At 38.1% G+C, this 203,495-nt stretch carries 184 protein-coding genes, 1 tRNA gene and 1 pseudogene; 83 read left to right on the forward strand and 103 right to left on the reverse strand.

Features of this window, described 5'->3' with window-relative positions:
- Positions 1–444: 444 nt before the first annotated feature.
- From IM793_RS14040 to IM793_RS14105, 14 genes are all read right to left on the reverse strand, one after another.
- Positions 445–1,713: a glucose-1-phosphate adenylyltransferase gene (locus IM793_RS14040; protein ID WP_193422340.1), complete on the reverse strand. Its 1,269-nt coding sequence runs from the start codon at positions 1,711–1,713 to the stop codon at positions 445–447.
- Between the two features lie 8 nt (positions 1,714–1,721).
- Entirely contained in the window at positions 1,722–3,134 is a 1,413-nt protein-coding gene (locus IM793_RS14045) for a glycogen synthase (protein WP_193422342.1), read from the reverse strand.
- A gap of 542 nt (positions 3,135–3,676) precedes the next feature.
- Entirely contained in the window at positions 3,677–4,471 is a 795-nt protein-coding gene (gene cobA / locus IM793_RS14050) for a uroporphyrinogen-III C-methyltransferase (protein WP_193422344.1), read from the reverse strand.
- A 234-nt stretch (positions 4,472–4,705) separates the two neighbouring features.
- Positions 4,706–5,170: a hypothetical protein gene (locus IM793_RS14055; RefSeq protein WP_193422346.1), complete on the reverse strand. Its 465-nt coding sequence runs from the start codon at positions 5,168–5,170 to the stop codon at positions 4,706–4,708.
- A 78-nt stretch (positions 5,171–5,248) separates the two neighbouring features.
- The gene (locus IM793_RS14060) at positions 5,249–5,701 is read right to left on the reverse strand and encodes a MarR family winged helix-turn-helix transcriptional regulator (protein ID WP_193422348.1); all 453 of its coding nucleotides are present in this window, start codon (positions 5,699–5,701) and stop codon (positions 5,249–5,251) included.
- A complete protein-coding gene (locus IM793_RS14065; RefSeq protein ID WP_193422350.1) occupies positions 5,691–6,128 on the reverse strand; it encodes an EVE domain-containing protein in 438 nt (145 codons plus the stop codon). Before IM793_RS14065 ends, IM793_RS14060 begins: the two co-directional genes overlap by 11 nt.
- Before the next feature lies 1 nt (position 6,129).
- Positions 6,130–6,549: an SRPBCC family protein gene (locus IM793_RS14070; protein WP_193422352.1), complete on the reverse strand. Its 420-nt coding sequence runs from the start codon at positions 6,547–6,549 to the stop codon at positions 6,130–6,132.
- Between the two features lie 475 nt (positions 6,550–7,024).
- On the reverse strand, positions 7,025–8,275 hold the full coding sequence (locus tag IM793_RS14075; RefSeq protein ID WP_193422354.1) for a sulfate adenylyltransferase subunit 1: 1,251 nt from the start codon (positions 8,273–8,275) through the stop codon (positions 7,025–7,027).
- A gap of 144 nt (positions 8,276–8,419) precedes the next feature.
- Positions 8,420–9,325: a sulfate adenylyltransferase subunit CysD gene (gene cysD, locus IM793_RS14080; RefSeq protein ID WP_193422356.1), complete on the reverse strand. Its 906-nt coding sequence runs from the start codon at positions 9,323–9,325 to the stop codon at positions 8,420–8,422.
- Positions 9,326–9,404: 79 nt separating this feature from the next.
- On the reverse strand, positions 9,405–10,106 hold the full coding sequence (locus IM793_RS14085; protein ID WP_193422358.1) for a phosphoadenylyl-sulfate reductase: 702 nt from the start codon (positions 10,104–10,106) through the stop codon (positions 9,405–9,407).
- Positions 10,107–10,108: 2 nt separating this feature from the next.
- Positions 10,109–11,620 (reverse strand): TSUP family transporter, encoded by a 1,512-nt coding sequence (locus IM793_RS14090; protein ID WP_193422360.1) that lies wholly within the window; start codon positions 11,618–11,620, stop codon positions 10,109–10,111.
- On the reverse strand, positions 11,604–12,374 hold the full coding sequence (gene cobA / locus IM793_RS14095) for a uroporphyrinogen-III C-methyltransferase (protein WP_193422362.1): 771 nt from the start codon (positions 12,372–12,374) through the stop codon (positions 11,604–11,606). The genes IM793_RS14090 and cobA (IM793_RS14095) overlap by 17 nt, the downstream gene beginning before the upstream one ends.
- Positions 12,375–12,477: 103 nt before the next feature.
- On the reverse strand, positions 12,478–14,568 hold the full coding sequence (locus tag IM793_RS14100; RefSeq protein ID WP_193422364.1) for a HEPN domain-containing protein: 2,091 nt from the start codon (positions 14,566–14,568) through the stop codon (positions 12,478–12,480).
- A gap of 728 nt (positions 14,569–15,296) precedes the next feature.
- Positions 15,297–15,743, reverse strand: coding sequence for an Rrf2 family transcriptional regulator (locus IM793_RS14105; protein ID WP_029275042.1), 447 nt, complete (start codon positions 15,741–15,743; stop codon positions 15,297–15,299).
- 216 nt (positions 15,744–15,959) lie between these two features.
- Between IM793_RS14105 and IM793_RS14110 the strand changes: the two genes are divergently transcribed.
- Positions 15,960–17,180, forward strand: coding sequence for a metallophosphoesterase (locus tag IM793_RS14110; protein ID WP_193422366.1), 1,221 nt, complete (start codon positions 15,960–15,962; stop codon positions 17,178–17,180).
- A gap of 138 nt (positions 17,181–17,318) precedes the next feature.
- Here the strand turns inward: IM793_RS14110 and IM793_RS14115 are convergent, their stop codons facing one another.
- Entirely contained in the window at positions 17,319–19,754 is a 2,436-nt protein-coding gene (locus IM793_RS14115) for a TonB-dependent receptor (RefSeq protein WP_193422367.1), read from the reverse strand.
- Positions 19,755–20,090: 336 nt separating this feature from the next.
- Here IM793_RS14115 and IM793_RS14120 point away from each other — a divergent pair, with 336 nt between their 5' ends.
- The 5 genes from IM793_RS14120 (at position 20,091) to IM793_RS14140 (ending at position 28,214) form a co-directional block, all read left to right on the forward strand.
- Positions 20,091–21,632 (forward strand): aspartate aminotransferase family protein, encoded by a 1,542-nt coding sequence (locus tag IM793_RS14120; RefSeq protein WP_193422369.1) that lies wholly within the window; start codon positions 20,091–20,093, stop codon positions 21,630–21,632.
- Entirely contained in the window at positions 21,577–24,036 is a 2,460-nt protein-coding gene (locus IM793_RS14125; RefSeq protein ID WP_193422371.1) for a GNAT family N-acetyltransferase, read from the forward strand. Before IM793_RS14120 ends, IM793_RS14125 begins: the two co-directional genes overlap by 56 nt.
- On the forward strand, positions 24,036–25,394 hold the full coding sequence (locus IM793_RS14130) for a lysine N(6)-hydroxylase/L-ornithine N(5)-oxygenase family protein (protein WP_193422373.1): 1,359 nt from the start codon (positions 24,036–24,038) through the stop codon (positions 25,392–25,394). The genes IM793_RS14125 and IM793_RS14130 overlap by 1 nt, the downstream gene beginning before the upstream one ends.
- 97 nt (positions 25,395–25,491) lie before the next feature.
- Entirely contained in the window at positions 25,492–27,303 is a 1,812-nt protein-coding gene (locus tag IM793_RS14135; RefSeq protein ID WP_193422376.1) for an IucA/IucC family siderophore biosynthesis protein, read from the forward strand.
- Between the two features lie 284 nt (positions 27,304–27,587).
- Complete coding sequence (locus tag IM793_RS14140) at positions 27,588–28,214, forward strand: M23 family metallopeptidase (protein ID WP_193422378.1); 627 nt, start codon at positions 27,588–27,590, stop codon at positions 28,212–28,214.
- A gap of 10 nt (positions 28,215–28,224) precedes the next feature.
- On the opposite strand, the gene IM793_RS14145 is transcribed toward IM793_RS14140, so the two are convergent.
- Both IM793_RS14145 and IM793_RS14150 read right to left on the reverse strand, forming a co-directional pair.
- Entirely contained in the window at positions 28,225–29,928 is a 1,704-nt protein-coding gene (locus IM793_RS14145; protein WP_193422379.1) for an FAD/NAD(P)-binding protein, read from the reverse strand.
- Positions 29,929–30,213: 285 nt separating this feature from the next.
- Positions 30,214–30,405 (reverse strand): hypothetical protein, encoded by a 192-nt coding sequence (locus IM793_RS14150; RefSeq protein ID WP_193422381.1) that lies wholly within the window; start codon positions 30,403–30,405, stop codon positions 30,214–30,216.
- Between the two features lie 467 nt (positions 30,406–30,872).
- Here IM793_RS14150 and IM793_RS14155 point away from each other — a divergent pair, with 467 nt between their 5' ends.
- Positions 30,873–31,433 (forward strand): DUF1543 domain-containing protein, encoded by a 561-nt coding sequence (locus IM793_RS14155; protein WP_193422383.1) that lies wholly within the window; start codon positions 30,873–30,875, stop codon positions 31,431–31,433.
- Between the two features lie 4 nt (positions 31,434–31,437).
- Here IM793_RS14155 and IM793_RS14160 read toward each other — a convergent pair whose 3' ends face one another.
- The gene (locus IM793_RS14160; RefSeq protein ID WP_227256259.1) at positions 31,438–32,229 is read right to left on the reverse strand and encodes a lacto-N-biose phosphorylase central domain-containing protein; all 792 of its coding nucleotides are present in this window, start codon (positions 32,227–32,229) and stop codon (positions 31,438–31,440) included.
- A gap of 148 nt (positions 32,230–32,377) precedes the next feature.
- On the opposite strand from IM793_RS14160, the gene IM793_RS14165 reads away from it, so the two are divergent.
- Positions 32,378–32,569 (forward strand): hypothetical protein, encoded by a 192-nt coding sequence (locus tag IM793_RS14165; protein WP_193422387.1) that lies wholly within the window; start codon positions 32,378–32,380, stop codon positions 32,567–32,569.
- A 43-nt stretch (positions 32,570–32,612) separates the two neighbouring features.
- On the opposite strand, the gene IM793_RS14170 is transcribed toward IM793_RS14165, so the two are convergent.
- Both IM793_RS14170 and IM793_RS14175 read right to left on the reverse strand, forming a co-directional pair.
- A complete protein-coding gene (locus IM793_RS14170) occupies positions 32,613–33,200 on the reverse strand; it encodes a pentapeptide repeat-containing protein (protein WP_121282715.1) in 588 nt (195 codons plus the stop codon).
- A 43-nt stretch (positions 33,201–33,243) separates the two neighbouring features.
- Positions 33,244–33,789 carry a TetR/AcrR family transcriptional regulator gene (locus tag IM793_RS14175; protein WP_193422389.1) on the reverse strand — a complete coding sequence of 182 codons (546 nt, stop codon included), beginning with the start codon at positions 33,787–33,789 and terminating at the stop codon, positions 33,244–33,246.
- 113 nt (positions 33,790–33,902) lie between these two features.
- Here IM793_RS14175 and IM793_RS14180 point away from each other — a divergent pair, with 113 nt between their 5' ends.
- Positions 33,903–34,148 (forward strand): hypothetical protein, encoded by a 246-nt coding sequence (locus tag IM793_RS14180; protein ID WP_193422391.1) that lies wholly within the window; start codon positions 33,903–33,905, stop codon positions 34,146–34,148.
- Positions 34,149–34,216: 68 nt separating this feature from the next.
- Here IM793_RS14180 and IM793_RS14185 read toward each other — a convergent pair whose 3' ends face one another.
- Positions 34,217–34,846 (reverse strand): DUF4159 domain-containing protein, encoded by a 630-nt coding sequence (locus tag IM793_RS14185; RefSeq protein WP_193422393.1) that lies wholly within the window; start codon positions 34,844–34,846, stop codon positions 34,217–34,219.
- Between the two features lie 101 nt (positions 34,847–34,947).
- On the opposite strand from IM793_RS14185, the gene IM793_RS14190 reads away from it, so the two are divergent.
- From IM793_RS14190 to IM793_RS14225, 8 genes are all read left to right on the forward strand, one after another.
- Entirely contained in the window at positions 34,948–35,994 is a 1,047-nt protein-coding gene (locus tag IM793_RS14190; RefSeq protein WP_193422396.1) for a MoxR family ATPase, read from the forward strand.
- On the forward strand, positions 35,994–36,881 hold the full coding sequence (locus IM793_RS14195) for a DUF58 domain-containing protein (protein WP_227256260.1): 888 nt from the start codon (positions 35,994–35,996) through the stop codon (positions 36,879–36,881). Before IM793_RS14190 ends, IM793_RS14195 begins: the two co-directional genes overlap by 1 nt.
- A 2-nt stretch (positions 36,882–36,883) precedes the next feature.
- Positions 36,884–38,248, forward strand: a complete 1,365-nt coding sequence (locus tag IM793_RS14200) for a BatA domain-containing protein (RefSeq protein ID WP_193422398.1) — start codon at positions 36,884–36,886, stop codon at positions 38,246–38,248.
- Positions 38,235–40,367, forward strand: a complete 2,133-nt coding sequence (locus tag IM793_RS14205; RefSeq protein ID WP_193422401.1) for a DUF4175 family protein — start codon at positions 38,235–38,237, stop codon at positions 40,365–40,367. The genes IM793_RS14200 and IM793_RS14205 overlap by 14 nt, the downstream gene beginning before the upstream one ends.
- Before the next feature lie 2 nt (positions 40,368–40,369).
- Positions 40,370–42,157, forward strand: a complete 1,788-nt coding sequence (locus tag IM793_RS14210) for a hypothetical protein (RefSeq protein ID WP_193422403.1) — start codon at positions 40,370–40,372, stop codon at positions 42,155–42,157.
- 387 nt (positions 42,158–42,544) lie between these two features.
- The gene (locus tag IM793_RS14215; RefSeq protein WP_193422405.1) at positions 42,545–44,179 is read left to right on the forward strand and encodes a TldD/PmbA family protein; all 1,635 of its coding nucleotides are present in this window, start codon (positions 42,545–42,547) and stop codon (positions 44,177–44,179) included.
- Between the two features lie 2 nt (positions 44,180–44,181).
- Positions 44,182–45,498 (forward strand): TldD/PmbA family protein, encoded by a 1,317-nt coding sequence (locus IM793_RS14220; RefSeq protein ID WP_193422407.1) that lies wholly within the window; start codon positions 44,182–44,184, stop codon positions 45,496–45,498.
- A 341-nt stretch (positions 45,499–45,839) separates the two neighbouring features.
- Positions 45,840–47,480 carry a TldD/PmbA family protein gene (locus IM793_RS14225; protein ID WP_193422409.1) on the forward strand — a complete coding sequence of 547 codons (1,641 nt, stop codon included), beginning with the start codon at positions 45,840–45,842 and terminating at the stop codon, positions 47,478–47,480.
- Between the two features lie 361 nt (positions 47,481–47,841).
- Here the strand turns inward: IM793_RS14225 and IM793_RS14230 are convergent, their stop codons facing one another.
- The 3 genes from IM793_RS14230 to IM793_RS14240 all read right to left on the reverse strand — a co-directional run bounded on the left by IM793_RS14230 (position 47,842) and on the right by IM793_RS14240 (position 49,619).
- Positions 47,842–48,117, reverse strand: coding sequence for a hypothetical protein (locus tag IM793_RS14230; protein ID WP_193422411.1), 276 nt, complete (start codon positions 48,115–48,117; stop codon positions 47,842–47,844).
- Positions 48,118–48,207: 90 nt separating this feature from the next.
- The gene (locus IM793_RS14235) at positions 48,208–48,675 is read right to left on the reverse strand and encodes a ribosomal protein L7/L12 (protein ID WP_193422413.1); all 468 of its coding nucleotides are present in this window, start codon (positions 48,673–48,675) and stop codon (positions 48,208–48,210) included.
- A gap of 404 nt (positions 48,676–49,079) precedes the next feature.
- A complete protein-coding gene (locus tag IM793_RS14240) occupies positions 49,080–49,619 on the reverse strand; it encodes a hypothetical protein (protein ID WP_193422415.1) in 540 nt (179 codons plus the stop codon).
- A gap of 180 nt (positions 49,620–49,799) precedes the next feature.
- Here IM793_RS14240 and IM793_RS14245 point away from each other — a divergent pair, with 180 nt between their 5' ends.
- Entirely contained in the window at positions 49,800–50,693 is an 894-nt protein-coding gene (locus IM793_RS14245; RefSeq protein WP_193422417.1) for a winged helix-turn-helix domain-containing protein, read from the forward strand.
- 165 nt (positions 50,694–50,858) lie between these two features.
- Here the strand turns inward: IM793_RS14245 and IM793_RS14250 are convergent, their stop codons facing one another.
- The gene (locus IM793_RS14250; protein ID WP_132394810.1) at positions 50,859–51,194 is read right to left on the reverse strand and encodes an L-rhamnose mutarotase; all 336 of its coding nucleotides are present in this window, start codon (positions 51,192–51,194) and stop codon (positions 50,859–50,861) included.
- 112 nt (positions 51,195–51,306) lie between these two features.
- A complete protein-coding gene (locus IM793_RS14255; protein ID WP_193422419.1) occupies positions 51,307–52,824 on the reverse strand; it encodes an alpha-L-fucosidase in 1,518 nt (505 codons plus the stop codon).
- Positions 52,825–53,034: 210 nt separating this feature from the next.
- Between IM793_RS14255 and IM793_RS14260 the strand changes: the two genes are divergently transcribed.
- Positions 53,035–53,922, forward strand: a complete 888-nt coding sequence (locus tag IM793_RS14260; protein WP_193422420.1) for an AraC family transcriptional regulator — start codon at positions 53,035–53,037, stop codon at positions 53,920–53,922.
- A gap of 354 nt (positions 53,923–54,276) precedes the next feature.
- Here the strand turns inward: IM793_RS14260 and IM793_RS14265 are convergent, their stop codons facing one another.
- Together IM793_RS14265 and IM793_RS14270 are read right to left on the reverse strand one after the other, a co-directional pair.
- Positions 54,277–56,238, reverse strand: a complete 1,962-nt coding sequence (locus tag IM793_RS14265; protein ID WP_193422422.1) for a PAS domain S-box protein — start codon at positions 56,236–56,238, stop codon at positions 54,277–54,279.
- Between the two features lie 186 nt (positions 56,239–56,424).
- The gene (locus IM793_RS14270; protein ID WP_227256261.1) at positions 56,425–59,220 is read right to left on the reverse strand and encodes a substrate-binding domain-containing protein; all 2,796 of its coding nucleotides are present in this window, start codon (positions 59,218–59,220) and stop codon (positions 56,425–56,427) included.
- A gap of 253 nt (positions 59,221–59,473) precedes the next feature.
- Here IM793_RS14270 and IM793_RS14275 point away from each other — a divergent pair, with 253 nt between their 5' ends.
- From IM793_RS14275 to IM793_RS14310, 8 genes are all read left to right on the forward strand, one after another.
- The gene (locus IM793_RS14275; RefSeq protein ID WP_193422424.1) at positions 59,474–60,808 is read left to right on the forward strand and encodes a sugar porter family MFS transporter; all 1,335 of its coding nucleotides are present in this window, start codon (positions 59,474–59,476) and stop codon (positions 60,806–60,808) included.
- 16 nt (positions 60,809–60,824) lie between these two features.
- Complete coding sequence (locus IM793_RS14280; protein ID WP_193422426.1) at positions 60,825–61,775, forward strand: carbohydrate kinase; 951 nt, start codon at positions 60,825–60,827, stop codon at positions 61,773–61,775.
- Positions 61,776–61,853: 78 nt separating this feature from the next.
- Positions 61,854–64,925: a TonB-dependent receptor gene (locus IM793_RS14285; RefSeq protein WP_193422428.1), complete on the forward strand. Its 3,072-nt coding sequence runs from the start codon at positions 61,854–61,856 to the stop codon at positions 64,923–64,925.
- 18 nt (positions 64,926–64,943) lie between these two features.
- Positions 64,944–66,641: a RagB/SusD family nutrient uptake outer membrane protein gene (locus IM793_RS14290; protein ID WP_193422430.1), complete on the forward strand. Its 1,698-nt coding sequence runs from the start codon at positions 64,944–64,946 to the stop codon at positions 66,639–66,641.
- 17 nt (positions 66,642–66,658) lie between these two features.
- Positions 66,659–68,035, forward strand: a complete 1,377-nt coding sequence (locus IM793_RS14295; RefSeq protein ID WP_193422432.1) for a DUF4960 domain-containing protein — start codon at positions 66,659–66,661, stop codon at positions 68,033–68,035.
- Positions 68,036–68,066: 31 nt separating this feature from the next.
- Positions 68,067–69,620 carry a glycoside hydrolase family 32 protein gene (locus tag IM793_RS14300; protein WP_193422434.1) on the forward strand — a complete coding sequence of 518 codons (1,554 nt, stop codon included), beginning with the start codon at positions 68,067–68,069 and terminating at the stop codon, positions 69,618–69,620.
- Positions 69,621–69,631: 11 nt separating this feature from the next.
- Positions 69,632–71,590, forward strand: coding sequence for a glycoside hydrolase family 32 protein (locus IM793_RS14305; RefSeq protein WP_193422436.1), 1,959 nt, complete (start codon positions 69,632–69,634; stop codon positions 71,588–71,590).
- Positions 71,591–71,625: 35 nt separating this feature from the next.
- A complete protein-coding gene (locus tag IM793_RS14310; RefSeq protein WP_193422438.1) occupies positions 71,626–73,143 on the forward strand; it encodes a glycoside hydrolase family 32 protein in 1,518 nt (505 codons plus the stop codon).
- 262 nt (positions 73,144–73,405) lie between these two features.
- Here the strand turns inward: IM793_RS14310 and IM793_RS14315 are convergent, their stop codons facing one another.
- The 6 genes from IM793_RS14315 to IM793_RS14340 all read right to left on the reverse strand — a co-directional run bounded on the left by IM793_RS14315 (position 73,406) and on the right by IM793_RS14340 (position 78,922).
- Positions 73,406–74,332, reverse strand: coding sequence for an AraC family transcriptional regulator (locus IM793_RS14315; RefSeq protein ID WP_193422440.1), 927 nt, complete (start codon positions 74,330–74,332; stop codon positions 73,406–73,408).
- A gap of 12 nt (positions 74,333–74,344) precedes the next feature.
- Positions 74,345–75,262 (reverse strand): SDR family oxidoreductase, encoded by a 918-nt coding sequence (locus IM793_RS14320; RefSeq protein WP_193422442.1) that lies wholly within the window; start codon positions 75,260–75,262, stop codon positions 74,345–74,347.
- Between the two features lie 257 nt (positions 75,263–75,519).
- Positions 75,520–75,861, reverse strand: a complete 342-nt coding sequence (locus tag IM793_RS14325) for an EthD domain-containing protein (protein ID WP_193422444.1) — start codon at positions 75,859–75,861, stop codon at positions 75,520–75,522.
- Positions 75,862–75,929: 68 nt separating this feature from the next.
- Positions 75,930–76,538 (reverse strand): Crp/Fnr family transcriptional regulator, encoded by a 609-nt coding sequence (locus IM793_RS14330; protein WP_193422446.1) that lies wholly within the window; start codon positions 76,536–76,538, stop codon positions 75,930–75,932.
- A 202-nt stretch (positions 76,539–76,740) separates the two neighbouring features.
- Positions 76,741–77,841: a medium chain dehydrogenase/reductase family protein gene (locus IM793_RS14335; protein WP_193422448.1), complete on the reverse strand. Its 1,101-nt coding sequence runs from the start codon at positions 77,839–77,841 to the stop codon at positions 76,741–76,743.
- 178 nt (positions 77,842–78,019) lie between these two features.
- A complete protein-coding gene (locus IM793_RS14340; RefSeq protein ID WP_193422449.1) occupies positions 78,020–78,922 on the reverse strand; it encodes a helix-turn-helix domain-containing protein in 903 nt (300 codons plus the stop codon).
- 116 nt (positions 78,923–79,038) lie between these two features.
- On the opposite strand from IM793_RS14340, the gene IM793_RS14345 reads away from it, so the two are divergent.
- The 3 genes from IM793_RS14345 (at position 79,039) to galB (ending at position 83,230) form a co-directional block, all read left to right on the forward strand.
- Complete coding sequence (locus IM793_RS14345; protein WP_193422451.1) at positions 79,039–79,194, forward strand: hypothetical protein; 156 nt, start codon at positions 79,039–79,041, stop codon at positions 79,192–79,194.
- Between the two features lie 240 nt (positions 79,195–79,434).
- Positions 79,435–80,532 carry an adenylate/guanylate cyclase domain-containing protein gene (locus tag IM793_RS14350; protein ID WP_193422453.1) on the forward strand — a complete coding sequence of 366 codons (1,098 nt, stop codon included), beginning with the start codon at positions 79,435–79,437 and terminating at the stop codon, positions 80,530–80,532.
- A gap of 277 nt (positions 80,533–80,809) precedes the next feature.
- Entirely contained in the window at positions 80,810–83,230 is a 2,421-nt protein-coding gene (gene galB / locus IM793_RS14355) for a beta-galactosidase GalB (protein WP_193422455.1), read from the forward strand.
- A gap of 145 nt (positions 83,231–83,375) precedes the next feature.
- Here the strand turns inward: galB and IM793_RS14360 are convergent, their stop codons facing one another.
- Complete coding sequence (locus IM793_RS14360; RefSeq protein ID WP_193422457.1) at positions 83,376–84,260, reverse strand: LysR family transcriptional regulator; 885 nt, start codon at positions 84,258–84,260, stop codon at positions 83,376–83,378.
- A gap of 87 nt (positions 84,261–84,347) precedes the next feature.
- Between IM793_RS14360 and IM793_RS14365 the strand changes: the two genes are divergently transcribed.
- The 4 genes from IM793_RS14365 (at position 84,348) to IM793_RS14380 (ending at position 89,297) form a co-directional block, all read left to right on the forward strand.
- The gene (locus IM793_RS14365) at positions 84,348–85,316 is read left to right on the forward strand and encodes an alpha/beta fold hydrolase (protein ID WP_193422459.1); all 969 of its coding nucleotides are present in this window, start codon (positions 84,348–84,350) and stop codon (positions 85,314–85,316) included.
- Positions 85,317–85,741: 425 nt separating this feature from the next.
- Positions 85,742–86,152 carry a nuclear transport factor 2 family protein gene (locus IM793_RS14370; RefSeq protein ID WP_193422461.1) on the forward strand — a complete coding sequence of 137 codons (411 nt, stop codon included), beginning with the start codon at positions 85,742–85,744 and terminating at the stop codon, positions 86,150–86,152.
- Positions 86,153–86,543: 391 nt separating this feature from the next.
- On the forward strand, positions 86,544–87,728 hold the full coding sequence (locus tag IM793_RS14375) for an AraC family transcriptional regulator (protein ID WP_193422463.1): 1,185 nt from the start codon (positions 86,544–86,546) through the stop codon (positions 87,726–87,728).
- Positions 87,729–87,824: 96 nt separating this feature from the next.
- Positions 87,825–89,297, forward strand: a complete 1,473-nt coding sequence (locus IM793_RS14380; protein WP_193422465.1) for a S41 family peptidase — start codon at positions 87,825–87,827, stop codon at positions 89,295–89,297.
- A gap of 104 nt (positions 89,298–89,401) precedes the next feature.
- Here IM793_RS14380 and IM793_RS14385 read toward each other — a convergent pair whose 3' ends face one another.
- From IM793_RS14385 to IM793_RS14410, 6 genes are all read right to left on the reverse strand, one after another.
- Entirely contained in the window at positions 89,402–90,121 is a 720-nt protein-coding gene (locus tag IM793_RS14385) for a DKNYY domain-containing protein (RefSeq protein ID WP_193422468.1), read from the reverse strand.
- 773 nt (positions 90,122–90,894) lie between these two features.
- Positions 90,895–92,109, reverse strand: a complete 1,215-nt coding sequence (locus tag IM793_RS14390; protein ID WP_193422470.1) for an alpha/beta hydrolase-fold protein — start codon at positions 92,107–92,109, stop codon at positions 90,895–90,897.
- Between the two features lie 503 nt (positions 92,110–92,612).
- Complete coding sequence (locus IM793_RS14395) at positions 92,613–92,834, reverse strand: hypothetical protein (RefSeq protein ID WP_193422472.1); 222 nt, start codon at positions 92,832–92,834, stop codon at positions 92,613–92,615.
- A gap of 2 nt (positions 92,835–92,836) precedes the next feature.
- Positions 92,837–93,427, reverse strand: a complete 591-nt coding sequence (locus IM793_RS14400; protein ID WP_193422474.1) for a hypothetical protein — start codon at positions 93,425–93,427, stop codon at positions 92,837–92,839.
- Complete coding sequence (locus IM793_RS14405; RefSeq protein WP_193422476.1) at positions 93,411–93,884, reverse strand: RNA polymerase sigma factor; 474 nt, start codon at positions 93,882–93,884, stop codon at positions 93,411–93,413. The genes IM793_RS14400 and IM793_RS14405 overlap by 17 nt, the downstream gene beginning before the upstream one ends.
- Before the next feature lie 7 nt (positions 93,885–93,891).
- The gene (locus tag IM793_RS14410) at positions 93,892–94,341 is read right to left on the reverse strand and encodes a hypothetical protein (RefSeq protein ID WP_193422478.1); all 450 of its coding nucleotides are present in this window, start codon (positions 94,339–94,341) and stop codon (positions 93,892–93,894) included.
- A gap of 226 nt (positions 94,342–94,567) precedes the next feature.
- Here IM793_RS14410 and IM793_RS25150 point away from each other — a divergent pair.
- A pseudogene (locus tag IM793_RS25150) lies at positions 94,568–94,666 on the forward strand (hypothetical protein); the annotation flags it as partial.
- 572 nt (positions 94,667–95,238) lie between these two features.
- Here the strand turns inward: IM793_RS25150 and IM793_RS14415 are convergent.
- From IM793_RS14415 to IM793_RS14550, 28 genes are all read right to left on the reverse strand, one after another.
- Positions 95,239–95,318 (reverse strand) — tRNA-Leu (locus IM793_RS14415).
- A gap of 88 nt (positions 95,319–95,406) precedes the next feature.
- Entirely contained in the window at positions 95,407–95,700 is a 294-nt protein-coding gene (locus tag IM793_RS14420) for a DUF3817 domain-containing protein (RefSeq protein WP_193422480.1), read from the reverse strand.
- A 227-nt stretch (positions 95,701–95,927) separates the two neighbouring features.
- Entirely contained in the window at positions 95,928–96,464 is a 537-nt protein-coding gene (hscB, locus tag IM793_RS14425) for a Fe-S protein assembly co-chaperone HscB (RefSeq protein ID WP_193422482.1), read from the reverse strand.
- Positions 96,465–96,547: 83 nt separating this feature from the next.
- A complete protein-coding gene (gene rseP, locus IM793_RS14430) occupies positions 96,548–97,936 on the reverse strand; it encodes an RIP metalloprotease RseP (RefSeq protein WP_193422484.1) in 1,389 nt (462 codons plus the stop codon).
- A gap of 28 nt (positions 97,937–97,964) precedes the next feature.
- On the reverse strand, positions 97,965–99,152 hold the full coding sequence (locus tag IM793_RS14435) for a 1-deoxy-D-xylulose-5-phosphate reductoisomerase (RefSeq protein WP_227256262.1): 1,188 nt from the start codon (positions 99,150–99,152) through the stop codon (positions 97,965–97,967).
- A 50-nt stretch (positions 99,153–99,202) separates the two neighbouring features.
- Positions 99,203–99,580, reverse strand: coding sequence for a four helix bundle protein (locus IM793_RS14440; protein ID WP_193422486.1), 378 nt, complete (start codon positions 99,578–99,580; stop codon positions 99,203–99,205).
- A 122-nt stretch (positions 99,581–99,702) separates the two neighbouring features.
- Positions 99,703–101,202 carry a GH3 auxin-responsive promoter family protein gene (locus IM793_RS14445; protein WP_193422488.1) on the reverse strand — a complete coding sequence of 500 codons (1,500 nt, stop codon included), beginning with the start codon at positions 101,200–101,202 and terminating at the stop codon, positions 99,703–99,705.
- A 54-nt stretch (positions 101,203–101,256) separates the two neighbouring features.
- Entirely contained in the window at positions 101,257–102,045 is a 789-nt protein-coding gene (locus IM793_RS14450; RefSeq protein ID WP_193422490.1) for a hypothetical protein, read from the reverse strand.
- The gene (locus tag IM793_RS14455; protein WP_193422492.1) at positions 102,042–103,010 is read right to left on the reverse strand and encodes a glycosyltransferase family 2 protein; all 969 of its coding nucleotides are present in this window, start codon (positions 103,008–103,010) and stop codon (positions 102,042–102,044) included. The genes IM793_RS14450 and IM793_RS14455 overlap by 4 nt, the downstream gene beginning before the upstream one ends.
- Positions 103,011–103,072: 62 nt before the next feature.
- Positions 103,073–104,023 carry a glycosyltransferase family 2 protein gene (locus IM793_RS14460; RefSeq protein ID WP_132394837.1) on the reverse strand — a complete coding sequence of 317 codons (951 nt, stop codon included), beginning with the start codon at positions 104,021–104,023 and terminating at the stop codon, positions 103,073–103,075.
- 117 nt (positions 104,024–104,140) lie between these two features.
- Positions 104,141–104,302 (reverse strand): hypothetical protein, encoded by a 162-nt coding sequence (locus tag IM793_RS14465; RefSeq protein WP_193422494.1) that lies wholly within the window; start codon positions 104,300–104,302, stop codon positions 104,141–104,143.
- A 313-nt stretch (positions 104,303–104,615) separates the two neighbouring features.
- Complete coding sequence (locus IM793_RS14470) at positions 104,616–105,221, reverse strand: DUF4199 domain-containing protein (RefSeq protein WP_193422496.1); 606 nt, start codon at positions 105,219–105,221, stop codon at positions 104,616–104,618.
- A gap of 11 nt (positions 105,222–105,232) precedes the next feature.
- Positions 105,233–105,901 (reverse strand): hypothetical protein, encoded by a 669-nt coding sequence (locus IM793_RS14475; protein ID WP_193422499.1) that lies wholly within the window; start codon positions 105,899–105,901, stop codon positions 105,233–105,235.
- A 179-nt stretch (positions 105,902–106,080) separates the two neighbouring features.
- On the reverse strand, positions 106,081–107,337 hold the full coding sequence (locus tag IM793_RS14480; protein WP_193422501.1) for a dihydroorotase: 1,257 nt from the start codon (positions 107,335–107,337) through the stop codon (positions 106,081–106,083).
- Entirely contained in the window at positions 107,334–109,370 is a 2,037-nt protein-coding gene (locus tag IM793_RS14485; RefSeq protein ID WP_193422502.1) for a BatA and WFA domain-containing protein, read from the reverse strand. Before IM793_RS14485 ends, IM793_RS14480 begins: the two co-directional genes overlap by 4 nt.
- Positions 109,371–109,483: 113 nt before the next feature.
- On the reverse strand, positions 109,484–109,756 hold the full coding sequence (locus IM793_RS14490) for a Txe/YoeB family addiction module toxin (RefSeq protein ID WP_227256263.1): 273 nt from the start codon (positions 109,754–109,756) through the stop codon (positions 109,484–109,486).
- Entirely contained in the window at positions 109,756–110,010 is a 255-nt protein-coding gene (locus IM793_RS14495) for a type II toxin-antitoxin system prevent-host-death family antitoxin (protein ID WP_193422505.1), read from the reverse strand. The genes IM793_RS14490 and IM793_RS14495 overlap by 1 nt, the downstream gene beginning before the upstream one ends.
- A gap of 174 nt (positions 110,011–110,184) precedes the next feature.
- Positions 110,185–110,589, reverse strand: a complete 405-nt coding sequence (locus IM793_RS14500; protein WP_193422507.1) for a hypothetical protein — start codon at positions 110,587–110,589, stop codon at positions 110,185–110,187.
- 61 nt (positions 110,590–110,650) lie between these two features.
- Complete coding sequence (locus IM793_RS14505) at positions 110,651–112,108, reverse strand: nicotinate phosphoribosyltransferase (RefSeq protein WP_193422509.1); 1,458 nt, start codon at positions 112,106–112,108, stop codon at positions 110,651–110,653.
- 20 nt (positions 112,109–112,128) lie between these two features.
- Complete coding sequence (locus tag IM793_RS14510; RefSeq protein WP_193422511.1) at positions 112,129–112,860, reverse strand: metallophosphoesterase family protein; 732 nt, start codon at positions 112,858–112,860, stop codon at positions 112,129–112,131.
- A gap of 1 nt (position 112,861) precedes the next feature.
- The gene (locus IM793_RS14515) at positions 112,862–113,404 is read right to left on the reverse strand and encodes an RNA 2'-phosphotransferase (RefSeq protein ID WP_193422513.1); all 543 of its coding nucleotides are present in this window, start codon (positions 113,402–113,404) and stop codon (positions 112,862–112,864) included.
- Between the two features lie 3 nt (positions 113,405–113,407).
- The gene (locus tag IM793_RS14520; protein WP_193422515.1) at positions 113,408–113,926 is read right to left on the reverse strand and encodes an O-acetyl-ADP-ribose deacetylase; all 519 of its coding nucleotides are present in this window, start codon (positions 113,924–113,926) and stop codon (positions 113,408–113,410) included.
- 154 nt (positions 113,927–114,080) lie between these two features.
- Positions 114,081–114,638, reverse strand: coding sequence for an NADAR family protein (locus tag IM793_RS14525; protein WP_193422517.1), 558 nt, complete (start codon positions 114,636–114,638; stop codon positions 114,081–114,083).
- The gene (locus tag IM793_RS14530; RefSeq protein ID WP_193422519.1) at positions 114,619–115,572 is read right to left on the reverse strand and encodes an ADP-ribosylglycohydrolase family protein; all 954 of its coding nucleotides are present in this window, start codon (positions 115,570–115,572) and stop codon (positions 114,619–114,621) included. The genes IM793_RS14525 and IM793_RS14530 overlap by 20 nt, the downstream gene beginning before the upstream one ends.
- 11 nt (positions 115,573–115,583) lie before the next feature.
- Positions 115,584–116,069, reverse strand: a complete 486-nt coding sequence (locus IM793_RS14535; RefSeq protein ID WP_193422521.1) for a nucleoside 2-deoxyribosyltransferase domain-containing protein — start codon at positions 116,067–116,069, stop codon at positions 115,584–115,586.
- Between the two features lie 6 nt (positions 116,070–116,075).
- The gene (gene prs / locus IM793_RS14540; RefSeq protein WP_193422523.1) at positions 116,076–116,909 is read right to left on the reverse strand and encodes a ribose-phosphate diphosphokinase; all 834 of its coding nucleotides are present in this window, start codon (positions 116,907–116,909) and stop codon (positions 116,076–116,078) included.
- 68 nt (positions 116,910–116,977) lie between these two features.
- On the reverse strand, positions 116,978–117,670 hold the full coding sequence (locus tag IM793_RS14545; protein ID WP_193422525.1) for an NUDIX domain-containing protein: 693 nt from the start codon (positions 117,668–117,670) through the stop codon (positions 116,978–116,980).
- 71 nt (positions 117,671–117,741) lie between these two features.
- Complete coding sequence (locus tag IM793_RS14550) at positions 117,742–119,304, reverse strand: L,D-transpeptidase family protein (protein ID WP_132394851.1); 1,563 nt, start codon at positions 119,302–119,304, stop codon at positions 117,742–117,744.
- Positions 119,305–119,579: 275 nt separating this feature from the next.
- Between IM793_RS14550 and hisG the strand changes: the two genes are divergently transcribed.
- The 9 genes from hisG (at position 119,580) to IM793_RS14595 (ending at position 128,273) form a co-directional block, all read left to right on the forward strand.
- The gene (gene hisG / locus IM793_RS14555; protein ID WP_029278663.1) at positions 119,580–120,431 is read left to right on the forward strand and encodes an ATP phosphoribosyltransferase; all 852 of its coding nucleotides are present in this window, start codon (positions 119,580–119,582) and stop codon (positions 120,429–120,431) included.
- A 49-nt stretch (positions 120,432–120,480) separates the two neighbouring features.
- Positions 120,481–121,800, forward strand: a complete 1,320-nt coding sequence (hisD, locus tag IM793_RS14560; RefSeq protein WP_193422527.1) for a histidinol dehydrogenase — start codon at positions 120,481–120,483, stop codon at positions 121,798–121,800.
- A gap of 148 nt (positions 121,801–121,948) precedes the next feature.
- Positions 121,949–122,995, forward strand: coding sequence for a histidinol-phosphate transaminase (gene hisC / locus IM793_RS14565; RefSeq protein WP_193422529.1), 1,047 nt, complete (start codon positions 121,949–121,951; stop codon positions 122,993–122,995).
- A gap of 31 nt (positions 122,996–123,026) precedes the next feature.
- A complete protein-coding gene (gene hisB, locus IM793_RS14570) occupies positions 123,027–124,211 on the forward strand; it encodes a bifunctional histidinol-phosphatase/imidazoleglycerol-phosphate dehydratase HisB (protein WP_193422531.1) in 1,185 nt (394 codons plus the stop codon).
- A gap of 187 nt (positions 124,212–124,398) precedes the next feature.
- Positions 124,399–124,992: an imidazole glycerol phosphate synthase subunit HisH gene (hisH, locus tag IM793_RS14575; RefSeq protein ID WP_193422533.1), complete on the forward strand. Its 594-nt coding sequence runs from the start codon at positions 124,399–124,401 to the stop codon at positions 124,990–124,992.
- A 1-nt stretch (position 124,993) separates the two neighbouring features.
- The gene (gene hisA / locus IM793_RS14580) at positions 124,994–125,743 is read left to right on the forward strand and encodes a 1-(5-phosphoribosyl)-5-[(5-phosphoribosylamino)methylideneamino]imidazole-4-carboxamide isomerase (protein WP_134203919.1); all 750 of its coding nucleotides are present in this window, start codon (positions 124,994–124,996) and stop codon (positions 125,741–125,743) included.
- Between the two features lie 91 nt (positions 125,744–125,834).
- On the forward strand, positions 125,835–126,590 hold the full coding sequence (hisF, locus tag IM793_RS14585) for an imidazole glycerol phosphate synthase subunit HisF (RefSeq protein ID WP_193422535.1): 756 nt from the start codon (positions 125,835–125,837) through the stop codon (positions 126,588–126,590).
- 109 nt (positions 126,591–126,699) lie between these two features.
- Complete coding sequence (gene hisIE / locus IM793_RS14590; protein ID WP_193422537.1) at positions 126,700–127,302, forward strand: bifunctional phosphoribosyl-AMP cyclohydrolase/phosphoribosyl-ATP diphosphatase HisIE; 603 nt, start codon at positions 126,700–126,702, stop codon at positions 127,300–127,302.
- A 74-nt stretch (positions 127,303–127,376) separates the two neighbouring features.
- Entirely contained in the window at positions 127,377–128,273 is an 897-nt protein-coding gene (locus IM793_RS14595; protein ID WP_193422539.1) for a WD40 repeat domain-containing protein, read from the forward strand.
- 6 nt (positions 128,274–128,279) lie between these two features.
- On the opposite strand, the gene IM793_RS14600 is transcribed toward IM793_RS14595, so the two are convergent.
- Positions 128,280–128,945, reverse strand: a complete 666-nt coding sequence (locus IM793_RS14600) for a carboxypeptidase-like regulatory domain-containing protein (protein WP_193422541.1) — start codon at positions 128,943–128,945, stop codon at positions 128,280–128,282.
- A 95-nt stretch (positions 128,946–129,040) separates the two neighbouring features.
- Positions 129,041–129,826 (reverse strand): C40 family peptidase, encoded by a 786-nt coding sequence (locus IM793_RS14605; protein ID WP_193422543.1) that lies wholly within the window; start codon positions 129,824–129,826, stop codon positions 129,041–129,043.
- A 109-nt stretch (positions 129,827–129,935) separates the two neighbouring features.
- Here IM793_RS14605 and IM793_RS14610 point away from each other — a divergent pair, with 109 nt between their 5' ends.
- Positions 129,936–130,388: a universal stress protein gene (locus IM793_RS14610; protein ID WP_132394862.1), complete on the forward strand. Its 453-nt coding sequence runs from the start codon at positions 129,936–129,938 to the stop codon at positions 130,386–130,388.
- Positions 130,389–130,769: 381 nt separating this feature from the next.
- Here the strand turns inward: IM793_RS14610 and IM793_RS14615 are convergent, their stop codons facing one another.
- Complete coding sequence (locus IM793_RS14615; RefSeq protein WP_025143125.1) at positions 130,770–131,120, reverse strand: 4Fe-4S dicluster domain-containing protein; 351 nt, start codon at positions 131,118–131,120, stop codon at positions 130,770–130,772.
- 78 nt (positions 131,121–131,198) lie between these two features.
- Here IM793_RS14615 and IM793_RS14620 point away from each other — a divergent pair, with 78 nt between their 5' ends.
- The 8 genes from IM793_RS14620 to IM793_RS14655 all read left to right on the forward strand — a co-directional run bounded on the left by IM793_RS14620 (position 131,199) and on the right by IM793_RS14655 (position 138,130).
- On the forward strand, positions 131,199–132,215 hold the full coding sequence (locus IM793_RS14620) for an acyl-CoA reductase (RefSeq protein ID WP_193422545.1): 1,017 nt from the start codon (positions 131,199–131,201) through the stop codon (positions 132,213–132,215).
- Between the two features lie 68 nt (positions 132,216–132,283).
- Positions 132,284–132,487, forward strand: a complete 204-nt coding sequence (locus tag IM793_RS14625; RefSeq protein ID WP_025143129.1) for a hypothetical protein — start codon at positions 132,284–132,286, stop codon at positions 132,485–132,487.
- A gap of 1 nt (position 132,488) precedes the next feature.
- Positions 132,489–133,172, forward strand: coding sequence for a cell division ATP-binding protein FtsE (locus IM793_RS14630; protein ID WP_029278680.1), 684 nt, complete (start codon positions 132,489–132,491; stop codon positions 133,170–133,172).
- A 128-nt stretch (positions 133,173–133,300) separates the two neighbouring features.
- A complete protein-coding gene (locus tag IM793_RS14635) occupies positions 133,301–133,882 on the forward strand; it encodes a nucleotide exchange factor GrpE (protein WP_193422548.1) in 582 nt (193 codons plus the stop codon).
- Between the two features lie 97 nt (positions 133,883–133,979).
- On the forward strand, positions 133,980–135,140 hold the full coding sequence (gene dnaJ / locus IM793_RS14640) for a molecular chaperone DnaJ (RefSeq protein ID WP_193422550.1): 1,161 nt from the start codon (positions 133,980–133,982) through the stop codon (positions 135,138–135,140).
- A gap of 590 nt (positions 135,141–135,730) precedes the next feature.
- Entirely contained in the window at positions 135,731–136,027 is a 297-nt protein-coding gene (locus IM793_RS14645) for a hypothetical protein (RefSeq protein ID WP_193422552.1), read from the forward strand.
- Positions 136,028–136,060: 33 nt separating this feature from the next.
- The gene (locus IM793_RS14650) at positions 136,061–136,777 is read left to right on the forward strand and encodes a DUF72 domain-containing protein (RefSeq protein ID WP_193422554.1); all 717 of its coding nucleotides are present in this window, start codon (positions 136,061–136,063) and stop codon (positions 136,775–136,777) included.
- Positions 136,778–137,215: 438 nt separating this feature from the next.
- Positions 137,216–138,130, forward strand: a complete 915-nt coding sequence (locus IM793_RS14655; protein ID WP_193422556.1) for an exopolyphosphatase — start codon at positions 137,216–137,218, stop codon at positions 138,128–138,130.
- Between the two features lie 54 nt (positions 138,131–138,184).
- Here the strand turns inward: IM793_RS14655 and IM793_RS14660 are convergent, their stop codons facing one another.
- The 10 genes from IM793_RS14660 to IM793_RS14705 all read right to left on the reverse strand — a co-directional run bounded on the left by IM793_RS14660 (position 138,185) and on the right by IM793_RS14705 (position 146,306).
- Positions 138,185–138,862 (reverse strand): hypothetical protein, encoded by a 678-nt coding sequence (locus IM793_RS14660; RefSeq protein ID WP_193422558.1) that lies wholly within the window; start codon positions 138,860–138,862, stop codon positions 138,185–138,187.
- A 52-nt stretch (positions 138,863–138,914) separates the two neighbouring features.
- Positions 138,915–139,481 carry a nucleoside triphosphate pyrophosphatase gene (locus IM793_RS14665; protein WP_193422560.1) on the reverse strand — a complete coding sequence of 189 codons (567 nt, stop codon included), beginning with the start codon at positions 139,479–139,481 and terminating at the stop codon, positions 138,915–138,917.
- Between the two features lie 70 nt (positions 139,482–139,551).
- Positions 139,552–139,941 carry a hypothetical protein gene (locus tag IM793_RS14670; protein ID WP_132394872.1) on the reverse strand — a complete coding sequence of 130 codons (390 nt, stop codon included), beginning with the start codon at positions 139,939–139,941 and terminating at the stop codon, positions 139,552–139,554.
- Between the two features lie 104 nt (positions 139,942–140,045).
- Positions 140,046–140,876: a universal stress protein gene (locus IM793_RS14675; RefSeq protein WP_193422562.1), complete on the reverse strand. Its 831-nt coding sequence runs from the start codon at positions 140,874–140,876 to the stop codon at positions 140,046–140,048.
- Positions 140,877–141,315: 439 nt separating this feature from the next.
- Positions 141,316–141,843 carry an HAD family hydrolase gene (locus tag IM793_RS14680; protein WP_193422564.1) on the reverse strand — a complete coding sequence of 176 codons (528 nt, stop codon included), beginning with the start codon at positions 141,841–141,843 and terminating at the stop codon, positions 141,316–141,318.
- A gap of 71 nt (positions 141,844–141,914) precedes the next feature.
- Entirely contained in the window at positions 141,915–142,157 is a 243-nt protein-coding gene (gene iscX, locus IM793_RS14685; RefSeq protein ID WP_088300868.1) for a Fe-S cluster assembly protein IscX, read from the reverse strand.
- Between the two features lie 98 nt (positions 142,158–142,255).
- Positions 142,256–142,588: a 2Fe-2S iron-sulfur cluster-binding protein gene (locus tag IM793_RS14690; protein ID WP_029275355.1), complete on the reverse strand. Its 333-nt coding sequence runs from the start codon at positions 142,586–142,588 to the stop codon at positions 142,256–142,258.
- 40 nt (positions 142,589–142,628) lie between these two features.
- Complete coding sequence (locus IM793_RS14695) at positions 142,629–143,393, reverse strand: Rossmann-like and DUF2520 domain-containing protein (protein ID WP_193422566.1); 765 nt, start codon at positions 143,391–143,393, stop codon at positions 142,629–142,631.
- Positions 143,394–143,397: 4 nt separating this feature from the next.
- Positions 143,398–145,863 carry a heme lyase CcmF/NrfE family subunit gene (locus IM793_RS14700; protein WP_193422570.1) on the reverse strand — a complete coding sequence of 822 codons (2,466 nt, stop codon included), beginning with the start codon at positions 145,861–145,863 and terminating at the stop codon, positions 143,398–143,400.
- An 8-nt stretch (positions 145,864–145,871) separates the two neighbouring features.
- Positions 145,872–146,306: a cytochrome c maturation protein CcmE gene (locus IM793_RS14705; protein WP_132394877.1), complete on the reverse strand. Its 435-nt coding sequence runs from the start codon at positions 146,304–146,306 to the stop codon at positions 145,872–145,874.
- A 256-nt stretch (positions 146,307–146,562) separates the two neighbouring features.
- On the opposite strand from IM793_RS14705, the gene IM793_RS14710 reads away from it, so the two are divergent.
- The 3 genes from IM793_RS14710 to IM793_RS14720 all read left to right on the forward strand — a co-directional run bounded on the left by IM793_RS14710 (position 146,563) and on the right by IM793_RS14720 (position 150,830).
- On the forward strand, positions 146,563–147,243 hold the full coding sequence (locus tag IM793_RS14710; protein WP_193422572.1) for a hypothetical protein: 681 nt from the start codon (positions 146,563–146,565) through the stop codon (positions 147,241–147,243).
- Positions 147,244–147,305: 62 nt separating this feature from the next.
- Complete coding sequence (locus IM793_RS14715) at positions 147,306–149,363, forward strand: hypothetical protein (RefSeq protein WP_193422574.1); 2,058 nt, start codon at positions 147,306–147,308, stop codon at positions 149,361–149,363.
- A gap of 72 nt (positions 149,364–149,435) precedes the next feature.
- Positions 149,436–150,830: a hypothetical protein gene (locus IM793_RS14720; RefSeq protein ID WP_193422576.1), complete on the forward strand. Its 1,395-nt coding sequence runs from the start codon at positions 149,436–149,438 to the stop codon at positions 150,828–150,830.
- Between the two features lie 439 nt (positions 150,831–151,269).
- Here IM793_RS14720 and IM793_RS14725 read toward each other — a convergent pair whose 3' ends face one another.
- The 4 genes from IM793_RS14725 to IM793_RS14740 form a co-directional block, all read right to left on the reverse strand.
- Positions 151,270–152,691: a Glu/Leu/Phe/Val dehydrogenase gene (locus IM793_RS14725; protein ID WP_121282630.1), complete on the reverse strand. Its 1,422-nt coding sequence runs from the start codon at positions 152,689–152,691 to the stop codon at positions 151,270–151,272.
- Between the two features lie 432 nt (positions 152,692–153,123).
- The gene (locus IM793_RS14730; protein WP_193422578.1) at positions 153,124–153,342 is read right to left on the reverse strand and encodes a CcmD family protein; all 219 of its coding nucleotides are present in this window, start codon (positions 153,340–153,342) and stop codon (positions 153,124–153,126) included.
- Positions 153,343–154,005: a cytochrome c biogenesis protein CcsA gene (gene ccsA / locus IM793_RS14735; protein WP_193422580.1), complete on the reverse strand. Its 663-nt coding sequence runs from the start codon at positions 154,003–154,005 to the stop codon at positions 153,343–153,345.
- A gap of 70 nt (positions 154,006–154,075) precedes the next feature.
- Entirely contained in the window at positions 154,076–154,741 is a 666-nt protein-coding gene (locus tag IM793_RS14740) for a heme exporter protein CcmB (RefSeq protein ID WP_121282627.1), read from the reverse strand.
- A gap of 367 nt (positions 154,742–155,108) precedes the next feature.
- Between IM793_RS14740 and IM793_RS14745 the strand changes: the two genes are divergently transcribed.
- From IM793_RS14745 to IM793_RS14755, 3 genes are read left to right on the forward strand one after another with little or no spacing between them, the layout of a single operon-like run.
- Complete coding sequence (locus IM793_RS14745) at positions 155,109–155,588, forward strand: methylated-DNA--[protein]-cysteine S-methyltransferase (RefSeq protein WP_193422582.1); 480 nt, start codon at positions 155,109–155,111, stop codon at positions 155,586–155,588.
- Positions 155,589–155,605: 17 nt separating this feature from the next.
- The gene (locus IM793_RS14750; RefSeq protein WP_193422584.1) at positions 155,606–155,995 is read left to right on the forward strand and encodes a hypothetical protein; all 390 of its coding nucleotides are present in this window, start codon (positions 155,606–155,608) and stop codon (positions 155,993–155,995) included.
- Positions 155,996–156,051: 56 nt separating this feature from the next.
- Complete coding sequence (locus IM793_RS14755; RefSeq protein WP_193422586.1) at positions 156,052–156,564, forward strand: lipocalin family protein; 513 nt, start codon at positions 156,052–156,054, stop codon at positions 156,562–156,564.
- A gap of 318 nt (positions 156,565–156,882) precedes the next feature.
- Here the strand turns inward: IM793_RS14755 and IM793_RS14760 are convergent, their stop codons facing one another.
- Complete coding sequence (locus tag IM793_RS14760; protein ID WP_193422588.1) at positions 156,883–157,623, reverse strand: LytTR family DNA-binding domain-containing protein; 741 nt, start codon at positions 157,621–157,623, stop codon at positions 156,883–156,885.
- A 45-nt stretch (positions 157,624–157,668) separates the two neighbouring features.
- Positions 157,669–159,555, reverse strand: coding sequence for a sensor histidine kinase (locus tag IM793_RS14765; protein ID WP_193422590.1), 1,887 nt, complete (start codon positions 159,553–159,555; stop codon positions 157,669–157,671).
- Positions 159,556–159,955: 400 nt separating this feature from the next.
- On the opposite strand from IM793_RS14765, the gene IM793_RS14770 reads away from it, so the two are divergent.
- From IM793_RS14770 to IM793_RS14780, 3 genes are all read left to right on the forward strand, one after another.
- Entirely contained in the window at positions 159,956–160,522 is a 567-nt protein-coding gene (locus IM793_RS14770; protein ID WP_193422592.1) for a hypothetical protein, read from the forward strand.
- A complete protein-coding gene (locus IM793_RS14775; RefSeq protein ID WP_193422594.1) occupies positions 160,519–161,052 on the forward strand; it encodes a hypothetical protein in 534 nt (177 codons plus the stop codon). The genes IM793_RS14770 and IM793_RS14775 overlap by 4 nt, the downstream gene beginning before the upstream one ends.
- Positions 161,053–161,125: 73 nt before the next feature.
- Positions 161,126–162,085 carry a hypothetical protein gene (locus IM793_RS14780; protein WP_193422596.1) on the forward strand — a complete coding sequence of 320 codons (960 nt, stop codon included), beginning with the start codon at positions 161,126–161,128 and terminating at the stop codon, positions 162,083–162,085.
- 108 nt (positions 162,086–162,193) lie between these two features.
- Here the strand turns inward: IM793_RS14780 and IM793_RS14785 are convergent, their stop codons facing one another.
- From IM793_RS14785 to IM793_RS14800, 4 genes are all read right to left on the reverse strand, one after another.
- On the reverse strand, positions 162,194–162,604 hold the full coding sequence (locus tag IM793_RS14785) for a hypothetical protein (protein WP_193422599.1): 411 nt from the start codon (positions 162,602–162,604) through the stop codon (positions 162,194–162,196).
- 171 nt (positions 162,605–162,775) lie between these two features.
- Positions 162,776–163,111, reverse strand: a complete 336-nt coding sequence (gene gldC, locus IM793_RS14790) for a gliding motility protein GldC (RefSeq protein WP_121282622.1) — start codon at positions 163,109–163,111, stop codon at positions 162,776–162,778.
- A 164-nt stretch (positions 163,112–163,275) separates the two neighbouring features.
- Positions 163,276–163,548, reverse strand: coding sequence for a hypothetical protein (locus IM793_RS14795; RefSeq protein ID WP_193422601.1), 273 nt, complete (start codon positions 163,546–163,548; stop codon positions 163,276–163,278).
- Between the two features lie 98 nt (positions 163,549–163,646).
- Positions 163,647–164,993 carry a DEAD/DEAH box helicase gene (locus tag IM793_RS14800; protein WP_193422603.1) on the reverse strand — a complete coding sequence of 449 codons (1,347 nt, stop codon included), beginning with the start codon at positions 164,991–164,993 and terminating at the stop codon, positions 163,647–163,649.
- Positions 164,994–165,285: 292 nt separating this feature from the next.
- Here IM793_RS14800 and IM793_RS14805 point away from each other — a divergent pair, with 292 nt between their 5' ends.
- The 3 genes from IM793_RS14805 (at position 165,286) to IM793_RS14815 (ending at position 168,185) form a co-directional block, all read left to right on the forward strand.
- Positions 165,286–166,620 (forward strand): dihydroorotase, encoded by a 1,335-nt coding sequence (locus IM793_RS14805; protein ID WP_193422605.1) that lies wholly within the window; start codon positions 165,286–165,288, stop codon positions 166,618–166,620.
- A gap of 82 nt (positions 166,621–166,702) precedes the next feature.
- Positions 166,703–166,912, forward strand: coding sequence for a hypothetical protein (locus IM793_RS14810; RefSeq protein ID WP_193422607.1), 210 nt, complete (start codon positions 166,703–166,705; stop codon positions 166,910–166,912).
- A gap of 178 nt (positions 166,913–167,090) precedes the next feature.
- Entirely contained in the window at positions 167,091–168,185 is a 1,095-nt protein-coding gene (locus tag IM793_RS14815; RefSeq protein ID WP_193422609.1) for a DUF3810 domain-containing protein, read from the forward strand.
- 41 nt (positions 168,186–168,226) lie between these two features.
- Here IM793_RS14815 and IM793_RS14820 read toward each other — a convergent pair whose 3' ends face one another.
- Positions 168,227–168,808 carry a tRNA-(ms[2]io[6]A)-hydroxylase gene (locus IM793_RS14820; protein ID WP_193422611.1) on the reverse strand — a complete coding sequence of 194 codons (582 nt, stop codon included), beginning with the start codon at positions 168,806–168,808 and terminating at the stop codon, positions 168,227–168,229.
- A 150-nt stretch (positions 168,809–168,958) separates the two neighbouring features.
- Here IM793_RS14820 and IM793_RS14825 point away from each other — a divergent pair, with 150 nt between their 5' ends.
- The 3 genes from IM793_RS14825 to IM793_RS14835 all read left to right on the forward strand — a co-directional run bounded on the left by IM793_RS14825 (position 168,959) and on the right by IM793_RS14835 (position 173,982).
- Complete coding sequence (locus IM793_RS14825; RefSeq protein ID WP_193422613.1) at positions 168,959–170,194, forward strand: glycosyltransferase; 1,236 nt, start codon at positions 168,959–168,961, stop codon at positions 170,192–170,194.
- A gap of 151 nt (positions 170,195–170,345) precedes the next feature.
- The gene (locus IM793_RS14830; RefSeq protein ID WP_193422615.1) at positions 170,346–172,826 is read left to right on the forward strand and encodes a TonB-dependent receptor; all 2,481 of its coding nucleotides are present in this window, start codon (positions 170,346–170,348) and stop codon (positions 172,824–172,826) included.
- 4 nt (positions 172,827–172,830) lie between these two features.
- Positions 172,831–173,982, forward strand: a complete 1,152-nt coding sequence (locus tag IM793_RS14835; RefSeq protein ID WP_193422617.1) for a PepSY domain-containing protein — start codon at positions 172,831–172,833, stop codon at positions 173,980–173,982.
- 35 nt (positions 173,983–174,017) lie between these two features.
- On the opposite strand, the gene IM793_RS14840 is transcribed toward IM793_RS14835, so the two are convergent.
- Positions 174,018–176,753: a TonB-dependent receptor gene (locus IM793_RS14840; protein WP_193422619.1), complete on the reverse strand. Its 2,736-nt coding sequence runs from the start codon at positions 176,751–176,753 to the stop codon at positions 174,018–174,020.
- A gap of 309 nt (positions 176,754–177,062) precedes the next feature.
- Between IM793_RS14840 and dnaK the strand changes: the two genes are divergently transcribed.
- From dnaK to IM793_RS14885, 9 genes are all read left to right on the forward strand, one after another.
- Positions 177,063–178,919: a molecular chaperone DnaK gene (gene dnaK, locus IM793_RS14845; protein ID WP_193422621.1), complete on the forward strand. Its 1,857-nt coding sequence runs from the start codon at positions 177,063–177,065 to the stop codon at positions 178,917–178,919.
- A gap of 686 nt (positions 178,920–179,605) precedes the next feature.
- On the forward strand, positions 179,606–180,526 hold the full coding sequence (locus IM793_RS14850) for a M28 family peptidase (protein ID WP_193422623.1): 921 nt from the start codon (positions 179,606–179,608) through the stop codon (positions 180,524–180,526).
- 147 nt (positions 180,527–180,673) lie between these two features.
- Positions 180,674–180,973 carry a hypothetical protein gene (locus IM793_RS14855; RefSeq protein ID WP_193422626.1) on the forward strand — a complete coding sequence of 100 codons (300 nt, stop codon included), beginning with the start codon at positions 180,674–180,676 and terminating at the stop codon, positions 180,971–180,973.
- Between the two features lie 68 nt (positions 180,974–181,041).
- Positions 181,042–182,073: an Atu2307/SP_0267 family LLM class monooxygenase gene (locus IM793_RS14860; RefSeq protein WP_193422628.1), complete on the forward strand. Its 1,032-nt coding sequence runs from the start codon at positions 181,042–181,044 to the stop codon at positions 182,071–182,073.
- Positions 182,074–182,601: 528 nt separating this feature from the next.
- Positions 182,602–182,940, forward strand: coding sequence for a DUF559 domain-containing protein (locus tag IM793_RS14865; RefSeq protein WP_193422675.1), 339 nt, complete (start codon positions 182,602–182,604; stop codon positions 182,938–182,940).
- A gap of 368 nt (positions 182,941–183,308) precedes the next feature.
- The gene (locus IM793_RS14870; protein WP_193422630.1) at positions 183,309–185,687 is read left to right on the forward strand and encodes a DUF2339 domain-containing protein; all 2,379 of its coding nucleotides are present in this window, start codon (positions 183,309–183,311) and stop codon (positions 185,685–185,687) included.
- Positions 185,677–186,897: a DUF3999 family protein gene (locus IM793_RS14875; protein WP_193422632.1), complete on the forward strand. Its 1,221-nt coding sequence runs from the start codon at positions 185,677–185,679 to the stop codon at positions 186,895–186,897. Before IM793_RS14870 ends, IM793_RS14875 begins: the two co-directional genes overlap by 11 nt.
- Before the next feature lie 14 nt (positions 186,898–186,911).
- Complete coding sequence (locus IM793_RS14880) at positions 186,912–188,033, forward strand: suppressor of fused domain protein (protein WP_193422634.1); 1,122 nt, start codon at positions 186,912–186,914, stop codon at positions 188,031–188,033.
- Between the two features lie 39 nt (positions 188,034–188,072).
- A complete protein-coding gene (locus tag IM793_RS14885; protein WP_193422636.1) occupies positions 188,073–189,029 on the forward strand; it encodes a zinc dependent phospholipase C family protein in 957 nt (318 codons plus the stop codon).
- On the opposite strand, the gene IM793_RS14890 is transcribed toward IM793_RS14885, so the two are convergent.
- The 9 genes from IM793_RS14890 to IM793_RS14930 form a co-directional block, all read right to left on the reverse strand.
- Positions 189,030–189,716, reverse strand: a complete 687-nt coding sequence (locus tag IM793_RS14890; RefSeq protein ID WP_121282604.1) for a DedA family protein — start codon at positions 189,714–189,716, stop codon at positions 189,030–189,032.
- A gap of 65 nt (positions 189,717–189,781) precedes the next feature.
- Positions 189,782–190,483 carry a DUF4397 domain-containing protein gene (locus IM793_RS14895; protein ID WP_193422638.1) on the reverse strand — a complete coding sequence of 234 codons (702 nt, stop codon included), beginning with the start codon at positions 190,481–190,483 and terminating at the stop codon, positions 189,782–189,784.
- 59 nt (positions 190,484–190,542) lie between these two features.
- On the reverse strand, positions 190,543–191,220 hold the full coding sequence (locus IM793_RS14900; protein ID WP_193422641.1) for a DUF4397 domain-containing protein: 678 nt from the start codon (positions 191,218–191,220) through the stop codon (positions 190,543–190,545).
- Positions 191,221–191,310: 90 nt separating this feature from the next.
- Positions 191,311–192,435 (reverse strand): DNA polymerase III subunit beta, encoded by a 1,125-nt coding sequence (dnaN, locus tag IM793_RS14905; RefSeq protein ID WP_086545224.1) that lies wholly within the window; start codon positions 192,433–192,435, stop codon positions 191,311–191,313.
- 33 nt (positions 192,436–192,468) lie between these two features.
- Positions 192,469–194,127, reverse strand: coding sequence for a gliding motility-associated ABC transporter substrate-binding protein GldG (gldG, locus tag IM793_RS14910; protein ID WP_370629791.1), 1,659 nt, complete (start codon positions 194,125–194,127; stop codon positions 192,469–192,471).
- 26 nt (positions 194,128–194,153) lie between these two features.
- Positions 194,154–194,879: a gliding motility-associated ABC transporter permease subunit GldF gene (gene gldF / locus IM793_RS14915; RefSeq protein ID WP_193422645.1), complete on the reverse strand. Its 726-nt coding sequence runs from the start codon at positions 194,877–194,879 to the stop codon at positions 194,154–194,156.
- Positions 194,880–194,952: 73 nt separating this feature from the next.
- Positions 194,953–195,495 (reverse strand): outer membrane beta-barrel protein, encoded by a 543-nt coding sequence (locus IM793_RS14920; protein ID WP_193422647.1) that lies wholly within the window; start codon positions 195,493–195,495, stop codon positions 194,953–194,955.
- Between the two features lie 5 nt (positions 195,496–195,500).
- Complete coding sequence (locus IM793_RS14925) at positions 195,501–196,208, reverse strand: ATP-binding cassette domain-containing protein (RefSeq protein WP_193422649.1); 708 nt, start codon at positions 196,206–196,208, stop codon at positions 195,501–195,503.
- An 87-nt stretch (positions 196,209–196,295) separates the two neighbouring features.
- The gene (locus tag IM793_RS14930; protein WP_193422651.1) at positions 196,296–197,216 is read right to left on the reverse strand and encodes a glycerophosphodiester phosphodiesterase family protein; all 921 of its coding nucleotides are present in this window, start codon (positions 197,214–197,216) and stop codon (positions 196,296–196,298) included.
- Positions 197,217–197,590: 374 nt separating this feature from the next.
- Here IM793_RS14930 and IM793_RS14935 point away from each other — a divergent pair, with 374 nt between their 5' ends.
- The 6 genes from IM793_RS14935 to IM793_RS14960 all read left to right on the forward strand — a co-directional run bounded on the left by IM793_RS14935 (position 197,591) and on the right by IM793_RS14960 (position 203,339).
- Positions 197,591–199,234 (forward strand): glycine--tRNA ligase, encoded by a 1,644-nt coding sequence (locus tag IM793_RS14935; RefSeq protein WP_193422653.1) that lies wholly within the window; start codon positions 197,591–197,593, stop codon positions 199,232–199,234.
- A 364-nt stretch (positions 199,235–199,598) separates the two neighbouring features.
- Entirely contained in the window at positions 199,599–200,465 is an 867-nt protein-coding gene (locus tag IM793_RS14940; RefSeq protein WP_193422655.1) for a DUF6252 family protein, read from the forward strand.
- A gap of 141 nt (positions 200,466–200,606) precedes the next feature.
- Complete coding sequence (locus tag IM793_RS14945) at positions 200,607–201,014, forward strand: helix-turn-helix transcriptional regulator (protein WP_193422658.1); 408 nt, start codon at positions 200,607–200,609, stop codon at positions 201,012–201,014.
- Between the two features lie 86 nt (positions 201,015–201,100).
- Entirely contained in the window at positions 201,101–201,865 is a 765-nt protein-coding gene (locus IM793_RS14950; RefSeq protein ID WP_193422660.1) for an SDR family NAD(P)-dependent oxidoreductase, read from the forward strand.
- 191 nt (positions 201,866–202,056) lie between these two features.
- Positions 202,057–202,746, forward strand: a complete 690-nt coding sequence (locus IM793_RS14955; RefSeq protein WP_193422662.1) for a CAP domain-containing protein — start codon at positions 202,057–202,059, stop codon at positions 202,744–202,746.
- 83 nt (positions 202,747–202,829) lie between these two features.
- On the forward strand, positions 202,830–203,339 hold the full coding sequence (locus IM793_RS14960; protein ID WP_193422664.1) for a GtrA family protein: 510 nt from the start codon (positions 202,830–202,832) through the stop codon (positions 203,337–203,339).
- The last annotated feature ends 156 nt before the right edge of the window (positions 203,340–203,495 follow it).

The raw sequence follows: 203,495 nt of genomic DNA on the forward strand, positions 1-203,495 counted from the left end.
CCTCACTCCGGGCTTTCCACTTTATCAGGTTTATTTGGGAAAGACTTCCGAAGTTTAAAAGGAATAATAGCTCTGGCTAAATCGGAAGTCTGGTGCAGATCACGATAACTCCGCGTTAGGGATTGTAAGGTTCAGTGCCGATTAAGCATCTGTTTTTATTTAATTACGGTATGCTTGCTTGTTTCACAGGTCTTCATCGGTACCAGAGCGAAGCGCAGCCCTGAAAAGCCCGCCCATTTCCCCGTATTTCACGGGATTGGGGAACGCCCAAATCAGTTATCAGTTTACAATTTTCAATTCGTAATTTCCTTAGCATTCTTAATTTTTCAACCTCAATCTGCCAGGTTTAGAAGGATTCTTCGTTACGCTCAGAATGACAATCAGCTAACAAAAAAAGCCAGTCGCGACTTTCACGACTGGCCTAGTTAATGAGTAATAATTATCTTAAATCACAGTTCCACTAGGTACTACTGCACCTTTCTTGATCACAACAATACCGTCTTTAACAGCATAAAGTTCAAAGTCGCCGTCTTCTAAATGGTCGCCGCCATTAATTTTAACATCGTTTCCTATGCGGCAGTTTTTATCAATAATAGCGTTATTAATATGACAACGATCTCCGATACCAATTAATGAATTACCCCTATTGGTTTCTTCCTGAATTTCCTCAAGCGTTTGATAGCGATCGCTTCCCATAATATAGGCATTGGTAATTACCGTATCCTTTCCGATTCTGGATCTGATCCCTAAAACGGCATGCTCTACCCTACTGGCCTGAACAATGCAGCCTTCTGCAATAATGGTTTTATCTAAGGTAGTACCCGAAATTTTTGATGGCGGTAACATCCTCGCCCTGGTAAAAATAGCATGGTTACTATCAAACATATTAAACTTAGGAATTTCATCTGTCAGGCCTAAATTGGCTTCAAAGAAAGATGAAATATTTCCAATATCGGTCCAATAACCTTCGTATTGATAGCTTAAAACCCTGCTCTCAGAAATCGCTCTTGGCAAAATTTCTTTACCAAAATCTTTTTCCTCTTCGTTCTCATTTAAAATATTGATCAGGTACTCGCGGTTAAAAACATAAATACCCATCGAAGCTAAGAAATTCCTTCCTTCGCTCTGCATTTCTTGCCCGGTATCCGAAACCCAATCCTCTAAACCCGTTTTAGGCTTTTCAATAAAAGAGGTAATCATGTTTTCCTCGTCGGCCTTTAAAATACCAAAATCTGTCGCATCTTTTGCTGTTACCGGAATAGTGGCAATAGTAATTTCAGCATTGGCTTCGATATGTTTTTCGATCATATCCTTAAAGTCCATCTGGTACAATTGATCACCGGATAAAATTAAGATGTAATCGAATTCGTGCGAAACAATGTGATGCATACACTGACGAACGGCGTCTGCTGTACCCTGGAACCAACCTGAATTTTGTACAGTTTGTTCAGCAGCCAAAATATCAACAAAGGCCGTACTGAAATGGCTAAAGTGATAGGTGTTTTTAATGTGTTTGTTTAGCGATGCTGAATTAAACTGGGTTAACACAAACATTCGGTGAATACCGGAATTTAAGCAATTTGAAATCGGAATATCTACCAATCGGTATTTACCAGCAATTGGAACTGCCGGTTTAGAACGTGTTTGTGTTAGTGGCGATAATCTAGAGCCCTGGCCACCGCCAAGGATAACGCCTAAAACTTTGTCAGTCATGTTTAAGCTTATTTTAATATTTGGTATAATTCTATGTAATTTAATGCTGCGTTATCCCACGAATGGTCTATCTTCATCATCGTTTTTCTAACTGCTTTAAAAGCTTTTTTATCATAATACAATTCAACAGCACGGTTAATGGCGTGGGTAACATCCCAAATACTGGTTTGATCGTGACAAATCCCAAAACCGTTATCACCTATATCGATTACCGTATCTTTCAATCCCCCTATCCTGCGCACAATCGGAACAGTTCCATACCTTAATGCATAAAGCTGATTTAAACCACAAGGCTCTACCCTCGATGGCATGATCAGAAAATCTGCACCAGCATACATCTCATGCGAAACTTGCTCATTGTAACCAATATAAACATTGTATTTACCTGTAAAAATGTCTTTCAATTGATTTAACCGGCCTTCCACCCAATTTTCACCTGATCCCAATACCAGAATATTTATATTGTCGCCATGCTGTTGTAAAGCTGTATAAAAAATATCGGGCAATAAATCAGCACCTTTTTCATCAACTAATCTACCAATAAAAGTAAATAGTGGCTTAGAAGGATCTAATTGAAAAACATCACAGAGTGCTGTTTTGTTTGCCAATTTCCCTGATTCAACTGTTTTTAAATTGTAACCTTTGCTCAGCATCGGATCTGTTGCAGGATTCCAAACCTCGCTGTCTATCCCATTTAATATGCCTACCGATTTCCAACGCTCCTGCCTTAACAAACTTTCTAATCCACGGGCATTATTCATCATCTCATCCAGGTAACTTGGCGATACCGTGGTTACCTTCCAGGCACATTTAATGGCTGATGCTAAAGGGTTAATGGCATCATCCCAACCCAATAAACCACCTTTCCATAAATCGAAAGCTGGTAAATAATAAAGTTTTTCCCATCCAAACTGTCCCTGATATTGTGCATTATGAATGGTTAAAACCGTTGGAACGTCACTAATCGGCTTATATTTTATGGAGTTGGCAACCATAAACGGCACTAAACCGGTATGGTGATCATGACAATGGATTACATCCGGACGGTGCTCCCATTGTACAATCCAATCGAGGGTGGCAATTTGAAAGGCAACAAACCTTTCCGTATCATCGCTGTAACCATATACATTCGGGCGGTCTGTTAAACCCTGAATATGGATCACGTATAAATCAAAGCCTAATTTATTGGTTTTTTCTTTTAAAATGCGGTACTGAAAGTGGTGATTACCGTAATTTGCCCATGCATCATAAGTTACTTCGAACTCGCTTTCGCGGATAAATTTGGTATCGTATGCAGGCACAACCACTTTGGCAATATGGCCCAGTTTATTCTGATATTTTGGTAAAGCCCCTACCACATCGGCCAAACCGCCAACTTTTGCAACAGGGTAACACTCGGCGCTTATATGTATAATTTCCATCAACTATTTGGTGTAGATAACCCAAGTAAGTTACTAATTGTTTTGAGCTTTGCAAATAATGTAAATTATAATTTTAGTTGATTATTTTAAAGGAAAAATCGTTATCTTGATCCGATAGCTGTAGTACAAATGCTGAAATGAACTCAAGGTGATGACTTTATATGCCTAGAGTTTTTCATGAGAAAGTGAATGTTCAGTTCTTCGTAGCGAGCGATAGCCCTGCTTTCCGCTATAAGTCCTCTCCCGATGGAAAAATCGGGATCCGGGCTTCCGCTGCAATCAGGCTTAAAAACAAAGTTGGTTCATGTCATAGGCAAGAATACTATTTAAATTCTATCTGCGGTAATCTTCTTAAATCTGCGGGAGAATACCTTTCGAATAGTTTCCCGCTAATTTCACAGATAAACGCAGAAGATTTTTTTAAAAACTGATGTCTGCGGTAATCATCTTAAATCTGCGGGGGATAAAAAACGAAAAAACCGCTTAAATCCATAAACGGTTTTTCACAACAAAACAAATATATTTTTTTGGTTTAAAAATATCTAGTATTCTTCGGCGATGATTTCGTAAAAATCGCGGATCGGTTGAAATTGAGGATGTAAGGATACCACATCTCCAAACACCAATAGTGCAGGTGCATCAATTTTTTTATCTTCAACAATTTCTGCAATGGTATCTACAATGCCAATAGCAATTTTTTCCTGTGGGGTAGATCCATTCTGGATGACGGCTACAGGCAACTGATTTTTATTTTCTGCCTGGAAAATTGCTGCAATTTCTTTTACTTTTTCAATTCCATTTAAAACAACGATGGTGGCTTTGGTTTTTGCCGCAATGAATAGATCTTCAGAAATTTCTCCTTTGGCATTTGTTCCGGTTACTGCCCAGAAACTTTCACTAAGGTCTTTATAAATCATCGGAATCTTTTGCAAACTCGGTGCGCCGGTTGCGCTCGAAATACCTGGAATAATCTCGGTTGGAATGCTGTACGATTCTGCAGCATCTATTTCCTCATATCCTTTTGCAAAGAAAAACGGATCGCCACTTTTTAAACGTACCACATGACCATAATTTAAAGCATAATCAATAATCAGCTTGTTTACTGCATCCTGAGAGAAAGATTCATCATCAGAACGTTTGCCCACATAAACTTTCGGAATACCATCTGGCGCATGACACAATAAAGCTTCGTTCACATTTGCATCATACAACACAACATCGGCTGTTTTTAATGCTTTAACACCTTTTAAACTAAATAAATCCGGATCGCCAGGACCAGCACCTATTAAAGTAATTTTGGGTTCAATGTTCGCTTTTTCTACTTTATTCAAAATCATAACAGAAAATTTATGCTCGTTATACGTTTGTTTAATTACACAAATATATAAAGTCTATGGGAATTGTAGTAATTTATTTTAAAATAATTTTTACCTGCCATTCTGAACGCAGTGAAGAATCTCTTAACGATGAAATGCAGCAATTTAAAGATCCTTCACTGCGTTCAGGATGACAGCAAAGAAGAAAAAAATCCGTGTTTTCTGTGCTTCCGTGGCAAAAAAATATATGAGTACTTATTTACAGTTCACTTCGGCAAAAGTAAACTTGCCAGCTTCATAATTAATGGGTTTGCCTTTAACAAAATATGACCTGCCCAGCGTAGTTTCAATCTGCGCAACGCCCATAATGAGTTTACCATCTTTCTTTAAAAATGCCAATGGATTGGTAAAAGCTTTGGTGGAATCTTTACCGGTATTAAAGCGATAATCAACCAATAAGGTATCACCATTAAACTTGCCGTCGATTTTACCATTGTTTTCAGGTTTATCAGCATATTTTACCAATAAGGATCCTGTCACTTTACCAGATGCCATGGTTTTTACAATCATGGCCGCGCTGTCTTTTTCGAAGAAAGCCGCATAACAGGTTTGATTGATCACCGAATCCTTTTTTGCGGCATCAGTCTTCTTTTCTGATTGGTTACAGGCAAAAACAAATGGAACAGTAGCAAAAACGAGGTATAAAAGATTTCTTTTCATGTGGTTTGTAATTGGGTTGTATTATATAATATATGAAGAAGATGAAAGGTTTTAATTATTTCCATAATCAAAGTTCTACTATTTATTTTCAGCAATAAGATCAATCACAAGCGCATTAAAATCCAGTTGCTTATTTTTTAATACCGAAAAAAAATCAACATCAAATTTTTCAACCGTTTTCAGTGCAAGCCTTGTTACCGAAATGCCATTATCGGTAAGCTGAACAATCTTTGCCCTTGTATCTGTACTATGCTCTTTACGCGCCAAAAAACCCTTGCTTTGCAAGGTACGGAGAACAGTTGAGGTTGTCATTGGGTCGATTTTACTATGTGCAGATAAATCTATCTGCGTAACATTTTCTTTCTCGCCAGATAACCACAGCAAACTTGCCAATAAAACAAACTGAGAATGGGTTAGGTTATGTACCTCCAGCGCTTTTTTTATTCCCCGCTGCCATAAGGCCGTTACCTGCCATAACAAAAAGCCCGAACTATCATCGGCACTTTTAACACTAAAACTTTTATCCGGCATCTTTTCTTAACATTTCTTTATTGATCAATTCGAAATCCGCTTTCTTTATTTCAAAAAACCCAAAACGGAAAGGATAACCCCACGATTTCTTATTTTCTATAAACTGAAGTTCCGGAATCAGTGGCAATATCGAAACTTCATTACAATTCATAAAATTTATATTTCTTCTAAAAGGCTTGAAATCTTCTGAATACTCAAACTGATAAGGTTCGCCTACCTTAACCTGGCCTATTGCTGTAAAAGCCTGGCACTTTTCTTCTCCATCCATTGATTGTTTTGAAGAATAAAAAATTACCCAATCGTTGGGCTTTAACCTTTTTAGCGGCGGCAGTTTACCATGATTAGCCTGCATAAAACCTCCGCTCACACCTCTTTTTACATGGTCTTTGGAAGCTGCCACAATCCAATATCTTTCGTTGTTTTCCATTTTAATTTTTCGAGGCATTTTTAATCTGCAGATGAATATCACTTTCCAGGTTTGCCACAATATCTTTCATCACTATTTTATTCCATAAAAAAGCTAATGCGCCTGTCATGGTCATTGTGGTAGTAATCTTTAAACCATCAGGGGTTTCTTCATACCAATGCTCACCATTCATTTTTGCCAACGGAAAAATGGTTTCATCTTTAAAATAAACATCAGGTTTAACTTCAACAAGTTTAATGTTAACATTTGGTCCGCCTTTTGGTTTAAATAAAAAGCCCGAACCCGATTCGAAATTACCTTTAAGTTTTGAGTTTTCTACCGAGCTGTCCCAATTTTTCCACTCATCTACATTTGACATGAGTTTCCAAATTTGTTCTTTACTGATTGCTTTAGTGGTTACTGAAAATGTTTTCTGTATCATAATTACCTGTTTAATAAGCGCAAATATAATAAGTAAACTTATTAAATAAAATATAATTAATATTTAAAATTTTATAAAGAAAAACGGGGCTACCATTTGGTGCCCCGTCGAAATTGCTTTCACTTTAGATTTTCCCTAAAGCTTCCATTATTATATTTGGTTGTGGTTCTCTACATCGAGATTTTCAGGATCGTAGGATCAATGAATAAAATAAAGATCTCGTCGTTTTTCATTACCCACATCACATTTTCCATTTTCCATTTTACATTTCCCATCTTACATTCTTCCACCATTAAGGAGTTAAGAAGATTAAGATTTTAGCTGTATTCCATGAAGCTGTCGCTATTGAAAATTGATTATTGATATTTTTCCATCATCGAGATCAAGATTTTCAGGATCGTAGGATTTTATTAGTGGGTTGAAATAAAGATCACATCGATTTTCATTATCCATTTTCCATCCTACCTCTTCCATCTTACTCAACTGCCGCTCTGAACATCAGGGCACCAACAGTTAAGTTAGTACGGGTATCAACCAAAATAGCAGAACCATTTGCACGGTTATCGTCGTATAGATCAAATGCCAAAGCATCAGCGGTTTTAACAATTACGCGACCAATATCATTTAGTTTAAATTCTTCTGCAGGCTGTTTATCTAATGTATTGATATCTACCTTATGCAGAATTTCGCTGATTTTACATTTAGTAATTTTGCTATTATGCTGAATATTGTACATTATCGAGGTATCCAATGCACGTGTATCCATCCAGCAAAGATCAGCCTCAATCAGTTTTGTTTCCTGTGGCAAAGCCGATGCATTTACAATCGTATCGCCACGGCTAATGTCTACGTCATCTTTTAAGTGAATGATAACTGATTGACCAGCATGTGCGACATCAAGTGTTTCGTCGAAAAATTCTATTTTTTCTACAATAGAGCTGGCTCCTGAAGGAAGAACAGTAACCTTATCATTTAAATTAAAGGTTCCGCTCAATACACGTCCGGCATAACCCCGGTAATCATGCAATTCTTCTGTTTGCGGACGAACGACCCATTGCACAGGCATGCGGGCCAATTGCGATTTATCCAGGTTGTCGGTATCAACTTTCTCTAAGAAATGTAATAGACTTTCTCCTTCGTACCAATCCATGTTACCGGAATTTTGTACAATGTTATCACCTTTTAGGGCACTCACCGGAATGTAGGTTACATCGGCAAGCTTTAATTGCTGAGCCAAAACTTTGTACTTTTCTATAATTGCGCTATAAACCGTTTCGTTATAGCCAACCATATCCATTTTGTTAATACAAACTACTACGTTTTTAATACCCAATAGGGAAACGATATAAGAGTGACGGATGGTTTGCTCTACCACACCGTTACGTGCATCAATCAAAATAATGGCTAAATTAGCTGTAGAAGCGCCCGTAACCATATTTCTGGTATATTGAATATGGCCAGGTGTATCGGCAATAATAAATTTACGCTTTTCGGTCTGAAAGTATTTATAAGCTACATCAATGGTGATGCCCTGTTCGCGTTCTGCTCTTAAACCATCAGTAAGAATGGCTAAATCTATTGATCCATCGTCATTTTTGCGGTTCGAGCTCTGTAAAGCTTCTAACTGATCGGCCAAAATAGAATCTGTATCATATAACAAACGGCCGATTAAGGTACTTTTACCATCATCTACACTGCCTGCCGTGAAAAATTTTAATATGTTCATGCTTATAGTATTAAGATATTAGTATCAAGTATCAAGACATATTGCAGTCTATCAATTCCATACTCATACTTAGTTTATTTAAAGGTTAAGTTTTTTAGTTTGCATCCAATCTTGATACTCGCTACTAGCTACTCGATACTCAATTTAAAAATATCCTCCCTTTTTCCTGTCTTCCATAGCGGCTTCAGAAACTTTATCATCCATACGGGCACCACGCTCTGAAATTTTAGATGCGCTGATTTCAGAAATAATGTCATCGATTAAAGTGGCATCCGATTCTACCGCAGCAGTACAAGACATATCGCCCACTGTACGGAAACGCACCTGTTTACGTTCTACAATATCATCATCGTCCATATTTAGAAAAGGAGAAGCAGCCATCAATTGTCCGTTACGGGTAATGCAATCGCGTTCGTGCGAGAAATAAATACTTGGCAGATCGATTTTTTCCCGGCGGATATAGTTCCAAACATCTAATTCCGTCCAGTTACTGATCGGGAATACACGGATATTTTCTCCTTTGTGGATTTTACCATTATAGATATTCCAAAGTTCAGGACGCTGGCGTTTTGGATCCCATTGGCCAAATTCATCGCGAACAGAGAAAATACGTTCTTTAGCTCTCGCTTTTTCTTCATCTCTACGCGCACCGCCAATACAGGCATCAAACTGGTATTTTGCAATCGTATCAAGTAAGGTGACGGTTTGCAAAGCATTTCTACTGGCATTTTTACCGGTCTGCTCTACAACTTTGCCCTGATCTATTGATTCCTGCACAGAACCGATGATTAATCTTTCGCCAATTCGCTCTACCATCTGATCGCGGTAAGTGATGGTTTCTTCAAAATTATGGCCTGTATCAATATGTACTAATGGAAAAGGAAATTTTCCCGGACGAAAAGCTTTTTCTGCCAAACGAACTAAAGTAATTGAATCCTTTCCACCCGAAAATAACAGGGCCGGTTTTTCAAACTGACCTGCTACTTCACGTAAAATGTGAATCGCCTCTGCCTCCAGTTCATCTAAATAATCAAAATTATATGTACTCATTATCAAATGTTGTCTTTGTTGTTGTTAAATTGCTGGGAGGTTTGAACCCCATTTTCCATCTCCCATCTTACTTCTTCCCTCAAGAAGCTGCGTGTAAACCGCATTCTTTTTTACTTTGGTCTTCCCACCACCATCGCCCTGCCCTAAAATCTTCGCCTGGCTGTACTGCTCTTGTACATGGGGCGCAACCTATGCTCGGAAAACCCTTATCATGCAGCGTATTGTATACAATGTTGTTTTCTTTAATGTATGCTTTCACATCATCTAAAGTCCAATCGAAAATAGGGTGAAATTTAATCAACTGGTTCCCTTCATCCCATTCTAAATCGTGCATATCCTCACGGTTGGCACTCTGATCGGCCCTGATGCCCGTGATCCAGATTTCGTTTCCTTTTAGTGCTCTTTTTAAAGGTTCGATTTTACGGATGTAACAGCATTCTTTTCTATTTTCTACCGACTCATAAAAGCTGCTCGGGCCTTTGGTATTGACCATATCCTGTAACAATTCGTTCAGCGGATAATAGGCATGAATAGGTTTGTTGTAAATTTCTAAGGTACGGTTCCAAACGTAGTAGGTTTCTGGAAACAAACGTCCGGTTTCTAAAGTAAAAACCTTAATTGGAATATTATTGGCAAAAATTAAATGGGTAATCGCCTGGTCTTCCCAACCAAAACTAGTCGAAAAAATAATACGGTCTGCATATTGATCTGCCAAAAATTTCAATTTATCTACTGTACTTAAACCTGCCAGTGCTGCCTTTATCTCCTCTAGGTTCTCCATCACTAAATTAATTTTAAAATAAACATAATCACACTACGCAAACTCACAATCATTACAATAATCCCCACAGCAACCATAATGGTTTTTGCCGAAATTTTGTTGGATACTTTTGCAGCAATTGGCGATGCGATTGCACTACCGATAATTAAGCCTAAAACGGCTTCCCAGTGTTTGCCGCCTAACATGGTGAAAAATGTAAGCGAACTTAAAGTGGCAATAAAAAAGCGGCTGATTTTTACCGTTCCTAAAGAAAATAACGGGTGCCTGCCGCCTGCAATTAAACTCGATAAAACAATCGAGCCCCATCCACCGCCAAAGGTAGCATCAATAAAACCACCAATAAAGCCCAATAAACCAATTTTTTTAATTTTTTGATCTGCTTTCTTTCTTTTGATGTTAAAGGCTTTCATTAAAATAACTCCACCTAAAAACAAGGTGTAAACCGCTACAATAGGCTTCACATAAGCGCTGTAATGCTCAAGTGACGATAAGATATAGGCGCCTAAAACGGCTCCAATTATCGCTGGAATAATTAAAATTTTGAATAGTTTCCAGTTGACATTACCCATCCGGTAATGCATCCAGCCGGCAATTCCATTGCTCATTACCTCAGAAATGTGAATCGCCATACTTGCTGATGCAGGAGGTAAACCCATCGCTAATGAGAACGATGCCGTGGTAACTCCGTACGACATACCGATTGCACCATCAATTAATGCAAATAAAAATCCGGCGCCTAAAAACCAATAGAATAAAGGATCAATATTGATCAGGAAAGTCTGAAATTCTGGCTCGGTATTCCATAAAGAAAAACCAATTGCTCCAATCAGTAAAACTGATGCCACCCAGATTAACCATTTAATGTTCCGCTCGGCAAAACTTTTTCTAGGGTTAATTAAACTTTTGGTAACCTTATTCAGTTTTTTAACCTTTGCCGAAAAATCGCCGTTTAAGGTTTGGCGCAAGGCACTCATATTCTGTAAGGTTTCGTCCAGTTCTGCTGGTAAACCCTCATTTAAAATCTGCTTTAAACGTTTTGCTATGGTTGGCGATTTTCCATTTGTAGAAATGGCAATCTTCAAATCGCCTTTTTGAACGATTGATCCCAGATAGAAATCGCAGAGTTCTGGCTTATCTGCCACATTGATCAACAAACCACGCTCGTGCGTAACCTTTCTGATCTCTTCATTTAAAATATTGTTATTAGTTGCCGCAAAAACGATATCAATATCGTTCAGGTCGTCTATGTCAAAACTTTTCTGCTTAATTTTTATGAGCGGATAATTTGCTATCAGCGTATAAATTTCTGGAGATACAAGCTCTGCCACAATAGTAATGGTAGCACTATGGCTGTTATTTACAATCGCGGTTAATTTCTCTAACCCAATATTTCCTGCACCAATTAATAATGTACGCAGCTTGTTCAGCTTTACAAAAACCGGAAAGAGCTGGTTACCTTTTTCTTCTTCCGAAAAAGACGCAGCATTATCAGGTTGGTTAGGCAATACTTGCATATTGTTTAATTAATTTCTTAAATGATGGATGTAATGATACAACTTCTCCAAAAATTAATAAAGCAGGAGCTTTAATATTTTCTTGCTGCACTAAACTTTCAATGGATTCTACCACGCCCACTACTAATTTTTCATCTTTTGCCGATCCGTTCTGCACCACTGCAGTTGGTAAATGATGTTTGCCAGCCGCTTTAAAAATCTCTACAATTTTTGACAGTTTTTTAAGTCCCATCAGTACCAATACCGTAGCTTTTGACTGTGCTGCCTGATAAATATCTGCTGAAACTTCGCCAGAAGTGGTAGTACCGGTGATTACCCAAAAGCTTTCGCTCATGCCTCGGTGCGTAACCGGAATCTGCTGCAAACCAGGTACACCGATAGAACTCGAAATACCCGGAATTACACTTACCGGAATGCTGTACGATGCGGCATAATCCAGTTCCTCATATCCCCTGCCAAAAACAAATGGGTCGCCCCCTTTTAAACGCACTACATGACCATAGTTTAAGGCATAATCGATCATTAATTTATTGATGGTATCCTGAGGATATGAATGCTCACCTGAACGTTTTCCTACATAAACTTTAATGGCTTCTGCCGGAGCATGCTCCAATAAAGCTTCGTTGGTTAAGGCATCATACAATACCACATCTGCAGTTTGCAATGCTTTTACACCTTTCAACGTTAACAAATCAGGATCGCCAGGACCAGCGCCTAAAAGAGTAATTTTTGATTCTTTATTCTGATTAACCATGTTTCTTTTTAATTATTGAATTTGAATGACTGGATGAAGAGTTGTCTTGCGCATGGCTTTCAGCGGCTGCAATTCTCAAATCTCATATCTATTGTCTCAAATCTCATTTCGCTAATACCGCTCGTTTTTCCTTAATCTGATTTAAAAATTGATTGGCTTCTTCAAAATATTTTTGTGCAAACTCAGCTGTTGGTTCGTTTTTATTGATCTGCAAAACCAGGTCAGAGAAATTGGTCGGTAAATTAAATTCGCCCGTTTCTACATAGTGGTTATCAAATTCGCGAATTACGCCAACCTGCGTACTGCTGTTTACGCCTTTATCCAACAATAAAGATTTTGCGGCACTTACAAAAGTGCTGTAGGTATGGTATATGGCATCGGCATAAGCACCTTTATCTAAGTTTTGCTTTGCCCAACCAAATTTTTCGTCAGCCTCTAATAATAAAGTAGCCACTAAATCAATCACTACACCAGCACACTCACCAACCCCAATGGCGGTTACAAATTCTTCAACATGTCCCCAGTCTACAAATTCTTCTGTCTGCAGGTTGGTTAAATCGGCCAATGGTTTTAACAACTGATAAAAATGGTCTTTCCCTTTTCTATCATAATATTGGTGAAAGTTCTCATCCTCCAGGTTATTGGCTTTAAAATCATTTAAAATGAAGTGTAAAACACTTGTTGCTCTTTTAGAAGGCACTTTAATTACACGTTCTGCAACACGGCCAACACCGTTACCAACAGTACCGCCACCAAGCATTACCTGCACAGCCGGAACCACTTTTCCTTCAGCTTTTACTGAACTTCCGTGGAAACCAATTTCAGCTAAACCATGCTGACCGCAAGAGTTCATACAACCACTTATTTTAATCTTGATGTTTTTCTCATAAATAAACTCCGGAAAATCGGTATAAATCACCTCTTCCAAAACTTCAGCTAAGGTCATTGAATTGGAAATACCCAAATTACAGGTATCGGTACCAGGGCAAGTGGTAATATCAGCTAAACTGTCAAAGCCAGCAGTGGTAAAACCAATTTTATTTAAAGCAGAGTATAGTGATGGTAATGCTTCTTTGCTTACAAACTTTAACAGCAATCCCTGGTTTTGGGTAATCCTGATTTCATCAGCCACATATAACCTGATGGCATCAACAAAAGCCCTTGCTTTATCGGTTTTGATATCCCCCACCTGAACTTTAACATATACGCCATAAAATCCGGCCTGTTTTTGCTCAATTACGTTAGTGGCTAACCAATGTTTGTAATGGGCTTCATTTAATATTTCTACCGCAGGATATTCTTGTTCTAAAGGTAACGTTGGCTGAGGTATTGTATTAATATCTATTTTAAAGGTTTTTACTTTGTTGGCAATGCGCTCTTCAGCCACCAAACGCAACACCTCTTCTAAACCTAGTTTTTGAACCAGGTATTTTAAACGTGCTTTGTTACGGTTGGTACGTTCGCCATAACGATCAAATACACGAAGCACAGATTCAGTAAAAGGAATTAACTGATCTTCAGGTAAAAATTCTTGAACGGCATTAGCCAAAAAAGGTTGTGCACCTAAACCACCAGCAAATAAAACCTTAAATCCACGTTCCCCATTTTCGTTAATTTTTGGAATAAAACCTAAATCGTGAATGTAGCTAAATGCAGTATCTCTATCGCTCGAAGAAAAAGAGATTTTAATCTTCCTGCCCATTTCCTGACAGATCGGGTTACGCAAAAAGTAAGCAAATACTGCTTGTGCATAGGGCGAAACATCAAAGGGTTCCTCCGCATCTATCCCAGCATTTGGAGAAGCGGTTACATTACGTACCGTATTTCCACAGGCCTCGCGAAGCGTAATATCATCCTGCTCTAGTTTGGCCCAAAGTTCTGGTGTACGGTCTAAACTTACATAGTGAATCTGGATATCCTGACGGGTTGTCAAGTGCAGGTTACCGCTTCCGTATTCATCAGCAATATTGGCAATACGTAATAACTGTTTAAAAGTCACCTTACCAAAAGGCAATTTAATACGCACCATTTGCACACCTGGCTGCCTTTGTCCGTAAACACCACGGGCCAAACGGAGGCTTCTAAACTTTTCGTCGTGGATGGTTCCATCTCTGAAAGCTTTAATCTTATTCTCTAAATCGATAATGTCCTGCTCGACAATCGGATTTTCGAGTTCTGTTCTGAAACTTTGCATATGTGTTGTTAGCTTTATTCAAAAAATGCTTCCCTGTAACCGAGAAGCATTCCATATTTTATACTTAAAATTATCTGTAGGCTCCTGTTATTGGGTTTTACAACAATACATCATTTGCATAGCGATTAATTTATCCGGTATAAAATTGAAGTTCATACATCAAATATATAAAGTATATAGGAATAGTAGTAATTTATTGTAAAAAAAATTTATCTAAAAGAAATGTCATTTCGACTGGAGCGTGGCGAAATAGAGAAATCTATGAGTTAAATTCTTAAACAAGAGTAACTGAAAACTGCGAATTGAAAATTGTTAACTGATGTGGGCGTTCCCCAAGCTGGCGCAAGGGTCGGGCTTTGCAGGGCTGCGCTTCGCTACGGTACCGATGAAAATCGGTACTGAACCCTTACAATCCCTAACGCGGAATTATAGCAAAAGTGACCAGCCTTCCGAAGTTACCTACACTCTACTCCTTTGAGACTTCGGAAGTCTTTGCCAATTAAACCTGATATAGCGGAAAGCCCACAGCGAGGCACGAGCGAGGACATTCAGCGATAGCAGGACTATCGTAACCGATGCGCACAGAACCCTGCTTTACAAAAAGTATTATTGGTTTAAGACCTCCCAAGTTTGATTTAACAACAAAGACCCTGAAATAAATTTACTTCGTAGCTTTCCGCTACGCTACAGGTCAGGATGACGGATCGTTAGCAGAAAGTTTAAAAAAATTATAAATTAACGATACCGATCTTCAGGTTATCCTCACGACCGATTACATCTGCAATGCTCGTTTCGGTTAAAACCTTAAGTGTAGCATCCCTTACATCAATAAAGGCACTTCTAATTCCGCAGGTTTTCTCATCTACACATTCATCACATTTGTGGTAAAAGTTTAAACTTGCACATGGAACCATAGCGATAGGACCATCGGTTACACGCATTACATGTACCAATAAAATCTCTTCGGGTTTTTTATTTAGGCTATAACCGCCGCCTGCACCTTTTTTGCTGTATAAAAAGCCAGCATTACGCAGATCGAGCAGAATTTGTTCTAAGAATTTTTTCGGAATATGCTCCTCCTCTGCAATCTTCGAAATCTGCATTGGTGGTTTATCTAAATTTTTACCAAGCGCAACAAGCGCTTTAATGGCATATTTTGTTTTTTTGGACAGCATATTCGCACAAAGCTAATAAAAGAAAGTAAATTATAAAATATGCAACAGGAAGTTGATTTTGATTCAACATGCTATGATATTTATAAATATAACGCATAATAACAGAAATTGCTTTAATCAAACGAACGTAAAAATAACCGCCAACCGTAACAGTAGGTAATTATAGGTGTTTAAATTCTATTTTTACCCTCTATTCTGATTTACAGATTTTTAATAATGAAAAGAAAACTCAATCTATTGCCACTCCTAATAGTTGCAATTATATTTTTTGCCTTAAATGCGTACGTATTATCTGGCCTGGGCACCATCAATCAATCAAGTTTACTGAGTCCAATTTTTTGGGTATTTATTATAGGTTTAACTTTCGCCTTATTTTTTGCCATTCAGCAGATGCGGATTCAGGGCATCAATAAGTTTTTCCAGATTGTCAGTCACGCATTTTTGATCATTTATGCTGCAGAAATTGTCTTTGCTTTTTTTCTGCTGCTAGGCGATGTTTACCGCTTATTAATCGCGCTGGCTACTAATTTTCAGCCTGGAGGTTTCCACCTGTTAGGCCGTAGCAATTACTGGGTAGATTTTGCCTTTGTGATGTTCTGTTTAACCATTGCCTTATTTGCTTATGGTATTACCCAGGGAAAATATGCTTACCGCGTAATTAAACATACTTTGTATTTCGATGATCTGCCTGCCAGTTTTGACGGTTTTACCTTAACACAAATTTCTGATGTACATGCCGGAAGTTTTACCAACCCTAAAGCGGTACAAAAAGGTATCGACATGATTAATGCCCAAAAAAGCGACCTGTTTGTTTTCACCGGAGATTTGGTAAATAATGCTTCTTCAGAAATTGTGTCTTATATCGGGCATTTCTCGCAGATCAAAGCCCCTTTCGGACAGTTTTCTGTTCTAGGTAACCACGATTATGGTGATTACATTAAATGGCCAAGCGAAGCGGATAAAATCAAAAATTTGAACCAATTGAAAGCTTATCACAAAGAACTGGGTTTTAAACTTTTGCTGGATGAGCATATTGAATTACATAAAAACGGCGAGAAAATTATATTGGCCGGGATAGAAAACTGGGGGGTCGGTTTTGGAGAGCGTGGAGACCTAAACAAAGCTTTGCAAAACACAAATGTCGACGATTTTAAAATCCTGTTATCACATGATCCTTCACACTGGGATGCACAGGTAAAAAATTATCCTTCAAAAATCCAACTGTCGCTTGCCGGACATACACATGGCATGCAGTTCGGTATCGAAGCTTTTGGCATTAAATGGAGCCCCGTGAAATACCGTTATAAACATTGGGCGGGCATCAAAACCGAAAATGGAAGATATCTGAATGTAAATAGAGGCTTCGGTTTCCTGGGCTTTTCAGGGCGGATTGGTATCTGGCCGGAAATTACGGTAATTGAACTAAAAAGAAAATAAGATAATCCTGATCGCTGACGATTTCCTTAAAAAAGGTCGTCATTTCGAGCGAAGTGCAACGAAGCCGAGAAATCTGCCTAGATAGATCTCTCCATTCCGCTGCGCTCCAGTCGAGATGACGACCGATAAAAATCGAATCTAGTAATTAAGCGTATATGTTAAATTATACGTACGACCGCGGCCTGCATAATTAAATGTCTCCGGTTTAGCCAAAGCCTGGTACAAATACACCGAACGTTGACTCCAAATGGTCTGATAATTTTTGTTCAACAGGTTTTGCACACCGAATGATAAACTTCCGGTAAATAACTTTACAGATCCCAACAAATCAACAGTAGTAAAGCCTTTTAACTCATTTTGCATTACAACATTTCCAACTGTAGCATAACCTTTCGAATCAAATGAGTGGAAAGCCTGGGCTTTTATACCAAAAACTTTTCCGTTATAACCCAAATAACCTGCAATTTTTGATGGACTTGCAACAGTGACATCCTGTAATGACCAGGTACCATCAGCATTTTGTTTTTGTGTTTTGATGTACAAACCGTTTACGCCAGCTTCAAAACCATTTTTCAGGTTTAATGATAATGAACCTTCAACACCTAAATTTCTTACATTTTCATCGAAAACTTCGATATTGAATGTACTATTCGTTTTTACATTTTTATCAGATAAGGCATAAAAACCAGCTACCTGTGCATTAAATATACCTGTGCGGTAACGGTAACCTGCTTCGTACTGTTCTGTTTTGATACCGGTTAAAGGAGAACTTCCAACATTAATTGAGTTGCCTAAATTATAGTTGGTACCTACTAAGGTATAACTACCCTGTCCGTAATATTTAGCCGGATCTGCCAGGTTAAAACCTTGCGAGAAATTAACCCACGCCTGTTGAGTAGTGTTAATTTTAAATACTAAACCTCCATTTAATAAGTTTACATCGTAATGGTTTTCACCACCAGCAATGGCAGTAGCAGTTCTGCCAACACCATAAGCCAAGGGTACAGAAGCAGTAGTACCTACAAAATCGCCAACTTTAACAAACATACGTTGCTGACGCACACCTCCCGACAGGCTTAAGAAGTCGGTTACTTTAACCTGCGCCTGTAAAAAACCAGATAAACCATTTACCCTGAAGTTTGGGTAACGTGTAATAGTAGCCACGGTAGTATTGTTTAAACCACCAGAAGCGAAAGCTTTTGCTCTATCAAACAAAGCTTGCTGCGCGTTAAAATTCTCGTTATCTGCATCAATACCGTAAGTAAGATTCAGTCTGTTCCAGTCTTTGTTCAATACCAGTTTTAAAGCACTGTAATTGGTATTTTGAATAGATGAACCACTGTAAAGTCTTTGCGGTATTGCCGCTTGCCCCGGGAAAGGGTGAAAGCTAAATTGTTCGTTTCTTGCCGCTGCTTGTACATACAATGTTTGTCCACCCAAAATGTCGCTTGCCTGGTAATTGGCATTGATATTCGCTCTGCTGGTTTTTGGATCAACATCTGATGAATAACCGTTTCTCATTTCTAAAAGCGCTGGATTTGATAATAATCCACCATAATTTGTGCCCAGGAAAAGATCTTTATCACCACGGTAACCTGAATTGTAATATTGGGCATTCACCGATAACTTTTGGTAATCAGTTAGTTTAAATTCGGTACTTCCGAAAAAATCGAACGATTGGTTATACTGTAAGTCGGTTTGCGTAATGTCGGTAAAAATCTGTTTTCCATCGGCGCCATAGGCTGCATTGTTTTTTTGGAAAGCCATACCAATGCGCCCATTCCAATCTTTGCTCCCGCCAGAAATAGCTTGTGCCACACGGACATCATGATCGCTTTTTTCTTTCAAACCACTGCGTACACCAACCTGTGTGGTAAAACTTGGCTGACTATCCTGTCCCTTCTTGGTAATGATATTGATGATACCCCCTGTTGCACCACCGCCATAAACCGCACTCGCTCCGGATAAAACTTCAATTCTTTCGATATTGAAAGGATCTATCGATTCAAACTGGCGACTTACGCCACGGGTACTGTTTAACGATACACCATCAATCATCACCAATGCATCTCTGCCACGTTGGTTCTGTCCGTAGTTAGTACGACCCTCCGGACCAGCATCCAAACTCGGAATCAATTGCGCCAAAGTTTGTTTAAGTGGGATTCCGGCTCTGGCCTGTTCCTGGATTTTAGCGCCGTCTACTACCCAAACAGTACCCGGTATTTCACTGATTTTGGTCGGTTTACGTGACGATACCACGACTACTTCCTGCATGTTTGATGTAGGACTTAAGTTAAGTGTTAAGTTAACTGTTTGATTTTTAGCCAAACTCACTTTTTGTAATATGGTGGTATAACCTACATAACTTACCTGTAATTTGTAAGATCCTTCGGTTAATTTCAGTTCGAAACTACCGTCGGCACCTGTTGTAGCCGAGGCATCTTTGCCTTCAACTTTAATATTTGCTCCCGCAAGCGGTGCCGTTTCTCCAATTACCTTTCCGGTAACCGTTTGTGCTTTACCGCTAAAGATAAATCCACAGATTAAGATTGCAATTAAGTATAGATTTTTCATTTTTATTTATTTGGTTTCATTAAGGGTTATTATTTTTTTGCGCAAAGCAATCATTTATTTAGATCAAATCCAAATAAACTTAATTAAAAATTTATCTGTATAGATTTTAAAATATTTCAAAAACTATCTATTACCTACTTACCAACAGCATGTTGAAAATATTTAGAATATTATTTTTAATCAATCTAAATAAAAATATACCTTAGCAATCGGAATTTTTAATAAAACAGCTCATGGTTAATCTCACCTAACCAGAGTTATTCATGAAAATATCGGCTTAAAAGGTCAGATGTTTATTGCTACTTAAACCTTTAATCCTTGAAAAATTGAAAAAAAATGTTTACATCAGACCTAGAAAAACATGAACTAATTGATTTCCTTACGGAAAGTCCGACAAAGGAAATTTTTCACCACGAAAATGAAGCAGAATACCTGCATGCAGTAGGAAAAGTTACCCAGGCGGTAAAAAAATTTCTCAACAATAATCAACAACCTTTTAGTGGCATATCGCCATCGGAATTAAGGCCGCTGTTTGATTCGATTGAATTTGAAAAAACGCATGATAATTACGATGCTTTACTTAAAGAAGTTGAACAGCTTTATACCAGCCACGCGGTTGCCTTTCACCACCCAGCTTATATTGCCCATTTAAACTGCCCAATTGTGATCCCGGCGGTAGCTGCCGAGGTGATGATTTCGGCAATCAATTCGTCTATTGACACCTGGGATCAAAGTGCCGGCGGTACCTTAATTGAGCAAAAACTAATCGAATGGACCTGCGATCAGATTGGTTACTGCAAAAAAGCCGACGGTATTTTTACCAGCGGTGGTACGCAGAGCAATTTAATGGGGCTTTTATTGGCAAGGGATCATTATTCCATTACCGCCCTGAACCACAATATCAAATTAAATGGTTTGCCACCGGAAGCCTCACGCTTTAAGATTTTTGTTTCAGAAAAGGCACATTTCAGCATCCAGAAAAATGCTTCACTGTTAGGTTTGGGCGAAAAATCGGTGATAAAGATTAAAACCGACCGCAGTTTCAGGATCAATACCATTTTACTGGAAGATGCCATTAAACGGGAAATTGCTCTGGGCAATATTCCTATTGCCATTGTAGGCACAGCAGGCACCACCGACTTCGGCAATATTGATCCGCTTAAAGAACTTGCGTCGATAAGTCAAAAATACAATACCTGGTTCCATATCGATGCGGCTTATGGTTGTGGCTTGCTGCTAACTGATAAATACCGAAGCCTGTTGAACGGGATCGAACTGGCCCATTCGGTTACGGTTGATTATCATAAATCTTTCTTCCAGCCGGTAAGCAGCAGCGGTTTTTTGGTACGCGATAAAAACTTTTTCAACCTGATTACGCATCACGCTGATTACTTAAACCCAAAAGACCATGATGAAGATGGTTTGCCGAACCAGGTGAACAAATCGATCCAAACTACCCGGAGATTTGATGCCTTAAAACTTTGGTTTACACTGAGAATGATGGGCAGAAATAAACTGGGTGGCTATTTTGATACGATTATAGAAACCGCAGCCGAAATTGCCGGTCTGTTACATTCAGATAGCGATTTCGAGTTGATGAACGAATCAGACATCAGTGCCCTGGTGTTCCGTTACCGCCCAAAAAACCTGCGTTTAGATGTGTGTGCTATGAATCAATATATCAAAAAAGCAATGTTTAATCAGGGAAAAGCTTTGGTTGCCGGCACCAAGATTAACCAACAGTTCTACCTCAAATTTACCCTACTTAACCCGCTAACTACCATCAGCGATATTGAAAACATTATTAAAATCATTAAAAAACATGGAAACGAATACGTTAGACTCAATCAAGTTTCAGCAGATTTCAGAAGAAACTAATTTTAATGCGCTTCTAAACAGTTACTGTCGAGAATTTACCAACTGGAGCCGTTATGTAGGTATCCCGAAATACGACGAATCTTTAGCCAGTTACCTGGTTACAACAAACGATCGTTTGCATATCAGGTTTGACTTTACAGGCATTGGTTTCGAAGTATATGCACCGTTAAAATTTTATGCCGATAGTGGCCGCCATGTGTTTAATTTTCCGGTAATTGAGCGGAATATTACTACCGATGTGATCAGCACAATCAGTATTTACAGGTTTATGGAACTGGCCATTCAATTCAGTGCAGAGGAGTTTCCGCATGCAGATGCTGATATCGTAAATCAACGTTTAGCCAACAGTGTAGAAAACCTTGAAGCATTTCTCTCTTATTTTAAGCAAAACGGTAAACCTGTAAATTTTGCAAAAATGAGCTTTATTGAGGCCGAGCAATCTTTAATTTTAGGTCATAACGCCCATCCCCTACCCAAAGGAAGATCCGGTTTTAACACTAAAGATGAACTGTTTAAATATTCACCAGAAACACAAGGAAAGTTTCAACTGGCGTATTTCCTGATCTCTTCCGAAAATATTGTTGAGAAAAATGCAGAAGGTTTCGATATGACCGATCTTTTCAGAATCGAATTGCTAGATAGCAATCATGCAGAAACCATTAGTTTGCTCGATCAACATCCAGATTATAAGGTGGTACCCATGCACCCTTGGGAAGCCGAATATTTGCTTACTCTCCCTAAGGTAACAGCGATGCAGGAAGAAAAGCTCCTTTTCTATCTCGGACATTTTGGAGAACTCTATACATCAACATCATCAGTGAGAACAGTTTACAACGCAGCAAGTGATTGGATGCTAAAATTTTCATTGCACGTAAAAATAACCAACTCAGAAAGGGTTAACCTGGTCCGGGAACTTCATCGTGGTTACGATGTAAGTAAACTTTTAAAAACCGAATACGGTAAAGCAGCCAAAGCCGAATTCCCTGAAATTGAATTTATTACCGACCCTGCTTTTATCACCGTAAATTATAAAGGTGAAACCATTGATGGTTTCAACATCAGCATCAGGCATAATCCATTCAAAGGAGAAGATGCTGGCAAAAATGTAAGTTTATTGGCGGCGCTTTGTCAGGATGGTTTATTGGGCCAAAAACCGAGGATTGTCCATGTAATCGAGGAAGCATCCATCAGCAAAAATAAAGCGCTTGCCCATACGGCCGTAAACTGGTTTAAGCAGTACCTGCACCTTTGTGTAACTCCGATTGTTGGCCTTTATAACAATTTCGGGATGGCTTTTGAGTTCCACCAGCAAAATGTAATGGTAGAACTGGATAAAGATTATTATCCTGCGAAACTTTATTTCAGGGATAACCAGGGTTATTTCTTTAGTGAAGCCAAAGCGGAGGAACTAAAAGCGGTTTATCCAGGTATAGCCGCAGAAAGTGGTTCGATTGTGCCAAACGAATATATTATACCAAAACTCACCTATTATCTACTCATCAACAACATATTAGGTGTAGTAAATGCCCTTGCAAGCAACAACCTCGCCGATGAAAAAACCTTAATTGATCTCGTTTATCTGGAGTTTAAACAATTCGAAAACAGCGATACTACAGGTTTAGTTGATTATATCATCAACCGCCGCAGCTGGGAAGTAAAAGGTAACCTGCTGACCAATCTTTGCAATATTGATGAAGCCAGTGCGCCAATCGATAATCCGGCTATTTACCGTGAGTTTCCAAATCCACTGTCTAAATATTTCTTCTCTGAAAATCTGATCAAACCAAAAACCAATGAGGTATTGTACAGCAGGTTTTTTCCAAAGGAAAATGTGACGATCAACATCCGTCCCTTTAATATCGACCGCGATCTGGAAATGGTTCACGATTGGTTTAACCAGGAACATGCGAAACCAATCTGGAAAATGGATGGGCCAATTGGCGGTTTGGAACTATTCTATAGAACTTTGTTGCCAAACGATTCATCGCACAGTTTTATTGGCGAAATAAATGGCGAACCCACCTTTACCATAGAACCCTATTGGCCTATGCGGGATGGTGTAGGCGCCTGCTACGAAGCTTTAACTACCGATTACGGTGCACATTTATTGATTGCCCCAACCGATAAGGATAAAAAATTCAGCTTCGAGACAGGCCAGGCCTTAATGGATTTCATTTTTGAACAACCCGAAGTAGGTAAATGCATCGGTGAAGCAGCAGTGGAAAGTCGTGCGATGCACATTTTTGTAACCAGACTAGGTTTTAAATTAGAAAAAGTGATCCAAATGCCTTATAAAATGGCTAACCTAACTTTCTGTTACCGCGATTGGTACTGGGATAAATTTCCTGAAGCCAAAGCTTATGCCATGATGAAAACAGCACAATTTGAAACGGAGGAAATATAATGCAGGAACAGAAAATATACGATATTGTTGGGATCGGAATCGGTCCTTTCAATTTAGGTTTGGCGGCTTTATGTGCCCCGATCAATAGCTTATCTACCTTGTTTTTGGATCAGGCAAAGGAATTTAACTGGCATCCGGGCATGATGTTGAGCGATGCCACTTTGCAAGTTCCTTTTATGGCCGATCTGGTTACAATGGCCGATCCAACCAGTCCATACAGCTTTTTAAACTATTTAAAGCAAACCGATCGCCTGTATAAATTCTATATCAGGGAAGATTTTTTTGTACTGCGTAAAGAGTACAATGCCTATTGTAAATGGGCAATAAATCACCTGCCGAATTGCCAATTTGGGCAAAAGGTAACCAGTATAAATTATATTGATGGCATTTATCAGATCGAAAAGATAGATCAGGTAAATGGTACTACTGAAACCATTTTGGCTAAAAAAATCGTACTTGGAACGGGTACAGCACCTAAAGTACCCACTTTTGTTAATCCTACCATTCACAAACATGCAATCCACTCTTCGGAGTATTTAAAGTTTAAACAGACTTTATTGAAGCAAAAAACGGTAGCGATTATAGGCTCGGGACAAAGTGCAGCAGAAATTTTTTATGATCTTTTGCCTGAAACAGAAAATGGCTTGAACCTGAAATGGTTTACACGCCCAGATCGCTTTTTCCCAATGGAATATTCAAAATTAACCTTAGAGCTAACCTCGCCTGAATATGTAGATCATTTTTACAATTTAAGCGAATCCAAGCGGAAACAGCTGTTAAGCAAACAAAATTCTTTATTTAAGGGAATAAATTTCGAACTGATTAACCAGATTTTCGATAAACTGTACGAATTGAGTGTTGATGGAGAAGAAATCAATGCCGAACTGATGCCGAACTGCCAATTGAATAACCTAACGGTAAATAATGACAGCAGCTATCAGCTTGATTTTTACCATACCGAAAGCGAAAAGGATTTTACGGTTGATACAGACGCTTTGATATTGGCTACAGGTTATAAATATAATGAACCAGGCTTTTTATCAGCAATTAATGACCGTATTGCGCGCAATGCAGACGGACTTTTTCAGGTACACCGCAACTACGCCATCGATGTAAACGGGAACGAAATTTTTGTTCAAAATGCCGAATTGCATACACATGGTTTTGTAACTCCTGATTTGGGTATGGGTGCCTATCGCAACGCATCCATTATTAATGCCATTTTAGGTTTCGAAATTTATCCGGTAGAAAAAAGGATTGCTTTTCAACAGTTTAGCGTAAATGGCGAGCAAGAGGTTCTTGAACAGGCTCAGGATTTCATCCGTGACTGTCACGTTGAGCCTGTCGAAACGCCTTAAACTTTACGTTGGCCCGCATGCTGGTCGGGATTTGTAATCCCGATCATAGAGAGCCGGATTTAAGATCCGGAATAACACAAATAAAAAATTAAACACCATGAATTACAACAATTTCAATCATATAAAACCTTTAAAAAAAGAAGTTTGGGACAAGGTAAACCTAAACTATATTGCAAAATCAATCGTGGAGTTGATGCACGAAAAATTAGCTGAACCAACGCTGATCAATACAGATGAACAAGGAAATTCTGATTTCCGTCTTAGAACAGATTCTGAGGAGATCTATTATACTTTTTCAGGTCAGCAACGTGCTTTAGATTATTTGCACATCGACAAACAAAGCATCAAAAAATTTGTAAATGGAGAAAGTGTAATCGTTAACAACGCCCCGGCATTTTATACAGAACTACAGCAAACTTTTGGAATTAAACCTTTTACCTTGGCCCATTTTGTGGAAGATACCTTAAATACGTTATATGCGGATGCATATATTCACGAAAAAGGTCGTTTAACTGCTGATGAATTGGCTAACGCCGATTACCAGACCATCGAACACCAGATGGATGGTCATCCCTGGGCCACCATTAACAAAGGACGGATCGGTTTTAACCATAGCGATCAAGGTAAATATGCGCCAGAAGCAGGACAGAAAACACAATTGGCCTGGTTGGCTGTTCATAAATCAAGGGCAGCCTTTAAAAGTATCGAAAGTATTTCTCCATTTTCCTTTTACAATGAAGAACTGAGTTTAAAACAGGTCCACGACTTTAATCAGGTATTAATCCAACAGCAGCTGCAGCCTGAAGATTATTTTTTCATCCCAGTGCACGAATGGCAATGGAATAATAAAATCGTATTGCAGCTTGCACATGACATTGCCCATCAATTGATTATTCCAGTTGGTGTCGGGAAGGATGAATACATGTGTCAAAACAGTATCCGTACCTTTTTTAATGTAAGTGAACCTAAAAAACATTATGTAAAAACGGCCATTTCTATTTTAAACACCTCCATTTTCAGAGGACTTTCGCCTAAAAAACTGGCTATTGCACCAAAGGTAACACAGTGGGCAAAAGACATGTTACAGGGTGATGAATACTTAAAACAAACCCGCGTTGTACTCTTAGGCGAGGTGGCTACAGTTGCTTACACGCATCCCCAATATAGCGAAATACCCGGTTCACCATATCAATACCAGGAATTTTTAGGTGCAATATGGCGAGAGAGTGCTGAAAACTACTTATTAGAAGGCGAAAACATCATGACTATGGCGAGCCTGCTTTATGTAGATGATAATGGAAAAAGCATGGTTGAGGCCCTGATCGAAAAATCGGGTTTAACTGCCGAAACCTGGTTAAACGCTTATTTATCGGCTTATCTTAAACCAGTGTTAAGGATTTTTTACAAACATGCTTTTTTCTTCAGTCCACATGGCGAAAACACCATTTTGGTAATGAAAAACGGTGTACCGGAGCGGATTATCATTAAAGATTTTGTAGAAGAAATTGTGTTAACAGAAGAATCGAAAGCAAAATTACCGAATGATCTGGTAGATGTTTTAAGGGAAATTAACGATGAGTTGGCGCCTTTATTTATCCTATCGGGGATATTTGATGCGCTTTTCAGGTACCTAAGCAATATTTTCCACAGTTATGTTGGCCTGGATGAAAAGCAGTTCTGGCGCCAGGTGGCAGATGTAATTTTAGCATTTCAACAAGAAAACCCAGAGCTTGCTCCTAAATTTCAAAAATTCGATTTGTTTGTACCCGAATTTATCAGGGTGTGCATTAATCGCGTAAGGTTGCTCACCCACGGTTATAGCGAAAGCACCGATGTTCCGGTTCCTGAATTGATTGGTACATTAGTTAACCCGGCGGCAGAAGCTTTGAAAGAGAATGTTTTGGCGTAATGTGAAGTCAGATGTTACCATCTGACTTTGAATAAATCCAGACGATTTTATAAAAATCAAATAAATTCCTCTCCGTGGTAAATGGTAACATCTGCCACCATTACAAAAGATCGTCATTGCGAGAAGGCTTTTTCAGCCGACGAAGCAATCTTACAACTATCGCTACTAGCGACCGCATTAAGATTGCTTCGTCGTTCCTCCTCGCAATGACGGCCTAACTTTTTTAAACTATAAAAATAGTTTATATTAATAAAATCATTATCTTGCCTTAAATTATTCCTGGTATGAAAACATTATTATTTCTATTTTTATCAACCTTTTTATTCGAAACACCGACCATTGAAAAAGATCGCGATCGCTGGAAACCTTATTATACCGATACTGCTCCTGCAAAAACAGCCGATCAATGGTTTTTACCTTTTGATGTGACTAACCGAAAAAAAGTAAATAACATTAAAATTATCAGCATTTTTGGCGATCATCGGGATAGTTATGTTAAAGGTCATATCCACACGGCTATTGATATTAATCCTGCCCAGCCAAAAGCGAAACTGGTTAATGTTTATGCAATGGCAAACGGAATAGTTTGCTCTGTACATTTAGGCGAAAATCAACGTACCGTCGTCGTTAAGCATAAACTCCCAAATGGCCAAACGATGTTTACCTCCTACAAACACCTTAAAGAGGTTTATGTTAGCAACGGGCAAAATGTTGATCAAAACACTAAACTCGCCAGGTTATTTACACCGCAGGAAAGTAAAAAGTATGGCGGCGATTATCACCACCTCCATTTAGAAATCAGGAAAAAATTTGATGATTATGGCTGTGCAAGCTGGCTAACTTTTAATAATAAACAACTTAACGAAAGGTTTTATAATCCTCAGGTATTTATAAAAGAACACATCAAATAAATAAGGGCTTTTAACTCAAAATACGATCCAACACAGCTCCAGATGCTGCTTCAGAGAAGTCGATACCGGAATAATCGGGATTATAACCACCGATGTACGGAACGGCCATGATATAGATTCTTTTATTCGCCTGCCCAGCCTCATCAACCACCTGAAAATGATCGTTGATGGTGATACCGGGAACAGTTAAAAGGTAATCATCGCCTTTTTTGGTCACTAAATCATTATGCTTCATTTCTTCCTTTCCAATAGCAGCCGACTGGAATTTTAATCTTGCCGGGCTTATGGTTCCATTTTTAATTAAGCTTTTAAAAGGAAAATCATCAAAAGAAAGATGGGGTTGACCAATACAATCAATAAAGGTATCGAAATGGACAGTAACCTTTTTATCATCTACCTTGTAATGGTAATCTGCACCCCCGGTTTTTAAGGGTTCTACTTCGGCATCATCGCCAACAGCTACAATACTTAATACTCCAGCATCATGCAGGGCTAACAGTTCCCTGCATGAACTCTGGGGTACAAATGCAATTACAATGGAAATGAGTGGCATTAACACTTTTTGCAAGCGTTCCATATCCTCTGCTGAAAGGTATTTTGCCGGATAGTTCATCGCAAAACTTAAAATGGCAAGTGCCTCTTTCCAATAGATTGATTTTCTTTTCTCAATTGATTTTTCTGCTTCTTCATATTCCTTTTTGAAGAGATCAAATGGTTCCATTTTTTCGCGGTAGTCCATCATCGTGCTGACGAATTCCTCAAGATTCATGTTTTTGATTTTTTCATAAAAAACAGGATCTTTTTCAATGAACATCTCTTTAAAATTCTTATCAAATACAAAATCTAAAGGCAAAAAGCCATCATTTACCTTAATGCTTTTTTGGATTTCGGTTTTACTTAGCGTTTCGTCCTTCCCTAAATGCGAATCTTCCAGGTGAAACCTGATCGCTGGTAATAGCCCACTCCTGGAGTGCATAACGATTTTAAAACCTTTATTCTTTAAGTGGTACGAATAAGTACCATCTTCATTATCGGAAAAATCTCCGTTTTGTCGCGCCAGGGTTCTTAAGGCATCAATGGCAGTTAACGAAGAGCCCATAATGCCAACGGCGTGGTTCAGTTCTAAAGCAATTTTTTTGGGCGGATATGGTGAATCGAAATAATGAGGAATTTTACCTTCATATCTTTTTGGCCAATTATGACCGGTACAGATGATTACCTGGTCGAAATGAGCTTGATCACGTCCTTTAACACTTACCGCTACCTGGTTATCTGCAGGTAAATCAATAATATCCTCCACAATACAATTTAAATGCACATTGGTCTTAATACCGTTATTTTCTGCAACCTCTTTTAATAACTTAAACTGAGCGGAAAGATATTCACCAAAAAACAATCTGGGCAATACCTTATACTCGTTAAATTTATCCGCATTAATATCAAATTTTTCTAAAATTTCTTTCGGTGCAATTTTCACCCACTCTTCAATGGAGTTATATATGATTGGAATTTCATTGTCAGACACATTAGTAATGTGTTCTACATTTGCTCCTTCAGCACTATAAGGCATACCCGCTCCTAAATAATCTTTACGTTCGAATATCTCTATTTCGAAGTTGGGAGCTTTAGATTCAATTAATCTTTTATACATGAACAGACCACTCGGGCCGCCACCGATGATGGCAATTTTCTTTTTTACTGTTTTCGTATCCATTTATAATTTATACAATCCTAAAAAAAGGAAATTGTTTTAAATCGATGGAAAATGTAAGAGGGATGATGGAACGCGTTGATTATTCTGATAGATTGCTTTTTTAAAGGGGTGATTAATTGCCAGAGATCGTCATCCAATAGCTATCGAGTTGATTGGGAACCACGGAGTGCTCATGAATGCCTTTGAAACAAGGGAAACTTATGAATAATTCGTAATGCAAGCGCTTTAAGATTCCCGCCTGTACCTATCGTATGGACACAATTATTATAACATTCTTCTATCGCTCTATGCCGCGGGGCATGGTACTTTGGAGCGCCAAAGTACCCAAAGTGCTTTGTCAATCCAGCCATGAGCCTTTTGCACAATCTCACGCTCATCAAAAAAACAGCGGCACTTCGTTTTGTGTTCAATATTTTTTAAAATTAAATCATCGGTTATGAACACCAAACCACTGCCTTTCAGGTTTGTTACTGCCATTTTTACTGTTACGCACTTGTTTTTTTGATTTCCCCCGACTCTTGGGATTGACAGCGTCCTTGGTTAAAATCCGTGCTTTATTAAAGTTGGTTAGCAAAACGCCTAAAACACTTAAGAAAGACGTGTCCACATGATACATTAGAGGGTTGATGACAGATACACAAGGAGCGTCATTTCGACCGCAGTGGAGAAATCTTTTAACATAGTCCAAAGATTTCTCCATTTCGCTGCGCTTCATCCTATAGCTATCGGATGACGACCATTCAATTGGAGTATGTCTTCAACTCTTTGCCCTCTGTGCCTTTCTTTGTGTTCTCGGTGGTGAAAAAATAAAGGAAATCACAAAATTCTAAGAACCTATTTTGATTAATGCTGTTAAAAGGTGAGTGAATTACGAGTTTGGAGTCAATCAATCAATGTTAACTGAATGACCAATGAACGAATGTAGCAGTGAACAATTAAACCTTATGAACGATTTAAAACTATATATGATTTTATTGGGCTCAAAAGCCCCAAAAAGAAATGTTGAACAGCACGATTATTTCTTCGGCATTGCCCATTCACTAAAAGATCTTGTGCCTGAAATTAAAGCATTTTGGCCAGGAACAGGTACAAGCCTGCATATTGATGGCTGGCGGGAAGTAACCAAAGTTGAGGATTACGGAATCAATATTAAATTAAGGGATGAGCATACGCTGCCATCGCTACATAAATTGTTCTTTATCAACCTGGGGGGCTATTTATCCAACAAATTATACGAACAGCACCATATTGTACTATCAGTGCATGATGAAAGGGCCAAAGCCATACAGGATGCCAAGAAAACGGTATTTTTTAAAACCAATTCAATCAAAGGAGCCAATTCGCACATCGATGAAAAATATGGAATCGACGTAGATGATATTTACAAAATTGAGGACATTTTAAGTGAAGAGGCCAAACAGAAATACCACATCGAAATAAAACCATCTTCAGGATTACCTGAAGATGAGATTCATTTAGGCTATTTTAAACTGGATAAACTTTAAGCAATTATTTTTTAACGAGGCTTTTTAACCAAACCACCAGATCGTAGGCCGCTTTATCGTTTTCGAAGCCCATTTCTTTTGGTAAACGGCCATTTACATATTCATTGTATAACCATGGGTCAGCAATGGCAATTACATTACCTTTGCCATATTTTGCAAGTGCAATAACCGTTGCGCCAGCTGCATTTTTCAATACCGGTTTTGCACCGTTTTTGGTGTCTATTGAACATACATCTTTCATGAATATTTTTTTTGCCGTTTTAAACACCGGATTATTTTTGATCACGATGCCGCCATCTTCAAAATGTGCATCATCAATTACATGATTTTGCATTTCATTGGTAAAGTGCATGCCGAATACATTAGCCAATTTATTAAAGTGTGGTAACTCTACGTTTGCACTATCGTTAGCAAACATTACCAATGCCCCACCCTGCTTTACCCAGGCAGAAATTGCAGCAATGTGGTCAGCTTCTATGTAGTTCGGTTTAGGATTTTCTTTCGGACGATCGGGATCTACAATTAAGTAAACATCACTTCCTTTTAAATTAGCTATTGTTGGTGCTGTTTCAAGCGAATCCAATTTAAATCCTTCTTTTTTAAATACATTACCAAAAATGGAAAAACCACTCATTGCCTGCTCATTCCACAAGTAATGAAAACGCTCTACCTCTCCCGCTTTATTTTTTCGGGTTTCCCGATTAAAAAAATAATCTAAAGTAACAGTTTGCGCACTTGCCAGAATAGATGAACAGATTAAAACAGAAAGTGTGCAAGCTTTAAAAAGCAATTTCATAAACATATCGGGGGTAATTGGTTAATAACCCAAAAGTATGAAATTTAACGATAATGAAATTGTTATAATCACCCCACAAAGACATTTTCAAGGATTAAACTTACTCTACATACAGCTAAATTGATGACCAGAACAAAGAAATACCGCCATGGTTAAAATCAATATAACAGCTTTACAGCCAATGCATATAATCCTGCTCGACGCCATGCCCGATATGGTTTGTTATAACAATTTCTTCAGAGACAATATAGGAGCACTGGCTTATGTAGTAAATATCCAGAGCTTTTTGGTACTGAATCAATCAAAGGCCGAAACAGCTTATGCCTTGGAGTTTGGTTAACCGTAAATTATTGAAATTGGTTAATCAATTCAAAATTAGCGGACTAATCTTCAATATCCAGTTTGAAGTGATCCAATAAACCAGAAAGGTTAGCAGACAAAAATCTGGCTTTTTTCATTTTGTTCAGCGCCGGGTCGAAAGAAAAATTACTTGCCGTGCGGAAATCAGTTTTCTCCAGAATTGTCCGATTAAAAGATGTTGCGGTAAGGTCGCAGTTATTAAAAACAGCTGAAGTTAAATCGGCTGATTCGAAATCTACTTCTTTTAGTGAGCAGTTAATAAAATTTGTTTTCCAGAGCTTGGCACCATAAAAAACAGAATAATCTAAAATACAACCACTAAAAGAAAAAGAGAACATAAATTTATTGCAGGTAGAAAAATCAATACCCAATATTTTACAGTCTTTGAAGGTAATGTTACTAAAACCTGTGCCTTTTACCTGAGTGAGAGAGAAATCACAATGGCTAAATTCACAATCCACAAAGTCGTTATGGCTCAGATCACTTTTAGAAAAATCGCATCTTATAAATTCACATTTAATAAATTCTCGCTTTAGCAGCTGTTTACCAGCATAATTGATATCGGTAAAAGTTTTATTTTGGTGAACGGTAGTTTCGATGGGTTCTTCCATAAAATTATAGTTTGATAACTGGGGGAGCAAAAGATATTTCAGTTTAAAGATTAATGAGGGTTTCCAGTATTTGTTGCTTCTTTTTATCGCTGATGTTATAAATACCAAGATTATCCGAATACCACAACCCATCGGCAACAAGCATCATAATCAGATGTTTTATGCCCTGTCCGGTATCGTCGCCATTTCCAATATACAGATTAGACCATTCATCCCATGTTTTGCGATACTCCTCGTTAATGAGTACAACCTGCATCACAATTTTCATGGTTCTCCGATAATGTAAATCGTTACTTTTACCAATAATAAAGCGTAGGTAAGCCAAACTTCCTACCTCATTGCCCGATGACTTTTTTTCTTCTATAATCCACTCGGTAAGCTCTGCCAAACTTTGGTTCATCAATTCTTTTAGCAGATCTTCTTTGTTTCGGAAATGATGGATAATACCCCCTTTGCTCAAACCCGTTTTATCGGCAATGGCCTGAAACGTAACGCGATGCCAATCTGACACGCCGATTTCTGCAGCTGCTGCTAAAATAAGCTGTTTGCTTACCTCAGGCTCTTTTTTTCTTTTATAGGGATTTTCCATTTCACAAAGATACCGAACGTTTGGTTTGTTTACAAATTATTCTTACGTTTGCATTTACAAAAGATCAGTTTCAGCTATGAATTGATCTTGAAATCCTTTATCATTCCTAAAATATGTCCAGATACATTACCATCATTTCTACTATTATAGAATCGGGCAGCGATACCAGTTTAATTGCTTTGGCCGTTGCAGGGTTGCAGAATATTTCAGAATGGTCTATCGATCTGGAAGATTGCGACAAAGTAATCCGCATTGTTTCTGCGAAAGATATCAGCAATGAGTTTTGTGAAAAACTGGCATTCTTTGGTATAAAAGCATCGGTGATGGAGGTTTTTGATGATCATTATCACCTGATGTAGTATTCTAAACCTGTCAGATTATAACATCTGACAGCACGAACAAACAGCGAACTGGAAATTGTCAATTGCTAACTGTTTATACCCATAGCATACAAAATAATATTTACCCCAAACTTGGTGTTATCCTCTGCTAAAAAACGTTTGTTTCTGAAATCGTAATCCCACTCGCAGCCATAATCTTTATTGCTGTAGAGCACCCCTATCCTATTATTAATGGTAATGGCTTTCAGGTAATCGTGCACCAGATCATCGCCCCAGCCGTTTAGTTCAAAAGAAGTAGTTGGCGGGCCTTTGTCAAACTTGAAGAAAGCATTATAGATACCATGGTTGTTTGGGATTTTCTTTAAAGCCTGAGGGCCAAAAAGGCTACCCATCTGTGTTTCAAACGACCGGGCAAATAAACCATCAATATCATGGTTGCAATCATCCACAAAAACGAAGCCTCCATTATGCACATAGGTTTTAAAATTTACAGCTTCCTGCTGGCTAAATTGAACCAGTTTATGCCCGCTTAAATAACAAAAGGGATATTTAAATAAATCCCGACTGCTCAATTCTACAATTTTCTCTTCTTCGTCTAAAGGAATGGTGGTATACTCCAGCAGGGAATTTAACAGATTAGAAGGCATGCGCTGATCGGTATCCCAATCGCCCGAATTATATTTTAACCTCGCAAATGTAAATTTAGCTCTTCGCACAGCCTAAAATTACCTTCATTTTTTATTAATTGCATTTTTAATCCAAATTATCTTGTAAATTTTTTGATATTCTTTTCTCACGACTAAAACTATCTGCCAATATGCGCTATATTGAAGCACAATATCGTCATACTAAAAAATCAACCGTTTTGGAGCGTTCAGAAAGCAACCTAAAAATATTGATCAATAAGATCTCCCTGTTAAAAAGCGAAATACAGAAAGTAATTGTGGGTCAGGATGTGATCATTGAAGAAATGCTGATCGCTTTGATGGCGGGCGGACATTGTTTACTGGAAGGTGTACCAGGTTTAGCGAAAACTTTAATGGTAAGAACCATGTCGCAGGCTTTAGACCTTTCGTTCAGAAGAATCCAATTTACGCCCGATTTAATGCCTACCGATATTGTGGGCACCGAAATACTGGAAGAGGACCATATAACAGGAAAACGTTTTTTTAAGTTTAATAAAGGTCCATTATTTGCCAATATCATTCTGGCCGATGAGGTGAACCGGACGCCTCCAAAAACCCAGTCGGCGCTATTGGAGGCCATGCAGGAATTTGAAGTAACCTATGGCGGACAAACCTATCCTTTGGATCGTCCATTTTTTATCCTCGCTACCCAAAACCCGATTGAACAGGCCGGAACCTACCCCCTGCCCGAAGCACAATTAGACCGTTTTCTCTTATATATCAAAATCGGTTACCCTACAGCGGCAGAGGAAACTCAGATTTTAAGCAGTACCACAGGTAGCAAAAAAGCGGTAATCAACCCTATTATCGGTGCAGAAGAAATTAAGGAATTGCAGGCCATTACCCGCGAAGTAAGTATTAGTGATGATCTGATTACTTATGTAAGCGAAATGATCCGCGCCACCAGACCTGATACCACCACGGTAAATTTTGTAAAGGAATGGGTGCGCTGGGGCGCTGGTCCACGCGCCGGCCAAGCATTGATTTTAACAGCAAAAGCAAGGGCATTATTTAAAGGCAGATATGCGGTAATCATGGAAGATTTACAAGTCATGGCTTACCCGGTATTGCGCCACAGGGTATTAATGAATTTTAAAGCCGAGGCCGAAAATGTGTCATCAGACAAAGTAACTGACGAACTGATCAAAGCCATTTCTAAACCGAAAGCTAATATTTAATGAGTAAACTGCTCGACCCGAAAATATTGATGGCCATTAAAGACCTCTCCTTATCGGCGAAAATAACGATTGAAGGGTTTATGAACGGCATTAATAAAAGTACCGTAAAGGGGCCGGGATTGGAGTTTAGCCAATACAGGAGTTACCAACCCGGCGACGATCTGCGCTCGCTCGACTGGAAAATGTTTGCCCGTTCCGACCGTTATTATATCCGCGAATCGGAGGTAGAAACCAATATTGCTGTGCGCATATTAATTGATGCCAGTGCTTCGATGAACCATAGCGATGGCGATTTTACCAAAATAGATTATGCAAGATACCTCGGTGCTTCTTTAGCTTACCTTGCCAATTTACAGGGCGATGCGATTGGTTTATATGTACTGAAAAACTTGGGAATTTTCTCCATGACACCCAAGCAGGATTACCAGCATTTGGCCAGGTTATTTTACCAACTGGAGCAGATTCATCCCGACGGAACATTTACCAAACTTATCCATTATAAAGAGTTGCTTGCCGGTGCCCAAAAACGCGAATTGCTGATCTTTGTCACCGATCTTTACCAGAAAGACGATGAAATCATCAAATTATTAGATACGTTGAATACTTTAAGGCACGAAATCGTGGTTTTTCATATTTTATCAAGAAATGAATTGGACCTGGATTTTAAAGGTTATACGACTTTCGAAGACCTGGAAACAGGCGAAACCATTCAGATTGATCAAGCGAAAGAAAGGACCAACTATCAAAACAAACTTAATGCTTACCTGGAAGAAAGCAGGATAAAGCTTCTGGATAGAAGGATTTTTTACCGAACAATTACAACTGACGAACCGCTGGATCAGGCATTAAGGGATTTTTTAAAACAAAGAAGTAAACTCAAAATTTAACATTGCATTTTTTATATTCCATAGGTTTATTTGCGTTTGCTGGCATCATTGTTCCGCTCATTATACACCTGTGGAATGTTAAACAGGGTAAAACCATTAAAATCGGTAGTATTGCTTTACTGGGCGAAAGTTCGAGCGCCAGTTCTAAAAGTTTCAAAATTAACGATTGGCTTTTGTTTGTACTGCGCTGTTTGCTTTTGGTGCTGCTGGCATTCCTTTTGGCACAGCCTTATCTTAAAAAAATAGTATCTGGCCGTACTAAAAACGGATGGATTTTAGTAGAGAAAAAAAATTTTCCCCGGGTTTTTAAAACGCATCGAAAAACAATCGATTCATTATTAAAAAAAGGTTATGAAATCCACGATTTTAATGTGGGTTTTAAACCATTAAGCTTAAAAGATACCACTCTTAACGGACCAAAGCAGGTTAGTACCTTAAGTTATACAGCATTGTTTAGCGCAGCCAATCAATTTATTCCACCGGCAGCTAAAGTTTATTTTTTTGCCGACCACCGCTTAAACCGCTTTGGTAACGAACTGCCAGCTGTAAATTATAAGCTGAGTTGGGTTCCTTTAAAGCAAAGCGATACTTTAAGCAATTGGATTGCCACTTACGCAGGAAAAAAGTACGAAGCGAAATCCAATCCTTCCAATACCAGCTACCAAGTCTTGAATTCTTCGGATGAGGGGCCGATACGAGTAGCGATACATGAAAATCCCGGCACTACAGACAGTAAATACTTAATTGCAGCCTTAAAAGCCATTAAAAGTTTCACCAAGCGGAAAATCATCATCAATGCAGCTGCAGAAAAAGCATCAATTGGTTTTTGGATATCAGATAATCCGGTTTCAGCAGATTTCAGATCATCAATTGCACCGGATGGAACATTATTTCAATACGAAAAAGGGAAATTGGTGGCTGCACCATCATTTATTAACCTGGATGGCCGTCAGATTAAATTGAGCAAAAGAATTGAGTCAGATCAACAGGCAGACAAAATATGGACGGATGGCTTCGGAAACGCAATTTTAACAAAAAACAAGACCAATAAATTAAACATTTTTCATTTTTATAGCCGATTCAATCCGCAATGGAACGAGCTGGTTTGGAATGGATTGTTTGTAAAAGCATTAATGCCGATTGTTATCCAGGACAAAAATTCGAATGATTTTGGCATTGAAGACCATCCTGCTGATCAGCGTGTGGTATCACAAAATGGATCGATTGAGCAAAATAAAACGGAAATTGCTGCTAAAACGATCAAAAACAAACCTTTGGGAAATCTATTTTGGGTAGCGGCATTTTTGATTTTTACCACCGAACGTATTTTATCTTTCAGAAAAAAACCGAACTATGTTAAAAGCTGAAGGTAGAAATTGGATCCGTAACTTAAGGATCAGGTGGATTAGCTTTTACCTGATCGGCACTCTTGCCATTGCTTTAGGCATTGCTTTACTTTTATCGGTTACAGGTTTTTATCTGCTACATTTACCTGTCTGGATTTTTGCGTTTATTTTCACAATTATTACCGCCATTTTATTGCTCAGCAAACCGGTTTGGAGAACTACTGATTCTGATGTTTCGAGGTTTCTTAACAACCGTTACCCCGAGCTGGAAGAAAGCGCCGATTTACTGCTCCAGAATGAAACAGAATTATCTATGCTGCAACAACTCCAGCGCATCAAAATAGAAAACATCGTTCTGAATTTGTCGCAGCCGAAAGAACCTGTTAAAAGATTATATTTTGGCTTAACGATACTCTTTTTGGCATTAATCATCAGCTTTGGAATTACAAAAATCCCCCAAATCAACAAAACAGATTTCGTTACCTGGGAAACCAAGAATAAGGTTCCTGCGATAAAAGAAAATATACCTGCAGAGATTTCTACTTTTAGTGCCACCATCATTCCGCCTGCCTATACCGGAAAAGGGGAGCGGAAACAAAAGCAGTTTGGCATTGCTGCCGAAACAGGTGCTACAGTGAACTGGAAAATAGAGACTAACATTGGCATTAAAAAGTTAACACTTATTTTTAACGATAATGAAATTTCACTTTTAAAAGCGCTAAATTCAGCGCATACGCAATGGATTTTCAGCAAAACAATCAAAAAATCTGGCTTTTACCAACTGGATCTTGACGGTAAAAAATCAGATCTCTACCAGATTGAAGTGATTCCCGATCTGCCGGTAACCATTAAAATTACGCAACCAAAACAGCACACTACCATTGATATCGGTCAGCCGCAAAAATTTAATCTCCATGTATCACTCACCGATGATTATGGGATCAACGATGCTTTTATATCCGCAACCATGGCCAGTGGAAAAGGCGAAGGCGTAAGTTTTACAGAGAAAAAACTCTCATTCAATACCAGTTTCAACAACAAAAAAAGCATTGCACTTAGCAAACTGATCGACTTAAAAAGCCTTGGCATGAAACCGGGTGATGAACTTTACTTTTTCGTCAAAGCCATGGATAACCACGGTCAATCGAGCCGTTCAGATGTGTATTTTGTTTCAATTGTTGATACCACCGAATTAATGAGTTTAGCCGGGATGACCAATGGCGTTAACCTGGTTCCGGAATATTTCAGGAGCGAAAGACAGATCATTATCGATACCGAGAAATTATTGAAAGAACAATCAACATTGCATGCTGCAACTTTTAAAACCATAAGTAACGACTTAGGGATTGATCAAAAGTTATTAAGGCTGCGTTACGGGCAGTTTTTAGGCGAAGAGAATGAAACTGAAATTGGCGGTGATCATGATGACCACGATGAGCATGCGGAACATAAAATTGAGGGTGAAAAGTTTGGTGATGTAAGTGCCATTATGGACAAATACGCCCATAAACATGATATTGCTGAAGATGCCACTTTTTTCGAACCCGAAATGAAAGCGCAATTAAAAGCCGTTTTAACCGAAATGTGGAATGCTGAACTGCGTTTACGGACTTACAAACCACAGGAAGCATTACCTTACGAATATAAAGCATTGAGATTGCTCAAAGATCTGCAGCAGAAATCGCGGGCCTATGTGGCCAAAACCACGGTTAAAGTTTCGGCTTTAAAACCCGAGAAACGTTTAAGCGGTGAGCTGGACAAAATCACACAGCCCGTGCAGAAAATGTCGTTTGAGCAAAAAGAAAAACGAACAGCTTCTTTAAAAGCAGCACTCGCCTTGTTGGAAAGCAGAAAAACAGGCAAGAAGTTTAGTGGGCAAGATCAATTCTTACTTAGCGAAACAGAAAAATACATGATTGGTGCAGCTGCAGATCATCCCTCAACTTATTTAAATGCCCTAACAAGTTTAAGAAGGTTAGGTGCAGCAAATAAACCAATGCTTAAAGAGATTGATCTGGTACAGCAGGCCATACAGAAAATGATCAATGTCGAATTGGCCAAACCACAAATACAAAGTGCCGGACCAGCTTCGGCATTGTACCAGAATTATTTTAATAACTTAAGTAAAGCGGGCAGATAGATATGGAATTTAAATACATCGCTATGCTGGCTGGTTTATTATTAATGGCCTTTTTACTCTACAAAGAGGTGAGCCGGACAAATCGGGCCAGATTAATATGGCGAATTTTAGCGAATATCGTTGCCATAGGCTGTTTTGTCCTGTTAATTGTACCGATCAGATACGACACACATGTAAAACAAAACCCTGATGAAATTATTTTGCTCACAGACGGTGCAAATCCCGATTCTGTTTCAAAACTAAAGGGGAAAAAATATGCACTTCCATCGGTAGATTTAAAAAATGAGAAGTTCGCAATTCTTTCCGATCTCTCCTATTTCTTAAAATCGAATCCAAATCTCCGAAAACTGACCATTTACGGTTATGGATTAAATGCACCAGAATTGGAGCAACTCAAAGGGTACCAGATCACTTTCCATCCTGCTGTGAATCCCACAGGCATAATCGCTGCCAATTGGCCAGCCAAATTAAAAACTACCGAATTATTACAGGTTCAGGGTACTTATCAAAATTCTGGCGATGAATCGGTCAAACTTTTCCTTAAAGGTTTAGGTAAAACAGTAGACTCCACCGTTATTGAAGCAAAATCGAATAAAGCCTTCTCTTTTAAAACTGCCCCAAAACAAACAGGAAAAGCTGTTTATGAATTGATCAGTTTGCAAAAAAAAGATACCCTGGCTAAAGACCCGGTTCCTGTACAAGTTGGTGACCAGGCACCTATGAAAGTGCTAATACTGGCTTCTTTTCCAGATTTCGAATATAAATTTTTAAAAAATTGGCTTTATGAAAACCAATATCCATTGGCTTTTAGAAGTCAGATCAGTAAAAACAAATATGCTTTCGATTTCCTCAATCTGGATAGCGTAAACCTTACTCAGATCAGTAGTTCATCCCTGAAAAAATTCGACCTCCTGATCATTGACGAAGAAGAATTGGTCGCCATAAGCACCGGCGAAAGGTCCTCAATAAATATTGCCGTTAATAATGATATGGGCTTATTGATCAGGGTAACAGGTTCTAAAGCTTTAACATCGCTAAGTGGTAAATCCAGCCGGTTTGAAGTTCCTCCTTTAAAAGGAAAAACACTTAATTTAACCCTAAAAGAGGATCATTTAAAGTTTAATCCATTGCCGCTCGAACAAGCATTATTTTTAAAGACAAACCAAAACGAGCAGTCGGTTATTATCGATGCAAGCGGAAAAACGGTAGTCAATAGCACCATCAATGGTTATGGCAAAATACTGGTCTCTACACTTTCTTCCACATACAACTGGTTACTTTCAGGGCAAAAAAATGATTATGCAACCTATTGGTCTAAACTTTTGGCCAATACGGCAAGAAAAAGAAATGATATCCAATCGGTGAACATCATTCCTCAATTCCCTGTTATAAACCAAAAAACAAGAATTATTGCAGATCTGGCTGAATCAAACAGGGTACCAACATTAAAAATTGATAGCTTTTTACTCAGTCCAAGGCAAAACATGGAACTTCCCTTTCAATGGGATGCTTTTTATTGGCCTAAAAAATCAGGCTGGACTAATTTAGAAATAAACCAAGCTATCGAGCCGATATATATCTATAAAAAAAAGGATTGGGAAGCACTCAAAAACCAGAAAAAGCTGGATGGAACACATCATTTTCTCAAAAACCTGAATACTACTGAGGCAAAAAACAAATTAACACATACTATTCTTGAGGAAGAAGTATCAATTTGGTGGTTTTTTGCCGGATTTTTACTGGCTGCTGCCTTTTTATGGTACGAGGCCAGGATTTTGGCGATTAAATAAGTTAAGTTTTGTCATCCTGAACGCAGTGAAGGATCCCTCACCGATGAAACACGGACTGCCAACAACTCCGCTCACGCTCGTTTTTAACGGGCGTTTAATAATACATCGTTTGCAACGATGAAATCGTGTAACTATTTCTGCACTAGTCTGGAAATGAGCGCAAGCAAGAATAACATATAATTAAAAGATTCTTCACTACGTTCAGAATGACAACGAAGAAAAAAACAAAAAATCTGTGGTTATCCGTGCTCATCTGTAGTTAAAAAAAACCTTAATAGAAAAAACCGCTCCTTTTTCTGCCTTTGAAACTAAAATGTTATAATCCATTTCCAGTTTTCACCTCATAATTGGCTATATTGAAATCGTAAACTAACTAAACTCAACCAATTGAAAAGAAAAGACTTCCTCTACTTATCCGGAATGGGTGTGGGTGCCCTACTCCTTCCCGACCTTTCTGCATTCGGAACTCCCATAGATCCCTTACAGGCGCTAGATGGTGTAGATGTAAAAATCAAAAAAGAACTGGCTGATGTTGCACTAAATGCAGCAAAATCTAAAGGTGCAACTTATGCCGATATCCGCATCGGGCGTTATTTAAACCAATTTGTAGCCACCCGCGAAAAACGTGTTCAAGGCGTAGCCAATACCGAATCGTATGGTGTAGGCATTCGCGTTTTAGCCAATGGCTGCTGGGGCTTCGCTGCCACAAACAATGTAACAAAAGATGCCATTGCCAAAGCAGCCGAACAAGCCGTTGCCGTTGCAAAAGCCAATGCTAAAATACAGGGTGAACCGGTTCAACTGGCTCCGCAAAAGGGTTATGGCGAGGTAAGCTGGAAAACGCCTATCGAAATAAATGCCTTCGAAGTTCCGGTAAAGGAGAAAGTAGACCTGCTTTTGAATGTGAACGACGTGGCCATGCAAAATGGAGCCAATTTTGTAAATTCCGTTATTTTCGCAGTTAATGAGCAGAAATACTTTGCTTCTACTGATGGTTCTTACATCGATCAGGATGTTCATCGCATTTACCCAACTTTTAACGTAACTAAAGTTGACCGCGAATCGGGTAAATTTAAAACGCGGAATGCATTAAGTGCGCCTTCTGGTAAAGGTTATGAATATATGCATGCCCGCCCGGAAGATAAGGTTACTGGAATTGTAACGCGTTATAAAGGTCGTTATGATATGCTGGAAGATGTAAAAGAAGCAGCCCGTGTAGCAACCGAAAAAGTAAAGGCAAAATCGGTTGAGCCAGGTAAATACGATCTGGTTTTAGATCCTTCACACCTTTGGCTAACCATACACGAATCTGTTGGTCACCCTACAGAATTAGACCGTGTTTTAGGCTACGAAGCCAATTACGCAGGCACCAGTTTCCTTACTTTAGATAAATGGGAATCAAAAAATTTCAAATTTGGCAGCGATAAAGTAAATATTATAGCCGATAAAACCCAGGTAGGTTCCTTAGGTGCAGTTGGCTACGATGATGAAGGCGTAAAATGTAAAAAATGGGATCTGATCAAGAATGGCATACTAACAAGCTACCAGGCCATCCGTGATCAGGCACACATTATCGGCTTAACAGAATCGAATGGTTGCTGTTATTCACAGGGCTGGGATGATGTTCAGTTCCAGCGTATGCCAAATGTTTCACTTCAACCGGGCAAAGAAAAACTAAGTGTAGACGACATGATCAAAAATGTAGAAAAAGGCATTTACATCATCGGTGATGGCAGTTTTTCTATCGATCAGCAACGCTATAACTTCCAGTTTGGCGGACAAATCTTCTACGAAATTAAGGATGGTAAAATTGCAGGCATGCTCAACGATGTAGCCTATCAGGCGAATACGCAGGAGTTCTGGAATTCGTGTAATGCCATTTGCGACGAAAGTGACTACCGTTTAGGTGGTTCGTTTAATGATGGAAAAGGGCAACCTTCTCAAAGCAGTGCCGTTTCGCATGGTAGTGCCACCACCAGGTTTAATGGAGTTAATGTTATCAATACAGCAAGAAAAATATAATTATGGCCATATTAAGTAAAGAAGAAGCCCAAGCGATATTAAAAAAAGTAATCGGTTTTTCTAAAGCCGATTTCTGCGAAGTAGGTTTAAACGGTTCTGATGGCGGGAATATCCGTTATGCCCGTAACGCCGTTTCTACCGCAGGACAGATCAGTACCATGAGTTTAGGTGTAAACTCCACTTTTGGTAAAAAAACCGGTTCGGCAACTATAAATGAATTTGATGATGCTTCCCTGCAAAAGGTGGTAAAAAGAGCAGAAGAACTGGCCATGCTGGCACCAGAAAATCCTGAATTTATGCCTCCATTAGGTCCACAGACTTTTGCCGAATCAAATACCTTTAATGCTAAAACTGCTGCCATGACGCCTGATACCAGAGCCGAAATGGTAGGAAAAAGTTTAAGTGTATCAAAAGCAGCTGGTTTAGATGCGGCCGGTTTCTTAGAAAACTCAACCCGTTTTAACGCGATCATGAACTCTAAAGGTTTGTTCGCCTACAATAAAGGTACCGATGTTTCTTTTTCGGTAACCGTTAGGAACAAACAAGGAACAGGATCAGGCTACGTTGAGCAAGGCTTTAATGACCTTGATAAAATGGATACGCTGGCACTTAGCAAAATTGCAGCAAGCAAAGCCAATGGTTCTGCAGGTGCTAAAGCCATTGAACCCGGAAAATATACTGTTATTTTAGAACCACTTGCAGCCAGCGATATTATTGGCAATATGTTCAGGGGTTTTGATGCCAGAAGTGCCGACGAAGGCCGGAGTTTTATGAGCAAAAAAGGAGGAGGTACCCGTTTAGGTGAACAGTTATTCTCTGAAAATGTAAATATTTATTCTGACCCCATGAATACTGAAATTCCATCTTCTACATTTACAGGAGAAGGTTTGCAGGTAACAAGAACCCAATGGGTGGAAAAAGGAGTCGTGAAAAACCTGTCTTATTCGAGATATTGGGCTGCACAGAAAAATGTTCAACCACTTCCCTTTAGCCGCAGCATGATTATTGAAGGTGGCACACAATCATTGGAAGACCTGATCAAAAGCACCGAAAAAGGTATATTGGTTACCCGTTTCTGGTACATCCGTTCTGTAGACCCGCAAACGTTATTACTTACCGGATTAACGCGTGACGGTACTTTTTACATCGAGAACGGGGAAATTAAATTCCCAATCAAAAATTTCAGGTTCAACGAAAGCCCGGTAATTATGCTCAACAATGTGGAAGCTCTGGGTAAACCGGTAAGAACAGGAAGCGGATTAATCCCACCAATGAAAATCAGGGATTTTACGTTTACTTCATTATCAGACGCGGTTTAACTAGTGTCGTCATCTCGACTGAAGTGCAACGGAATGGAGAGATCTAAATCTCTTTAAATAGATTCTCCATTTCGCTACCGATGAAAAATCGGCAGCTACAGTCGAAATAACGATCTTATTTAAGAATAATACTCTTATTTAATAACTACTATTCCCTCCGAAGGCCACCCTAAGCGGATTAGAAGGGTATAAGTTAAATCGTCATATTTACTGCAGCGCAACAGAACAAAGAGATTTAATAGTTGACTCAACTTAATAGATTTCTCCATTCCAAAACCGATGAAAAATCGGCAGTTGCAGTCGAGATGACACCCTTTTTTTATTAATAAACAATTAAAAAATTGAGAAGAAGAGATTTCCTATACATGACGGGTGTTGGCCTTGGTGCCAGTATGATGCCTAATATTCCTGCTTTCGGCAAGATGATTTCTATTGAAGAATCTTTAACCCCAGTTGATGTGGCCTTAAAGAAAAAAATGGCTGATGTTGCGCTCAACGCTGCAAAAAGCAAAGGTGCTACTTATGCTGATGTCCGTATTGGAAGGTATTTGAACCAGGTTGTGGCCACCAGGGAAACACGCGTAGAAAACATCTCCAATTCCGAATCCTATGGTTTGGGTGTACGCGTAATTGCCAACGGAAGCTGGGGCTTTGCTGCCACCAACAATATGGATGATACGAGCATTGCCAAAGCTGCAGAAATTGCCGTAGCCATTGCTAAAGGAAATGCCAAACTGATGGAAGAGCCTGTCCAACTGGCGGCACAAAAAGGATATGGAGAAGTAAGCTGGAAAACACCGATCGAAATCAATGCTTTTGAAGTACCCATTGCCGACAAAGTTGACCTGCTTTTAAAAGTAAACAGCGAGGCGATGAAAGGTGGTGCAAAGTACATCAGCTCCAATCTCTTCATGATCAATGAGCAAAAATACTTTGCCTCTACTGACGGATCTTATATCGATCAGGATATCCACAGAATATGGCCAACATTTACGCTCACCAAAACCGATGCGGCAAGCGGCAAATTCGAAACCAGAAATGCCTTAAGCGCACCAATGGGTATGGGTTTCGAATACCTTAAACCTAAAGAAGAAGAAAAAATAAAAGGCGGCCCGGTTACGATGTACAAAAAACGCTACGATATCCTGGAAGATGTGCGTGAAGCGGCGGTACATGTTGACGAAAAACTAAAAGCCAAACCCATAACACCAGGCAAATACGACCTCGTTTTGGATCCTTCACACCTGTTTTTAACCATCCACGAATCGGTAGGTCATCCTACAGAACTCGATCGCGTTTTAGGTTACGAAGCCAATTACGCAGGAACAAGTTTCCTAACACTGGACAAATGGGAATCGAAAAAATTCAACTTCGGGAGCAAAGAAGTAAACATTATAGCCGATAAACTGGAAACAGGTTCTTTAGGTGCCGTAGGTTACGATGATGAAGGTGTAAAATGTGGCAAATGGGATATCATTAAAGATGGGATCCTGGTGAATTACCAAACCATCCGCGATCAGGCGCATATTTTAGGTTTAAAAGAATCGCAGGGTTGCTGTTATGCAGACAGTTGGGACAGCATCCAGTTTCAGCGAATGCCCAATGTTTCCCTGGCTCCAGGAAATGCACCTTTAAGCGCGGCCGATATGGTTAAAAATGTAGAAAAAGGCATATATATGTTTGGCCGCAATTCCTATTCTATTGATCAACAGCGTTATAATTTCCAATTTAGCGCACAACTGGCCTACGAAATTAAGGAAGGTAAAATTGTGAGCATGTTTAAAGATGCTGCCTATCAGGCCAATACCCAGGAATTCTGGAACTCCTGTGTGCAGCGCTGTGATAAAAACGATTACCGCCTCGGCGGAACATTTTCTGATGGTAAAGGTCAACCAGGGCAAGCAAGTGCGGTTTCGCACGGCAGCGCCACCACCCGTTTTAATGGCGTCAATGTAATTAATACAGGCAGGAAGTTGGGGTAGATTTTAGGGCAAAAGAAAACAATTGTACGCCACTCATATTGATTTTTATAAAATAAATTAAACCTCGGGATGACCAAATATGAGAGCGCTATTACTGTAACCATATAAGACATTTAAGAAAATATAAGCTTAAATGAACTTATACTTCTTAAATGGTGAAATAAAAAATTGGTTCGCGAACCACAGCGCATGGATGAGATCCCAATAAAAAAATCGTCATCTCGACCGATGCACCGCGGAGCGGAGAGATCTAAACTATTGTGAAATAGATTTCTCCGCTACGGTCGAAAGGACGACTTTAAGATGAAGAATTGCTGAATGTTCGCTCGCAATGACGATCTATTGCGACAATAAAACTTTACTATTTCGGCTCTTTTTTATTGTCTACCGCCGTACTAAATGTTTTATTAAACTCGCCTTTTATCCAAGTCGTTTTTCCAGTTTGCTGTACCGGAGGGGCAATAATGTAATTTCCGGTTTCGCTATCCAGGATCACGACCATATTATTGGCATTTACTTCGGTGTGGTATCTTCCACCGGTTTGATCTTGTCCGTTTTTAAAACTGATGGCCGTAAACATTAAGCCAGCGCCCAAGAATCCCAGCAAAAGGGATTTTGTGTCTAATGTGATTTTCATATTCTTAAGGTTTATTTATGTGTGTGAAATCAAGATAAGATTTCTGAGCACCACATTTTAATTCTATCAGAAATATTGCAATATGCACTGTTAAATTTTAAACATGAGATAGGTTAAAGCCGCTGCAATCAAAATAATGAGTACCAGTTTTATCAAAAAATTTCTGAGTGGATTTTGATTATTTCCGGAATTCTCAGAGATGATATTTTTAATATCGGTGTCCCTGCTTTGTTGTACCATATTGCTGCCAGGCTTAAACTGCATTAGCTTTTCAACATAATCTTTGCTTTCGGCCAAGCCAGCGCCCGTTGCATCCTTATAATGTTTAATGGCATTTAATTTATTGCCCTGACTTAAAATAACCAATAGCTCTGCATCCAGATCTGCCGGATTGTTTATAGGTTGCTGTACTCCTTCTTCAAGAGCATCTACATAATCTTTTGCTTCTTTTAAACCACAGCCGCTGTGATCTTTAACTACCTTAACAGCAGCAATTTTCTGATTCCTTGAGAGAAATAACTGCGCTTGTTGCTTTACTTCGGGGCTAATATTAATCATAACTTTAAGCTATCAAAATATGAACCAATTACTTAGCCTGAAAAGAGGTTTCTATTTAGCAGGACAGATGCTGACCACATAGTAGCTACAAGACGATTGAAAATGCTATTTCTACTTGTAAATAAATCCGATGCTATCGGATCAGCATGACGATCTAGACAAGGACGCTAAAAACGAATGTAAATTAACAGAGATGTGTTCATTCGATAGGTTAACCAGGAAAAATGTTTCGAAAAACTTTCTTCCTGGTATGTACCCGACGTTAACTTTAATCTAAAACAATTCCGTTCAAAATCTTATGAACTTTACTTGTTAAAGATTCTGATGCTTTTGCTAAGATGTCTCTTGGAAGAAATGTTAAAGCAAGCATTAACAACAATGTATATATTTTATAATTTATTTACTCAGCAACCGCCTTTTCGGGGAACACGTTTAAAAATCACTTTACCATCACGTTCTACATATTCGCAAGATATTATTGGATATGAATACTTAGGCGCATGCGATACGCTGTGGCTTCTTAACACTATTTTGTCGTTAACTTTCAGGCTATGCAATTGCTCGAGTTGAGACTTTTCCGGCTCAAATTTTACAATGTAATCTTCACCATTAATCCTGGCCATAACACCAAAACCTAATCTTGATCCTGGCGGAAGAGAAAGAGAAGTTACAACTGCCTCCATATTAGTGAAAGCATGTATATGCTTCCTTATTTTAGCGGCACCGGCAAGCACTTTTTTACCTTCAGGAGAAGCCTCCCATTTTTTGTAATTTATGCCGTCGGGTGTAGCCTCCCATCTTTTCCTTTCGGCTTTCCTTTCCGCAACAGAAAGCGACTTTGAGGACGGCTTTTTAGCAGTTTCAGTCTTGATTTCACGATTAGCAAATACTAGTCCGCTCACCACAACCAGTGGTAACATCAGTACATAAATTAATTTTTTCATGATTTTTGGGGTTTACTAAATAACATATAGATTCTCTTGATAAGTCAAATCAGATAGACCTTCTTTTATTTTTTTATGTGCTATCAAAGTTGATTCAGCAAAATTACTTTGACATTTTCCAGCTTGAGACATTTGAATTGTAAATAAAAATGTAAACTTTGTAAATAAAAAGCTGACACTATGCTTAATAGCCAAAATCACTTCTACGCGAAAGGTAAATACCTATTTGGATTCATACTGGTTTTGTTTATCGCTGTCACCTGTGCGGCTTTCAGTATGACCGGCAACGAGGACTTTGATTTCGCCAGAAGAGAAGTTTTGTTCCGCCGGATCGGACATGAACTACTTTTACAGTCGGGCGACAGCACATCGAGAGTGCTTCCGATAAAAAAGGTTGCTGAGAATGAGTACCTGATCAGATTTGAGAAGGAGTTTGCTTTCGACCCCATCTCCCTGGTGAATACCACTAAACGGTTGTTGGCCAATGACCCGCTGGCTGATGATTATGTTGTTAAAGTTTTAAACTTTAGCGACTCCAGCGTAGCCTATGCGTACGCAATATCCAAAAATAAAAAAGATGAAATTATAGCTTGCATAGGAAGAAAACAGCCGAAAGCACGTTACATGATCGACATTAAACTGAAACCGACAGGCATAAATACCTCAAAGAATGGATATCTTTTGGGCAGCCTGCCATTTTTAGCGTTTGTTGGTTTTATTTTTTTCAGATCTGTTAAACCGCGAAGAGCTTTACCCAGTGATGATCAGCATCCAGACTTGATTAGGTTGGGTTCAGTTTTATTTGATGCGAAAAATCGTAAACTCACCATAAACGAAAAGATGATAGAATTAACCGGGACTGAAACCAGGTTACTGCTCATCTTCGCAAGGTCTCCTAATGAACTTATAGAGAGAAGCCGGTTGCAGAAAGAAATATGGGAAGACGAAGGTGTTATTGTAGGGCGTAGCCTGGATATGTTTATATCAAAACTCAGAAAAAAACTGGAGCACGACCCTGCTATCAACATTGTTGTGATACGGTCTAAAGGATATAGGCTTGAAATTAATGCTTAAAACCCTCCCTCCTAATCCAAATCAAATTTATTGGATTCGATTTGGCATTTGTAGGAATGCATAAGGGTTAACACCCTAATCATACCGCCTGATAGAGATCTTAAACTACTGGTTCCGAAAATAAAGAGGGGCAAACTTAGGCCCCTCGGTTCGTTTTGATTGTCGTTAGCCTTTTAACTGAAATATATTTTTCATCAACACCCACTTTTCACCTGGCTTTGCAAAAGGCAGTGCCTGCTGATATTTCCACATCAACATTTCCCACTCCTCAACCCGTGGGTTGGAAGCGTCCATAAGTGCCTTTTTTTCGAAACTGAAATCGTCTTGCGTTTCCATCACCATAAATAAGCGGTTAGAAATGCGGTAAATTTCCATATCCAGTATTCCAGAATCAGTTATGCTGCGTTTAATTTCAGGCCATCCATTAACATGGTACGCTTCATATTCTGCGATAAGTTTTTCATCATCAACCAGATCAAGGGCCAAACAGTATCTTTTCATTTGTAATTATAAAATTTCCATTAGTTTAATTATTGACATGATAATTAAACTACTTCCAAGCTCACGGTATGCAGCGTTCAGTTTCCACCAAAGCGGATTTAATAGGATAGTGTTATTTCTTAAATTCTATTTTATATCCTGTTACCGCCCAGGCCGGATAATTTTTCGGCTTTTTGATCACCAGTGAACCACCAGTTTGTGTCCAGTCCAATTTTTCTTTACTGCCCAAAAGGGTAACAGAACTGATCGGTTTATCCAGATATTTAGAATTTTTCCCCAACAATTCCATTTTTATATCTGTTTTGGGAACAGCTAAACAGAACGCAAAAAGGTCGCGTCCCTTTGTTGTATAACGGATATCTGTAGCCTCGTATTCACGGGTGTCTGTCAATCCGCCGAAAACGCCTTTTTTCTGGTTCGATTTAATTGTAGATGGTCCTTCACCGTAGACTTTCCAAGGCCTTGTAGCATAAATTCCTTCGCCATAAGTCTTGGTCCATTCGCCTATTTCCGTTACTATTTTGATTACATCAGGCTCTAAATCTCCTTCCGGTGTCTGTACAACATTAATCAGTAAATTTCCATTTTTACTCACCACATCAATTAAAAGCTGGGCAATTCCATTCGCACTCTTGTAACGTTGTCCTGTTCTGTAATACCAATCGCCAATTGATGTATCGGTCTGCCACGGAAAAGGGCTGATCGAATCCAGCACACCACGTTCTACATCCTGCGCCCATTTACCTCCGGAAGCTTCTTTAGGCGTGTAAACGGCTTCCAGTTTACCTTTATTTTTGACCATATCCTGATTATAATAATGTGCCACCATTTTACGCCCATATTCTTCAAAAGGAACTTTGCTATCAGAATAAAGCAGATCAGGTTGATAGAGATCAATAAGTTCGGTTACGTCTTCTAACCATTTTTTATGCCATGCAGGATTATTGGTCAACCATTCTTTGATATTGCTCGAGTCGGCAGGTAAATGATACAGGTCTGAATATTGAGGATCGCGGCCATCATACGGAACACCGACAAACTGGCCGGTTGTATCCGACCCATGGCTGGGCTGGAACCAGTTGAAACTTGCAGCAAGATGCTCAGAAACCCCAAAACGGAGACCTTCTTTTTTTGCTGCTTTCTGCCAAAGTCCAACTACATCTTTATGCGGCCCCATATTTACCGAATTCCATTTATGTATCTTCGAATTCCACAAAAAGAACATATCATGGTGCGAACCCATGCTTACAAAATATTTGGCACCCGCTTTTTTATAAAGCGCCATTAATTGTTCAGGATTCCATTTTTCTGCCTTCCAAAGCGGGATAATGTCTTTATAACCAAATTTGGATGGTGTTCCATAATGCTCTACATGATATTTATTTTGATTATTACCCTGTAAATACATGTTTTTGGCATACCAATCGCCCTGACGAGGAACTGCCTGAGGACCCCAATGCGACCAGATACCAAATTTGGCATCACGGAACCAGTCGGGATATTTATACTGTTGTAAGGATTCATCGGTAGGGCTGAATTTACCTTGCTCAGTAGTAGTGGTCTTTTGCTGAGCTTGTGCATTTAACAACATGGAAATTGTAATTATGCTTAAGAATATTCTTTTTTTCATTGTGTGATCATTTAAAAGCTACTATTCCGGTTTCAATATTGTGAAGATCGGGGCCGCTAATATCTGGCAGCAATAATCAGATGATGATAATTGCAAGACTCCTGCCTCCCTAACGGTTTATACTTGGTATTATAATCAAAAATAAACATCTTATCCGACCTATTTTTGAATAAATTAGACTTTTTATTGTAAAAATCCGACATTTAGAAAATGATCAAAAGAGTCCTGCAAAATACCTTTTCGTTGCTCAATGTAGATTATGTGAAATTAACAGAAAAATGGAACTACCTGAACGTGATCAGTCCGTATTTCCGGATTTATTATATAGACGATGGGAACGGTGAGGTATCTGACCCCTCGGGATCTTTAAAACTTGAACCGGGATATCTGTATATAATACCCAGTTTCACACTTTGTAATCTGCATTGCAACGGATATTTGAGCCAATATTTTGTACAGTTTTTTGAAGAATCTGCAAACGGCACTTCTCTATTTGCAAGAAGCCGCAATGTTTCAAAAATCAAGGCAACACAGATGGACATTGATCTTTTTAAGCGGCTGCTCGAAATAAATCCAGGTCGTGGCATTAACCGGTCTGATGACCCAAAAATTTATGAAAAAAATATTTTCTATAAAGAATACCAGGAACTGAACAATATGCAGGGCTTAGCAAGTTACCTTGAAACACAGGGCATACTACTTCAATTGATGGGGCGTTTACTCCAACCGCAGTTACATCGGAAACATGAGGAACGACATGCGCCAGCCAAAATAGCTGAAACAGTAGGTTATATCCTTGTAAATTTGCAGCAGGAACTATCCGTAACCAGTCTGGCTTCACGTATAAATCAGCATCCTGATTATTTCTCCCGTTTATTCAAAACTTTTACCGGCCAGCGGCCAGTTACCTATATTCTTGAAAAACGGATTGAACGGGCGCAATATTTATTAGCCACCAGCAGGCTTGCCTATTCGGATATTGCAACACAAACCGGATTTGATAATCTCTCCTACTTTTCAAAATCCTTTAAAAAACTTACAGGCATGTCTCCCAGTGTCTATAAAAAACAGGTTTATACTGTAGGTTTCACTTTATAATTACATCTTAAGTGATTAAGGCTTTGTTAGCTTTGATCCATAATCCTAATAAAACCTGATTTATAATGAATTATCAACTGAAAATACGGATGAGGAAAGGGCTGATGATAGATTTGCAATTTTTAAAAGCCATATATACTCATTATCAGCAGAATACAATATATATTATTGATAGGAGTTATTTTTTTCAATACATCGGAGGCTTGATGTCAGATACACAAGAGGCGTCATTTCGACCGCAGTGGAGAAATCTTTTTACATAGTTCAAAGATTTCTCCATTTCGCTGCGCTTCAGTCGAAATGACGGCGATTTTTTAAATCTGTCATGCCCTCCATTATCTAAGCCCTGATAGTTTATGCCAATGGTAAAGAAAAATTAAACGTTGCACCTTTACCGGGTTCGCTTTCAACCCAAATCAGGCCACCATGGCGTTCAACAATATCTTTCGATATAAAAAGCCCCAGGCCTAATCCTGATGAACCGTCTTTATTTTCCTTGGCCTGGTAAAACTGGCTGAATATATGACGCTGGTTTTCTTCGCTAATACCTGGTCCAAAATCTTTAACCGAAGTAAGTACCACATTATCCAAATGTTGAACCTTCAATTCAATTGTTTTTTGCTGAGTTGCGTATTTAACTGCATTGTTCAATAAATTCGTGAGTACCTGTTCAAGGCGCATGCGATCAGCATTAACAAAGCTTTCTTCCGGCATTTCAATAGTTAAAATATGCGCCGGATGGGCTTGTAAAAAAGATTCCTTCATTTCCTGAATAAGGATGGCCAGGTTAAGGTTTTCTATATTCAGTTGTAGTTTTCCGGACTGGATTTTGGAGACATCAAAAAGATCACTAACCAGAACAATCATTTTTTCCAATTGTCTGATCGCCCTTTCAAGGAGATTTTTCGCGATCCCTTCACCCGTGTTGCGATTGGCCAACTGCAAAAAACCAAAAAGAGAAGTCATTGGTGTTTTTAGTTCATGAGAAGCCATTGCAATGAATCCGTCTTTTTTCGCACTCAGTTCCTGTACCTCTTTAAAAAGCATCGAATTTTCTATAGCGATGGCCGCCTGGGAAGCCACCGTAAGGACAAGTTCCTCATGTTCTTGCTTAAAAATTGCCTTTTCCTGATGACCAAAAAACAGCCCGCCTATCACTTCACCTGATTTGTTTTTAACCGGAACCGTAAGATAACTGATCACAGGTAGAGGTTCGGAAAGTTTTCCAAAAAATGGCGAATTTTTACCGTATCGGGCATCCTGGGTGATGTCGTCTGAGCGAACTACTCCTTCTCTGAAAATAGAATGAAATAAGGCAGTATCATCTGGCGTCGGTAAATTAACGAAGGCCTCTCTTGGAACACCCGACATGGTGTATAACCAGTGAGATTTCCCTTCCTGGTTAACTTGATGATAAAAAAACGCACCAAATGCTGCACCGGTTAGCTTTGTGCTAGAATCAGTTACCTGCTGTAATATTTGCTGAAGGTCTAGCGATTCATTAATGCTCCTGCCCACTACATTCAACAATTCCAGGCGTTCCATGTGCTTAGCAATTAATTTTTCAGACTCCTTTTGGGAAGTAATATTACGGGCGATCTTCGATGCCCCAATAACAACTCCATCGCGATTTTTAATAGGAGATACGGTGAGTGAAATATTTAGTAGGCGCCCATCTTTTGTTTTTCTGATGGTCTGTATATGGTCTACCTTTTCGCCACGTCGCAGGCTTGCAATTATAGTTTCTTCTTCGGTCAAACGATCAGCAGGGAGAAGTATTGTGATCGGCTGGCCAACGGCCTCGTCTTCGGTATAGCCAAAAATATGCTCTGCTCCTTTATTCCATGTCGTTATGATTCCATCAAGCGTTTTACTGATAATGGCGTCTTCAGAACTTTCTATAATAGCGGCAAGCATGGATTGTTTTTCCTCTGCCTGGTGTTCGAAGGAAACATCATGGGCAATTTGAGACATGCCAATAATTTGCCCCTGATCATCTTTAATCGGCGAAAGAGATAAGGTGACAGGTATTTGTTTCCCCGAGCGGCTAACACGAACTGTTCTGTACTGGCTGATACGCTTATCGTTTAAAACTTCCTGCATCAGCCTTTCCTTCTCTGAATACTTGTCATCTGGAATCAGCATAAAAACAGATTGGCCCAATATCTCTTGTTCGGTATAACCAAACATACGTTCTGCAGCCGGACTCCAATTGGTGATCCTGAAGTCAAGGTCATGACAGTATATGGCATCCTGAATGCCTTCAAAAATGGATTGTAATGTGAAGAGGTCAGGCAGATGCGCTGATTTTATCATAATTATTGTGGATTAAGATCCATCGAAAAAACCTATCAAATTTATTGAAGATATTTCAAAAAATCATTCTTCCTAAATGTTTTTTCCACGTTTGAGTATCCTGACCAAATAGAAAAGTATATCATTATAATTCTTTGCCAATGATTCAAAAAGGTCCGGAATCTATAACACTCGAACTATTCATCTTCAATTATTCTGTTTTTTCTTAAACTCACTGGGGCTCATTCCATATTTCCCTTTAAACAAGGTTGAAAAGTAGGTTGGTGAGGAAATACCTATTTTGAAGGCGATTTCGGAAATGGAATAATCTTCATTCGTCAGCAGGTAAGTAGCCTTTTTCAATCTACGGTTTAAAATGTAGTCCGTAATGCTGCAGTCAAGTAATGCTTTCACCTTTCTGTAAAGCTGAATACGGGAAATACCGATCATCTTTGCCAGGTCTTCCACATTCAGTGTTTCATTCCCCAGGTGATGTTCTACAATGCCTGCAAAATCATTCAGGAACTTCTTATCAAGAACGCTTAATGTTGATTTTTTCTCTACACCAGAGCTGATATCGCTGATGTAATGCTCCTTTAGTAACATACGGTTGGCAAGCAGGTTTCGTACATTTGCCTGAAGGAAATCAAAATGAAAAGGTTTGGTCATATAAAGATCGGCCATACTGTTTATGCCCTCGATCTGCTGTTCAGGGCTAGCTTGTGCTGTGAGCAGGATAAGTGGAATATGGGAGGTTCGCAGATCTGTTTTAAGTTTTTTTGCAATTTCTTTGCCCGACATCCCGGGGATAATCACATCAGAAACAATGATGTCAGGAATTTTTTCAAAAGCTTCATGAAGTCCCTGGTTACCGGTTGTGGCGGTAAACACCTCATAATTGACTGAAAATTTTTCTTGAAGATAATTTAACAAGTCGAGATTATCCTCAATAATCAGGACGGAATATTCTTTGATATACTCACCAATCGAATCAATCTGCCTATTCTCCGCCGGTAATTCTTCTGTGATATAAACTTTTACTTGTTCAGTTAGTGAAACACTTCTGTCATCTGCGCTTATAGGAGAAAGCTTTGAATCTGTGGACTCTCCGTATGGCATTGTGACCGTGAATGTACTTCCCTGCCATTTTCTACTCTGTACCTCAATAGTGCCACCGTGCAAATGCACCAGTTCACGGGTAAGGGAAAGGCCAAGGCCAGATCCTCTTGATTCGCTGGTATTGGATTGATAAAATTGATCCCAAACCTGCTGCAATTCCTCTGGATTCATCCCGCTGCCATTGTCAGAAACAGAAATAATAAAATTATTCGCTTCAGTGGTTAAATCCACATGTATTCTTCCATGCGCCGGGGTAAATTTCAATGCATTACTCAACAGATTGAGGATGATTTTTTCAAGAATATTTACGTCAAAATTAGCTATGATATCATGTTGAGGAAAGGAAAATTTCAAGGCAATATCTTTTTTAAGTGCGCCGTATCTAAAGCTTTCTATGATTTCATTCAGGAAAGACTGAACGTTATTGCTTGTTGGTTGCACATGAAATTTCTGGTGCTCTATCTTTCTGTAATCAATAAGTTCATTGATCAGCTTCAGTAACCGATAGGCATTCTTTTGAATCATCGTCAGTTCACGCTTTTCCCCGCTCTGGATTTTATCGCTTTCAAGGAGATCTTCCAATGGAGATAAAATCAAAGTTAGCGGGGTTCTGAACTCATGAGATATATTGGTAAAAAAATTAAGCTTGGCCTCAGTCGCTGCCTCTATTTTAGCCGAGGCATCGATTAGCTTATTTCGCTGATCCAGAATCTGGACGTTTTTCTGCTCAAGGCTTTTGTTAATTTTCCGGTTCTCCAATAAGGAGAAAAATGCCAGCCCCCCAAATATCACGGCCAATACCAGTGTGATCACAATAAAATTAAGCACCAGCTTTTGATTATCGTAGATCCGCAGCTGATCAGATAACATTGTTTGCTGGCGTTCAATATCTCTTTGCTGGCTGGATACCTTTGCCCATTGAAGTTTCATTAGCTGAACTAAAGAACTGTCGATCACTAAGCTCTGCAGGATATTTTCTTTTGAGAAAGGTTCTTTATTTAAAACTTTGAAAGCAATACTAATGGCTTCTTTGCCTCCTGTGGGATATAACACGCTGGCGGATATTTTCCCTTCACTGATCAGCTGTAGCCCACCACCCGGACCAGGAAGCGCATCTACTCCTATTACCTTAATATGTTCTGAGGCTTTATGATGACGAAGAAAATCTTTTACACTAGCCGCCATAACATCATTGTGTGCAAAAATAGCATCAGATTGCAGGATCGTTTCTTTATTCTTTTCCAGTTCCAAAAGTGTACTTCGGGCAACCCAATTACCATAAACCTGAGCTGCTAATTTTATTCCCGGTGATTTACTTAACTCATCAGAAAATCCTTTATCACGCTCCATGGCCGGAGAAGATCCCGGTAACCCCAATATCTCAACCACTTTGCCATTTCCCTTCAGTAGCTTAGTGATGTATTGGCCAGCCATTTTGCCTACCTGATGGTTTTCGGCACCCACATAAGCGGTATATTGGGAGGAGGAAGTTTTCCGGTCAAGAACAATTACAGGAATTCCTTTATTATATACTTTTTCAACGATATCTGTTAATGGAGATGCTTCGTTTGGAGATATGATTAACAGATCAATATGATTATCGACCAATTCTTCCACCTGTTCAATCTGTTTCTTGCTGCTATTGTTAGCATCCATATAAATGAAGTTGGTTCCTGACCGAAGGGAAAGTTCCATTTTCATTTCTTCAAGCATCGTTTTCCTCCATAAATCAGAACCCACACATTGCGAAAAACCGATGGTAAACTTTTTTTCTTCTTTCTTTTCCGAACAGGAGCTAAAGAAAAACAGCGTAGTGATCAGACCCAAAAGCCAAACTTTGACACCCTGGATATTAGCCATTTTCCGGAATATTTGATTATTCATTTAATAAAGCTATAGATTACTTTTCAATATTGGAAATGAGTGATAAATCCTCGCCTGGTATCATGTAACCAAATTTAACATCTGATGTTACAATATTTAAGGTTAAACCTAACAGCCGAAGCAGACAAAACTCAAATCACTCATAAACAATAACTTACGTTGATTTAATTTTTTAACGTTTTTGAAAGATTTTTAATAGTGCCACGAAGCCATTTGGCCTAATTTGCGATCGTTAACCAATAATAAACTTTTTATGAAAAAACATTCTGTCCTGGCGTGGTCCATGGTTGTGGCCCTAGGCGGCTTTTTGTTTGGCTTTGACACGGCAGTAATTTCAGGTGCTGAAAAATCGATACAGCAGTTTTGGAATCTCTCTGCTTTCTCGCATGGCCTTACCATCTCCATTGCACTTATCGGTACGGTAATCGGCTCTCTTGTAGGATCCCGTCCATCTGATTATTTCGGAAGAAAAAATACACTTTATTTCGTAGCTGCTGCATACTTACTCTCTTCGCTGGGTACCGCCCTGGCAGATAACTGGTATATCTTTTTAGCATTCCGCTTCTTAGGTGGCCTGGGCGTAGGCATATCATCTGTAACCGCACCGATTTATATTTCCGAGGTATCCCCGGCACACAGACGGGGACGGCTTGTAGGGCTTTTCCAGTTCAATGTTGTACTGGGTATATTGATATCCTACCTTTCAAACTATTTGCTCAGTCAGGGAGGCGAGGCATCCTGGAGATGGATGCTTGGTGTTCAGGCATTTCCTTCAATAATATTCCTGGTGCTAATCTATTTTATTCCTGAAAGTCCAAGATGGCTTATACTCAAACGTGGTGCATACGATAAAGCACTGGAAATCCTGCGCATCATCAACCCACTAAACTGCAATGAAGAGCTTGCCGCTATCAAAAAGTCAGGTGAGGATATGCAACGGGATAAATCTACAGACGGACTTTTTTCAGGCAAGTACAAGACACCTGTTATCCTGGCCGTGCTGTTTGCCTTCTTCAACCAGGTATCCGGAATAAACGCCATCATTTATTATGCGCCAAGAATTTTTGAGATGGCAGGGCTTGGAGCGCATTCTTCTCTTTTATCTACTGTAGGTATCGGAATGGTCAATTTCATCTTTACACTACTGGCCATCAATATCATCGATAAAGTTGGTCGAAAAACCTTGATGCTTATTGGTTCTGTAGGCCTTATTGTATCCCTTGGACTTGTTGCATTTGCTTTTCTGGGTGGTTCATCCAGCGGTTTTGAAATCCCGATTTATGTAATGCTCTTTATTGCTTTCTTTGCGTTTTCTCAGGGAGCGGTGATCTGGGTATTCATTTCAGAGATCTTCCCAAATCAGGTTAGGGCAAAAGGACAAACACTTGGCAGCTCTACCCACTGGGTAATGGCAGCACTGATTGCATTCTGCTTTCCTTATCTGGCAGAATCATTTGGAGGTGCCAATATATTTTTCTTTTTCTCAGGGATGATGGTCTTACAACTGATTTTTGTATGGAAGATGATGCCGGAAACTAAAGGAAGATCACTTGAGCAGATCGGAGAAAATGTTGTTTTGATGCATTAAATGATACGTGAATAATATGATAAATAACCCAAACTATAGTTCTACTCCAGCCACATGTTATGGAGAAATTCTGTGGGACGTACTGCCAGACGGGCCACAGCCTGGAGGAGCACCATTAAATGTTGCTTATCACCTCAATAAGCTGGGCATGGGCTCAAGCCTGATCAGCCGGATTGGGAACGATGAAAATGGCCGTAAACTCCTTGGATTGATGGAAAACTGGGGAATAAATACAGGACTTCTACAAGTTGATGAGCAATATGAAACCAGCCAGGTTCTTGCCAAAATGAACAATGGCAATGAAGTAAGTTATGAAATCGTGTTTCCGGTGGCCTGGGATTTTATTGATCAGGGCCAACAACTCCTAAAGCACATAAAACCAGCAACTTACTTTATTTTCGGAAGTTTAGCGTCCAGAAATGAAACCTCAAGGAATACCCTTTATAATCTTTTGGATAATGACGCGATTAAAGTGTTCGATATCAATCTTCGTGCGCCCTTTATCAATCAGGCTCAATTAGGTCATTTATTATCAAAGGCAGACATTGTCAAGTTTAATGAAGCGGAGCTGGGTATTGTACAAATCATGTTCGGTGGTTCTTTAAAAGGGGAAGCTGATCAGGTACGATTCATACAAGACCGGTTTAAAATCCCCGAGGTTATTGTAACCAAAGGTGAGTTCGGTGCCTCATACTATAGTTTAGATAAAACCTATAATGTTTGGGGAAATGAGGTTAAAGTAAAGGACACGATTGGCAGCGGCGATTCCTTTTTGGCTGCCTTTATTGCTGCCCACAACCGCCGGGATCAACCATTGCAAATCCTTAAGAAAGCGATTGCGATGGGTGCATTTATCGCAACGAAGAAAGGCGGATGCCCCGAATACAAATTTGACGAATACCAGGCTTTCTATAACGAATTATTTACGACAAAAACTGACAGTAACAGTGCACACACTGCTGCTTAGAGGATAAAAACAAATAAACTACATAACCGGCCAATGCTGATTATATAGAGAGAAACTAACCATTATAAACCATATTTTATGAGAAAAGTAATACTTTGCTGTGTTCTTGTGTTTTGCTTTATGGCAAGTACATATGCACAAATCCGAAACATTACCGGGACGGTTACCGATAAATCCTCAAAACCTGTTCCGGGAGCTTCCGTCTATAATGTAGAAACAGGTAAATCCACACAAACAGACGAAAAGGGGAAGTTTTTAATTCAGGCCGCCGCAGGGCAAACCCTCCGATTTATTTACATGGGTGCTCAGACAGTTAGTTCCAAGGTTGGCCCTACTTCGGTAGTAGACGCACAACTGGAAGTTTCCGCTACTAACCTGAACGATGTGGTGGTAACGGGCTACCAGACGGAAAGAAAAAAAGATCTGACAGGTGATGTGGCCATTGTGGATGTAGATGAACTTAAAAAGCAATCTGTAGCCAACCCGATGAAAGCATTGCAGGGCCAGGTAGCGGGCGTATACATCACAGGAAACGGAGCGCCCAGCGCTCCGGCAACCATTCGAATCAGGGGTATCGGAACTTTAAATAACAACGACCCTTTATACATTATCGACGGTGTACCTACCAAGTCAGGCATGCATGAACTCAATCAGGCTGATATTGAATCGATGCAGATTCTTAAAGATGCTTCATCTGCCAGTATCTATGGCGCCAGGGCAGGAAACGGCGTAATTGTAATTACCACTAAAAAGGGTAAAACCGGTAAGACACAGTTAAGTGGTAACGCTTACTCATCGCTTTCTACCTATGTCAATAAGTTGGATATGCTGGATGCGGAAGGTTATGGTAAAATTTTGTGGCAGGCTTATGTTAACAAAAACCTCGATCCTAATTCGAATGGATTGCGTTATCAATTCGACTGGAAGGTTGACCCAAACACCAATCAGCCTGTATTGAACAAGGTGCTTTTACCTGAATTCCTAAACTCTACACAAACCCTTCGCACCTCAAATACAGATTGGTTTAAAGAAATATCCCAGCTTGGTATCATTCAGAATTATGATGCCCAGGTTTCAAGCGGAACTGAAAACGGACACTATTTACTTTCCCTCGGCTACTTTGACAACAAAGGCATTGTAAGAACGACCGGATTCAACCGTATCTCAGCGAGAATAAATTCAGACTATAAGTTATTCAATGGTGGCTTGACGATAGGTCAGAACCTGAGCGTAACCAAAACAAAAGAAGTTGCTGCCGACATTATCAATTCCGCACTGCAGGCATTGCCTATTATACCGGTGCATACCGTAGACGGCATAGGCTGGGGCGGTCCTGTTGACGGGATGAACGATCGCCAGAACCCTGTTCGGGTGCTGGAAGACAATCAACAGAATGGCTATGATTACATGAGGTTATTTGGTAATTTCTTTGCCGATGTTAAAATCGCTAAGGGTTTGGTATTCAAATCCAATTTCGGGATTGATTACGGTGACTATACAAGCCGGAACTGGCAAAAAAAATACCAGAGCGGTTACCTGGTTAATGATGTGAACAAAGTAATTAATACCCAGACACACAATGTAAAAACTACCTGGACCAATACCCTGAATTACAGCCTGGAGTCAGGCAATCACCGCCTTAACGCCTTTGCAGGAACAGAACACTTTGTTGAAAATAACAATACTTTTATGGCATCACGGGAAGGATTTGTTTTAGAAGATCCTGACTACCTTTATTTAGATGCCGGTACGGGAATAAAAGACAACAGCGGCAGTGGCGCAAAAAACGTGCTCATGTCTTACATAGGTAGAGCAAACTATTCTTATATGGATCGTTACCTCCTATCTGCAACCATCAGAAGAGACGGTTCTTCCAGGTTTGGAGCAAATAATAAATATGGTTGGTTTCCTGCATTCTCAGGTGCCTGGAGAATTAGCGAAGAATCTTTCGTAAAGAATAATACCTCAATTGTTGACGATTTGAAACTTCATGCAGGATGGGGAAAAACCGGTAATCAGGAAATTAATAATAACGCGATTTATAATATTTACCTGTCCAATTACAATATCACTTCTTATGATATCAATGGAAACAAAAGCGGTGTGCTTCCTTCCGGGTTTTATCTGTCCCAGAATGCCAATCCAAACCTGCGTTGGGAAGCAACAGAAATGAGCAATGTCGCACTCGACTTTTCGCTCTGGAAACAAAAACTTTATGGTAGTGTTGGCTATTACATTAAGAAAACCACTGGAATCTTATTGCTTCCTCCATACATTGGCGTACTTGGCGAAGGCGGTAATACCTATGTAAACGGGGCATCAATGGAAAACCGTGGATTTGAACTATCCATAGGGCACAAAAGCCGCTTAACTGATGATTTAAGTATCGATGTGAACGGGAATTTCGATATGGTTAGAAATAAGGTTACCTACTTGCCTCCGGCAGTAGTAAACGCCTACGGAGGTGATGGTAAGGGACAGAATATTCTGGGGAGAACCATTGGATCTTTCTTCGGTTATGTTGCCGATGGTCTTTTCAGAACTCAGGCTGAAGTAGATAATCATGCTGCGCAGCCCAACAAAGGACTTGGAAGAATCCGTTACGTGGATTTAAACCATGACGGTGTTATCGATGTAAATGACCGTACCTGGATTGGAAATCCCCTACCTAAATATACATATGGGTTTAATGCGAACATCAACTACAAAAATTTTGATTTCTCTTTTCTTCTGCAGGGTATAGGTGATGTAGCCATACAAAATGAGGCCAAATCTTATACTGATTTCTGGAGTGCCGTTGAATCTTCCTCAAATAAAGGAGCGAGGTTATTAAACGCATGGTCACCTTCCAATCCGAACTCCGATATTCCGGCAGTAGCGCTTACAGATGATAATTTCGAGTCTCGTCTTTCGACCTATTTTATAGAAAATGGATCTTATCTTAAACTGAGAAACGCTCAAATCGGCTATACATTTAACAAACAGCTGATCAGCAAGTTAAAAATGCAGAATCTTCGTGTTTACATCGGAGGAGACAATTTAGCCATTTTAATGAAGTCAAAATCCTTCACCGGTCTGGATCCGGAGACCCCAGGGTTTGGCTATCCTAATCCACTGGTTGTTACAGCCGGAATTAACGTAAGATTTTAAATAATTGAAGATTTTATTATGAAAAAATATATAATCACCCTTGCCGTCTCGCTAATATTAGCCACAGGCTGCAAAAAAGCACTTGAAGTTGGACCTAAAGGTTCGCTTAACGAAAGCCAGGTTGCAACTCCGGCACAGGCCGAGGGTTTTGTAACCGCCGCTTATTCACAATTAGGAAACGATGAGATCAACAGGGCATTTAGCATGTACCAGTATGGAAATATCCGCGCTGATGATGCCTATAAAGGCGGTGGCGGTATCAATGATGGAGATGTTTTCCATAATATGGAGACTTTTATTGCCTCCAGACCTGACCAATGGAACTATGATGGCATCTGGTTTAATATCTATGTAGGCATCAGGCGGGCAAATGAAGGCATCAGGGTATTGAGCAAGTTTAGCGAAGCGGAATATCCCTTGGTTAAAACCCGTTTAGCAGAGCTTCGTTTCTTACGCGGATACTGGTACCTGATGGTAGAAAACCTTTTTAAGAATATCCCGTATATTGATGATACAGTGCCTTCAGATGACTACAAATTAGTGAAGAACAATGCACTAAGCAGAGATCAGATTCTGGAGAAGATTGCCGGTGACTTTCAGGCTGCTGCCGAGGCATTACCAGCAACCCAACCACAAATAGGAAGAGCCAATAAATTTGCTGCTTATGCTTTTTTAGCTAAAACACGTTTGTTTCAGGCTTACACGCAAAATGCAACACATGCCGTAACAGGAATCGACCAAAACCGGTTACAACAGGTTATTGATGCATCCGATCAGGTTCTGGCCTCATCCTATAAGTTACAAGCAGATTTTGCAAATAATTTCACTTCCGGAACATTTGAGAATGGCACTGAAGCGATTATGTCTGTTCAGTTTTCCAGTAATGATGGCGCAGGACGAGGCCGGGTAAACTTTGGTGATATGCTTACGGTACCACAAGGTATCGGATGTTGCGATTTCCAAAAACCATCACAAACCCTGATGAACGCTTTCAGAACAACAACTACAGGGGTACCATTATTCGATACTTTCAACCAACAGAATGTCGATTTTGCTACAAACACAGTCGATCCAAGGGTAGATCACACCATATCCAGACCTGGAGCTCCATGGAAATATGATCCAACAAGAGTGGTTACAGCAAGCTGGAGCAGGAATATTCCGCTATACGGAACTTATAATTCCATGAAAGAAAATGTATCACCAGATTGTGACTGTTTTATAAATCTTGCTCCCTTTTTCGGCAATACAAAAGCCAGAATTATGATCAGGTTGGCTGATGTGATGTTATTTAAAGCAGAGGCGCTGATTGAACTGGGCAGGCAGAGTGAGGCTTTAACGATTATAAATGCAATAAGAGACCGGGCATCTAAAAGTACAGCAAAACTGGTGATGGCTAACGGACAGCCTACCTCTAAATACAACGTACAGCAATATGTTCCGGGAACAAACATCGTTTGGGATCAGGCAAATGCCAGAAAAGCGCTGCGATTTGAACGTCGTTTAGAAATGGCACTGGAAGGAGAAAGGTTTTTTGATCTCATCCGATGGGGCGTAGCCGATCAGGTAATCAACTCCTTTTTTGATTCGGAAAAAAGCACCAGAAGTATTTTTATCAGTGCGAGATTCACAAAAGGAAGGGATGAATACCTGCCAATTCCTCAAAATCAAATCTTCTTTAGTGAAAATAACTATGTTCAAAATCCAGGTTACTAACCTTTAACTTACAGATAATGAAATTAAAGCAAATATTGAAAGCACTTTTATTTTTTGTAGTGGTACTACCATTTATTGGCTGCAAAAAGGATAAGAACAATGATTTTAAACTTGACAGCCAGGTACAGCTCATGTCTTATTCGATTAATGGTATTGCTGCTACTATCGACCAAAAAACGGGTGCGATAAGCGTTAATGTTCCTTTTGGTACAGATATTTCAAATTTGACACCTAAGGTGGAAATGCCAGATGGCGCAACAAGTTCCATGAATTTTAATAAACCCATTAATTTTACCGGTGCCGTAGATTTCAGGGTAATGAATGGAAATGTTTTCAAAGATTATTCAACAACGGTGAAAATTATTCCTCCACTCAAAAGCGTCTCTGTGGGTAGCTTAAAGGCATCAATAAATCACGATAACCGTACCTCAACGTTAATCCTTCCCGATGGAACAGATTTAGCTGGAATTAAACCTATCATAGAAGCAGAGCCAGACGTTGTGGTTAGCCCGCTAAGTGGCACAGCACAGGATTTCAGTCAACCGGTAACCTACACTTTCACCAAGGGCAATTTTACAACAAGTTACCAGGTCACCTTTATCAGTAATTCTGTAAGCGAGTATGCGTTTTTAGGTACAGCAAGTTCAAGATCGGCAATAACTAACCCGGATGAAAAAGCAGCAAGTGACTGGTTTTTTGCCACCTACCCTACTGCAGACTATATTTCATTTGGCGCATTGGAAACCGGAAAACGTCTGTCTAACTATAAAGTGATTTGGTGGCACTTCGACTCTGCACAAGATCTCCCTGCTCAGGCAACCAGTTCTGCCAGTTTGAATGCGCTGAAAGCCTACCGTAACGCAGGTGGAAGTTTACTACTAACATCTTTTGCCGGCAGGTATGTTGAAGCATTGGGCATAGTACCAGCAGGTAAGGGTCCAAATAATGTTTTTGGCGATTTTCTCCCGAATGGCTTTATCGAAAATGGTAGCGACTGGGGGATCTCTTTCAAAGGCAAGGAATCTCATCCCCTCTTTCAGGGTTTGGAGACCTATGAAACCGGGAAGGCCAATCTTTTGCAAAAAGGAACATTCCGACTTAACCACACGGCCTGGTGGTTTCTTCCTGATTGGGGAGGTTACATGAATGGTGCAGGATGGCGTCAGCAGACAGGTGGCGTAAACCTGGCATCTGAAGCATGGGACGATAACCTCGACGGTCGCGTTGGCATCGCTGAATGGCCTCAAACCAATGGTCCGGGAAATGTAGTCGTAATCACCTTTGGTGCATACGATTGGTATTCAGAACCTCAAAATGGTGCGCCTACCAGTAATAGATTCATCACGAACATTCGCAGACTTACCAAAAATGCGATCGACTATCTAAAAAAATAATTTCACAATCAAATAGTGATTTAATATGGCATTGAAAAGAATATTATTAGCAGGAATGGCGATTTCGCTTTTCCTGTCTTGCACCAAAGAAAAAACCTACGCCCCGGCCGAGCCTTTTAGCGAAGAGAAATTTAACATCTTCCCGAAACCACAAATAAGCCCGAATTCTACTACAGGACAGGCCACGGGTTGGGTTGGCGATGTGATGCCAAGCTATGTGAACGGGCAGTTTGAATTGTTTTTTCTACACGATGATCCCGATCAGGTAAAACAAAGTAGCACTGGTCAGCATGCTATCCACAAGCTGAGTTCTAAAAACCTGCTTGATTTCAGCTATGATGGCGAGATGATTCCATATGGCAATAAATCGACACAAGATAACCTCATTGGCACAGGATCTATGGTAAAAGCCGGAAACACAAATTACTTTTATTATACGGGTTTTAACTCAAACAACAGCTGGTTGCAGAATACGAACAGCGCATTGGTTTCAGGCAACACCCGCGAAGCGATTATGTATGCCACCAGCAGCACCACTACAGGTTGGACAAAAAAGCCTGGTTTTGCGCTTAAGGCGCCAGACGGTTATGCGACAACAGACTTTAGAGATCCGTATGTATTCTATAATACAGAGTTTTCTACCTACTGGATGATGGTGAGTGCTCAAAAAGACAATAAAGGTGTAATACTCGTTTACACCAGTAGCGATCCGGCAAGTGATAACTGGCAATTAAGAGGACCTCTTTCTGTTGAAGGCGATTATCTGATGCTTGAGTGTGCAGATGTTTTCAAAATTGATGACAAGTATTTTATGCTTTTTGCAGAAGATTGGAGCACAAGCCCGGGAACGCATTACAGGGTCGCATCGTCTTCAGCAGGCCCATGGTTAAAGCCAGCAGATGGAATGGATATGTTTGACGGGCATCAGTTTTATGCCGGTAAAACAGCAAGTAATGGCACTGAACGTTATGCTTTCGGCTGGGCACACCGCCGCAATCCGGAAAACGACAATGGTGTTCGCACCTGGGGAGGAAACCTCATCAGCCAGCAAATTACTAAACTGGGCAATGATAAGCTTGCGGTGAAAGCCCCAAGTAGCGTAAAAAGTTATTTCAGTAAAGATGCAGATGCTATAGTAAGCGCTCAGACCGGCACCGTTAGCGGATCGGCTGGAACCTATACCCTAACCGGAACCTCTTCAGCTTCAGGATACAGGTTTGCAGCGCTTAACGGAACAACTATGGTTAAAGGAAAACTATCTTTAAGCAATCTTAATGGAACAGCCTCCTTAAACTTTAATGCTAAAACTGATCTTAGCGGATCCTACCAGATCAGGTTCGAACCGGCATCAAATCGTATTGCCGCCTATAATAACGGCCAGGAAGTTACCCGCGTTCCATTTGTTTTCGAACAGGGAAAAACATACGACTTTAGTGTTATTGTGGATGGATCGATCATCGTACTCTATCTTAACGATCAGGTTGCACTAACAAACAGAAGTTATAGTGCCAAAGGTACACCATGGTCGCTGACTGCTAATGGTTTAGAGGTAAAAGTTACTAATTTGAAAGTATCAACCCATTAATCGTCAGGATGATGAGCATTAAATTTGATTATAGGTTTGATTTGAGGTATATCCTCGGACTGTTTTTATTGGTGGGCGGATGCGTACATGCCCAGGAAATCAATAGAAAAGCACAGGAATATCGACCTATGTATCATTTCAGTCCGGCAAAAGGATGGATGGGCGACCCGGATGGACTGGTTCATTATAACAATATTTACCATCTTTTTTGGTGGGGTCATGCCGTTTCAAAGGATCTGGTTTACTGGCAGGAAATGCCAAGACCTATGAAAGAGGGAATGGGATTTTCTTACTTCAGCGGGTCGGTGGTCGTAGACAAAATGAACACCGGAGGATTTGGAAAGAATAGTATGATCGCTTTCTATACCAAACACCTTCCCGGTGATTCGATTCCTGAAACACAAGCCATTTCCATCAGTAACAATGAGGGACAAAGTTTTGATTATTACCAGGGGAATCCGATTCTGGATATCAATAAAGTGTTTTTCAGGGATCCACAGGTTTTCTGGTATGAGCAGGATAAAAGCTGGAAGATGGTCGTGTCCAGACCTGATGTCCAGCAGATTCATATTTATCAGTCATCAGATCTCAAAAACTGGGATTTTTGCAGTAGCTTCAAAGGCTTGGGGGCAAAAAACTCATTTTGGGAATGCCCTGATCTTTTCGAACTTCCAATTGAGGGAACGAATAAGAAAAAATGGGTACTGATTATCGGACGAGGTCCGAATAGAGTGCAGTATTTTGTGGGTGATTTTAATGGAAAAACTTTTGTCACCGATGAAAAGCTCGCTGATTACCTTACTGCTGGAAAAGGCATCAACGGGTCTGTTTTTGAGGATTTTGAGGGCAAAAATTCAAAATGGCCAAAGTTTCCGGAAGAACATAAAAACAAGGCATCTGAAACCAGCGACTATTTAGGTAATCACTACCTCAGTACAGCAAATGTTACCGGGGCAATTGTCCGGTCAAAATCCCTGCCTTTCATCATAAACACTAAAGCCATTAATTTTTTGCTGATGGGTGGAAATCACCAGGATAGCACTTGTATAAATCTTTTGGTGGATGGTAAGATAGTGAGGACAATTGTTGGTGATAATACCAAGGTGTTTAAGTGGAATGGATGGGACGTGCGCCCCTGGACAGGTAAAAAAGCACAACTGGAGCTTGTAGATTTGAGCAAAGATACAACTACCGGATTCATAGCTATTGATCATATCACGTTTTCTGATCAATTAAGCAATCAACACCTTGAACACGCCTTGTGGCTGGATTACGGACCTGATTATTATGCGACCAGAACCTGGAGGGATTATGACAACAAAAACGGTCTGGCCGATACCGTTCATGCCATAGGCTGGCTGGGAAACTGGGACTATGCACGCAAGGCACCATCCAAATGGGGAAAGGGGTTTCAATCCATTCCCAGGGTGATGACTTTGAGAGAAACGCCATCAGGATTGAGGGTTTTTCAGCAGCCGATACCGCAGCTCGCCCAACTTCGTGAGAGTGGTATTCGTCAACAGTTACAGCTAAAAGGTGTTCAATCTATCAAAAACTTTAAGCCTGAGGTGAATTCTTATGAACTCGATGCCACATTCACCCGCGGAACCGCTAAGGCATTTGGATTGAACCTGCTCGTTGGAGAAGGCAGAAAACTGGAACTAAGATATGATCCGCAGCTTGGCGAACTTACCTTAGACCGGCGCAACTGTACCAACTTCATTACGGATACCGCTTTTACAAAATCGTTTGCAAAAAAGTATGCTGTACCCTTAGCTTTGAATAATGGCAGCCTTAGTTTACATATCTTTATCGATCGTTCTTCGATTGAAATATTTGCGAATGATGGAGAAAAAGTGGTGAGTGCCACAACATTTGCCGCTGACACTCAACTTGGTCTGGAAACTTTTTCCGAGGGTGGAAATACAAAATTAAATATCCGGGCATGGAAACTCAAAAGCATATGGTAAGCACTAATAATTAATTATATTTTAAACTTACAGAAATGGAAATAAAAAGAATTTTATACTTTGGTTTACTCATTGCATCTTTTTTTTATGGATGCACGTCGACGAGAATGGTACAACAAAAAAGTTCAGATAGGGAACCCTATCGCCCAAAATACCACTTTACACCTAAAGCCCATTGGATGAACGATCCAAATGGAATGGTCTATTTGAATGGAAAATACCATTTGTTTTTCCAGTACAATCCCGATTCTACTGTTTGGGGGCCTATGCATTGGGCCCATGCAACCAGTAAAGATATGATTCACTGGGAGGAGCAGTCCATCGCACTCTATCCGGATAGCCTTGGAACGATATTCTCTGGCAGCGCGGTCATAGATAAAGATAATACGGCGGGATTTGGTAAAAATGCGATGGTCGCAATATTTACTCATCACAACAAGAAAATTGAAGATCAGAAGACAGGACTTCACCAATATCAAAGTCTCGCTTATAGTCTTGATGAGGGTAAAACCTGGACGAAGTACAAAGGCAATCCGGTTCTTCCCAATCCCGGCATCTGGGATTTCAGGGATCCAAAAGTAATGTGGCATCCCGCTACCGGCAAATGGATCATGACCTTGGCCACGAAAGACCGGATTACATTTTATTCCTCTCCTGATTTAAAGAAATGGACCAAGGAAAGCGAGTTTGGCGAAAAGCTGGGTGCTCATGGTGGCGTTTGGGAATGTCCTGACTTATTTCCACTCGAACTTGATGGTAAAACACATTGGGTACTCCTGGTCAGCATCAATCCGGGTGGGCCTAATGGTGGTTCAGCCACGCAGTATTTTACCGGTGATTTTGATGGAAAAACTTTTAAACCAGATTCTGAAAAGCAAAAATGGATGGATTATGGCACCGATAACTATGCTGGTGTTACTTTTTCCAATACTGGCGCAAGAAAAGTCCTGATGGGATGGATGAACAATTGGAACTACGCCAACGTGGTACCGACTGGTTCCTGGCGAGGTGCTACTACCCTCCCCCGCGATTTGACCCTTAAAAAAGTTGATGAAGAAATTTATCTTGCTTCAACTCCTGTTAATGAAGTATCTAAGTTGGAGAAAGTGGTGTTTGAACGCAAAGGATTGACAGGAATTAATTCATTTGATCTTTCTGCGGGTTTAACAGAAGGAAAAGGCACTAAGATAGAGATGCAGGTTAATGGCCCGGGTGACTTCAGCATTGAACTTGGAGATGGAAAAAACCAGAAGCTTATTATTGGTTTCGAACAGAACAAAGGCTATTTCATCGATCGCAGTAATGCAGGCAAGGCTGAATTTGAGAAAAATTTCGCTAAAAAGTATTTTTCACCGCGGATTTCAAATGCAGATTATAAAAAAATAGTCATCTTTATTGATGCCGCATCTGTAGAACTGTTTGCAGATAATGGACTTACCGCGATGACTGAGGTATTTTTTCCAATTCAGAAAAACACCTTACTGGAAATAAAAAGTCCGCAGAAAATTGATGTTCCAATGGTAAAAGTTTCTACGGTTGCAAGTATTAACTAAATTAGCCACAAATGAAACAGTACAATGTCACTAATCTTCTAAGAGAGTGATCCGGCTTTGCGATCAGCAAGGCTAATACCTTAACACAGGGTCTGCCTGGCAATTTAGCTAAGCAGACCCTTTGCATTTAATAGCATAAGCTACTTTTGAACTTAGTAGCTGTTACAGTCTGATTTGCGGGTGCTGCGCCAGGCAACATAGCAGGCCTGCCGGCAGCAAAAAAGTAAGCAAATTATTTGCGTATCGTTCACTGAAATTACAATCAATTAAACGATGTCCTGAACGCTAACGGGGAAAGGCTATTTTTAGCTTTAAATAGCTTACTGAAAGACTGCGAATGTTCAAACCCCAACTGGTATGCAATTTCGCTTACTGATAAATTGGTAGTAGACAGTAGCAGCTTTGCTCTTTCGATGAGCTTTTCGTGAATATGCTGCTGTGTAGACATCCCGGTGAGGGTTTTAAGCAGACCACTCAGATAATCAGGCGATACATTCAGTTCTTCAGCGAGCAGGCCCACAGTAGGCAGACCACCTCCTTTTTTATGTCCTTCTTCGAAATAAGCGATAAGTTGTTCATTAAGGCGGTCCAATAGCTGATGGTTGGTTTTTCTTCGCGTCAGGAATTGCCGCTGGTAAAAACGTTCAGAGTAATTCAGCAATGAGTCGATCTGCGTGATCATGATATCATGGCTGAATTTATCGAGGTTATTTTGGTATTCCCGGCTAATATTATCCAGGATCTGGTTTAAAATGACCTCTTCCTTATCAGAAAGGAAAAGTGCTTCATTAACCGCATAGTCAAAAAAATCGTAGGTCTTGATCTTTCTTGCCAGCGCAGTGTTCCACAACAGGTCCGGATGGAAAAGCAGTAGCCAACCCGTTTGCTCGGGACTGGCAAATTTCTGAGGATCAAAACCACCGATCTGGCCCGGCGACATGAAACTGAGTACCCCTTCATCAAAATCGTAAGTCTGCTGTCCGTATTTGAACTTCACCGGCGACTTGAATCCCTTTTTCAGGGAGATGCTATAAAAACCATTAATCACACTCCCGGCTATGCCTTCGGGTATGTGTTCAAAGGGTTCAATTTTGATGATGCTAATCAGCGGATGCTCCGGTGCGGGGGCCCCCAACAATCTGTGAAAATCACTGATCGTTTTGATCTGGAATGGCTGGCTTTTTTCCATCGTGCAAATTGATTATTTATTTTGATAAGTCAAGGCCTGCCTAACAGCCTCTGCATAGGAAAGTGGTTTTCGGGGTAATAGTTGTCGTATTGCCGAAGGATCGCCCACCATGTCCGCTCCCAGCCCATCCAATACACCTTTAATGGCACCCTTTGGCGATTTAGCTATCAGTTCCACCAATGGAGCGGCAAAACGCAGTAAACCCAAAGGGATATGAATTTTGGAAGGATTTGGATGGCCGGTCACCGCAGCAGCTCTGTCGATCAGTTCGTCGGCGGTCAAGACATCATCACTGCCCACTTCATAACATTGGCCGTAGGCAGTTGATTTGTCCAATACACCAATCAGGTTATAAACCAGATCCTCAATGGCTATACAGCGGAACTTATTTTTTCCATTTCCGAGCACAAAAGCAATGCGCTTTTGTGCATTGGCCAAAACCATATTGAAACCCTGTCCACCGATACCAACAATCATTCCGGGCTGTATAATAGTAACATCCAAACTGCTCTCCAACAAATAGGCCTGCGTTTTCCATCGTCCGCTCGTCCAGGCGTCATTACTATTTGCGGAAATACCCAGAGAGGTAACATAGATCAGTCGATGGACACCATGCAGCCTGCAGGCCGCTACAATATTTTTTAAAGCGTTCATTTCAACGTCCATGAAATCAAGCCTGATGGTGTCTTTGTGCTGAGGAGCCAGGGTATGGACAGAGACATATACCGCATCCATCGATTCAAGAGCAGCCTCTACCAGCGAGGGATCAGAAAAATCACCTTTTACAATTTCACAGCCCAAATCTGCCAGTTCATGCACCTTCCCTGGATTGCGCACCATACAGCGTACGGCGTAACCTTCTGTCAATAATTGTTTTGTGAGATAACCACCTATAAATCCAGAGGCCCCGATTACTAAAATCCTTTTCATAATTATACTATTTATGATACAAATCTCCTTGTAATATATCAGTAGAATGTGACCAAAACAGGTTTAATTGTAGCCGAATTAGGACTGGTCAGTTTTTTATTTCAAAAAAAACAAAGGAGTTGAAATGACAGTTGAAGATAAATCGTCCTTTCGACCGCAATGAGGCTATTGGAGGCTCAACGTGACAAATTCAATTGAAGTACTATTTAGGTCGATTTATTCGAGTGACAAGCTTATATGACCTTCAAATGTAATTTCTAGATTACCGGATATTCTTTTGTGATCAAAAACCCACATTCATTCATAGCGATGAATTTTTCTTCATCGGGTCTTACCAACATCAGGTATTCATCTGCTCCAAAAACCTTGGCAATTGATTCTTCATCACGGAACCATAGCTCTGTTATTCCATCATAATACATTTCCGGGAAACCCGGGATAGAAACAGGTAGCGCATGGCACTGAACATATTTAATGACATGTTCCTGAACTACTTTTAAAGATGTAAATAATTTGGCATGAATAGTTTTGTGATAATGCACAAATTCTTCCTGATTCATTGTTGAGTGTTTACGTAAGAAAATTGAAAATTTTACCATTTTTTATTTTATTTGTTTGGCAAAATTATACGTTACGTTCTTCTCGTTTATTGACTTCAATCAAGAAATCAACGCTTAACTATTCTTTTTCGGATTCGACTGAGCGTTTCGGGCTTAATCCCTAAGTAAGAAGCAATATGCAATTGGGGAAGTTGGTTGATAATGTTTGGATACTTTAATAGCATTTGAAGGTAACGCTCTTCTGGCTGCATAAAAAGCAACATTTCTACCCTTTCATTGAGTTGCAGGTATACCTGTTCTGCCATCACCCTGCCAAAAATATTCCAGGTATTTGATGCCAGGTAAATTTCCTGTACAGCTTGATACGCTATGGTGATGACTTCTATTTTTTGCATAGCCTCCCAAGAGAACCGGGAAGGTTTTTTCGTGAGAAAACTTTGGAAATCCACAAAGAAGTTCCCATCCTCCGTAAACCGATAGTTGATCTGATTTCCATTATCGTCCAGGTAGTACATTCGGACAAAGCCGATATTGAGGAAAAAGATATGGTCGCACACCTGGTTAGCGCTTAGCACCAAATCCCCCTTGTCATACAATTTCATGCGCAGGTGCGGTGTAATAAGGTCGAAGTCTTTCTGTTGGAGACCGGGCAATACCTGAATACAAGCTTTTTTAAAAGCGTCCAATTTAGAATCTAATCTTTGGTCTACCTCCATTTAATTTATTATTGATTACGATGTTACCGAAAGCTAACCGTAAATAGAAGTTTTTCCGACAATTTAATGAAAATGTATATTGAATGCCAACCGTTACCTCAAGTCTTCTTAACGCAGCATAATTAAAAAAATGCTTCAGCCATTGATACTGCAAATAAGCTATTCAATACCACATTAAATATTAACAATACAGCTTCTTAATTCAGGGTATAAGCACAACCTTTCCATAAGCCGTCCGTGATTCCGCCAATTTCATGGCCGCTGTAATTTGAGCCAGTGGAAACCGGGCAGCAATTTGCGGTTTAAGCGCTCCACTGGCGAGCAAAGTGGTGAGCTCCGTAAAAGTTTCCCTTAGTTGTATCTGGAAAGCTTCGCTGCCTTTTCCATCCCAGATATTGTAGAAATAGGCTTTGCGACCATTAGGCATGATGTTCCACCAACCTAACTGTATCAATACTTTTAAAAACGGGATCAAAACATTACCCTTGTCATTTAATGCCGAGGCAATGGCATAACAAACAAGTACACCACCTTTAGCAAGCAGGCCAAAAGACCTCGCAAAACTCGCTCCGCCCAAATGGTCAAAAACCGAATCTACTCCACCGGGTGAAAGTTTAAGCACACTCCCCGCTAAATCAATATCGTTATAATCTACCGGCATCACGCCTTGTGCCCGCAATGTTTCATGGTGACGGGGTGAAGCAGTTCCAATTACCTTGACGCCTGCATAAAGGGCCAGTTGTGTCAGAATTGTTCCAACTCCACCATTGGCACCGTGAACCAGGATCGTTTGTCCACGCTTGATCTGGGCTTTTAGGTGCAGCATTTGCCAGGCGGTGATGCCATTAACAATTAATGTTTCAGCTTCGAGCGGATCAATAGTTTCAGGAACAGGTAACAGGTCGCTGGCCGAAAGCAGCACATAGCTTGCCCAGCCGCCAATCTTTGTCATGGCAGCTACGCGTTTACCTATTAAAGCCGGATCAACGTCTGGCCCTGTTGCAACCACGCTACCAACAAGATCATAGCCCGGAACGAAAGGAAACTTGGGCTGCTCATAATACCTGCCACGGCGCATGGACTGCTCGGCAAAAGCTATGCCGCTGGCTTCCATTTTTACCGTTACCTGCCCGGCAGCAGGGCTATCTAGTACACGGCTTCTAACTAATAATCCCTCCGGCTCAATGATGCCTGGCATAATTACTTCTGTCGTATTGAAGCTGGTTTGTTCTAAATGTGTATTGTTTTGATGATTTTCAGTATTATCCTGAATACTGTTTCCATTTTTTGTAAGTGATTCCATATTTGCTTCTGTTTAATTTGAATGAACAGTACAAATGTATAGGCACAGACCGCGGGGAAATTGTAAGAAAACGAAATGGCTGCTCAATTTTCTTATATTAAATATCCTCAGGTAGCTATTTCAGATCAGGCTGATCATCCTCAATCTAATTGAGTAATACGCTGCTGGAATAATTATATTATAGCTGGGAAGGATAGGTATCACTCACTACGCAGAAACTTCCATTGTTTAAGTTTTTAATAAACTGTTGAGGTGCCAGACCTAAGAAATACTGAAAGTCTTTGATCAGGTGGCTCTGGTCATGGTAATCGTGCCTGGTGATCAGGTCAAAAATCGCTATCTTCTGATTGCTTCGGGCAAGGATATATGCAATAACTTCTTTAAAACGCAAAAAGCGCAGCAGCTCTTTAACAGAATAGCCGGTATGCTTTTGAAATTTCAGCTGAATACTTCTTTCTGAAAGACGGGTATCAGCCGCTATGGCCTTTACCGGATCAACACAGGGATCGAAAAACTGGGCTAGGTTACTGATTATCGTTTGCAGTACCTGATCGTTTTCCTTCAACAAGCCTATGGCTGACTGCCGAAGTAACCCCACTCTTTGTTCAGTTGTAGGTAGGGCTGCTAGTTCTTGCCAAAGGCGATCAAAAAGACCATCATCCTTTAAAATCTCTGCACCTTTCAATCCCTCGCCAGTCAGTCCCGTTAAAGGCATGCCAAACAAGCGCTGAAAACCATTGAACTTAAAATTAACAACCAGAGCATCTGCACCGGGCAGCAGTTCATAGTTCAGCATCTGTCGGAGCGGCCCGATTACAGCGCTACGACAGATGACTTCAGTATCCAGCGGATTATTGTGAAAGGAAATGCGTACAGGTACACCAAAGTTAAATACCAGCATCATTTCCAAATTTGGACAAACATGCCTGGTGATAGGTGCTCCACCTGGGGCAACCAACATGTGATAGAAGCTATTAATTACATCTTCTAAAGGTGGCTCTACAAAAAATAATGCTTCGTTTATGTCCGTTTCTTCCATTACTTCTTTTCGTTTTCTTACAATGCCGGGATTCGCAAGCATGTTATGTTTGCCTTATCAAATTTAACAATTACAAGTCAATTAATACATGCCCAAATGCAACCTGCCTTGATGCAATGCTAACACTGATATTAAACACTAAAAACTAATTCGAAACGATGAAAACGATCTGCCTGATTAACTTCTTATCCTCGGCTTTTGTAGTAGCCTGTAACTTTGAACTTTCTGACATCCCTTATTTTAATGGTGTATTCCAAAATGCCTATTTTACTTCATTGGCAGGTCTGAAACTTCTTTTAAAAAGATTGTCTTAACCTTTTATCCTCACTAATGGATTTCTAATTTGCCCGCAGACTATCTAAAATACGAAAATAGCTATAGATTCCCGATGCATCTTTTGTCAAAAATCAAGAAATAAACAATATCTTAAGGGATATCGGCCAACTGAAAATATTTAATATATTTCAGTACCTTGAACTGGCCACCAGTACATTAAACGTATAATAAAAGCCGGGAAGGTCTTTTTAGATGGAGCTTAAATAAAATTCTAGTCTATGCTGTCACCAAAAACGAAAAGAAATATAGAACGCGTTATTCCTTTCGGCGTATTGTGGTTTATCTTTAGCCTCATTTATTGCGTACTGGAAAAAGGTATTATGGGCTATTTAGACGCTTATCCGGCTACCGGTGTCCCCTATGATTTTAGAAGAAGTATAATCGCAATCCCTGCTGCAGGAATGCTCATGGGAATACTTACCGGGATCCTGGAGATTGTTTATTTTAGCAAGTGGTTCATCAAAAAAAGTTTCACCAGAAAAATTGTATCTAAATCGGTCATTTATCTGTTCATTGTAATCACATTCCTTACTGTCATTACGCTAATTAATTTGCTTTACACACAGAAAGGATATCCTTTCAAAATCCTTTCATCGCCAGCTTTGGCCTTTTTAACTGACTACGCAATGATCGGTATTATGATCTATATGGGTGCAATAATTGTGATTACCCAATTCTATGCTGAATTTAGCGTTAGTTTGGGCCAGGGCACATTGCGTAATTTTTTTTTGGGAACATACCATCACCCTGTACAGGAAGAAAGGATATTTATGTTTCTGGATATGAAGTCATCAACTACAATTGCCGAAAAGCTAGGCCATGTCCAATACTTCGAAATGTTAAGAGAATATTTCTTCGATCTATCGAGTGCAGTTATTGACTATGCCGGCACGATTTATCAGTATGCTGGTGATGAAATGATCATATGCTGGAAGCTGAAAGACGGGTTAAAAAACAATAATTGCATCGAGTGCTTTTTTGCTATGAAACTTGTTTTAGAAAAGGAAACTAACAAGTACAACAACAGGTATGGTTGTTTACCAGGCTTCAAAGCGGGATTGCATTACGGTATGGTAACTACCGGGGAAATCGGATCGCTTAAAAAAGAAATTATTTTTACGGGAGATGTACTCAATACTTCAGCAAGGGTCCAGGGACTTTGTAACCATTTCAATACTGATCTACTTATATCTGAAAATCTGGCAAAAATAATTCAGTTTCCCAACAACTACATCATAACATCAGTTGGGGATAACGTTTTAAAAGGCAGAAGCAAATCAACGGAGCTATTTTCCATTTCGAGAAGAATTAAATAGACAAATAAAGTGATGACTGAAAACATGTTTCGCCATTACTTCAGAAGTCATTTTTCACCTTTAAAATATCCAACTTCTTTGTTTATCAATAGAACATGAATTAGGACAATGCGATAATTAATTGTTATGCGAAAAGTTAAATCCATTTTTATAAATATCATATATGCGAACCACATCTGCTGAAGAGCCGAAATATCTAATATAACATATAATTTACGTTAAATCACTTGCTATAAATAAACGTTATAGATACATTTAATAATTATTTCTAACCAAAATGAAAAAATTATATTACTTGTTTATCCTGATCAGTTTATCAGCTGCTGTGCATGCCCAAAGTGGCCGGTCAGTTTTGGATTTTGACCAAAACTGGACGTTTAACCTGGGCGACATACCCAACGGCCAAAACGTTGATTTTAATGATGCCAGCTGGCGAAAATTAAATTTACCTCATGACTGGAGCATAGAAGGCGAATTTAAAAAAGAAAACCCGGCCACTGTGGAAGGTGGCGCTTTGCCAGGCGGTATAGGCTGGTACCGTAAAACCTTTACCATCCCGCAAACAGATAAAGGCAAATTGATCTATATTGCTTTTGACGGTGTTTATCAAAAAAGCGATGTATGGATAAACGGTCATCATTTAGGTTACAGACCAAACGGTTATATCAGTTTCAGATATGAACTTACGCCCTATTTAAATTATGGCGGTAAAAATGTGATAGCTGTAAAGGCTGATAATTCTTTACAACCAAATTCCCGCTGGTATTCAGGTTCGGGCATTTACCGCAATGTCTGGCTGATCAGCACCAACAAAATTGCCGTTAACCATTGGGGTACTTTTGTAACCACACCAAAGGTAAGCGCCAGCCATGCCGATATTAACCTGAGCGTTAGCATAAAAAACGCGGCAGGCAATACTCAACTTGCCACTGTTGTCAGCAGCATATATGCCAACGGCAAAGTAGTAGCAAGCAAAACCCTTACAGGCCTTAGTTTAAAGGATACGGTTACTACCATAAGCCAGAATTTTGGTGTTAATAACCCGGTATTATGGTCGGTTAACAAACCGTTCCTGTATAAAGTACAAACTAAAATATTGGTGAATAACGTAGTGGTTGATCAGTATGAAACACCGCTGGGTATCCGTTATTTCAATTTTGATGCGGATAAAGGCTTCAGTCTGAACGGGGTTTACATGAAAATAAACGGCGTTTGCCAACACCATGACCTGGGCGCGCTGGGCACCGCATTTAATGTGCACGCGCTGGAAAGGCAGTTTAAAATATTAAAGGAAATGGGCGTAAATGCGATACGCACCTCACACAACCCACCCGCACCACAGTTTTTAGACCTTGCAGACCGCATGGGCCTTATTATTATGGACGAAGCATTTGACGTATGGCAGGTTCATAAGAGGCCTCAGTTTGACTCTCATCTTTTCTTTAAGGAATGGCACAAGCGCGACCTGACAGATCAGATACTGCGAGACAGGAACCACCCTTCGGTGATCATATGGAGTATTGGAAATGAAATACCCGAGCAAAGAGATACCAGCGCGACACGTATAGCCCGCGAGCTCGCCGGTATCATTCATCAACTGGATACCACAAGACCAATCACTACAGGCAATAACGAACCCGGCCCGGGCAATAAAATTGTCGAATCGGGCGCTGTTGACCTCTTAGGCTACAATTACCATAACGATAAACTGGCCAATTTCCAGAAGGATTACCCTGGTAAAAAATTCATTGGTACCGAAACAGCTTCGGCGCTGGAAAGCCGCGGTGTTTACAATACTTCGCCCGATACCATTAAACGGTGGCCGGGAGGCGGGGTAGTGAATGGCAAAAAGGTAAGTTGGAAAATGAATGCTGATCATACCGTTAATGCTTATGATAATATTTCGGCACCCTGGGGTCATACCCACGAGGAAACCTTGAAAATATATAAAAAACATGCTTTTCTGTCCGGCCAGTTCGTATGGACCGGGTTTGATTATATAGGCGAACCATGGCCTTATCAATGGCCGTCCCGCAGTTCATACTTCGGGATAGTAGATCTGGCTGGCTTCCCTAAGGACGTTTATTATTTATATCAGAGCGAATGGACCAATAAAACAGTGCTCCACTTATTACCGCACTGGAACTGGGAAGCTGGTAAAGTTGTTGATGTTTGGGCCTATTACAGTAATGCCGATGAGGTTGAACTGTTTTTAAACGACAAATCATTAGGTACAAAATCAAAACAGGGAGACAGCCTGCACATTGCCTGGAAAGTAAACTATGAGCCGGGAACCTTAAAGGCCGTATCGCGCAAAAATGGCAAAGTGGTGAAAACTACAGAAGTTAGAACCGCAGGGGCGCCAGCCAGGATAGAATTAAGTGCCGACAGGAGCAGCATACGTTCAAATGATCATGATCTTTCTTTTATCACGGTTAAAATTGTAGATAAGAATGGCATAATGGTGCCGAATGCAGATAATGATGTTAAATTCAAACTGTCAGGAGCCGACAGCTTCCTTGCGGGTGTTGATAATGGAAGCCAAACCAGCCATGAATCGTTCAAAGCCGATCATCGAAAAACCTTTAATGGTTTGGCCCTGGCAATTATTGGCGCTAAAAATAAACCGGGTACCGTTACAATAACAGCAACAGCCGATGGCTTACCTGCTGCATCGTTGCCCATTACTATTAAATAAACCAATTGGCTATGAAAATGCTTTCTGCTTACCATAGCGGATGGTAATTGTTGTATTTGCTAAAAAATGTTGCTTAAGTTTTTCCTTGGCTTCCATAAAATCAAGTATTTTATTTGAAACAGGTTGAGACTTGAATGTGAAATCTTTATTTATCGATATTGTTACTTTTTGTTCCGCTACTGATGCTGATAAAGGCTTTTAAAGCAGGGGAAAGTGGCACATCTTTTCTGTAGACCAAAATCGTTGTCATAAGGCCCAACTCCTTTGGCAGAGGGAATGTTTTTATATTTCTATTACCATAAAACGTACTTATGATTTCTTCTGGCAGAACACTAAATCCAATACCAGATTCAATGAAATTTACAACGCCCTCAATGGAATTCATTACGGTTTTATGATATTCGGCAATACCTTTACTTACAAGCCAGGAGTCAAGTTTAGCTCTAAAGACGCAGCCCTGATCGAAAACTATTGTTTTAATCGGATTTTTTTTAAGTAAAACATCCAGGTTTTCACAATCTGCCGGAGCAACAATTACGACCTGTTCGTCATTTATTTTAATTTGTTCAAGCTCAGGAATGTCAAGTGGAGCAGGGATAAATGCAGCGTCTAGTTTATAATTCAACACATCACTAATTAAGCTGGCTCTCATCGCGGATCTAAAATCCAGGTCAACAAAAGGGAATTTAGAGGCAAGTTCATTAACAAGTTCGGGTCCTTTCAGGGTCATCATCGTTTCCAAAAATCCAATTTTAATCTGGCCCTTTACGATGTCACTTTTACCAATCGACCTTTTTGCCTCATCCAAAATATGGTTGATTTGCTTGGTATACCTAATAAGTTTTTCGCCTTCCGGAGTTAATTCGACCTTGCGGTTGTTTCTGGTAAAAAGCAGTGCGCCAAACTCCTCTTCCAGATTTTTTATACGGGTAGTTACATTTGATTGAACTGTAAACATGGCTTCAGCAGCCTTTGTAAAACTGCCATAATGCGCAACGGCTTCAAATAAATTAAGGTCATTCGTATTCATAAATCTTAAATTGAGATACATAGTATCTTTATAAATCATTTTGAAAGATTAAATATCAGGTTTACTTTTGAATAAAAAAAAGGAAAAATGAAAAAACTAAAAATAGCCTTCACGATCATCTTGACTGGCTTATTAGGGAGAACAGAAATTATGGCACAATCAAACACAGTTAAAACAAGTCCTGCTTTAGAAGTTGGGCTTGTTCATCACCGCAAAGTAAATGTAAACGGACTTGGCGTATTTTATAGAGAGTCAGGCCCGGCAGGAGCCCCTACAATATTACTATTGCATGGTTACCCAACATCGTCACATATGTTTCGCAATCTGATACCGATGTTAAACAAAAAATATCACGTTATAGCCCCTGATCTTCCTGGATTTGGAAATACTGATTTGCCAGATCGTACAACTTATAACTATACTTTTGAAAATCTGGCCAAAACAATGCAGGGTTTTATTGATGAATTAGGTTTAAAAAGGTTTGCAATTTATGTATTCGATTATGGTGCACCAACCGGATTTCGTCTGGCACTTGCAAATCCAGAGAAAATTACGGGGATTATTTCGCAGAATGGCAATGCCTATGTAGAAGGATTGAGTACGGGGTGGAATCCAATTCAGAAATATTGGGAAAATGACACCCAGGAAAATAGAGATGCACTAAGGTCTTTTTATAGCAATGAGGGAACGAAATTCCAATATTTTACTGGTGTTACCGATTCATCGCTAGTAGCCCCCGAAGCTTACATTTTGGACCAGTATTTTCTAGATAGACCAGAATCTGCAGAAATTCAGCTTGACCTGTTGAAAGACTATAAAACAAATGTTGATCTGTATCCATCGTTTCAAAAGTATTTTAGAACCAATAAACCAAAATTGCTTGCTGTGTGGGGAAATAAAGATCCATTTTTTCTTCCAGCCGGAGCTGAGGCCTATAAAAAAGATATTCCTAACGCAATAGTTAAATTTTATGATACTGGTCACTTTGCGTTAGAAACCCATGCACAGGAGATAGGAAATGAAATACTGAAGTTTCTCTCCACCCTTCCAAAATAAGTTTTTCGGATATAATACGGCCTAAATGTGAAGGATTTGTACCTGGAGTTGGCAGGTTGAAGAGCATGGTTATGTATAATCCATAAAGCAAGAGGCTGTCCTATAAATCAATTTATCCTAGATGTTGCCACGTTGAGCTTAGCCTGTGCTAAGCTTGCCGAAGCATCGAAACGCTCCCTTAAGGTAGTTTCAACAAGTCCTTGGACACGGTACCATAGACAGAATCCATTAGCACGGCCGTCATTCCCGCGCATGCGGGAATCTTAAAGCGCTTGCATTACGATTCCCAATCGAGTTGGGAATGACGATCTCGCGCAGCCTAATCTGTCTTTTATATTGATTTTATGAAATAATTACTCCTCAGGATGACATTCATATTTATGAGACAGCCTCTTTTTTCAAATAACAAATAAATCAAATGATTGATGGAAATTAAAAACCCAGTACCACCGTTTAACTACGATTCCGCGGTGAAGAAAGTTATGCTTGCAGAGCACGCATGGAATAGCCGCAATCCTGAAGTAGTATGCATGGCCTATACCCTTAATACAGAATGGCGCAATCGGTCGGAATTTATCTCGGGCCGCGAAGAAGTCAAAGTATTTTTAGCAAACAAATGGGAGAATGAACTTGACTACAAGCTTAAAAAAGAACTTTGGGCATTTACTGATAACCGTATAGCAGTTCGCTTTGAATATGAATGGCATAACCATCAAGGGCAATGGTTCCGCAGCTTTGGTAATGAGCTTTGGGAATTTGATAAATACGGGCTAATGGAGAAACGGTTCGCAAGCATCAATGATCTGGCCATTGATGAAAAAGATCGAATTCTATAAAATAGATAAACACTAATGTTAAAAGGCGCTGGTATATTGTTAGCGCCTTGCCAGTTTCATATCAAACTAATGATCTGAGATAACCATTTTTGAGCTATTTCAAATGATATAACTAAGATTTCTGATTAGAGTTTTGGATTACATTCAATCCTTCGTTTTTGATATAGCGCAAATTATCAAAGATTCATTATCAAAAAGTAAAATTCAGATTTCAATAATGGAATGGGTTTATGATAATCAGTTATAAAAAATATGCTTTAAGAAGTCATATAAGGGATATACCCCTGAGATCTTCAGACCTAATTGATTATCAAATAATGAGGAAAAGAATAAATACGTTTACACTTTTTAAAGATCAGTTTCATATATATATCTTTACAAGAGAAAGTTTATGATGGCATTTGAATTCAACATCTACAGCGCATTTTTGTTATTGCCCTTTTCGCAAGCTGTTTTGTTCGGAATACTGTTGATTTGTAAAACGGGAGATAAATTCAAGATATCCAATCTACTTTTGGGCATTATCCTTTTGATGATAGGCATAAAGATAGCTTTTTGGATGCTTGGTTTTGCTGGTTGGTACGATTCGCATGATACCTATACCAGTTTCATGTTCTATTTCCCTTTTAATACAATCTGTCTAATAGGCCCATTGATTTACTTTTATTTTTTATCTGCTACCAACCAAAATTTTAAGTTTAAAAAGAAACATGCCAATCATATCTGGCTCCCTATAATCTGGGCGGCAGTTATTCTTGGTAAATTATCAATAGATTATATCCTGTATTTCCCATTTCCAAAAAACCTCTATACTCAATTCGGTACCAAGGGACCATTGGCTGAGATTGACAAAACGATGCTTTTTAATCTAATAAGCTACGGCTCGTTTGTATATTATCTATTACTAACCTTCAAATCTTTCTACGCGTATAAGCAATACGCAGTTCAAAACCTTTCTTCATTGGAAAACCTGGATTTTGTTTGGCTTAGGAATATACTTTTGGCATTAGGTACAGGGCTGGTTTTGATGTTTATATATCAATTGATAAATTGGGTTACTCCTCTATCTTACAAGGCAGATTGGTACAGTTATATGTTCTTAGGGGTATTGGTCTACTATCTGGGAATAAAAGGTTACATGTTTCAGGTAGCAACTAAACCAGCTTTGTATTTTACCCAAAGAGCAAAGATTGACGATGATCAGTCATATGAGCCCAAGGTGTTTTTAGATTTACCTGTACGTATGAGCGAACTCACCAAGTTGCTGGATCAGCAGAAGCCCTACCTGATATCAGAACTCACTTTAAATCAGCTTGCATCCATGATGACGTTGAATTCCGGTATTCTTTCCAGGGTGATCAATACGGGCTATAACCTTAACTTCAATGATTTTATAAACGGGTATCGGATAAAAGAAGTTCTCTCTAAGATTGACGACCAGGAGCACAAAAAAATCACACTACTGGGGATTGCATTGGATAGTGGATTTAATTCCAAGGCGACATTTAACCGTGCCTTCAAAAAACAAATGGGAAAAACACCCCTGGAATATATTAAAAGCCTGGAAAAACCTTAGTTAATTAGTATCAATATATGATTTGAAGCGATGAGTCAAGCTTTTTAAACAACTTTTGCTTCTATGATTAAAACGTATACACTTATCCTATGTCTGATGTGGACAACTATATCATACAGCCAGGAAAAGCAGATGCTGCTTACCATAAGTCAAATGCATTCGGACTTAGCAATATTAAACTCTGCGCTCACATCACTTCATCCTGGAACTTACCGCTACCTTAAGAAATTACAACTGGATCGATATTTTAAAGAAATTAAAATACAAACTAACAAGCCACTCAGTGTCAACGAATACTATATAAAACTTTCTCAACTGACTGCCAAACTGAAGTGTGGTCATACTTATTTGAATCCATATAACCAAAAAAAGGCTCTATCCTCCCAGTTAAACTCTGAACTTGTAATACCCCTACTCTTTAAAGTCATCAATAAAAAAATAATCGTGACTCACAATCTATCAGAACATGGCAAGATAAAGGCCGGGGATGAGGTAATTAGCATAAATGGCCGACCAACCGCAGAAATTATTGATTCATTGTTAACCGTTAGCCGTTCAGATGGAAAGCACGGATTGAACAAAAAACTGGATAATATTGGCATATCTCCCTATTTTGCTAATAAAGATAGATACGCATTATTCGATATTTATTTCCCACTGTTCTTTGCTAAGCATTCATCGTCTGACTATGATGAAGTGGCGGTGAAACCTTTTAACAAGGATGAAGTGATTAAGTATTCTTTACACATGATTAGTAAACAAGTGAGGCAAGAAAGATACCAGGCTCGTTTTGAAACAGAATCCATGCAACCAACGGCTAGCTTTTCGGTGCTCTCACCGCAATGTGGCTATTTGAAAATTCGCGACTTCACAACTAAGGGATGGGGTAAAAATTATGAATACTGTCTGGATAGCATTTTTATTAAATTGAAAAATATAAGAGCATCCAAATTAATTGTAGACATTAGAGATAATGAAGGCGGGGACGATGATGTGCGCAATAAGGTGATTAGCTATCTAATAACCCATCCCGCTCATCATACAATAAGGCGTTATTTTAGGTTCCTGAAAGTTTCAGATAGCTTAATGCCATACCTGCAAACTTGGGATCCGTCTTTTAAAAGGCCTAAACTAGCTTCTGATTATAATAGAACCAAAGCAAGCTTGTACTACAAAAAAAACACTGGTTCAACCGAATCCATTATACCAAATCAAAACCATTTTGCTGGTCAGGTATATCTATTAATAAATGCAACTAACAGTTCGAGCTCTTTTTTTATGGCAGATATTTTACAGGAAAACAAATATGCGAAGTTGGTTGGCGAGGCTACCGGAGGAACTAAACAAGGAATCAATGGAGGGCAATTTTTTTTCTTGTATCTACCATCTTCTGGTATTGAAGTAGATATTCCAATAATCTATCAATCGCCCACTAAACAAAGAAAAGATGAAGGCATAAAACCCGAGATAACAGTCAAAACCAAGGTAAGTGATATTGCAAATGGAGTAGATCCACAATTAAATTATATTATACGTCGCCTTTCATTGTCAAAGGGTAAAAGATTATGACTCTTCTAGCCTAACCACCCCATTATAAGTCAAAATGTTTTGTTTGTAGTTCACTCTTAATTTCCTGACATGCTTTGTTATGCTTACCCCTCATAAAAACATCATTATCCTAGCACTAAGCCTTTCTTTTTAATGCCAAAAAAGCAAATATCCTTACCTCTTATCCCGTAAAGCCTGTTATCGACAATCTTTACCGAAAAGTCCGAAGGCTCTACACCGGACAGCCTCTTCAGGGCTTTGCCTACGGTATTCACAAAATAAACATTATTCCGGTCGGCTGCATAATAAGTGTGGCTTTGGTCAAGATGATCAGCATCAAAACAGCCAGGCACTTTCTTAAAAGTGTCAACATCCACATCAGGTACATTCCTGCCCCTAAAAAACAGGCTTTCCCTATCCCGGGCAATATTTTGCCAGATAATGCTGAAGGTCTTTGTATCAGCTCCTTCCACAACATCTTTAAGAAAATAAACTTTATTACCTGCCCGCAGATAATACTCATTATATTTTTCTGCCTTGCTGTAATCATATGGCAGGCACCGGTCGTACCAATAATAATTGTTCCCGTCATAACCAATGCCATCTTCGGCATTTATAACTTTAAATATTTCAGGCTTTGCTCCCTCAATAACAGAAGCGTTGCACATATAGCTGGTAACATACACCCTATTTTTATCCCTGAAGTAAAAAGTCTTGTCCTCAAAAGCTTCTACCATCTCAAACGAATCGTAATCGATTGTCTTTTTGAGGCTGGTAAATTTTTCCGAATCATACAGATAAATGCTTCTGTCTACAAGCGTGAAGCCGTGTCCGAGATCTTTCATATGTCAGGCATTAAGTTAAGCGCATACAAGTTACAAGGTTAAAATTTAAATACAACTTCCTTAAAAAAATTAACGCATCAGCACGATACAAACACTTACAAAATCTGACGTTTGACGGTTCCAAATGAGCTGTCCAAAATAATAATGTCGTAAAAAATTAAATAAACTTCTCAACACCCCCACTTTTTTGCTTGATCCCCGTTTCCAAGCCAAATAAGCATATTACAAGATATTTAAAAACCAAAAATCCCTCTCTAAAAGTTTTAGAGAGGGATTTGTACCCCCAGACGTACTAAGGTCGAACCAATTTATGATAGATCTAGCGAAAATCGCCCATATTCCTATATTTAATATATAAAAAACTAACATCGAAATTAATAAGATTATTCAGAAAACCTTAGCTATTTCAAATGTATAGCTAAGATTTCTGATTAGGATTTTCGGATTAAATTTAATCCCTCGTTTTTGTGTAACGCAAATTATCAGAAACTCATTATCAAAAATTAAAATTCTGATTTGAATAATGGAATGAGTTCATGATAATCAGTCATAAAAAATATGTTTCAAGATGTCATATAAAGAATATAACCCTAATATTTTAAAGCCAACTTGATTATCAAATAATGAGGGTTAATGATAGATACTTGTTTCTTCTTGCCAAATCAATTTCGATGACGATTACAAGCATGTTTTTATCTATCCTATTACTTTAAGAGCTTCAGAAGAGTACCGAAATAACAGGGTCAACTTTTTAATTGACCCTGTTATTTTATTTAATTCTCGTTATTCAATAATTTTTCAAGTTTTGCTTTGCTTTCGGGAATATCTTTTAGCGTTAAAGCCTTTTTGAAAGATTCGATCGCTTTTGCTTTATTTCCGGTTCCAAGATAGAAATCACCAATAGAATCGTAACAATTACCACTGTTAGGATTGTTGATAATATTGAGTTTAAATAAAGACTCCGCTTTCTTAAATTGTTTACCAGCCATCATCTGGTATCCAAAATTATTGACCTGGCTTTCAGCGGGTTTCACAACATAACCCATTTGCTTGGAAACTTTGCTATAATGCGTAACTAATAAAGAATCTAATCTAAAATTTGGATTTTCTAATTCACTGTCGTAAATCTTGAGCTTGTAAAAGTCAAAGATAAATCGAAGCGCATCATATTCTCCAATCAATCTAACCGAAGGATGGTTGTCATCTTCATAAAATTTGTACCTGTATCGCAACTGGTTCCTTTGAGCTTTTTGAAGTTCTTTAATGAATTTTAAATTGGCACGAATAAGATCTGTATTCTCGCTTGTGTCTTTTTGTACACTTAGCGTATCAATCCCTCTTTCCAAACGATTGGCCATAGCCATAAACAACGTTTTTCCTTGGTAATTATTAGTGGTTAAATTTGTTGTCGCTTCTTTTACAATTTTAGCATTATTCCACCACAACGCTCCATCAAGGCAAACATATGAATTAAATAGATCAGGGTTATGAAGTAACGTATTGATTACCGTTAAGCCTCCCACTGAATGGCCAATAAATGTTTTATATGTTGTAGTTGGATAATTTGAATTGATATGAGGAATAAGTTCTTTCTCGACAAAAGACATGAACTTTTCACCATTACCAAGAAATTGCTTAGGCATATCTTTATCGGTACCAGTTGTTAAATCGCTCATTCTATTTGAATTCACGATTCCAATTACAATCATCGGAGGACAGAGGCTTGATTCTTCCATGTGCTCGGTAATACTTACAACACTGTTGAAATTTTCAGCTCCATCCAACAAATATATCACGGGGTAATTACCTCTGTCTTTTATTTTATTTCCTCCGTTACTTTTAGGAATGTGTATTAAGATTTCACGATTTTCCCCTAATATTTTAGAAGATATTGTTTCCGAAAATCCGGTAGTAAAGCGATTGTCTTCTTGGCCTTGAACATAAAAAGAAAATAAGAGAAAAATAAAAGAACAGTAGAATGATTTCATATTGTAGAATATGTGGTATTTAAATTTATGCGTTAAGACCTTTAAAATGCAAATATATCCAATACCATCTATTTTGTCGTAATGTTAACTTCAGATTTAAATTAAGTGATTATTAAAACGGTGGAATAATGAAAATAGTTTACACGAATACCTTCGTTTATATGTAACGCAAATTATCAAAAACTAAAAATCTGATTTGAACAATGGAATGAGTTTATCATAATCATTCATAAAAAAACATATTTTAAGAAGTTGTATAATGAACATCCCCCTTATGCAACAGCCACGGTGGTTTTAAATAATAGGCTATTTGGGATAGCAATTATATAATCTTGTCTCAAAAAACAAAGGAATCAATCCAGATCGTTATTTTTCTTTTAGCTATAAATTCTAAAGGCATTCTTATTCAGCAAAAGCTAATAATATCGTTGACTAACTTTAAGGTCTTAAATAAGAGGCGATATTGATATAGTCTACCTCACTATTTATTTAAAGAAATCTTATTAAGAATCTTTAGTATTAGATGCTAAGCAAATACGATCTTTCTTATAGCGCTGAAGTTTAATTATTCCAATAACCTCAATCATGAGTCCTAAGCCCGTGATAAATCCTTTATATAGATCAGGTATTGGATAATATCGGCTGATGATTGGAATAAGGCTTGTGAACATTAAACCTATGATAAGATAAACCATTGCAGATTTGGGAATAGTGTTACGTTTCATATTTATTTATTTTTAAGTTGTTGTAATATAGTTTCCATTTTTTCACGAGTGGCCACTAACTTAGCAGCATCTTTATTAAACGACCGTGGGCGTATTATAAACCATAAAAAAGCCAGATAGATAATCGCTATACTATATATAGCAAAAAGCCAAATAGGATACTTTGAAATAAACTCGTATAAGTACATCAGCCAGCCAACCGAGCACAGCAAAACTACTCTAACCATTGTTTTCTTATAATAATAAATCTGGTTCTGACGGGTTTGCTCAATGAACTCAATAAATTCCAGATTACTACAGTTATCAAGGTGTTTAAACCGTTTGATGGATCTTATATTCGTGGCAGCTACCAAAAGTCCTGAAATAACCATTAATCCACCACCAATATAAGTCGTAATCTCCTTAAAACTGACAAAAAATAGTTCAGCAATTATTAAGCTTGAGAATAGTAAACATGAAATAATCATTAACCACTTATTCCTCAACTTCTGATTCCGAAAAGTGCCAATTAATTTTAGCATTTCCTTTGAAGTAGGTAATTTATCCGTTTTTGCGGTGTGCCACACAGTTTTCAAATCATCTAAATTGTCCATATTCATGAAATTTTTGAGTTAACTTTTCTTTTATCCTATGAATTTTTACTCTTACATTTCCGTGGCTCAGGCCTACAACGGCAGCAATTCCTGTCTGTGGCAAACCCTCCAATTCCAGAGAGATGATAATACGGTCTGTTTCTTCCAGTTCCGAAATACACCTGTATAACAGTTTAAGTTTTTCCTCTGGTGACTCCTCCAATGTTTCTGCTAAATTATAAGGCAGTTCAGCAGTAGGCATCCGCTTCGAAACTTCCAAGGCACGAAGGCAATTATTGGTAGCGATTCTGAATATCCAGGTACTGATCTCTGAATCGTAACGGAAGCTAGGTAGATTTTTCCACACGGAAATAAAAGTCTCCTGTACCAAATCTTTAGCCTGATCAGCATCATTTGTATACCCGAGACACACCCGGAATATTTGCGAAGCGTAGCGACTATATATTTCCTCAAACATTGTTATACTAACTGACTGATACAATTGCCTTATTTTTATGCCGGGTTAGATACGACACAATATGGAATGTTACAATCAATCTTCGGAATTTCTTTACCAAGGCCATGTTGCGCTTTAATTCAGTTGATGACTGGCACAATTTGGATATTAGCTTCTTTTGTGCATTGCTAAGTTTAGTTTCAGGAGCCAAAAATGCCATTACAGCCGCTGATGGTTTAAAGAAGGAACCTGCATGCTGTGGAAGTTTTGTTTGGCGTGCCTTTTTTCCTACCTGTATATTATAATAGGTCAGTGCTTCAGACAATGTGCTATAAGGCTTTTGCAATCCTGTTGTTTGACAACCCTTTAGCCTGTAGTTTCTTCCTGCCACGTCTATTTGACGTAACTTTAGTTCCAATCTTTTCTTTCTTATATGATCACCTATAGATACGGGGTCCTCAGCATAGGAAATAGGCATTGGTTTTCCTGTTTGGCTTTCAAAACGCAAACAAGGCAACGCAGGAATGTCTATAAACTAAATCAGTCAGCATAAAGAACGAAGGCAAATTATATCTAGATTGAAAAGGTCGCCGATTTTTGAAGAATTAAGGCGATGCATATTTTCTAAACTAGCTATTTTAATTAGATGGAACCAGATTTCATTTTATCGTTAATTGCCGTGCTAACCAGCGGAGGATTTTCCATTGAGGGGTATCCTTAAATGTTGGTGTGGAAAGGGAATGACAGCTGGATATACTAAGGGCCGTAAAAGCTATTACTTATATTATCGCTGTACGGAGCACACGAATTATAACCTAGCCGGAAACAAGTTGCATGATGCTATTGAAGCTGTGCTAAAAGGCCTAAGCTTCTCTACCCATCAAGTCCAGTTTGTGGAGGAAACAACGAAGGCATTATTGATAGAGTCTCAGAAACTAAAGAAAGAACAACATCAAAATAAAGTCAGAAAGCTTCACGAGCTAAACGAAAAGATTTTCAAGCTCGAAGAACGATTGATGAATAATGAGATAGAGAGCTCGACCTATCAAACCTGGTTTCAAAAATACAAAGAGGAAAAGGCAACTCTTGAGTATTCATTAAGCGGAAACCAACCATCCAAGATCCGAAACGAGGATGAGCTTATTGACCGAATTTCACCAAACTTAACTAACCTGTATGAGATTTATCAAAAAGGTAACATTACACAGAAGCATACCCTGATGAGGGGGGGCAAAGATAATCTGGTATGGGGTGACGATATGTTTAGAACCGCTTTTATTGACCCAACTTTCAATGATAACATACTGAAAGTCAAGCAAAAAGGGCTGCTTTTTAACGAGCAACCCTTTAAGGTTTCGGGCTTGAGCCCGGTTAGTACCCAGCGCCGGAGTCGAACCGGCACGGTTTCCCACAGGTGTTTGAGACCAGCGCGTCTACCAATTCCGCCAGCTGGGCATTCGTCTTAGACGGGGTTGCAAATGTAGATAATGAAACCTTAATTCACAAAATTATTTTCAATTAATTTTAACTTGCTGAAAAGCAATTATTTTGGTCTTTCATCTTTCAATTTGCGATCTACCACAAAGGGCATAAATGGTAAAAGTGATGCCAAAAAGATGAGAACTGCTTTACCAAACTTCCATTTTTGCTCTTGCCAGGCCAAAACTAAGGTAGCTGCGTATAGTACAAATAATAATCCGTGGGCCCAGCCGGTATATTTTACATACAGAGGAAGGTCTGCAAAATACTTTAAGGGCATGGCTACAAATAACAAAAGCAGGTAGGATATGCCTTCTGCTACGGCTACTTTACGAAAAATAGAAAGGGAGCTATTCATAAATCTGATTGTTTGTTCCGAAAGTAAAACAAAGCTTTTGCCTGGCAAAAACTAAAAAATGATTTTACAATTAGGTGTTTTAAAAAGGTTAAAGACGAAATGTTTAAGGCTTCCCATCTTTTAACCGCAAAGGACACAAGGAAAAGGCGCAATTGCGCAGAGTTGGGCGCTAGCTCTTTTATACCACTATCCTCAGACATCGCACTCCCACCTTCGGAATCTTCCATCTATTTCGGCAAGCGTTCCCTGATCCGATCAACGTATTTCTGTCGGTAAAAATTATCCTTAATCGAAGGCAGTAGTGCATCGGATGCTGTTGGGTTGCTATCAAAACGAGCTATCAAATCATTCAATTCGTTAGCCAAGCCTTTTTCTATGGCATCAACATCTCCTTTTACCTGCGCTAGCTTTTCGGCATCAGGCTCAAACTCCAGATCCATTAAAGCCTCATTTACATCCATCATTTCCATTAGAAAAGATTGTGGCAGTTGATAACCCTCTTCTGTTTCTACTATCCCTTTCAACTCGAGCACGTATTTTAAGCGTTTTTTAGCATTGCTCAGTGTCTGGTAAGCCTTATTGTTCAATGTTGACAGGTCTAGCACTTCCTGCTGCTTCTCTTCGCTTTCATTGGCATAAAAATCGGGGTGAAACTGTTTGCTTAAAGCATAAAACTTTGTTTTTACCGCATTTTGGTCCGGATTAAACTGGATCGGTAACTCGTAAAAATCGAAATAATTAGTATCTGGTTTTGCTTCGCTCATACTATGTATTAAATTAAAAAGCCGCAGATGTACAGATCGACTGGTCAAATCTGCGCATCTGCGGCAATGATATAGATTTGGTTTTACTTACCGAAGGATTTTAGAATATCATTACCAAAAGCAAACACCATTAAACAGATCAGAATTACAAAACCAACAATCTGCGCTTTTTCCAGTACTTTTTCGCTTACCGGCTTGCGTTGCACCATTTCAATCAAAAGAAATACGACGTGGCCTCCATCTAAGCCTGGGATAGGCAATAAATTCATAAATGCCAATGCCATCGAAATTAACCCGGTTAAAGTCCAGAATTTAACCCAGTCGAAAGTACTTCCATACACCTTCGCAATTCCAATCGGACTGCTGATGTTACGTGCACTTAACTTTCCCGTGATCATTTTACCAATGCCTTTCGCATTATCTACAAAAGTGCTCCATGCCATGTTCGCACCAACTGGTAACGACTCTATAAAGCCAAAATCTACATGTGCAGTCTCAGGCATTTTCAGGTTAGGACCAATTCCAATTGTTCCGTCTTTACTTACTTTAAGATTGAATGTTACTTCTTTTCCCTTGCGCAATGCTTTAATGGTAATGGGTTTTAGCTTATTTGTAGACACCTCTTCTTTAAACTGATCGAAAAAGGTGATCTGTTTTCCATTAACCGATAAAATACTATCGCCCGGTTTAATACCGGCAGCATAAGCAGGATATAATGGTTTCTCAAACTTTCTGCCAAATAGCTTATCAAAAAATGATGGCTTATCTGCTTTTTCATCGGGTGCGCTCACCTTATCTACACGCTCCATGACATACCGTGGCGAAATAAAATTCTCTTTATCGTTTTTTGATATTTTGTTTAAAATAGTATCCGGAACAGAAATATAAAGGGCTTTATTCTCTCTTAAAATAGTTAATTGTGCACCATCAAACAACACTTTGCTTGATATCGCATCTTCAAAACGAATTAATTTGTTGCCATTGATGGCCAAAATTTTATCTCCATTTTTCAAACCGATTTCTTTACCGATCGCACCTACAGAAATGCCATCGTTTAGTTTACTGTTAACGGTATAATTCTGCCCGATATTGAAGGTTAACATCCAGAAGATAAAAACACCTACAATTACGTTTACGATAATACCGCCAAGCATTACGATTAAACGTTGCCAGGCTGGTTTAGAACGGAATTCCCAGGGTTGAGCTGGCTGGGCCATTTGCTCAGTATCCATACTCTCATCAATCATTCCGGCAATTTTTACATAACCCCCAAGTGGCAACCATCCCACTCCATATTCAACATCACCCTTTTTGAAACTAAAAAGTTTGAACCCCCAGGCATCAAAAAATAAATAAAACTTTTCTACTTTAATACCAAATGCTCTGGCTGCCAGGAAATGCCCTAATTCGTGTAATATTACCAATAAAGACAATCCGAGCAGCAGCTGCCCCGCCATAATCAATCCATTCATATTCTCTTATAAAATTTTATGTTAGATGTTAAACTATACTTTTTGTTACTAATTCGCCGGCTAAGATACGGCTATGTTTGTCAGTTTCTAAATAATCACTCAATTGCGGTTTTTCAACAAAACTGATTTCTTCCATACATCTTTCAATAACCTCGCTCATTTGCAGAAAACCAATTTTATCCGTCAAAAATGCTTCTACAACAATTTCATTTGCGGCATTCAAAATACATGGCATATTCCCTCCTTTTCGTAAAGCAGTAAATGCCAGGTCTAAATTCCTGAATGTTTCCGTATCGGCTTTCTGAAAGCTAAAACTTGGATAATCTAAGAAGTTAAAACGCTTAAAATTGTTTTTTAGCCTATCGGGATAATTTAAAGCATACTGAATAGGCAGTTTCATATCGGGAACGCCCATCTGTGCCTTCATAGAGCCATCAGTAAACTGAACGATGGAATGGATGATAGATTGTGGATGTACGATAACATCAATCTGGTCTACATCGAGGTTAAACAACCATTTTGCCTCAATTACCTCTAAACCCTTATTCATTAGAGATGCAGAATCGATCGTGATTTTTGCCCCCATCACCCAATTGGGATGTTTTAAAGCCTGCTCCTTTTTTACGGTCGCTAAGAAGTCTTTTGTTTTGCCTAAGAATGGTCCGCCTGATGCCGTTAAATAAATTTTCTCAATCTCATTTTGCTCCTCACCCACTAAACACTGGAATATGGCCGAATGCTCAGAATCAACAGGTAAAACTTTAACCCGGTGTTCAGTTGCCAATTGTGTAATCAGTTCGCCGGCAACCACTAAAGTTTCTTTGTTAGCCAAAGCAATGTTTTTACCAGCTTTTATGGCAGCAATGGTTGGTTTTAACCCTACGGAGCCCATTAATGCAGTAAGCACTACATCGCTATCAGCGTAAGCCGCAACTTCTGATAAAGCTGCTTCGCCAGCCAAAACTTTAATATTAAGGCCAAACAAAGCATCCTTAACTTCGCTGTATTTGCTTTCATCACAGATTACAACAATAGCTGGCTTAAATTCCTTTGCTTGTTGAATAAGTAATGCTGCATTCTTCAGTGCGGATAATACGGCAACTTTAAAAACTGTAGGATGATCCCTAACCACTTCAAGTGCTTGTGTACCTATGCTCCCTGTAGAACCTAATATGGTTATTCTTTTTACAGATTGCTGTATTGTTATATTGTTCAATTGTTTTCTTTCTCTCGTATTAAAAATTTAATTGTTTTAATTGCATTCGATTAAATTTTCAATTTTTCGTTTGTAAATTTTATCAGTTGATGAATTTCTTTCGGCAAAGTTTCCAAAGTTGCAAAAATCTTTGAATACGTCTCCTCATTTACCAACTTTCGAACTCTTGCTTTTTCGTTCCAGTCTAAACATTCCTTAACCGAACCAAAGCTATAATAATAAAACTTGATCTTATCTTTCTTATGATAACGACCAAAGCCTTCAGCAATATTAGCTGAAATAGAATCAACAGCATCAACAAACTGTTGCCCGATGGTATACTTTGCAAAGCTATCCCAACCAGATACCAAATCCCATACAAAATTGCTAAGATGAAACGATTTTGTATAAGCAGTTATCTGATTTAACTGTAAATAATTCTTTTCCATATCGTTGAACGTTAATCATTAACAACAATTTAGCAATTTTCATCTGCACAATGCTAAACAATCCAACAATATTCTACCGCCATGGTTAAGGCGCCAGTATTAACAATTCAACAATGTAGCAATCAAACAATATATACCACTAAAGCATCCGCCAGTTTCCGATCATTACTCAACCGCGGTACTTTATTCTGCCCACCTAACTTTCCTTCACTTTTCATATAGTTTACAAAGGCATCTTTTTGCAAAGTACGTATAATCAATGGCTGAAGGATGTTTCCTTCAATTAGGTCAAAGTAATAAATATTTTTCTTTTGTAAAGCATCATCAACCTTTTTGCTAAAAGCAGCCAGATCTTTTGGTGCAGATGAAAATTCTACAAACCACTCATGATAAGGCAATTGACCAGTTTCCGGATTAACCTGAGGTGCAACCGTAAATTCTGTAATTTCTACCTGTTCTGCATTGGCCACACTTAAAATGGCCTGTTCTACCTCTTCTCCAATTACATGTTCGCCAAATGCCGAAATGAAATGTTTAATCCGCCCGGTAACTACAATTTTATATGGATTTTTCGAAACAAACTTCACCGTATCTCCAATACTATATCCCCATAAACCTGCATTGGTATTTAAAATCAGCGCATAATTCGTATCCAGCTCAACCTCGCCAAGTGATAACCTCGTTGGCTTATCGTTGTAATATTCATCAGCCGGAACAAATTCGTAGAAAATTCCTGCATCGGCCAGTAACAATAATCCTTTATCTTTTTGCGAATCCTGATAGGCAATAAATCCTTCTGAAGCTGGATAGGTTTCAATGGCATCAATTTTTTTTCCGATGCTCTGTTCAATCTTTGCGCGATAAGGCTCGAAATTTACCCCACCATAAATAAACAGGCTAAAATTCCTGAAGATTTCAGCAATTTTCTTCCCTCCAGATTTCTCAGACAATTTATCAAAATACATCTGTACCCAGGGTGGAATCCCAGAAATTAAAGTCATGTTCTCATTAATGGTTTCCTCCACAATGGCATCCACTTTCTGTTCCCAATCTTCTATAATATTGGTTTCGTAAGAAGGCAAACGGTTCTTTTGCAGATAGGCTGGTACATGATGGGCCACAATGCCTGATAAACGTCCAACATTGATCCCATTTTTCACATTTAAAACCGGACTCCCCTGAAGAAAGATCATTTTTCCATTTACAAAATCAGCCTTGCCCGTTTCATTAATGTAAGTTAAAATGGCATTACGGGCAGCTTTGATGTGCTCTGGCATCGATTCTTTCGAAAGTGGAATATATTTTACACCTGAAGTGGTGCCTGAGGTTTTGGCAAAATAAAGCGGTTTACCTTTCCAAATTACATCGGCTTCTCCTGCTACAACACGATCTATATAAGGCTTTAAGCCTTCGTAATCCTGAACAGGAACATATTTTTTAAAATCAGCATAGGTTTTAATCTCAGCGAAATGATGATCCTTTCCAAATGCAGTATATTTAGCTTCATCAATAAGTTTTTTCAGGGTCTTATTTTGTGCATCAACGGCATTATTTTTCCATTTGTTGATCTGCCAAACTGCAAATGCCGCAAAGGGTTTACTTAATGCTGCTTTTAATCCCATGTTTAATAATTGAATTTTGCAATGATAGAATGACTTAATGGCGAATATCCGGGGTTAAACGATATTATGTAAAATATCCGGATGTTCATCGCCTTTATACTCGCTCGAAATTTTACGGTATGCAACGGTTAAAGCTACACTCGAAAGCGGAACAATGATAAATGAACTTAAAATATTTACAATGAAAGCAATTAACGGCCATTGCAGGTAATTTAATAACAGATAAATAAGATATCCTCCTCCTAAAACAACCAATAACAATAAAATCTTAGTAAAATTTCCTTTAGTAGTAGCCAAACTTAATTTAATCGAATCGAAAGGCGTTGCTCCTTTATCAATAATAAAAAACGGAAAGAATGAAATTCTTAACCAGGTAATAAAGATGGCAATAATGCCTACTGAAATGGCTACATTTTTAACAACTGACACATTAATTCCAGTATAAATAAAAGGAAAGGCAACTAAGATCACCACCAGGTAAACACCCAAAATGCAGCCTACGAAATATAGCGTAGCAACCAAAAACCTGATGATTTGCTGCCTGGTTGGGAGGGTATCCACAATTTTCACATCATTTTCTTCATCATCCATTAAATGAAAAATATACTTAAATAGTGAAAGATTAATGGTAAAATAGAGCAAAACGAAAATAATCACCATGATAATGCTTAAAGCTTTGCTTACATCCTTAATAAAAAAGGCCATCAAACTTGATGCACTAGCGGTAATAAACATTAAAAAACATAATGTAGCAATCGATAGATAATGTTTCTTAGTAATGCCCCATGCTTTTTGCATTACATCGTTAACGGCAAACGTACTTTCTTTTAAATAATTGATCATTGTTGTTTGAATACCACACGTTTAAATAAATCCTGTATAAATCCTAAACCATAAGCGGTTAATTGGATGAATGAAGATATAATGCTCAAAAATGCAACTTTTAAAGATTTATTTACTGACCAGGAGTGAAAAAATATTAACAAAAAGTACAATAGTACGAGAAAATCGAAAATATACGCCAAAGGCGGATAAAAGATGTTCAATAGCAATGTTGTTATCATACCAACGGTTGCTACTGCCGGGAAAAAATGAATCAATTTCAACTCTTTTGGAAAGTGTTTATAAATATTAATTCTGGCCCTGCCGAAAAAGTGTAATTGCTTGTAAAACTGACTGAAGCTTGTCCGGCGTTTATGGTAAACCTTTGCATCTGCAATCAACCCAATTTTAAAACCGCTTTCGTGAATACGGATGCTGTATTCAATATCTTCGCCCAATCGGGTAAGAATAAAGCCCCCAACTTTCTCCCAGGCCTGACGTGAAACACCCATATTAAAGCTGCGTGGATGAAATTGCCCTACATGCTGCTTGTTTCCACGGATACCACCTGTGGTGAAAGGCGAAGTCATGGCATAGCTGATTGCTTTTTGCACAGGTGTGAAACTATCGTGCGCCGCATCCGGACCTCCATAGGCATCTAAATGATGCTCATACAAATAGTTCTTAACCGTTTCAAGGTAGTTTGAGGGAATTAAACAGTCGGAATCGAAAATTACAAAGTAATCGCCTGTAGCCCTTTCGAAGCCGAAATTACGGGCAAAACCCTGTCCGGCATTTTCTTTAAAGTAATATTTAATATCCAGTTTATCTGCATAAGAAGCCACAATTGCCTTTGCATCGTTTTTCGAACCATCTTCAATAACCAAAACTTCAAACTGTAAATAAGTCTGTTTGGTTAAGGTGTTTAACAATTCGTCAATTTCCTGTGGACGATTGTAAAGTGGAATGATGATGGAGAAAAACATGTTTAAAAGGGAAAAGGGAAGATGTAATATGTATGATGGCAATTCCATCTTACATTTTACATTTACTTAAGTTCTTTTTCTATTAGGTATTGATTTCTTTCTGGTGCGTTACGCGATAATAACTCTGCAATAAAACCTGCAAGGAACATCTGCGATCCAACCACAATGGCAACCAGCGATAAATAAAACAATGGCTGGTCGGTTACATCACGATAAGCTAAGCCCTGCCAAATCAAATATTTCTTCTCGAACAAAATGTACAGCGCCATGATGATACCGATAAAGAAACTTAAAACACCTAATGAACCAAAAAAGTGCATGGGGCGCTTGCCGAATTTACCCACAAAGAAAATAGAAAGTAAATCTAAAAAGCCGTTGATAAACCTGCTGAAACCAAATTTAGTTGTGCCATATTTACGCGCACGGTGTTCTACCACCTGCTCAGCTATTTTACTAAATCCGGCCCATTTAGCAATTACCGGGATATACCGGTGCATCTCGCCGTAAACCTCGATGGTTTTGATTACATCGCTACGGTAAGCTTTTAAGCCACAGTTAAAATCATTCAGTTCTATACCGCTCATTTTGCGGGTAGCTGCGTTGAAGAGTTTGGTCGGGATTGTTTTGGTAATCGGATCGTAACGTTTTTTCTTCCAGCCTGAAATGATATCAAGCTTTTCTTCTTTAATACGACGGTACAATTCAGGAATTTCATCCGGACTATCCTGTAAATCGGCATCCATCGTAATTACTACATTGCCTTGCGTGGCTTCGAAACCAACGTTCAATGCCGCAGATTTACCGTAATTCCTTCTAAACTTAATGCCTTTTATGGCAGGATTTTGAGATCTTAATTCTTCAATTACCTCCCAGGACCTATCGGTACTACCATCATCAACCAAAATAACCTCGTAGCTGAAATTATTGTCGATCATCACTTTATCAATCCAGGCCGTTAATTCCGGCAAAGATTCATCTTCATTAAATAAGGGTACTACAACTGATATATCCATTTTTTAAGCATAAACCTCGCAGGTTTTAGAAACCTGCGAGGTTTGTTTAAATTAAAACGTGCAAATTTCATCAAATTAAATGATAAAACCTGCACGTTCAAAATTTTTGATCTTATATTATAATTTTATGTCTTTGGCTCTTACTTTCACAATTTTCCCCTGATTGGAAAAAACTAAAACACCATCGTTCTTCGCTTTGTAAGCAACCAGTTTTTTGAAAGCTAAGCTAAGACCTAAACGTATCTTTTCTCTTAATTCGACATTATTCTTATTTTCCATTTGGCAATAAGTTAAATTTTGACCAAGTATTTTGTTCAAAGATAGTTATTTCATTTTTTAAATTGCCTTCGGCAATAAATTGTAAATCTCTATACTCCCAATGTCGTCATTTCGAGCGGAGTGCAACGTAGTCGAGAAATCTAATTCTATAGATCTCTCCATTCCGCTGCGCTTCAGTCGAGATGACGACTTTTTTTTGGATCAGTCAAAGTTAGTGGGATGTGATGTATTCGAGGTAGCGAAAAACAAAAAAACGCGCAAGCTTACCAAATTAAATGATAAAACCTGCACGTTCAAAATTTTATAAAAGAAATTAAGCCTGAGTTGGAAAATCTTCTAATCTCAATGGTCTTTCCCGTTTAAATATCGCAGCAAATATTAATGCAATTACAAATATAATTGAAACCGCTATGGTTATGTTACGGAAAGCTGTTTTTGCAGAGAACTCATTTTGTTTAGCAAACTGTTCGTCGAGCTTCGCTACTTCTTTATCAATTTTCTCATCTTCCATACTTTGTTTCTTCATAAAAGCAACAAAGCTTTCTTTCATATGATCTTGAGTTTTTTCCATGATTGAAGTATCAATCAATTTAGTATAAGCTAGATTTAAGCCAAACGAAAACAACCAACCGATAAAAAAAACAAGAAAGATACTTTTCAAAGCCTGTTTAAATGTCCAATAACCACCAATCTGTTTACGAAGACTTATACAAAGAAAAATAACAAACACCAATGGTATGATAAGTTGAAAAATAACGGGATAAGCAATTGTCATTATTAAAAATGAGTCAGAGCTTTGCATTAAATAAAGGGATATTAATCCAAAAACAAAAAATACTATGCCCAGTATCAATCCGTATTTAAAAATCTCTTCATAAACCTTTGGTTTCTTTTCTTCTTGAAGCGTTTGTTGTTCCATGATAAAATAGTCTAGTTATTAATTGTTGTAATTAATATATAAGTAGCAGAATCAAACGATTTGTTACTGCTAAATTGAATTATTTCTTTCGTGGTTTCTGCACTTCCTTCAACATCAAGGAAAAAAGCCATAAACGGCACAAATAATTCCTGCATTTCCTCGCTGATATTTAAATTAGTGGCTGTTTTACAGATCTCCTCTACACTACTTTCTGCCAGTTGCTGGTTGCTGATCAGTTCTTCGTAAATCTCAAATTCATCCTGAAACTCATCATCTTCGACCAATAAAAATTCTTTTAAGAAATCGCCCAATTCAGGATCCAGGTCTTCATCTTTACATTCTTTAATATAAAGCAACAGGTTTAACAGTTCAGTTCCTCTATCAATGGTTTCCTCTTCAATGTTTGCCCATTCTTCACTTTCTAAGTAATCGTCTTCCAGTTTCTGTACGTCACTGCTAAAGAAATTCACCATCAATAAATCAAAAAATACTTCGCGTAATTCTTCAAATTTCTGGTGAGAATCGAAAACCGCATCGAAAGCCGTAGCTTTATCTAAAAAGTTAACATCCAGCTCAAAAGCAGCCAGTAATTCCGTTTCAAAACCTTCTACATTAGTAGCTGAAACCTCAGCATACTTGTTAATGGCTGCACTTAGTGCTTTTTTTACTCTGTTATCCATGATTAAGATTTTTAGGATTTTAGGATGATAAGATTGTATGACCTGAACAACAAAATTGTAATTTATTTCTTTAGTCTTTAAATTCTTATAACCTGTTAATTTATCAATATTTTTTTTGAACTAATATCTTTTGAGACATGGTTAAGAACCTTATGACCTCAACCTTCTAACCTTCAACCTTAATTCTCCCAGTGCTGATTATTGTTATAAACCAAAGTTACCTTTCCGGTTAGCTCGGTACCCAATAACGGACTATTTGCCGATTTTGAGTGGTTGCTGGCGGAATTATACAACCATTTTTCGGTTGTATTAAAAACTGTAAAGTTGGCTTCTGATCCTTCTTCTACTACCGGAACAGCTAAATTTAATAATTTACGCGGATTAATGGCCAATTTCTCGGCAATTAAAGCGGCATCCAGTCCGGCTTTTAATAACAGTGGCAATACGGTTTGTAAAGCAATGATGCCGTAGTGGGCTATTTCGAACTCTACATTTTTAAATTCGATTTCTTCAGGACGGTGCTGAGAAGTAATGGCATCAATGGTTCCATCTTTTAAACCGGCAATTAATGCTTTTACATCAGTTTTTCCGCGCAATGGTGGCTTAACCTTATAATTACTATCAAAATCGCTTAAAAGTTCTTCTGTAAATACCAGGTGATGTGCCGTTACATCGCATGAAACCTGAACACCATCTTTCTTTGCCCTACGGATCAAAGCCACAGCCCCTGCAGTTGAAATATTGCTGATGTGGATTTTGGTTTCGTTGTAAGAAGCCAGGAAGATATCGCGTGCGATATGCATTTCTTCGGCCAGTGCAGGTAAACCTTTCATCCCCAACAGCACAGAATTTTTGCTCTCATTAATCTGCGATTTACCTGCGATAGATTTATTTTCGGGATAAACCATTAACAGCGCATCGAAACCTTTTGCATACTGCAAGGCGCGGCTCATAAAACCATCATCCTGCAAAGCTTTATCTCCATCAGAGAAAGCTACAGCGCCTGCTTGTTGCATATCGAATAATTCAGCAAGTTCTTTTGCTTCGCGGTTCTGACTAATGGCACCAACAGGCAAAACATCAACCAAATTATTTTTGGCCTTGTTAATAATATATTCTACCTGAGACTTTGATTGTACAACCGGGCTGGTTTGTGGCAATAAGGCCAATCCGGTAAAACCGCCTGCTTTTGCGGTAGCAGTTAGCGTTTGAATATCTTCCTTCGTTTCGAAACCAGGATCGCCTGCTACACAGTTTAAATCGAAAAATCCTGGTGTTAAAAAAGCACCCTGGGCATCGAAAACGGTTTCATTTTTATCGGCAGTTAATTTACCTATGTTTTTAATTTTACCATTTTCTACCCGAACATCGCATTGTTGATTGTTAAATTTACTTTGTGGATCGGCAACGGTTACATTTTTAACCAGGAGATTCATATTGTTTTTTTTGTGTTGTTAAAAAATCGGATGAGTAAAATTTCTGCTGCAATAAAAATCAGCGACAAAATTAGACAAAGTTTCCATAAAGTCTGCCCGATTTTATTGTCGCCGGCAATTAATTTAACGGGATCTTTATCGGCATCAAATATTTTCAGATTACTACCAGCTAATTGCTCAAGTTCTGTTTTGCTTAAATAGTGCATATCAGATTCTGTTCGGCTATTGTTAAAACTATAAACAGCAAGCAATGAATCTGCGCGTTTTAGGTTGTAAAAACCAGCATTTTTTATCTGATCGGCAATGTAAATCAATGTTTTTCCATCGGCCTGACGGATTTCAGGAATCGCTTCGAAATGGTCAGTAGTGATTTTTAAAGTCTGGTTTTTACCCAAAGTAATCTTTCTACTGGCTAATGCATTATCATTGCCCAGATTGTAATACAATGGAGTTTCATTACCTCCGCTCAGTGCCAAACGGTAAATTAACGGAACAAAAACCGGGTGACGGGCCAAATTACCATCATTTGCATTTAAACCAGAAGCAGATAAATATACCTGGCCGTTGCCTACACCGTATTTAGAGAAAAAAGATTTCTTGCCAGGTAAAGACATGATATCCTCTTTATTGGAGCTATTTTTTTCTATAAAGGAATAATAACGTGAAACTGAGGGAAGATCTAAATTTTTAGGGATTTCCTCAAACACAGTCTTAAAAATTGGATTTTGAAGGTCAATCTGGTCAACTTTTGTAGCTGTGGTATTGAGCGACTGGATTGTTGGAAGCGATAATGCACTTAAAAATGAGTTGTATCCCTGGATATCGGCATCTAGATCAGGAAAAAGCATTACTGTGCCACCCGCATTGAGATAATTTTTAAGTTGTTGTGCCAAACCGGTTGAAGGGTTTTTCAATCCATTCAATACAATCAAACCATAATTGGCAAAATTGCTATATCTTATATTACTCTCGGTGTTTTCGGTAAGTTTATAATAAGCATCGGCTGCGAATAATGCTTTAATATAATTACCAGCGTTAGTACCATTAATGCTTAAAACCGGGAAATTTTGATCTACTTTAAAACTGAAAGATAGTGTATCATCAAAAGTTACCGGAAAATCTTTGATGGTAACCATGCCTTTTTGCCAGCCTGCTATCAGTCCGGAAAAATTTAATGTATCCTTAACTGTTTTTCCTCCTGGAATGGTTACAGCACCCAAACCTTTTTGCTGGTTGTTGATGCTGAGTTTTAAAGGAACATTTTTTGCTTCTTCTTCAGAATAATTTTTTAACTGCACCACTAAACGCTCATTTGCACCGGGCTGGTGATTGGGCGAAAGTGTCCAAACGCTATCTACCGCAACGTTGGGTAAGGTATTGGCATTCAATTTCAAAAATGAATACTGGATATCAGCTTTGGTTTCGAGTTTTTTTATGGATGAAATATTTTTCTGAAAATCGGAAATTAGAAAGCTGTATTTATTTTTGCCTCCGGTTAAAACATTGTTCTGCCTGTTTAAAATCTGTTGGAGATTGCGACTAGCAGCCGAGATTTTTACATCATCAAGGGCTTTCAAAAATGCATCTTCGTTCAATAAGCGTTGGTGCTTCCCTTCAAAATCGTTCGTTAAAAGTTGAAAACGATCGTTCATACCAAAACCTTTAATCAGTTCTTTTGCCCTGCGCTTGGCTTCGTCGAGCAGATTGCCATCTTTATTAACGGCTTCCATGCTGTAAGAATTATCAATATAAATACTTACTATATTCTTTAAAGAAGTCTTTTTTTGATTGTGCGCCGGAATGTAGGGTTGAGCAAATGCCAGCACCAAAAAGATGATCGCCAAAATCCGCGATATAAGAACAAGCAGGTTTTTAAGTTTTTCTTTAGAAGAATTTTGTTGCTCTACTTCTTTTAAAAGCTGAACGTTAGAGAAATAGACTTTTTTAAATTTCCTGAAATTGAATAAATGAATGATAACCGGGATGGCAACCGATAATAGTGCAAAAAGAAAGCCCGGATAAAGGAAATTCATTAAAAACCAAAGATAGAAAAATTATGGAATTGGGGATAATATTCCTTAGTAATTATTATCAATGTTACTATGTTTTGGTAAGAAGTGATGCTAAACAATAGGAATATTCAGGCTCATTTGTCACCATAATGGCCAGCAGCCGACAAAACCAATACACTTATCGTTTCGCCATTTATTTGATAAACCAATCTATGCTTTTGCGATATCCTTCTAGAATATAAGCCAGATAAATTATATTTCTTCAATTCTGGCTTCCCGGTTCCAGTGGTTGGATGCTCGATAAGCTCCAATAATAATTTTTGAACCTTATTATAAGCAATTGAATCTGTTTTCTTTAACCACTTAAGATCTTCTATTGCCTGGGAAGTGAACTCCAGACTATACATTATAAGTCTTTAAGAAACTCTACTAAAGCATCTTTTCCTGTGACCTTAGTAACTTCTCCATTTTTTGCCTGCAAAAGTGATTTTTCAATCTTTTCGACCATCTCTTTTGAAAAATAAATGTCATCGTTGGTAATTGGTGTTATTGAATACGCTTTATTTTTGCCTCTTTGAACAATAATCTGTTCCCCACTATCGGCCATATCCATATATTCAGCCTGTTTTTCCCTAAATTCTCTGCTGCTTACTACTAACATAAATTTATTTTAGTGTACCATATTGGTACAAATATACAATTTTATATTATTACATCTTATCCCAACTGGTAGGAAAATGCACGACTGAAATTTCATGTCAAAGATTCTTCACTGCGTTCAGAATGACAATTAACGATGAAAAGCGAAATTTAACTGGTCCTAAATAAGATTAAATCAATAACTAAACCCCGGAAACTCGATATTTACAATTTTCCAGCCACCGTTGTACAGCGCGAAATACAGCTTAAAAGGTCCGCTTACAATTTTCGATTGTTTTTGAATAACATCTCTGTAACCTGCAACCCCTTCAACAAAGCCCATGCCTTTACCCTCATTCATTAATTCAAAATTAACATCGATGATATCGTATCTGCCGCCAACATATTCATCGGACCGACCGAAAACACCTTTCAAACGCCCGATAATAACATCCTTACCAATAATTTTATTACCTGGAAGAATGAAAAAATCATTCAGCTCGTCTGTAATGGCCTTCGATTGTTTAAACCAGGCGTTTATAAATCTGATGGCACTATTTACAATATCGGCTTGATGGTTAAATGTGGAATTGTTCTGCATGGTATCTTTCAAAAAATTAATCGACCAGCCAAAGACCGATCGATTAAAAAACTTGGCGAAGTTAACTATTCTTTAGCCTTTCTCTAATCTCGGCAAGAGAATAATCAATTAACAATTTGCCATCTCTGAAAACTTCCTTCAATTCGCCCTTTGCTTCTTCCTCCCAGGTGCATTGGTCTTTCAATTCGTAATCTCCAGTGGCATTTTTAAAAATCTGCAGTAAACCTTTAGCCGATTTTTTGGTACCATCGTCGGTAATTGGATCTTTAAATATCTCACGACCAACACCATCAACCTCGCCATAAGTGGCTTTCATTGCAAAACCAAAGGTATCGCGGGTATTGTACTGATAGGTGAAAGACCCGATACCAAAAACTACATTGGTTGAGGCAAAGCCTTTTGCTTTTAAACGTTCGCAGATTTGTGTAGCCCTTTCGGTAGTGATGCTATCACCATAAATGGCACCAATCTGTGGAACCAGTTCTTTAAATCCTTTTTCGTTGGTTTTTCCACCAAAAACATCCCAAAGCAGTTCAATTACGCCCTTTTTCTCATTTTCGCTTTTGCCACTGAGGTTTCCGCAGATGATATCAACCGGATCTCCTGAATCTGGCCTGATTACTACCTTACCTGGACGCGCGATAATATCATCTTTTAAAACAGGTAGATACTCCGTCAGCACCTTCCATAAATCCCAGGTGTCGGAAACAATGGAAACAATTCCTTTCGGGTACACTTCTAAAATCAGTCTTTTAAAAGTTTCAAGTTCTCCGGTATTGGTCCCCATACACATTACCGAATGCTCTGTAGCAGCTACCGAGCCACCGATTAATTCTTTATCTGAATCTGCCTTGTAATATTCTTCTAAAAAATCAATAGCCGGGATGGTATCTGTTCCTGTAAAACTCAATAAATGCCCTGCTGCCGAAGTTACCGCAGCTTCTATTCCACCCATGCCGCGCATAGAGAAATCGTGCCCCTGCCAATCTACAAATTCGGGAACGGATGAAGTTTCTGCTGCATATTGATCCAAAATAGTACGGTACTGTTTTGCGATGGTAGCAGAATTGCATGGCAACCAAACCACTGCTGATAGTAATGTCTCGAAATAATTGGTCAGCCAGAAAAATTCAGGTTTGGTATTATACATCGTAAACATCGGCACACGCAAAGGCACTTCTGCGCCTTCTGGCAGCGATTTAAATACCATTGGGATATAACCCAGATCGTGTAGGTCGGCAATATGTTGCGTACCTACCAGGTTTTCGCCCAGGTAATTATTGATCCTGCGAGCATATTTCTTTAAAATTTCTTCCTTTGGCTGTTTAAAGAAATTTTGATTAAAATCTTCAATGATGTATTTTTTGATAAAATACTGCAAACCAAAAAGCACCACATGGTTTACATTTTCTAGCCTGCTTTTTCTTGGCGTCCAGTTAGAATAAACCAATGTGGTATTTTCTGGGTACTGTCTGCGGTGGTCAACTTTATAACCGTCTGTTAATAATAATGGATTCATGGTTTTGATGTATTTAAATATTATTTATTTCTTCCTTTTTCGTTCGGATATAAGCTTTGTAATATATCGCTCTGCCAAAATACTTTGGTTTCGATATCTAAACAAGTCAATTTTCCGGTAAATGCAGCACCGGTATCGATATTCCAAACATTACAGCCCTGCATTGGTACATTAACATTGTAATAAAGCGTTGGCGTATGGCCGATGTAGATTTCATGATAGAGCAATAAACGTTTCGGATAAATTGCGGAGTCCTTTTTAATTCGGGTATCCATGGTCAGGGCCATTTCCCAAAGAGTGCGATCCCAAGAATAATTGGAAGAATAGCGCTCCTTTTCTGGTCCGTGCATGGAAGAAAAACCGGCATGGATAAAGAGGTTGTTCTGCCCATCTACATAATAATCGTGCATCCGTTCAAAGAAATCAAGGTGTTCCTTTCTGGTCACATAAGATAAGTCTTGATAACTCTCCATGGTTAATTTACCACCGTGAACAAACCAAACCTCATCTACAATATCTTTTTCCAACCAGTCGATACACCAGGCATCGTGATTGCCTTTGATAAAGATGCATTGATGACTTTTGTCTAACTGCATCAGGTAATCGATTACCTGCGCCGATTCGCTCCAACCATCTACATAATCGCCAAGGAAAATCAGTTTGTCGTCTTTTGTTACTTCTGCACGCTCAAATAACTGAACGAGACCTTTTAATCCCCCGTGGATATCACCTATTACTAATGTTCTGCCCATTTTAAAACGTGATATATTCAGCAGGCACAACATCTGTAAGCCACACATTGTTGGCCGATAAATAAAATTTATAGCCCGCCTTGTGCATCTCTCCACTATTAATAGTAAGGATAACCGGTTTTCCCCTTCTTCCACCTACTTTATTCGCCGTTTCCTTGTCGGCACTTAAATGCACATGCTGTCTGCTCATTTTTTGCAGCCCTTGCAATTTAATATCCGTTAGGAACTTTTCAACTGTACCATGATACAAGTATTCCAAGGGTTCAGTTTCATTTAAATTTAATTCTACTGAGATAGAATGCCCTTGATTTGCCCTTATTTTGGTTTTATCCGCGTTAAAGGCAAATCTTTTTTTGTCGTTATTTTCAACAACGTATTGAAGCAGTTCAAAATCTAATGTTAGATCATAAAGATCGAATTTGGCAATCAGTTCATTCACATCTGCCCAGCCATTTTCATCGAGCTTTAGCTTTATGGTTTCTGGCGAATGTCTCAAAATATAGCTCAGCAACTTGCTGATTCCTTTAGTTATTTTAGTGTCCATGACTCAAGTGTTATTAATTAACTTCTCTTTGTAGAGCTGGTAATTTTCATCGTCGAAACAAACGAAGATTACCTTTTCTATTTTTTCTTTTTGTGTAAAATTATTTACTGCATTAATGGCAATATCTGCTGCTTTATCTTTAGGGAAATGATAAATTCCCGTACTGATATTAGGGAAAGCAATAATTTTAACATCATTTTCAACAGCTAAGGTTAAACTGTTTCGGTAGCAATCTGCAAGCAAAGCATTATTTTGTTCCCTTTCTCCGTTCCAAACTGGCCCAACCGTATGGATGACATATTTTGCAGGTAAATTGCCTGCCGTAGTGATTACTGCATTTCCGGTCTTGCATTTCCCTTGTTTATTTCTGATAGCTACACAAGCCTGTAAAATTGCTTTACCACCCTTTCTGTGAATGGCACCATCAACTCCACCTCCACCTAGCAACGAACTATTTGCCGCGTTAACAATAGCATCGGCTTTAATTGTTGTTATATCGGCTTTGATTAGGGCTAAAATCATTTTTTGAATTTTTATTTATAAACTATTCCACCACAAGCTTTCTTAAAAACATCGTCATTTCGAGCGTAGCGCAACGCAGTCGAGAAAATCTATCTAAATAGATCTCTCCATTCCGCTGCGCTTCAGTCGAGATGACGGTCGATTGAAAAATATTTCATTGATCATTAATTTTATTAATTGATATCTCATCCCTAACATCCATCAGCGCAAAGCCTAACAGGTTTAAACCTTTCCAATTTCCGGGAAATAAAGCATTTGAATTATCTTCTGCCAAACCGATCCCCCAAATTGGATCAACCGGACTGGCTTCGGCCAGCACTTTACCTTTAGTTTGCAAAAGAAAAGATTTCAAATCTTCGTTTTGAGAAAACTTAAGCAAGTTACCCTGTTTTACTATTTCGTATTTATGAGCATCCCATTTTACAGCATCGAAGTTTCTGATCTGTCGACCAAGATCTTTTACATCCTTAGGAGATTCTTTTGTTAGTATTTTCCTAAAAATCTCCTGATCATGAAACAATAAAGCCTTTTTCGCCATCATGTAATGTTCGGCTGTTTGATAGATGATGTCATTTTCAATAAATGGAGATGGCCACCATTGACTTAAACAAGCTTTAGAAATCGTTCCATTTTTCGGAGACTGATGCCCCCAAAAAAACAGGAATTCAGAATTCGCTTTTATATCTGCAATATTATATTTCTGCTTTTTCATAGACATCATTCATTTTTTCACAGAGTTCTTCAATTTCATTTTTTTTAACAATTGTACTAAGCCATTTTTCAGGAATAGATTCAAAACCATAAATTAAACCTGCCAAACCACCTGTAATTGCCCCAGTTGTATCAGTATCGTCACCAAGATTAACTGCTTTTAGAACGGCATCCTGATAAGTTCCGGTAGTGAGGATACACCATAAGCTAGCCTCGAGACTGTGCAACACATAACCAGAAGAATAAATCTCGTTTTCTGGAACCGTAGAGATATCATTCATCAAAACCCGTTTAAACAGATCAATTTCCTTTTGTTCAAAATCATTCTCTGCAATAAACTTTTTAAGCTTAATCTGAATATTAAAGTATGCCTCTCTTTTATCAATTCCTTTTAATAGTTCTAAGCCATAAACAACATAGATAAAACAGGCAAAAGCAGAACGGAAATGGGCATGGGTAATGGATGAAACCTCTTTTACGCGGTTAAAAATAACCTTAAGATCCTTTTCATCCTGCAAATAAAACAACAAAGGCAAAATCCTCATTAAAGATCCATTTCCATTATCCATTTCAGATGCTCCACCACATAAAATCGGATCAGCGCCATGCTTTATCATTTTAATGGCTTCATCTGTTGCTATACCGATGTCGAAAACTTTTCCATGAGGGGTCCAAATCTCGGCATTAAACCACTGAAGGAATTTCTGTGCGATATTATCTAAATTATAACCACTACACAGGCTTTCGGCTAAGCAAAACGTAAGCGAGCTATCATCACTCCAGGTACCTAACGGCTGATCATGAACACCATACGCCTGCATATCCTTTACCGGAAATCTTTTTAAAAATTCCCTTTTCTTAAATTCTACTGGCACTCCCAATGCATCGCCAACTACCAGGCCGAATATTGAACTATGGATAACTGTGGTTTTCATTTTTTTTGAGTTTATTTAATATTTACAAACTTTTTAAGCTTTGCAATTACAGCAGCGCTAAGCTCATCGAAGGTAACGTACTGGTCAATTCCTTTCCTTTTACAAACGATATCAATATTCCCTTTTCTCCAAAACCCTTCTTCACAACAAACCATTAATTTGCCAGAATCAGCGAATAAACCTAACTCCATCATCGAAATTGGCGATTTGGAATTCGCTTCAAGGAACAACAAAATCACATCAGCATTTTCCATGGCATCTAATTCCCAATTCACCTGCTCACTAAACTGTTTATTTTCGATACTCTGTGTCCAGGTGTGATCCCAGGATTTTCTTCTTGGATTGAAAACGATTACATCATCCAAAGTTTTTTCTTTATTGGCCTGATCAATAAATTTCTGTTGCCAATCAATCGAATGCCCCATGTCGATTGTTCCTGCTAGGAATACCGATACATTTGATGGTGCAAGAATCGCTGGTGGAAGTATCGTTCTCATATTATTTTATAAAATTTCCAATAGTTTTATTTGTGTTACCCCTTCATGATCAACTTCTTTGATCGAATCTGTTGTAAAAATTTGCTCGAAATACTTACCTAATTCATCAAAGCCTTTGCTAAATATGCCGTGACTAATCGCTAAATAAAGTTTGCCGGCATTTTTAGCTTTTAATGCTTCTGCCAAGCCGATAAATGTACCGCCACCATCACAGATATCATCCACAATCAAACAATCGGCACCAGCTAAATCTTCAGCATATACTTTAAATCCCGAAAGTTTTCCCGTTTTCACATCGCGGCTTTTTGAACACTCTACCACTTCTGCACCACCTAAAAATTCAGATACTTTATAAATTTTCTTTAAAGCACCACCATCAGGAGAAATGAGTTTTACTTCAGTTCCAATTTTTGCAGTTACCTGTTTTATAAATTCGTGATTGGAAACTGTCACACAGTTATTGAGCAAGGCTGGCGTTACTTCGCTATGCGGATCAAAAACGGTAACACTTGCCAAAGCCATGGCATTAATGATATCAGCATAAACTTTCACCGATAAAGGCTCACCAGGAATCATTACCCGATCTTGCCTTGCTGCCGGAAAATATGGAATAAAAAGTTCGATTTCTTTTACGCCCATTCTTCTCAAGGCATCAACCGTAATGCAGATCATACCTAAATCATTAAAAGAATTTATTCGGTGTGTAATGGTAACCGGAAGGCTGGCATCAAAATTATTTGAAATTTTAATGTGTGGTTCGCCACCTGCAAATAAGAAAGATTTGTATTCGATTAAGTTATTTTCGCCTAGCGGAGTAAAACTTGGATTAAGATTCAACATATATTTGCGTATTATTTACACAAATATAAAAATCATTTTTAGAATACAAAAAATTATTTGTGTTTATTTTACGCAAACCTAATATCGAACTGGAAATTTCCCTTTAAAAGCTGGTTATATTTTGTCTTATCGAAGGTGAAAAGTTTGCCTGGTCTGCCACTGGCACCCATTTTAACCACTTTATCGGTTTCTGTAACAATTCCAAAACTTAGAATTTTTTTTCTGAAATTTCGTCGGTCTATATCTCTTTCTAAAATGGAGCAATACAGATTTTCAAGATCGGAAAAGAGAAATTCCTGATCCAACAGATCAAAACCGATCGGTTGGTATGTGAGTTTGCTTTTTAAACGTTGATGAGCGAGATTAACCATTTCATTGTGATCGTAGCCCAACTTTGGAATTTGAGCAACAGGAAACCACCTGGCATCTTTAGCATCAGTATCGGCTTTTAACACAAAATTTTTAGGATTAACCAGTGCAAAGTAAGCGACAGAAATTACCCTAAATCGTTCGTCACGGTGAATATCATCACCAAAAGTACCCAATTGCTCCAGGTAATTTACGGTTATGCCGGCCTCTTCTTTAAGTTCTCGCTCAACTGCCATAAGCAATGGCTCGTTGTTTAAAATAAATCCACCTGGTAAAACCCATCTATCGGTCAGTTTACCAAATCGCTGCTGAACAGCCAACACATAAAGTGTTCCTTTTTCGTAGCCAAAAACAATGGCATCAACAGCAATTTTAATATTTTGATCGATCATCCCTTAATTTATGTTAAAACAACACAAAGTTAATCGTTTTAACCAAGAAGATCGAAACTGTTGATTAAATTCTACCTGAACTTTTTCATTGCAGTCCAAAGTTTTTCATCCATACCATACACATCAGGTCTGTATTCGATCCTGTCATTTTGCGACCAGGCAGTGATATAGGTAATGATTAATGGAACATTTTTCTTTGGGGCAAACCAAGCTGGTTTTAATTGAAATGCTTTAGTGGTATCTGCCTTTTGGGCCATGCGCTTTTTATACCATTTCATATGCGTACTATCTATCGGTGGTAAATCTACCTCTGCCCTAAGCTTATCATACGCATAAGAATCTTTCACCAAAAGTGCGGCAAATTCTAACGGCTTTTCGATGCGTACACAGCCGTGACTAATCGCTCTATTGGTTAGGTTAAATCCGTTCTTATTATTGGTATCGTGCAGGTAAATACTCGAGCTGTTATCGAAGATAAATTTGAACTTCCCTAAGGCATTTCCACCACCTGATCCCTGCTTAAATTTGAAGGGCAATTTATCACGAGAATACCTGTTCCAATTGATGGTATCAGGCTCACCAATTAGCTTGTCTTTATAGTAAACTTTAATGTTGCTGTTCGATAAATAATAAGGATCTTTTCTTGCCATCCAATAGATCTCACTTTGTGCAATACTTACCGGAATATTCCAGATTGGATTGGCCTGAATGGAATTGATTTTACTGAACAATAATGGTGTCTCATGATTCTTCGGTTTGTCATCTAAATTACCCGATTTTGCAAAGGCTTTTAGCTTATCTTCATAACCATTCTCACGCTTGCCACCAACACAAACTTTCATCGTAATTACGGTATCTGTTTTATCGAGCCAGGTTAATCTAAAATCAGGAATATTTACCTGCACATAGTTACCTCCCGTCTCTGGCATTTTCCAACGGAAACGTTCCATATTCAATAATAAAATACGCTTCTCACTTTCCACATCTGTATTTAAATAGGCAGACTGTAAAGCTTTATATTGAACAGATTTTGGTTGAACAGATCTTAAGGTATCCAAAAGACTTTTACCACTTAAAAGATTAATCATCCCCAAGCTGTCAGGGCGTTTTACTTTAATGTAATAACGCGAAAAGATAGTTCGGGGATTTACGACCCCATATTTAAGGTAATTATTATAGTTTAAATAAGCATTTGCCGAAAGCAGCTCTAATTTGGCAATTACAGGATAACTTTCCTCAACTTTTTTAAACTTATTGGCGGCTAATACTGCTAACAAGCTTTTAATTTCATCTCCTTTAAAGATCTTTGGGTTAAAGCCATGCACCTTGCTTTGATCTAAATAACTCACTAATGAATCTAATTCTCCATTAATATAGAATTGCGTAACCAACTTAGGTTGAGCATTATTATTGGCATAAAATGCTTTTATAGTTTTAGGATTAACGAACTTGCCCGAAAGACTGTCCATTGTTTTCACAAAAATACTATCATAAGCTACAGTATCGAAATCTTTGTAGATTTTATTCTTAAAATGCTCAGAAAGCACTTTCCCAATCTCTGGTGGGCTTTTAAACCACCCACAGGCAGAAATGAACAAAACAAAGGGCAGAATTAGAAAGCGAAACTTTTTCAAAAGAGTAAGATTTTAATACAAAATATGGGTTATTAGCAATAAAAACAGCATAATGGCAAATTAAGTGCCATTATTTTTTGTTTTATCATTTCAAACACTATATTTGCCAGTGCTTATCAGCTAACGTATTGATACTGGCAGAAATAATTTATGAATTTAACTTTGAACCATCACTTACATTTACACCATCGCCGATAGGCGATATGATATGTTTGTTTTGTACTTCAAAACTTTTTTCCGTAAAATAATTTCTTGTTCACTCTATATTCAATACTTTGAAAACACTTAAAATCGCTATCCAGAAGTCGGGTAGGTTAAACGAAAAATCTGTAGAAATACTTAAAAACTGTGGTTTATCTTTCGAAAACTACAAAAGCTCACTCATCTCAACCGTTACTAATTTTCCTTTAGAAATCCTTTTCCTTCGCGATGATGATATTCCTGAATATGTACAAGACGGCATTGCTGATCTGGGTATAGTTGGTGAAAATGTAATTGTAGAAACCAAAGCCGAAGTAGATTATCTTCAAAAATTAGGCTTCGGAAAATGTACTTTAAAAATAGCTGTTCAGGCCACCAGCAATATTCAAAAACTGGAAGAATTGAACGGCAAAGCGATTGCTACTTCTTATCCCGTAATCCTCGAAAAATTCTTACAGGAAAAGGGTATTAAATCCGATATCAGAACCATTTCCGGATCGGTAGAAATTGGTCCTGGTTTAGGTTTAAGTGATGCCATTTTTGATATCGTATCAACAGGCGGAACATTGAAGAGCAATGGGCTAAAACCATTCGCTGATGTGATGCAATCTGAAGCGGTTTTAATCGGAAACAAATCGATAGCCGACAATCCGGAAGTTGCAGAATTGCTTCAACGTATCCGATCTGTACTCAGTGCAAAATCTAACAAATACGTGGTACTAAATGTATCAAAAGATAACCTTCAAAAAGTAGTCGATTTACTTCCAGGGGTAAAAAGTCCAACGGTAGTTCCGCTCTTCGAACCAAACTGGGTTGCTGTTCATTCTGTAATTGCCGAAGAAGATTTCTGGGATAAAATAAACAGCTTAAAAGCAGCAGGTGCCGAAGGTATTTTGGTTATGCCAATTGAGAAAATAATCAAGTAAAATCGTTTAAATTCACATTAACTATTAGTTAATTTAAAATTATAAAACATTGAAAATCTACAATTATACAGATTTATCTAAATCAAAAATTGAAGAACTTTGTTCTAGGCAGATTGAAGACGATAAACTGGTTGAAGAACGGGTAACCGACATCATCAACACGGTAAAAAAAGATGGCGACCAGGCACTTTTCAACTTCGCCAAAGCATTTGATAAAGTTGATTTGGAGAAGCTGTTTTTAAATGCAGAAGAATTAAACGCAATTGCATCTACCATACCAGCTGAAGCAAAAAATGCAATTGATACGGCTTATCAAAACATCAAAACTTTTCACCAATCGCAGTTAAAAACTGAGGACAAAATCGAAACGATGCCAGGCGTTGTGTGCTGGCGAGAATCGAGGGCAATTGAAAAAGTGGGGCTTTATATCCCGGGAGGAACAGCTGTTCTACCGAGCACATTTTTAATGCTTGCCACACCTGCAATCATTGCAGGTTGTAAAGAAATCGTGGTGTGTTCTCCTCCACAAAGTGATGGCAAAACCAATTGTTATCTGGCTTACTGTGCCGTGCTGCTGGGGATTGAAAAATTATTCTTAATTGGCGGCGCCCAGGCCGTTGCGGCAATGGCCTTCGGAACGGAAAGCGTACCACAGGTATATAAGATCTTTGGTCCTGGCAACCGCTATGTAACCACAGCAAAAACGATGGTTCAAAGTAAAGTGGCCATCGATATGCCTGCCGGACCATCAGAAGTATTGGTCATTACCGATGAGACTGCCAATCCGTCATTTGTTGCTGCTGATCTACTTGCACAGGCAGAACATGGAGCTGATAGTCAGTCTATTTTAGTATCTACTTCTAATCAGATCATCGCTGAAACCTTAAAAGCAATTGAAAATCAGCTTGCTATTCTTCCTAGGAAGGAGATCGCTGCTAAAGCAATAGCCAATTCTTATGCCGTTTTAGTTGAAAACCTGGATGAGGCAATGCAATTTTCGAATGAATATGCACCAGAGCACTTAATATTAGCTACGGAGCATTTCAAAAGCATAACTCCATTGATTATCAACGCAGGATCGGTATTTTTAGGCAACTTTACACCAGAGAGCGTTGGCGATTATGCCTCTGGAACCAACCATACTTTACCAACCAGTGGCTTTGCAAAAGCTTATTCTGGAGTATCTACCGATGCTTTTCTGAAAAAGATCACCTTTCAGCATCTATCGGCTGATGGATTAAATAACATTGGCGCTACAGTTGAAATACTAGCTGCCGCTGAAGGCCTGGAAGCACATAAAAATGCTGTTAGTATTAGATTGAACTTTGAGTCCGGAGTTGGAAGTCAGAAGTCAGAAGTCAGAAGATAATAAACCATAAAATGAAAATCGGTGTAATCCCACAATCTGTGCAATCATACCGAAGGAAAAGAACAAAACAATCGGTGTAATCACATAATCTACGTAATCAAACCGAAGGAAAAAGAATTAAGTAATCTGTGCAATCATTTTAATTAACATGGACATTAACGATTTAGTAAGAGAAAATATAAAAAACCTTCGCCCCTACTCTACCGCTAGAGACGAATTTAAAGGTCAGGCATCTGTTTTTTTGGATGCAAACGAGAACAGTTATGGTTCGCCATTACCCGCTAATTATAACCGTTATCCTGACCCATTGCAACTTGATTTGAAAGATGCAATCAGCAAAATAAAAGGTGTACCAATTGAGAATACTTTTTTAGGAAATGGTAGTGATGAAGCGATAGATTTATTGTTTCGCGCATTTTGTAATCCTGGAAAAGATAACGTAATTGTGCTGCCGCCAACCTATGGGATGTACGAAGTTTCGGCGAATATAAATGATGTAGAAATACGCAAAGTTAACTTGCTTCCAAACTTCCAATTGGACATGGAAAAGATCGCAGAAACAATTGATAAAAACACGAAATTAATCTTCATTTGTTCACCAAATAATCCGACTGGAAATTCGATAAACCGCGAAGATATTGAAACCATTTTAGCCAACTTTAATGGCATCGTTGTAGTGGATGAAGCGTATATAAATTACGCCCGTCAGAAGACCTTTATTCAGGAGTTAACCGAGTACGGAAACCTGGTAGTTTTGCAAACTTTTTCGAAAGCCTGGGGACTTGCCGCTTTGCGTTTAGGCATGGCATTTTCGTCAACAAAAGTGATCGATGTTTTGAACAAAATTAAGCCTCCTTATAACATCAATCAGGCCACGCAGGATCTGGCTTTCGAAGCCTTAAAAAACATCGCTCAGGTGAACGAATGGATTAAAGAATCTGTTGCAGAAAGAGACCGTTTAAGCAAGGCTTTAACCGCACTAAATATCGTCAAAAAAGTATATCCTTCTGACGCCAATTTTATCCTGACAGAAGTTACCGATGCCTTAAAAATTTATGATACTTTAGTGGAGCAAGGCATCATTGTACGCGACCGATCTAAAGTAACTTTATGCGAAGGATGTTTAAGGATTACAGTGGGTACAAAAGAAGAAAATGACCAATTATTACAAATACTAAGCACCATAATTCTTTAAAGGAATTAACACTTAAAAGCTACATTAATTTATGGAACAAAATATAAATACACAACTCCCTGTTCCCCCTCAAGAGGGCAAGGGGGTAAAAGTATTGTTTATAGACCGCGATGGAACCTTAAATATCGAGCCTGATGATGAACAGGTAGATAGTTTTGCAAAGCTTAAATTTTATCCGCGCTCGTTATATTATTTATCTAAAATTGCGGCCGAGCTGGATTATGAACTGGTAATGGTAACCAATCAGGATGGACTGGGTACACTTTCAAATCCCGAAGAAAATTTCTGGCCGATCCATAATTTCATGTTAGATACTTTTGAAGGGGAAGGTGTTCATTTTAGTGAGATTGTGATTGATAGAACTTTCGCAAAAGACAATGCTCCTACCCGTAAACCTGGCACTGCTTTATTAACAAAATATTTCAGTGAAGATTACGACCTGAAAAATTCTTTCGTGATCGGCGATCGCTTAAATGATGTCGTTTTGGCCAAAAATTTAGGTGCCAAGGCGATTTTTCTCCGCCAGAATGATGCATTAGGTTCTACTGAAGCGCTAGATAAGCATGAAACTTTATTGGATGTGATTATTCTGGAAACCAGGAAATGGGAAGATATCTACAACTTACTTAAAGCAGGAAGCCGAAAAATTCACCACGAGCGTAAAACCAACGAAACCGACATTACCATTAATCTGGATCTGGATGGAACAGGAAAAGCAAAGATTGAAACGGGTTTAAACTTTTTCGATCATATGCTCGATCAGATTGCCAGACATGGAAGTGTAGATTTAGAGGTAATTGCTAAAGGCGACTTACATATTGATGAACACCACACCATTGAAGATACCGGAATTGCATTAGGTGAGGCTTTTGCCAAAGGCTTAGGCAATAAACTGGGCATTGAAAGGTATGGTTTTTGCTTACCAATGGACGATTGTCTGGCACAGGTTGCCATCGATTTTGGAGGAAGAAACTGGATTGTTTGGGATGCTGAATTTAAACGCGAAAAGGTTGGCGATATGCCTACGGAGATGTTTTATCATTTCTTTAAATCATTCAGTGATGCTGCAAAATGCAATTTAAACATAAAAGCAGAAGGCGATAACGAACATCATAAAATTGAGGCCATTTTTAAAGCATTCGCCAAAGCAATCAAAATGGCAATCAAACGCGATGCAGAGAAAATGGTGTTACCGAGCACAAAGGGAATGTTATAAGAAGGTGGAAGGCTGAAAGGTTTATGGCGGAGGGTTTTAAAGCCCATTCGCTGTTAAATAAACCCGATAAAGCGGAATAGCCCGCAGCGTAGCGAGGACTATAAGCGATAGCGGGACTACAGGCCCTATGAAAAGCTGACTTTCATTTTCAAACCTCATAAATAAAAGGAATCTGAAATACAAAACTATGGTTGGAATTATAAACTACGGAGCAGGTAACATCTTCTCCCTTACCGCAGCTTTAGATCGCTTAAACGTAACCTACGGCATGGTAAATACAGAAAATGACCTCGAAAAATATAGCCACATCATCATTCCTGGTGTGGGCCATGCTGGTGCCGCCATGGAAAAGTTAAAGGGAACGGGCCTGGTTGAAGCCATTAAAAAATTGACGAAACCCGTTCTTGGTATCTGCGTAGGCATGCAGCTCATTACGGAACACTCAGAAGAAGGTGATGCCTCCCTGTTGAATGTCGTTCCGGTTAAAACCAAAAAATTCGATAAGTCACTGAATATCAAAATACCACACATGGGTTGGAATGCGGTTAGCCCGAAAAACAATTCATTATTTGAAGGTGTTGAAGATAATACACAATTTTACTTTGTGCATTCGTACTTTATTGAATATAACCCTACTTTTGACATTGCATCTGCTGATTATGGTTTGAAGTTTTCGGCAGCTGTACAAAAAGATAATTTCTATGGCGTTCAATTTCACCCCGAAAAATCGGGAAAAGCCGGCGAACTAGTATTAAAAAATTTTTCAAACTTAAGCTTATAAAATGTACATAATACCCGCTATTGATATTTTGGATGGAAAAGTTGTCCGTCTCCGTGAAGGCGACTACAACCAAAAAACAGAATATGATGTTTCTATTCCCGAAATGATAGAAAAATATCGTTCAAATGGTACAGATTTCATCCATATTATTGATTTAAATGGAGCTAAAGGTGATTTTAGCAATCAAAAAGCACTTTTCGAAATTATCAAAAAAACAGATATGAAAGTGCAATATGGCGGAGGGATCAGAACCATTGAGCAGGTTACCAATTTGCTTGATGCTGGAATACATCGTGTAATTGTGGGTACACAGGCCATTACCAATCCTGATTTCTTACCTCAATTAAGCGAAGCTTTTGCTAAAAAGGACGATTACGCCAACCGCATTGTCATTGCAATAGACGTTTTGGATGAAGTAATTAAATATTCGGGCTGGATGGAAAGCTCACCAATTAAGCTGATGGATTACGTTGACAAATGTCTTTCGTTAGGGTTTTTCCGTTTCTTATGTACCGATATCAGCAAAGATGGAAAACTCGGTGGCGCAGCGATTGAATTGTACCAAAAACTACTGGAACACTCACCTATGATCAAACTAATTGCTTCGGGTGGTGTAAGTTCGATGGACGATATCTACGAACTGGCTAAATACCCGATTAGAAGTGTGGTGGTAGGAAAAGCGATTTACGAAGACCGTATTACCATCGAAGAAATTAAAGAGTGGAATTTGAAGGCCTTGAGTTCGATTTAATTCCATAAATATTTATGTCATCCTGAAGAATGAAGGATCTGCACCCGATGAAAAGGATGCTTCGTTCCTCAGCATGACAACCAAACAAAATATGCTTTCAAAAAGAATAATTCCTTGTTTAGACGTTAAAGATGGCCGTACTGTAAAAGGCGTAAACTTTGTTGATTTACGCGATGCGGGTGACCCGGTTGAACTGGCTGCACAATACGCACAACAAGGTGCCGACGAATTGGTTTTCCTGGATATTACCGCTACACACGAGCGTCGGAAGACGATGATTGAAATGGTAAAATCAGTTGCCCGCCAATTAAATATTCCTTTTACAATTGGTGGAGGGATAACCGAAATTGCCGATGCCGAAGCGTTATTAAATGCAGGAGCCGACAAGATTAGCATCAATTCGGCCGCGGTTAGGAATCCTAAATTAATTGAAGACCTTGCTAAAACCTTCGGCGTACAGTTTGTGGTTTTAGCAGTCGATACTAAACATGTAAACGGCAAAAACATGGTCCACTTAAATGGCGGCAGGTTAATTACCGAACTGGAAACCGAAAACTGGATTAAACAGGCTGAGGATTTAGGCGCAGGAGAGATTTTGTTAACTTCTATGGACCACGATGGCACGAAAGCAGGTTTTGATTGTGGATTGCTCAGTAAAGTAAATCAAATGATCAATATCCCGATTATAGCATCAGGCGGGGCGGGTAGTAAGGCGCATTTTACTGAGGTTTTTCAAAAAGCCAATGTTGATGCCGCACTTGCAGCATCGGTATTTCATTATGGTGAAATCCTGATACCTGATTTAAAGCAAGAATTAAAAAGGAATCATATTCCTGTTAGAATATAATAATACACTCGTCATTGCGAGGCACGAAGCAATCCTAGTGCTATAGGTTCGAAACCTGCAAAAGATTTAAGATTGCGTCGTACATAGCAATGACGAAAACATCATAAAAATGACAATTGACACCAATTCCCTTGATTGGGAGAAAACAGAAGGTTTAATTCCGGTAGTTATTCAAGATTATAGAACGCTAGAGGTTTTAATGCTGGGCTATATGAATGAAGAAGCTTTATCTAAAACGCAAGCTGAAGGCAAAGTAACATTCTTTTCGCGCTCTAAAAACCGCCTTTGGACCAAAGGAGAAACCAGCAATAACTTTCTGTTTGTTAAAGAACTTTTTGTAGACTGTGACAACGACACCATTCTGATCAAAGCGGATGCTGTTGGTCCAACCTGCCATACCGGTAGCCGCAGCTGTTTTAAAACAGATTTTAACCAAAACTTTATTTTCGAGCTCGAAAACATCATTAATGATCGATATGAAAATCCGGTTGAGGGTTCTTACATCAACAAAATGCGCAACAAAGGTTTAAATAAAATTGCGCAAAAAGTTGGAGAAGAAGGTGTAGAAACGGTAATTGCTGCACTTGCTGAAACAGAAGAAGAACTCATTGGAGAAGCATCAGATCTTGTTTTCCACTTATTGTTTTTATTGAAAGAAAAAGGTTTATCTATTCAAGATATAGCGAAAAATTTAGAAAAAAGACACAAATAAGGTAGAGGACTGGAAGGTTGAGGGTTTAAATATCCTTCAACCCTCCAACCTTCCCTCCTTCCAACCTTCCCCACATGCTCAAACACCTACACACCCTACCCGGACATCAAAACCCTGTTTACGCTTTAGCCAATGCTGGTGAAGACGACATATTTTTCAGTGCTGGAAATGATAAGGGCGTGGTAGAATGGTCGCTACTTAACATGGCTTTTGTGAAGGTGAAAATGCCGGTACAAAGCTCTGTTTATTGCCTTCATTACTACAATGAGCAATTGTTTGTTGGAGAACGCAGTGGCGCTTTTAGTGTTTACGACCTGAAAGAACAAAAGGTAATTTTAAGGATTAATGCGCATACCAAACCTATTTTCAATATACAAACAGTAAAAAGTAAAAATGAGCTTTTAACCACTGGCGAAGATGGTACGCTTGCGGTTTGGTCTTTAAATGATTTTAAGGAAATTTACCGCTTCCAGGTAGCTTACGATACCGTGAGGGCCATTGCAATTGCACCAAATGAAAATGAAGTGGCTTTCGGCTGTAAAGACCACCTGATCAGGATTTATAACCTTGCCGATTATAGCTTAAAACAAACTCTGGAAGGGCATTCATTGCCTGTTACCTCTTTGGCTTATCATCCCACAGGCAAATATTTAATTTCAGGGAGCAGGGATGCACAATTAAAAATATGGGATCTCCCGAATTATGAACTTAGGGAAACCGTTCCGGCACACATGTTTACCGTGTATGATATTGCCTTTCATCCTAACCATCCGTATTTTGCTACAAGCAGTCAGGATAAAAGCATTAAACTCTGGGATGCAGAAAATTTTAAATTATATAAAATTTTAAGCTTAGAAAAGGCAGGTATTGGCCATAGCCATTCCATCAATAAAATTATCTGGAGCCATGATGGCAAATATTTGATTTCTACAGGAGATGACCGGCAGGTAATGGTTTGGGAGATGGAGTAGGTTTAATTAGCCATTTAGCAACTGACTTATTCGCTCTAAAAATGTAGGTTGCTTAATAATGGCCAATCCTCCTAAAACATAACTATCCATCTTCATTTTTATAAAAATAACTTCATCTCTCACCAGCTTTACTTTTACATGTTTAGTTTCATAGCCAATATATCTTAAATCCAGGAAAATCTTATTCTTAAATTCCTTTCTATCCAGCTTAAACTCAAATTTTCCATTTCGATCTGTAACTGTTGTAATTTTCGAGCCTGTAATCATTACAGTTGCACCTATAATTGGGAGTTTATCATCCCCATCAGTAACCTTGCCTTGCACCGTGACAAATCCGTCTTCAGAATTTCCTTCTAAAACATCATCTTTTAAAGATTTTTTATTATCGGTCTGGAAGGTTGGATACGAGGAAGAAATATTTGCATTAACCAATTTTGGAAAGCTTAGCAATGCTAATAATGATGCGGCAACCAGGCTAGGTTTAAATCGGCTAGTTGTAAAATCCGATTTCATATGAATTAAACGATCAAGCTGCTCAGGTTTAAATCTCCCACAGCTACTTCTATGATTTTCATTAAACCAGTGTTTCAGCGCTGCATCTGTGAAGCGAGTAAAGTCAATTACAGGTTTTTGGCAGGAACCACAAAATTTACCATTTACATTGGTTTGCATGCCCTCCCATTCTTCATGGCAAGGTTTGGAGATCTGGATTTTAAATTTAGATGGCATAAAAAATGTATCTTTTATATAGGATACATTTTTGGATGCTATTCCACAAAACGTTTAATAATTCTCAATTTATGCGAATATTTCCCCAGTTCTTTATTAAAAATTCCCTGATCATCAATTGGATCGATTTTTACTTTTGCTGAGGAATGGATGATTTCATTTGGGCTCAGCATAATGCCTACGTGAGTGATCCGGCCTTCATCGTTATCAAAAAAGGCAACATCACCAGCTTTGCACTCAGCCAGAAAACCGACTAGCTCTCCTTGTTCTGCTTGTTGTGAAGCATCGCGGTTTAGTTTAATGTCCAACATTTTAAATACGGTTTGTACAAAACCAGAGCAATCTAAACCAAATAAATGCCTTCCTCCCCATAGGTATGGGATATTTTGAAAAAATTTGGCCGTTTCGCTAACCCGATCAGAAAAATTTACGACACTATTATCGTATGCTTCGAAATTCAGTTTAAATTTTTCTTCACCTGCATAACAAAAACCGTCTTTTAAAAAAGGAAGGTTACTGGCCGGACTTAAATGATAAGAACTGCCATCAGCTGCAGTTAAAACATTATTGAAACTTAAAGGGGCCAATAATTTACAATCGTGCATTTCTACAAATTGATCCTGACTGATTGGTGCTAACTGCCTGAAATCTATCCAGCCTTCATAACCATCATAACCATTTTGAATCAGCCACCACCGGTCTTCCTTCTGAATAATTTCGACATGATCGCCGAATAAAAGCTGCGAAACAATTTCTGCTTTATCTGATGCATCTGCTCTTAAAGGCGCCACAGCAATCCTACAAATACTGTATTGATTTTCCATTTAAACTTGCTCGTTAAACTATTGTAAAACTAATAAAATACATTCATTGCCTAACATTTTGAATACAAAATTGTTATTTTTATGATGTTCAATTTCAAATATACGCGCCATGAATTTTAAAAAAATATTAATTGCCGTTGATAATAGCACCTGCTCAGAAAAAGCTGCAAAAGCCGGTTACGACATGGCTGAAAAATTTGGAGCAGAAGTAGCACTGGTCAACATTATCGAGCCCGTTCCAGCTAATGTAAACCCCGATTTAACACTTGCGCCAGTGTTTTTAGAAACATACGATAACAGCGAAGAAAACAGCCATATCCTATTGAAAGAAATGGAAACTAAATATGGAAAAGGCATAGAAACCACCTATTTAAGCATTATTGATACAGCTGCACATGGCATTATCCAGCAATCAGACGAGTGGGGTTCTGATTTAATTGTAATAGGCACTTATGGCCGGACAGGATTATACCATTTTTTAATGGGAAGCGTTGCCGAACACGTAGCAAGAAAATCGGCTTGTCCGGTGCTGATTATCCCAAATAAATTCGATGTTGATTAGTTCATTTGTTAAATAGTCATTAGTTAGCATGATGCAAAATACATCAGTGATAATCTGTGGCAAAAAATTATTGGCAATGAAAATATAATCCTGATGGTTAATCAATTAACTGTTTAAATTGGTTAATCGTTACAAAAACGCCAATATCAACACTTTTGTCTCGAAATATTATCATTTCGACCGCAGTGGAAAAATGTACCTGGATAGATTTCTCCATTCCGCTGAGCTACAGTCGAAATGACGAAACTTAGGATGAGGAGATATAGATTTATTTGTGTTTGAAAACTGGTTAATTGGTAATTGAAAACTGTCAACTGAAATCTTTTTTAAACAAAAAAGTCTCACTTTAAGCGAGACTTTAATTCTAATATCTGATCAAGACTATCCTTCCTGGTGTAACCAGGCTTTCTTAGCCAATAATTCTTCTTCAGTTTCGCGGATATCTTCGTCATCAACGCAACAATCAACCGGGCAAACTGCCGCACACTGAGGCTCGTCATGAAAGCCTTTACACTCTGTACATTTATCGGATACAATATAATACACTTCATCCGAAACTGCTTCCTGGGCAGCGTCTGCTTCAATTTGTTGATTACCAAAATCAATGATACCATTTAAATTAGTACCATCAGAAAAACGCCATGCAGTACCGGCATCGTAAATTGCGTTATTTGGACATTCCGGTTCGCAAGCCCCACAATTTATACACTCATCTGTTATTTTAATCGCCATGTTTTCGTCTAATTCTTTTGCTTAGTTTACCTTTGCGATGCAAATATAAGATATAATCACTTAATAATAATTCTAAATATGTCAGCATTAACTCAAGAAAAAGTAATAATCGCGTTTAACAAACTGGGCTTATTGCTTACAAAGCCTACTGACATACTAGGAAATGCATTTTATACTGCCGAAAGTACCAATACATGGTTTACTGCAGAAAATATAAAAAAATCTATTTTATCTTTCGCCAAGATGTTAAATGAGGCAGATTTGACCATTTGGTTCGAATCGGTTAAGTTTAGTACATCGCCAAAAAAGGTGGGTTTAATCCTGGCGGGCAACATCCCATTGGTGGGTTTACATGACATTTTAAGTGTATTGGCTACCGGAAACATTGCACTGATTAAACTTTCTTCAGCTGATGATCAATTGATTAAAGCTGTAATTGCTGAACTGATTAAAATAGAGCCCGCTTTTGAAGGTCAAATAGAATATGTAGAGCGCTTAAAAGATTTTGACGCCGTTATTGCTACTGGCAGCAACAATTCATCACGCTATTTTGATTACTATTTCAGTAAAGTACCCAACATTATCAGGAAAAACAGAAATAGTGTAGCGGTTTTAGATGGCACCGAAAGTTTTGAAGACATTCAACACCTTGGCAATGATATTTTTGATTATTTTGGTTTGGGTTGCAGAAACGTTTCTAAACTTTATTTTCCTAAAGGGTACGATATCGCCAATTTTTACGAAGGTATAGAGAGTTTTCAACCCATTATTAATCACTTTAAATACAATAACAATTACGATTATAACAAATCTATTTACCTTGTTAATGCGGCTAAACACTTCGATAATGGCTTTTTGTTATTAAAACAAGATGAAAGCTTAACTTCTCCCTTAGCGGTGATTTTTTACGAAGAATATGATAATCTGCAAGAGGTAGAAGATAAGTTAAAAGATAAATCAGAAAATATTCAATGCATTATTACTAAAGCACCGTTAAGCTTTAACACTTTTGGTTTTGGCCAAAGTCAGCACCCAAAACTTTGGGATTACGCAGATAATGTGAATACGATTGAGTTCTTAAACAACCTTAATTGAATTTCTCAACTTTAGTCTTTCAGCTTTCTCCTTTGGGCTTTCAGCTTAAATAGCTATTTTTGGACACAATGTATATCGTTAAAGTTAAAGGCATAGCCAAAATTCCAGATTACGTACAGTTGAGAGATGACAAGTTTACACTTTTAGCTTATTTTAGGGTAGACAGACCTGATAAATCGCTGGAAAAACTCGGACTTGGCGACAAGCAAGATTACATTATGGAAATGGTTAAAGGTTTGCCTTTTGGGCAGATTGCAAAATTGGAAATATAATATGGCAGGCAACTCAGTAATTCATTTAAGTAATGTTGATGTTTTTCAGCAGAAACATTTAGTGCTCTCAAACGTAAATTTACATATCGAAAAAGATGAATTTGTATTCCTTATTGGTCAAACAGGTTCAGGTAAGAGCAGTTTGCTTAAAATATTATATGGCGACTTACATATTGGCAATGGCGAAGGCAATATTGCCGGTTTCGACCTTAAAAACCTAAAAGAAAGTCAGGTTCCGTTTTTACGCCGTAAATTGGGTGTAGTTTTTCAGGATTTTCAATTACTTACTGATAGAACGATTGAAAAAAACCTTGAATTTGTGCTTAAGGCAACAGGCTGGAAAGATGAAAAACTAATTAACGAGCGCATTAAAGATGTTTTAGACAAAGTTGGTTTACGTTCTAAAATCAAAAAAATGCCACATGAAATTTCTGGCGGCGAGCAGCAACGTATTGTTATTGCAAGGGCTTTGTTAAACGATCCGGAAATAATCCTGGCTGATGAGCCTACCGGGAATTTAGACCCAGAAACATCAGAAGAAATAGTAACCCTTCTAAAACAAATCAGCCAGGCCGGAACTGCGGTATTAATGGCTACGCACGATTACCACATCATCCGAACTTTCCCTTCACGCATTATTAAATGTGAGAATGGAGTTGTGCACGAAGATGCTCAAATTGTATAAAAAATTCTGACATCCGTCAGCTAATCAGCCAATCTGTTCAGATAAATACAAATAAATCTGACAGCTTGGCTGATTTCCGTTTATGGCAAAATAGTTGAGATTAACACAAAAAAATTCAGCCCGGTATTATGTTTAATAAGAAGAAAAATAACGATAAAGAAGAAAATATAATGAATCCTGAAAATACATCAGAAAATACTGCTGAGAATGTAGAGAATACTGATGCTCCTGCGGTTGAAACTGAGCAGGCACCTGAATTATCTGCAGAAGAAAAATTGCAAGCGGAAGTTCAACAACTTAACGACAAATATTTACGTTTATACGCTGAGTTCGATAATTATAAACGTCGCACACAAAAAGAACGTGTAGAATTATTGCAAACTGCCGGTAAGGATGTAATTGTTTCACTTTTACCTGTTTTAGATGATTTTAACCGTGCATTAAAAGCAATGGAAACGGCTACTGAGGTAGCTCCGGTTAAAGAAGGTATATTATTGGTAAGCACAAAACTGAAAAATACCTTGGCGCAAAAAGGTTTGAAAGATGTAGAAAGCATTAACCAACCTTTTAATACCGATTTCCACGAAGCAATTACCAATATCCCTGCACCTAGCGAAGACCTTAAAGGGAAAGTGATCGATGAGGTGGAAAAAGGTTATACCTTAAATGATAATGTAATCCGCTTTGCTAAAGTTGTAGTTGGGGCGTAAGAAATAATTATTGAATGATTGAATTTTGAATGATTGAATTAACATCTCTCATTCCATCAATCAATCATTTAATCATTCAATCATTTTATAAATAAAGATGAGTAAAAGAGATTATTACGACGTATTAGGCGTAACCAGGGGCGCAGCCGCCGATGAGATAAAAAAAGCTTATCGCAAGATGGCGATTAAATATCACCCGGATAAAAACCCTGGCGATAAAGCTGCTGAAGATAAATTTAAAGAAGCTGCTGAAGCTTACGAAATTTTAAGCAGCCCTGAGAAAAAACAACGTTATGACCAATATGGTCATGCTGGTGTTGGAGGCGCGAGTGGTGGCGGTTATGGCGGTGGCGGAATGAACATGGACGATATTTTTAGCAATTTCGGCGATGTATTTGGTGGTCACAATCCTTTCGAAAGTTTTTTTGGCGGTGGTGGCGGTCAGCAACGCGGCGGTCGTCGTGTTGCAAAAGGCACTAACCTACGTATAAAAGTTAAATTAACACTTGAAGAAATTGCACATGGTGCCGAAAAGAAAATCAAGGTTAATAAACTAATCGTTTGTAAAACCTGCGACGGCTCTGGCGCAAAAGATAAATCATCGGTAAGTACCTGTGGTACCTGCGGTGGCAGCGGCCAGGTGCGTAGAGTAACCAATACGATTTTGGGCCAGATGCAGACGGCATCTACCTGCCCTACTTGTAACGGTAGTGGTCAACAAATTACCGCTAAATGTAATGTTTGTCATGGAGATGGTGTCGTACGTGGTGAAGAAACCATTACCATCAATATTCCGGCAGGCGTAAGTGAAGGTATGCAATTAAGCATGAGTGGCAAAGGAAATGCTGCACCTAATGGCGGTATCCCCGGCGATTTAATTATCTTAATTGAAGAAACACCTCACGAAACCTTAAAACGTGAAGGAAATAATATTGTTTACGATTTACATTTAAGCTTTGTTGATGCTGCTTTAGGGATGAGCATCGAAGTACCAACCATTGATGGTAAAGCTAAAATTAAAATCGAACCAGGTACCCAAAGTGGAAAGTTATTACGCTTAAAAGGTAAAGGTTTGCCAGAAGTAAATTCTTACCATAGAGGTGATGAAATTATTCACATCAACATTTGGACACCAAAAGCTTTAAGTAGCGACGAACGTAATGCTTTAGAGAAATTACGTGAATCGCCGAACTTTAAGCCTCAACCAGGTAAAAATGATAAGAGTTTCTTCGAAAGAATGAAAGAATACTTCGAGTAATTAATAAATATAGATTAAAAAACCGGTGCCGCAAGCATCGGTTTTTTGCTTTACAGCAGATCGTCATGCTGATCCGATTTTGTTAAGTTAGATGTTACCATCTGACTATTAAAACCATACCAGTAAATTTTGATAATTGATTTTTCGCCGTATCAGATGGTAACATCTGACACCACGCGTATTCATTTGTAACCTCAAATTCTTGCATTTGCATAAATATTGACCACCTAAGTAACCTGAGGTCAGCTAAGCATAAATTATTTTGTGAGAGGCTTTCTCAAAAAGATTTACCGTGGCTCATTAAGCAAATTATTTTGACACGTCGTCATTCCCAATTTAATTGGGAATCCTAATGCTATCGCAGCGCGCTTTAAGATTCCAGCCTGCGCGAGAATGACGGGAAACAAAATAAAATTCTGGCCTTAACTGCTAGATTTTACTTTTGATACGGTCTAATAAAAACCATATAAGTAAAATGGATAATTGATTTTTCACTGTATCAGATGATAACATCTGACACAATGGTATCTGAGACAAATTACTAATTTTTCGGGTTGCCATATCCGTAAAACAAGCATTAATGATAAAATATGGACAAACTCAGTGCCGCTTTTAGAAAAAATCCAATTGCATCGGTAATATTTGCATTATATTTAGTTGGATGGATTTCACCAATCTTAATGGAGATTTTATTTGCGCCAGCAAAAAATGAAACGCAATTAAAGAATCATCATTCTCCATTTACCGGATTTTTAATATGCTCAATGCTTTATTTATTAACTATGGTGGTATTAGGCTTTCTAAATAAAAAAGGAAACATTTACTTAAAACTATCGGGTTACATTGGTATCTCGTTGATTATTTTCATTGCAATCTATAACAGATGATAAACCTTTCCCTCTATAACCTGTTTTCTATGCATGAAATGGAAAATTGGTTGTTCAGGCTTCTATTACCGCGAATGGAAAGAAGTTTTCTATCCTAAAGGTTTAGCACAAAAAGATTGGTTTAAGTATTATTGCGAGCATTTTAATACAATAGAGATTAATTCTACTTTTTATAAAATGCCAACGCAAAAATCGTTCGATAAATGGTACAACGAAAGTCCTGACGATTTTTTGTTTACGATTAAGGCACCGCGTTTAATTACACACTACAAGCAGTTGAATGAATGCGAGCAACTTATCAACGATTTTTACGAGGCTATTCAAATCGGACTAAAGGAAAAATTGGGCTGTGTACTTTTTCAGTTTCCACCGAAGTTCGATTATAGTGCCGAAAGGTTAAATCTATTGATCGAAAATTTAAGACCAGCGTTTAAAAATGTAGTAGAATTTCGGCACATCAGTTGGTTTGATGAAGAAGTTTATAGAAAACTGAATAAAAATAAGATCATCTTCAGCGGACAAAGCTATCCATCTGCCCTACCCGATAATGTAATTCAAAATACAGCAACTGTTTATTACCGTTTTCATGGTAAGCCTGTATTATATAAATCTGAATATGAAATAAATACAATTACGGACTTCAAAAATCAGATTAAAGACGGTGTTACTGAAGTTTTTGTTTATTTTAATAATACCTGGGGAGTTGGAGCATTACATAACGCGAAACAATTGCAGGATTTAGTGAAATAGGATTGGAAAAGCAATGACAGTGGTATATTTTAATGTTAGCCGGGCTATACGCTGTAGCTCAGATTGAAAAAAATCTGAGGCTGCCACTACTATCCCGTTTATTAACAACGGCTTGTTCTACTATTTTGGATAGCAGAACCATATTAGTGCAGTAAGGTTTTACCATCTGACTGCCTGGAGCATCTTAACAAAATGTAAGATGGTTACATTTGATTTTTCTCCCTGTCAGATGGTAACATCAGACATCACGGGAATTTTCTAGGCCGTTCGCTATTTTGCCAAAAGTTGCTAACGTTTAAAAATAAACCTGATAGCAATGATATTTCGGTGAACTAGCTTTAATTTAGCACCAACATTAACGAAATTTAATAGATAGCAGGACTGCAGCTCCCGATAAAGTACCGCTTCTGCTTTCCAAAAAAATATAAAACAAAAAATATGCGTGTTGCCGTTATCGATCTTGGAACCAATACTTTTCATTTGCTTATTGCTGAAAAAGCAGGTAAAGAATTGGAAATTCTCTACAAAACCAATGTTCCCGTTAAATTGGGCGAAGGAAGAATTAACGATAACATTATCATTCCAGCAGCCTTTGAAAGAGGGATAAATTGTCTTAAAGATTTTAGTGAAATTATTGCTGATTACCAAGCTGATAAGGTCAGGGCTACGGCAACATCTGCCATTAGGAGCGCAGAAAATGGCAAAGATTTCGTTGATGCGGTACATGAAAGAACTGGAATAAACATTGAAACGATTAGCGGTGATGAAGAAGCTGAATTAATTTACCAGGGTGTAAAACTGAGTGGGGCCATTACCGATCTTTCGCTGATTATGGATATTGGTGGCGGCAGTGTAGAATTTATTCTTTGCGATACTGAAAACCTGATCTGGAAGAAAAGTTACAATATTGGTGCAGCCCGTTTAATGCAGCAGTTTTTTAAATCAGACCCCATAAATGACGGGGATAAAAACGCTATTTTATTTCACATTCAAAACCAACTCACCGATCTTTTCGACATCTGTGAAAAACATCAGCCCAAAGTGCTGATCGGATCTGCCGGAGCATTCGAAACCTTTGCGGAGCTCATCATCAGAAAAAACAAACTGAAAACAGATATAAATACCACCAAAACTTTCGAATTTAACTTTGACGACTACATCGAAATTGCAGGTAAATTATTGAATTCTAACCATCAAGAGAGATCAGCAATGCCTGGAATAATTCCATTAAGGGTTGATATGATTGTAATTGCTTCTTTAATTACCAATTACGTTTTGGGCAGATCGAAGATAAACAGGTTAACGCTTTCCACTTACGATTTGAAAATGGGTGTACTGGCAAGCCTGATATAAAAAATGATCCATCAGCAGATGGATCACCGAGAGTTTGCATATATTAATTTAGGATTATTTCTTTTTTGGTGCAATCAGTACTCTACCCATAATCATGGGTTCAGCTTTTTTGAGTTTGAGGTTATTTTGTTTCCCTTTAGAAAAATCGAGTGTTAAAAAGGCTGAATAACGGATACTTTCAACCATCAGTTGATTTTTACTGAAATCAAACTTATTATCCAAAAGAATTTCATACCGACCGTTTTTATCAGTCAAAGTGGCATATTTAGTATCGAGAATGGATAACCTTATTCCAGCAAGCGGCTTATTATCAGCACCGATAACATAACCGTATACTTTTTTGGGCATAACCGGTTTTTTATTGTCGGTTTTGTTATTTATGCTTCTAGTTATTTCAATGGGCTCCTTAAAATTTTCGGCTCTGGCATCCATCACAAAAATGCTCATGCCTATAGCCAGCACACCAAGGTACTTCATCCAGTTTCTATTGTTTGTTGGAACAATAGCCAAATGATAGTTGAGCTGGTTTAATTGGCTTTGGCTCATGCGGCCGCACACAGAAGAACCTGCATTTGCCAATACATTGATGATTTCTGCATTGGTATAGCCAGAGAAATCGATTACATTTTTGCTGCAGGCTTTACAGAAATTGAAACCTTCTCCTTTATCCATTTCATCCCAGTTCTGTAAACATGGCTCGGCTATGGTAACTTCGTTAATTCTCGTTTTCATCTTGGATGTTTTTAGAGATGATGAAACTTTTAAGAGAATTCCACAAGGAGTTTTAAATAAACTTCAATAGTTCATTATACAGCTTTTCTGTTGGCAAGCCCATTACGTTAGTATACGAGCCTTCAATCCGTTGTACCACTACGATACCCCACCAATCTTGCACGCCGTAACTTCCAGCCTTATCAAAGGGTTTATAATTATCGATATAGAAATCAATTTCATCAGCTGTAACAGACTTACAGTAAACTTCTGTCCTATCGTAAAACGAATGAATTTTATCGCCTCTAACAAGTGTTACACCTGTAAAAACTTCATGCCTGCCGCCCGATAGCTTTTTTAACATTTCCTGTGCATGTGCCCTATCTTCAGGTTTACCTAAAATTTCTCCGTTTAAGGCAACGATGGTATCTGCTGTAATCACTATTTCACCATCAGCAGTAAAAGCCCTGGCCTTCTGTTCTGAAATGTAAACGGCAATTTCTGCCGGACTTAAATCTAAAGGGTAACTTTCATCAACATCCTTTAACTCGACTTTAAAATCTAAACCCATAAGCGTTAAAAGTTCTTGTCTTCGAGGTGATTTAGAGGCTAGAACGATAGGAGGAAAATTTGCAGGCATATTTTATTTTTTTGCTAAAATAAGAAAAGCGACATAAAGCCGCTTTTCTTATTTGATATTTTAACAAGATTTAGTTGTTTCCACCACCCTGTCTACGTTTTTCCATTTCAGCACGTTGCTCTTTTTGCCAGGCTTCGTAAGCTTTTTTCTGATCGTCAGTTAATACCGCAGTAACTTTTGCGTCGTTATCAGCACGCATTTTTTGCATTTTCTCTCTCATCGCATCTCTATCCCCACCACCTTGCATTTCTTCGCGCATTTTTTTCATGGTTTCAGCCTGCTCAGTAAAAACCGTGGTTAGCTTTGTTTTCTGATCATCAGATAACTTTAATTTTTCGTCAAGCAATTTTACTCTTTCTTCAGGTTTCATCATCATTCTACCTTGTCCGCCACCTTGCTGCGCGTTAGCGAAACCAGCTATACCTAGCATTAATCCGCAAATCATCATTAATTTTTTCATGTTGTTCTTTTGTTGTTTTTGGTCCAAATTGAGTTTGTTGGAGTGTAAAAGAAAATGAAAGTTTAAAGTCGCTATGTAACTAAGCTGTTGCGAAATAAAATATATCAATCTTTCAACAATAACACCGGCACATGCGATTTAATCGTTAACCTTTGAGATACACTTTCGTGCAGCAAACTTTCAAAAAAACTATACTTCTTTGGAAGTGCGATAATTAACTGGGCTTCTTCGCTTTTGGCAAATTTTACGATTCCTTTAATCGTATCGGGATGATCAGCGTAGTGATATGCCGGCGAAAAATCTTTAAGCATCTCATGTAAAAAATGTTCTTCCTGTGAATCGATCTTATGACCAGAATTAATATTGAGCACCAAAAGTTCGAGGACGTGTTTGCTCAGGATATTTTTGAGTGCGTGCATCGGGATCACCTCTTTAACTTTTTTAAAATCGCAGGCTAAAATGGCTTTACGGATCGATTGATAGTCGGCCTTAGGCGGAACAACCAAAACCGGCACCGGACTCGATTTAGAAATTTTAATCGCATTAGAACCGATATCACTTTCGTCTTTCGCTTTTTTACCGTTACTTCCGATAATAATGACATCGATTTCTTCCCTATTTACCCGATCAATGATTGACCTTAATAAGGTTTCCCTTGTTAGAGAAACCTCTATTTCGGCCTTGGGATTAATCTCCAGCATTTTTGACTTCAGTTTTTCGAGTGCTTCGAGCCTTTTGGTAATTTCGTCGGCGATATTTTCATCAGTAGTAATGAGCATATCAGGGGTAGGAAGAATGCTCTCGTATTCGGAAACGTAATAAGCATTAAGCAGTATAATTTTTGAGTTCGTCATCGCGAAACTCAACCTGGCAGCATATTTCGCAGCATGATCAGCTGTTTTAGAAAAATCGACAGGTACAAGGTATGTACTCATATGATTAAAAATTATGTTTTTACATCAATAAATTAATCAATCGATTGATTAATTGATGTAAATCTCGCATATTATCTGATGTATTGCAAATTTTTGAACTGAAGATTTATAACGAGAACGTCATTCTGTTTCTTAGTATCGTCATTTCGACTGAAGTGAAACGGAACGGCGAAATCTATAATACATTAGAAATAGATCCTTCGACTACGCTCAGGATGACAATCATGGAAAGCACAATGACCAATGTTAAATTTACAATAATCAATAGTCATAACTTATATCATCATCTTGACTTTAAAGAAGTGAAACGGCGAAATCTATTACTAAGTTATTTCTTGAAAATGCGTGTAGAGAGATCCTTCGACTACGCTCAGGATGACAATTGCGGTTAGGGTAATGATCAATGCTCAACTAGCAATGACCAGTGAACTAATGAAACCTACCTACCTGAGTCGGCAGCATTTGGATTTTCATCGTGCCACCTGCCCTGTACTTTCATTACTTTTTCGATAATATCACGCACAGCTGTTTTGCCTCCATTGTAAGGGGAAACGAATGTAGAGATTGCTTTTATCTCTTCTACCGCATCAGCCGGGCAGGTTGGAAGCCCTACGAGTTTCATTACTTTTAAATCAGGGATATCGTCACCCATATAAAGCACTTCTCCTGAAGTAATGCCCTTATATTGAAGATATTGATTGAAAATGGCAACCTTATCTCCTGTTCCGAGGAACACATCGGTTACGCCCAGATTAAAAAATCGCTTCCCCATGGCAATGCCATCACCACCAGATATAATACAGATGTTATATCCTTTTTTAACGGCTAATTGCATGGCATAGCCATCTTTAATGTTAAAAGTGCGCAATGACTGACCATTATCAGTAACCTGAACTGATCCATCGGTAAGCACACCATCTACATCAAAAATGAAAGTGGTAATTTCTTTTAATTTGTGGAGAAACATTGGCGCGTTTGGCGTTTAGAGTTAGGCGCTCGGTGCCGACTCAAGACTGAGGACTCCGAACTCAAGACTAGTTACTGATTATCTCTCCACTCGTATACCCAGGCAGATTGAATTTGCTCTAAATGGCCTTCACTGCTTTCTTCGCGAGTACCTTTAAAGTTGGGCAATTCTAAAACCCATTCTAAAAGTTCAGTAAAGCGGATACGGTAGATTTTGGCTTCTGTAAAATCATCACCAAATTTCTCATATAAAGACATTGCTATATCTTCGTAGTCGTTCCAATAAAAAGGTAAAGCAAATTTATCGTTATTCATGTTGTTTTGTTAGTTAATTGTTGAAATTGATTAATCGGTTAACTGTTTAAATTGGCTAATCGACTCCCGACTAAGGACTTTGGACTTAAGACTAAAACCTAGTGCCCCATAAAGTCAGACTGGTCTGGAATGGTCACTTCGATATCGCCGTTAATCACCACACACTGGCAACCTAAACGTGAAGTAATTTTCGGACGGACTGCCCTATCGATAAAGTCTTCTTCTTTGTCAGAAATCTCTTCGATATTATCCATGCCCTTTGTTACATATACATGGCAGGTACTGCAACCACAAACACCACCACAGTTGTGCTGTAATTCGATTCCATTATCCAGACAAACATCTAAAACAGATTCGCCGGCAGCTATTGGCAATTCAATAGATTCGTGATCTGCTTCTTCAAAATTTATTTTTAGTTTAAAAATGCTCATAATTATTTTGCAAAAGTAATAAGCAGAAGCCGTAATTATGCTATTTCAGCGTTAATTTTATGCTATCGCTCAATGTTTGATAAATGTTCTGCAATTCAGGCATATCGGTTAACATGCTCAAATGCTTATTTAAAGTGCTTTCATCAGCCCTAACTACTGGCCCAGTCTGCACATTTTCAGGCAGGTTGCTCATTACCTTCTCGGCTGTTTCGGCAATTAATGGCCTGATGATTTCAAAATTCAAATCGTTCTGACTTAAAATTTTATTTGCCAAAGCATATAGGTGATTCGGAAAATTACAGGCAAATACCGCTGCCAGGTGTAATACTTTTCTTTTCTCGCCATTTAACTTATATACTTCCCTGCTAATTTTAGCAGCGAGATTGCTTAAAATCGTTAATTGACTTTCATCGTTCGCTTCAATACAAAGTGGAATATTTTCAAATGAAACCGCTTTTTCTTTTGAAAAAGTTTGCAAAGGATAAAATACCCCCGCTTTAGCAACTTGTGATGATAAAACATTAATATCTGTAGTTCCAGAGGTATGTACCACCAGACCAGTTACATTTTTCAATGATTTAGCAACGCTTTCAATCGCATCATCTTTTACCGAGATGATATATAAATCAGCATTTTGCTTAATTTCATTTAAATCGTTGATGGCTTCAGTTGCAATCGATTGTGCCAATAAGGTTGCATTATCCAGGTTTTGACTGTACACCTGCACGATCTCTTCGCCCTTGCTTTTTAAAGCTTTTGCTAAATGTGTGGCAACATTTCCAGAACCTAATAAAACAATTTTCATGATTTTATGCGACTTTGGCCTCTTTTCTCCTTCTAAAAATTGAAAGTAAGAAACCCACAACCATTACGATGGTACCAGCCCAGTATAAATTGATGAAAGGAAATTCAATTGCTTTAAAAACAACCCAATCTTTAGCTTGTTGAGGTTTTTCAAAAATCTGAAGCTCTACTTTTTTCTCATCTGGCAAAACCCTCGAAAAACGGAATTTCAAATCTAATTCATCCACTTTACGGGCGAAATCGAAAGTATTATTACCTTTTATTAAGAAAATAGGCTCCGTGTTGTAAACTTTACCGGCCGCATTAATTTCTAATGGTAAACCAACCGCATAATCGCCTTGCGCAAGTGCTAAATCTTTGGCAGTAGGTTTTCGATCTAAATCTTTCACCGTAATCACACCGCTCGAAGTATGGATGGTATCGCCTACTGAAACTTTAACAATACGTGGTGCTTTATAGTTTTCATCATCCGAATGCCCTTCATGGTCATCATGCGATTCCTGTTTAATAGCTGCACTGGTAATGTGTGTATAAACATCGTAAGTTAAATAGTGCTTGGTATCAGGAGAAGCTATTAAGCCCATTTTCTGATTATCCTGCGTGTGCGGATGCAAATTAAAATCTTCTTTAACCTTACCTTCTTTATCTAAAACTTTAAAATTAAGCGTATAAATGGTATTGGGCGCTACAGTAGTATCGGCTACATAGGTTACAGTATACTTACCCATCTTTTTGGGCTCGTTTTTATATAACATGATGTTCTCACCAGGTTTTTCCGTCTTCTCGAAATCTTTTACCGGGATAAAATTATTCGCATTGATGGATAGTGGTTTGTTGGTCGCCGCAGAAATTAATGCACCTAAGATCAGGAAAGCAAAGCCAATATGCGCAATTGCTGATCCGGCCAATTTTGCCTTGCCACCGAAAGCCTGGTATAATACCGCAGCGTTAGAAAGTACTGCAAATAAACAACTAAAGGTAATCAGAATGTACATGGTATTGGTATATATACCAGTGACATATACCAAACCTGCTGTTAACACGATCGAGAAGATGATTGCTGATACCAGACTGCTGTAAAATTTGCGCGGATCTGTTCTTTTGTATTTTAAATATTGAGAGAAACCTGAAATTAAGGTAATTAATACCGCGAAAGGCGCTTGCCATTGATTGTAATATTTTACAGCATCAATTGGCGGCGTAAAGTTTGTTCCAAAGGCTTTGTTAAATACAGGAACAGAAGTGGAGAATATGACCTGGATACAAGCAATGGTTACCACTAAAGCGCCAATAAACATCCAGAATTCGCGCGAATAAGTTTCTTCATCTTTGGTGGTAATCGGCAATTCTTTCCACCGTACTACAATCAAGGCTATGGCCAAAACTGCAAAAACTACGTTGTACAATATTAGGTGACCAAACATTCCCATATCAGTGAACGAGTGTACAGAAGTGTCGCCTAAAATCCCGCTTCGGGTTAAAAAAGATGCATAAAGCACCAATAAGAAACTTAAGAATACTAAAGCGATTGCGGTAAAATAAGCATGACCTGTATTTTTATACGCGATCATTACGTGTACGGCCCCGATTAGGGTTAACCATGGAATTAAAGAAGCGTTTTCTACCGGATCCCAGGCCCAAAAACCGCCAAAGTTTAACGCTTCGTAAGCCCAGAAAGACCCCATAATAATACCCGTACCTAAAACCATCACCGCAAAAAGCGCCCAGGGCATAGCTGGTTTAATCCATTCTTTATATCTTTTTTGCCATAAAGCCGCAATGCCATAAGCAAAAGGCACAACCATACTGGCGAAACCTAAAAACAAAGTTGGCGGGTGAATCACCATCCAATAGTTTTGTAATAATGGATTTAATCCTTTTCCATCAGTGATGAATTTAAGGTAATTTTTATAATTTTCTGGATTCGCAAAAACCACAGGTGCCTGTGCTTTTAAATCCATGGCATCTCTTAAAAGTATAAACGGGGAACTTCCAATCCGCTCACCGAAAATTTCTACACCTAAAAGCATTGAGGTTAAAAAGACCTGAGAAAAGGCTACAACTGTCATTACAGGGCTTTCCCATGATTTGGCTTTCCAAATCAACAACGTACCAAGAAATGATTGCCAGAAAGCCCAAAGCCAAAAACTACCTTCTTGTCCTTCCCAAAACGCTGATATGATGTAATATACAGGAAGTTGCTTTGATGAGTGAGATTGAACGTAATAATACTCAAAATAATGGCCGAGTACCAGATAGAACAAAATGGCACCAATACCGATAATACTGGCAAAATTAACCAGGTATCCAATACGGCCTAAGTTTCTCCAGGATTTTTCTTCTAAATTTTTATCGCGGCTGGCAAAAAAATACGATATAGTTGATAGTAATGATGCACTAAATGCCAGAACAATAAAAAACTGTCCGATTTTACCTGGTAACAGGTGTTCGCCTACAAATTGAATATCCATTAAATAAATTAGTTATATTTTTTCCCGCCGTCTTTGCTTACTTGTTCGACTTTGCCATCCTTATTAACCTCTACCAGGTTATCATTATATTTAGATGGGCATTTCATTAAAATTTTCGATGCGTAAAATTTGTCCTTATCCATTTTACCGATAAGCACTAATTTTTCTGATTTTTCGAAATCCTGCGGTTTGGTACCAGCGTAAATTACCTCTCTCACTTCTCCCTTTTCATCTTTCATGTGGAATGAAAAATGGTTCGCGTCTTTTACGGCATCGTAGTAAGTACCCATTGATTTTACCCAATAGCCCATAACATGTTCTTCTTTCTCAGAAAGAGTTGCTTGTTTGAAATTAGAGTAGGTGTCGGTATTTGCGTTTAAGCTAAATAAAATCCCTACGGAAATCGCGATGGTAATCAACCCAATGATTGCACTTTTCTTCATGGTTATACTTGTTGTAAAAGCTGGCAACAAAGATAGAAAAATAGGCTTAGCCAGCATTCTTTTACATTTTTCTTGTCTTTATATTGACAATCAACTGATTTTTGAAGGGGAAATATTTGTTCTGAATCCCTATTTATAACCGATCTTAAGTAATATCTTAAATCGCTTAAAAGTTCGGCTTGAAATTATTAAGTTTGGCCTGTCAGATAATTATTCCCTTTTCACATTCCACACAGTAAACATAAACCGGATTAATATGAACTTGAAACAGTTTTATAAGTTATTGTTATTTATCTTTTTGACACCCATTTTAAGCTCCTGCTTTGAGGTAATTGAAGAAATTTCGATGAAAAACAATGGTACTGGTGATGTTATCCTGACCATAAACTTAAGTCAGAGTAAAACAAAGGTGGCTTCTGTAATGCTGTTAGATAGTGTACAGGGCTATAAAGTTCCCAGTAAACAGAAAATTCAACAAGAATTAAATGAAGCAGTGTCCTATCTGAGAAAATCAGAAGGAATTTCGAATGTAAAAAGCACGAGTGATTTTAATAATTACATCGCAACCATCAGCTTTTCTTTTAAAGACGTTTCGAATATCAACAACATCACCAAAAATATTCTTGCGCAGCAAAAAATTAAAGCAACCAATACTTCATCCTATACCTATAACAAGGCTACCAAAACCTTTAGCCGAAAATACCAGGCAATCGGTACCGCTAAAACAGAATTCAGTAAATTAAAAGCAAAAGACAAGGCGGTTTTTAACGGTGCTACCTACACCAGCATCTATCGTTTCGAATCTCCTGTAACAAGTAGCGCCAATCCGGCATCAAACATGTCGAAATCCAAAAAAGCCGTGATGTTAAAAAACAGCATTATGGATTTAATTAACGGAAAAATTAACGTATCAAACACTATACAACTATCTAAATAAATCATGTATATAGCCTCAATGGTAAAATAAACATGATCCTTATCTCTAAAAAATCTATCTAAATGAAAAAAATTCTAATTGCCATCTCCCTGTTTTTATCACTAAACTTTGCGCAGGCACAGGATTTAGTCAAAAAAATCCCATCAAATGCTTTCACAGTCGCTACTATAAAAGGCGATAATGTTTTTAAGCTCATGTTTGTTAAAGATTTCAACGAATCTTTTGTAGGCAAGAAATTATTGACGGAAACCTCTAAATCTCTGGATAAAAACTTTACCAGTATAGAAGATTTCGGGATTAACCTGGAGAAAAACATGTATTACTTCAACCAGTTGAGCGATAGTATTACCTACAACTGTTTTTTGATCCCGATAAAAGATGCCAAAAAATTTGAAAGTTTGATTGAAAACAAAGAGAAAAAATTTACGCAGCAGGGCGATATCCGTACAATGGTTTTACCTGATAGTACGAGTATTATCAAATGGAACAATAACATGTTTTATTTTGTAACTGGAAGCATTAAAAGTTCGTTTTTTGCCGATTCTGTTAAATCTGCCCGTTATGGGATTAAATACACAAAATATGGGTGGGATACAGTAGGATTAGATAGTGCTGCTGTGGCTGTAGATTCTGTGGCGACGGTTGCTTATCCTGAAGAGATTAATACTCCCGCTAAAGTAAAATCTTATAAAAAGACAAAAACCACTAATAAAAAGAAAAAATCATCAAAAAAAGCCACTAAAGGTAAAACACTAAAGAAATCTACTGCTGGTAAAAAGAAAAAGCCAGTTAGTGATGGTTTTATTTATGATGGAATATCACCAGACATGCCCGATGATGCGGTAAGGGATAGTGCTGTAGCTTATGTTTCAAGCGATGTAGCAGACGCTGAAAATTATAATCAGGCTGGTGATGAAAAGCACTATCAAGAGTACCAGAAGGAACTGGCAGAACAGGATGCCAAGAAAAAAAGACTGGCTTTTACCTGGATGACTGCTCAGGCCGATAATATTTTCAACGGCACTTACCAATCTATTGAGACAAATAAATCTTATACCTCAAGTTTGGATAACAAAGCCATTGCAGAACTTTGGGTATCTAGCCTGCAGGATGTTTACAATTCAATTGCGCCAGAATTTGGCACTTATGGCAAAGCAGGTCTCATGAAAGGTTATGGCAGTTTAAACGCCAAACTTTTTATGGATAACAAAAGTTTCCGTATTTCTACGGGCTTAGAGCTGGCTCAGGAACAAGCAGATGCTTATAAAAAAATTATGAACAGGAAGTTGAACAAAAACTTTCTGAAATATGTAGACAGTGAAAAAGCCCTTGGTTTTATGAGCTATTCTATTGATACTAAATCCTATTTAGAAGAATTCCCGAAGTTAATGAAACAAACTTACGGTTCATTTTTGGGCGGTAAAATGGAAGAGGAAATTGATCTTGGCACTGAGTTATTCAGTCTTTTGCTTGATGAAGAAGCAGTAAGCAAAGTAATTAAAGGTGATGCACTATTCGTAATCAATGGATTAAAAACCAAAGAAGTTACTTATACCACTTATGAATATGATGATGATTACAATCAGAAAGAGGTAACAAAAACCAAAAATGAAACTTTACCTGATTTCCTTTTCATGTTCTCTTCTGAAGATACCAGATTGATCAACAAATTGATTAAATATGGTATTCATAAAAATATGATAACGGTTGAAAACAACATTTATAAAATTCAGGAGAAGAAAAGCCCGATTGATATTTACTTTATGATTAAAGACGGAATTGTTTTTTTTGGTAATTCTTTAAGCGAGATGCAAAGCATCAGTAATAATCAATACAACAACAAAATCAGCAAACTGCACAAAGACCTGTTAAGCAAAAACAATTTCAGCTTCCTGTTTAATGCTAAAAATCTTGTAGGTAAAGTGCCAGATTCGGAAATTGGTGGTGAAGAAACCGCTAAGAAATTTAACAGTACTTTAGAAAAAATGGGCAATGTGTACATGAAATCGAACCCGATTAAGGGCAGATTGGTTTCAGCAGATATTAGCGCCGAAATTCCGAACGGACATGAAAATGCATTGAAATATTTATTCTCGTTAATTGAAAATGCAGCGAAGTAGATTGGTTGGCAACCTTCAGTATGCAATGCAACAGTTAACCGATTAACCGTTTTAAACAGTTAACCATATTCCATGAAGAAATTTTTAAAAATAACAGCAGCGATAGTAATATTGCTGCTGCTTTGTTATTTCGGCTTTTTCAAATACAGACAAATCCAGGCCAATAAGATATCCATCCCTGTTTCTACCAATGCTTTGCTTAAAATTAATGTTGATGAGCTATACAAAACCATTGCAGTTAGTTATCTGAAACATCCTGGTCAATATTCAGGAGCAGACAAAAAAGGGATCAAAGAAAGGTTAACCGATTTAAACACAGGCTTAAAAATACCCGCAAACATTTATATATACACGTTAAAAGGAAGGGCTAAAAATACTTTTTTCTCATGTTTCGAAATAGCCGACAGTTTGGCATTTAACCGCTTTATTCTGAAAAAGCTTGCATTAATCAAAAAGGATACTCATTTTTTCCAGTCTGCAGACTCAACATTTTGCCTTCTGTTCAACAATAAAACGGTAAGCCTGGCATTTACCCTGCAAAAGGAGCCGGTAAAAAATATACTGGAAGAAATACAGGCTCAGAAAAACATGGTTAAAATTAGCGATAGCAAGTTTGAGCAAATGGCCAGCTTTTCCGATCACCTGTCTTTTCAAAATGAAGAAACTTTAAGCAAAGTTAATTTTACAGATGGAAAAATTGATTTTAACAGTGAATTGGTGAATAGATGGATAGAACCTGCTGCTGAACCTAAGCATCGGATTTTAAATCCCCAAAGTACAGTGAGTATGTGGTTAAACGGGAAGTTTAAACCTGCTTTGTCTAAAAAAAATGCAGATGTAAGTCTTTCTCTACTTTCAAAAGATAGTTTTTTCAGATTTTACAAAGATTACATGGATTTTGAATGGACAAACACCATTACGCAGGTAGATACCATTGTCGGTTACGAGTACAATGATGACTTTGAGCAGGTGGAGAAAAAAATACTTCAAGACCGGAAGATTCCATCGATTACTATAAATCTAAATGCCGACGATAAAGCAGTGAATACTTATCTTAAATCGCTAGGCGCATTAGATCAATCTACCGGAAAGATTAGCAGTGCAATGATTCCTTTATACCAATTTTATTTTAAAGGCAGTAATGGTAATGTTCAATTAAGTACGGTTCAAAGTGCTAAACCTGATTTAAAAAGGATATCATCTGACGATTTCTTTTATTTAAAAGTTGATTTTAAAAAGTTGATCAAACAAACATCAATACCCTTAATTGCGGATAAACTGGGTACTTTTAGTCGACTGGAGATCAAAGCAAAAAGTATAGAAAAAGACAAAATCAAACTAGAATCGGAACTTTTATTTTTAAATGAGGATAGTAACGCCTTGATCCAACTTTTAAAAACGTTTAAAAATGGATTCAACAGTTCGTTAAATTTTAATTTCAATGTTGATATTCCGACAAACAAGTAAGTATTTCCCGCAGATTCAAGGTGATTTACGCAGATTAACTGTCCATTGTACCTAAACCTGATGGAACGGATGCCGATCCTTCATCGGCTGGAGGTACAGCTGGGCCAACCCACCACTATGCAATACAGGCCATTCATTCCAAAAAAGACAACTGAAATATGCGCTGTTATATTTTTTCCCACTGATTTTAGATGATTTACGCAGATTAAAATTTCTGCGCGAGCAAATAAAAAGGCTTTGCAGTTACTAAAGAGGGAATCTATCAAGATAGATTTCTCGACTTCGTTGCACTCCGCTCGAAATGACGATTACTCCATAAAAAAGCCCTGCAGTTATTAAATCTGCAAGGCTTTATTCCCCTTTTGTTTGATAAGCCACCAAACATGGGTTTTGATTACTTCCCGATGAAAAACCGGGATTCGCAATGACGATTAGTTGATTATGGCCAAACGCCTAAATTCATATAAGAAACGGCAATTTTATCAATTGAATTTACAAAAGCAGCAGTTCTCAAGGTTTGCGTGCCTGGTTTGTTCATCAATGTTTCGCGGATTTCATGATAAGAATGGATCATAGTATCTTCTAAACCAGAGTTTACCAATTCCATTTCTGATGCGCCTTTAACAATCATTAAACGGTGCTCCGGAAGGATGGTTTTACCGGTTAAGTTCTCTAAAGTATTGATCAGATTGGCATTTGAGTTAGCTGCATAACGGTTCTCCATACGGCCAAATGCCACATGTGAAAGGTTTTTCAGCCATTCGAAATAAGAAACCGTAACACCACCTGCATTACAATACATATCAGGAATGATGATGCCGCCCATCTCTGTAAAAATGGCTTCAGCTTCTGGTGTAGTTGGTCCGTTTGCACCTTCAGCAATAATTTTTGCTTTGATATTGCGGATATTAAGCTCCGTAAACTGGTTTTCTAATGCTGCCGGAACAATGATATCGCAATCTTGCTCTAAACCTTCCATTGAATTTTTAAAGCTGGTAGCACCAGGGAAATCTAAAATTGAACCTGTGTTTTTGCGATGTGCAAAAACCTCATCAACGTTTAATCCATTAGGATTATAAATAGCACCTTCAAACTCACAAAGCCCGACAATTGTAGCACCAAATTCGGCTAAAAATTTAGCTGAGTGATAACCTACGTTACCTAATCCCTGTACAATTACCCTTTTATCGCCTAAACCAGCTTTAAAACCGATTTTAGCCATATCCTCTGCTACTTCAACACATTCGCGTACGGCGTAAGCTACCCCACGGCCTGTAGCTTCTTTACGTCCACGAATACCATGTAAAGCAATTGGCTTACCAGTTACACAGCCTAAAGCATCTAACTGACCAGGATTCATGGTCATATAAGTATCGGCTATCCAGCTCATTTCGCGTTCGCCAGATCCGTAATCCGGAGCAGGAACATCAATACCAGGGCCTATAAAGTTTTTCTTAATTAATTCTGTGGTATAACGACGTGTGATGGTTTCCAGTTCGGCAACACTGTATTGTTTCGTATTGATTTTGATACCACCTTTTGCACCGCCAAACGGAACGTTAACAATAGCACATTTGTAAGTCATTAAGGCAGCAAGCGCCATCACTTCATCTTCGTTAACCATTTCACTGTAACGGATACCACCCTTTGTAGGGCTCATGTGATGAGAGTGCTCAACACGCCAGGCATCAATTACTTCAAAACCGTTTCCGCGGCGGATTGGAAATTGGAAACGATATACACTATTACATGTTTTAATCTGGTTCAATAAACCTTCCGGATGATTGGTGAATTGAGCCGCACTGTCAAAGTTTTTACAAACATCTGCAAAGAACTTGTTCTCGTCTGCTAGATTAGCCATTATTTATTTTTTATATTGAATAAGTTTTCGGTGCAAAATTGCCTAAAAAAACTGCACATATCCAAATGCAAAAATACTTAGTGTATAGCTAACACCACCCTATCCAGGCTTTAAAACAGGTTTTATACCGTTTATACAAAACTGTTCAAAAACAATATTTAAATAGGTTTAAACAAGGATATATTGATACCTCAAGCCGATTAAAACGACTATTTTCATAGGTTTTTTTATTGATTATTTAGACGAAAAAAAATTACAAAAAAAATATCCACAAGGCTATTTTATTGCTAAACTAATTAATCAACAAACCGAAACACCCTTAAAATTACGAATATCATAAATTTTGCATCAGAAATAAGACATAAAAAAGGAGATCAATATAATTTTGATCTCCGTTAAAAATTAATCTGGACGGTTGTAATTATGACCGTCTTATTTATTGATGTGGTTTTCTTTTTCGATTTTCTTCAATCTTTTATCGATCGAGAAAAGATAGGCCAAGAGGCCAACCAGTATAATTACGATACAAATTACCACAACATATATCTTTCCATTGCTGCGAAGGCTATCAGCCATTTCCACGCCATTATCTTGTGCAAATAACTGCATAGTGACCATCATTAATATCAGGGAGAAAAATATCTTCTTCATTTAGTTATGTTGTTGTTTGTTTTCAATATTGCGAATTCTGAAACGGATAGTGTACACCCAGTAACCGATCAATATCCAGCCTAAACATGCAGGATAGAACACCATGCGCATACGGCTATCCAAATCGTAACTGTTAAAACCAGGATTGCCACCGTTGCCCGGGTGTAATGAATCTTTTAAACGTGGCAAAACAAAAAGTAATACCACCATCATTGGGAAGGCAAAAATATTGTAAATGGCCGAAATCTTAGCCCTTTTCTGTTCTTCATCAATTGCATTCCGGAGAATTAAGTAAGCAAAATAGAGTAAAACAGAAATAGCGGCAAAATTTTGTTTAGGATCGAAACTCCAAAACTGTCCCCAGGTATATTTAGCCCATATGGCACCGGTAACCAAACCCAAAAGGCCAAAAACAATCCCGGCATTTACACTCTCCACAGCCTTAATATCGTCGATTTCACTCTTGCTACTCAGTGACTTTACACTATAGAAAACTGAGATCGAAAAAAGTACAATCATGGCAAACCACATCGGAACATGGAAATACAGGTTGCGGATCGTTTCGTTTAAAATAGCCAAATGAGGTACACCCAGTAACAATCCTGCAATCGCAGTATAAATTACCAGAACTGAACCTAAAATTTTCCACCAAATTTTATGCATATTTATATTTAATTATTGAATGATTGAGTATTGAATGTAGATTCCATCATCCGTTTTCCATCTTCCATATTTAATCCCTCCAAAGGTAAGGAAATAACAATAAAGAGGTTGCCACCATCAGCACATTCACCACCAGCAACATCGCAATTTCATCGTAACTATTCTCCCATGGCAAGCCGTCGACCGCATTTTTAGCCAGTTTTATCAAAAGGATCAATACCGGAATAATGATCGGAAAACTTAATATCGCCATTAACATACCACCATTACCAGCCTTACTTGCAATGGCCGAAACCATGGTAAACACGGTAGAGAAACTCATACTACCCAATACCACGGCCACGTAATACAATAGCATATCGGGCGGCGTAAAGGAATCGAAAACCAAAGTATAAAAGCCCAATGCTATAGTGGTAAGCACCAACATCAAAAGGGTATTATAAACTGTTTTAGAAATCAAAACCGCAGCCGGACTTGCCAAAATATAACTGTAGAGTTGTTGCCCCTTGGTTTCCTGTAAAAAGCTCTTTGAAACGCCATTTATAGAGGCAAAAAGCATGATAATCCAGAAAAGCGCGTTCCAGGTTAATTTATCGCCAAGGCTTACAAACGACAGGTAACAGGTAAAAATAGTAGAAACCACATAGAGCAGTACGCCGTTAATGGTATATTTGGAGCGCCACTCTAACAATACTTCCTTGTGAATTAAATATTTAACCTCTTTGGCCAATTGCATAACCGCAAAGATACTTTTATTGATAAATATTGCATGCTTAAATTGTTGTATTGTTGTAATTTTGTTTGGAAACTCATTTAGCCACGGGAACGCAGAGAAAGATTTAACCACAGATAAAAGGATAAACACAGATGGTATTTTCAAAGCAGTATACTCGGGATTACAGGCATTTAAAATTAATTGGCCACGGAGGCAGAGAAAACACGGAGAAAGACCATTAAACACAGATGCTATTCTTTCGAAGTAGCATAAACGAGGGTAAAGGTATTTAAAATTTAATTAGACAAGTAGACACAGAAAACACTAAGAAAAACAATATGCACAAAAATCTGTGTTCATCTGTGTAAATCTGTGGTTAAATAGAAATATGAACTACGCATCAGTTATAGAAACGCCTATTGGCAGATTAAGCATCTTGGCTGATGAGGATTTTGTGCATGCCGTTACTTTTGAAGAAAAGGATATTGCTGATTTGATAGAAAACGAACTCACCATAAAAGTTGCCAACCAATTAAAAGCATATTTTAATGGAAAGCTTCGGGATTTCGATTTCCCGATGAAACAGAAAGGAACCGGTTTTCAACAGGAGGTTTGGCAAAATTTATTAACCATTCCTTTTGGCGAAACCACCTCATACGCTAAATTTTCTGCACACAATCCATTAGCGATCAGGGCTATTGCTGCAGCAAATGGAAAAAACAATATTGCCATTGTAGTACCATGCCATAGGGTAATTGGCAGTAACGGCAAACTGGTTGGTTATGCCGGTGGATTGTGGCGTAAACAGTGGCTGCTACAACATGAACGTGAGGTTGCCAAAAAAGGACAAACAGAATTAAAATTTTAAAACCATAATTTTAGCAGATGAATAACGATCAAGCCGGAACTCCAAACAACTACTTAAAAGCAATGCGATTAATCAATATTGAGGGCGACAAATGCGCTTTTGAAAAGGGTAAAATACCGATCCGCCAACATATTAATGCGAACTATTTTTTCGCCCAAACTGATGTATCAACTTTAGAGAAAATCCCCCACCCTGCACCGAGGAGGCAATATGTAATTACACTTAAGGGTAAACTCCAGTTTACAGTAAGCAATGGCGAAACTTTTATGATTGAACCCGGGATTATCCTTATTGCCAATGATACTGCCGGAGAAGGACATACCTGGGAAGTTACAGATGGCAATGAATGGGAAAGGATCTATATTCCATTGGAAGAAGATACCGATGATTATTTTATTGCAGATTAAGATCCTCAAAACCAAGATTAAGCCAATTTCGTAAGTCATATCAAACCTATGATTTTATGAAAACACTCTGTTCCCTCCTGCTTGTTCTCTTCACTTACCCGCCGATGGAAAAAAATATTCCAGTGGCCAAATTGGATTTAAAAAAATATGCCGGAACATGGTACTCATTATATTCTATTCCGACCATTTTTGATAAAGGGAGTCGTGAAACAACCACCAGATATAGTTTGAATAAGGATGGTTATTTCAATGTGCTCACCACTTATAAAAAACCCGGAGATGATAAGGTCTACTCCAGAACTTCAAAAATGTTTCCATCAGAAGATGGCGATAAAGGGGAGTTACAAGCACAATTTATCTGGCCGATAAAAGTCGATTACTGGATTATCGAACTTGCAGACGATTATTCTTATGTAGTGGTGGGGCATCCCGAACATAAGTTTTTGTTCATCATGAGCCGCAATCAGACGATGCCGAAGAAAACCCATGATGAAATTGTGGCCAGATGCAAAGCTAAAGGGTATGATGTAGCTAAATTAACCTCGCAGCAGCATTCAAGTGGCAGTTAACAGTTTGCAATTGCAAGTTTGCAGTTAACTGATTTAAACGATTATTAGCAATAGTTAATGAAGCAATCCTTCAACTCCGCTACCATAGACAGAATCTATCAGTACGGCCGTCATTCTCGCGCAGGCGGGAATCTTAAAGCGCTTGCATTACGATTCCCAATCAAGTTGGGAATGACGATTCCTCGCAGCCTATAATCCACTAAAAATCTGTCATTCATATTGATTTTATACAATAAATTACCCCTCAGGATGACAACCGCAAAGGAAAACGAACTGGTTTAGCGTTATGCAACAGTTAACTGATTTAACAGTTAACCCTTATACAGCTCCAAATTTCTCTATCAGTTTATCTTTCTGTATCCTTGCTACCTGTAACTGTTTGTTATTTTCCAATGTAAGCAAACAATCATTCTTGTTAAAAAACTTCACTTTGTTTAAATTGATAATATACTGGCGGTGTATCCTGAAGAAATTTCTGTCCTCCAATATTTCCTGCACATCTTTTAGCGTTTTTGAAATAATCACCTTCTCTCCATTCAGTAAAACTAAAATAGAGTAATTGCTACTAGCTTCAACATACAGAATATCGTCTACATTGATAAAAACAATCCCCGAAAGTGAACTTACAGCAATTTTGTTTACACGTTCCATATTCATCTGCCGATGAAAATGATTGAGTTGTTTATCAGAAAAATTATTTCTAATTACGGCCTTGTTAACGGCTTCAACAAGATCCTTTATATCAACAGGCTTAACCAGATAATCTAAGGCACTGAACCTAAAGGCCTTGATGGCAAACTCATTATAAGCTGTGGTAAAAACCACTTTGAAACTGATTGGCATTAATTTCTCCAAAAGCTGAAAGCCATTTAGTTCTGGCATCTCAATATCCAAAAAAACCAAATCCGGATTTAAGCTTTCGATCTCCTGTAATGCTTTAATCGGGCTGTTAAACGAATAAATAGCTCCAACTTGTCCGCAATGCTTTTTCAACTGTATACGCAGTAAACTTATACTATCTTCTTCATCATCTATAATTACAATATTGAGCGCTTTCATATTTTAGATTTTATTTATTTTTATTGATGATACATTAGGTTGTTTTTAAATTAAATGGATACTGATTAAAACCCTGGTTCCTTTGGCCTCATTATCTGCACCGTAAAGATCTTCTATATGGATCTGTGTATTGGTATTAAATTCCTTATTAAAATTAGCAATACGCTCTCCTGTAATCAATGTTCCATAAGATTTTTCTTTTTCGGCCGCCTTACTATTCAGCTCCGATGCTTTTAACCTCCCTATTCCATCGTCCTCAATGATTACGAGTAAAGTCTGCTGTGTAAAATCCTGAGAAATTTTAATCAGGATTTCACCACCAACATTTTTATGCATCAGGCCATGCCAAATGGCATTTTCGATATAGGGTTGCACCAGCATCGGTGGTATTTCTATAAAATCTGCGTCAACATTATTATCAATATCGAAAATATATTTCAGTTTACCTTTAAAACGCATGGTTTCCATTTCCAGGTACAACTTTATGGTTTTGATTTCTTCTGATAATACGATTTTATCTTTCCTCGAGTGCGACAGGGATAAGCGCATTAACTGAGAGAATTTGCTCAGATAATCAGACGCTAATACACTGTTATTCTGTTCGATATATAAATTTATTGAATTTAAACAGTTAAAAATAAAATGCGGATTCATTTGCAACCTTAAAATCTTATGTTCGTTCTCCGCATTTTTAATTTTTAAATCAATGCGTTCCAGCTCGTCAAGGCGGTCTCTGTATGCCAACGCTGTTAAAAACAAAACGGCATCTATTGCAAAAGCCAGTGTTACTAAATCTACGTAATTGTTAATGGCGTAGTACCAACTTGGCAAATGGTTATAGATATCCAGCCATTTAGGCGCCAAAACAAATAATAACGCAAATGATATGGCGGCCAAGCCTGTAAATGCAAACCGCAAATAGCCTTTGTTTGGTTTTGGCCGGGCATAATAACTGAGCAAAACAGTAAGGATAAAAAATGGCAAAGAATTATAAATCCAAAATATTTTTGTAATCGGGCTAAGTTCGGGCCGTAAATAATGTACAATCATAACTACGATCATTAAAACCCATTGCCATAAACAAAATTTTAAAAATAAGTTAAGGTATCTGTTGTTTTTAACCTGTAAAAATTCGCCCAAAAAAAGAATATAAAAAAAAGTTTGGGGAATAAAAGAGAGTAGAAATATAAAATCATTATTTATCGGTAGCCAATTTACTTCTAAAAGAATGGCATCTACCTGTAACGAATACCTAAAAAACATACATAATGATGCTAACGCATAATACAGATACGCTCTATCTCTCCGCTGAAGAAAATATTTTAAACAACAATAAATAAAAACGGCGAAATAAAACCCTGCAACCCACAATTTAACATGTCTAAAACTTAACGGAAACAAAACCAGTTCTCTGTTCTTTTCCCTGTAGGCGGTATCATAGGTTTCTATTTGCGGATATTGCGGAACAATGTTGTATAGGTATTTTTGAATGAGCACATAAAAATATTGTGTTTCTTTTTGCTTTACGGGCAAATGTATCCGCCAATAATCAGTAGCTATCGAGAGATTTGAAATTTTAATACCAAAACCCGTTTGCCCAACCAGTACCAATCGATTTCCTACACGCTCATACAATTGAGTTTGTTGCATTTTACTGTCTAATTTAAACAGTAAGCTGGTATCCCTATCAAAAGTACTGCGAATACTAAAATTGATCCAATATTGTAAAACCGTATCTGGAAACTCTTTTTGTGCTGCTATGTTACTGTCCAAAAAGTGCCAATCTAGTTCCTGGAGTTGGGCATAAGTTTTATTGTTTTTTTTCGATAGCGTATAATATGCCTGGTTTAAAAGACTAACATTTTTGCTTTGCTGAGTGATATTTATTGGCTTAATATTCTCTTGCGCAATCGCATTAAGACTGTTGCCCATTAAGACAAAGTCTAAAAGCATTAAACACTTAAAAAATTTGCTTTTTATAACCATTCTAGTGAAACCAAAAAAGGTGTTACTAAAGATAATTAGAAAAGGAGCAAAAAAGCTTAAAAATGTGTGAGATACAGGTTTACCAATGCGAAGTATGTTGTTTTTTGTTTAGCGTAGCTTAAAATACTCAAAATTTCGTTCAGGTTTCCGCTTTATTTTTTCACTACACACCTTATTACCTACAGCTCACAGCAAAAAGAAGATACTTCACTCAATTGCCAGCCCCAAAGAAAAATGGAAACTTAAATTTGATATGTAAATTAAAACTTACGAAAAATTCATGGTTTAGAATGACTGAAGAGAGATTATGGATAACTACAAAAGCATAAATCAATCGAAAAACGATATGAAGAAAATATTAACATTATTAATATCCATGTTGTGTTACTCTGCTGGGTATTGCCAAGATAGAACATTCAGTTATATCGGTTTAGCAAACAACGATGCCGAAATAAAAACAATTGCAGATACCACGCACAAAACCTTGTTTATTGCAGGAAATAAAGTGTATAGCATAGGTGGCGACTGCATTTGCCGATTATTAGACGGCGATGGAAACGACAGGGACGATGATGGAGACAATAACAGCCGTTTGAATGATGGCGCTGCTGGGAGCAGAAAAAGTGGTGGAGAAATTGCCGACCGCAGAACGAAAGGAAAAGGAAACAAAATAAATAAAAACGGGGATAAAAACAATAGAGATAAAGATGGCAATGAAAATGATAGAGATACCAATGGCGACATTAATAACCGTAATGCAGATGGTAATATAATGGAGGGTACCAGGTGCAGCTGTTCTAAAAGAGGAAAAATATTATTGTATACCAGGGAAAAAGTAAAAATTACCAATGCGAAGATATATTATCAAGGCAAATATTTTTCAAACAAACATTTTAAAATTATACAATTATGAAAAAACTAATATTTCCTATGTGTACTGCGGTGATGGGCCTCACAATTATCAGTTCTTGTGGCACATCCTTAAAAGTACCAATTAACCGGGGTAAAATAGATGGAGATTTTAATATACAATTTACCAAAAAAAATGCAGTTGTAAAGCCTAATCAATTTTTCACGCTGGCCGAATTAAATATTGAGCCAAACAAAGGTCAGATTTCAAAAACTACAATCAATTCCACCAATATAAAAACAGCATTAAAAATATTTAAAAAGCAAAAAATTAAAAACTATGCCATTACCATCACCAAACCGGGCTATGCAAAACCCTATTATGGTAAAATAGCTTTTTTTAATACCAATAAAATAAATGAAGCCGATGCCGTTGCTAGGTATTACGAAATCGATATTGCGAATAGTTATTTTGCCAGTGCAACCCGTGGCCGGATGGCAATTATTTATGAGTATTCAGATTTGCGCATCGGCATAGCTACAACATCTAAAATACCAACATGGATCGTATTAATAAGCGACGAGCCATTTTAAAAAATATAATCCAATAATAAACGGACGCGCCGAACACCGCATTACAAAGTAGGCGAAAAAACAAATCGACCAAATGAACATACAAGAATTAACATTTGATAATCTCAATGAAGCATTGCCAACAGAGGTAATGACTTTAATTAACGATACTGCTATTATAAACAGCATCTTTCCAGTAAATATTGGAGAAATCTTTAATGGACAGATTTTAAAAGCGAACGAAATTATTTTTCAGCCTAACGCTACTTTGACTTTCACAAACATTAATGTGCCCTTTTGGATAATATATTGTGACAAACTTAAATTAAAAGACAATAATTTTCCGATTAGGATCGAACTTGATCAAACCATTGAAGGGAGAAAGGGGAAAGATGGAATTGGAGGAATCAATGGTGTAAATGGTGTGGGTGAAATCGATAGACAAGGCCAACCAGGTTCTGTAGGCCAAAGCGGTCTTATAGGTGAACAGGGTGATAGCCTAAATAATCCAAATCTATATATTATAACAAAGGAAATGGTTTGTATTGATACCCAACAAAATATTGAAGATTCTAGAATAGTTTTAGATTTTGACGGAATAAGCGGAGGCGACGGCGGAAATGGAGGAAGTGGAGGGAATGGCGGAAATGGTTCAAATGGTAAAGAAGGTGCAGATAGCTTATTTGATTGTAAAGAAGGTGCTGGCAATGGTGGTGGTGGTGCAAATTCTGGACAAGGTGGCAAAGGTGGTCAAGGTGGCAATGGCAGCAATGGTTCTTCTATTTACTTCATATCTGTTGATACCTATACAGAGGTTTTAGTTAACACTACAAAATTTTATATAAGGGGAGGAAATGGTGGAATAGGCGGAAATGGTGGCAAAGCAGGAAAACCCGGATATGGAGGCAGAGGGGGAGGCAAAAATGGGTGGTGTGGCCGAGGAGTTGATGCTGACGATGGTAATTACCCAGAGCCGAGAACATTAGGCAATGGATTAGATGGTCAAGATGGAGAAAAGGGGCAAGTTTTTAAAGTAATCGTTAAAAATTTCTAAACTTGCCGTTACTATAAAGATTTTATTACTTATTCACCTCCAGATGCTCCTTCTTAAAGCTGGTGGCCAATAAAATCACGGCTACCAGCTATTCCCTAAACTATTCTATTAAATGAGCGAAGGTTTTACCTCTAATTGCGACCTCTTAACACTGAAAAGCATAAATACAACACCTACCAAAAGTACAATCCAGCCCCATTGGAAATGAACAACTTTACCGATAAGTTTATTTGCGAAGCCATATTTAGTGTAATTGTTTGCTGTAAAATAAACAGCAACTACAGCTAAAACATACCAGATAGCCATTACAAAACTCATAAACCTAAAGGCCCCTACTTTTCTGATAAATAGAACCAATACCGAAATGGCGATAATGGCATAAGTAATCAAAAACAAACGCGCATCTGATTGATACAAGTTCCAATTGCCTTTAATGGGCACTTTTAGCATGGGGCAGAAACCTGCAATAACGCATAACAAAATGCCTAACCAGGCCCTGAATTTATTTAATACTAACATAGTTAAAAATGATTACACTGATTTTAACGATTCCACTGATTGGTAATTGTTTGTAATGGAAGTTAATGGTTTAATCGCTAACTTACCTGGTATTTTTTAATGACTAATGACTAATGACTAATGACTAATGACTAATGACTAATGACTAATGACTAATGACTAATGACTAAACTACTGCCCTTCAATAATCCCCATCTTATCTGCAAAGTGGGCACAGTAATCGCGTAAATCTTCAACAATTAAAGTTTCATTTGTGGCTTTTAAAAAGCTGTCGGCCATGGTTTGCAAAGTTTCGTAGAAGAAACGTTTCATCTCATCAACAGGCATATCCTTTGTCCAAAGATCTATCTTTAGGGTATTCTTATAATTGTGGTCCCAAACTGATAAAAACATCGCCTTTGCAGGTACTTTATCAGCATTACCAGAATCTGTGCTTTCCCAAAGTATGTTATCCGGGTTATTGCCTTCATCTAACTCAACGGTTATTTTTATTTCTGCTTTTTTCATTTTTTAATTTGATTTCACCGATTAGTGGATTACACCGATAAATTGATTCACTGATTAAAGGTTATCGGTTTATTTTTAACGGATGCAAAGATGATTAATTAATTTGATTCCACAGATGAGTAGATTACAATGATTAACATTGACGGGATATTTTTACGGTTTAATTACGCTACCTTTTGCAAGATTAACATTAACACGGCCGCAATAACGATAAAAATCAATTCAACAATCCAAATTCTTTTAATATCCTTTAGAGTAAAGCGGAAAATCATATCTGTAATAAAGGTTACCACAATTAAACAGCCCAATATAAGGAGATAAAAACCATCCATATTTACATGACGTGGTGCTGTACTTTTTTCCGAAAAGAGATTTACAACCACCAAGCCCAAACCAATGGCACTTACAATATTTAAAGGCGTAATCCTAAAGTTCATCTGTGTTTATTTATTTGTTTTCAATTGTCAGATGGAGCCTTTGACAATTGAAATAATTATTTAGAAAATTAATAATTATTTTAATTGTGTCGGGTTCATTACTTTTTCTTATCGAATTTTTTGCCTTTTTTAAAACTCTTTACCTGTTTACCAGCCTTTGCTTTGGCTTTCTCCCTCACCTTTTTTTCTATTGCCGCAGCATGTTTTTTCTCGTGGAAAGCCCCTTGAAAATCAGGATCTTCCTTACGTTTCTGCATATCGATTTCTTTTGCAATATGCTGGCGCTCTTCGTAAGGGGTTTCATCAATGAATACACCTTCCGGAATTTCGGCCACAGGAATATATTGGCGAATCAATTTTTCGATCTTGCGGATATAATACTTTTCGGCATCAGTAGCAAGGGTAATTGCATCACCTTTGGCAAAAGCCCTGCCGGTACGGCCAATACGGTGTACATAATCTTCAATAATAATCGGCACATCGAAATTGATCACATGACTCACATCACTCACATCAATACCCCTACTCGCTACATCTGTAGCCACCAGTACCCTGATATTACCTTCTTTAAAACTATTTATAGAGTTAATCCTGGTGTTCTGTCCTTTGTTGGCATGGATTACACGAACATTTTCAGCACCATACCTACGTTCAATAAAACTGAAAATATTATCGGCAACCGTTTTGGTTTTACAGAAAATAATCAGGCGATTAAAAGTCTCATCATTTTTCAGTAAATGCTGCAATAGGTTAATTTTCGTTTTGAAATTCGGAACGTAATATAAAGTCTGCGTTACATTTGCAGCAGGGGTTGCCTGTGCAGATGCCTCAATTACAAGCGGATTATTCAGGAAATCGCCGGCAATTTTCTGGACCAAGTCGCTCATTGTTGCCGAGAACAACAAATTCTGACGTTTACGTGGAACAATCTCCAAAATCCGGTGGATAGAGCCAATAAAACCCATATCCATCATTTTATCAGCTTCATCCAACACCAAAAATTTCAAACTCTGTGTGTTAATATCGCCGGCTAAATACAAATCCAAAAATCTTCCCGGCGTAGCAATCAAAATATCAACGCCCTTTGCAATTTGCTCTTTCTGCGTTTTCGGACCAATTCCGCCGAAAATCACTAAAGAACGTAAATCGGTATAAGTAGAAAATAATTTCACCTGTTCTGCAATCTGCATGGCCAGTTCGCGTGTTGGCGACAAAATCAGTGCTCTTGGATGATCGCCCTGAGCATATTTCAACTGCATTAAAATTGGCAAAACAAAAGCAGCGGTTTTTCCTGTACCAGTTTCAGCAATACCGAAAATATCCTGTCCAGATAACACTGGAGCGATTGCTTTTTCCTGTATCGGCGTGGCAACGGTGTAACCTGCATCGGCAACTGCATTTAAAATTTGCCTGTTTAACTTAAATTCTTCGAACGATTTTGCCATAGCGCACAAAGATAGTGATTAAGGTTGAGGGTTTGAAGGTATAAGGCAGAAGCTTTCAGTCCGATGTGGAATCCAAACTCCTTTTTTTCAACATCAGGAGTAAAGCAATTTCAGTAATTTTTCGGTCGCAGCAGCCCTGCTATCCGTTTTACTCCGTTACACTACGTGCCCACTGCTATCAGGTTTATTTAACCTAAAACAGTAGCATTAAACATAATTTCCCATTACCACAGCATCAAAATCTTGATACCTGATACTCGCTACTTAACACTAAATTACTACCTTTGAAACCATGAATACTTACCTGATAAAAGCTGCGACAATTGTAAACGAAGGACAAAAAATTGTTGCTGATGTATTGATAAAAGATGGATTAATTGCCAAAATCGGTCAAAATTTATCTGCACCTGATGCCCAGGAAATTAATGCAGAAGGACAATACCTTTTACCAGGGATGATTGACGATCAGGTCCATTTCCGCGAGCCGGGATTAACCCATAAAGCCGATATTTTTACTGAAAGTATGGCTGCAGTAGCCGGAGGGATTACCTCTTTTATGGAAATGCCCAATACGGTGCCCAATACCCTAACTCAGGATTTATTGGCTGATAAATACGAAATTGCTTCCCAAACCTCATTGGCCAATTACTCATTTTACATGGGTGCCAGTAACGACAATATTGAAGAAGTTTTAAAAACCGATCCTAAAAATGTTTGCGGAATTAAGGTTTTTATGGGTTCATCAACCGGGAATATGTTGGTTGACAATGAAAAAACCTTAGAAAATATCTTTAGTAAAGCGCCAATATTGGTAGCTACGCATTGCGAAGATGAAGCAACCATCCGCCATAACATGACCGAATTTAAAGCCAAATATGGCGATGACCTCACGATTGATATGCATCCTTTAATCCGCAGTGCAGAGGCTTGTTATAAATCATCATCATTAGCGGTCGAACTGGCAAAAACTTACCAAACGCGTTTGCATATCCTGCACATTTCTACAGCAAAAGAAATAGCCTTATTTGATAATATCACCCCGTTAAAGGATAAAAAAATTACGGCAGAAGCTTGTGTACATCACCTTTGGTTTAACGATAAAGATTATGCTTCAAAAGGAAATTTCATTAAATGGAATCCTGCTGTAAAAACCGAAGATGATCAAAAAGGTGTGCTTAAAGGCGTTCTTGAAAATTATATTGATGTGATTGCCACAGATCACGCCCCACATACATTGGAAGAAAAGCAGCAGCCTTACGCTCAAGCTCCATCTGGCGGCCCGTTGGTACAGCATGCCTTGCCAGCATTATTAGAAATGCATTTACAGGGTAAAATTTCTTTAGAAAAAATTGTCGAAAAAACGGCTCATAACCTGGCTATCTGTTTCGATATTGAAAAACGTGGGTTCATCCGCGAAGGCTACTGGGCAGATTTAGTGCTGGTAGACCTCAAAGATTCATGGAAAGTAACCAAATTGAATAATTTCTATAAATGTGGCTGGAGTCCGTTTGACGGAGATACTTTTCAGGCAAGTATTACACATACCTTTGTATCAGGCAACTTGGCTTACCAAAATGGCAAATTCACGACCGATCAGATCGGAAAACGTTTGACATTTGTGAGATAGATTTGTTATATTTGTTTAGCTTAAGAAATTAGCAATGACAGATTTACAGTTATTTTCGGACATTTCATCCCTCCCTTCAAACATGAAGAAGGAGGTCTCTGATTTTGTTGCTCAGTTGAAAGAAAAAGCGAAGAATAGAAATGTAATTTCTGACAACAAAGTTGAAGAGCCTGCTGTAAAATATGGCACAAAATTTTCAGATCTTTTATTAAATAGCCCAGTATTTTCTGAAACACAAATTCAAAAAATCGATGAAGCAAGAAAATCAATAAATGAATGGCGAACCAAATAATAATGGTCGATACCTCTATTTTATATTTAGTTCCTTAACAACGTTTTTTGAGGTTATGGTTTCCTGGGAACTTAGAAAAGATGGTTTCGAAAGAAAAGCAAACCAGCAATAATTGTTAAGACCGATATTTATATTTGTTATCCTGATGATAGTCGTTATTTTTAGCAGGTAATATAAAATGCGAAAAAATAAATCTATCTATTCAAAATTCATTGCAGTTTTAATAATTGCTTTGCTGATCTACCTTTTTGGCTTCATCCCTACCCTTGTCCAAAAATATTATTCAACAGGTTTTTATCCTTCCATTTCTTCAGCCTTGAGGTTTGTATCTTCTCTGTTTCCATTTGCTATTGGAGATATGATATATGTTTTACTTATTGGCTTTGTACTTTATAAAATCGTTAGATTTTACAAAAGGCGAAAATCACTAAAAAAGCAGGATAGAATTATTGTTCCCTTACAGATTTTAAACTTTTTCTTAATTCTCTATATTATTTTCAAAATCGTATGGGGTTTAAATTATAGCCGACCAAGTATTAGCGAAGAGTTAGGAATTGGCAACGAAAAATATAATGTTAAAGAATTAGTTGTTCTCGGCAATTATTTCGTTGATAAAACCAATGCCTTAAAATTGAGGCAAAATGAAGTACCCGCTTACACGGTTAATGAGCTCGAATCTAAATCTGCAGCTGCTTACTCATTTATGGAGAAAAAAAACTCAGTATTCAGATATTCCAATCCTTGCTTAAAATCGGTTTTAAATTCATGGATCATCAGTAAAATCGGCATCGAGGGTTATTATGCACCGCTTTCTGGCGAAGCTAATATGAATATGAATCTGCCTGACTTTGTAAAACCTTATGTAAGCTGCCACGAAATCGGGCATCAACTCGGTATTGCTTACGAAGATGAAGCTAATCTTCTAGGTTACCTGACCGCAAGTAACAGTCCTGACGTGAATTACCAATATTCTGCCAATTATGAAATGTTGCGGTATATCTTATTCGAAATCCGGATGAAATCACCAGAGGACTATAAATTACTTTATTTAAAACTTTCACCTCGGGTTTTAGCTGATTTTAAAATTGAAAAAGAATTCTGGAGAAAATACAATGGTGATATGTTCGGTTATATGGATGCCGCTTTCGATCGTTTCTTAAAACTGAACAACCAGAAAAAAGGTATCGATAGCTATCAGGATATAGTTATTTGGCTGTGGAATATTTATAAGTCGGAAAGTCAGGGGCCCGAAAGTCAGAAGATCAAGCGATAAATACCTCCATCATCCATTTCCCATAAAACATCTTACATCATTTACCCGTGTATCGCTTCTTTAGTTCCGAAACTTTGAATCAATTCTCCTTCAAAATCCAGCCATTCTTTCCAGCGTTTATCTACATCCACATCGGTACTGTATTTACGTGCAAAATTTAAAAATGTGGTATAATGCCCGGCTTCCGAAACCATTAACTCGTGGTAAAATTTAGCCAGTTCCAGATCTTTAATATTTAACGAAAGTACCCTGAAACGTTCGCAACTTCTGGCTTCAATCATTGCAGCAAACAATAACCTGTCAATAAAAGCCATATTCCGGCTTCCGTCTTTTTTACTGAATTTCACCAAACGACCAACATAGTCATCTTTCCGCTCGCGACTTAAAGTATAACCCCGTTTTTTTATAATTTCAATGACCATCTGGAAATGCTGCATCTCTTCAATAGCAATCGCTGTTAACTCATCTACCAGATCCTGATGTTCTGAATTTTGAGTTATTAAGGTAATGGCATTGGTTGCCGCTTTTTGTTCGCACCAGGCATGGTCAGATAAAATTTCTTCTAAATTCGATTCTGCAATATTTGCCCAACGTGGGTCTGTCAATAATTTTAATCCTAACATGTGGTGGTGTAATTGAGCTGCAAAATTAGGAATATTTAAGATACGTTTATATATCCAGCAGATTTAGTGGATAATCGCAGATCCAGATTTTAATCTACGAAAATCACATTTATCTGCGGGAGCAAAAAAAAAGAGCTTATTTTGTAGAAAATGAGTAGAAGCGTAAAAAAATTATTGATTATTGGATTAGTCTGGCCCGAACCCACTTCATCGGCAGCGGGAACACGGATGATTCAACTGGTCGATTTATTTTTGAACAAAGATTACGAAATCACTTTTACCTCTGCAGCATCAAAAAGCGATTTCAGTTATGATTTCACACAAACTCCTGTTATTGAGCAGCAAATAAAGCTGAATGATGAAAGCTTTAATTCATTTTTAAAAACACTAAACCCTGAAATTGTCATGTTCGACCGTTTTATGGTTGAGGAACAATATGGCTGGCGGGTTCAACAGGAATGCCCCAATGCATTAAGGATTTTAGACACTGAAGATTTACATTGCCTGAGAAATGCCCGCCAGCAAAGCGATAAAAAAAAACAAGTTTTAGATTTACTTTCAGATACGGCTAAAAGAGAAATTGCTTCAATTTTAAGATGCGATTTATCTTTAATCATTTCGGAAGTGGAGATGGATATCCTGAAAAATCAATTCAAAATTGATGCTTCACTGATTTATTATTTACCATTTCTGGAAAAAGAAATCAATCAGCAAGTGATCGAAAAATGGATTCCCTTTGAAGATCGGGCAGATTTTGTTTTCATTGGCAATTTCCTTCATGAACCCAACTGGAATACCGTTCAGGTCTTAAAAACCAAAGTCTGGCCTAAACTCAGAAAAAAGCTTCCAGGTGCAAATTTGAATATATTCGGATCTTATGCCTCACAAAAAGTGCTGCAACTAGATAATAAAGGCGAAAAATTCTTAATTAAAGGAAGAGCTTTAGATGCTAGGGAAACTATTGCCAAACACAGAATATTACTTGCCCCTATTCAATTCGGTGCGGGTGTAAAAGGTAAGTTTATCGATGCCATGCAGGTTGGCACGCCGTCGGTAACTACATCTGTTGGCGCAGAAGCCATGAAAGGTGATTTAGATTGGAATGGTAGCACTGAAGATGATCTGGAACTTTTTATCGAGGAATCTGTAAAACTTTATCAGGATAAAAATGCCTGGCAAGTTGCACAGCAGAACGGTATACAAATCATTAACCAAAGATATTCAGCAAAATATTTTGCTGATCAGTTCATTAAAGAAATCGAAAGATTAGCTTCAGATCTAACTACACACCGACAAAATAACTTTTTCGGACAGATATTAAATCATCACACGGTACTGAGTACAAAATACATGAGCTTGTGGATTGAAGAAAAAAACAAGAAATAGTCTATTTGGATATCTTATATCTTACCGACCACTCATCTTCCCAACTCACAAAAGCCTCCAATTATTTTATTTTCCTTTTGTAACATTTCAGAAATATATTAGATTTGCGCATTATTTAAAATAAGTCTAAATAAAAACCAAACAAATTTCAATGTCTAATCTTTATAAGAAACTGTTATTTCTGATTGTTTTTACGGGTATTTATGCCCTTGCCTCGGCCCAGGAAGTGGTAACCATTAATGGTAAAGTAACCGATGAATCCGGTGAAGTGATCCCTGGAGTTAATGTATATGCTGATCATGGAAATGAAAAAACAATCACCGATCAAAAGGGAAATTTTAATTTATCTGTGAGCAAAACCACATCGACAATTAAATTCAGCTATGTTGGTTACATCACTACCAGCAGAAATATTAATCTGAATCGTGATAAAATCACTTTGAATGTGAGCTTATCTCCCACAAAATCAGATTTACAACAGGTTGAAATAACCGGCAGGAAAGAAAAAACCTATAAAAATACCGCCACATTTATTGGAAGTAAATCAGAAATTTTATTAAAAGATTTACCACAATCGGTTTCTTATGCAAGTAAGGAATTGATTGCAGATCAGGGTGCTGTACGGGTTGGTGAAGTGGTCAAAAACTTTAGTGGTGTAAATCAGTTCACATTCTACGATGACATCACTATCCGTGGTTTCAGAATTAATGGCGGTAGCAATACCCAGTTAATTAATGGCATGCGTACCAGCACTGGTTTCTGGAAACAGCCTCTGGCCAATTACCTGGAGCGTGTTGAAGTATTGAAAGGCCCCTCATCAGCACTTTATGGCAATGCGAGTCCGGGTGGTGTGATTAACCGCGTAACCAAAAAACCTTTGGCAGAAACCCGTAAATCACTAAGCCTTTCTATGGGAAGTTACAACACTTTCCGTGCACTTGCCGATGTAACAGGACCTGCAAACAAAGATAGTACATTGCTTTATCGCTTAAACTTTGGTTATGAGGATGCCAATTCATTCCGCGATTTACAATTTGACAAAAATATAGTTATTGCGCCATCACTCACGTTTTTACCTTCAAAAAACACCAGTTTAAATTTCGACCTGGTTTACAATGATTCAAAAAGTCGTTTAGATCGTGGACAATCCGTTTTTGGAAATGGAAACTTGTATTCTACGCCACAATCAACTTCACTAAATACAGGGAACGATCGGCTGAATGAGAAAACTTATAATGTTGCACTCTCGTTAAATCACCGTTTCAGTGATAACTTCAATTTTACAGCTTCTTACATGAAGACAGGATACAGCGAAGATTTGTATGAGCACAGAAGTGCCAATGCCTATGCTTTAGATGCGACCGGAAAACCAGTAGATAATCTAATCGCCATGCAAATTTTTAATCGTATCCGAAAAAGGTATATTGATAACTTCTCAGGCTTTATTAATTATAAAATAAAAACTGGAAAAATTGAGCAAACCATTGTAGCCGGATATGATTTTGCCAGTGAAAAACTTCCGGTTGGCGCTTCCCAACTAACGGCCAACAACTATCGTAATGCAGCAAATACTGGCGCGATCAGCTTTGTGAAGTCAGACTACGATAAGGATCCAACCAATTATATCAAGCGCTTCCTTGTGGTAAATAATTTGCTGGTACCGAATGTACCATCTTTCAACCTGAATGACGTAATGGGATCACAACGCATGCAGGATGATAGTAAAAACTTTTTTACCCAGGCTGCTTATGACCCAACCTACTATTTTCTACATGCTGGTTACGTACAAGACAATATCAAATTTGGCAAATTACAGGCCCTGCTGGGTTTACGATATGAATATTATACAGATTTTGACAACTACCTTAAACCGACTGAAGCAAAAGCACACTCTAAAGCATTACTACCAAGATTTGGTTTAGTTTACTCAGCCACAACAAACATTAACCTTTACGGAACTTACGTAATGGGTTATACGCCACAAACTGCTTCAGCAATTTCCAACCCAAATGCTGGCGGACCATTTGATCCTTTAAAAAGCAATATGATTGAATTTGGTGCAAAAACGAGTTGGCTGGATGATCACTTAACAGCCTCTGCAGCTATTTACCAGATTAAACAAACCAATGTGCTTTATCCTGCAAATATTGCCGGCCAACCAGATCTTTTACGTTCCGTAGGCGAAGAACGTTCAAGAGGGATTGAATTCGATGTTATTGGCCGCATTATTCCTCAATTGAGCATATTGGCTTCTTATTCTTATAATCAGGCAATGATTACAGATAGTCCTGTTGCATCAGAAGTTGGTATACAGAAACCAAATGCACCTCATCATACCGCCAATATTTGGGCGAAATATAACTTTACTGATGGTATTTTGAAAGGATTAGGCATTGGTGCTGGTTCAAATTATGTAGATTCCAGAATTTTATCTTTGAATTTTAATCAAACGATTCCAAGCTATACTTTATTCAATGCTGCACTTTATTATAATGTTGGTAAGGTACAAGTACAGTTTAACATGAATAATATTACGAATAAAGTGCACTGGGTTGGCGGGTACGATTACTTAAGACTTTTCCCGGGTACACCATCAAATTATTTATTTACGTTAGGTTATACTTTCAATTAAAATCTTGAAAAAATTTAAAAAAATAGCCGCTTTTATACACCTGTGGCTTGGCCTGATTAGTGGTGTTATCATTACTATTGTAGCCTTTACAGGCTGTATATATGTTTTTGAAGAGGAGTTGTTTAATTTTTTCCATCAGGATATTGTTTATACAAAGGCAGCGGGTAAACCATTGCCTTTGTATATTTTAGAAGAAAAGGCACAGAAGGCACTTCCTGCTGATGAAAAATTTAATCGTGTAGAAGTAAAATCAGATCAGTACGCTTATATATTTTCAGCTTCTAAAGCCAATAAAAAGGCTAAATCAATTTTTTATCTTGGTCAGGTAGTGTATAGTAAAGATGTGTATATTGATCAGTTTAGCGGTAAGGTTCTCGGGGTTATTGATCTTAAACATGAATTTTTCAGTATAGTAAGACTGATTCATCAATATTTGCTATTTAAGAAGCCTATTGGGAGTTTTATCGTAGGCTCTTCTGTCCTCATGTTCTTAATGATTATTATTACAGGCTTTATCATCTGGCTTCCTAAAAAGCTAAAAAACATCAGACAACGCTTAACAGTAAAGTGGAATGCAAGGTTTAAACGACTTAACTGGGATTTGCACAGTACGTTTGGTTTTTATGTGATTCCATTTGCCTTGGTAATCGTTATCACTGGCCTGGTATGGTCATTTAAATGGTGGGAACTGGGCATTTACAAGTCATTAGGCACAGCTAAAAAGCCGGTTCTGTTAAGAGAATATGTACAATCTCCGGCTGAACATAAAAATAGCTTAGCCAGTAACCTGGCCTTAAATACGCTGATCAGATTAAATAAAGGGAATTACAAAGCGATCCTGCTAAATTATCCTGAAGACGAAAAAGCAAGTATGATGGCTACCGTTCAGATCATTAATTCGGGAGATGCCTGGCGGGGATTAAGTTATTTCTACTTCAATCCAAATACGGGTTCGCTTACGGATCAAATGTTACATCAGAATAAGCCATTAGGTTTAAAATGGCGCAATTCAAACCTTGATATTCATGATGGTGGCTTATTTGGCTGGCCTACTAAGATACTCGCATTTATCGCTGCATTAATTATTGCAACCTTGCCCACTACCGGATTTTTGATCTGGTGGGGGAAAAAGAAAAAAAAGAGGCTTTTGAACTGATCAAAAGCCTCTTTATCACTTATGTTCAGTTCCTTTTAAAAGTTAAAAGCCAATTTGGTAAAGAGTTTCCGACCATTAAAACCCATCTGAACCGCATCCCATGCACCACCTGTTTCACCATCGTAGGCAGAAAGTTTTGCGCCTTGTACGTAACCATAATCAGGATGAATATTAAATACGTTATCTGCACCAAAAAACACCGTCACTTTTTTCGAGATTTTGTAAGAAGCATAAACATCAGTAACCATTTTGCCTGAATAATTAAACTGTTCTAAAACCGTTTTGCTTGGATCATTATCCAGTTCAACCAATGGTGGATAAGTGTTTGCATAACCATAACCTAAAATCGAAATTTTGCCATAGTATAGAAAATGCGTTCCAACCATCCAATTACCAAACCCATAATCTAAGTTTAAGCCCAGTTTTACAGGAGGAGCAGATGCTTTAATATACGCTTGCTCCCTGTCACTAAAAAATGCCTGCTGATTTTCATAAGAACCATTTAAAGCATTCGGAATGTTAATTTTATCAATATTTAAATGATTTAAGTTTCCGGTAAATAAGACCTTAATACTTTTATTGTCAAAGCGCTTAGTATAATCTACAACTAAATCCAATCCATAATTTGTGGTGTTAACTGCATTTGCAAAAAATTGTGCCTGTGATACATTCAATTGATTTAATATCGGCTTCAACGCTGGAATACTTTCATCAAACTGACCAGATAATACCACCCTGTCTTTAATATTAATGCGATAACCATCGAGGGTTACCGTAATTTCAGAAACTGGTTTCCACGAAAAGCCTAAACTTGCATTAACAGATTTTTCTTGTTTCAGATCAGGAATTCCGGCTGCTTTTGTAATTGGACTGTAGTTCGGCGCGATTTTGACCTCGAAAACCTTGCCTCCCTGCACGTTTGTAAAAGTATTGCTGAAATTAATTTGTTGTAGTGATGGTGCACGAAAACCTGTACTTATTGATCCGCGAACATTAAAATTGTTTGTTAATTTATAACGGGTCGCAAATTTGTAATTACTGGTGAAGCCAAAATCATTGTAATTTTCTGCCCTAACAGCAACACCTATAAGCCACTTATCGGTAGCATCCAATTCTGCATCAACATAAGCAGCAACATTAGATCGGCCTGCGTTAACTTCATCGCCTGGCTGATAACCCGGAAAACCTTGAGAACCTGTAGCTTTATCTGGGTTATAGTTAGAATACGAATCTTTTTCTCCTGCATAAATTTTATAGTTTTCATATCTATGCTCTAAGCCAAAAGCCAAATTCAAACCGGAGGCAACAGTTGGAATTGCCTTACTTAAATTAAAGTTGACTGTATTTTGCAAAAATGAAAAACCCCCATCATCAAAATGAGTTTTACCGGCACCAAGAGAAGCATTAAATGTTTGATCGCCATAAAAATGGAAATTATTACGTCCCAGTGTATTGCTTAAATCCCAGTTCCAATCTTTACCCCAGATCCCTTTTACACCTGCTGCAAAGGATAAATCCTGGATCTTAGTCTGGATGATCGGATCAAAATAAGTTTCTCCGTCTATTGTGGTTTGTAAAATAGGATTTCCGGCAACTCCGTCAGGAAAACGTTCAGGCCGCTCTGATAAATTTCTGGTATACGCATAAGCATCAGAGGCTTTTACATTACCTCCGCCAAATGAATAAATGACTGTTTTTGTATTTGCAATTGGCAATTCCATATTATACATTAAACCACCGGAGGTTACCGATCCATCACCAGTAGATCTCCTCACCGTATTAATAGGTAAACCATCTTTGGTACTTAAATCTGTATTCAGATTTTGCCTGAACGTTTTTCCATTAGCAAAAAAGTTTCCGGAGAAATTAATAAAACCATCATGCTTACCCAGTGCAACACCATAATTGGCACCTAAAGAAAATGCGTTCCCATCAATTGCACCACCCTGGCGATACTGCCCCAGTTCTTTAGCATAATGGGTGTTGTTTCTTGGATCATAATAACCTGAATACCCTGTATTAACACTTAAAACGCCAACATCCTTTTTCAATATTAAGTTAATTACCCCTGCAATTGCATCCGATCCATATTGTGCCGATGCACCATCGCGTAAAATCTCAACACGATCTATCGAAGATTCCGGAATCGCATTTAAATCTGTTCCTGAATTTCCCCTACCCCGGGTTCCGAATACTGCTACAAAGGCTGTTTGGTGACGGCGTTTGCCATTTACCAAAACCAATGTCTGATCTGGCCCCAAACCTCTAAGCGTAGCCAAATCTATTTGATCTGCACCATCTGATCCGCTTTGTTTGTTAAAATTAAAAGACGGTGAAGCAGCATTTAAAATTGAAGTTAAATCCATTTTTGCAGTAGGCATGTTCACCTGATTAATCTTGATCACATCAACAGGAACAGACGTAAGAATAGAAGAGCGGCCTTTACCACGGCTTCCAACCACCACAAAATCGCCAAGATTTTGTGCACTTTCCGATAAAATAATTGTTAAAGGTCCGGTTGTTGTTACTACTTCTCTGGTTTCATATCCAATAGCACTGACAACTAAGGTTCCTTTATCAGAAACTGAAATCTGAAAATCTCCATTCTGATCGGTAACAGTACCCTTTCCTGTACCTTTCTCCTTAACAGAAGCTACTATAATTCCTTCTCCTTTCAATGTTGCAACCTTACCCTTTATTATATTTTGCGCAAAAGAGCTTATTGGGAGTAAATAAAGCCCAAACAATACATAAAATAGCTGTTTTTTCATATTAATTTAGATAAATGTACAGGCAATATAAATATTGTAGCGATAATTTTCATATAAAAACACCTTAAAACACAAAATACATATTAAAAATTAAAGAAAAACAACACAAAACAAACAAACAAGCAGATCCGATAGAAAAAAATTAAACATTTTATCACAAATAATAAATCTCAAAAATATCACATCGTTATTATTTTGCTTTTAGAAATAAACTATACGCTATTTTCAGTCATAATTTCTTTAGGTTTATATTTTCTTGCTAACAAATGAATGACATAACCTTTATTTAAAAAGCATATTTTTGCTCCTATGGCAAAAATATCAATTAACCTTGCTACAGGTTCGTTTCAGAAGGAAGAAATTATAGTTGGAATAGATTTAGGCACAACCAATAGTTTGGTGGCGTTTATCAATCCAGATAAAAATCCGCAGGTAATTAACGATGCTGGCAAAGGAATATTGGTACCATCAGTAGTCTATTTTAATGGCCAGAATGAAGCGGTTGTAGGTAACGAGGCGAAAGAATACTTAACTACTGATCCCTCTAACACGATTTTCTCCGTTAAAAGGCTTCTTGGCCGATCCTATAAAGACGTAGCCGAACACGCCGCTATTTTTTCTTACAAAATTATTGACGACGATACCGATGCTTTGGTGAAAATCCAGGCTGGTAACCGTTTTTATACGCCTATAGAATTATCTGCAGAAATTTTAAAAGAACTTAAAGCAAGAGCAGAACATGCCTTAAAAACACCAGTTAACAGGGCTGTAATCACTGTTCCGGCTTACTTTAACGATAGTCAGCGCCAGGCCACCCGTGATGCAGGGAAACTGGCCGGTTTAGATGTGATGCGAATTGTGAACGAACCTACCGCAGCAAGTTTAGCTTATGGCATTGGTTTAGATCCTTCGCAACAAAAAACAATTGCAGTTTACGACTTAGGGGGAGGAACATTCGATGTATCTATTCTACAGATTCAAAATGGAATTTTTGAGGTTTTGGCCACAAACGGAAATACATATTTAGGTGGTGATGATTTCGATAGGGCCATTTTAAACTATTGGCTGGAGAAAAACAATCTTGATGTAACGGTAGTTGCTCAGGATAACATTTTAATGCAAACCTTACGTTTACAAGCTGAAGCTGCTAAAAAAGCTTTATCGACCCAAAATTTATATAATGAACAGGTTGGCGAAATCTGGTGCACTCTGGATAAACAAACTTTTGAGCAATTGATTGCCGCAAAAGTGGAAGAAACCATCACAGCCTGTAAAAATGCATTGAAAGATGCTGATTTAACCTCTGCCGATATCGACGAAGTAATCTTAGTGGGCGGTTCTACCCGTACACCATATGTAAAACAGGCCGTAGAGAATTTCTTCGGTAAAAAACCTCAAGATAATATCAACCCTGATGAAGTTGTCGCACTTGGTGCAGCCATCCAGGCTGATGTTTTGGCCGGAAACCGTTCTGATATCTTATTGTTAGATGTAACACCACTTTCTTTGGGAATCGAAACTATGGGTGGTTTAATGGATGTTATTATTGCCCGCAACAGCAAAGTACCTACTAAAGCAGGTCGCCAATACACCACTTCTATTGATGGACAGGTGAATATGAAAATTTCTGTTTACCAGGGTGAGCGCGATCTGGTTAAAGAAAACAGGAAACTTGCCGAATTCGATTTAAAAGGAATCCCTGCAATGCCTGCTGGTTTGCCAAAAGTAGATATCAACTTTTTATTGAATGCCGATGGCATTTTAACCGTGCAGGCGATAGAATTGCGTTCTGGTGTTAAACAAGAGATCGAAATCACGCCAAGTTATGGTTTGAGCGACGATACGGTAGAAAAAATGTTGATCGATAGTATTACACACGCCAAAAGCGATGTGGAGCAACGGATGCTGATTGAAGCAAGAAGCGAAGGTGAACAATTGGTTTACACGGCTGAAGGTTTTATCAAAAAACATGCAGAACATTTAAGCGAGACCGAAATTGCAGAAACCGTGGCACATATCGAATCGTTAAAAACAGCTTTAGCCTCACAGGAAAAAGATACCATTTTAAAGAAAGCAGATGAACTGAATGAATTTACCCGCCCATTTGCTGAGCGTGTAATGGATGCTGCGATTTCTACTGCAATGAAAGGTAAGAAAATAGAGTAATTTCCGCTGGAAATCGGCAGTTTTCAGTTAACAGCTGCCGATTTTAACCTAGTTGATTCATCCTGAACTTGCTTCTATAGATACGTCATTTTGAACTCGTTTCAGAATTTTTCCAGGTTATAAGCTGATATGACTTATGTTCCTTATACGTTTCAAATCTGCTTAAGATCTTCATTCCGATTTTTTTTTGGAAAGCAATACCAATGCTAATCGGCTCCGAAAGCCCCGCTTAACGCTTTACTTCGTTGCACTTCGTGTTCGCTATAATCGGGTTTAACTCACTAGGGCCAGCGTAAAAAACTCAGGTTGCAGGGTGCTTAAACAATTTCAATCGCCAGTTTCAGGTAGCAATAATACAATCGCATCATCTTGAACTTGTTTGATAGATATGTCATTCTGAACTTGTTTCAGAATCTTTCCAGGCATAAGCTGATATGATCTTATGTTCCTTATATGGTTCAAATCTGCTTAAAATCTTCATTACGTTTTTTTTGAAAGCAATACCAATGCTAATCGGCTCCGAAAGCCCCGCTTAACGCTTTACTTCGTTGCACTTCGTGTTCGCTATAATCGGGTTTAATAGCGAGGGCTAACCAAAAAAACACTGGTTGATCTGCCCATAAAACAAACCCAAATCATTATCTTCGGTTAAGGATCATTGATCAAACATTCTGATACTTTAACCCATGCTTAAAATCTTAATTCGCTTTCTCTTCATTTTCATTGTATATCAAGGTAGTGCCTCTGCGCAATCAGATACAAGCCTAATCAAAACTTATTTAAAAACCTTAACCAAAACGCCTCAATTCCGTAACCATACCAATATCGATCAACTCAATTTAACGGCAGATTATATCAAAACAATTTTTGAAAAGTCATCAGATAGTGTTTCCGCACAGGAATATCATGTTGATCAAAAAATCTATAAAAATATCATCTGCTCTTTTGGTACAGAAAATAAAAAACGGATTATCGTTGGCGCACACTACGATGTTTGCGGAGATCAGGAAGGTGCTGATGATAATGCCAGCGGTATAGTTGGTTTAATGGAACTTTCCAGGTTGCTTAAAGGTAAAAAACTCAATTACCGCATTGATCTTGTAGCTTATACTTTAGAAGAACCACCCTATTTCAGAACCGAATTTATGGGCAGTTACATTCACGCCAAATCATTAAAAGAATCAAAAGCTGAAGTATTTGGTATGATTTCACTCGAAATGATTGCTTATTTTAAGGACGAAGCCAAATCGCAATCCTACCCTTTAGGTATTTTATCAGTAAAGTATGGAAACAAGGGGAATTACATTACACTGGTTAAAAAATTCGGTTCTGGTGAATTTGTAAATCAGTTTTCTAAAAACTTTAAAGCAAGCAAAAGTATCTTAACTAAAACATTTGCCAGCCCACCTTCACTCCCAGGTATCGATTTTTCTGATCATTTAAATTACTGGAAATTTGACTACGATGCCATGATGATTACCGATACCTCCTTTTACCGGAATAAAAATTACCACCAAAAAACCGATACCATGGAAACCCTCGATATACCAAAAATGAGCAAAGTAATTGATGGCGTTTATAATGGACTCATTTCTTTTAACCCATAATAAATCCAGAATATGGTTAAATCGATCAAAGTTAAAGACAATGGCAACATATTCATTATGATTTATATCTTCTCAATGTTCCCATTATTCTTTGTCGCACCAATATTTATGTTTGATCTAAGTTATGTGCAATCAGCTATAATCTCAATGTCTATATTAACTGTGTTCTTTATTTTCTACTTTAAAAACCTAATCGCGAAGCAGGATGAATACGCAATTATTGCCGATGAAAATGAAATCACCTTATTAAATTTGGGAACCTTTAAATGGAATGAGGTTAAACTTGTAAAAGCTATTGATGAGTCGTTTGGCCGCAGAAGAACTTATTTCATTAACATCATCTTACAAAACGGCATAAAATTTAAAATCGAATCCACAAATTTTGATTACCCCAACCGCGAATTGGAAACAATTCTAAAAACGCTGGGTAAACTCACCGATTCATAAATTTCTTACCATACATCAAAAACTGATAACCCCTTATCCATTAACTTTGTTAAAATTATTTTAACACTATGGAATTAGGTATCGGAATGTTTGGCGATCTGCAGATCAATGCAAAAGGAGAAATTCAACCCGCCCAGCAAAGACTTCAGGAAATTATAGCAGAGATAAAACTAATGGACGAAGTTGGTTTAGATTTTTATGGCATTGGCGAACACCATCGCCCTGATTACGCCGTATCCAGTCCTGAAATTATACTGGCCGCTGCAGCCACGGTAACTAAAAACATTAAATTAAGCAGTGCAGTTTCGGTTTTAAGTTCATCTGATCCCGTTAAACTGTATCAAAATTTTGCGACGATAGATTTAATTTCGAATGGTAGAGCCGAATTAATGGCTGGCCGTGGAAGTTTTATCGAATCGTTTCCGCTGTTTGGTTATAACCTACAAGATTACGACGAACTTTATGAAGAAAAGCTTGAATTACTCCTTAAAATAAACAAGGAAACCAAAATTAGCTGGAAAGGTAAATTCAGAGCAGAACTGAATAATCAGGAAGTGTTGCCAAGAGCTGTAAATAATAACTTAAAAATATGGGTTGCCGTTGGTGGAACACCAGAATCAGTAGAGCGTGCGGGGAGATTAGGCCTACCGGTGATGTTTGCCATTATCGGAGGTCAGCCTATACAGTTTAAACCACTTTTTGATTATTACAAAAAAGTGTACCAAGCCTATGGCCATGATATGAACAAGTTCGAAGTAGGTGTTCATATGCATTCCTTATTTGGCGAAAACAGTAATGAAGTTGCAGATTACTATTACCCGCTTTATTCTGCACAGATGAACAGAATTGGTAAATCGCGCGGTTGGGCTCCTTATCAACGTAACCAGTTCGATGCTGGCCGAAGCAATAGCGGAGCCTTAATTATTGGTGATGTAAACGAATCGGTAGATAAAATTTTAGCTATGGAAGAAACTTTTGGCTTAACCCGTTTCTCTGCCCACATGGATGTTGGCGGACCATCTCACGCCGCAATGATGAAATCGATAGAGTTATTCGGAAGCAAAATTGCGCCAAAAGTACGCGAAGCTTTGAATAAGTAATTAAGCGTTGTTGTTTTTACAAAAATCTGTAAAAAAGGATAGATTTAATGTAGATACAATCCAACAAAAAACCACCCCAATATCATTACGTTTAATGATATAAATCTCAAAAAGATGTCACACTGAGCGTAGTCGAAGATATTTATTTGCATTTTATCAATCTCAAGAAGTCTTCGACTACGCTCAGACTGACGACCGCGGTGCCTAAATAATGACATTGCCCCACCCCCTCCTTGAAAATAAGGAGGGGAGTTGATTCACCTAATAAGATTACGCAGCAAAAGATTCGAACTATAAATCTTATTACCCGAAACTAATCTTTCTTCAGCACATCCTTGGAATAAAGAGTAGCTATTTCATCTTTTAAAATGTTAGCCAAAGGGTTCAAACTCTAAACCTCAATCATGTAAACTGATTTTGCCTCAGCAGTTCTTACTCCCCTCCTATTTTAGGGGGCAAGGGGTGGTAAACTGAGCAAAAATTAATTTGAAAACAGTTATATTGAATCATGGCAATTCATAATCTTAAATACCTAAAAACAAAAGAAAGGAGCTAAGAAACAACCTTACTCCTGCTGAGGCTACCATGTGGATGTATCTGCAAAATTCAAGACTTGATGGTAGAAAATTCAGACGCCAGCATAGTGTTGGAAATTATATTTTAGATTTTTACTGTCCATCAGAAAAATTAGCTATTGAAGCTGATGGCAGTAGTCATGATGATTATTCAGCAGAAATATACGACAAAGAACCAACTGATTTTTTAAACAGTAAAGGAATTAGTGTCATCAGATTTGAGAATGCTGAAGTTTTTGAATCAGAAGAAATGGTTTGTGAAGCTATTAAAAATCATTTTAAAAACAGATGACTAATAAACCACCCCCAGCCCCTCCTTGAAAATAAGGAGGGGAGCTGATTCGCCTAATAAGATTATACGCAGCAAAAGATTCAAACTATAAATCTTATTACCCAAAACTAACCTTGCCTCAGCACATCCTCGTAATAAGGAGAATAACTATTTCATCTTATAAATATATAACAGAAGCTTCAAACTATAAACCTTATTACCATTGGCCAACCTCAACTCAGCAGTACGTACTCCTCTCCTATTTTAGGAAAGTTTATACCGACCTATTGCCAGGCAAAGGCGGTAAAACACCTCATTTATTATATTCCTCCTTATAAAAATAACATTCCTATATTAGTAAAGTAAAAATACGTAGTACAAAATATAGAATGGATAATTCCGAAAAATTAAATCTGCTATTAATTAAGCTGGAAAACTTATTGCTCAGGCAACAAGGCTTTGAAGCCGAAATTCAAGCCTTAAGAAATGAGGTAAGGGCGCTGCAAACGCCAGGATCAGTACCTACGCCTTCAACAATAACTCATGAGCCTATAATTACACCACCAGCAAGAAATACACCTCCCAACTTTGCCACACAACTTTCGGCTGCACAACAATCTACCCCTGCGCCTATCCCGCCTGTGGCAAACCAAAAGCAACCTAATTTCGCTGATAGATTTAAGCGCGAAAACATGGTTAAATCTGATTTCGAGAAGTTTATAGGAGAAAACCTGATCAGCAAAATTGGTATCCTGATTTTAATTATCGGTGTAGCAATCGGAGCCAAATATGCCATTGATCACGATATGATTAGTCCACTTACAAGAATTGTTTTGGGTTACGCTGTCAGTGTAGGTTTAATGGCTTTTGCCATTAAGCTTAAAGCTAAATATGAAAATTTTTCAGCCGTGTTGGTTAGCGGTGCGATTGCGATTATGTATTTTATTACCTATGCAGCTTACGATTTCTATTCCTTAATTCCGCAGGCACTGGCCTTTGCTTTAATGGTTCTATTCACCTCATTTACCGTTGTTGCAGCAATCAAATATAACAAACAGGTTATCGCCCATATTGGTTTGGTTGGTGCTTATGCTGTTCCATTTTTATTGAGCGATGGCTCTGGTAAAGTTGGTATTTTGTTTACCTACATGGCCATTATCAATATCGGGATTCTGGTACTCAGTTTCAAAAAATACTGGAAACCCCTGTTCTATGCATCTTTTGGCTTAACATGGATCATCTTTTCTGCCTGGCGCTTAGATTTAAGCAGTACAAATAATTATTTTAGTCTCGCAATATTATTTTCAACGCTATTTTTCCTCACTTTTTACATTACCAACTTAGCGTATAAAGTAAGCAAAAAAGAAGTTTTTGGCTTTAGCGATGTAATCATCTTACTTTTAAATTCATTCGTATATTACGGAATAGGCTATTTAATATTATCAGATAACAAAAACAGCGCTGAATTGCTGGGCTTGTTTACATTGGCAAATGCTGTGATCCATTTTTTGGTATGCCTGATTATTTACAAGAAAAACCTTGCTGATAAAAACCTGTTTTATCTTATCCTGGCAATGATGATTACCTTTATTACCATGGCTGTTCCTGTTCAGTTAGATGGCGGTTGGGTAACCATTTTCTGGGTGGTAGAGGCCGCAGTGCTGTTCTACTTAGCTCGGGTAAAAAAGATTGTTATTTACGAAAAACTATCATTTCCATTAATATTTCTTGCCTTTTTTAGTCTGCTGGAAGATTGGACAACTTATTATGATATCTACAATGGGAATTCAATCACAATCACACCAATCATTAATGTAGGTTTTTTAACCGCATGCATATTTATTGCCTGTTTTTTCTGGATGTTCAGTATCAGCAAAAAAGAAAGTGACGAGCCTGTACAATGGATCTGGATGAGACGGATACTTAGTTATTCCATTCCCGCTATTCTGGTTTTTGTGATCTATATGACCTTTAGGATTGAGATCTCTAAACACTTTAACAACCTCTTACAATTGAGTAAGATTAACCTTAATCCAAAATCGAATTTTTATGACTCAAGCACTGAATACAACTATAATTATCTGACTTTAAAAACAGCATGGATTTATATTTACACCCTGTTTTTTACCTCAGCATTAAGTTATCTGAACATTAAAAAATTCAAAAACAGCGAACTTGCTGTTGCTAACCTTCTGATTAATCTTCTGGTTATCATAGCGTTTCTAACATTCGGACTTTATAACTTAAGCGAGCTTAGAGATGCCTATTTACTTCCTGAAAGTAAATATTTCAGTATTGGCTCACTTAATACCTGTACCAGGTATGTGGCAATTGCTTTTTTTGCTTTACTGATTATACAGTGCAACCAACTGCAACGTTCAGGGCTGTTGAAAAAGGATTTGAAAATGATGTTCGATTTTTTACTTTATGTTTCCCTGTTATGGATCATCAGCAGCGAATTGATCAACATTTTAGAATTATCGCATTCAGAAGGAAGTTATAAACTCGGATTGAGCATCCTTTGGGGTGTCTTTTCATTATTCTTAATTAGCATGGGCCTGGCCAAAAACAAAAAACACTTACGCATTGGGGCGATGGTTTTATTTGGAATAACATTGATAAAGCTTTTCTTGTACGATATCTATTCTTTAAGCACAATCTCTAAAACCATAGTTTTTGTGTCGTTAGGGGTATTATTGCTTATCATTTCTTTCCTTTACAATAAATACAAACATTTAATTATAGATGATGCTAAAATTGAAAATTAAACTATTTAGCTTGCTTTTGCTTTGTACCAGTATCGCAAATGCGCAAACCAATACATACAAATTTAAACGGAGTATAACCGGTGTTAATACGGTCTGGCATAAAATGACGCTGCCAGATGATTTATATAAAAAAGCAACTGTAAGTCTCGAAGATTTAAGGATCTTTGGCATTAATGGAAAAGATACCACAGAGGTTCCTTACCTGTTAAAACAGCGTGCCGATAAGGTAACTTTAAATGATATTACATTTAAACAGATTAACCAAAGTGCCAATCCAAATGGTTACTATTATACATTTCAATCACCAGAAATAAACATAATTAATCAGATTAAGCTGGCTTTTAAACAAGAAAACTTCGATTGGAAAGTGACCCTTGAAGGGAGTAATGATAACAAACAATGGTTTGCCATCTTATCAGACTACCGAATTTTATCCATTAAAAATAACGATACAGATTACCAGTTTACCAAATTGAATTTTCCTGATTCGAAATATCATTATTTTAGGATTGCGGTAAAAAGCACTACACAGCCTGAATTATTGGAAGCAAAAATCTCAAAAACAGATACTATAAAGGGAACCTATAAAGAGGTTCGATACAAATCTTTCGATGTTAAAAACGATGTATCCAAAAAGGAAACCGTTGTTGATGTAACCCTAAACACTCCGGTTCCCTTATCCTATCTAAAGTTGAATGCACAAAGCGATTTCGATTTTTACCGTCCGATCAAAATTGAATATGCAACAGATAGTTTTAAAACCGACAAAGGTATCCAGTATAATTATGCGAATCTTTACGAAGGCACAATAAATTCTTTGGAAGAACCGGCATTCAATTTTGAAAATACCGTTACATCCAGGTTAAAAATTACTATCCAAAACAACGACAATAAACCATTACGGTTAAGTAGTTTACAGTTAAAAGGAAACATTTACGAAATTATTGCCCGCTTTGATGAGCCAAAAAATGAATATGCCCTATATTATGGTAATGAAAAGGCAACTAATCCGGTTTATGAAATTGAAGAATTCGAAAATAAAATCCCGGTTAATTTAACCAGCGTAAACATTGGAGCGGAACAGCAAAACCCGGCTTACTCCATAAAAATAGAAAAACCATTATTCGAAAATAAAGCCTGGCTTTGGGCACTAATGGTAGTTATTATTGGGCTATTGGGCTGGTTTTCATTTAAAATGTTGAAGAATTAAGATGTAGATTAAAGATGAGTTTATTAAAAAAGTTATTTGGTTCAGACGCTCCTAAAAGGGAAAAACCAGAAGTACTCATGGAATTGAGAAGTCCAGCTTGTCCGATTACTGCTATTGTGGAGCAGGATAATCAAGTTGCTTATTTTTATTTGTGGGGTGATGAAGATTCCGATTTCGGAGTTAAAGCCTGCTGGATCAGAAATCTGGATGAAGCCCCGATAACTGCAGATTTAAAACAAATGGAAGAAGGGATCCCACCAATGTTAATCAAAGCATACTGCAGGTTCCCTGGAGGACAAATACCTCTGCAAGCAGATGATTTAGAAATTGTCTGGTTTGAGGAAGGTGATGGTGCTGCTTTAATGGAAAAGGGAGAAGTTATTGCTATCATCCCCTCCTGGGCTGGCATGAATGGTTTCTCAGGTTATGCCAGAGACTGCGTCGACGAAGGAGAATATTGCTGGGAACTTAAATCTTCTAATATCTTGTTAGAAAGGGTTAGAAAAGCAAAAGAATACTGGCAATTGTGGGATCTGGAAATTAATCCATTTCAGATGATTCAACCCCAGTTGCTCAAGCAATATGAAGATAATTTAGGTAAAAGTGATCAATATTTTGCAATAGATGGAAACGAATGGCCGCCCAGAGGCTTATTTTTGAAGAAACGAGAGATTAAGGATGTATTTGTAACTGTCGGACTATCGTTACTACCCATGCCAGTGGCTGAAATGTATAGCGAAGACCCTAATGAGGTAAACAGAATAGAATTGGGCTTGCTCTTAAATGCAGGTTTGTCTCAGGCAGAACTTAACCTTATTGGCAGTTGGATCAGTGGACAGGCAGGCATTCCATGGAAGAGAATTTCCTGGCTTGGGAACGGCCACACCGTTACTTTTAATATTCTTGAACGCACAAAAATGACATCGGTAGTACTGGTGAAACATTTGAATCACTTACCGGATATACAGCTTGAAAATTATCGTGATAGTCAGGTGAATATATTATGGATGGTGCCCATTACTGAAAACGAAAGAAATTTTATTATAGATCATGGATTTGAGCCCTTCAGTGAAAAGTTAAATAACATCGGATCAGAAATTTTCAATATTGACCGTGATGAAATTAACTTAAGTTAAAATCAGGACAAATAATAAATATTTTTTTTATCTTAGGATATGAAAAGATTAACGATTTTAACCGCGTTAATCATCCCTATATTCCTTTGTACCTCCTGGGGCTTCTTTGCACATCAAAGGATAAACAACCTTGCTGTTTTCACTTTGCCTTCTGAAATGATCGGTTTCTATAAAAAGAATATCAAATACATTACCGAACACGCTGTTGACCCAGATAAACGGAGGTATGCTGACACCCTTGAAGCGCCACGGCATTACCTGGATGTGGAAAATTATGAGAAACATATTGATAGCATTCCTAAAAAATGGGATGATGCCCTGGCTAAGTATGGATTGAAAAAACTGAACACCGATGGCATTATCCCCTGGCAAATACAGCGTAGCTATTTTGGTTTAGTTAAAGCCTTTAAAATGCATGATTCAGTAAAAATCTTAAAATATTCTGCAGATCTGGGCCATTACATTGGCGATGCACACGTTCCTTTACACACTACTGCCAACCATAACGGGCAACTTAGCAATCAGGTTGGCATCCACGCTTTTTGGGAAAGCCGTTTGCCAGAACTGTTTTCTACAAATTACAATTTTGTTGTAGGACAAGCAGATTATATCGAAAACCCATTGCAAGAAATCTGGAAAGTACTCAAACATACCCACAGTTTGGTTGATACCGTTCTGAGTTTTGAAGCAGAATTAAATGCAGCATTTCCTTCCGGACAAAAGTATAGTTTTTCAGAACGGAACAATACGGTGCTCAAACAATACTCCAGAGAATATTCAAAGGCTTATCACGATAAGATGAACAATATGGTCGAAAAGCAGATGCGTGCTGCCATATTAACCACAGGTTCGTTCTGGTATTCTGCCTGGGTAGATGCCGGACAGCCAGTGCTTAAAAAACTGGTTAAAACCGAAATATTGGCAGATGAACAAAAAGAAGAAAAAGAAACCGAAAAGAAATACCAAAGTGGCAAACTTATCGGCAGGGAACTTTAGTTATGATTTGGGATCCTCTCCCTCAATAATTTTTTCAACCTTTTTAGGCTCTAAGCGGCTTCTAACGGCAGCCCAAATAGCAGGAACAAAAGTAACTACAGCAATAAAAATGATGACTAGCTCGAAGTTATTTTTGATTACCGGAATCTGCCCTAACAGGTAACCACCAATTAATAAAGCGAAAATCCAGGTAACACCACCAATAATATTATAATAGGTAAAACGACCAAAAGGCATTTTAGCTATACCAGCAACGAAAGGAGCAATTGTCCGGAAAATCGGCAAGAACCGGCTCAACATGATGGCTTTACCACCATGTTTTTCAAAAAATTCATGTGATTGGTGATAATATTTAAGTTTTAAGATTTTGTTTTTCTCTTTAAATACCCCAGCGCCCAAAACACTTCCTAATTTATAGTTAACTGTATTTCCTAAAATCGCTGCTACAATTAATATTAGGAGCATAATCCAGATATTCAAACCGGTTTCATGTTCACCTGCAATTAATGCACCCATAGCGAAAAGTAACGAATCGCCAGGAAGGAATGGTGTAACCACAAAACCTGTTTCAGCAAAAATGATCAGGAATAAAATAAGATAGGTCCAGGTACGATATTCATTAACAATTTCGGCTAAATGAACGTCAATGTGTAGAATAAAATCTAAAAGCTGATGTAGTAATTCCAATTTATCTGATTTTGGGCAAAAGTATGAATAGTAAAGTGATTAATGCTTAAAATAGCAAATAATAATTAGTTAGATGAGATGATCCGATTTTTAAGCTCACCTTTTTTGTCACCATCAAACAAGATCAGGTAAACTCTTCCATTATTAATCGTAAGAGAATCTAAACGTGTTACCACAGGTGGTGGATTTGTTGCTGTAGGGCTAGATAATTTAAATGCATATTTCATGATATTATTGACTTTTACTTTAAAAGTCTTAATCTCACCATGATCAATTGAAGATTCAATTGGATTAGCTGTGTTTGTACTGTCTGTAATCACAACTTTAGATCCAAGTGTGTAACCCAGGTTCAAAAAAGTTAACTTAGCAGAGTCCAGATCTGGTTTTACATCATCCGTATAAACTTTCAATTTTGCAGGACCGCCTGTTTTGTCTTTATAATAAAAAACAGAATAATTCTGCCCAATTTTAAATTGCTGATTAGCCAAAGAAGTAGCATCTACACCTGTACCTATGTTTTTGCTTGTGATACTAAAGACAGAATCGCCGGGTATAACAACATAACTTGTATTTGTATTATAAGCTACCGAGGTTCCAATCTGTATCCCATTTAAATAAAAATTTTGAGTGGTATCGGTGGAAGCCGCTTGAAAAAAACGGATTTTCGCATCTCCTTTAATGAAATTATCGTTTTTGATACAAGAGCTGATTAAAAAAACGCATGCAAAAAGAAGGAATATTTTGGAAAACAATATAGTATTTTTCATATAAAATTGCCAATGCTAATAAAACGTAAAGATAGCAGAAAGCATATCAAACTTTGAAATTAATTATCGGTAATGATATGTGCGGTTAATGTTGCAGCAGTAGTACCACTAAACCAGATTGTATAAATTTTACCACCTACCAAATTTGTATTTTCAATCGTTTTAATACTACCGGAACCTACCACTGAATATCTTAAATTTAGACCTGTATCTACCGTAAAATAATTCGATGCTTCTTTAAAAGCCAATCCGTTAACGAATTGTGTACCTCCCTGCACCATAACGTTTATTCCTGTAGCAAAACTAGGTGTAAGGTTGATCAGTTTAATTTTCACCTTGGCTGATTCTGTATTACTCAGATTATCTTCATAATTCACAATTTCCAGCTCGCCCTTTTTATTGGTAACCAAAAAAGTAGTATAGGTAATAGATGGCGTAAAGTTTAATGAAGTATCTATACTCGTATCATTTGCTCCGGTGTAAGAAACACTTCTATTGCCTGAAGGTATTTTTACATATTCGCTCGTTTCGCCAAATGCTAAAGCTGAAGTGGTTAGTTTCTCATTATCTAAATAAAAATCCTGATGATCCCCGGCCAGCGAAGCATTAACCATTTTTAACTTGGCCTGGCCATTAACTACTTCTCCTGGATTATTCTTTTTACAGGATGACAGACCTGTACTGCATAAGGCCACGAGCAAAAGCAGTAATTTCGGGAGATTGTTATAGATTTTCATTAGTTTGTGTTAATTGATTGATTGGTTAAAACAAAAATGGCTCGGTCAAAAACCAAGCCACTTTCTTATCAAAACTAATGAATTAGTTTTTTAATAACTATTGTTTAGCATCACAGGCATAACCAACATTAAAACATCTTCATTTTCGTCATTGGTTTGCGGAATTAAAAGTCCGGCTCTATTTGGCGTAGAAAGTTCTAAAGTAACTTCATCACCACTTAAATTACTTAACATTTCGATTAAAAAGCGTGCATTGAAACCAATTTCGAGGTCTTCACCATCATATTGGCAACTTAAACGCTCATGTGCCTCATTAGCAAAATCCAAATCTTCAGAAGAGATATTTAATTCACTTCCGCTAATTTTCAATCTTACCTGATGCGTCGTTTTATTTGCAAAAATTACCACCCTGCGAAGAGTGTTTAAAAACAAACTCCTATCGATAATTAGCTTGTTTGGATTATTGGTTGGAATTACCGCCTCATAATCAGGATAGCGCTCGTCTATTAAACGACACACTAAGTTGATATTTTCGAACTTAAAGAAAGCGCTTGTTGCATTATAATCTACTGATACATTAATATCTGTTGAAGGTAAGGCAGCTTTTAAAAGTGTTAAGGCTTTTTTCGGAAGAATGAATGAGGTTGCTTTATCTGCTTTGCTATCCATGCGGCGATATCTCACCAATTTATGAGCATCAGTAGCTACAAAGGTGATGTGCTGAGGAGATAACTGACAGAATACACCTGTCATAGCCGGGCGCAACTCATCATTACTTACCGCGAAAATAGTTTTTGTTATGGCTTCGGTTAAAACTGATGCCGGTAAATTTACAGAAGAAGCGTTTTCTACTACAGGAATCTTCGGAAAATCATCCCCATTTTCACCACTCAATTTATATTTACCATCTCCGGCGCTGATCTCGATCGCAAAAGTACTATCATCGATATTGAAAGCGATCGGTTGATCTGGTAATGTTTTAAGTGTATCTAATAAAATTTTAGATGGAACAGCTACTTTACCTTCTTCCTTTGATTCTACAGCCAAAGCAGTTGTCATGCTGGTTTGCAGATCGGTAGCAGAGATAGTTAAGTTTCCATCTTTAATTTCGAAGAGAAAATTTTCTAATATAGGCAAAACCGTACTGCTGCTTGATGCACCATTTACGGTTTGTAAGTGTTTTAATAGAGTTGATGTGGATACAATAAATCTCATGATGTTATTTAGTCTTCTTCAAAAATATAAAAATTATTTAGCGTACTTGTATTTGCGGTAATAATGTTGAAAAATCGCAAAGAATATTAACAATAGCAAGGGCGCCACAACATTTATAAATTGCCATTTTGTTTTTTCGAGCTTAATTTTGGCTTTATCCAACAATCTGATCTTTACTTCTTTATTCCGTAGGGCAATTAAGTTATCATTATCTGTAAAATAATCGACAATGTTGAGCAATAAGGCCTTGTTGCCAAAAGTACGTTGCGAATAACGATCGAAACCTAATGGAAAAGGCGTTCCGTTTTGCGCTGATACCTGGTTTTTAAAAATATCTCCATCTCCTATCACGATCATTTTAGCCGATTTGCTGGCACTTTGTAAGGTATAAGGCTGTGTAATGGAAGCTGGTAAGGGGCGCCCTGCAAAAACCGACGGAAATTGACCTTCCAGCATTAAACCAACATGTTGTGGTTTACTTTGGAAAGAACGCGGATCTAACTGTTCGCTTACCATTTGCAAGCTAAACAATTTCGGCACATTATATACTTTGTTATAAGGAGAGGTATTTAAGATGTACGATTTCTTCACACCTTTAAGCCCGATAGTATCTACCGTGCTGGGAAATTCAGATTTTACCCCATCCAGCTTTTTCACCACACTTTCAGCCGTATCAGGCAACAAAACAGGGTAATAAATCCAGGGTAATAGTTGCATTTGGTTCTGTCCGCCTACAACTCCTGTTGAAACCGGAATTTCGGCACTGTTAGCCGGATCAGCAATAATATTATAATTAATCCTTGCGCCATACATAAAAAGCATATCATCCAGGTTCAGATTATTATTAACAGCCATCTGTCCACCTTTTCCACGCAAACTATCCAATTCGGCAGTTACCTGGTCGATACTCCAAACTACCCTCCCGCCATTCATTACAAAATAGTTGATTTTGTATTTCTCAGTTTCTGTAAAGGATTTCCTGGGCTTGGCAATAATGAGCATTTTCAGTTTATCAAGCCCAGCCTTATCAATACTATTTAAATCAATACGGCCAACCAGATAACTGTTGGATAGGGTGTGAATGGCATCAGCCAGTTGCAAATCAGAAAGTTCGCCATTTGATTCCGAGAAGCCAATCCTTGGATTATCACCAGAAAGTACCTTCTTTAAACTTGAAGTAAAGATATACTCCAGATTTTCAATAGCACGGTTGATATTGTCTTCGTAATTCCCACGGGTATCCAAATTCTGAAAAAGTTTAATGGGGAATTCCTTACCCTCACTCTCCATCATCGCCATCGGAAATACGAGTTTCTGCGTTAACCCACTTTCTGTTTTAACACTTAAATTGGTTGCTTCTATTCCTCTTTCGTACAAATTATTGATTACAGTATCCTGATCGGCCTGATTAAGCCCTGCTATAGGATCCACAAAAACCACTTTAACTTCCTTTTTAGCGTAAGCTTTATAATCAGATAAAATATCCGACACGGCAGCTTGCAGGCGTTTAAATGCAGGTGGCAACTCTCCAGCTAAAAATACAGTAATCATTACTGGTTTTTCATTTTTCTGCAGTAAAGTTTTTGTTTTCTCACTCAGTGTAAAACGTTTATCGGCTGTAAAATCAAAACGATGAAAAGCATACTGCCCAACAACATTTAAAATAATCAGTGCCGTTATTACTATGATCAAATTAATCCATTTATTCTTCAGCTTCATTATCGTTTACCTCCTATTATTAATTTGGTGAACAATAAAAAAAGTACTGAAAAGGAAATAAAGTAAATCAGATCTCTGGTGTCTAAAACCCCACGGCTTATCGAAGTATAATGTTGATTAATGCCTAAGTTGCGAATGATATTCTCCATACTTTGAAATGCGGCAATCTGACTACTATAATCGAAGCCTAAAAAAGCAAATGCACACAAGGCCGCACTAATAACAAATGCAATAACCTGATTTTTAGTTAATGCAGAAGAGAAAATACCAATTGCTGTAAATGCCGCACCCAATAAAAACAAGCCAATATAGGAACCAATAACCGATCCAGAATCTATATTTCCTTCAGGAAAACCTAATTTTGAGATACTATAATAATAGACTAAGGTTGGGATTAAGGCAAATAATACCAAAACCAGGCTCGCTAAATATTTTGCCACAATAATCTGCCAGATTTGGATGGGCCGGGTAATTAAAAGTTCGAAAGTCCCCTCTCTCCTTTCTTCGGCAAAAGAGCGCATCGTAATGGCGGGAATGAGAAACATGAAAAGATAAGGCACTAAACTAAAAAAGCCATCAAGTTCGGCATAACCATAATCAAGCACTGAGGTATCAGGAAAAAACCAAAGCAACAGGCCAGAAACCAACAGAAAAATGCCAATGGTAATGTATGCTACCATCGAACTTAAGAAACTGAATAACTCGCGTTTAAAAACTGCGTACATAGTTAAATTTAAGTGCCGAAGTTAAGAAATATTTTTTCGTTAGGTTACCGGGCTTAGAATCGCTGAGCATAACTTACAAGCCAAACATATAGGCAAACCTGATTCCCACAAATCCTTTACTATCTGATTTGTTTAAGCCGGCAATATTGTTTTTACCCGTCCATGCTTCGTATCGGATCCCTAAATCGAGTTTATTTCCTCCTGAAAGTTTGAATTGATTGCCAATACCGGGCGACCAGGCAAATAAGGTTTTTTGCTCCTTATTTAAGGGCAAAGCGGCTCCCAATTGACCTTCAGCATAAAAGCTTTCACTCAATTGGTATTTCAGTCCGGCTTTTGCAGGAATATAAGTTAAATCCTGCACATTGAAAAGTTGGTTCCTTCGGCCAAAAAAGTTCATAAAACCTGCATTTAAAGTTATGGCAAAATTTTCTGCAACCGGAAGATCAGCTTTTACTGATGCACCTAATCCAATTCCTGAAAGGTTAGAAAAATTACCTGACGGTAGACCAATTTCTGCCGCAACACCAATATTAGGGCTATTTTGAGCTTTTAAAAGTGTCGGACTTAAAAATAAAAAAGCTATAAGTATAATTTTGATTTTTATGATACGCATGAAATTTAAGCGGTTAATTTTCTGAAAATATCTTCTAATGATTGTTGTTGATGCGCTTTTTTAAGCCCCTCGAGTGAATCGCTTGCTACAATTTTACCTTTGTTAATAATGATGATGTCATCACAAATGGCTTCAACTTCTTGCATAATGTGGGTAGAGATAACCACCGTTTTAGCTTTGCCCAGTGTTTTGATCAGTTGCCGAATGTCGACCAGTTGGTTTGGGTCTAAACCAGAAGTGGGCTCATCTAAAATTAAAACCGCCGGATTATGAATAATCGCCTGGGCCAGACCTACTCTTTGGCGATACCCTTTAGATAACATACCAATTTTTTTATGTTGTTCTGGTGTTAAGCCTACCATTTTGATGACTTCGTCAATCCTTGCAGGTAAATTAATAAGTTTATACGTTTGACCAACAAAGTTTAAAAATTCCTTTACATACATATCAGTATAAAGTGGCGTATTTTCAGGAAGGTAGCCAATATGCTTTTTAGCTTCAATGGCATCAGAAAGAATGCTTTTACCAGAAATTTCAGCCTCACCAGATGTAGGTGATAAATAACCGGTAAGCATACGCATAGTGGTAGATTTACCAGCTCCATTTGGACCGAGGAAACCCAAAATACGGCCTGGTTTAGCCTCAAAACTGATGGAATCAACCGCTTTTTGCTTATCGTAATGTTTAGAAAGATTTTTAACTGAAATACTCATTTTGTATTTTTTACCACAGATTTGCACAGATCAACACAGATTTCATAATTGGTTAAACCGATCTGTGTGCATCCTTTCCATCTGTGGTTAATTAATATGCGGTGAACTTATTTTTTTATTATACCTAAATTTGTCCAACTCTTCTGATACCTGTTGTAAATTATCACCAGACAAAATATCTGCACCGTTGTTAACCAAATGATAATAAACATTTTTTACCGGACTGGCAATGGCACTTTTATCGATATTCCCCATAGTACCTAAAATAGTGGTAATACCTTTAGCATGTAAATATTGGTATAATTCTTTATCTGGAGCAGAAACACCAACAAATGCTACAATCCGGTTATTGGGAATACCAATATTATTTAAGCGTTTCAATTCTGCTTTCTTTTGAACAGATGCAGAAATCATTAAATCAGGCGCCAAATGATGCACTTCTTTTGCCTGATCTGCAGTATAGGTGATGATAATTGAATTACTTTCTACTTTATATTGCCTTACTTTTTCAATCACTTTTGCATAAGAAACGCCTTTTTTCAAATCGATGGTTAACAAAACTTTTCCCTTGCTCCAGCTCAGCACGCTATCCAAAGTGGGTATTTTAAATTTTGTTTCCTTGCCTTCCTCATCTTTCAGGTTAAAAGCTTTCAACTCTTCGTAGGTATAATTGCCAATTGGCCCTTTCCCTGTAGAAGTCCGATCGAGCTCATCATCGTGCATAATTACCATGACGGAATCTTTACTGTAAGCAATATCAAATTCGATTATTACCGGATTATAAGTAGTGGCATTATCGAATGTTTCGATACAGTTTTCAGGAAAACCAGGCATTGGGCCTCCCCGATGGGCACTGATTAATGGAAAACGGTTTTCTGGCGACCATTTTAAGAATTGATATAACTCCGCAGGTGTATTAAATTTAATATATTGGTGTTTTTTTTCTTCTGGTTTGCATGAGGTAAAAACTGCCACAATAACCAAAAATAGTAAATGATGGAATTTCATGTTTCAAAAGTAGGAAAAAATGGAAGACGGAAGCGGTAAAATGGAATGTTAAATCTGAAACCGATACGCTCTGCTATTGCTTTCCTCAATCTTTTGAACCACATAAGAGATTTAAGAACATATAAGCTGACTGGTCATATATCTGATTCCTTTTATAAAGGATGCTGAAATAAATTCAGCATGACGATAGCATCGGTTATTGTGTTTATAAAAAACCTTAAGCCTTATACCTTTACCTCACCTGACCACCTGAGCCGCATAAGCGCATCTAAGTTTTATGCAACATCATAATTTCACTGTTCCTTTAACGCTGATCAAAAACCTTTTACCTTTTACCTCTTACCTTTTACCTTATTTATTATCTTTGCTGCATTATGGCTCAAAAGAATAACGACGAACAATTTAAAAATGTAATATCACACGCTAAAGAATACGGTTTTGTATTCCAGAGCAGCGAAATATATGATGGCTTAAGTGCTGTTTACGATTATGGCCAATTGGGTGCCGAGTTAAAAAACAATATTAAAACCTACTGGTGGAAAGCCATGGTGCAGATGCACGAAAACATTGTGGGGATCGACTCTGCAATTTTTATGCATCCTAAGGTTTGGAAGGCCAGCGGGCACGTTGATGGTTTTAACGACCCGATGATCGACAATAAAGATTCGAAAAAACGTTACCGCGCCGACCAGTTATTAGAGAATAAAATTGACGAATTATATTCGGAATTAGCCAATTTCAGCGCAGAAAACAAAGCCAGATTTGAGGAGTTTCAACAAGAGATATTGGGTTTAAGTGATGAAGGGCAAGCGGCCTGGATTCCAAGTTTTAAAGATGAGGAGACCATTTTAGACAATGCAAAATATCCATTTGTTGATGAGGCAAGCTGGAGATTTGTAAAAAAAGGTTTAGCGCTTGAAGTAGAAATGAACCTTGCGCTTAAATCTGAAAATTTAGCGCAGCTAAAAGATTTAATTGTTGATTATAAAGTAATCTGCCCAATTTCTAAAACTTCTAACTGGACAGATGTACGTCAGTTTAACCTGATGTTTAGCACACAGTTTGGAGCCATGGCTGAAGGCAGTGATGAAGTTTATCTTCGGCCGGAAACTGCACAGGGTATTTTTGTTAACTTTTTAAATGTTCAAAAGTCAGGAAGGATGAAAATTCCTTTCGGTATTGCACAGATTGGTAAAGCTTTTAGAAATGAGGTAATTGCCCGTCAGTTTATTATGCGTATGCGCGAGTTTGAGCAAATGGAAATGCAGTTTTTTGTTCGCCCGGGTGAAGACACAAAATGGTTCGAATACTGGAAAGAAGCACGTTTAAAATGGCATAAAGCTTTAGGAACCAATCCTGAGAAATACCGTTACCACGACCACGTGAAACTGGCGCATTATGCCAATGCAGCAACTGATATCGAATTCGAATTCCCTTTCGGATTTAAAGAAGTTGAAGGAATCCACAGCCGTACCGATTTCGATTTAAAGCAACACCAGGAGTTTTCTGGCAAGAAAATGCAGTATTTTGATAACGATTTAAATGAAGAAGGTAAACCTTATGGCAATTACATTCCTTATGTAATCGAAACCTCGATCGGCTTAGACCGCATGTTCCTGTTAACCATGATTAATGCTTTTGAAGAGCAGGATTTAAGCACCGAAGACAAACAGGATAGCCGTACTTTATTACGCTTACACCCTGCTTTGGCTCCATATAAAGTAGCTATTTTCCCATTGACCAAAAAAGATGGTTTACCGGAAAAAGCACGCGAAATTATGGATGATTTGAAATTCGACTTCAACTGTATTTACGAAGAAAAAGATGCGATTGGTAAACGTTACCGCCGTCAGGATGCAGTAGGTACACCATTCTGTATCACGGTTGACCACCAAAGCTTAGAGGACAATACGGTTACGATTCGCCACCGCGATAGCATGGAGCAAGAACGTGTAGCCATTGCCGATTTAGCTGGCCTTATAGGTAAAGCTACGAACTGGAAGGCATTGTTGGCATAAAAGTATAAATCCGTCATCTCGAGCGGAGAGCAACGAAGCCGAGAGATCTGCATCGAGATAGATCTCTCCACTCCGCGATGCTTCGGTCGAGATGACGACCGTTTTATCAAGTCGCAGGTTTAAACCCTACGACTTTTTTGTATATAAAAGATGGATTTAGGCGAACACTACAGTAAACTTTTACCGATCAACCGCTAAGATAGCTGCCGGAAATTATGAGATAGATCATTTAATAGATTCTGAAGCCGATAATCGTTTGGGCATTACTTTAATGATCAGAAATATGTTAAAAGCTGCATACCTTTTCATTAGAGCTAACTAAATTCTTTATCTTAGCATATTATTTACCAAAAAAATAACGCTCGTGAAATTACCGCTGTTGGCACTGGTATGCCTCTTAATTACATCTTCTTGCAAAAAAGAAATTGATTATCATCAGGAATGGGATTTATCTACTATGAGTGCTAAAGTTGATGGTACTTTGGTGCAATGTACATTAGCTACTGCCCAGGTTTATGATGTAGATGGACAAATAAGTGTCCAAATCTCGGGTAACAAAGGAATTAATACTGGCTTTAGTTTAATGATCAGCGATTTTAAAGGTGTTGGCACCTATAATTTATCGGATAATAACACGGCGACTTACCTTTTGGATATATCAGGATTACAAGATGCTTACATCGGCGATCCATCAGGAACAATAAAGATAACCAGTTATTTAGCAAACAAATACATTAAGGGTAGTTTTGAGTTTAAAGGACAAAGTCAATCTACTTCAACAAGCAAAACCATTAGCGAGGGGCAATTTATGATCAGTTTGGTTCCGGTTAAACTGCCAGAAACCAATAACAGCACTAATAATTTAAGTGCAAAGGTAGATGGCACCACAATAGGTTTTACCGGTGAAGCAATATCAATCAACACTTCTATTATTGGGAATATACTTACGATTGCAACTACAAATGGTGATAAACAAATGATTCTTTCAGTAACAGATTATAAAGGCATTGGCACATACGATCTCGCAACCGAGGGAATTGGATCTTATATGAAGGACCAAACACCTACAGGCTCATTTACGTCTACAAGTGGTACTTTGGTGATTACAAGTGAAGCTGGGGATAAATTAAAAGGAACATTTTCATTTAATGCCCTAAATGAAAATACAACGATTAATACATCAGTAACGGTTACAGATGGTACTTTTGATCTACCATTTAGCAAAAAATAAGTATTAACTTTTAAAATCTAAAGCCGTTGAACTAAAAATCAATGGTTTTTACATTTAATAATTCTTCGGTCACAAATAACTTTTAGATTTCATATTCATTTATCCGGATATTACATTTGTTGAACCAGCAATCGCTTTAATATGAAAATTCCACAGAAGTTTTTTGCCCGTCGACATGAAATTGCGGCAGATTATTTAAAAGAATTAGATAAACACCTTGACGACATCGTATCTGGCCGTGCTATAGAAATGTTTGAAGTAAGAGATTTTGCCGATTTAATCCATGTACACCCTACTCATTTAAGTAACACGATTAAGGCTGCTACCGGACATTCGCCATGTTTCTTTTTCGAAGAGCGTTTAATGGAAATTTCGAAATCAATGTTACAGAATGTAAGTATGCCTATTGCCGAAATTGCAAGGACACTAACTTACGATCCATCTAACTTTACCAAGTTTTTTAAACACTTCGCTGGCCAAACACCAAAACAATATCGGGAGACTTATTTCGAGTCTTTAGCTACCAATAAGGAAATTGTCACCATATAAAACTTAAACAGTCACCATTTTTACTTAAGCTGTCACCATTTTTACAGCCAATTTCCATCTAATTTTGTTTAACAAATTAAAAGAAAATGGAAACACAAAATAAAATTGCCCTGGTAACCGGTGGTAGCCGCGGACTGGGAAAAAACGCAGCATTAAAAATTGCCGCAAAAGGAATTGGTGTAATTGTTACTTATCAATCCAAAAAAGAGGAAGCAGAAGATACCGTAAATGAAATAAAAGCGCTGGGTGTACCAGCAGCAGCAATACAGTTAAATGTTGGCGATTCTAAAACTTTTGATGCCTTTTTTACGGAAGTTAAAAACGTACTAAAATCTGTTTTTAATGCAGAAAAATTCGACTTCCTGATCAATAACGCCGGGATTGGGATCCACGCTTCATTTGCTGATACAACTGAGGAACAATTTGATTCCTTAGTAAACATTCATTATAAAGGCGCTTTCTTTTTAACCCAAAAGGCTTTGCCATTATTAAATGATGGTAGCGGAATCATTAATGTATCATCGGGACTGGCACGTTTTGCAACCCCAGGTTATGCGGCCTACGCTTCAATGAAAGGTGCCATGGAAACTTTAACAAAATACCAGGCTAAAGAATTGGGTGCAAGAGGAATCAGATCGAACATTATTGCTCCAGGTGCTATAGAAACCGATTTTGGCGGTGGCATGGTACGAGATAACGATCAGCTTAACGCCGGGATAGCTGCTAATACTGCTTTAGGCCGAGTGGGCTTACCAGACGATATTGGCGGTGTAGTAGCATTTTTATGTACCGAAGATGCAAAATGGATTAATGCACAGCGCATTGAAGCATCTGGCGGTATGTTCTTATAAACCATTCGTGCTTTTTAACCACCAGGACACGAAGGCAGAAAGATTAATTTCTTGTGTTCTTAGTGCCTTGGTGGTTATCTTTTTTGGTAGCTCGTCAACGCTAACCGCTAAACGCCATGCGCTAAACACCATCCAAATCTACAACCAGAAAATAATCTGCATCAAAAGACGTTATCCATGAAAACCGTCAGATGCTTAAACTACTGCTACCTACCCTTTTATTTTTAATTTTTGTTACTGGTGCAAGCGCTCAAAAATGGACAGATGCGGAATTCCGCAGGGCCAATACCGCAGCAAATGTTTCTTATTTAACCAACGAAGAGAAAAATGTGGTGATGTATATGAACCTGATCCGTATTGATGGCGAAAAGTTTTATTACACTTTTTTAGAAGATTACATTAACAACTATAACGCTAAAGTAAAGCAATATAGAAACTATAACGAACTGCGGATTACCCGTAACAATAGCTATTATACCTCTTTATTAAAGCATTTAAGGGGAATAAAAAATCTGCCGGCATTTTACCCTAACGATAAACTGACCTCTTTAAGCCGTAGCCATGCACAAGATTTAAACAGGAATAATTTAGATACACACGAAAGCAGCAACGGCGATAAGTTTTCGAAACGTTTATCCAGCTATTTCCCAAATAAGGCCATGAGCGAAAATATCGATTTTGGTTACTCGAACAGTTTAGATATTGTTTGCCATTTACTGTTAGATTGTGGTGTGCCTTCGCTTGGTCACCGGTTTAATTTGCTCGATCAGAAATACAAACTGAACACTGTTGGTGTGAGCATCCAGCCACATCCATCATACACCTGGTGTGCGGTAATCGATTTTGTAGCACAACCGGCATATTACACTAATAATCAATAAAAAGCTTAAGTGATCTAATTACGGCGGTAATAAAAATTTAATTGTAAATTGCGCCCAAAAATAACAACGAACAATTTTAAGTAATGCGTAACGCCATTTTAGCCGTCATAGATTTTTTTCATCCTCCATTTAAAAAATTTATTTCTTTACATAATTTCAGGTATCTGGCTACTGGTGGTGGCACTTTATTATTGGGAATTTTAAGTTATTATTTTGCTTACTTTTTCATCTTTAAAACTGAGGAGGTAAACTTTGGGGTAATTGTGCTACAAAGGGAAACGGCCTCGTTATTAATAGATTATATCATTGCTATTCCAACCAGTTTTTTACTTAACAAATATGTCATATTTACACATAGTGAATTAAAGGGAAGGGTTCAGCTTTTCAGGTTTTTAAACCTCCAGTTTATAAACATACTGGCAAACTATGTTTTATTGAAGTTTTTGCTGGAACTTTTGAGAGATTACCCAACTTTAGCAATGCTTTCGAGAATACTGGTTTCAGTCTTAATGGCGCTTTTCAGCTACCTCTACCAGCATTACTTTACATTTAGTGTGAAAAAAATTGGGGATAAAAATGGGAAGAAGGATTAATAATTGTTTTCCACGGATATAGCGAACAGCCCAACAGAACCTCACCGATGAAATGCTACAGCACCTTTCCTAATCATTAACCTTATTTCTTTTTGGAAAGCAGTAACATAACTTTTCGGTTTATTCAGTTCCGCCTTCAATCAAGTCCTCACTCGT

Source organism: Pedobacter sp. MR2016-19, from assembly GCF_014947265.1.
Lineage (GTDB): Bacteria > Bacteroidota > Bacteroidia > Sphingobacteriales > Sphingobacteriaceae > Pedobacter.

Bases quoted from the DNA above. Each gene is read 5' to 3' on its own strand.
- IM793_RS14740 (WP_121282627.1), bottom strand. From the start codon at position 154,741: ATGCAATTGGCCAAAGAGGTTAAATATTTAATTCACAAGGAAGTATTG.
- IM793_RS14610 (WP_132394862.1), top strand. From the start codon at position 129,936: ATGAATTTTAAAAAAATATTAATTGCCGTTGATAATAGCACCTGCTCA.
- IM793_RS14330 (WP_193422446.1), bottom strand. From the start codon at position 76,538: ATGGAGGTAGACCAAAGATTAGATTCTAAATTGGACGCTTTTAAAAAA.
- IM793_RS14495 (WP_193422505.1), bottom strand. From the start codon at position 110,010: ATGTTAGTAGTAAGCAGCAGAGAATTTAGGGAAAAACAGGCTGAATAT.
- IM793_RS14525 (WP_193422517.1), bottom strand. From the start codon at position 114,638: ATGAAAAAGCAGAAATATAATATTGCAGATATAAAAGCGAATTCTGAA.
- IM793_RS14895 (WP_193422638.1), bottom strand. From the start codon at position 190,483: ATGAAAAATACTATATTGTTTTCCAAAATATTCCTTCTTTTTGCATGC.
- IM793_RS14220 (WP_193422407.1), top strand. From the start codon at position 44,182: ATGGCCATATTAAGTAAAGAAGAAGCCCAAGCGATATTAAAAAAAGTA.
- IM793_RS14250 (WP_132394810.1), bottom strand. From the start codon at position 51,194: ATGAAAAGATACTGTTTGGCCCTTGATCTGGTTGATGATGAAAAACTT.
- IM793_RS14385 (WP_193422468.1), bottom strand. From the start codon at position 90,121: ATGAAAGATCTCGGACACGGCTTCACGCTTGTAGACAGAAGCATTTAT.
- IM793_RS14635 (WP_193422548.1), top strand. From the start codon at position 133,301: ATGTTTAATAAGAAGAAAAATAACGATAAAGAAGAAAATATAATGAAT.
- IM793_RS14700 (WP_193422570.1), bottom strand. From the start codon at position 145,863: ATGGATATTCAATTTGTAGGCGAACACCTGTTACCAGGTAAAATCGGA.
- IM793_RS14070 (WP_193422352.1), bottom strand. From the start codon at position 6,549: ATGATACAGAAAACATTTTCAGTAACCACTAAAGCAATCAGTAAAGAA.
- IM793_RS14055 (WP_193422346.1), bottom strand. From the start codon at position 5,170: ATGAAAAGAAATCTTTTATACCTCGTTTTTGCTACTGTTCCATTTGTT.
- IM793_RS14470 (WP_193422496.1), bottom strand. From the start codon at position 105,221: ATGGAACAACAAACGCTTCAAGAAGAAAAGAAACCAAAGGTTTATGAA.
- IM793_RS14710 (WP_193422572.1), top strand. From the start codon at position 146,563: ATGAACTTGAAACAGTTTTATAAGTTATTGTTATTTATCTTTTTGACA.
- IM793_RS14505 (WP_193422509.1), bottom strand. From the start codon at position 112,108: ATGAATCCATTATTATTAACAGACGGTTATAAAGTTGACCACCGCAGA.
- IM793_RS14085 (WP_193422358.1), bottom strand. From the start codon at position 10,106: ATGGAGAACCTAGAGGAGATAAAGGCAGCACTGGCAGGTTTAAGTACA.
- IM793_RS14725 (WP_121282630.1), bottom strand. From the start codon at position 152,691: ATGGCTAATCTAGCAGACGAGAACAAGTTCTTTGCAGATGTTTGTAAA.
- IM793_RS14315 (WP_193422440.1), bottom strand. From the start codon at position 74,332: ATGGAAAAAAGCCAGCCATTCCAGATCAAAACGATCAGTGATTTTCAC.
- hisF (WP_193422535.1), top strand. From the start codon at position 125,835: ATGCTTTCAAAAAGAATAATTCCTTGTTTAGACGTTAAAGATGGCCGT.
- IM793_RS14410 (WP_193422478.1), bottom strand. From the start codon at position 94,341: ATGCCTATTTCCTATGCTGAGGACCCCGTATCTATAGGTGATCATATA.
- IM793_RS14485 (WP_193422502.1), bottom strand. From the start codon at position 109,370: ATGAATTTCCTTTATCCGGGCTTTCTTTTTGCACTATTATCGGTTGCC.
- IM793_RS14345 (WP_193422451.1), top strand. From the start codon at position 79,039: ATGAAAACGATCTGCCTGATTAACTTCTTATCCTCGGCTTTTGTAGTA.
- IM793_RS14195 (WP_227256260.1), top strand. From the start codon at position 35,994: ATGAGTAAACTGCTCGACCCGAAAATATTGATGGCCATTAAAGACCTC.
- IM793_RS14680 (WP_193422564.1), bottom strand. From the start codon at position 141,843: ATGTTTCTCCACAAATTAAAAGAAATTACCACTTTCATTTTTGATGTA.
- IM793_RS14955 (WP_193422662.1), top strand. From the start codon at position 202,057: ATGCTTAAACTACTGCTACCTACCCTTTTATTTTTAATTTTTGTTACT.
- IM793_RS14885 (WP_193422636.1), top strand. From the start codon at position 188,073: ATGAAAAGATTAACGATTTTAACCGCGTTAATCATCCCTATATTCCTT.
- IM793_RS14420 (WP_193422480.1), bottom strand. From the start codon at position 95,700: ATGAATAGCTCCCTTTCTATTTTTCGTAAAGTAGCCGTAGCAGAAGGC.
- iscX (WP_088300868.1), bottom strand. From the start codon at position 142,157: ATGAATAACGATAAATTTGCTTTACCTTTTTATTGGAACGACTACGAA.
- IM793_RS14660 (WP_193422558.1), bottom strand. From the start codon at position 138,862: ATGAAAACGAGAATTAACGAAGTTACCATAGCCGAGCCATGTTTACAG.
- IM793_RS14600 (WP_193422541.1), bottom strand. From the start codon at position 128,945: ATGCAAACCAATGTAAATGGTAAATTTTGTGGTTCCTGCCAAAAACCT.
- IM793_RS14245 (WP_193422417.1), top strand. From the start codon at position 49,800: ATGCTTAATAGCCAAAATCACTTCTACGCGAAAGGTAAATACCTATTT.
- IM793_RS14900 (WP_193422641.1), bottom strand. From the start codon at position 191,220: ATGAAAATCTATAACAATCTCCCGAAATTACTGCTTTTGCTCGTGGCC.
- IM793_RS14350 (WP_193422453.1), top strand. From the start codon at position 79,435: ATGCTGTCACCAAAAACGAAAAGAAATATAGAACGCGTTATTCCTTTC.
- IM793_RS14175 (WP_193422389.1), bottom strand. From the start codon at position 33,789: ATGGAAAATCCCTATAAAAGAAAAAAAGAGCCTGAGGTAAGCAAACAG.
- IM793_RS14155 (WP_193422383.1), top strand. From the start codon at position 30,873: ATGAACGATTTAAAACTATATATGATTTTATTGGGCTCAAAAGCCCCA.
- gldC (WP_121282622.1), bottom strand. From the start codon at position 163,111: ATGAAAAAAGCAGAAATAAAAATAACCGTTGAGTTAGATGAAGGCAAT.
- IM793_RS14630 (WP_029278680.1), top strand. From the start codon at position 132,489: ATGGCAGGCAACTCAGTAATTCATTTAAGTAATGTTGATGTTTTTCAG.
- IM793_RS14595 (WP_193422539.1), top strand. From the start codon at position 127,377: ATGCTCAAACACCTACACACCCTACCCGGACATCAAAACCCTGTTTAC.
- IM793_RS14395 (WP_193422472.1), bottom strand. From the start codon at position 92,834: ATGAAACGTAACACTATTCCCAAATCTGCAATGGTTTATCTTATCATA.
- IM793_RS14920 (WP_193422647.1), bottom strand. From the start codon at position 195,495: ATGCGTATCATAAAAATCAAAATTATACTTATAGCTTTTTTATTTTTA.
- IM793_RS14235 (WP_193422413.1), bottom strand. From the start codon at position 48,675: ATGATTAATATTAGCCCCGAAGTAAAGCAACAAGCGCAGTTATTTCTC.
- IM793_RS14805 (WP_193422605.1), top strand. From the start codon at position 165,286: ATGAATACTTACCTGATAAAAGCTGCGACAATTGTAAACGAAGGACAA.
- IM793_RS14675 (WP_193422562.1), bottom strand. From the start codon at position 140,876: ATGAGTACATACCTTGTACCTGTCGATTTTTCTAAAACAGCTGATCAT.
- IM793_RS14510 (WP_193422511.1), bottom strand. From the start codon at position 112,860: ATGGGCAGAACATTAGTAATAGGTGATATCCACGGGGGATTAAAAGGT.
- IM793_RS14180 (WP_193422391.1), top strand. From the start codon at position 33,903: ATGTCCAGATACATTACCATCATTTCTACTATTATAGAATCGGGCAGC.
- IM793_RS14785 (WP_193422599.1), bottom strand. From the start codon at position 162,604: ATGTTAGTATTAAATAAATTCAGGGCCTGGTTAGGCATTTTGTTATGC.
- IM793_RS14110 (WP_193422366.1), top strand. From the start codon at position 15,960: ATGAAAAGAAAACTCAATCTATTGCCACTCCTAATAGTTGCAATTATA.
- IM793_RS14205 (WP_193422401.1), top strand. From the start codon at position 38,235: ATGTTAAAAGCTGAAGGTAGAAATTGGATCCGTAACTTAAGGATCAGG.
- IM793_RS14265 (WP_193422422.1), bottom strand. From the start codon at position 56,238: ATGATAAAATCAGCGCATCTGCCTGACCTCTTCACATTACAATCCATT.
- IM793_RS14160 (WP_227256259.1), bottom strand. From the start codon at position 32,229: ATGAAATTGCTTTTTAAAGCTTGCACACTTTCTGTTTTAATCTGTTCA.
- IM793_RS14960 (WP_193422664.1), top strand. From the start codon at position 202,830: ATGCGTAACGCCATTTTAGCCGTCATAGATTTTTTTCATCCTCCATTT.
- hisC (WP_193422529.1), top strand. From the start codon at position 121,949: ATGGACATTAACGATTTAGTAAGAGAAAATATAAAAAACCTTCGCCCC.
- IM793_RS14750 (WP_193422584.1), top strand. From the start codon at position 155,606: ATGAATAACGATCAAGCCGGAACTCCAAACAACTACTTAAAAGCAATG.
- hscB (WP_193422482.1), bottom strand. From the start codon at position 96,464: ATGAGCGAAGCAAAACCAGATACTAATTATTTCGATTTTTACGAGTTA.
- IM793_RS14795 (WP_193422601.1), bottom strand. From the start codon at position 163,548: ATGAACTTTAGGATTACGCCTTTAAATATTGTAAGTGCCATTGGTTTG.
- IM793_RS14140 (WP_193422378.1), top strand. From the start codon at position 27,588: ATGAAAACATTATTATTTCTATTTTTATCAACCTTTTTATTCGAAACA.
- IM793_RS14665 (WP_193422560.1), bottom strand. From the start codon at position 139,481: ATGCCTGCAAATTTTCCTCCTATCGTTCTAGCCTCTAAATCACCTCGA.
- IM793_RS14605 (WP_193422543.1), bottom strand. From the start codon at position 129,826: ATGGAAAATCAATACAGTATTTGTAGGATTGCTGTGGCGCCTTTAAGA.
- IM793_RS14535 (WP_193422521.1), bottom strand. From the start codon at position 116,069: ATGAGAACGATACTTCCACCAGCGATTCTTGCACCATCAAATGTATCG.
- IM793_RS14715 (WP_193422574.1), top strand. From the start codon at position 147,306: ATGAAAAAAATTCTAATTGCCATCTCCCTGTTTTTATCACTAAACTTT.
- IM793_RS14190 (WP_193422396.1), top strand. From the start codon at position 34,948: ATGCGCTATATTGAAGCACAATATCGTCATACTAAAAAATCAACCGTT.
- IM793_RS14125 (WP_193422371.1), top strand. From the start codon at position 21,577: ATGGAAACGAATACGTTAGACTCAATCAAGTTTCAGCAGATTTCAGAA.
- IM793_RS14930 (WP_193422651.1), bottom strand. From the start codon at position 197,216: ATGAAATTCCATCATTTACTATTTTTGGTTATTGTGGCAGTTTTTACC.
- IM793_RS14520 (WP_193422515.1), bottom strand. From the start codon at position 113,926: ATGATTTTAGCCCTAATCAAAGCCGATATAACAACAATTAAAGCCGAT.
- IM793_RS14310 (WP_193422438.1), top strand. From the start codon at position 71,626: ATGGAAATAAAAAGAATTTTATACTTTGGTTTACTCATTGCATCTTTT.
- IM793_RS14365 (WP_193422459.1), top strand. From the start codon at position 84,348: ATGAAAAAACTAAAAATAGCCTTCACGATCATCTTGACTGGCTTATTA.
- cysD (WP_193422356.1), bottom strand. From the start codon at position 9,325: ATGAGTACATATAATTTTGATTATTTAGATGAACTGGAGGCAGAGGCG.
- hisB (WP_193422531.1), top strand. From the start codon at position 123,027: ATGGAACAAAATATAAATACACAACTCCCTGTTCCCCCTCAAGAGGGC.
- IM793_RS14150 (WP_193422381.1), bottom strand. From the start codon at position 30,405: ATGGCAGTAACAAACCTGAAAGGCAGTGGTTTGGTGTTCATAACCGAT.
- IM793_RS14040 (WP_193422340.1), bottom strand. From the start codon at position 1,713: ATGACTGACAAAGTTTTAGGCGTTATCCTTGGCGGTGGCCAGGGCTCT.
- IM793_RS14840 (WP_193422619.1), bottom strand. From the start codon at position 176,753: ATGAAAAAACAGCTATTTTATGTATTGTTTGGGCTTTATTTACTCCCA.
- IM793_RS14530 (WP_193422519.1), bottom strand. From the start codon at position 115,572: ATGAAAACCACAGTTATCCATAGTTCAATATTCGGCCTGGTAGTTGGC.
- IM793_RS14440 (WP_193422486.1), bottom strand. From the start codon at position 99,580: ATGGAAAAGAATTATTTACAGTTAAATCAGATAACTGCTTATACAAAA.
- IM793_RS14465 (WP_193422494.1), bottom strand. From the start codon at position 104,302: ATGGAAAATAAGAATAATGTCGAATTAAGAGAAAAGATACGTTTAGGT.
- hisA (WP_134203919.1), top strand. From the start codon at position 124,994: ATGTACATAATACCCGCTATTGATATTTTGGATGGAAAAGTTGTCCGT.
- dnaN (WP_086545224.1), bottom strand. From the start codon at position 192,435: ATGAGATTTATTGTATCCACATCAACTCTATTAAAACACTTACAAACC.
- IM793_RS14285 (WP_193422428.1), top strand. From the start codon at position 61,854: ATGAGAAAAGTAATACTTTGCTGTGTTCTTGTGTTTTGCTTTATGGCA.
- IM793_RS14255 (WP_193422419.1), bottom strand. From the start codon at position 52,824: ATGAAAAAAAGAATATTCTTAAGCATAATTACAATTTCCATGTTGTTA.
- IM793_RS14620 (WP_193422545.1), top strand. From the start codon at position 131,199: ATGTCAGCATTAACTCAAGAAAAAGTAATAATCGCGTTTAACAAACTG.
- cobA (WP_193422362.1), bottom strand. From the start codon at position 12,374: ATGGTTAATCAGAATAAAGAATCAAAAATTACTCTTTTAGGCGCTGGT.
- IM793_RS14090 (WP_193422360.1), bottom strand. From the start codon at position 11,620: ATGCAAGTATTGCCTAACCAACCTGATAATGCTGCGTCTTTTTCGGAA.
- IM793_RS14060 (WP_193422348.1), bottom strand. From the start codon at position 5,701: ATGCCGGATAAAAGTTTTAGTGTTAAAAGTGCCGATGATAGTTCGGGC.
- IM793_RS14275 (WP_193422424.1), top strand. From the start codon at position 59,474: ATGAAAAAACATTCTGTCCTGGCGTGGTCCATGGTTGTGGCCCTAGGC.
- IM793_RS14130 (WP_193422373.1), top strand. From the start codon at position 24,036: ATGCAGGAACAGAAAATATACGATATTGTTGGGATCGGAATCGGTCCT.
- IM793_RS14045 (WP_193422342.1), bottom strand. From the start codon at position 3,134: ATGGAAATTATACATATAAGCGCCGAGTGTTACCCTGTTGCAAAAGTT.
- IM793_RS14720 (WP_193422576.1), top strand. From the start codon at position 149,436: ATGAAGAAATTTTTAAAAATAACAGCAGCGATAGTAATATTGCTGCTG.
- IM793_RS14780 (WP_193422596.1), top strand. From the start codon at position 161,126: ATGAACATACAAGAATTAACATTTGATAATCTCAATGAAGCATTGCCA.
- IM793_RS14280 (WP_193422426.1), top strand. From the start codon at position 60,825: ATGATAAATAACCCAAACTATAGTTCTACTCCAGCCACATGTTATGGA.
- IM793_RS14320 (WP_193422442.1), bottom strand. From the start codon at position 75,262: ATGAAAAGGATTTTAGTAATCGGGGCCTCTGGATTTATAGGTGGTTAT.
- IM793_RS14375 (WP_193422463.1), top strand. From the start codon at position 86,544: ATGATGGCATTTGAATTCAACATCTACAGCGCATTTTTGTTATTGCCC.
- IM793_RS14825 (WP_193422613.1), top strand. From the start codon at position 168,959: ATGAGTAGAAGCGTAAAAAAATTATTGATTATTGGATTAGTCTGGCCC.
- IM793_RS14755 (WP_193422586.1), top strand. From the start codon at position 156,052: ATGAAAACACTCTGTTCCCTCCTGCTTGTTCTCTTCACTTACCCGCCG.
- IM793_RS14135 (WP_193422376.1), top strand. From the start codon at position 25,492: ATGAATTACAACAATTTCAATCATATAAAACCTTTAAAAAAAGAAGTT.
- IM793_RS14820 (WP_193422611.1), bottom strand. From the start codon at position 168,808: ATGTTAGGATTAAAATTATTGACAGACCCACGTTGGGCAAATATTGCA.
- IM793_RS14870 (WP_193422630.1), top strand. From the start codon at position 183,309: ATGGATAATTCCGAAAAATTAAATCTGCTATTAATTAAGCTGGAAAAC.
- IM793_RS14625 (WP_025143129.1), top strand. From the start codon at position 132,284: ATGTATATCGTTAAAGTTAAAGGCATAGCCAAAATTCCAGATTACGTA.
- IM793_RS14210 (WP_193422403.1), top strand. From the start codon at position 40,370: ATGGAATTTAAATACATCGCTATGCTGGCTGGTTTATTATTAATGGCC.
- IM793_RS14950 (WP_193422660.1), top strand. From the start codon at position 201,101: ATGGAAACACAAAATAAAATTGCCCTGGTAACCGGTGGTAGCCGCGGA.
- IM793_RS14445 (WP_193422488.1), bottom strand. From the start codon at position 101,202: ATGGGATTAAAAGCAGCATTAAGTAAACCCTTTGCGGCATTTGCAGTT.
- IM793_RS14370 (WP_193422461.1), top strand. From the start codon at position 85,742: ATGGAAATTAAAAACCCAGTACCACCGTTTAACTACGATTCCGCGGTG.
- IM793_RS14645 (WP_193422552.1), top strand. From the start codon at position 135,731: ATGGACAAACTCAGTGCCGCTTTTAGAAAAAATCCAATTGCATCGGTA.
- ccsA (WP_193422580.1), bottom strand. From the start codon at position 154,005: ATGCATAAAATTTGGTGGAAAATTTTAGGTTCAGTTCTGGTAATTTAT.
- galB (WP_193422455.1), top strand. From the start codon at position 80,810: ATGAAAAAATTATATTACTTGTTTATCCTGATCAGTTTATCAGCTGCT.
- IM793_RS14065 (WP_193422350.1), bottom strand. From the start codon at position 6,128: ATGGAAAACAACGAAAGATATTGGATTGTGGCAGCTTCCAAAGACCAT.
- IM793_RS14260 (WP_193422420.1), top strand. From the start codon at position 53,035: ATGATCAAAAGAGTCCTGCAAAATACCTTTTCGTTGCTCAATGTAGAT.
- IM793_RS14880 (WP_193422634.1), top strand. From the start codon at position 186,912: ATGAGTTTATTAAAAAAGTTATTTGGTTCAGACGCTCCTAAAAGGGAA.
- IM793_RS14075 (WP_193422354.1), bottom strand. From the start codon at position 8,275: ATGAACATATTAAAATTTTTCACGGCAGGCAGTGTAGATGATGGTAAA.
- IM793_RS14545 (WP_193422525.1), bottom strand. From the start codon at position 117,670: ATGATCGATCAAAATATTAAAATTGCTGTTGATGCCATTGTTTTTGGC.
- IM793_RS14500 (WP_193422507.1), bottom strand. From the start codon at position 110,589: ATGCAGAACAATTCCACATTTAACCATCAAGCCGATATTGTAAATAGT.
- IM793_RS14475 (WP_193422499.1), bottom strand. From the start codon at position 105,901: ATGGATAACAGAGTAAAAAAAGCACTAAGTGCAGCCATTAACAAGTAT.
- IM793_RS14515 (WP_193422513.1), bottom strand. From the start codon at position 113,404: ATGGACACTAAAATAACTAAAGGAATCAGCAAGTTGCTGAGCTATATT.
- IM793_RS14100 (WP_193422364.1), bottom strand. From the start codon at position 14,568: ATGCAAAGTTTCAGAACAGAACTCGAAAATCCGATTGTCGAGCAGGAC.
- rseP (WP_193422484.1), bottom strand. From the start codon at position 97,936: ATGAATGGATTGATTATGGCGGGGCAGCTGCTGCTCGGATTGTCTTTA.
- IM793_RS14770 (WP_193422592.1), top strand. From the start codon at position 159,956: ATGAAGAAAATATTAACATTATTAATATCCATGTTGTGTTACTCTGCT.
- gldF (WP_193422645.1), bottom strand. From the start codon at position 194,879: ATGTACGCAGTTTTTAAACGCGAGTTATTCAGTTTCTTAAGTTCGATG.
- IM793_RS14730 (WP_193422578.1), bottom strand. From the start codon at position 153,342: ATGAAGAAGATATTTTTCTCCCTGATATTAATGATGGTCACTATGCAG.
- dnaK (WP_193422621.1), top strand. From the start codon at position 177,063: ATGGCAAAAATATCAATTAACCTTGCTACAGGTTCGTTTCAGAAGGAA.
- IM793_RS14340 (WP_193422449.1), bottom strand. From the start codon at position 78,922: ATGCTTGCGAATCCCGGCATTGTAAGAAAACGAAAAGAAGTAATGGAA.
- IM793_RS14650 (WP_193422554.1), top strand. From the start codon at position 136,061: ATGAAATGGAAAATTGGTTGTTCAGGCTTCTATTACCGCGAATGGAAA.
- IM793_RS14170 (WP_121282715.1), bottom strand. From the start codon at position 33,200: ATGGAAGAACCCATCGAAACTACCGTTCACCAAAATAAAACTTTTACC.
- IM793_RS14690 (WP_029275355.1), bottom strand. From the start codon at position 142,588: ATGAGCATTTTTAAACTAAAAATAAATTTTGAAGAAGCAGATCACGAA.
- IM793_RS14360 (WP_193422457.1), bottom strand. From the start codon at position 84,260: ATGAATACGAATGACCTTAATTTATTTGAAGCCGTTGCGCATTATGGC.
- hisIE (WP_193422537.1), top strand. From the start codon at position 126,700: ATGACAATTGACACCAATTCCCTTGATTGGGAGAAAACAGAAGGTTTA.
- IM793_RS14450 (WP_193422490.1), bottom strand. From the start codon at position 102,045: ATGATCAATTATTTAAAAGAAAGTACGTTTGCCGTTAACGATGTAATG.
- IM793_RS14830 (WP_193422615.1), top strand. From the start codon at position 170,346: ATGTCTAATCTTTATAAGAAACTGTTATTTCTGATTGTTTTTACGGGT.
- IM793_RS14775 (WP_193422594.1), top strand. From the start codon at position 160,519: ATGAAAAAACTAATATTTCCTATGTGTACTGCGGTGATGGGCCTCACA.
- IM793_RS14810 (WP_193422607.1), top strand. From the start codon at position 166,703: ATGAAGAAGGAGGTCTCTGATTTTGTTGCTCAGTTGAAAGAAAAAGCG.
- IM793_RS14405 (WP_193422476.1), bottom strand. From the start codon at position 93,884: ATGTTTGAGGAAATATATAGTCGCTACGCTTCGCAAATATTCCGGGTG.
- IM793_RS14935 (WP_193422653.1), top strand. From the start codon at position 197,591: ATGGCTCAAAAGAATAACGACGAACAATTTAAAAATGTAATATCACAC.
- IM793_RS14305 (WP_193422436.1), top strand. From the start codon at position 69,632: ATGAGCATTAAATTTGATTATAGGTTTGATTTGAGGTATATCCTCGGA.
- IM793_RS14615 (WP_025143125.1), bottom strand. From the start codon at position 131,120: ATGGCGATTAAAATAACAGATGAGTGTATAAATTGTGGGGCTTGCGAA.
- IM793_RS14695 (WP_193422566.1), bottom strand. From the start codon at position 143,393: ATGAAAATTGTTTTATTAGGTTCTGGAAATGTTGCCACACATTTAGCA.
- IM793_RS14705 (WP_132394877.1), bottom strand. From the start codon at position 146,306: ATGAAGAAAAGTGCAATCATTGGGTTGATTACCATCGCGATTTCCGTA.
- dnaJ (WP_193422550.1), top strand. From the start codon at position 133,980: ATGAGTAAAAGAGATTATTACGACGTATTAGGCGTAACCAGGGGCGCA.
- IM793_RS14455 (WP_193422492.1), bottom strand. From the start codon at position 103,010: ATGTTTTTCTCCATCATCATTCCACTTTACAATCGTCCACAGGAAATT.
- IM793_RS14295 (WP_193422432.1), top strand. From the start codon at position 66,659: ATGAAATTAAAGCAAATATTGAAAGCACTTTTATTTTTTGTAGTGGTA.
- IM793_RS14860 (WP_193422628.1), top strand. From the start codon at position 181,042: ATGGAATTAGGTATCGGAATGTTTGGCGATCTGCAGATCAATGCAAAA.
- IM793_RS14745 (WP_193422582.1), top strand. From the start codon at position 155,109: ATGAACTACGCATCAGTTATAGAAACGCCTATTGGCAGATTAAGCATC.
- IM793_RS14105 (WP_029275042.1), bottom strand. From the start codon at position 15,743: ATGCTGTCCAAAAAAACAAAATATGCCATTAAAGCGCTTGTTGCGCTT.
- prs (WP_193422523.1), bottom strand. From the start codon at position 116,909: ATGTTGAATCTTAATCCAAGTTTTACTCCGCTAGGCGAAAATAACTTA.
- IM793_RS14335 (WP_193422448.1), bottom strand. From the start codon at position 77,841: ATGGAATCACTTACAAAAAATGGAAACAGTATTCAGGATAATACTGAA.
- IM793_RS14165 (WP_193422387.1), top strand. From the start codon at position 32,378: ATGGTTAAAATCAATATAACAGCTTTACAGCCAATGCATATAATCCTG.
- IM793_RS14145 (WP_193422379.1), bottom strand. From the start codon at position 29,928: ATGGATACGAAAACAGTAAAAAAGAAAATTGCCATCATCGGTGGCGGC.
- IM793_RS14765 (WP_193422590.1), bottom strand. From the start codon at position 159,555: ATGGGCAACAGTCTTAATGCGATTGCGCAAGAGAATATTAAGCCAATA.
- IM793_RS14655 (WP_193422556.1), top strand. From the start codon at position 137,216: ATGCGTGTTGCCGTTATCGATCTTGGAACCAATACTTTTCATTTGCTT.
- IM793_RS14490 (WP_227256263.1), bottom strand. From the start codon at position 109,756: ATGTATAGTCTGGAGTTCACTTCCCAGGCAATAGAAGATCTTAAGTGG.
- IM793_RS14240 (WP_193422415.1), bottom strand. From the start codon at position 49,619: ATGAAAAAATTAATTTATGTACTGATGTTACCACTGGTTGTGGTGAGC.
- IM793_RS14480 (WP_193422501.1), bottom strand. From the start codon at position 107,337: ATGAATCTCCTGGTTAAAAATGTAACCGTTGCCGATCCACAAAGTAAA.
- IM793_RS14270 (WP_227256261.1), bottom strand. From the start codon at position 59,220: ATGAATAATCAAATATTCCGGAAAATGGCTAATATCCAGGGTGTCAAA.
- IM793_RS14800 (WP_193422603.1), bottom strand. From the start codon at position 164,993: ATGGCAAAATCGTTCGAAGAATTTAAGTTAAACAGGCAAATTTTAAAT.
- IM793_RS14120 (WP_193422369.1), top strand. From the start codon at position 20,091: ATGTTTACATCAGACCTAGAAAAACATGAACTAATTGATTTCCTTACG.
- IM793_RS14670 (WP_132394872.1), bottom strand. From the start codon at position 139,941: ATGAAAAAATTAATGATGATTTGCGGATTAATGCTAGGTATAGCTGGT.
- IM793_RS14460 (WP_132394837.1), bottom strand. From the start codon at position 104,023: ATGGATATATCAGTTGTAGTACCCTTATTTAATGAAGATGAATCTTTG.
- cobA (WP_193422344.1), bottom strand. From the start codon at position 4,471: ATGATTTTGAATAAAGTAGAAAAAGCGAACATTGAACCCAAAATTACT.
- IM793_RS14850 (WP_193422623.1), top strand. From the start codon at position 179,606: ATGCTTAAAATCTTAATTCGCTTTCTCTTCATTTTCATTGTATATCAA.
- IM793_RS14855 (WP_193422626.1), top strand. From the start codon at position 180,674: ATGTCTATATTAACTGTGTTCTTTATTTTCTACTTTAAAAACCTAATC.
- IM793_RS14230 (WP_193422411.1), bottom strand. From the start codon at position 48,117: ATGAAAATCACATTAGACACAAAATCCCTTTTGCTGGGATTCTTGGGC.
- IM793_RS14380 (WP_193422465.1), top strand. From the start codon at position 87,825: ATGTGGACAACTATATCATACAGCCAGGAAAAGCAGATGCTGCTTACC.
- IM793_RS14925 (WP_193422649.1), bottom strand. From the start codon at position 196,208: ATGAGTATTTCAGTTAAAAATCTTTCTAAACATTACGATAAGCAAAAA.
- IM793_RS14390 (WP_193422470.1), bottom strand. From the start codon at position 92,109: ATGAAATCATTCTACTGTTCTTTTATTTTTCTCTTATTTTCTTTTTAT.
- IM793_RS14815 (WP_193422609.1), top strand. From the start codon at position 167,091: ATGCGAAAAAATAAATCTATCTATTCAAAATTCATTGCAGTTTTAATA.
- IM793_RS14760 (WP_193422588.1), bottom strand. From the start codon at position 157,623: ATGAAAGCGCTCAATATTGTAATTATAGATGATGAAGAAGATAGTATA.
- IM793_RS14945 (WP_193422658.1), top strand. From the start codon at position 200,607: ATGAAAATTCCACAGAAGTTTTTTGCCCGTCGACATGAAATTGCGGCA.
- hisH (WP_193422533.1), top strand. From the start codon at position 124,399: ATGGTTGGAATTATAAACTACGGAGCAGGTAACATCTTCTCCCTTACC.
- IM793_RS14400 (WP_193422474.1), bottom strand. From the start codon at position 93,427: ATGGACAATTTAGATGATTTGAAAACTGTGTGGCACACCGCAAAAACG.
- IM793_RS14325 (WP_193422444.1), bottom strand. From the start codon at position 75,861: ATGGTAAAATTTTCAATTTTCTTACGTAAACACTCAACAATGAATCAG.
- IM793_RS14290 (WP_193422430.1), top strand. From the start codon at position 64,944: ATGAAAAAATATATAATCACCCTTGCCGTCTCGCTAATATTAGCCACA.
- IM793_RS14115 (WP_193422367.1), bottom strand. From the start codon at position 19,754: ATGAAAAATCTATACTTAATTGCAATCTTAATCTGTGGATTTATCTTT.